The sequence below is a fragment of the Nocardioides sp. Soil796 genome (assembly GCF_001429525.1).
In the GTDB taxonomy this organism is placed as follows: Bacteria; Actinomycetota; Actinomycetes; order Propionibacteriales; family Nocardioidaceae; genus Nocardioides.
In genome coordinates this window covers 331,549-557,989 of sequence record NZ_LMSQ01000017.1, presented here as the reverse complement: position 1 = coordinate 557,989, position 226,441 = coordinate 331,549, and the positions used below count along the sequence as shown (strand labels likewise).

General features: G+C 69.5%; 220 protein-coding genes, 1 tRNA gene and 1 riboswitch (1 of these 222 cut by a window edge). Of the genes, 78 read left to right on the top strand and 143 right to left on the bottom strand.

Annotated features, from left to right (window positions below; translation table 11 throughout):
* Nucleotides 1-252, bottom strand: the start of a protein-coding gene (polA, locus tag ASH02_RS09710) for a DNA polymerase I (RefSeq protein WP_057294633.1). Its footprint begins 2,454 nt before the window's first position; only the first 252 of its 2,706 coding nucleotides appear in the window; it begins with the start codon at nt 250-252; the stop codon falls past the left edge of the window.
* 54 nt (nt 253-306) lie between these two features.
* On the opposite strand from polA, the gene ASH02_RS09705 reads away from it, so the two are divergent.
* Nucleotides 307-756 carry a hotdog fold thioesterase gene (locus tag ASH02_RS09705; RefSeq protein ID WP_056676938.1) on the top strand — a complete coding sequence of 150 codons (450 nt, stop codon included), beginning with the start codon at nt 307-309 and terminating at the stop codon, nt 754-756.
* Between the two features lie 6 nt (nt 757-762).
* Here the strand turns inward: ASH02_RS09705 and ASH02_RS09700 are convergent, their stop codons facing one another.
* The gene (locus ASH02_RS09700; protein WP_056676936.1) at nt 763-1,335 is read right to left on the bottom strand and encodes a GNAT family N-acetyltransferase; all 573 of its coding nucleotides are present in this window, start codon (nt 1,333-1,335) and stop codon (nt 763-765) included.
* An 80-nt stretch (nt 1,336-1,415) separates the two neighbouring features.
* Here ASH02_RS09700 and ASH02_RS09695 point away from each other — a divergent pair, with 80 nt between their 5' ends.
* The 5 genes from ASH02_RS09695 to ASH02_RS09675 all read left to right on the top strand — a co-directional run bounded on the left by ASH02_RS09695 (nt 1,416) and on the right by ASH02_RS09675 (nt 6,481).
* The gene (locus ASH02_RS09695) at nt 1,416-2,171 is read left to right on the top strand and encodes a DUF554 domain-containing protein (RefSeq protein ID WP_057294632.1); all 756 of its coding nucleotides are present in this window, start codon (nt 1,416-1,418) and stop codon (nt 2,169-2,171) included.
* A gap of 169 nt (nt 2,172-2,340) precedes the next feature.
* A complete protein-coding gene (locus tag ASH02_RS09690; RefSeq protein ID WP_056890859.1) occupies nt 2,341-3,753 on the top strand; it encodes a branched-chain amino acid ABC transporter permease in 1,413 nt (470 codons plus the stop codon).
* An 11-nt stretch (nt 3,754-3,764) separates the two neighbouring features.
* Nucleotides 3,765-4,763 carry a branched-chain amino acid ABC transporter permease gene (locus ASH02_RS09685; RefSeq protein ID WP_056890858.1) on the top strand — a complete coding sequence of 333 codons (999 nt, stop codon included), beginning with the start codon at nt 3,765-3,767 and terminating at the stop codon, nt 4,761-4,763.
* Nucleotides 4,753-5,715, top strand: coding sequence for an ABC transporter ATP-binding protein (locus tag ASH02_RS09680; protein WP_056890857.1), 963 nt, complete (start codon nt 4,753-4,755; stop codon nt 5,713-5,715). Before ASH02_RS09685 ends, ASH02_RS09680 begins: the two co-directional genes overlap by 11 nt.
* Nucleotides 5,708-6,481 carry an ABC transporter ATP-binding protein gene (locus ASH02_RS09675; RefSeq protein ID WP_057294631.1) on the top strand — a complete coding sequence of 258 codons (774 nt, stop codon included), beginning with the start codon at nt 5,708-5,710 and terminating at the stop codon, nt 6,479-6,481. Before ASH02_RS09680 ends, ASH02_RS09675 begins: the two co-directional genes overlap by 8 nt.
* A gap of 108 nt (nt 6,482-6,589) precedes the next feature.
* Here the strand turns inward: ASH02_RS09675 and ASH02_RS09670 are convergent, their stop codons facing one another.
* On the bottom strand, nt 6,590-7,822 hold the full coding sequence (locus tag ASH02_RS09670; RefSeq protein WP_235539018.1) for an ABC transporter substrate-binding protein: 1,233 nt from the start codon (nt 7,820-7,822) through the stop codon (nt 6,590-6,592).
* A gap of 179 nt (nt 7,823-8,001) precedes the next feature.
* The gene (locus ASH02_RS09665; protein ID WP_268788274.1) at nt 8,002-8,610 is read right to left on the bottom strand and encodes an ANTAR domain-containing response regulator; all 609 of its coding nucleotides are present in this window, start codon (nt 8,608-8,610) and stop codon (nt 8,002-8,004) included.
* A gap of 272 nt (nt 8,611-8,882) precedes the next feature.
* On the opposite strand from ASH02_RS09665, the gene ASH02_RS09660 reads away from it, so the two are divergent.
* Both ASH02_RS09660 and ASH02_RS09655 read left to right on the top strand, forming a co-directional pair.
* Nucleotides 8,883-8,956 (top strand) — tRNA-Leu (locus ASH02_RS09660).
* A gap of 55 nt (nt 8,957-9,011) precedes the next feature.
* On the top strand, nt 9,012-9,791 hold the full coding sequence (locus ASH02_RS09655; protein WP_056676915.1) for a hypothetical protein: 780 nt from the start codon (nt 9,012-9,014) through the stop codon (nt 9,789-9,791).
* A 180-nt stretch (nt 9,792-9,971) separates the two neighbouring features.
* On the opposite strand, the gene pyk is transcribed toward ASH02_RS09655, so the two are convergent.
* The 15 genes from pyk to ASH02_RS09580 form a co-directional block, all read right to left on the bottom strand.
* Nucleotides 9,972-11,420: a pyruvate kinase gene (pyk, locus tag ASH02_RS09650; RefSeq protein WP_056676913.1), complete on the bottom strand. Its 1,449-nt coding sequence runs from the start codon at nt 11,418-11,420 to the stop codon at nt 9,972-9,974.
* Nucleotides 11,421-11,591: 171 nt separating this feature from the next.
* Nucleotides 11,592-13,070, bottom strand: a complete 1,479-nt coding sequence (locus ASH02_RS09645) for a glutamate synthase subunit beta (protein ID WP_056676910.1) — start codon at nt 13,068-13,070, stop codon at nt 11,592-11,594.
* 113 nt (nt 13,071-13,183) lie between these two features.
* Nucleotides 13,184-17,707 carry a glutamate synthase large subunit gene (gene gltB / locus ASH02_RS09640; protein ID WP_442938211.1) on the bottom strand — a complete coding sequence of 1,508 codons (4,524 nt, stop codon included), beginning with the start codon at nt 17,705-17,707 and terminating at the stop codon, nt 13,184-13,186.
* A gap of 211 nt (nt 17,708-17,918) precedes the next feature.
* Nucleotides 17,919-18,641: a VIT1/CCC1 transporter family protein gene (locus ASH02_RS09635; RefSeq protein ID WP_057294629.1), complete on the bottom strand. Its 723-nt coding sequence runs from the start codon at nt 18,639-18,641 to the stop codon at nt 17,919-17,921.
* Between the two features lie 48 nt (nt 18,642-18,689).
* On the bottom strand, nt 18,690-19,808 hold the full coding sequence (lgt, locus tag ASH02_RS09630; protein WP_082563526.1) for a prolipoprotein diacylglyceryl transferase: 1,119 nt from the start codon (nt 19,806-19,808) through the stop codon (nt 18,690-18,692).
* Nucleotides 19,805-20,419 carry an SCO family protein gene (locus tag ASH02_RS09625; protein ID WP_082563525.1) on the bottom strand — a complete coding sequence of 205 codons (615 nt, stop codon included), beginning with the start codon at nt 20,417-20,419 and terminating at the stop codon, nt 19,805-19,807. The genes lgt and ASH02_RS09625 overlap by 4 nt, the downstream gene beginning before the upstream one ends.
* Nucleotides 20,412-21,209, bottom strand: a complete 798-nt coding sequence (trpA, locus tag ASH02_RS09620; protein ID WP_056676899.1) for a tryptophan synthase subunit alpha — start codon at nt 21,207-21,209, stop codon at nt 20,412-20,414. Before trpA ends, ASH02_RS09625 begins: the two co-directional genes overlap by 8 nt.
* Nucleotides 21,206-22,447 carry a tryptophan synthase subunit beta gene (gene trpB / locus ASH02_RS09615; protein ID WP_056676897.1) on the bottom strand — a complete coding sequence of 414 codons (1,242 nt, stop codon included), beginning with the start codon at nt 22,445-22,447 and terminating at the stop codon, nt 21,206-21,208. The genes trpA and trpB overlap by 4 nt, the downstream gene beginning before the upstream one ends.
* Complete coding sequence (gene trpC, locus ASH02_RS09610; protein WP_056676894.1) at nt 22,444-23,232, bottom strand: indole-3-glycerol phosphate synthase TrpC; 789 nt, start codon at nt 23,230-23,232, stop codon at nt 22,444-22,446. Before trpC ends, trpB begins: the two co-directional genes overlap by 4 nt.
* 119 nt (nt 23,233-23,351) lie before the next feature.
* Nucleotides 23,352-23,783: a DUF2752 domain-containing protein gene (locus tag ASH02_RS09605; protein WP_056676890.1), complete on the bottom strand. Its 432-nt coding sequence runs from the start codon at nt 23,781-23,783 to the stop codon at nt 23,352-23,354.
* Nucleotides 23,767-23,964, bottom strand: coding sequence for an HGxxPAAW family protein (locus ASH02_RS09600; protein WP_056890850.1), 198 nt, complete (start codon nt 23,962-23,964; stop codon nt 23,767-23,769). The genes ASH02_RS09605 and ASH02_RS09600 overlap by 17 nt, the downstream gene beginning before the upstream one ends.
* Nucleotides 23,965-24,013: 49 nt before the next feature.
* Complete coding sequence (locus ASH02_RS09595; RefSeq protein ID WP_057294628.1) at nt 24,014-24,664, bottom strand: Trp biosynthesis-associated membrane protein; 651 nt, start codon at nt 24,662-24,664, stop codon at nt 24,014-24,016.
* Entirely contained in the window at nt 24,657-25,007 is a 351-nt protein-coding gene (gene hisI / locus ASH02_RS09590; protein ID WP_156388625.1) for a phosphoribosyl-AMP cyclohydrolase, read from the bottom strand. Before hisI ends, ASH02_RS09595 begins: the two co-directional genes overlap by 8 nt.
* A 100-nt stretch (nt 25,008-25,107) precedes the next feature.
* Nucleotides 25,108-26,904, bottom strand: coding sequence for an ABC transporter ATP-binding protein (locus ASH02_RS09585; protein ID WP_057294627.1), 1,797 nt, complete (start codon nt 26,902-26,904; stop codon nt 25,108-25,110).
* Nucleotides 26,901-28,685 carry an ABC transporter ATP-binding protein gene (locus ASH02_RS09580; protein WP_327152811.1) on the bottom strand — a complete coding sequence of 595 codons (1,785 nt, stop codon included), beginning with the start codon at nt 28,683-28,685 and terminating at the stop codon, nt 26,901-26,903. Before ASH02_RS09580 ends, ASH02_RS09585 begins: the two co-directional genes overlap by 4 nt.
* A 121-nt stretch (nt 28,686-28,806) precedes the next feature.
* Between ASH02_RS09580 and ASH02_RS09575 the strand changes: the two genes are divergently transcribed.
* On the top strand, nt 28,807-29,433 hold the full coding sequence (locus ASH02_RS09575; RefSeq protein WP_057294626.1) for a TIGR03085 family metal-binding protein: 627 nt from the start codon (nt 28,807-28,809) through the stop codon (nt 29,431-29,433).
* Nucleotides 29,434-29,468: 35 nt separating this feature from the next.
* Here ASH02_RS09575 and hisF read toward each other — a convergent pair whose 3' ends face one another.
* Genes hisF through ASH02_RS09555 form a run of 4 tightly spaced genes read right to left on the bottom strand, consistent with a single transcriptional unit; the run spans nt 29,469 to nt 33,529 of the window.
* Entirely contained in the window at nt 29,469-30,230 is a 762-nt protein-coding gene (gene hisF, locus ASH02_RS09570) for an imidazole glycerol phosphate synthase subunit HisF (protein WP_057294625.1), read from the bottom strand.
* On the bottom strand, nt 30,227-30,961 hold the full coding sequence (gene priA / locus ASH02_RS09565; protein WP_056676871.1) for a bifunctional 1-(5-phosphoribosyl)-5-((5-phosphoribosylamino)methylideneamino)imidazole-4-carboxamide isomerase/phosphoribosylanthranilate isomerase PriA: 735 nt from the start codon (nt 30,959-30,961) through the stop codon (nt 30,227-30,229). Before priA ends, hisF begins: the two co-directional genes overlap by 4 nt.
* A 10-nt stretch (nt 30,962-30,971) precedes the next feature.
* Nucleotides 30,972-32,288 (bottom strand): MFS transporter, encoded by a 1,317-nt coding sequence (locus ASH02_RS09560; RefSeq protein WP_082563524.1) that lies wholly within the window; start codon nt 32,286-32,288, stop codon nt 30,972-30,974.
* Between the two features lie 17 nt (nt 32,289-32,305).
* On the bottom strand, nt 32,306-33,529 hold the full coding sequence (locus ASH02_RS09555; RefSeq protein ID WP_056676867.1) for a M20 metallopeptidase family protein: 1,224 nt from the start codon (nt 33,527-33,529) through the stop codon (nt 32,306-32,308).
* A gap of 112 nt (nt 33,530-33,641) precedes the next feature.
* Between ASH02_RS09555 and ASH02_RS09550 the strand changes: the two genes are divergently transcribed.
* On the top strand, nt 33,642-34,661 hold the full coding sequence (locus tag ASH02_RS09550; protein WP_056676865.1) for an Lrp/AsnC family transcriptional regulator: 1,020 nt from the start codon (nt 33,642-33,644) through the stop codon (nt 34,659-34,661).
* Here ASH02_RS09550 and hisH read toward each other — a convergent pair.
* From hisH to ASH02_RS09525, 5 genes are read right to left on the bottom strand one after another with little or no spacing between them, the layout of a single operon-like run.
* Entirely contained in the window at nt 34,653-35,297 is a 645-nt protein-coding gene (hisH, locus tag ASH02_RS09545) for an imidazole glycerol phosphate synthase subunit HisH (protein WP_056676861.1), read from the bottom strand. The genes ASH02_RS09550 and hisH overlap by 9 nt on opposite strands.
* Nucleotides 35,298-35,300: 3 nt before the next feature.
* Entirely contained in the window at nt 35,301-35,912 is a 612-nt protein-coding gene (gene hisB / locus ASH02_RS09540) for an imidazoleglycerol-phosphate dehydratase HisB (protein ID WP_056676858.1), read from the bottom strand.
* Nucleotides 35,909-37,045 (bottom strand): histidinol-phosphate transaminase, encoded by a 1,137-nt coding sequence (locus ASH02_RS09535; RefSeq protein WP_056676855.1) that lies wholly within the window; start codon nt 37,043-37,045, stop codon nt 35,909-35,911. The genes hisB and ASH02_RS09535 overlap by 4 nt, the downstream gene beginning before the upstream one ends.
* Nucleotides 37,046-37,050: 5 nt before the next feature.
* A complete protein-coding gene (hisD, locus tag ASH02_RS09530; protein WP_056676851.1) occupies nt 37,051-38,373 on the bottom strand; it encodes a histidinol dehydrogenase in 1,323 nt (440 codons plus the stop codon).
* A 60-nt stretch (nt 38,374-38,433) separates the two neighbouring features.
* Nucleotides 38,434-40,293: an endonuclease/exonuclease/phosphatase family protein gene (locus tag ASH02_RS09525; RefSeq protein ID WP_162250910.1), complete on the bottom strand. Its 1,860-nt coding sequence runs from the start codon at nt 40,291-40,293 to the stop codon at nt 38,434-38,436.
* A gap of 59 nt (nt 40,294-40,352) precedes the next feature.
* Here ASH02_RS09525 and ASH02_RS09520 point away from each other — a divergent pair, with 59 nt between their 5' ends.
* The gene (locus ASH02_RS09520; RefSeq protein WP_056676845.1) at nt 40,353-41,030 is read left to right on the top strand and encodes an LON peptidase substrate-binding domain-containing protein; all 678 of its coding nucleotides are present in this window, start codon (nt 40,353-40,355) and stop codon (nt 41,028-41,030) included.
* Nucleotides 41,031-41,043: 13 nt separating this feature from the next.
* Nucleotides 41,044-41,532: a Cys-tRNA(Pro) deacylase gene (gene ybaK / locus ASH02_RS09515; protein WP_056676842.1), complete on the top strand. Its 489-nt coding sequence runs from the start codon at nt 41,044-41,046 to the stop codon at nt 41,530-41,532.
* Nucleotides 41,533-41,653: 121 nt separating this feature from the next.
* Here the strand turns inward: ybaK and ASH02_RS09510 are convergent, their stop codons facing one another.
* From ASH02_RS09510 to mraZ, 27 genes are all read right to left on the bottom strand, one after another.
* Nucleotides 41,654-43,486: a DUF3352 domain-containing protein gene (locus ASH02_RS09510; protein WP_056676840.1), complete on the bottom strand. Its 1,833-nt coding sequence runs from the start codon at nt 43,484-43,486 to the stop codon at nt 41,654-41,656.
* Nucleotides 43,487-43,536: 50 nt separating this feature from the next.
* Nucleotides 43,537-44,040 carry a hypothetical protein gene (locus ASH02_RS09505; RefSeq protein ID WP_056676837.1) on the bottom strand — a complete coding sequence of 168 codons (504 nt, stop codon included), beginning with the start codon at nt 44,038-44,040 and terminating at the stop codon, nt 43,537-43,539.
* The gene (gene dnaE, locus ASH02_RS09500) at nt 44,030-47,581 is read right to left on the bottom strand and encodes a DNA polymerase III subunit alpha (RefSeq protein ID WP_056676834.1); all 3,552 of its coding nucleotides are present in this window, start codon (nt 47,579-47,581) and stop codon (nt 44,030-44,032) included. The genes ASH02_RS09505 and dnaE overlap by 11 nt, the downstream gene beginning before the upstream one ends.
* Nucleotides 47,582-47,775: 194 nt before the next feature.
* A complete protein-coding gene (locus ASH02_RS27015; RefSeq protein WP_056676831.1) occupies nt 47,776-48,492 on the bottom strand; it encodes a GNAT family N-acetyltransferase in 717 nt (238 codons plus the stop codon).
* A 75-nt stretch (nt 48,493-48,567) separates the two neighbouring features.
* The gene (locus ASH02_RS09490; protein ID WP_082563644.1) at nt 48,568-49,332 is read right to left on the bottom strand and encodes an SAM-dependent methyltransferase; all 765 of its coding nucleotides are present in this window, start codon (nt 49,330-49,332) and stop codon (nt 48,568-48,570) included.
* A 61-nt stretch (nt 49,333-49,393) separates the two neighbouring features.
* The gene (locus ASH02_RS09485) at nt 49,394-50,323 is read right to left on the bottom strand and encodes an RluA family pseudouridine synthase (RefSeq protein ID WP_056676825.1); all 930 of its coding nucleotides are present in this window, start codon (nt 50,321-50,323) and stop codon (nt 49,394-49,396) included.
* Complete coding sequence (locus ASH02_RS09480) at nt 50,316-50,870, bottom strand: signal peptidase II (RefSeq protein ID WP_056676822.1); 555 nt, start codon at nt 50,868-50,870, stop codon at nt 50,316-50,318. Before ASH02_RS09480 ends, ASH02_RS09485 begins: the two co-directional genes overlap by 8 nt.
* The gene (locus ASH02_RS25615; RefSeq protein ID WP_082563522.1) at nt 50,843-51,856 is read right to left on the bottom strand and encodes a TraR/DksA family transcriptional regulator; all 1,014 of its coding nucleotides are present in this window, start codon (nt 51,854-51,856) and stop codon (nt 50,843-50,845) included. The genes ASH02_RS09480 and ASH02_RS25615 overlap by 28 nt, the downstream gene beginning before the upstream one ends.
* 218 nt (nt 51,857-52,074) lie before the next feature.
* Nucleotides 52,075-52,839, bottom strand: coding sequence for a DivIVA domain-containing protein (locus ASH02_RS09465; RefSeq protein WP_200949990.1), 765 nt, complete (start codon nt 52,837-52,839; stop codon nt 52,075-52,077).
* 108 nt (nt 52,840-52,947) lie between these two features.
* Complete coding sequence (locus ASH02_RS09460) at nt 52,948-53,244, bottom strand: YggT family protein (protein WP_056676816.1); 297 nt, start codon at nt 53,242-53,244, stop codon at nt 52,948-52,950.
* Nucleotides 53,245-53,302: 58 nt separating this feature from the next.
* The gene (locus tag ASH02_RS09455) at nt 53,303-53,782 is read right to left on the bottom strand and encodes a cell division protein SepF (RefSeq protein WP_056676813.1); all 480 of its coding nucleotides are present in this window, start codon (nt 53,780-53,782) and stop codon (nt 53,303-53,305) included.
* A gap of 55 nt (nt 53,783-53,837) precedes the next feature.
* Nucleotides 53,838-54,545: a YggS family pyridoxal phosphate-dependent enzyme gene (locus ASH02_RS09450; protein WP_056676810.1), complete on the bottom strand. Its 708-nt coding sequence runs from the start codon at nt 54,543-54,545 to the stop codon at nt 53,838-53,840.
* The gene (locus ASH02_RS09445) at nt 54,542-55,300 is read right to left on the bottom strand and encodes a polyphenol oxidase family protein (RefSeq protein ID WP_235530037.1); all 759 of its coding nucleotides are present in this window, start codon (nt 55,298-55,300) and stop codon (nt 54,542-54,544) included. The genes ASH02_RS09450 and ASH02_RS09445 overlap by 4 nt, the downstream gene beginning before the upstream one ends.
* Nucleotides 55,297-56,580, bottom strand: coding sequence for a cell division protein FtsZ (ftsZ, locus tag ASH02_RS09440; RefSeq protein ID WP_056676805.1), 1,284 nt, complete (start codon nt 56,578-56,580; stop codon nt 55,297-55,299). The genes ASH02_RS09445 and ftsZ overlap by 4 nt, the downstream gene beginning before the upstream one ends.
* A gap of 323 nt (nt 56,581-56,903) precedes the next feature.
* On the bottom strand, nt 56,904-57,647 hold the full coding sequence (locus tag ASH02_RS09435; protein ID WP_235530036.1) for a cell division protein FtsQ/DivIB: 744 nt from the start codon (nt 57,645-57,647) through the stop codon (nt 56,904-56,906).
* Nucleotides 57,640-59,070 carry a UDP-N-acetylmuramate--L-alanine ligase gene (murC, locus tag ASH02_RS09430; RefSeq protein WP_057294624.1) on the bottom strand — a complete coding sequence of 477 codons (1,431 nt, stop codon included), beginning with the start codon at nt 59,068-59,070 and terminating at the stop codon, nt 57,640-57,642. Before murC ends, ASH02_RS09435 begins: the two co-directional genes overlap by 8 nt.
* Nucleotides 59,067-60,137 (bottom strand): undecaprenyldiphospho-muramoylpentapeptide beta-N-acetylglucosaminyltransferase, encoded by a 1,071-nt coding sequence (gene murG, locus ASH02_RS09425; RefSeq protein WP_056676799.1) that lies wholly within the window; start codon nt 60,135-60,137, stop codon nt 59,067-59,069. The genes murC and murG overlap by 4 nt, the downstream gene beginning before the upstream one ends.
* Nucleotides 60,137-61,447, bottom strand: coding sequence for a putative lipid II flippase FtsW (gene ftsW / locus ASH02_RS09420; RefSeq protein ID WP_235530035.1), 1,311 nt, complete (start codon nt 61,445-61,447; stop codon nt 60,137-60,139). Before ftsW ends, murG begins: the two co-directional genes overlap by 1 nt.
* Before the next feature lie 14 nt (nt 61,448-61,461).
* Nucleotides 61,462-62,940, bottom strand: coding sequence for a UDP-N-acetylmuramoyl-L-alanine--D-glutamate ligase (gene murD / locus ASH02_RS09415; RefSeq protein ID WP_056676797.1), 1,479 nt, complete (start codon nt 62,938-62,940; stop codon nt 61,462-61,464).
* Nucleotides 62,922-64,034 carry a phospho-N-acetylmuramoyl-pentapeptide-transferase gene (gene mraY, locus ASH02_RS09410; RefSeq protein ID WP_056676794.1) on the bottom strand — a complete coding sequence of 371 codons (1,113 nt, stop codon included), beginning with the start codon at nt 64,032-64,034 and terminating at the stop codon, nt 62,922-62,924. Before mraY ends, murD begins: the two co-directional genes overlap by 19 nt.
* Nucleotides 64,031-65,488, bottom strand: a complete 1,458-nt coding sequence (locus ASH02_RS09405) for a UDP-N-acetylmuramoyl-tripeptide--D-alanyl-D-alanine ligase (RefSeq protein WP_082563520.1) — start codon at nt 65,486-65,488, stop codon at nt 64,031-64,033. The genes mraY and ASH02_RS09405 overlap by 4 nt, the downstream gene beginning before the upstream one ends.
* A complete protein-coding gene (locus ASH02_RS09400; RefSeq protein ID WP_327152720.1) occupies nt 65,485-66,924 on the bottom strand; it encodes a UDP-N-acetylmuramoyl-L-alanyl-D-glutamate--2,6-diaminopimelate ligase in 1,440 nt (479 codons plus the stop codon). The genes ASH02_RS09405 and ASH02_RS09400 overlap by 4 nt, the downstream gene beginning before the upstream one ends.
* A 121-nt stretch (nt 66,925-67,045) precedes the next feature.
* A complete protein-coding gene (locus ASH02_RS09395; protein WP_235532488.1) occupies nt 67,046-68,809 on the bottom strand; it encodes a peptidoglycan D,D-transpeptidase FtsI family protein in 1,764 nt (587 codons plus the stop codon).
* Entirely contained in the window at nt 68,806-69,387 is a 582-nt protein-coding gene (locus ASH02_RS09390; RefSeq protein ID WP_056676789.1) for a hypothetical protein, read from the bottom strand. The genes ASH02_RS09395 and ASH02_RS09390 overlap by 4 nt, the downstream gene beginning before the upstream one ends.
* Nucleotides 69,384-70,346 carry a 16S rRNA (cytosine(1402)-N(4))-methyltransferase RsmH gene (gene rsmH / locus ASH02_RS09385; RefSeq protein ID WP_056676787.1) on the bottom strand — a complete coding sequence of 321 codons (963 nt, stop codon included), beginning with the start codon at nt 70,344-70,346 and terminating at the stop codon, nt 69,384-69,386. Before rsmH ends, ASH02_RS09390 begins: the two co-directional genes overlap by 4 nt.
* A gap of 12 nt (nt 70,347-70,358) precedes the next feature.
* Nucleotides 70,359-70,505 carry a hypothetical protein gene (locus tag ASH02_RS26035; RefSeq protein WP_156388623.1) on the bottom strand — a complete coding sequence of 49 codons (147 nt, stop codon included), beginning with the start codon at nt 70,503-70,505 and terminating at the stop codon, nt 70,359-70,361.
* A 205-nt stretch (nt 70,506-70,710) separates the two neighbouring features.
* Complete coding sequence (gene mraZ, locus ASH02_RS09380) at nt 70,711-71,139, bottom strand: division/cell wall cluster transcriptional repressor MraZ (protein ID WP_056676783.1); 429 nt, start codon at nt 71,137-71,139, stop codon at nt 70,711-70,713.
* A gap of 405 nt (nt 71,140-71,544) precedes the next feature.
* On the opposite strand from mraZ, the gene ASH02_RS09375 reads away from it, so the two are divergent.
* The 3 genes from ASH02_RS09375 to ASH02_RS09365 are packed head-to-tail and all read left to right on the top strand — an operon-like array spanning nt 71,545 to nt 76,230.
* Nucleotides 71,545-72,504, top strand: coding sequence for an AAA family ATPase (locus tag ASH02_RS09375; RefSeq protein ID WP_056676780.1), 960 nt, complete (start codon nt 71,545-71,547; stop codon nt 72,502-72,504).
* 22 nt (nt 72,505-72,526) lie between these two features.
* On the top strand, nt 72,527-73,858 hold the full coding sequence (locus ASH02_RS09370) for a DUF58 domain-containing protein (protein WP_082563519.1): 1,332 nt from the start codon (nt 72,527-72,529) through the stop codon (nt 73,856-73,858).
* Entirely contained in the window at nt 73,855-76,230 is a 2,376-nt protein-coding gene (locus ASH02_RS09365) for a transglutaminase family protein (protein ID WP_056676777.1), read from the top strand. The genes ASH02_RS09370 and ASH02_RS09365 overlap by 4 nt, the downstream gene beginning before the upstream one ends.
* A 412-nt stretch (nt 76,231-76,642) precedes the next feature.
* Here ASH02_RS09365 and ASH02_RS09360 read toward each other — a convergent pair whose 3' ends face one another.
* The 6 genes from ASH02_RS09360 to ASH02_RS09335 all read right to left on the bottom strand — a co-directional run bounded on the left by ASH02_RS09360 (nt 76,643) and on the right by ASH02_RS09335 (nt 83,988).
* Entirely contained in the window at nt 76,643-77,080 is a 438-nt protein-coding gene (locus tag ASH02_RS09360) for a DUF3040 domain-containing protein (protein WP_056676773.1), read from the bottom strand.
* A 96-nt stretch (nt 77,081-77,176) separates the two neighbouring features.
* Nucleotides 77,177-78,376, bottom strand: a complete 1,200-nt coding sequence (gene dinB / locus ASH02_RS09355) for a DNA polymerase IV (RefSeq protein ID WP_056679189.1) — start codon at nt 78,374-78,376, stop codon at nt 77,177-77,179.
* Between the two features lie 69 nt (nt 78,377-78,445).
* On the bottom strand, nt 78,446-79,156 hold the full coding sequence (locus tag ASH02_RS09350) for a methyltransferase domain-containing protein (protein ID WP_056676770.1): 711 nt from the start codon (nt 79,154-79,156) through the stop codon (nt 78,446-78,448).
* A gap of 82 nt (nt 79,157-79,238) precedes the next feature.
* A complete protein-coding gene (locus tag ASH02_RS09345) occupies nt 79,239-83,138 on the bottom strand; it encodes a DNA polymerase III subunit alpha (protein WP_056676766.1) in 3,900 nt (1,299 codons plus the stop codon).
* Nucleotides 83,131-83,622, bottom strand: coding sequence for an SAV_6107 family HEPN domain-containing protein (locus tag ASH02_RS09340; RefSeq protein WP_056676763.1), 492 nt, complete (start codon nt 83,620-83,622; stop codon nt 83,131-83,133). The genes ASH02_RS09345 and ASH02_RS09340 overlap by 8 nt, the downstream gene beginning before the upstream one ends.
* Before the next feature lie 12 nt (nt 83,623-83,634).
* Nucleotides 83,635-83,988, bottom strand: coding sequence for a DUF6504 family protein (locus ASH02_RS09335; RefSeq protein ID WP_082563518.1), 354 nt, complete (start codon nt 83,986-83,988; stop codon nt 83,635-83,637).
* A gap of 612 nt (nt 83,989-84,600) precedes the next feature.
* Here ASH02_RS09335 and ASH02_RS09330 point away from each other — a divergent pair.
* From ASH02_RS09330 to ASH02_RS09315, 3 genes are all read left to right on the top strand, one after another.
* Nucleotides 84,601-85,344 (top strand): hypothetical protein, encoded by a 744-nt coding sequence (locus tag ASH02_RS09330; RefSeq protein WP_156393496.1) that lies wholly within the window; start codon nt 84,601-84,603, stop codon nt 85,342-85,344.
* Between the two features lie 180 nt (nt 85,345-85,524).
* Nucleotides 85,525-86,982, top strand: coding sequence for an AAA family ATPase (locus ASH02_RS09320; RefSeq protein ID WP_162262581.1), 1,458 nt, complete (start codon nt 85,525-85,527; stop codon nt 86,980-86,982).
* Between the two features lie 714 nt (nt 86,983-87,696).
* Nucleotides 87,697-87,972, top strand: coding sequence for a hypothetical protein (locus ASH02_RS09315; RefSeq protein WP_200951065.1), 276 nt, complete (start codon nt 87,697-87,699; stop codon nt 87,970-87,972).
* Nucleotides 87,973-88,054: 82 nt separating this feature from the next.
* Here the strand turns inward: ASH02_RS09315 and ASH02_RS09310 are convergent, their stop codons facing one another.
* Nucleotides 88,055-88,996: an alpha/beta hydrolase gene (locus ASH02_RS09310; protein WP_056676751.1), complete on the bottom strand. Its 942-nt coding sequence runs from the start codon at nt 88,994-88,996 to the stop codon at nt 88,055-88,057.
* A gap of 68 nt (nt 88,997-89,064) precedes the next feature.
* Between ASH02_RS09310 and ASH02_RS09305 the strand changes: the two genes are divergently transcribed.
* The gene (locus tag ASH02_RS09305; protein WP_056676747.1) at nt 89,065-89,607 is read left to right on the top strand and encodes a TetR/AcrR family transcriptional regulator; all 543 of its coding nucleotides are present in this window, start codon (nt 89,065-89,067) and stop codon (nt 89,605-89,607) included.
* 210 nt (nt 89,608-89,817) lie between these two features.
* Nucleotides 89,818-90,165 (top strand): hypothetical protein, encoded by a 348-nt coding sequence (locus ASH02_RS09300; protein WP_156393495.1) that lies wholly within the window; start codon nt 89,818-89,820, stop codon nt 90,163-90,165.
* 322 nt (nt 90,166-90,487) lie between these two features.
* Here ASH02_RS09300 and ASH02_RS09295 read toward each other — a convergent pair whose 3' ends face one another.
* On the bottom strand, nt 90,488-90,817 hold the full coding sequence (locus ASH02_RS09295; protein ID WP_200951064.1) for a HEAT repeat domain-containing protein: 330 nt from the start codon (nt 90,815-90,817) through the stop codon (nt 90,488-90,490).
* A 107-nt stretch (nt 90,818-90,924) separates the two neighbouring features.
* Here ASH02_RS09295 and ASH02_RS09290 point away from each other — a divergent pair, with 107 nt between their 5' ends.
* From ASH02_RS09290 to ASH02_RS09280, 3 genes are read left to right on the top strand one after another with little or no spacing between them, the layout of a single operon-like run.
* Nucleotides 90,925-91,722, top strand: coding sequence for a hypothetical protein (locus tag ASH02_RS09290; protein ID WP_056676739.1), 798 nt, complete (start codon nt 90,925-90,927; stop codon nt 91,720-91,722).
* Between the two features lie 14 nt (nt 91,723-91,736).
* The gene (locus tag ASH02_RS09285; protein ID WP_056679180.1) at nt 91,737-92,201 is read left to right on the top strand and encodes a YbaK/EbsC family protein; all 465 of its coding nucleotides are present in this window, start codon (nt 91,737-91,739) and stop codon (nt 92,199-92,201) included.
* Nucleotides 92,202-92,203: 2 nt separating this feature from the next.
* On the top strand, nt 92,204-92,563 hold the full coding sequence (locus ASH02_RS09280; protein WP_056676738.1) for an ArsC/Spx/MgsR family protein: 360 nt from the start codon (nt 92,204-92,206) through the stop codon (nt 92,561-92,563).
* Between the two features lie 59 nt (nt 92,564-92,622).
* Here ASH02_RS09280 and ASH02_RS09275 read toward each other — a convergent pair whose 3' ends face one another.
* A complete protein-coding gene (locus tag ASH02_RS09275) occupies nt 92,623-93,870 on the bottom strand; it encodes a hypothetical protein (RefSeq protein ID WP_056676735.1) in 1,248 nt (415 codons plus the stop codon).
* Nucleotides 93,871-94,111: 241 nt separating this feature from the next.
* Between ASH02_RS09275 and ASH02_RS09270 the strand changes: the two genes are divergently transcribed.
* The 6 genes from ASH02_RS09270 (at nt 94,112) to ASH02_RS09245 (ending at nt 99,850) form a co-directional block, all read left to right on the top strand.
* Nucleotides 94,112-95,542 (top strand): short-chain fatty acid transporter, encoded by a 1,431-nt coding sequence (locus ASH02_RS09270; protein ID WP_057294623.1) that lies wholly within the window; start codon nt 94,112-94,114, stop codon nt 95,540-95,542.
* 85 nt (nt 95,543-95,627) lie between these two features.
* Complete coding sequence (locus ASH02_RS09265) at nt 95,628-96,122, top strand: SigE family RNA polymerase sigma factor (protein WP_056676731.1); 495 nt, start codon at nt 95,628-95,630, stop codon at nt 96,120-96,122.
* Nucleotides 96,119-97,024: a hypothetical protein gene (locus ASH02_RS09260; RefSeq protein ID WP_056676727.1), complete on the top strand. Its 906-nt coding sequence runs from the start codon at nt 96,119-96,121 to the stop codon at nt 97,022-97,024. Before ASH02_RS09265 ends, ASH02_RS09260 begins: the two co-directional genes overlap by 4 nt.
* A gap of 102 nt (nt 97,025-97,126) precedes the next feature.
* A complete protein-coding gene (locus ASH02_RS09255; RefSeq protein ID WP_056676725.1) occupies nt 97,127-97,717 on the top strand; it encodes a DUF4126 domain-containing protein in 591 nt (196 codons plus the stop codon).
* 99 nt (nt 97,718-97,816) lie between these two features.
* Nucleotides 97,817-98,347 carry a hypothetical protein gene (locus ASH02_RS09250; protein ID WP_056676722.1) on the top strand — a complete coding sequence of 177 codons (531 nt, stop codon included), beginning with the start codon at nt 97,817-97,819 and terminating at the stop codon, nt 98,345-98,347.
* A gap of 201 nt (nt 98,348-98,548) precedes the next feature.
* On the top strand, nt 98,549-99,850 hold the full coding sequence (locus tag ASH02_RS09245) for a phytoene desaturase family protein (protein WP_056676719.1): 1,302 nt from the start codon (nt 98,549-98,551) through the stop codon (nt 99,848-99,850).
* Nucleotides 99,851-99,956: 106 nt separating this feature from the next.
* Here the strand turns inward: ASH02_RS09245 and ASH02_RS09240 are convergent, their stop codons facing one another.
* Nucleotides 99,957-100,562 carry an SIMPL domain-containing protein gene (locus tag ASH02_RS09240; protein WP_056676717.1) on the bottom strand — a complete coding sequence of 202 codons (606 nt, stop codon included), beginning with the start codon at nt 100,560-100,562 and terminating at the stop codon, nt 99,957-99,959.
* A gap of 54 nt (nt 100,563-100,616) precedes the next feature.
* Nucleotides 100,617-101,507 (bottom strand): methylenetetrahydrofolate reductase [NAD(P)H], encoded by an 891-nt coding sequence (metF, locus tag ASH02_RS09235; RefSeq protein ID WP_056676714.1) that lies wholly within the window; start codon nt 101,505-101,507, stop codon nt 100,617-100,619.
* Nucleotides 101,508-101,583: 76 nt separating this feature from the next.
* Here metF and ASH02_RS09230 point away from each other — a divergent pair, with 76 nt between their 5' ends.
* Nucleotides 101,584-102,657, top strand: coding sequence for a polyprenyl synthetase family protein (locus ASH02_RS09230; RefSeq protein ID WP_056676711.1), 1,074 nt, complete (start codon nt 101,584-101,586; stop codon nt 102,655-102,657).
* Nucleotides 102,658-102,776: 119 nt separating this feature from the next.
* Here the strand turns inward: ASH02_RS09230 and ASH02_RS09225 are convergent, their stop codons facing one another.
* The 3 genes from ASH02_RS09225 to ASH02_RS09215 are packed head-to-tail and all read right to left on the bottom strand — an operon-like array spanning nt 102,777 to nt 104,099.
* Entirely contained in the window at nt 102,777-103,196 is a 420-nt protein-coding gene (locus ASH02_RS09225; protein ID WP_082563516.1) for a barstar family protein, read from the bottom strand.
* A gap of 13 nt (nt 103,197-103,209) precedes the next feature.
* On the bottom strand, nt 103,210-103,716 hold the full coding sequence (locus ASH02_RS25610) for a ribonuclease domain-containing protein (RefSeq protein ID WP_235532487.1): 507 nt from the start codon (nt 103,714-103,716) through the stop codon (nt 103,210-103,212).
* An 11-nt stretch (nt 103,717-103,727) separates the two neighbouring features.
* Complete coding sequence (locus ASH02_RS09215; protein ID WP_056676705.1) at nt 103,728-104,099, bottom strand: Rv2175c family DNA-binding protein; 372 nt, start codon at nt 104,097-104,099, stop codon at nt 103,728-103,730.
* A 184-nt stretch (nt 104,100-104,283) separates the two neighbouring features.
* On the opposite strand from ASH02_RS09215, the gene ASH02_RS09210 reads away from it, so the two are divergent.
* The 9 genes from ASH02_RS09210 to ASH02_RS26625 all read left to right on the top strand — a co-directional run bounded on the left by ASH02_RS09210 (nt 104,284) and on the right by ASH02_RS26625 (nt 115,063).
* Entirely contained in the window at nt 104,284-105,150 is an 867-nt protein-coding gene (locus tag ASH02_RS09210) for a lytic transglycosylase domain-containing protein (protein WP_056676702.1), read from the top strand.
* Nucleotides 105,151-105,254: 104 nt separating this feature from the next.
* A complete protein-coding gene (gene pknB / locus ASH02_RS09205) occupies nt 105,255-107,309 on the top strand; it encodes a Stk1 family PASTA domain-containing Ser/Thr kinase (protein WP_056676698.1) in 2,055 nt (684 codons plus the stop codon).
* Between the two features lie 76 nt (nt 107,310-107,385).
* Complete coding sequence (locus tag ASH02_RS09200; RefSeq protein WP_056676695.1) at nt 107,386-108,288, top strand: deoxyribonuclease IV; 903 nt, start codon at nt 107,386-107,388, stop codon at nt 108,286-108,288.
* The gene (locus ASH02_RS09195) at nt 108,285-109,181 is read left to right on the top strand and encodes a DMT family transporter (protein ID WP_235532485.1); all 897 of its coding nucleotides are present in this window, start codon (nt 108,285-108,287) and stop codon (nt 109,179-109,181) included. The genes ASH02_RS09200 and ASH02_RS09195 overlap by 4 nt, the downstream gene beginning before the upstream one ends.
* Nucleotides 109,182-109,320: 139 nt before the next feature.
* Nucleotides 109,321-109,818, top strand: coding sequence for an SRPBCC family protein (locus tag ASH02_RS09190; RefSeq protein WP_056676693.1), 498 nt, complete (start codon nt 109,321-109,323; stop codon nt 109,816-109,818).
* 42 nt (nt 109,819-109,860) lie between these two features.
* Nucleotides 109,861-110,904: a 3-deoxy-7-phosphoheptulonate synthase gene (gene aroF / locus ASH02_RS09185; protein WP_056676690.1), complete on the top strand. Its 1,044-nt coding sequence runs from the start codon at nt 109,861-109,863 to the stop codon at nt 110,902-110,904.
* Between the two features lie 101 nt (nt 110,905-111,005).
* A complete protein-coding gene (locus tag ASH02_RS09180) occupies nt 111,006-111,827 on the top strand; it encodes a siderophore-interacting protein (RefSeq protein WP_056676687.1) in 822 nt (273 codons plus the stop codon).
* Between the two features lie 48 nt (nt 111,828-111,875).
* Nucleotides 111,876-112,973 (top strand): zinc ribbon domain-containing protein, encoded by a 1,098-nt coding sequence (locus ASH02_RS09175; RefSeq protein ID WP_156388621.1) that lies wholly within the window; start codon nt 111,876-111,878, stop codon nt 112,971-112,973.
* Nucleotides 112,974-113,116: 143 nt separating this feature from the next.
* Nucleotides 113,117-115,063 (top strand): hypothetical protein, encoded by a 1,947-nt coding sequence (locus tag ASH02_RS26625; RefSeq protein ID WP_200959110.1) that lies wholly within the window; start codon nt 113,117-113,119, stop codon nt 115,061-115,063.
* A 130-nt stretch (nt 115,064-115,193) separates the two neighbouring features.
* On the opposite strand, the gene ASH02_RS09165 is transcribed toward ASH02_RS26625, so the two are convergent.
* From ASH02_RS09165 to ASH02_RS09135, 7 genes are all read right to left on the bottom strand, one after another.
* The gene (locus ASH02_RS09165; RefSeq protein WP_056676676.1) at nt 115,194-116,195 is read right to left on the bottom strand and encodes a threonine aldolase family protein; all 1,002 of its coding nucleotides are present in this window, start codon (nt 116,193-116,195) and stop codon (nt 115,194-115,196) included.
* A 162-nt stretch (nt 116,196-116,357) separates the two neighbouring features.
* Nucleotides 116,358-117,689, bottom strand: a complete 1,332-nt coding sequence (locus tag ASH02_RS09160; RefSeq protein ID WP_056676673.1) for a class II 3-deoxy-7-phosphoheptulonate synthase — start codon at nt 117,687-117,689, stop codon at nt 116,358-116,360.
* Between the two features lie 47 nt (nt 117,690-117,736).
* Nucleotides 117,737-119,176, bottom strand: a complete 1,440-nt coding sequence (locus ASH02_RS09155; protein WP_082563640.1) for an APC family permease — start codon at nt 119,174-119,176, stop codon at nt 117,737-117,739.
* Nucleotides 119,177-119,380: 204 nt separating this feature from the next.
* On the bottom strand, nt 119,381-120,382 hold the full coding sequence (locus ASH02_RS09150) for a hypothetical protein (protein ID WP_056676666.1): 1,002 nt from the start codon (nt 120,380-120,382) through the stop codon (nt 119,381-119,383).
* On the bottom strand, nt 120,379-120,900 hold the full coding sequence (locus ASH02_RS09145; protein WP_056676663.1) for a SigE family RNA polymerase sigma factor: 522 nt from the start codon (nt 120,898-120,900) through the stop codon (nt 120,379-120,381). The genes ASH02_RS09150 and ASH02_RS09145 overlap by 4 nt, the downstream gene beginning before the upstream one ends.
* Before the next feature lie 83 nt (nt 120,901-120,983).
* Nucleotides 120,984-122,009, bottom strand: a complete 1,026-nt coding sequence (locus ASH02_RS09140) for a 6-phosphofructokinase (protein WP_056676659.1) — start codon at nt 122,007-122,009, stop codon at nt 120,984-120,986.
* 24 nt (nt 122,010-122,033) lie between these two features.
* A complete protein-coding gene (locus ASH02_RS09135) occupies nt 122,034-122,696 on the bottom strand; it encodes a hypothetical protein (protein ID WP_056676656.1) in 663 nt (220 codons plus the stop codon).
* A 58-nt stretch (nt 122,697-122,754) separates the two neighbouring features.
* On the opposite strand from ASH02_RS09135, the gene ASH02_RS09130 reads away from it, so the two are divergent.
* On the top strand, nt 122,755-123,579 hold the full coding sequence (locus ASH02_RS09130) for a DUF1028 domain-containing protein (protein ID WP_056676653.1): 825 nt from the start codon (nt 122,755-122,757) through the stop codon (nt 123,577-123,579).
* A 49-nt stretch (nt 123,580-123,628) separates the two neighbouring features.
* Entirely contained in the window at nt 123,629-125,101 is a 1,473-nt protein-coding gene (locus ASH02_RS09125; protein ID WP_056679174.1) for an FGGY family carbohydrate kinase, read from the top strand.
* Between the two features lie 33 nt (nt 125,102-125,134).
* Here ASH02_RS09125 and ASH02_RS09120 read toward each other — a convergent pair whose 3' ends face one another.
* Nucleotides 125,135-126,025, bottom strand: coding sequence for a hypothetical protein (locus ASH02_RS09120; protein WP_056676650.1), 891 nt, complete (start codon nt 126,023-126,025; stop codon nt 125,135-125,137).
* 46 nt (nt 126,026-126,071) lie between these two features.
* Nucleotides 126,072-126,635: a TetR/AcrR family transcriptional regulator gene (locus tag ASH02_RS09115; RefSeq protein WP_056676648.1), complete on the bottom strand. Its 564-nt coding sequence runs from the start codon at nt 126,633-126,635 to the stop codon at nt 126,072-126,074.
* Between the two features lie 131 nt (nt 126,636-126,766).
* On the opposite strand from ASH02_RS09115, the gene ASH02_RS09110 reads away from it, so the two are divergent.
* Nucleotides 126,767-127,984 (top strand): oxygenase MpaB family protein, encoded by a 1,218-nt coding sequence (locus ASH02_RS09110; protein ID WP_162250908.1) that lies wholly within the window; start codon nt 126,767-126,769, stop codon nt 127,982-127,984.
* 16 nt (nt 127,985-128,000) lie between these two features.
* Here the strand turns inward: ASH02_RS09110 and ASH02_RS09105 are convergent, their stop codons facing one another.
* From ASH02_RS09105 to ASH02_RS09085, 5 genes are read right to left on the bottom strand one after another with little or no spacing between them, the layout of a single operon-like run.
* Nucleotides 128,001-128,504 (bottom strand): GNAT family N-acetyltransferase, encoded by a 504-nt coding sequence (locus ASH02_RS09105; RefSeq protein ID WP_056676642.1) that lies wholly within the window; start codon nt 128,502-128,504, stop codon nt 128,001-128,003.
* On the bottom strand, nt 128,501-129,163 hold the full coding sequence (locus ASH02_RS09100; RefSeq protein ID WP_200949977.1) for a response regulator: 663 nt from the start codon (nt 129,161-129,163) through the stop codon (nt 128,501-128,503). Before ASH02_RS09100 ends, ASH02_RS09105 begins: the two co-directional genes overlap by 4 nt.
* A 21-nt stretch (nt 129,164-129,184) precedes the next feature.
* Nucleotides 129,185-129,709, bottom strand: coding sequence for a flavin reductase family protein (locus ASH02_RS09095; protein WP_056676638.1), 525 nt, complete (start codon nt 129,707-129,709; stop codon nt 129,185-129,187).
* On the bottom strand, nt 129,706-130,869 hold the full coding sequence (macS, locus tag ASH02_RS09090; protein WP_268788285.1) for a MacS family sensor histidine kinase: 1,164 nt from the start codon (nt 130,867-130,869) through the stop codon (nt 129,706-129,708). Before macS ends, ASH02_RS09095 begins: the two co-directional genes overlap by 4 nt.
* A 14-nt stretch (nt 130,870-130,883) precedes the next feature.
* Nucleotides 130,884-131,648 carry a lysophospholipid acyltransferase family protein gene (locus tag ASH02_RS09085; protein WP_056676631.1) on the bottom strand — a complete coding sequence of 255 codons (765 nt, stop codon included), beginning with the start codon at nt 131,646-131,648 and terminating at the stop codon, nt 130,884-130,886.
* A gap of 126 nt (nt 131,649-131,774) precedes the next feature.
* On the opposite strand from ASH02_RS09085, the gene ASH02_RS09080 reads away from it, so the two are divergent.
* Together ASH02_RS09080 and ASH02_RS09075 are read left to right on the top strand one after the other, a co-directional pair.
* Complete coding sequence (locus ASH02_RS09080) at nt 131,775-132,569, top strand: alpha/beta hydrolase (protein ID WP_235532484.1); 795 nt, start codon at nt 131,775-131,777, stop codon at nt 132,567-132,569.
* Nucleotides 132,570-132,603: 34 nt separating this feature from the next.
* Nucleotides 132,604-133,077, top strand: coding sequence for a hypothetical protein (locus tag ASH02_RS09075; RefSeq protein ID WP_056676627.1), 474 nt, complete (start codon nt 132,604-132,606; stop codon nt 133,075-133,077).
* An 86-nt stretch (nt 133,078-133,163) separates the two neighbouring features.
* Here the strand turns inward: ASH02_RS09075 and ASH02_RS09070 are convergent, their stop codons facing one another.
* From ASH02_RS09070 to ASH02_RS09050, 5 genes are read right to left on the bottom strand one after another with little or no spacing between them, the layout of a single operon-like run.
* Entirely contained in the window at nt 133,164-134,108 is a 945-nt protein-coding gene (locus ASH02_RS09070; protein ID WP_056676624.1) for an ROK family protein, read from the bottom strand.
* A 4-nt stretch (nt 134,109-134,112) separates the two neighbouring features.
* Nucleotides 134,113-135,054, bottom strand: coding sequence for an ROK family glucokinase (locus ASH02_RS09065; RefSeq protein WP_056676621.1), 942 nt, complete (start codon nt 135,052-135,054; stop codon nt 134,113-134,115).
* Nucleotides 135,055-135,058: 4 nt separating this feature from the next.
* Entirely contained in the window at nt 135,059-135,472 is a 414-nt protein-coding gene (locus tag ASH02_RS09060) for a hypothetical protein (RefSeq protein WP_056676619.1), read from the bottom strand.
* Nucleotides 135,469-136,638, bottom strand: a complete 1,170-nt coding sequence (locus ASH02_RS09055) for an ArsA family ATPase (RefSeq protein ID WP_056676616.1) — start codon at nt 136,636-136,638, stop codon at nt 135,469-135,471. The genes ASH02_RS09060 and ASH02_RS09055 overlap by 4 nt, the downstream gene beginning before the upstream one ends.
* Before the next feature lie 16 nt (nt 136,639-136,654).
* Nucleotides 136,655-137,092, bottom strand: coding sequence for an SRPBCC family protein (locus ASH02_RS09050; protein ID WP_056676613.1), 438 nt, complete (start codon nt 137,090-137,092; stop codon nt 136,655-136,657).
* A gap of 123 nt (nt 137,093-137,215) precedes the next feature.
* Here ASH02_RS09050 and ASH02_RS09045 point away from each other — a divergent pair, with 123 nt between their 5' ends.
* Nucleotides 137,216-139,003 carry an AMP-dependent synthetase/ligase gene (locus ASH02_RS09045; protein ID WP_056676610.1) on the top strand — a complete coding sequence of 596 codons (1,788 nt, stop codon included), beginning with the start codon at nt 137,216-137,218 and terminating at the stop codon, nt 139,001-139,003.
* 76 nt (nt 139,004-139,079) lie between these two features.
* Here ASH02_RS09045 and ASH02_RS09040 read toward each other — a convergent pair whose 3' ends face one another.
* From ASH02_RS09040 to ASH02_RS09015, 6 genes are all read right to left on the bottom strand, one after another.
* Nucleotides 139,080-140,342: a M48 family metallopeptidase gene (locus tag ASH02_RS09040; RefSeq protein ID WP_235532483.1), complete on the bottom strand. Its 1,263-nt coding sequence runs from the start codon at nt 140,340-140,342 to the stop codon at nt 139,080-139,082.
* Complete coding sequence (locus ASH02_RS09035) at nt 140,339-141,526, bottom strand: hypothetical protein (protein ID WP_156393494.1); 1,188 nt, start codon at nt 141,524-141,526, stop codon at nt 140,339-140,341. Before ASH02_RS09035 ends, ASH02_RS09040 begins: the two co-directional genes overlap by 4 nt.
* Nucleotides 141,527-141,582: 56 nt before the next feature.
* Entirely contained in the window at nt 141,583-142,578 is a 996-nt protein-coding gene (locus ASH02_RS09030; protein ID WP_057294621.1) for a C40 family peptidase, read from the bottom strand.
* An 11-nt stretch (nt 142,579-142,589) separates the two neighbouring features.
* A riboswitch (cyclic di-AMP (ydaO/yuaA leader) is annotated at nt 142,590-142,766 on the bottom strand.
* 206 nt (nt 142,767-142,972) lie between these two features.
* Nucleotides 142,973-143,179, bottom strand: coding sequence for a hypothetical protein (locus tag ASH02_RS09025; RefSeq protein WP_056676602.1), 207 nt, complete (start codon nt 143,177-143,179; stop codon nt 142,973-142,975).
* Between the two features lie 145 nt (nt 143,180-143,324).
* On the bottom strand, nt 143,325-144,629 hold the full coding sequence (locus ASH02_RS09020; RefSeq protein WP_056676600.1) for an NYN domain-containing protein: 1,305 nt from the start codon (nt 144,627-144,629) through the stop codon (nt 143,325-143,327).
* 3 nt (nt 144,630-144,632) lie between these two features.
* A complete protein-coding gene (locus ASH02_RS09015; RefSeq protein ID WP_056676597.1) occupies nt 144,633-144,893 on the bottom strand; it encodes a hypothetical protein in 261 nt (86 codons plus the stop codon).
* Between the two features lie 91 nt (nt 144,894-144,984).
* Here ASH02_RS09015 and ASH02_RS09010 point away from each other — a divergent pair, with 91 nt between their 5' ends.
* The 3 genes from ASH02_RS09010 to ASH02_RS09000 all read left to right on the top strand — a co-directional run bounded on the left by ASH02_RS09010 (nt 144,985) and on the right by ASH02_RS09000 (nt 147,789).
* Nucleotides 144,985-146,766: a DEDD exonuclease domain-containing protein gene (locus tag ASH02_RS09010; RefSeq protein WP_056890791.1), complete on the top strand. Its 1,782-nt coding sequence runs from the start codon at nt 144,985-144,987 to the stop codon at nt 146,764-146,766.
* A gap of 59 nt (nt 146,767-146,825) precedes the next feature.
* Complete coding sequence (locus ASH02_RS09005) at nt 146,826-147,104, top strand: Lrp/AsnC family transcriptional regulator (RefSeq protein WP_056676591.1); 279 nt, start codon at nt 146,826-146,828, stop codon at nt 147,102-147,104.
* A gap of 64 nt (nt 147,105-147,168) precedes the next feature.
* Complete coding sequence (locus ASH02_RS09000; protein WP_057294620.1) at nt 147,169-147,789, top strand: YgjV family protein; 621 nt, start codon at nt 147,169-147,171, stop codon at nt 147,787-147,789.
* 4 nt (nt 147,790-147,793) lie between these two features.
* Here ASH02_RS09000 and ASH02_RS08995 read toward each other — a convergent pair whose 3' ends face one another.
* The 4 genes from ASH02_RS08995 to ASH02_RS08980 are packed head-to-tail and all read right to left on the bottom strand — an operon-like array spanning nt 147,794 to nt 150,781.
* A complete protein-coding gene (locus tag ASH02_RS08995; RefSeq protein ID WP_057294619.1) occupies nt 147,794-148,303 on the bottom strand; it encodes an OsmC family protein in 510 nt (169 codons plus the stop codon).
* Nucleotides 148,304-148,351: 48 nt separating this feature from the next.
* On the bottom strand, nt 148,352-149,386 hold the full coding sequence (trpD, locus tag ASH02_RS08990; RefSeq protein ID WP_056676581.1) for an anthranilate phosphoribosyltransferase: 1,035 nt from the start codon (nt 149,384-149,386) through the stop codon (nt 148,352-148,354).
* On the bottom strand, nt 149,383-149,793 hold the full coding sequence (locus tag ASH02_RS08985) for an Rv3143 family two-component system response regulator (protein WP_056676578.1): 411 nt from the start codon (nt 149,791-149,793) through the stop codon (nt 149,383-149,385). Before ASH02_RS08985 ends, trpD begins: the two co-directional genes overlap by 4 nt.
* A gap of 10 nt (nt 149,794-149,803) precedes the next feature.
* The gene (locus tag ASH02_RS08980) at nt 149,804-150,781 is read right to left on the bottom strand and encodes a cytochrome c oxidase assembly protein (RefSeq protein ID WP_235530027.1); all 978 of its coding nucleotides are present in this window, start codon (nt 150,779-150,781) and stop codon (nt 149,804-149,806) included.
* A 65-nt stretch (nt 150,782-150,846) separates the two neighbouring features.
* Here ASH02_RS08980 and ctaE point away from each other — a divergent pair, with 65 nt between their 5' ends.
* The 5 genes from ctaE to ASH02_RS08955 all read left to right on the top strand — a co-directional run bounded on the left by ctaE (nt 150,847) and on the right by ASH02_RS08955 (nt 156,470).
* Nucleotides 150,847-151,494, top strand: coding sequence for an aa3-type cytochrome oxidase subunit III (ctaE, locus tag ASH02_RS08975; RefSeq protein ID WP_056676573.1), 648 nt, complete (start codon nt 150,847-150,849; stop codon nt 151,492-151,494).
* 31 nt (nt 151,495-151,525) lie between these two features.
* Entirely contained in the window at nt 151,526-152,419 is an 894-nt protein-coding gene (qcrC, locus tag ASH02_RS08970) for a cytochrome bc1 complex diheme cytochrome c subunit (RefSeq protein ID WP_442938384.1), read from the top strand.
* A complete protein-coding gene (gene qcrA / locus ASH02_RS08965; RefSeq protein ID WP_056676570.1) occupies nt 152,416-153,498 on the top strand; it encodes a cytochrome bc1 complex Rieske iron-sulfur subunit in 1,083 nt (360 codons plus the stop codon). The genes qcrC and qcrA overlap by 4 nt, the downstream gene beginning before the upstream one ends.
* Entirely contained in the window at nt 153,495-155,258 is a 1,764-nt protein-coding gene (gene qcrB, locus ASH02_RS08960; protein WP_057294618.1) for a cytochrome bc1 complex cytochrome b subunit, read from the top strand. Before qcrA ends, qcrB begins: the two co-directional genes overlap by 4 nt.
* 186 nt (nt 155,259-155,444) lie before the next feature.
* Nucleotides 155,445-156,470, top strand: a complete 1,026-nt coding sequence (locus tag ASH02_RS08955; RefSeq protein WP_057294617.1) for an LLM class flavin-dependent oxidoreductase — start codon at nt 155,445-155,447, stop codon at nt 156,468-156,470.
* A gap of 64 nt (nt 156,471-156,534) precedes the next feature.
* Here the strand turns inward: ASH02_RS08955 and ASH02_RS08950 are convergent, their stop codons facing one another.
* The 5 genes from ASH02_RS08950 to ctaC all read right to left on the bottom strand — a co-directional run bounded on the left by ASH02_RS08950 (nt 156,535) and on the right by ctaC (nt 162,020).
* Nucleotides 156,535-157,473, bottom strand: coding sequence for a hypothetical protein (locus tag ASH02_RS08950; RefSeq protein ID WP_057294616.1), 939 nt, complete (start codon nt 157,471-157,473; stop codon nt 156,535-156,537).
* Between the two features lie 165 nt (nt 157,474-157,638).
* Nucleotides 157,639-158,871 carry a L,D-transpeptidase gene (locus ASH02_RS08945; protein WP_056890785.1) on the bottom strand — a complete coding sequence of 411 codons (1,233 nt, stop codon included), beginning with the start codon at nt 158,869-158,871 and terminating at the stop codon, nt 157,639-157,641.
* A gap of 118 nt (nt 158,872-158,989) precedes the next feature.
* Nucleotides 158,990-159,388, bottom strand: a complete 399-nt coding sequence (locus tag ASH02_RS08940; protein ID WP_056676555.1) for a cytochrome c oxidase subunit 4 — start codon at nt 159,386-159,388, stop codon at nt 158,990-158,992.
* Entirely contained in the window at nt 159,388-161,136 is a 1,749-nt protein-coding gene (gene ctaD / locus ASH02_RS08935; protein ID WP_056676552.1) for an aa3-type cytochrome oxidase subunit I, read from the bottom strand. Before ctaD ends, ASH02_RS08940 begins: the two co-directional genes overlap by 1 nt.
* Nucleotides 161,133-162,020 carry an aa3-type cytochrome oxidase subunit II gene (gene ctaC, locus ASH02_RS08930; RefSeq protein WP_235532482.1) on the bottom strand — a complete coding sequence of 296 codons (888 nt, stop codon included), beginning with the start codon at nt 162,018-162,020 and terminating at the stop codon, nt 161,133-161,135. The genes ctaD and ctaC overlap by 4 nt, the downstream gene beginning before the upstream one ends.
* A 122-nt stretch (nt 162,021-162,142) precedes the next feature.
* Here ctaC and ASH02_RS08925 point away from each other — a divergent pair, with 122 nt between their 5' ends.
* Entirely contained in the window at nt 162,143-163,261 is a 1,119-nt protein-coding gene (locus ASH02_RS08925) for a cysteine desulfurase family protein (protein ID WP_057294615.1), read from the top strand.
* Entirely contained in the window at nt 163,258-163,506 is a 249-nt protein-coding gene (locus ASH02_RS08920) for a sulfurtransferase TusA family protein (RefSeq protein WP_082563512.1), read from the top strand. The genes ASH02_RS08925 and ASH02_RS08920 overlap by 4 nt, the downstream gene beginning before the upstream one ends.
* 40 nt (nt 163,507-163,546) lie before the next feature.
* On the opposite strand, the gene ASH02_RS08915 is transcribed toward ASH02_RS08920, so the two are convergent.
* A complete protein-coding gene (locus ASH02_RS08915) occupies nt 163,547-164,533 on the bottom strand; it encodes a carbohydrate kinase family protein (protein ID WP_056679159.1) in 987 nt (328 codons plus the stop codon).
* Nucleotides 164,534-164,597: 64 nt separating this feature from the next.
* Here ASH02_RS08915 and ASH02_RS08910 point away from each other — a divergent pair, with 64 nt between their 5' ends.
* Nucleotides 164,598-164,816 (top strand): hypothetical protein, encoded by a 219-nt coding sequence (locus tag ASH02_RS08910; protein ID WP_057294614.1) that lies wholly within the window; start codon nt 164,598-164,600, stop codon nt 164,814-164,816.
* Nucleotides 164,817-164,998: 182 nt separating this feature from the next.
* Here ASH02_RS08910 and ASH02_RS08905 read toward each other — a convergent pair whose 3' ends face one another.
* Nucleotides 164,999-165,361, bottom strand: a complete 363-nt coding sequence (locus tag ASH02_RS08905) for a HesB/IscA family protein (protein ID WP_056676544.1) — start codon at nt 165,359-165,361, stop codon at nt 164,999-165,001.
* A gap of 158 nt (nt 165,362-165,519) precedes the next feature.
* Between ASH02_RS08905 and ASH02_RS08900 the strand changes: the two genes are divergently transcribed.
* Nucleotides 165,520-166,314: a hypothetical protein gene (locus tag ASH02_RS08900; RefSeq protein WP_057294613.1), complete on the top strand. Its 795-nt coding sequence runs from the start codon at nt 165,520-165,522 to the stop codon at nt 166,312-166,314.
* A gap of 24 nt (nt 166,315-166,338) precedes the next feature.
* On the opposite strand, the gene ASH02_RS08895 is transcribed toward ASH02_RS08900, so the two are convergent.
* The gene (locus ASH02_RS08895) at nt 166,339-167,424 is read right to left on the bottom strand and encodes a glycerate kinase family protein (protein ID WP_057294612.1); all 1,086 of its coding nucleotides are present in this window, start codon (nt 167,422-167,424) and stop codon (nt 166,339-166,341) included.
* Nucleotides 167,425-167,523: 99 nt separating this feature from the next.
* Between ASH02_RS08895 and ASH02_RS08890 the strand changes: the two genes are divergently transcribed.
* Genes ASH02_RS08890 through ASH02_RS08880 form a run of 3 tightly spaced genes read left to right on the top strand, consistent with a single transcriptional unit; the run spans nt 167,524 to nt 170,000 of the window.
* The gene (locus ASH02_RS08890) at nt 167,524-168,423 is read left to right on the top strand and encodes a GNAT family N-acetyltransferase (protein WP_057294611.1); all 900 of its coding nucleotides are present in this window, start codon (nt 167,524-167,526) and stop codon (nt 168,421-168,423) included.
* Between the two features lie 49 nt (nt 168,424-168,472).
* Nucleotides 168,473-169,645, top strand: coding sequence for a quinolinate synthase NadA (gene nadA / locus ASH02_RS08885; RefSeq protein ID WP_056676532.1), 1,173 nt, complete (start codon nt 168,473-168,475; stop codon nt 169,643-169,645).
* 7 nt (nt 169,646-169,652) lie between these two features.
* Entirely contained in the window at nt 169,653-170,000 is a 348-nt protein-coding gene (locus ASH02_RS08880; protein WP_056676530.1) for a zinc ribbon domain-containing protein YjdM, read from the top strand.
* Nucleotides 170,001-170,076: 76 nt separating this feature from the next.
* On the opposite strand, the gene ASH02_RS08875 is transcribed toward ASH02_RS08880, so the two are convergent.
* The 6 genes from ASH02_RS08875 to ASH02_RS08850 all read right to left on the bottom strand — a co-directional run bounded on the left by ASH02_RS08875 (nt 170,077) and on the right by ASH02_RS08850 (nt 174,901).
* On the bottom strand, nt 170,077-171,609 hold the full coding sequence (locus ASH02_RS08875) for a flotillin family protein (RefSeq protein WP_057294610.1): 1,533 nt from the start codon (nt 171,607-171,609) through the stop codon (nt 170,077-170,079).
* A gap of 34 nt (nt 171,610-171,643) precedes the next feature.
* On the bottom strand, nt 171,644-172,132 hold the full coding sequence (locus tag ASH02_RS08870; protein WP_057294609.1) for an NfeD family protein: 489 nt from the start codon (nt 172,130-172,132) through the stop codon (nt 171,644-171,646).
* A gap of 164 nt (nt 172,133-172,296) precedes the next feature.
* A complete protein-coding gene (gene pspAB / locus ASH02_RS08865) occupies nt 172,297-172,893 on the bottom strand; it encodes a PspA-associated protein PspAB (RefSeq protein WP_056676519.1) in 597 nt (198 codons plus the stop codon).
* Between the two features lies 1 nt (nt 172,894).
* A complete protein-coding gene (htpX, locus tag ASH02_RS08860; RefSeq protein ID WP_082563511.1) occupies nt 172,895-173,830 on the bottom strand; it encodes a zinc metalloprotease HtpX in 936 nt (311 codons plus the stop codon).
* Nucleotides 173,831-173,840: 10 nt separating this feature from the next.
* Nucleotides 173,841-174,119 (bottom strand): PspA-associated protein PspAA, encoded by a 279-nt coding sequence (pspAA, locus tag ASH02_RS08855; protein WP_056676517.1) that lies wholly within the window; start codon nt 174,117-174,119, stop codon nt 173,841-173,843.
* A complete protein-coding gene (locus tag ASH02_RS08850) occupies nt 174,116-174,901 on the bottom strand; it encodes a PspA/IM30 family protein (protein ID WP_056676513.1) in 786 nt (261 codons plus the stop codon). The genes pspAA and ASH02_RS08850 overlap by 4 nt, the downstream gene beginning before the upstream one ends.
* 162 nt (nt 174,902-175,063) lie before the next feature.
* Between ASH02_RS08850 and ASH02_RS08845 the strand changes: the two genes are divergently transcribed.
* Together ASH02_RS08845 and ASH02_RS08840 are read left to right on the top strand one after the other, a co-directional pair.
* A complete protein-coding gene (locus ASH02_RS08845) occupies nt 175,064-175,654 on the top strand; it encodes a DUF3043 domain-containing protein (RefSeq protein ID WP_056676510.1) in 591 nt (196 codons plus the stop codon).
* A 7-nt stretch (nt 175,655-175,661) separates the two neighbouring features.
* Complete coding sequence (locus tag ASH02_RS08840; RefSeq protein ID WP_056676507.1) at nt 175,662-176,504, top strand: hypothetical protein; 843 nt, start codon at nt 175,662-175,664, stop codon at nt 176,502-176,504.
* Here the strand turns inward: ASH02_RS08840 and paaE are convergent.
* The 5 genes from paaE to paaA are packed head-to-tail and all read right to left on the bottom strand — an operon-like array spanning nt 176,492 to nt 180,093.
* Nucleotides 176,492-177,550 (bottom strand): 1,2-phenylacetyl-CoA epoxidase subunit PaaE, encoded by a 1,059-nt coding sequence (gene paaE / locus ASH02_RS08835; RefSeq protein WP_056676504.1) that lies wholly within the window; start codon nt 177,548-177,550, stop codon nt 176,492-176,494. The genes ASH02_RS08840 and paaE overlap by 13 nt on opposite strands.
* On the bottom strand, nt 177,550-178,068 hold the full coding sequence (paaD, locus tag ASH02_RS08830) for a 1,2-phenylacetyl-CoA epoxidase subunit PaaD (protein ID WP_235530024.1): 519 nt from the start codon (nt 178,066-178,068) through the stop codon (nt 177,550-177,552). The genes paaE and paaD overlap by 1 nt, the downstream gene beginning before the upstream one ends.
* Nucleotides 178,065-178,808 (bottom strand): 1,2-phenylacetyl-CoA epoxidase subunit PaaC, encoded by a 744-nt coding sequence (gene paaC / locus ASH02_RS08825; RefSeq protein ID WP_056676502.1) that lies wholly within the window; start codon nt 178,806-178,808, stop codon nt 178,065-178,067. Before paaC ends, paaD begins: the two co-directional genes overlap by 4 nt.
* Nucleotides 178,805-179,086: a 1,2-phenylacetyl-CoA epoxidase subunit PaaB gene (gene paaB / locus ASH02_RS08820; protein ID WP_056676499.1), complete on the bottom strand. Its 282-nt coding sequence runs from the start codon at nt 179,084-179,086 to the stop codon at nt 178,805-178,807. The genes paaC and paaB overlap by 4 nt, the downstream gene beginning before the upstream one ends.
* Complete coding sequence (gene paaA / locus ASH02_RS08815) at nt 179,083-180,093, bottom strand: 1,2-phenylacetyl-CoA epoxidase subunit PaaA (protein WP_235539017.1); 1,011 nt, start codon at nt 180,091-180,093, stop codon at nt 179,083-179,085. The genes paaB and paaA overlap by 4 nt, the downstream gene beginning before the upstream one ends.
* Before the next feature lie 97 nt (nt 180,094-180,190).
* Between paaA and ASH02_RS08810 the strand changes: the two genes are divergently transcribed.
* A complete protein-coding gene (locus ASH02_RS08810) occupies nt 180,191-180,736 on the top strand; it encodes a GNAT family N-acetyltransferase (RefSeq protein WP_057294608.1) in 546 nt (181 codons plus the stop codon).
* Between the two features lie 104 nt (nt 180,737-180,840).
* On the opposite strand, the gene ASH02_RS08805 is transcribed toward ASH02_RS08810, so the two are convergent.
* Together ASH02_RS08805 and dapB are read right to left on the bottom strand one after the other, a co-directional pair.
* Nucleotides 180,841-182,433: a M4 family metallopeptidase gene (locus tag ASH02_RS08805; protein ID WP_235539016.1), complete on the bottom strand. Its 1,593-nt coding sequence runs from the start codon at nt 182,431-182,433 to the stop codon at nt 180,841-180,843.
* A gap of 200 nt (nt 182,434-182,633) precedes the next feature.
* Nucleotides 182,634-183,377 (bottom strand): 4-hydroxy-tetrahydrodipicolinate reductase, encoded by a 744-nt coding sequence (dapB, locus tag ASH02_RS08800; RefSeq protein WP_200950054.1) that lies wholly within the window; start codon nt 183,375-183,377, stop codon nt 182,634-182,636.
* Between the two features lie 95 nt (nt 183,378-183,472).
* Between dapB and ASH02_RS08795 the strand changes: the two genes are divergently transcribed.
* From ASH02_RS08795 to ASH02_RS08785, 3 genes are all read left to right on the top strand, one after another.
* Nucleotides 183,473-183,988: a class I SAM-dependent methyltransferase gene (locus ASH02_RS08795; RefSeq protein WP_056676488.1), complete on the top strand. Its 516-nt coding sequence runs from the start codon at nt 183,473-183,475 to the stop codon at nt 183,986-183,988.
* Nucleotides 183,989-184,072: 84 nt separating this feature from the next.
* Complete coding sequence (locus ASH02_RS08790; protein ID WP_057294606.1) at nt 184,073-184,657, top strand: hypothetical protein; 585 nt, start codon at nt 184,073-184,075, stop codon at nt 184,655-184,657.
* On the top strand, nt 184,657-185,190 hold the full coding sequence (locus ASH02_RS08785) for a hypothetical protein (RefSeq protein ID WP_057294605.1): 534 nt from the start codon (nt 184,657-184,659) through the stop codon (nt 185,188-185,190). The genes ASH02_RS08790 and ASH02_RS08785 overlap by 1 nt, the downstream gene beginning before the upstream one ends.
* Here the strand turns inward: ASH02_RS08785 and ASH02_RS08780 are convergent.
* The 5 genes from ASH02_RS08780 to ASH02_RS08760 form a co-directional block, all read right to left on the bottom strand.
* Nucleotides 185,180-186,571, bottom strand: coding sequence for a M16 family metallopeptidase (locus tag ASH02_RS08780; protein ID WP_056676481.1), 1,392 nt, complete (start codon nt 186,569-186,571; stop codon nt 185,180-185,182). The two genes, ASH02_RS08785 and ASH02_RS08780, sit on opposite strands and share 11 nt — an antisense overlap.
* Before the next feature lie 2 nt (nt 186,572-186,573).
* Nucleotides 186,574-188,829, bottom strand: a complete 2,256-nt coding sequence (locus ASH02_RS08775; RefSeq protein ID WP_056679148.1) for a polyribonucleotide nucleotidyltransferase — start codon at nt 188,827-188,829, stop codon at nt 186,574-186,576.
* Between the two features lie 344 nt (nt 188,830-189,173).
* On the bottom strand, nt 189,174-189,449 hold the full coding sequence (rpsO, locus tag ASH02_RS08770; RefSeq protein ID WP_056676478.1) for a 30S ribosomal protein S15: 276 nt from the start codon (nt 189,447-189,449) through the stop codon (nt 189,174-189,176).
* Between the two features lie 157 nt (nt 189,450-189,606).
* Nucleotides 189,607-190,806, bottom strand: coding sequence for a molybdopterin-dependent oxidoreductase (locus ASH02_RS08765; RefSeq protein WP_200959108.1), 1,200 nt, complete (start codon nt 190,804-190,806; stop codon nt 189,607-189,609).
* 32 nt (nt 190,807-190,838) lie between these two features.
* Complete coding sequence (locus ASH02_RS08760) at nt 190,839-191,093, bottom strand: hypothetical protein (RefSeq protein WP_057294603.1); 255 nt, start codon at nt 191,091-191,093, stop codon at nt 190,839-190,841.
* A 70-nt stretch (nt 191,094-191,163) separates the two neighbouring features.
* Between ASH02_RS08760 and ASH02_RS08755 the strand changes: the two genes are divergently transcribed.
* The gene (locus ASH02_RS08755) at nt 191,164-193,275 is read left to right on the top strand and encodes a molybdopterin-dependent oxidoreductase (protein WP_057294602.1); all 2,112 of its coding nucleotides are present in this window, start codon (nt 191,164-191,166) and stop codon (nt 193,273-193,275) included.
* Here the strand turns inward: ASH02_RS08755 and ASH02_RS08750 are convergent.
* Together ASH02_RS08750 and ASH02_RS08745 are read right to left on the bottom strand one after the other, a co-directional pair.
* Nucleotides 193,270-195,390, bottom strand: a complete 2,121-nt coding sequence (locus ASH02_RS08750) for an MMPL family transporter (protein ID WP_057294601.1) — start codon at nt 195,388-195,390, stop codon at nt 193,270-193,272. The two genes, ASH02_RS08755 and ASH02_RS08750, sit on opposite strands and share 6 nt — an antisense overlap.
* A 157-nt stretch (nt 195,391-195,547) precedes the next feature.
* On the bottom strand, nt 195,548-197,707 hold the full coding sequence (locus ASH02_RS08745; protein WP_057294600.1) for an MMPL family transporter: 2,160 nt from the start codon (nt 197,705-197,707) through the stop codon (nt 195,548-195,550).
* Nucleotides 197,708-197,844: 137 nt separating this feature from the next.
* Between ASH02_RS08745 and ASH02_RS08740 the strand changes: the two genes are divergently transcribed.
* Nucleotides 197,845-198,993 (top strand): sensor histidine kinase, encoded by a 1,149-nt coding sequence (locus tag ASH02_RS08740; RefSeq protein WP_056890768.1) that lies wholly within the window; start codon nt 197,845-197,847, stop codon nt 198,991-198,993.
* On the top strand, nt 198,945-199,583 hold the full coding sequence (locus tag ASH02_RS08735; protein WP_056676462.1) for a LuxR C-terminal-related transcriptional regulator: 639 nt from the start codon (nt 198,945-198,947) through the stop codon (nt 199,581-199,583). Before ASH02_RS08740 ends, ASH02_RS08735 begins: the two co-directional genes overlap by 49 nt.
* Nucleotides 199,584-199,626: 43 nt before the next feature.
* Here the strand turns inward: ASH02_RS08735 and ASH02_RS08730 are convergent, their stop codons facing one another.
* From ASH02_RS08730 to ASH02_RS08705, 6 genes are all read right to left on the bottom strand, one after another.
* Nucleotides 199,627-200,607: a hypothetical protein gene (locus ASH02_RS08730; RefSeq protein WP_057294599.1), complete on the bottom strand. Its 981-nt coding sequence runs from the start codon at nt 200,605-200,607 to the stop codon at nt 199,627-199,629.
* A 1-nt stretch (nt 200,608) separates the two neighbouring features.
* Nucleotides 200,609-201,547, bottom strand: coding sequence for a bifunctional riboflavin kinase/FAD synthetase (locus ASH02_RS08725; protein ID WP_057294598.1), 939 nt, complete (start codon nt 201,545-201,547; stop codon nt 200,609-200,611).
* A gap of 129 nt (nt 201,548-201,676) precedes the next feature.
* Complete coding sequence (gene truB / locus ASH02_RS08720) at nt 201,677-202,573, bottom strand: tRNA pseudouridine(55) synthase TruB (RefSeq protein ID WP_268788271.1); 897 nt, start codon at nt 202,571-202,573, stop codon at nt 201,677-201,679.
* Complete coding sequence (rbfA, locus tag ASH02_RS08715; protein ID WP_056676454.1) at nt 202,570-203,031, bottom strand: 30S ribosome-binding factor RbfA; 462 nt, start codon at nt 203,029-203,031, stop codon at nt 202,570-202,572. Before rbfA ends, truB begins: the two co-directional genes overlap by 4 nt.
* A gap of 320 nt (nt 203,032-203,351) precedes the next feature.
* A complete protein-coding gene (gene infB, locus ASH02_RS08710) occupies nt 203,352-206,267 on the bottom strand; it encodes a translation initiation factor IF-2 (RefSeq protein ID WP_056676451.1) in 2,916 nt (971 codons plus the stop codon).
* A gap of 135 nt (nt 206,268-206,402) precedes the next feature.
* Complete coding sequence (locus tag ASH02_RS08705) at nt 206,403-206,663, bottom strand: YlxR family protein (RefSeq protein WP_056676448.1); 261 nt, start codon at nt 206,661-206,663, stop codon at nt 206,403-206,405.
* A gap of 196 nt (nt 206,664-206,859) precedes the next feature.
* On the opposite strand from ASH02_RS08705, the gene ASH02_RS08700 reads away from it, so the two are divergent.
* Entirely contained in the window at nt 206,860-207,432 is a 573-nt protein-coding gene (locus ASH02_RS08700) for a histidine phosphatase family protein (protein ID WP_056676444.1), read from the top strand.
* A gap of 25 nt (nt 207,433-207,457) precedes the next feature.
* Here the strand turns inward: ASH02_RS08700 and nusA are convergent, their stop codons facing one another.
* Nucleotides 207,458-208,438 (bottom strand): transcription termination factor NusA, encoded by a 981-nt coding sequence (gene nusA / locus ASH02_RS08695; RefSeq protein ID WP_056676441.1) that lies wholly within the window; start codon nt 208,436-208,438, stop codon nt 207,458-207,460.
* On the bottom strand, nt 208,438-208,935 hold the full coding sequence (gene rimP / locus ASH02_RS08690) for a ribosome maturation factor RimP (RefSeq protein ID WP_056676438.1): 498 nt from the start codon (nt 208,933-208,935) through the stop codon (nt 208,438-208,440). The genes nusA and rimP overlap by 1 nt, the downstream gene beginning before the upstream one ends.
* Before the next feature lie 82 nt (nt 208,936-209,017).
* Here rimP and ASH02_RS26030 point away from each other — a divergent pair, with 82 nt between their 5' ends.
* Nucleotides 209,018-209,521: a hypothetical protein gene (locus ASH02_RS26030; RefSeq protein ID WP_156393492.1), complete on the top strand. Its 504-nt coding sequence runs from the start codon at nt 209,018-209,020 to the stop codon at nt 209,519-209,521.
* Nucleotides 209,518-209,940: a ferritin-like domain-containing protein gene (locus tag ASH02_RS26025; RefSeq protein ID WP_056676431.1), complete on the top strand. Its 423-nt coding sequence runs from the start codon at nt 209,518-209,520 to the stop codon at nt 209,938-209,940. The genes ASH02_RS26030 and ASH02_RS26025 overlap by 4 nt, the downstream gene beginning before the upstream one ends.
* Nucleotides 209,941-210,262: 322 nt before the next feature.
* On the opposite strand, the gene ASH02_RS08675 is transcribed toward ASH02_RS26025, so the two are convergent.
* Together ASH02_RS08675 and ASH02_RS08670 are read right to left on the bottom strand one after the other, a co-directional pair.
* On the bottom strand, nt 210,263-210,994 hold the full coding sequence (locus ASH02_RS08675; RefSeq protein ID WP_056676428.1) for an HAD family hydrolase: 732 nt from the start codon (nt 210,992-210,994) through the stop codon (nt 210,263-210,265).
* Nucleotides 210,995-211,028: 34 nt separating this feature from the next.
* Nucleotides 211,029-212,813 carry a proline--tRNA ligase gene (locus ASH02_RS08670; protein ID WP_056676425.1) on the bottom strand — a complete coding sequence of 595 codons (1,785 nt, stop codon included), beginning with the start codon at nt 212,811-212,813 and terminating at the stop codon, nt 211,029-211,031.
* 110 nt (nt 212,814-212,923) lie between these two features.
* On the opposite strand from ASH02_RS08670, the gene ASH02_RS08665 reads away from it, so the two are divergent.
* A complete protein-coding gene (locus ASH02_RS08665) occupies nt 212,924-213,910 on the top strand; it encodes an ATP-binding protein (RefSeq protein WP_156393491.1) in 987 nt (328 codons plus the stop codon).
* 51 nt (nt 213,911-213,961) lie between these two features.
* On the top strand, nt 213,962-214,438 hold the full coding sequence (locus ASH02_RS08660) for an ASCH domain-containing protein (RefSeq protein ID WP_056676421.1): 477 nt from the start codon (nt 213,962-213,964) through the stop codon (nt 214,436-214,438).
* A gap of 89 nt (nt 214,439-214,527) precedes the next feature.
* Here the strand turns inward: ASH02_RS08660 and ASH02_RS08655 are convergent, their stop codons facing one another.
* From ASH02_RS08655 to ASH02_RS08640, 4 genes are all read right to left on the bottom strand, one after another.
* Nucleotides 214,528-214,890 (bottom strand): DoxX family protein, encoded by a 363-nt coding sequence (locus tag ASH02_RS08655; RefSeq protein WP_056676418.1) that lies wholly within the window; start codon nt 214,888-214,890, stop codon nt 214,528-214,530.
* A 44-nt stretch (nt 214,891-214,934) separates the two neighbouring features.
* On the bottom strand, nt 214,935-215,780 hold the full coding sequence (locus ASH02_RS08650; RefSeq protein WP_056676416.1) for a GNAT family N-acetyltransferase: 846 nt from the start codon (nt 215,778-215,780) through the stop codon (nt 214,935-214,937).
* A gap of 42 nt (nt 215,781-215,822) precedes the next feature.
* Nucleotides 215,823-216,974: a flavodoxin-dependent (E)-4-hydroxy-3-methylbut-2-enyl-diphosphate synthase gene (ispG, locus tag ASH02_RS08645; protein ID WP_056676413.1), complete on the bottom strand. Its 1,152-nt coding sequence runs from the start codon at nt 216,972-216,974 to the stop codon at nt 215,823-215,825.
* A 123-nt stretch (nt 216,975-217,097) separates the two neighbouring features.
* Nucleotides 217,098-218,444, bottom strand: coding sequence for a M50 family metallopeptidase (locus ASH02_RS08640; RefSeq protein ID WP_056890755.1), 1,347 nt, complete (start codon nt 218,442-218,444; stop codon nt 217,098-217,100).
* A gap of 119 nt (nt 218,445-218,563) precedes the next feature.
* On the opposite strand from ASH02_RS08640, the gene ASH02_RS08635 reads away from it, so the two are divergent.
* A complete protein-coding gene (locus ASH02_RS08635) occupies nt 218,564-219,922 on the top strand; it encodes a polysaccharide deacetylase family protein (RefSeq protein WP_082620842.1) in 1,359 nt (452 codons plus the stop codon).
* Nucleotides 219,923-219,940: 18 nt separating this feature from the next.
* Here ASH02_RS08635 and dxr read toward each other — a convergent pair whose 3' ends face one another.
* The 3 genes from dxr to ASH02_RS08620 are packed head-to-tail and all read right to left on the bottom strand — an operon-like array spanning nt 219,941 to nt 223,156.
* Entirely contained in the window at nt 219,941-221,032 is a 1,092-nt protein-coding gene (dxr, locus tag ASH02_RS08630) for a 1-deoxy-D-xylulose-5-phosphate reductoisomerase (protein WP_057294596.1), read from the bottom strand.
* Between the two features lie 31 nt (nt 221,033-221,063).
* Nucleotides 221,064-222,545, bottom strand: a complete 1,482-nt coding sequence (locus tag ASH02_RS08625) for a M1 family metallopeptidase (protein WP_057294595.1) — start codon at nt 222,543-222,545, stop codon at nt 221,064-221,066.
* On the bottom strand, nt 222,542-223,156 hold the full coding sequence (locus tag ASH02_RS08620) for an AMP-binding protein (RefSeq protein WP_057294594.1): 615 nt from the start codon (nt 223,154-223,156) through the stop codon (nt 222,542-222,544). The genes ASH02_RS08625 and ASH02_RS08620 overlap by 4 nt, the downstream gene beginning before the upstream one ends.
* 168 nt (nt 223,157-223,324) lie before the next feature.
* Here ASH02_RS08620 and ASH02_RS08615 point away from each other — a divergent pair, with 168 nt between their 5' ends.
* The 3 genes from ASH02_RS08615 (at nt 223,325) to ASH02_RS08605 (ending at nt 226,126) form a co-directional block, all read left to right on the top strand.
* Entirely contained in the window at nt 223,325-224,218 is an 894-nt protein-coding gene (locus tag ASH02_RS08615; protein WP_057294593.1) for a serine protein kinase RIO, read from the top strand.
* A 173-nt stretch (nt 224,219-224,391) separates the two neighbouring features.
* Nucleotides 224,392-225,012: a 5,6-dimethylbenzimidazole synthase gene (bluB, locus tag ASH02_RS08610; RefSeq protein WP_056676393.1), complete on the top strand. Its 621-nt coding sequence runs from the start codon at nt 224,392-224,394 to the stop codon at nt 225,010-225,012.
* Nucleotides 225,013-225,022: 10 nt separating this feature from the next.
* Complete coding sequence (locus ASH02_RS08605) at nt 225,023-226,126, top strand: LOG family protein (RefSeq protein ID WP_057294592.1); 1,104 nt, start codon at nt 225,023-225,025, stop codon at nt 226,124-226,126.
* The last annotated feature ends 315 nt before the right edge of the window (nt 226,127-226,441 follow it).

Here is a 226,441-nt window from a genome sequence, read left to right as displayed (position 1 = left end):
GTACTCGGCGTACTCCGCGAGGCGGAACGTCTGTCGGGACTTGTCGAACGCGACCGCCACGTGGGTCGGCTGCTCGTCGCGCAGCACGTTGACCAACATCGAGGTGAACCCGTAGACCGCGTTGGTGTGCTGGCCCGTGGCGGTCGAGAAGTTCTCGACCGGGAGCGCGAAGAACGCCCGGTAGGCGAGCGAGTGACCGTCGAGCAGGAGCAGACGGGGACGGGCAGGGCTGGAGGCAGCAGTCTCGGACACGCGTCGACTCTATCCAGTGGCGGGGACGGTCGGGCCCATGGGCACAATGGCCGCATGAGCGACGCGACCGCACCGAAGTCCCTGGCCGATCTCAGCATCGAGGAGTTCGTGGCTGCCATGCCCCAGGGCATGGGCAAGCTCAACGAGACGATGGGCATCGAGATCAAGGAGATCTCCGAGGACCGCATCGTCGCGACCATGCCGGTCGCCGGCAACACCCAGCCCTACGGACTGCTGCACGGTGGCGCTTCCGTCGTCCTCGCCGAGACCCTCGGCTCCATCGGCTCGGCGATCCACGCCTGGCCCGACAAGGTCGCCGTGGGCGTCGACATCAACGCCACGCATCACCGCGCCGTGACCTCCGGAGTGGTGACCGGAGTGGCCACGCCCATCCATCAGGGCCGGAGCATGGCCGCCTTCGAGATCGTCATCTCCAACGAAGCAGGCAAGCGGGTCTGCACCTCGCGGATCACCTGCGCGCTGATCCCGGCTGACCGGGTCTGACGACCCTCAGACGGACTCGCGCTGGCGGCGCAGCGACCTGCGCTGGGCCAGCACCTGTCCCAGCGGCTGGCGGTGGCCGACGGCATTGGCCGCCGGGCGGCGGACCGTCAACTTCGCGCGTACGACGTGGGTCGGCGCCACGCGCAACACTGCCTGGGGGGCCAGCGCCATGCGGGCGAGGAAGCGGTGTGCGTCGCGCGAGTTGCTCAGTGACGCGCCGGCAACGTGGCCGATGCCGCGCTCCTCGGCGTACTGGACCGCGGACTCCATGAGCGCACGGCCGACGCCGCGACGCCGGAAACTGGGGTGCACGTGGGGCGAGATCGCCTGCACGACCGGCTCGAGATTGATCGGCGACAGCACGCTCAGGCGCAGGTAGATCGCGCCGGCCACCGCTCCGTCGCACTCCGCGACGACGACCCGGTCGTCGTCACTGGCGGTCGCGGCCTCGATGATGGCGACCATGTCATCCGTGGCGGTTCCCACGGAGGGTCGCCGCATCAGATCCGCCCACAGCCCGACGAGATCGTGGGCGTCCGCCGTCGTGGCGTCACGCAGCACTACCTGCGATCGACTCATGGTCCTGCCTTCCTCACCCCAACACCCCGAACGTCTGGAGACTACGCTCAGCAACCCATCATTGTCATAGGAGTCCCCACTTGACCGGATTCGGCCCGGGCACGGGCACCGTCGTGAACGTCCTTGCCGTCCTCCTCGGGGCGGGCATCGGCGTGCTGCTCGGCAACCGTCTGCCCGAACGCACCCGCGACCTGGTCACCGACGCCCTCGGCCTGGTCACGCTCCTCATCGCCGCCGACAGCGCACGCGCGGCCTTCTCCCCCGCCCTCGCCGACCACACCGGCAAGGGCGCACCGTTGCTGATCGTCCTCGGCTCCCTGCTGGTCGGTGGGATCATCGGGTCGCTGCTCAGGCTGGAGCAGCGCGTCGAAGGCCTGGGCGGCTACCTTCAGCGGCGCCTGCAGGGCAGCGGGTCCACCGCGGAGCGGCACCGCTTCATCGAGGGGTTCGTGACCGCGTCCCTGATCTTCTGCACCGGGCCGCTGACCATCCTCGGCGCGCTCAACGACGGCCTCGGCAACGGCGCCGACCAACTGCTGCTCAAGTCCGCCCTCGACGGATTCGCCGCCATCGCTTTCGCGGCTGCGTTCGGGTGGGGTGTGGCGGCGAGCGTGCTCACCGTGGTCGTCGTGCAGGGCTCCCTGACCGGACTCGGGGTGGCGCTCGGCGACGTACTGCCCGAACCGCACCTGGCCGCGATCACCGCGTCCGGCGGCCTGCTCCTCGTCGGTGTGGCACTGCGCCTGCTGAGGATCCGCGAGCTCGCCGTGGCCGACCTCCTGCCGGCGCTCCTGGTGGCTCCGCTCCTCGTCACGGTCGCCCACGCCGTCGCCTGACCGGGTGATCGATGCGGATTCGTTGCAAGGTCGTTGCCTCAGGAGGGTGCCGCAGCCGTCACGAACCGGTCTACTGTGACTCAGCGATCCGTTCAGAGTGTGACCCGGGTCACGCTATAGTCCCCGCAGATCATCTGACCCCCATCTCGGCCACGCCGACAGGAGCCCCATGCACGTGCGACTGCTGCGAGTGTCGCTGCTCATCCTTCCCATGTTGTTCATGCTGCTCCTGGGAACGGGACTCTCCGGCGCTTCGGCGAGCCCGTCCGCGGACGACACCGCCGCGTCGGACGCATCCCCGGTCGCATCGGACAACGCGGAGACGGGCTGTCAGCTGACGAAGCCGCCGGACGACGAGACCCTGTCGATCTACGGCCTGATCTGCGACCGGCGCGAGAGCCCACGCGTACCGGTCCCCGACGTCACCGTGCTCGTCAAGGACACCTCTGGGAACGAGATCGGCCGCAGCGTCTCCGGCCCGGATGGCAGCTTCGTGATCGATCTCCCCGGTGAGCCGATCAACTACCTCGGCAAGACCTACGCGGTCAGCGTGGACAAGGCGACGCTCCCCGACGACACCGAGCCCGAGAAGACCGACCTCAAGATCGCCATCAACACCGACACCGACCAACCGGTGATCTTCCCGGTCGGGGCGGCCGGGCCCGGCGCCGAGGGCAAGCTGATCCAGGCCATCCAGCTGACCATCACCGGCCTGGTCTTCTCGGTGCTCCTGGCGATGGCCTCCCTCGGCCTCTCGATGATCTTCGGCACGACGGGTCTGACGAACTTCGCCCACGGCGAGCTGATCACGTTCGGTGCGCTGGTCGCTTTCGCGGTCGACAACCTCGACGGCGAGATACGCGTGGGGGGTGCCAACGTCACGATCATCGTGGGCGTGCTGGCCGCATTCCTCGTGTCGGGGCTCTTCGGCTGGGTCAATGACGCCGGGCTGTGGCGACCTCTTCGCCGACGCGGCAGCAGCCTTGTCGCGATGATGATCGTGAGCATCGGCCTCTCGATCTTCCTGCGCAACGTCTACCAGTACTTTGCCGGCGCGCAGGCGCGCAACTACTCCCAGTACGCCGCCATCGAGCCCTGGGAGTTCGGATCGCTCACCGTCACCAGCCGTGACGTGGTTGTCTTCGTCGTCGGCATGGGCGTCCTGATCCTGACCACGAGCCTCCTGCGCTACACCCGGCTCGGCAAGGCGACCCGTGCGGTCGCCGACAACCCGGCACTCTCCTCCGCGACCGGCATCAACGTCGAGCGCGTGATCAGCATCGTGTGGATCGGCGGAGCGGCGCTGGCCGGCATGGCCGGTGCTCTCCTCGGCGTCACCCAGGGCTTCGACTATCAGATCGGGTTCAAGCTCCTGCTCCTAGTGTTCGCCGCCACGGTGCTGGGCGGGCTGGGCACGATCTGGGGAGCCATCGTCGGCGCGTTCGTGATCGGGCTGTTCACCGAGCTCACCACGCTGTTCATCCCGGCCGAGTTCAAGTACGTCGGTGCGCTTCTCGTACTGATCGTTGTCCTGTTGATCCGGCCACAGGGACTCCTGGGCCGCGCCGAGCGAGTCGGCTGAGGAGGGAAGACATGGACTTTCACAATCTTCTGACGCTGTCCCTGCAGCAGGCCCTCGGGCCCACCGCGGTGATCTACGCGCTGGCCGCAATCGGACTCAACGTGCACTTCGGCTACACCGGGCTGCTCAACTTCGGCCAGGCCGGTTTCATGATGGTCGCCGGCTACGGCATGGTCTTCGTGGCCACCGAATGGGGGCTGAGCCTCTGGCTCGGCACCCTGGTCGGGCTGGTCCTCACAGTCATCCTGGCGCTGCTTCTCGGCCTGCCCACCCTGCGACTCCGGGCGGACTACCTTGCCATCGTCACGATCGCCGCGGCCGAGATCGTTCGACAGACGATCGGTGCTGCCAAGTTCTCCGACAAGTTCGGCGGCCAGGACGGCCTCACCGGCTTCATCCAGCCGTTCCGCGATGCGAACCCCTTCAGCGGCACCAAGGGCATCCCAGGCGTGGTCACGTGGAGCGCCTTCGACTTCTGGGTGATGACCGTCGGCTGGCTGCTCGTGGCGCTCAGCTGCGTGGTGGTGTGGCTGCTGATGCGCAGCCCCTGGGGCCGCGTGCTGAAGTCGATCCGTGAGGACGAGGACGCCGTACGCTCCCTCGGCAAGAACGTGACCTCCTACAAGATGCAGGCGCTGATCATCGGCGGCCTCTTCGGCGCGCTCGCCGGCTTCATGACCGCGCTGCGGTCTGCCTCGATCGGTCCGTCGTTCTTCGCAACCGATGTGACCTTCTTCGCCTACACGGTGCTGCTGATCGGCGGAGCTGCCCGCGTGCTCGGTCCTGTGGTGGGGTCGATCATCTTCTGGTTCCTGATCTCCGCGCTCGGCATCTTCTTCAGCCAGGCGACCGGCGGCACTGACCCGCTGATCCCTGCCAGCATCATGGACTCCACCCAGGCCAGCCTGATGCGCTTCATCTTCCTCGGCCTGGGACTGATGCTGCTGATGATCTTCCGACCACAAGGGATCTTCGGCGATCGAAGGGAGTTGGCCATCGATGCCCGCTGAGACCAGCCTGCCCACCAACATCGAGGCTTCGAACGAGGAAGGCCTGGCCCGCTCCAAGGCGGCCCGCGCCGCCCTCGCCGACGTCAAGACAGAGCCCGGCGCCGCCAAACCGGACCCGATCCTGCGCGCCGACGGCATCGTCCGTCAGTTCGGCGGCCTACGGGCCGTCGATGTCGAGCACCTCGAGGTTCAACGTGGCGTGATCACCGCACTGATCGGCCCCAACGGTGCCGGCAAGACCACCTTCTTCAACCTGCTCACCGGCTTCGACCGTCCGGACGAGGGCGAGTGGTGGTTCAACGACAAGAAGCTGAACCGGGTGCCCGCCTACAAGGTGGCCCGCATGGGCATGGTCCGCACCTTCCAGCTGACCAAGGTGCTGGCCCGGCTCACCGTGCTCGAGAACATGCGCCTCGGCGCCACCGGCCAGCGTGGCGAGAGCCTGCTCTCCGCGATGCTCCAGCCTCGATGGGCCGGCCAGGAGGCCGCGAACACCGAGCGGGCACACGACCTGCTCGCCCGGTTCCTCCTCGACAAGAAGGTCCAGGACTTCGCCGGCTCGCTGTCCGGCGGTCAGCGCAAGCTCCTCGAGATGGCGCGGGCGCTGATGACCGAGCCCGAGCTGGTCATGCTCGACGAGCCGATGGCGGGTGTGAATCCGGCGCTCAAGCAGTCCTTGCTGGGGCACGTGAAGTCGCTGCGCGACGAAGGCCGCACGGTCCTGTTCGTCGAGCACGACATGGACATGGTCCGTGACATCTCCGACTGGGTCATCGTGATGGCGCAGGGGAGGATCGTGGCCGAGGGCCCGCCTGACTCCGTCATGGCCGACCAGCGCGTGATCGATGCCTATCTGGGCGCACACCACGACGTGGCCCTCACGTTCGAGGCGGAGGAGGAGATCCTCGCCGCGGCCGAGGCAGAGATCGAGCAGGAGGAGCACAATGACTGACGACACCGTGACCCCCGAACGCAGCCAGCACCTGGCGGCCGCCGATGGGGCGGTGCTGCGTGCGGACGATCTCATCGCGGGATACCTGCCAGGGGTGAACATCCTCAACGGCACCGATCTCTACTGCCACAAGGGAGAGCTGGTCGGCATCATCGGCCCCAACGGCGCCGGCAAGTCAACCCTGCTCAAGGCCCTCTTCGGTCTCGTGAAGGTCTCGACCGGCAAGGTGGTCCTCAACGGCGACGACATCACCAACCAGCGGGCCGACAAGCTGGTCACCGCCGGCATCGGGTTCGTCCCCCAGACCAACAACGTCTTCCCGTCGCTGACCATCCAGGAGAACCTCGAGATGGGCTCCTTCCAGCGTCCGAAGTCGTTCAAGAAGCGCTTCGAGTTCGTCGGCGAGCTCTTTCCTGCCCTGCTGGACCGCCGCGCTCAGCGGGCCGGGTCGCTGTCGGGTGGTGAGCGCCAGATGGTGGCCATGGGGCGAGCGCTGATGATGGAGCCGTCGGTGCTGCTGCTCGACGAGCCTTCGGCGGGTCTCTCCCCCGTGATGCAGGACGAGGTCTTCGTGCAGACCCGCCGCATCAACCGTGCCGGCGTGTCCGTGGTCATGGTCGAGCAGAACGCCGCACGATGCCTACAGATCTGCGACCGGGCCTACGTGCTCGACCAGGGTCGCAACGCCTACACCGGCACCGGCCAGGCCCTGGCCAACGACCCCAAGGTCATCGAGCTCTACCTGGGCACCCTGGCCAAGCACTGACCTGACCTCACGGTCACGTACGCCGTACACACCGTTCGCACACCGCGAGCACACAAGAGGGGCCCGGCCGAATCGGCCGGGCCCCTCAGTGCTTGGTGCTGTGACGAATCAGTTCGACTGCGGCACGACGCCGGAGACGTTGTCGATCTCGTCGTACTTGTTGCCCTTCTTGTACTCGTAGATGCCGTAGGAACCGGCAACCAGCGAGCCCGAGTCGGTCATGTCGGCCGCACCGGACTTGCCGTCGTAGTCGATGTCCTCGCCGTCGGCCAGCAGCTCCGCGCACTCCTTGAACTCAGTGCACTTCGTGCCTTCGCGGGTGACGTCGACGATGTTGGCGCCGATCGTCGTACCGGAGTCGTCCTTGCCGGCGATCGCCGCGAGCGCACTGATCACGACGGCGTCGTAGGACTCGGCGCCGTAGGTCAGCGTGTCCTTGACACCGGGCTGCTTCTTGAGTCGCGCGATGAACTCCGCGTTCGGTGACGCAGGCGCCGGCGAGGTGGCCAGAACGCCGGTGAGGTCGAAGCCCTTGTAGCTGTCGGACAGGTTGCCGTCCACGAAGTAGATCTGGACATCCTGGGGGCCGTAGCCCTTGGCGATCAGCTGCGGGATGATCTTCGAGGTCTCGTTGAACGACACCAGGACGATCGCGTCGGGCTTCGAGGCGGCGATCTTGTTCACCTCGGCGGTGAAGTTCTGCGCGTCGGCCGAGTAGAGCGTGCTCTCGCTGACCGTGGCGCCCTTCTCCTTCAGCACCTCCTCGATGCGCTTCGACAGGCCCTCGCCGTAGAAGTCCTGCCGACCCATGATGGCGACGTTGCTGTGGTCGTCCTCGATGATCCGGTTCGCCAGGATCTCGCCCTGCAGGATGTCGGACGGTGCGGTGCGGAAGTAGAGGCCGTTGTCGTCGTAGGTGTCGAACCCGGCCGCGGTGTTCGCGGGCGAGAACTGCACCACGTTGCTGCCGGTGATCTTGTCGATGACACTGACCGAGACACCCGAAGCGGCCGCCCCGACGATGACGTCGGACTTGGCGCTCAGGAGCTTGTCGACCTCGGCTCCCGCGATGTCGGGTGTGCCGTCGCCCGAGTCGGCCTTGGACTGGACGACCTTCTTGCCGTTGACCCCGCCAGCGGCGTTGATGTCGTCGACTGCGAGCTGCACGCCGGCGAACTCCGGCGGGCCGAGGAACGCGAGGTCGCCGGTCTGCGGCAGCAGGGTGCCGATGGTGAGCGTCCCGTCGCCCTTCTTGGCACCAGTCGAGGACTTGTCGTCGCTGGCGGTCTTGTCATCGCCGCTGTCGTCGCTGCCACAGCCAGCCAGTGCCAGCGAGCCCACGAGAGCAAGTACAGCGAGACGCGCGAATTGTGTGGGGCGCTTCATGAAGCCTCCGGTTCATCTTTGTGGCGCCGACGGCACACCGCCGCCGAATCTGTAACGAAATTAGCGCCAAACAGGACACTGGCGACCAAGCACGCAACCTCGTTGCCAAGTTGTGACCTGCGCGACACCCGTCGTTACAAGGAGCTCGAGCCCGGCCCGTGCTCGACCACGCCGTCAGAGACCTGCTTCATCGAGAGCCGGAGGTCCATCGCGGTCTTCTGGATCCACCGGAAGGCGTCGGGCTCGCTGAGTCCGAGCTCCTTCTGGAGCACGCCCTTGGCGCGCTCGACCGACTTGCGGGTCTCGAGGCGCTCGGTCAGGTCGGCGACCTCGGACTCCAGGGCGGCCAGCTCGGTGAACCGGCTCACCGCCATCTCGATGGCCGGCACCAGGTCGTTGCGGGAGAACGGCTTGACCAGGTAGGCCATCGCACCGGCGTCACGGGCCCGTTCGACCAGGTCGCGCTGGGAGAAGGCGGTCAGCATCAGGCATGGCGCGATGCGCTGCTCGGCGATGCGCTGGGCGGCGGAGATGCCATCGAGCTTGGGCATCTTCACGTCGAGGATCACCAGGTCGGGGCGCAGCTGCTCGGCCAGGGCCACGGCCTGCTCGCCGTCGGCGGCCTGACCGACGACGTCGTACCCCTCCTCACCCAGCATCTCGGCGAGGTCCATGCGGATCAGCGCTTCGTCCTCGGCGATGACGACGCGGCGGGCGGGGCTGGCGCTGGGCTGTTCGGTCACGGCGTCAAGACTAGTGGGTATCGCCGGAGGTTCGTTGGGGGTGGCCCGTGCTCTGGGTGCGTGCATCGCAAGGCGGAGGAGCGAAGGCGGGGCGGAGCCCCGTCGAGTCTCCGACAACGCCGCGAGGTGCGTGCACAGGGTGCGGGACACACGACGAACCTCCGGTGGTGCCCACTCGGGCGCTCGGCCGCGCCACGTCGAAATCAGACTGGTCACGAGTGGCGGCCCGCCGGAACGCCCGCGTCTCCGTCGGGTAACCTGTGCACGCTTAGGCCCCGGTATTCCAACCGGCAGAGAAGATCGGCTCAAAACCGATACAGTGTGGGTTCGAATCCCACCCGGGGCACACAATTCGTTGACTCGGCGTCCTCGCTGTCGGTGGTCAACTCCATGCTGGACGTATGGTTCACGTCCGCCCCATCGAGACCGTCGAGAGCGCCTTGCGCGCCTCAGATGCGGGCATGGGCGACGCCGAGAACGCGCTGCTCCACGGCGTTGCGATCAAGACCATCCGCCGCTGGCGGCGGCTCTACCAGAGGCGAGGACTTCCGCGCGGCCAGGGCCACACCATCGCTCCGTGCCCCAGGTGCGGATCAGAAGTCCTCGATGAAGTTGCCTACGCGGAACTTCTCGGGTGGTACCTGGGCGATGGTCACCTCATCCTCGCCCGCCGCGGCGTCTGGACCTTAGCCATTTTCAACGACCTGAAATACACCCAGGCAAACGCTCGTCTTCTCGACCTCATGCGGCGAGTGAAGCCAGGCGGACGCCCGCACACCAGGGAAAGACCAGGCTGTCTCATCACGGCGATGGGGTGGAAGCACTGGCTGTGCCTGTTCCCGCAGCACGGACCCGGCCGCAAGCATGAACGTTCCATCACCCTCGAGTCGTGGCAGCAGGAGATCGTGGACACCCACCCGGCCGACTTCCTGCGCGGCCTGTTCCACTCCGACGGTTGTCGGTCCAAGAACTGGGCCTCGAAGATCGTCGCAGGAGTGAAGAAGCGTTATGACTACCCCCGGTGGGAGTTCAGCAATCGCTCAGACGACATCCACGCCCTGTGTGGCGCGGCCCTCGACCGACTCGACATCCCGTGGAGGCGGTCAGGAAAGTTTCATCTCTCGGTGTCACGACGTGACGCAGTCGCCGCCCTTGACGAAGCGATCGGGCTGAAGTGTTGAACTGGTCAGCGCTTGCGCTGGTACGCCGGCGCCATCATGTTGACCTGGCCCATCATCTCCTCGGGGTGCTCCACGAGCGACCACGATCGTGCAGGTGTCGAGTTGTGACACCGATTTTCGCGCAGAAGCGACCCGGATCATGCACGTGCATGATCCGGGTCGTGCGCGGGCCGACCGTGGTCAGCGCGTGCGCTTGTACGCCGGGGCCACCTCGTTGATGGCATCGCCGATGCGGTGGATCCGCAAGGCGTTCGTCGAGCCGGGGATGCCGGGAGGCGAACCGGCGATGATCACGACGAGGTCGCCTTCCTTGACCCGGCCGATCGACAGCAAGGCCTCGTCGACCTGGCGCACCATCTCGTCGGTGTGCTCGACCGCGGCAGTCTTGAACGTCTCCACACCCCAGGTCATCGACAGTTGGGAGCGCACCTTGGCCTCGGGGGTGAACGCCAGGATCGGGATGTGCCCGCGGTAGCGCGCCAGACGACGGGCGGAGTCACCGCTCTGGGTGAACGCGACGAGGTACTTCGCCCCGACCCGCTCCCCCACCTCGGCGGCGGCCTTCGCGATGACGCCACCGCGGGTCTTGGGGTTCCAGTCGATCGCGGTCATGTGCTTGAGGCCATGGTCCTCCGCCGAACCGAGGATCCGCTCCATGGTCTGGACCGTGATGATGGGGTACTCCCCCACGCTCGTCTCACCGGAGAGCATCACCGCGTCGGTGCCGTCGAGCACGGCGTTGGCGACGTCGGACGCCTCCGCCCGCGTCGGCGCCGGAGCCGAGATCATCGACTCCAGCATCTGGGTCGCCACGATCACCGGCTTGGCGTTGCGACGGGCCTTGTCGATGACCCGCTTCTGCAGGAACGGCACGTCCTCGAGCGGGCACTCGACGCCGAGGTCGCCACGCGCCACCATCAGCCCGTCGAAGGCCTTCACGATCTCGTCGAGGTTGTCGATCGCCTGCGGCTTCTCGATCTTGGCGATCACCGGCACGAGCACGCCGACCTCCCGCATCACCTCGCGAACGTCCTCGACGTCCTTCGCGTTGCGGACGAACGACAGCGCGATGAAGTCGACGCTGAGGGACAGCGCGAACCGGAGGTCCTCGATGTCCTTGGTCGACAGTGCCGGCACCGACACCGCGACGCCGGGCAGGTTGATGCCCTTGTGGTCGCTGACCTTGCCGCCGACGACCACCTCGGTGTTGACCGTGTCGCCCTCGACCGACACGACCTTCAACCGCACCTTGCCGTCGTCGATCAGGATCGGGTCGCCGGCCGACACGTCACCGGGCAGTCCGGCGTACGTCGTGGACGCGATCTCGTTGTTGCCCGGGACCTCGCGCGTGGTGATTGCCCAGGCCTGGCCCTTCTTCAGCTTGACCGGACCGTTCGGGATCAGGCCGAGGCGGATCTTGGGGCCCTGGAGATCAGCGAAGATGCCGACGCCGTGCCCGCTCTCGTCGGAGGCCTTGCGGACGAGCTCGTAGCTGCGACGGTGGTCCTCGTGGGTGCCGTGGCTCATGTTGAGCCGGGCCACGTCCATGCCGGCGTCGACGAGTTGGCGGATGGACTCGGGGGACGACGTGGCGGGCCCGAGGGTGCACACGATCTTTGCTCTACGCACGAACCAAACCTACCGGTCGGCGTGAACGTGGGAGCAACGGCTCGTTCACACCGGACGATCAGGCAGTGCACACACGAGGCCGTCGAAGGCTGCATCCGACCACGCCAGGAAATGACCGACCCGTCGTGAGTTTCGAGAACTCACGACGGGTCGGTCAGAACTGGCGACGGGTCAGACGACGAGCGGACGGGCCGTCGGCGGGATCGGCGCCGGCAGGGTCGTCGATCCGGTGAGGAACTCATCGACGCCGGCGGCCGCGGCACGGCCCTCGGCGATCGCCCACACGATCAGCGACTGCCCGCGACCGGCGTCACCGGCCACGAAGACACCCTCGACCGAGGAGGCGTACTTGTTGTCCCGGGCCACGTTGCCGCGCTCGTCGAGCTCGACACCGAGCTGGTCGATCAGGCCGTCCTGCTCGGGTCCGACGAAGCCCATCGCGAAGAGCACGAGCTCGGCGGGGATCTCCCGCTCGGTCCCCTCGATCTCGGTCAGCTTGCCGCCCTCGAAGACCACGTCGACCAGGACCAGGGCCCTGACGTTGCCGTCGTCGTCACCGAGGAACTCCTTGGTGGAGACGGCGTACACGCGGTCGCCGCCCTCCTCGTGGGCCGAGGAGACCTTGAAGGTCATGGGGTACGTCGGCCACGGCTGGTTGCTCGGCCGTGCCTCGGGCGGCTGCGGCAGGATCTCGAGCTGGGTGATCGAGGCAGCACCGTGGCGGATCGACGTGCCGAGGCAGTCGGCACCGGTGTCGCCACCGCCGATGATCACGACGTTCTTGCCGTCGGCGCGGATCTGGTCCGAGCCATCCGATGTCGCAGGCTCGCCGAGCGAGGCCCGGTTCGACTGGGGCAGGAACTCCATGGCCTGGTGGATGCCACCGAACTCGCGTCCGGGCACCGGCAGGTCACGGGCCTTGGTCGAACCCACGGCGATGACCACCGCGTCGTACCGACCGCGCAGCTCGTCGGCAGTGATCTCCGCACCCACGTCGACACCGGCGCGGAACACCGTGCCCTCGCGACGCATCTGCTCGAGCCGCTTGTCGAGGTGCTTCTTCTCCATCTTGAACTCGGGGATGCCGTAGCGCAGCAGCCCACCGATCTTGTCCGCGCGCTCGTAGACCGCGACGGTGTGACCGGCCCGGGTCAGCTGCTGGGCGGCGGCCAGACCGGCCGGACCGGAGCCGATCACGGCCACGGTCTTGCCGGAGAGCCACTCGGGCGGCTGGGGCCGGACGAAGCCGGACTCCCACGCCTTGTCGATGATCGAGACCTCGACGTTCTTGATCGTCACCGGGTCCTGGTTGATGCCCAGGACGCAGGCGGTCTCACACGGCGCCGGGCACAACCGACCGGTGAACTCCGGGAAGTTGTTGGTCGCGTGGAGACGGTCGATCGCGCCTTCCCAGTCGTCACGCCAGACCAGGTCGTTCCACTCCGGGATGATGTTGCCCAGCGGGCAGCCCTGGTGGCAGAACGGGATGCCGCAGTCCATGCAACGGCCGGCCTGCTTGGTGATGATCGGAAGCAGGGCGCGGCCGACGCCGTCGGGGTAGACCTCGTTCCAGTCCTTGACCCGCTCGTCGACGGGACGACGGGTCGCGACCTCGCGGCCGTCCTTCAGAAAGCCCTTGGGGTCAGCCATGATTGGCCCCTTCCTGGTGAGTTCCGGGGATGCGATCAGCCACAGGTGGCAGAGCCTGCTCCATGATGCGCGTGACGACCGCACCGCTGCACGAACCGTTCCGAGGCTTGCGGTCAGCCATGAAGCACCTCCATGATGCGGGCCGCTGCCTGGTCTTCGTCGAGACCCTCTTCGAGCGCTTCCTCGCGCGCTTCGAGGACTCGCTTGAAGTCGCTCGGCATGACCTGGGTGAATCGGGACAGGGCGCTGTCCCAGTCGGCCAGCAGGTCGCCGGCGACCGAGGACTCGGTCTCCTCGAGGTGCTTGGTGACCAGTTCCTTGAGCTCGTCGGCGGCCTTGCCCTTGACCTCGCTGAGCTCGACGAGCTCGGGGTTGACCCGGCCCTCGTCGAGATCGAGCACGAACGCGTAGCCCCCGGACATGCCGGCCGCGAAGTTGCGCCCGGTCTGGCCGAGTACGACGACCTTGCCGCCGGTCATGTATTCGCAGCCGTGGTCGCCCACGCCCTCGACCACGGCCGAGACACCCGAGTTGCGCACGCAGAAGCGCTCGCCGGCCTGCCCACGGAGGAAGATCTCCCCCGACGTGGCGCCGTACCCGATGGTGTTGCCGGCAATGATCTGCTGGGACGCGTCGAACGTGGCGTTGCGGTCCGGACGGACCACGATGCGACCGCCCGAGAGGCCCTTGCCGACGTAGTCGTTGGCGTCGCCCTCCAGGCGCAGCGTGACACCGCGCGGCACGAAGGCACCGAACGACTGCCCGGCCGAACCGGTGAAGGTGATGTCGATCGTGCCGTCGGGCAGGCCCTCGCCGCGGTAGCGCTTGGTCACCTCGTGGCCGAGGATCGTGCCGACGGTGCGGTTGACGTTGCGCACCTGAACCTGGGCGCGCACGGGCTCGCCGTTCTCGAGCGCCGGAGCCGCGATGCGGACCAGCTCGTTGTCGAGCGCCTTGTCGAGTCCGTGGTCCTGACCGGTGGTGTTGCGTCGGGCCGCCCCTTCGGGCAGCTCCGGCAGGTGCAGCACCGGCGACAGGTCGAGACCGGCCGCCTTCCAGTGGTTCACGGCCTTCTCGGTGTCGAGGCTCTCGACGTGGCCGACGGCCTCGTCGAGGGTGCGGAAACCGAGCTCGGCGAGGATCTCGCGGACCTCCTCGGCGATGTACTCGAAGAAGTTCACGACGTACTCGGCCTTGCCGGAGTAGCGCTCGCGGAGCACCGGGTTCTGCGTCGCGACGCCCACGGGGCAGGTGTCGAGGTGGCAGACCCGCATCATGATGCAGCCCGAGACCACCAGCGGAGCGGTGGCGAAGCCGAACTCCTCGGCGCCCAGGAGGGCGGCGATCACGACGTCGCGACCGGTCTTCAGCTGGCCGTCGGTCTGCACGACGATGCGGTCACGCAGTCCGTTGAGCAGCAGCGTCTGCTGGGTCTCGGCGAGGCCGAGCTCCCAGGGTCCGCCGGCGTGCTTGAGCGAGGTCAGCGGAGAAGCACCGGTTCCGCCGTCGTGGCCGGAGATGAGTACGACGTCCGCGTGCGCCTTCGACACACCGGCAGCGACGGTGCCGACGCCCATCTCGGCGACCAGCTTCACGTGGACCCGGGCCGCCGGGTTGGCGTTCTTCAGGTCGTGGATCAGCTGGGCGAGGTCCTCGATGGAGTAGATGTCGTGGTGCGGCGGCGGGGAGATCAGGCCCACGCCGGGCGTGCTGTGCCGGGTCTTGGCCACCCACGGGTAGACCTTGTGACCGGGCAGCTGGCCACCCTCACCGGGCTTGGCACCCTGCGCCATCTTGATCTGGATGTCGTCGGAGTTCGTGAGGTACTCGCTCGTCACGCCGAAGCGTCCCGAGGCGACCTGCTTGATCGACGAGCGACGCTCCGGGTCGTAGAGGCGCTCCGGGTCCTCGCCGCCCTCACCGGTGTTGGACTTGCCGCCCAGCCGGTTCATCGCGATGGCGAGTGTCTCGTGGGCCTCCATGCTGATGGAGCCGTAGGACATGGCACCGGTGGAGAAGCGCTTGACGATCTCGGAGACCGGCTCGACCTCGTCGATCGAGATCGGCTCCCGCTCGCCCTCCTTGAACTTGAACAGGCCGCGCAGCGTCATCAGCCGCTCGGACTGCTCGTTGACCCGCTCGGTGTACTGCTTGAACACGTCGTACCGGCCGGCACGCGTGGCGTGCTGGAGGCGGAAGACGGTCTCCGGGTCGAACAGGTGCGGCTCGCCCTCGCGACGCCATTGGTACTCGCCACCGATGTTGAGCTCACGGTGGGCCGGCGCGATACCGCCGCGCGGGTACGCCGTGGCGTGGCGGCGGGCCACCTCCTCGGCGATCACGTCGAGCTCGATGCCGCCCAGCTTGGAGGTGGTGCCGGTGAAGTACTTGTCGACGACGCTCTGCGAGAGTCCGACGGCCTCGAAGATCTGGGCACCGGTGTACGACGCGACGGTCGAGACACCCATCTTGCTCATCACCTTCAGGACGCCCTTGCCGAGCGACTTGACGAGGTTCTTGACCGCGACCTGGGGCTCGATCTTGACGTAGTAGCCCTCGCGCGCGAGGTCCTCGACGGACTCCATCGCGAGGTACGGGTTGACCGCGGCCGCGCCGTAACCTACGAGCAGCGCCACGTGGTGTGTCTCGCGCACGTCGCCGGCCTCGATGAGCAGGCCGACCTGGGTGCGGGTCTTCTCGCGGACCAGGTGGTGGTGCACCGCACCGGTGAGCAGCAGCGACGGGATCGGCGCCAGCTCGGCGGTGGAGTGCCGGTCGGAGAGCACGATGATGCGAGCGCCGTCGGCGATCGCGTCGGAGACCTCCTGGCAGATCTCGTCGATCCGCGTGGCCATCGCCGCGCCGCCGCCCTCGACCTCGTAGAGGCCGCGCGAGACGTGGGTGATGAAGCCGGGCATGTCACCGTCACGGTTGATGTGACGGATCTTGGCCAGGTCGTCGTTGTCGATCACCGGGAACGGCAGCACGACCTGGCGGCACGAGGCCGGGGTCGGCTCGAGCAGGTTGGACTCCGGCCCGATGGTGCCGTTGAGCGAGGTCACCAGCTCTTCCCGGATCGCGTCGAGCGGCGGGTTGGTGACCTGGGCGAAGAGCTGTGCGAAGTAGTCGAACAGCAGGCGCGGCTTCTCCGACAAGGCGGCGATGGGTGTGTCGGTGCCCATCGAGCCGATCGGCTCGGCTCCCGTGTTGGCCATCGGGGTGAGCAGGACGCGCAGCTCCTCCTCGGTGTAGCCGAAGATCTGCTGGCGACGCGTCACCGACGCGTGCGTGTGCACGATGTGCTCACGCTGCGGCACGTCGTTGAGGTGGATCAGCCCGGCGTGCAACCACTCGTCGTACGGGTGCTCCGCGGCCAGCTCGGACTTGATCTCCTCGTCCTCGATGATGCGGTGCTCGTCGGTGTCGACGAGGAACATCTTGCCCGGCTGCAGACGGCCCTTGCGGACGATCGTGGCCGGGTCCAGGTCGAGTACGCCGACCTCGGAGGCGAGCACCACGAGACCGTCGTCGGTGACCCAGTAGCGCGACGGGCGCAGCCCGTTGCGGTCGAGGACCGCGCCGACCTGGCGGCCGTCGGTGAACACGACACAGGCGGGGCCGTCCCACGGCTCCATCATCGCGGAGTGGAACTCGTAGAAGGAACGACGCTTGTCGTCCATCTCGGTGTGGTTCTCCCACGCCTCGGGGATCATCATCAGGACCGAGTGCGGCAGCGTCCGGCCACCCATGTGCAGGAGCTCGAGCACCTCGTCGAAGGACGCGGAGTCGGAGGCACCCTGGGTCACGATCGGGTAGAGCCGCTCGAGGTCGCCGGGGATCAGGTCGGAGGACAGCAGGGCCTCGCGGGCGCGCATCCAGTTGCGGTTGCCCATGACCGTGTTGATCTCGCCGTTGTGCGCGATGAAGCGGAACGGGTGCGAGAGCGGCCAGCTCGGGAACGTGTTCGTCGAGAACCGCGAGTGCACGACCGCGACGGCCGAGGCCACCCGCTCGTCGACGAGGTCGGGGAAGACCTGGTCGAGCTGGTCGGTGGTCAACATGCCCTTGTAGGCGATGGTGCGCGAGGAGAGCGACGGGAAGTAGACGTCGGTCTCGCGCTCGGCGCGCTTGCGCAGGCAGAAGGCCAGGCGCTCGAGGGCCATGCCGGCGATGCGGGAGCCCTTGCCGGCGACGAACAGCTGCACGAAGGCGGGCATGCAGTCGCGGGCGGTGGTGCCGAGAGGTGCGTCGTTGGTCGGCACCTCGCGCCAGCCGAGGACGGCGAGGCCCTCTTCGGCGGCGATCTGCTCGATCAGCTGCCGGGTCTTGGCGACGTTCTCGGCGTCACCGGGAAGGAAGGCGGTGCCCACGGCGTACGACCCGGCGACCGGGAGGTCGAAGTCGACGACCTCACGGAGGAACGCGTCGGGGACCTGCATCAGGATGCCGGCGCCGTCACCGGAGTTCGGCTCGGCACCCGCGGCACCGCGGTGTTCGAGGTTGCGGAGGGCAGTCAGCGCCTTCGAAACGATGTCATGGCTGGCCACGCCCGTCAGGGTTGCCACGAACGCGACACCGCAAGCGTCGTGCTCGCTGGTTCCGTCGTACAACCCCTGAGGCGGCGGGAATGCGTGCATGGGCATTCTCCCGTCGTCATCTGCGCCGACCCGGCTGAGCGGGAAGGCGAACTGGTCAGTGCAAGAAAAACTGATTTACGGCAGGGGACGACACTGGCCCTCGCGGAGCGCCCAGACTAACACCCAATTCGGCTGCCCCACGAGCCAGAACCCGTCGCCGGACACGTTCGTGACGTCCGTCTCAGGCTGTGGCAACCCTCGTCGGGTGGGCTCAGCCGACCCCCTGGCCGACCGCGATGCCGACCAGATACGTGATCGCGAACGCCGCGGCACCGAGCACCACCTGGCGTCCGCCGCCGTACCACCAGGGCCGGTTCGTCAGCCGGGTCACCACGGCTCCACACCCGAACAGGGCGAGCAGGGTGAGCACCATCGACGGCCACAGGATCTCGACGCCGAGCAGGTAGGGCAGGACGGGGATGAACGCCCCGAGCGAGAACGACACGAACGACGAGACCGCGGCGACACCCGGCCTGGCCAGCTCGTCGGGGTCGATCCCGAACTCCTGCATGGAGTGCACGGCGACCGCGCTGTCGAGGTCGCGGTGCACCTGGGCGGCGACCTCGGCGGCGAGGTCTGCGTCAAGGCCCCGGTCGGTGAGCATCTCGGCCAGCTCGGCGGTCTCGCCCTCCGGGTTGGCGATGATCTCCTTGCGTTCCTTCTCCACCTCGAACTCGGCCGCCTCGGCCTGGCTGGCGACCGAGGCGTACTCCCCCGCCGCCATCGAGAAGGCGCCTGCGGCGAGGCCCGCCAGACCGGCGAGTACGACGGCCGAGGTGTCCGGGGCTCCCCGTGTTCCACCGGCGACGCCGGCGATCAGCGCGGCGTTGGAGACCAGGCCGTCCATGGCACCGAAGACGGCCGGACGCAGCCAGCCGCCGTTGACGTCACCGTGGTCGTGCTCGATCTCAGGGGTCTCGTGGGTCGTGCTCATGGAACTGAACCTAGTGAGTGCGATGCCCGAATGCACCGAAGGACAGGCTCACCTGTCGGTGTCGGAGCCGGCCCTGGTCCCGTCGGCGTCCTCGGCCTCGTCGGTCTCGGCGGCGTCATCCGCCGGCTCCTCCTCCGCCGACTCGGTGCCGGCGGGCTCGTCTGCTCCGGGATCCGGGTCGGCACCGTCCACGGCCACCTCGCCGTCCGCGTCCTGCTTGTCGAGCACAGCCGAGTCGGACACCGCGGCTGCGTCGCCCGTCGCGGCTGCGTCGCCCGTCGCGGCTGCGTCGCCCGTCGCGGCTGCTTCGCCCGTCGCGGCCGCGTCGTCGTCCTGCGGGTCACGGAAGACGCTCTCCTCGCGACCCGGGTGACGCCTGCTCGACCAGATGAAGTACGCCACGGCGGCCACGAACAGGACGATCGAGGTCCAGACGTTCAGGCGGAGCCCGAAGACGTCGTCCATCTGCACGTCGTCGATGCGCATTGTCTCGATCCATCCACGGCCCAGCGTGTAGCCGGCGACGTAGAGCGCCATCACGCGGCCGAAGCCGAGCTTGAACTTCGCGTCGGCCCAGATCAGCAGACCGAAGATGCCGAGGTTCCAGATGCACTCGTAGAGGAACGTCGGGTGGTACGTCGCGTCCTCGAGGTGCCCGGCGAGCCGGTGGTCACGGTCGATCTCCAGGCCCCACGGCAGGTCGGTGGGTCGGCCGTAGAGCTCCTGGTTGAACCAGTTGCCCCACCTGCCGAAGGCTTGCGCGACGATGACGCCGGGTGCCAGGGCGTCCATCACGGGGAGGATCTTGATGCCCATCACGCGGGCGCCGATCATCGCGCCGACCGCACCGAGCGCGATGGCGCCCCAGATGCCCAGCCCGCCGCGCCACACGTAGAGCGCGGTGACCGGGTTCTTGTCCTCGCCGAAGTAGAGGTGGTAGTCGGTGATCACGTGGTAGAGCCGGGCGCCCACGAGGCCGAACGGGATCGCCCAGAGCGCGATGTCGGACATCTGGCCGGGCTTGCCGCCGCGGGCCACCCACCGCTTCTCGCCGATCCAGATCGCCGCGATGACACCGACGATGATGCACAGCGCGTAGGCCCGGATCGGGAACGGTCCGAGCTCCCAGACGCCCTCGGAGGGGCTGGGGATGGTCTGCAGGATCATGAATCCGCCTTCAGCAGTTTCGTGAGGTCGTCGGCGAGGTCCGTGGCTGAGGTGTCCTGGTTCCAGATCACCGGGACCTCGTCGTGGGAGTCGATCGAGAACACGTGCGTGTCGTGGGTGACGTCGTACCCGCCGGAGGGCAGCTTCTTCTCACGCTGCATGAACACGCCGAACGACTTGGCAAGCTCCGCGATGGTCGACAGCTCGCCGGTCAGGCCGACGAAGTCGTCGCTGAAGCGGTCGAGGTAGGTGCGCAGCGCTTTCTCGTCGTCGCGCGCCGGGTCGGTGGTCACGAACACCACCTGCACGTCGTCACGCTGGTCGTCGTCGAGCCGGGTCAGCGAGGAGGCGACGTTCGACATCACCATCTGGCAGATGTCGGGGCAATTGGTGTAGCCGAAGAAGACCAGGGTCACGGGCTTCTCGGTCTGCTCCGCGAGCGAGAAGTCGGCCCCGTCGGTGTCGGTCAGGGCGGCGACCGGTGCGGCGTACCTGTCCTTCAGCGCGGTGCCGTGGAAGCCCTCCTCGCCGACGGGTTGCTCGCCGCTGGCGCACCCGCTCAGCACCAACGCCGCGGAGAGTGCCACAGCGGCGAAAGACCCCCTACCCACGTCGTACGCCGTCGGCCAGGTCGCGGGTCAGCGCGGCCAGGGCGGCAAGCCCGGCCTTCCGGTCGGCGCCGGCGTCGAGCAGCGTGCGGACGAACGCGGAGCCGACGATGACACCGTCGGCGTACGACGCCACCTCGGCGGCCTGGTCGCCGTTGGAGACGCCCAGGCCAACACCGACGGGCAGGTCGGTCGTGCTCTTCGTGCGCGCCACCAGGGGCCCGGCCAGGTCGCTGGTCGTCGACCGGGCGCCGGTGACGCCCATCACCGCAGTGGCGTAGACGAACCCGCGCGAGGCGGCCGTGGTCATCGCGATCCGCTCGTCGGTCGAGGACGGCGCGACGAGGAAGACCTTGTCGAGGTCGTGCCGGTCGGCGGCCGCGATCCACTCCTCGCCCGAGTCGGGCGTGAGGTCGGGGGTGATCAGCCCGGCGCCACCGGCCGAGGCCAGGTCGGCGGCGAACTTCTCCACTCCGTAGCGCTCGACGGGGTTCCAGTAGGTCATCACGAGCGTCGGCACGCCGGTGGCGGCCACCGCCTCCACCGTACGCAGCACGTCGCGGGTGCGGACGCCTCCGTCGAGCGCCTGCTGGGCGGCGGCCTGGATGGTCGGGCCGTCCATCACGGGGTCGCTGTAGGGCAGGCCGATCTCGACCACGTCGACCCCGGCCTCGACCATCGTGCGAATCGCCTCGATGGCGCCGTCGACGTCCGGGAAGCCGGCGGGCAGGTAGCCGACCAGGGCGGCGCGGTTCTCGGACCGGGCCTTCTCGAAGGCGCTCTTGGCACTCACTTGTCGTCTCCCTCGGTCTCGCCCTCGGTGCCGCCCAGGCCGAACCAGTCGATGGCGGTGCCCATGTCCTTGTCGCCGCGTCCGGAGAGGTTGACCAGGATGGTGGCGTCGGGGCCCTTCTCGGCGGCCAGCTGCTCGGCGATCTTCAACGCCCCGGCCAGGGCGTGGGCCGACTCGACGGCCGGGATGATGCCCTCGGTGCGGCTCAACAGGGCCATCGCGTCCATCGCCTCGGCATCGGTCACCGGCAGGTAGGTCGCGCGACCGATCTCGGACAGGTGGGAGTGCTCCGGTCCGACGCCCGGGTAGTCGAGCCCGGCGGAGATCGAGTGGGACTCGATGGTCTGGCCGTCCTCGTCCTGGAGCACGTAGGTGCGGGCGCCGTGCAGCACGCCGCTCTCCCCCGCGCCGATCGTGGCCGCATGACGGCCCGTCTCGACACCGTCGCCGCCGGCCTCGAAGCCGTAGATCGCGACGTCGTCGTCCTCGAGGAAGGCCGTGAACAGGCCGATCGCGTTCGACCCGCCGCCGACGCAGGCCGCGATCGCGTCGGGGAGCACGCCGTACTGGTCGAGGCACTGCTGGCGCGCCTCGTCGCCGATGCCGCGGCAGAAGTCGCGCACCATGCTCGGGAACGGGTGCGGTCCGGCGGCGGTGCCGAAGAGGTACGCCGTGTGGTCGACGCTGGCCACCCAGTCGCGCAGGGCCTCGTTGATCGCGTCCTTCAGCGTCGCCGAGCCGGAGTCGACCGGGATCACCTTGGCGCCGAGGAGCTGCATGCGGGCCACGTTGAGCGCCTGGCGCTTCGTGTCGACGGCACCCATGTAGACGGTGCAGTCGAGGCCGAAGTAGGCCGCTGCGGTGGCGCTGGCCACGCCGTGCTGTCCGGCGCCGGTCTCCGCGATCACTCGGGTCTTGCCCATCCGCTTGGTCAGCATCGCCTGGCCGAGCACGTTGCGGATCTTGTGCGCACCCGTGTGGTTGAGGTCCTCGCGCTTGAGCAGGATGCGGGCACCGACCTGCTTGGAGAGTCGCTCGGCTTCGTAGAGCAGGCTCGGGGTGCCGGCGTACTCGCGCAGGATCTTCTCGAACGCGTCGGTGAACTCCGGGTCGGCCATGGCCTCCTGCCAGGCGACGGTCAGCTCGTCGAGCGCGGCGACCAGCGCCTCGGGCATGAACCGCCCGCCGAAGTTGCCGAAGAAACCGCGTTCGTCCGCGCCGAACCTGAGCTCACTCATGCCTGTCTCCCAATCGCTGTCATCGCCCGCACGGCACCTTCCGGGTCGCCGTCCCTGACCAGGGCCTCTCCCACGAGTACGACGCGGGCGCCTTCGGCCGCGAAGCGTTCGACGTCGGCGGTGCCGGTGATGCCGGACTCGGCCACCTTCACCCTGTCGTCGGGGATCAGTGCGGACAGGCGGCCGAACGTGTCGTTGTCGACCGCCAGGGTCTTGAGGTTGCGCGCGTTGACACCGATCAGGTCGGCACCGAGGTCGACCGCGCGCCGGGTCTCCTCCTCGTCGTGCACCTCGACCAGCACGGTCAGGCCGAGGGCGCGCGCCTCGGCGTACAACCGCTCGAGCTCGGGCTGCGGCAGGGCGGCGACGATGAGCAGCGCGAGGTCGGCTCCGGCCGCGCGGGCCTCGTGCAGCTGGTAGCTGGTGACGATGAAGTCCTTGCGCAGCAGCGGCGTGTCGACCGCGGCGCGTACGGCGCGCAGGTCGTCCAGGCTGCCGTTGAACCGACGCTGCTCGGTGAGCACGCTGATCGCGGCCGCTCCCCCGCGCGCGTAGGCCGAGGCCAGCACCGCGGGGTCGGGGATGTCGGCGAGGTCGCCCTTGCTCGGGCTCTTGCGCTTCACCTCGGAGATGACGCTCATGCCCTCGGCCCGGAAGTGCGGCATCGGGTCGCGTGCCGGCACCGCGGAGGCGGCCAGCGCCTCGACCTCGGCGAAGGGGACGCGTTCCTCGCGTTCGGCAAGGTCGATCCGGACACCCGCGACGATGTCGTCGAGCACGGACATGCAGCACACCTCCAGGTTGGGACGGAGTCAGTTTGTCACCCTCGTGGTCAGGTCCCCGAGGCGCCTCTCGGCGGTGGAACCGGGCCCGGACGGCGAAGGGGCCGAGCGGTGAATCAGGCTCAGGGAGCCAGCCACGCCCCGAAGGGCAGGTTGCGCAGCACGCCGAACACCAGCACCGTGCCCAGGAGCACCGCCACGACGGGAGTGGAGAGCCCCTGCGACGGTCCGGTGACGGGAGCCCCGACCCATGCGTCGCGGACCCAGCGCAGCCAGAGCAGGACGGCCAGCGGGATGCCCAGCACCACGACCAGGTTGCTCGAGAGTGCGCCGACGAGGTCGAAGTTCGTCAGGTCGTTGACCGCGCGCAGGCCGCCACAGCCCGGGCACTGCAGCCCGGTGATGAAGTTGAACGGGCACAGGCCCCAGGATCCGCTGGCGTGCGGGTCACGCAGGTGCAGCGCCAGGGTCGCGGCGCCGAGCCCCGCACCCAGCAGGAGCGGTGGCCGCAGGCGCGTCCCTCGGGACGGGCGGGTCTCAGTGAGCGTCGCCAAGGCCCATCTTCGTCATCACCACGAAGACCACCAGCGCGAGGGGAAGGAACGCCATGCCGATCCAGAAGACGGGCATGCTGATCGGGCTGAGCATGAGACCGACACCGGCGATGACGAAGGCCACCAGGCCGATGATCACCGCGGTCCATGCTGCGGGGGTGTTGCCGTGGTTGTCAGACATGCGTGGCTCCTAGTGCGCGGTGAAATCTGGCGACAGTCTATTCAGTCGGTCAGAGGGTCGGGTCGTGGCCCTCGTCGATGGCCTTCCAGAGCTCGCCGTCGTTGGCCCGCTCGACGTCGACCGGGCCCGACTGGGCGCCCGTGGGCGCGTCGTACCGGCTTCCCATGGCCGGCCACGACGGCACCAGGCGTACGGCGAGCAGGGTGGCCACGACCGAGATGACGATGCCGACACCGGCCGCCCAGAACCAGCCGGTGAAGCCGGCGTCGAGACTGCCGGCCAACTGGCCCGTGCCGGTCTCGGTGAGCTTGTCGGCGAGGTCGTCAGGCAGGGTGCGCCAGCCCTGGATGAAGGTGGCCACCAGTCCGAGTGAGCTGACCAGGCCGAGTACGGCGACCGCGCGGCGGACCCACCCACGGGTGACCAGCAGCACGCCCCAACAGGCGAGGAGCACCAGCCCCAACGCGCCGGCCAGCGGCATGTCGAGGGCGAACTGGTCGGTGGTGGCCACCGGCGCGTCGATGGTGTCCGCGGCATCCGGGACGGCGTACCACGCCTTGGCCCCACCGACCGCGGCCAGCGCGGCGCCGACCAGGCCGAGCAACAGCACCGGCCCGAACGTGGACCGGGGCTTGCGTTCGGTGGGCTCCGTGGGCTCGACGGCGCCGGCAGGCTCCGTGGGCTCCGTGGGGTCAGACATCGGTGGGTCCCAGCCGGTCGGCGTCGAAGCACGTGCGGTCACCGGTGTGGCAGGCTGCCCCGACCTGGTCGACCTTGACCAGCAGCGTGTCGCCGTCACAGTCGAGCCGGACGTCCTTGACCCACTGCACGTGGCCCGAGGTGTCGCCCTTGATCCAGTACTCCTCGCGCGAGCGGCTCCAGTAGGTCGCGCGCCCGGTGGTCAGGGTGCGGGCCAGGGCCTCGTCGTCCATCCAGCCCAGCATCAGCACCTCGCCCGTGTCGTGCTGCTGCACCACGGCAGGGACCAGCCCGTCTGCGGTGCGCTTGAGCCTGGCGGCGATGTCGGGGTCGAGGGTGGTCACAAGGAACCAGCCTATCGGCCGTGCGGTCGGGGATCGTCGGCGCGGCGCCCACCGGACAAGGCGGACGGCGACGGTCCACGCGCCCTCCGGACAGCCGGGGTCAGGCAGTGCTGCCCTGCTGGGCCACCCACGAGGCGTGGAGGCCGGCGTACACGCTGTCGGGGTCCTCGAGCAGGCTCGCGTGTGGCCCGCGCTGCACGATGCGTCCGCGGTCGACGACCACGACCTCGTCGGCGTTCTCGGCGGTGCTCATGCGGTGCGCGATGGTGACCGACGTGCGGCCCTGCATGAGGCGTTCGAGGGCCCGACCGATGCGCATCTCGAGCTGCGGGTCGACCGCGCTGGTTGCCTCGTCGAGCACCAGCAGGTCGGGGTCGACCAGGTGCGCCCGGAGCAGTGCCACGAGCTGCCGCTCTCCTGCCGACAGCGACTCCCCGCGCTGCCCGACCCGGGTGTCGAGGCCGTGCGGCAGGCCGTCGACCCAGTCGGCCAGGCCGAGCTCGGCGGCGGACGCGAGGACCAGGTCGTCGCTGGCGTCGAGCCGCCCGTAGAGCGCGTTGGCCCGCAACGTGTCGTCGAAGAGGAAGCCCTCCTGGGGAACCAGCACCACCGATCGTCGCAGGGAGTCCTGGCGGATGTTGCGGACGTCGAGGCCGTCGAGCCGGATCTCGCCGGAGGCGGGGTCCATCAACCGGGTCAGCAGCTTGGCGAAGGTCGACTTGCCCGATCCGGTCTCGCCCACGATGGCGACGCGGGTGCCGGCCTCGATGTGCATCGAGACGTCGTGGAGCACGGTCGGCCCGCTCGGGTAGGCAAAGCTGACGTTGACCAGCGCGACGTCGATCGGGCCGCGCGGCAGCACCTCGCCCGACTCTCCGGGGTCGACCAGGTCGGCCGGGGTGTCGAGGATGCCGATCACCCGGCGCCACCCGGCGATGGCGTTCTGGGCGTCGGTGAGGATCTGGGTGCCCATCTGCACGGGCGAGACGAACAGCGTGACCAGGAACGCGAAGGCCACGACCTCACCTGCGGTGATGTCGCCGGCGAAGCCGAGCCAGATGCCGATGATGATCACGCCGGCGTTGGCCAGCCCGCCCGACAGGCCGCCGAGCGAGAACGAGAACGCGGTGAAGCCCTGGGCCTTGGTGGCGGCGTCCTGGTTGGCCCGGATCGCGGTGTCGATGCGCTGCTGGGTGCGGGCCTCGACGGCGTACGCCTTGACCACGGCGGCCCCGACCACGGGCTCGGAGACGGCCGAGAGCATGATGCCGACCTGCTGGCGGACCACGCCGTACGCCGCGGAGAGGCGCTGCTGGAAGAACCGCAGCGACATCATCAGCGGGGCGAAGCAGATCCAGACCACGAGGGCCAGCTGCCACGAGTAGAAGACCATGATCACGGTCGCGACGAGGATCTGCCCGAGGCTGACGATCATCATCACCCCGCCGAAGACCAGGAACTGGCTGACCTGGTCGACGTCGCTGGTCACCCGCGAGACGAGGGCGCCGCGGCGCTCGGTGTTCTGGGTGAGCAGCGGCAGGTCGTGGACGTGGCGGAACGCCTTGCTCCGCAGCGTGGCAAGGCCGCTCTCCGCGGCCCGGAACAGGCGGGCGGTCATGAGATAGGACGCCCCGCTGGTCAGGACGATCGCACCGGCGGCGATCAGGCCCATGCGGAGCATGAAGCCGGTGTCGGGCCCGTCGGGTCCGTTGAGCCCGCGGTCGAGGGTCTGCTGGACGACGATCGGGATGACCACCTGGCCGACCGTGGAGAGCACCGCCAGCAACAGGGTGACGCCGAGTCCCTTGCTGAGCTCGGGCGAGAGCTGCATGCCGCGGCGGATCGTCGCGAGGGCCTTGATCTCGTCGCCGCTGTCGACGCTGGTCGTGGTGCTCATGCCGTCTCACCTGCTGCCTGCTGCTCGTAGGCGTTGACGAGCGTGGCGTAGTCGGGGCTCCGCTCGAGCAGCTCCTCGTGGGTGCCGCGCCCCGCGATGCGGCCGTCGGCGAGGTGGAGCACCTCGTCGGCCAGGCCGATGGTGGCCTTGCGGTAGGCCACCACCACGAGCGTGGTGTCGGAGCCGTTCTGTCGCAGTCCGCCGAGGATGCGGGCCTCGACCTCGGGGTCGACGGCGGACGTCGCGTCGTCGAGGACGAGGAGCCGTGGCCTGCGGATCAGGGCCCGGGCCAGTGAGACGCGTTGCCGTTGGCCGCCGGAGAGCGACGTGCCCCGCTCCCCCAGCTCGGTGTCGAGCCCATGGGGCAGGCCGGCCACGAACCCGTCGGCCTGGGCGGTGCGCAGGGAGTCCCAGACCTCGTCGTCGGTGAAGTCGCCGCCGAGGGTGATGTTGCCGCGCACCGTGTCGTCGAACATGAACGCGGTCTGCGGGACGACGGACAGGACCCGTGCCAGCTCGCCCCGGTCGAGGTCGCGCAGGTCGGTGCCGTCGATGCGCACAGCTCCCTCGTCGGGGTCGACCAGCCGAGTGATCAGGTTGGTCAGGGTGCTCTTGCCGGACGCGGTCGCGCCGACCAGTGCCGTCGTACGACCCGGGGCGACGCCGAACGTGACGTCGCGCAGCAACGGCTGCTCCTCGTCGTAGGCGTAGGCGAGGCGCTCGACCTGCAGATCGGCACCGGCGCCGGCCGCCTCGACGGAAGCGGTGCCGTAGGCCATGTCGCCGCGCGCGTCGAGCACGGCCTGGACCCGTTCGTAGCCGACCACGCTGCGCGGGAACTCTCCGAGCAGCCAGCCGATCGAGCGGATCGGGAACGAGACGATGGTCAGCAGGTAGGCGACGGTCACCACGGCACCGGCGTCAGTGGACCCGTCGAGCACCCGGGCCACCCCCGTGCCGAGCACCACGAGCACCCCGATGTTGGGCAGGGCGGAGATGGTCGGGTCGAACATCGCGCGGATGCGGCCGGCCTTGATCAGCACGTCGCGCAGCTCGTGGACGCGTTCGGCGAACCGCTCGGTCTCCTCGCCCTCTCGGCCCAGCGTCTTGACCACCATCGCCCCGTCGAAGGACTCGTGCGCGATCTCGCTGACCTCGGCGCGCAACTGTTGCGCGCGCGTCATCAGGGGTGAGGACGTGCGTTGGTAGACCACGTTGGCGACCACCACGACCGGGAAGACCAGCAGCCCGACCAGGGCCAGGACGACGTCGGCGAGCAGCATCTGCACGATGGCGATCACCATCATCGCCACGGTGCCGACCGCCATCGGGAGCGGCGCGATGGGGAACCACGCCGCCTCGACGTCGGAGTTGGCGTTGGAGAGCAACTGGCCGGTGGGGTGGCGCTGGTGCCACTCCATCGGCAGGTCGAGGTATTGGCGGGTGACCTCACGGCGGGAGTGCGCCTGCATGCGGTATTGCATGATGCCGGCACCCAGGCGTCGCGCGACGATGCCGACCGCGCGCAGGATCGCCACACCGACGAACAGGCCGAAGACCGCCCAGAGGACGCCGGCGCCGATCTCGCCGTTCTCGAAGGCGGGGATCACCGCGTGCTCGGTCGACCAGCCGAGGACCCAGGCGTCGGCCACGGTGAGCGCGCCGAAGAGCACGCTGCCCAAGGTGGAGACGGTGAAGATCCACGGCTCTCGCCGGATCGCCACACCGAGGACTGCGAAGCCCTCACGCATCGTCGACCGCGGGGCACCCACTCGGCTCACGTCTCCTCGAATCTCTCCACCTGACAGCGAGGCCAACACTAGGACGGGGCACCGACATTCCCACCATGCACAAATCCGGCTGACCGATTCCAGGTCGCGCCATACGCCGTACGCTCGCGACATGAGCACCCTGGCCCACGCCGAACGCAACCGTCTCTGCGACCTTGCGCTCGAGGTGGGTGCCGAGGCCCCCACGCTCTCCGGTGACTGGACCGTCAAGGACCTCGTCGTCCACATGATCGTGCGGGAGCGCACCCTCGCCTCCCCCGGCATCCTGGTTCCGGCGCTCTCCGGGCTGATCGACCGCGCAACCGAACGCGTCGGCCGCCGTGACTTCACGGACTTGGTGGAGGACCTGCGTCGACCACGCCTCACGTGGGCCGCCCTGCCCGCCGTGGACCGACTGTTCAACACCGCGGAGTACTTCGTGCACCACGAGGACATCCGCCGTGCACAGCCGTCCTGGGTGCCCCGCGAGATGTCCGCCGCCGAGCAGCACAGCCTGTGGCGGGTGGTGACCACCACCGGACGTGGGCTGGTCAGGCCGGCCGGAGTGCCGGTCCTGGTGCGCGACGTACTCACCGGCAGGGAGGCCACGCTGCGGCACGGCAGCGACCCGGTGCTGGTCGTGGGCCAGCCGTCTGAGGTGTTGATGTCGCTGTTCGGCCGTTCCGAGGTCAGCGGTGTGGAGGTCGGCGGGCCCGAGGAGCGGGTACGCCGTTTCCGCTCGGCGTCGCTCGGACTCTGACTGCGGCGGCGCGCGCCGGCTCGCCCACGGGTCGCTCAGCGCACGGGGTGGCCGGTCTGCGCGAGCGCGTTCTTCACGTCGGAGATGCGCAGGGTGCCGAAGTGGAAGACCGTGGCAGCCAGTACGGCGTCAGCGCCCGCGTCGACGGCAGGCGCGAAGTGGTCGACGGCACCGGCGCCGCCCGAGGCGATCACCGGGATGCTGACCTCGCGGCGTACGGCCCGGATCAGCTCGAGGTCGAAGCCGTCCTGGGTGCCGTCGGCGTCCATCGCGTTGAGGAGGATCTCGCCGGCGCCGAGGTCGGTCGCGCGGGCCGCCCACTCGATGGCGTCGAGCCCGGCCGACGTGCGGCCGCCGTGCGTGGTGACCTCGAAGCCGGAGTCGGTGTTCGGGGCCCGGCGGGCATCGACCGACAGCACCAGCACCTGGTTCCCGAACCGGTCGGCCACCTCCGCGATCAGCTCGGGACGGTTGATCGCCGCGGTGTTCATCGCGACCTTGTCCGCGCCGGCCCTCAGCAGGCGGTCGACGTCCTCGACGCTCGAGACTCCCCCGCCCACCGTGAGCGGGATGAAGACCTCCTCGGCGGTGCGCGACACGATCTCCATCGTGGTCGCACGCCCCTCGAAGGAGGCGGAGATGTCGAGGAAGGTCAGCTCGTCGGCGCCTTCGGCGTCGTAGGTGCGGGCCAGCTCCACCGGATCTCCGGCGTCACGCAGCTCCTTGAAGTTGATGCCCTTGACCACGCGCCCGGCATCGACGTCCAGACACGGGATGACGCGTACGGCGAGGGTCACGAGGCGCCCTTGGTGAGGGCGAGGGCTTCCTCGATGGTGAAGCGGCCCTCATAGAGCGCGGTGCCGGCGATGGCGCCCTCGACGCCGAGGGGGACGAGCTCCATCAGTGCCCGGATGTCGTCGATGGTGGTCACGCCACCGGACGCGACAACGGGCTTGTCGGTCCGCGCACAGACGTCGCGGAGCAGGTCGAGGTTGGGGCCCTGGAGCATGCCGTCCTTGTTGACGTCGGTGACGACGTAGCGGGCGCAGCCCTCGGCGTCGAGACGGGCGAGGGTCTCGTACAGGTCACCGCCCTCACGAGTCCAGCCGCGCGCCGCGAGGGTGGTGCCGCGTACGTCGAGGCCGATGGCCACGCGGTCGCCGTACTCGGCAATCGCCTTGGCACACCACTCGGGGCTCTCGAGCGCGGCGGTGCCGATGTTGACCCGGCGGCAACCGGCGTCCATCGCCGCCTTGAGCGACTCGTCGTCGCGCATCCCGCCGCTCATCTCCACGTCGATGTCGAGCGTGCCCACGATCGTGGCGAGCAGGTCGCGGTTGTGTCCGTGCCCGAACGCGGCGTCGAGGTCGACGAGGTGGATCCACTCGGCGCCCGCGCTCTGCCAGCGAAGGGCGGCCTCGACCGGGTCGCCGAATCGCTTCTCCGAACCGTCGACGCCTTGCACGAGCTGGACGGCCTGGCCGCCCTTGACGTCCACGGCGGGCAGGAGTTCGAGGTAGTCGCTCATGGCGCAAACCCTAATCCGACTCGGCGAGGTCCTTCGCACGCGTCTCGGGGACGGTGCAGATCACGGCCACGCTGACGCCGAGGAGTACGACGACGTACGTCGTGAACGCGCTCGCACCGTAGTGGGTTCCGAACCAGGACTGGAGGTACGGCGCGGTGCCACCGAACAGTGCAACGGCGACGGAATACGGGATGCCGACCCCGACCGTGCGGATGTTCGTCGGGAACATCTCCGCGAACACGGCAGGCAGGATCGCCGCACTGCCGCCGAGCAGCACGAGCGTGACCGACATCGCGACAGCGAGCCGGACTGCACTGTCACCGAGGAAGGCACTGACCGGGAAGGCCGCGAGAGCCAGCGACACAGCGGAGAAGAGCAGCACCGGCTTCCGCCCAATGCGGTCGGACAGGATTCCCCACAGGGGCAGCGAGGCGATGAAGACCACGTTCGCCACCACGCCTGCCCACAACGCGTGGGCCGGGTCGACGCCGAGGTCATGGATGGCGTGCGCGGGCGCCGCGATTCCCCAGACGTAGAAGGTGACGGTGAGGCCGACGGTCAGACCGATCACCTGCAGTGCCTGACGGCGATGACGGATGATCTCGGGCCAGATGCGCACCCGCTCCGTCGTCTCGAACACGTCGGACTCGTGCATGCTGCTGCGCATCACCAGTGCGTACAGGCCGAAAAGTCCGCCGATCGCGAACGGGATCCGCCAACCCCAGGCCACCATCTGGGAGTTGTCGAGTACGCCGACCAGCACCGCGCCGACGATCACCGCGATCACGTTGCCCAACGTCCCCGAGACGTAGATGAGACTGGCCCACAGACCGCGGCGCTCCGCAGGTGCGCACTCGGACAGGTAGGTCTGGGCCGAAGGCATCTCACCACCGTGGGCGAGACCCTGCACGAGGCGGGCCAGCACCAGCACCACCGAGGCGAGCACGCCCACGGACTCGAAGGTCGGTGAGCACGCAATGACCAGAGAGCCCGCGGCGGCGGCACCCACGGTGACCGACATCGAGAACTTGCGGCCACGTCGGTCGGCCAGGTAGCCGAAGAGCAGCCCGCCGATGGGGCGCGCGGCGAACCCGACGGCGAACACGATCAAGGTCGCCAGGAACGCCGAGACCGGGTCGCCCGGGTCGAAGAACTGGGTCGCGAAGAACGGCGTGAAGATCGCGAACACGCCCCAGTCGAACCACTCCAGGGCATTGCCCACGCCCGTGCCGAAGAGAGTCTTCCTCCGGCTCTGCGTCGGCGGGGTGGGCGGGGTGGGCGCTTCCGCGATCGTGCCAGGCGTCGGCTTCTCAGCAAGTGCGGTCATGTCGATCTCCGTCGGGCTCAGTTGTGGGTGGCGGGGAGGGCAAGGCGGCGCTGCGCCAGCTCGGCGTACAGGGCGGTGCCGTCGGCGAGCACGGCATCGTCGTACTCCGCGTAGGGGCTGTGGTTGAAGGGCGCGGTGGCGGGGTCGACGCCGACCGGTACGGCGCCCAGGCCCACGAAGCTTCCGGGGACCAGGTCCAGGACCCTGGAGAAGTCCTCGGAGCCGTTGAACGGATGGACCAGGTCCGCGTGCCGCTCACCGCCGAAGAGCTCAGCGATGGTGTGGGCGGCGAAGTCGGTCTCGTCGACGTCGTTGACGGTCAGCGGATACTCCGCGGTGTAGTCGACCATCACGTCCACTCCGTGTGCGGCGGCGATGCCGCGCAGGAGGCGAGGAGCCGCAGCCGCGACCTTGTCGCGTGCCTCGGCCGAGAACGTGCGCACCGTCGCCTCGAACGTCGCGGTGTCAGGGATGACGTTGCGACGGGTGCCGGCGTGCAGGCTGCCGACCGTGACCACGACCGGGTCGAACACGTCGAACTGCCGGGTGACCATGGTCTGCAGGGCCGTGACCATCTCCGCCACCGCGGTCACCGGGTCCTTGGCGAGGTGCGGCGTCGAGCCGTGGCCACCCGCGCCGTGCACGGTGACGTGCAGGGCATCCGAGGCTGCCAGCATGGTGCCGCGGCGGGTGACGAACTCGGCGTGCTGCCGGACCGAGGAGAAGACGTGCAGGCCGTACGCTGCGTCGACGGGTCGGCCGGCGGCCTCCATCACGCCCTCGCTGATCATCACGCTCGCGCCGTCCCAGCCCTCCTCCCCCGGCTGGAACATCAGGACGACGTCGCCCACAAGACGTTCGCGGTGTGCGGAGAGGAGCCGGGCTGCCCCGACCAGCATCGAGGTGTGCAGGTCGTGGCCGCAGGCGTGCATGACGCCGTCGACCCGCGAGGCGTAGTCGAGGCCGGTGCGCTCCTGCACCGGCAGGCCGTCCATGTCGGCACGCAGGAGAACCACTGGGCGCTCGTCGGGCGTCGCGACGTCAGCCGTCCCGCGGAGCACCGCAGTGACCGAGGTGGTGTCCGTTCCGGTGCTGACCTCGAGCGGCAGGCCGGCGAGTGCACCGAGAACGCGCTCCTGCGTGCGTGGCAGGTCGAGACCGACCTCGGGCTCGCGGTGGAGGTCGTGACGCAACTGGCGCAGGTCAGGCGCGAGCCCACGGGCGTCGTCGAGCAGGTTCATCCGGACTCCATGTGATGGGGGTCTCTTGGCGCTCACCAGTGTGCAAAGATGGCCATCCGATGCATGATTTCTCAAGGAATCGTGCAGATTTGCCTGAGACTTGAGAGATTCCGTGCAAGAGCCCGTCCTCGAGGAATCCGACCTCGTCCTCATCCACGCTCTCCAGATCGCGCCACGAGCCACGTGGACCGAGGTCGCGGGTGTGCTCGGGACGACGGCGACCACACTCGCTCAGCGCTGGGACCGACTCCGATCGCGGGGCCTCGCCTGGGTGACGGCGCACCCGTCGGCGCGTGGGGAGACCGTCGGGCTCGGCTTCGTCGAGGTCGACTGCGAACCGGGCGCGACGGACGAGGTCCTGGCCTGGCTCTGCCGCGATCCCCGCGCGGTCACGATCGACCAGTCGGCACGCGGTCGCGACTTCGTCGTGACCGTGATGACGCCCGATCTGCCGTCACTGACGCATTTCCTGCTCGACGAGCTGGCGCACCGACCCGGAGTCCAACGCCAACGCACCCGTCTCGCGACGGGAGTCCACCGTCAGGGCAACGACTGGCGGCTCGACGCGCTCGCTCCGGGCCAGCGCACGGCGCTGGAGAAGATCGGTCGGGCCACCCGTCCGACCACCGTCACTCCGTTGCCGGCCGGCTCGGGGCCACTCGTCGAGGAGTTGGCGAAGGACGGGAGGGCAACTGCGGCCGAGTTGGCCAGAGTCACCGGTCGCAACCCCGCGACAGTACGTCGCCAACTTGCCAAAGTGATCGCGTCCGGCGCTCTGTCCTTCCGATGCGAGGTGGCCCGCGAGACGTCGTACTGGCCGATCCACTGCGACTGGCTGGCGCGCGTGCCGACGACCGAATGGGACCGCACGCTGGCGGCGCTGGCCACCTTGCCCGAGCTACGACTGTGCGTGACGACGACCGGCGAGACCAACATGCTGATCACCGTGTGGACCCGCTCGCTGACGGATCTCCTGCGCGTGGAGCGACTCGTGAGCGAGAAGCTGCCGTGGCTGAACGTCGTGGAGAGCGTGGTCAACCTCCGCACTCTCAAGCGCATGGGTTGGCTGGTGGGCGAGAACGGCCGGGCAACGGGCGAGGTCGTCGTACCGAGCGCCCTCAGTTCAGAGTGACTGCACCCAGTTGCGCAGCAGCTGCGCGCCGGCGTCGCCGGACTTCTCCGGATGGAACTGGGTGGCGCTCAACGGGCCGTTCTCCACGGCGGCGACGAACCGGTCGCCGCCACCAGAGATCGAACCAGTCTCCGCCCAGGTCACCTTGGGGGCGCGCGTGCGGTTGTTCGTGACCAGCGTCCAGTCACGGACGCCGTAGGAGTGCACGAAGTAGAAGCGCTGGTCCTCGACCCCGGCAAACAGCTCCGAGTCCTCGGGGACGTCGACGGTGTTCCAACCCATGTGCGGTACGACGGGAGCCTGCAGCCGCTCCACGACACCGGGCCACTCGTCACAGCCTTCGGTCTCGACACCGTGCTCGACACCGCGGGAGAACAGGATCTGCATGCCGACGCAGATGCCGAGCACCGGGCGTCCTCCCGACAGGCGTCGGCCGATCACCTCATGGCCCTTGACCGCACGCAGTCCGGCCATGCACGCGGCGTACGCACCGACACCGGGAACCAGGAGCCCGTCGGCGTCCTGGGCAGCCGTGCGATCGGCGGTCAGCGTGACGGAGGCACCGGCGCGCTCGAGCGCACGCACCGCCGACCGGAGGTTCCCTGACCCGTAGTCAAGGACGACGACATTCTTCATGGATCAGAGAGTGCCCTTGGTCGACGGGACCCCGGACTCGCGCGGGTCGAGAGCGATCGCGTCGCGGAACGCGCGGGCGAACGCCTTGAACTGGGTCTCGACGATGTGGTGGGGTTCGCGGCCGGCCAGGACGCGCACGTGCAGGGCGATGTGCGCGTGGAACGACAGGGACTCGAACACGTGACGGGTCAGCGAGCCGAGGTAGAAGTTGCCGGACGGGTTGCCCAGCATCACGTGCTCCTGGCCCTCGGGCTCGCCGGTGTGCACGCAGTAGGGCCGGCCCGACACGTCGACGACCGCCTGCACCAGCGCCTCGTCGAGGGGCACCGTGGCGTCGCCGAAGCGGCGGATGCCGGCCTTGTCGCCGAGAGCCTCACGGATCGCCTGGCCGAGCACGATCGCGGTGTCCTCGACGGTGTGGTGGGAGTCGATGTGCGTGTCTCCGCTGGCGTGCACGACGAGGTCGACCAGGGAGTGCCGCGCGAACGCGGTGAGCATGTGGTCGTAGAAGCCGATGCCCGTGGAGACCTGGCTCTTGCCCGATCCGTCGAGGTCGAGCTCGACGTGGATCTTGGACTCCTTGGTCTCACGGTCGATCCGTGCGGTCCTGCTCATCCCTGGATCTCCTTCATGACCTCGGTCAGTGCGTTCTTGAAAACCGTCATCTCGTCTGCGGTGCCGATCGAGACCCGCAACCAGCCGTCGGGGCCCGTCTCGCGGATCAGCACGCCCTTCTCGAGCAGCGCCTGCCACACCGCGTGCCGGTCGTCGAAGGTGCCGAACAACGCGAAGTTCGCGTCGCTCTCAGCCACCTCGAGGCCCTGCTCGCGGAGCCAGCCTACGGTCTCGTCGCGTTCACGACGCAGCTCGTCGACGCGTCCGAGCAGCTCGGGTGCGTGGCGCAGGGCGGCCAGCGCGGTCGCCTGGGTGACCGCGGAGAGGTGGTACGGCAGGCGCACCACCCGCACCGCGTCGCAGATCTCCGGCGCGGCGGCGAAGTAGCCCAGCCGGGCACCGGCCAACGCGAACGCCTTGCTCATCGTGCGCGACACGACCAGGTTGCGGTGCTCGGGCAGCAGCTCCAGGGCACTCGGGGTGCCCGCGCGACGGAACTCGCCGTACGCCTCGTCGACGACCACGACGCCACAGTGCTCATCATTGGCCGCCGCCTCACACAGGAGCGAGACCGCCTCGGGCGGCAACGCCGTACCGGTCGGGTTGTTCGGCGACGGCAGGAGTACGACATGGGGCCGGTGCTCCAGCACCAGGTCACGCGCGGCGTCGAGGTCGAGGGAGAAGTCGGTCTCGCGGCGCCCGACCACCCAGCCGGTCATGGCGTCGCGGGCATACTCCGGATACATGGAGTACGTCGGGGCGAAGCTCAGCGCCGTACGCCCCGGACCACCGAAGGCCTGCAGGAGCTGGAGCATCACCTCGTTGGACCCGTTGGCCGCCCACACCTGGTCGGGTGTGACGCCCTGCCCACCGTCGGTGTTGAGGTACGCCGCGAGCGCCGTACGCAGCTCGGTGAACTCCCGGTCGGGGTAGCGGTTCAGCGTCGAGGCAGCGGCTGCGACCGACGATGCGATGTCGGCCACGGCCTCCGGCGAGGGACCGTAGGGGTTCTCATTGACGTTGAGCTGGACCGGGACGTCGAGCTGTGGTGCGCCGTACGGCTCGATGCCGCGCAGCTCCTCGCGCAGCGGCGGCCACAGTGACGGCGCGCTCGCGGACTCTCTGGCGCTCATCCGTCTCACGCGTCCTGGTCGCGCGTGGGGTCCGTGGCGAAGCGCACGCTCACGGCGGCACCGTGGCCCGGGAGGTCTTCGGCCGAGGCGAGGGTGACCACGTGGTCAGCCACCTCGGCCAGCGCGTCGCGCGAGTAGTCGACGACGTGCACCGCCTTGAGGAACGCGCGCACGGACAGGCCCGAGGAGTGGCAGGCACAGCCCGCCGTAGGCAGCACGTGGTTGGACCCCGCGCAGTAGTCGCCCAGCGAGACGGGTGCGTAGGACCCGACGAAGATCGCACCGGCGTTGAAGACACGGGCCGCCAGCGCGGCCGCGTCAGCGGTCTGGATCTCGAGGTGCTCGGCCGCGTAGGCGTTGACCACCTCGAGGCCCTGCTCGAGGTCGTCGACCAGCACGATGCCGGACTGCTGTCCGGCCAGCGAGGTGCGGATCCGCTCGACGTGGCGCGTGACCGAGACCTGCTTGTCGAGCTCAGCGAGCACGTCGTCGGCCAGTCGCTCGGACGGGGTGACCAGCACCGCTGCGGCCAGCGGATCGTGCTCCGCCTGGCTGATCAGGTCGGCCGCGACGAACGACGCCTCGGCGGTGTCGTCGGCGAGTACGGCGATCTCGGTGGGGCCGGCCTCGGCGTCGATGCCGACGATGCCCTTGAGGAGCCGCTTGGCGGAGACCGTGTAGATGTTGCCCGGCCCGGTCACCAGGTCGACCCTGCGGCACGGACCGGCGCCGTGGGCGAACATGGCGATCGCCTGGGCACCGCCGACGGCGTACACCTCGTCGATGCCGAGCAGCGCGCACGCGGCGAGGATCGTCGGGTGCGGCAGTCCGCCGTGGTCCTTCTGGGGTGAGGAGGTCAGGGCGATCGACGCGACCCCGGCCACCTGGGCGGGAACGACGTTCATGATCACCGACGAGACCAGGGGCGCGAGACCGCCGGGCACGTAGAGGCCGACGCGCTGCACCGGCACCATGCGGTGGGTGACCGTGGCGCCGTTGCCCAGCTCGGTCACGACGTCGTGCTCGAGCTCGGCCTCGCAAGTGAGCCGCAGCCGGCGGATCGACTCCTCGAGCCCGGCCCGGATCGCCGGGTCGAGCGCCGCCAGCGCCTCGGAGAGCGCCTCGGGCGGCACGACGATGTCGGTCTGCTCGACGCCGTCGAACTTGAGCGAGTAGTCGGTGATCGCTGCGACACCACGGTCGCGGACGTCGTCGCAGATCGGCCGGACCACATGCAGCGCGGCCTCCACGTCGAACTCGGCCCGCGGAACTGCGGTCCGGTAGTCGACGGGCTCGGTGCGGCCACGGAGGTCGATACGGCGGATCATGCGGCCAAGTCTAGTTGTCACGCTGGTTCCCACCGAACCGGTTTCGGTGGGCGACACCGTTCACCCGGCGGGGCGGAGCGTCACCGTGACCGGCAGGTGGTCGGAGAGTTCCGACGGCACGGCACGTGGAGTGTCCGCCACCAGGTCGACGGTGGCGAAGACGTGGTCGATCTGCTCGTCGGGGTCATCGGCCGGTGAGGTCAGCACCGGACGTTCCTCCCCGAGTGCGTCGCGCAGTCCGCTGTCGAGCAGCGCCTGCCACGACGGGTCGCCTGGCTGCAGGTTGAAGTCGCCCGCCACGATCACCGGGTTCCCGGCCTTCGCACGCTCGACGGCGAACCGGGCGATGTCACGGGCCTGCTCCAGGGACCCGTCACCGTCGCTGTCGTGCGGCTGCACGTGCGTGGAGATCACGTCGTACGCCAGCCCGTCGAGGGTCACCGTGACCGCCAGGGCCTGCGCGCCCGTCACCGCGTCGTACGACGGCAGCGGGTGCGCGTCCACACCGGACACCGGCAGGTCGGTGAGCACTGCGTCGCCCCACACCGGGTCGGCTGCCGGGCCGAAGTACGCGTCCATGCCGAGCAGGCGGGCCAGGATCGCCAGCTGGTCCTGCCCGCCGTTGAGCAGCCAGGCGCGGTCGATCTCGCTGAGCAGCACGACGTCGGGGTGCAGGTCGGCGATCAGCTCGGCCACCTTGCGTGGTTCGAAGGTGCCGTCCATGCCGTAGCCCATCCGAAGGTTCCACGCCACGACGCGCAGCCCCTCGTGGTCGTCGCTGGTCGCCTCGACCTGCGACACGGTCGCGCGCGGCCCCAGACCCGCGGCGAGTACGGCGACGAGACCGATGGCCACCAGCACTCCCCCGGTGCGACCGACAGCGAGCCGGAAGCCGGGCCCGGGTGCGGGCCCCTGCGAACGCAGCGTGACGCGCACCGCGGCCGCAGCCAGCGCAGCCGCCAGCAGGACGAGCAGCAGATCGGCCCGGTAGCCGAGGTCGTAGCCGGCGTAGTAGGCGAAGAACAGGGCAACCCACAGCACCGCTCCGCCGGCCGCGGTGAACACCGGTGCAACCTCACTGCCAGCAGGCGGCGACTCCGCCAGCGCGCCCAGCACCACGACCAGGGCGGGCATCCCGAGCACGAACGCAGGCAGCGTCCACAACGAAGACGCGTCGGGCATCATCACCGCCGCCGTCGCACCGGTCAGGACGACGCCGGCACCCAGCGTGAGCCCACGCGGGGGTCGATCGAGGCGAACGAGCACGAGCGCGGCCACTGCGCCCACCACGACCAGCACCGGCCCCCAGCCCTGATCGGTCGATGACGCTCGTGCCGGGTTCGCGGCCCACGTGCCGGCCAGGAGGTACGTCGGCAGCAGGGCGAAGGCAAGCATGCGCGGGGCGGACCGCGGCTCCGGCTGCCCCGGCAGGACCCCCACGACGAGGACCACCTGCACGAGCAACAGGCCCCACCCCCAGACGTCGTCACGCCACACCGCACCCCAGGAGCCGAGGGCGGCGTGCGTGGCCGCGGCCAACGCCAGCCCGGCGGCGTACCCCTCGACGACCGCGTCGCCGAGGACCCGGGTGGCCAGGCAGCACCAGGCAACCGCGCAGGCAACGCCGATCGACGCGCACCACAGCTGGGGCTGACCGCCGCCGACGACCTGCAGGGCCACCCGGCTGAGGAGGACACAGACCAGCATGATTGCGGCCATGGTGGGCTCGGGCACAGCCGTGAACCGGACCACGAGCAGCGGGAGGCACCCGGCCACGACCACGGCCAGGGCGAACGCACCCATCAGCTCGGCCGGCGTCGAGGCGGCCTGCCCGAAGATCGTGATCAATGACGGTGTCCACACCCGGAGCACGTCGACGAGCAGCCAGACGCCGACCGCCACGCACAGCACTCGTCTCATCCGACCTCCTCGTCGAGGACATCCTGCCCGCATCCGGAGCAAGCCGATAGTGTGAAGGAATGACCGCGACGATGCCGCTGTTCCCGCTGAACACGGTGCTGTTCCCGGGCCTCTCGGTGCCGTTGCGGGTCTTCGAGGACCGCTACCGCGCACTGGTCCACGAGCTGCTGCGCATCGACGACCCGAAGGAGCGGCTGTTCGGGTCGGTGGCGATCCGGGAGGGCTACGAGGTCGGCGATCGCGGCGGCCAGTCCCTTCACCGCATCGGTTGCGTGCTGCAGCTGACCGAGGTCCAGTCCCACAAGGACGGCACCTTCGACATCGTCGCGGTCGGCCGCGGGCGACTCCGGCTGGAGTCCCTCGAGACCGGCGGCGAGTTCCTGGCCGGCCATGTCGCGCTCCTCGACGAGCCCGACGACGACCACGAGGACGCCAACCACACGATCACCGAGCTGGCCCGCAACACGTTCGAGGACTACCGCGGGGTGCTGTCGCAGATCCGCGGCGAGGACGTCCTCACCGGCGACCTGCCGCGCGACCCGGCGTACCTCTCCTGGAGCCTGGCCGGCACCTGCCTGCTCACCCTCCGCGATCGCCAGCTGCTGCTCGAGGCCGAGCCGACGACGCTGCGGCTGGCGATGCTCATCGACCTGATGCGCGAGGAGATCTCCGCCATGATCGCCCTCCCCTCCCTGCCCGCCACCGAGGTGGCGCGCACCGGCTGGTCACCGAACTGAGCGCCCGCTGACGATGGCGAAGAGGAAAACAGCCGGTGGTACGCCGGCCACGGTGGCCCTGACCGCCGCCGGCATCGCGTTCACGGTGCACCCCTACACCCACGACCCCCGCGCGGCCAGCTACGGACTCGAGGCCGCGGAGGCACTCGGCGTACCGCCCGAACGAGTCTTCAAGACGCTGCTGGCCACCGCCGACGGGGTGCTGGTCGTCGGCATCGTCCCGGTGACCGCGCAGCTCGACCTCAAGGCGCTGGCCCGCGCGGTCGGCGCCGGCAAGGCGGCGATGGCCGACCAGGCAGTGGCCGAGCGGGCCACCGGCTACGTGGTCGGTGGCATCTCTCCCGTCGGCCAGAAGCGCCCCCACACCACCGTCATCGACGAGTCGGCCCTGGCCCACGAGACCGTCTTCGTGTCCGGTGGCCGGCGTGGCCTCGACCTCGAGCTGACGCCCGCCGACCTGGTCCGGGTGGTCCCGGCCAGCGTGGCGCCCATCGCCCGCTGACCCACGAGCCTGCAGTTCTTGCGCGCCGAACCGGCAATCCTTGCGGTGCGGAAATCAAGAATTGCCGGTTCGCGCATCAAGAGCACGCGGTTCGCGCATCAAGAACTGCAGGTTGGTGGGGTCACTCGGTGGTGACGGTGAGCAGGGTGTGCACCTCGTCGCCGTCGGTCCAGGAGCTGAAGCCGAAGGCCTCGAGCGGCTCCGCGTTCTCGAGCACCTCGTGCGGCGCCCCCGCGGCCTCGAGCGCCTCGGTGAGCCAGTCTCCGGCGTCGAAGTTGGCATAGAGGATCGCCGAGGCGTCCTCGGCGTGCGGCACAACGGACTTGAAGGTCTTGTCGTCACCGAGGTCGCCCTCTTCGGACACCTTGTCGATGTAGTCCTGGCTCGGGCCGACCACGACGTAGCCGTCCTTGGCGGTGGAGCTGATCACGTCGGAATCGGTGCCGAGCTGGGCACGGATCTTGTCCAGGACCGCCTCGATCTTGTCGGCGTCACCCTTGACCTTCACCGCGACGGGGAGCCCCTCGGGGCCCATGCTCTCGACCTGGTTCGCATCGAAGTTGCTGTCGAGGGCCACCACGAATGACTCGCCGAGCAGGACCTCGACGTCGTCGGGCACACTCAGGCCGGTCTCGGACTCGAGGTCGGCGATGGCTTCGTCGTACGACATGCCGGACTCGCTCTCGATGAGCGGCTTGAGCTGCTCGAGGAGTACGTCGCCCCAGCCGTCCTCGAACCCGGCACCGAGTGCCACCGCCGTGCTGGCCGGCAGGGTGGAGAGCGTGTCGTCGCCGCGGTCGCCGCTGATCATCTTGCTGGTCGAGGTGTTCAGCTGGCCGGTGGCGAACTCGACCTCGAGGTTGCCGTCGTCGAAGCGCACGGTGCCGGCGCCACCCTCGAAGTCCTTGAGAGCGGCGGTGAGCTCGTCGGTGGCCTCCGTGGACACCGCGTCGGGCAGCGCCTCGTCAGTCCCGGTGCCGTCGGAGGAAGCCATGGCCTCACCGGCCCCGAAGAGCTCGTCGGCGTGCTCGGCCAGCGCGTCACCGCCCTCGGCGGAGGCGTAGAAGTTCATCACACCGGGGTCGCCGGCGGCCTTGGTCCACTTCTTGTAGTCGCCGTCCTCGTCGAGGCTGGCGTCCTTGGCGTCGGAGACGACCTTCTCGGCGATCTTCTCGGTCTCGGCCAGGATCACCCAGTCGCCGTTGAAGGCGTAGCCGCCGATGTCCTCGCTCTCACCGGTCATCTCGTTGCCGCAGTTGACCAGCTTGTTCAGGCCGTCCTCGGCCTCGTCCTGGTCCTTGACCTGCACCACGAACACCGGGTCGGGGTATTCGTGACCCTGGTCGACGACCGCCAGGGCGGCCCGGTCACCGAGCCACGGCTCGATGTCGTCCTTGTAGTCGAGCTCCTTGCAGGCACCGGAGTTCTGGATCTCCTCGAAGATCTTCTTGCGTACGTCGTCATCGGTGTCGAGGCCGACGTTCTCCTTGAACGCGGGGAACTTGCGCAGCGCCTTGAGCGCCTCGATCTTCTGCTCGCCCGAGGGGTCGAGGTCGACGGAGATGTAGGCCAGCGTGTCGTCGGGGAGCGCCTCGGCCGGCTGCGGGCCCTGCGACATGAACGCCTGCCAGGCCCAGACCCCGCCCCCGGCGAGGACGGCGGCACCGGCGACCAGGCCGATCACCAGGCCCTTGCGCCCGCGCTTGCCGGACGGCGGTCCCGGCGGCACGGGTGCGCCCGAGCCGGTGCTCATCTGCTCGTAGACCGGGCCGGCCCCCTGCTGCGGGGGCTGCTGGCCGTAGGGCTGGTTCGACGGATAGGGGCCGGGCTGACCGGCGTACGGCGGCTGGCCCTGGCCGTAGGACGGCACTGGCTGCTGGCCGCCGAAGCCCGGCTGGCCGTACGGGTCCTGGCTCGGGTCCGGTCGCCCACCGGTGGGAAACTCAGAAGTCACGTGACTCCCCCATCTTCTCGTCTGGCATCACGTCGAATCAGACGGTGACCCTACCCGCTTGGTTCCGTTTCACGCCTGCGATTGAAACAAGTCAGGACGACCACCGTGCCGAGCAGCGCACCACCCGGGCAGGACACCAGCACCGGCAGCCACGAGGCGTGCAGGTCACCGGTCACCGGATCCCAGTCCTTGGTGTGCTTCGCGGCCTCGATGGCGGAGTCGGGACCGAGGGCCTGGCCGACCGCCAGCAGCACCACGCCGCCCAGCAGCGCGCCCACGACCACAGAGCCGAGGGTGACCAGCTCGTCGCGCTCGAAGACGAAGCTGACCACGATCCCGATGACCAGGCCGAGGCCCGCGGCGATCGCGACATAGAGGCCGGTGCCGCGGAAGTCGGCGTCGTCCTCGAAGTGCGGGACACCCTCGAGCGCGAAGCCCTTGGGGGCCGGCGCCCACAGGTGGTGCCAGAACCAGCCGCCGACGGCGCCGGCGACGACGAAGACGGCCACGATCACCAGGGCGTCCCGGATCAGGGCCTTGCGCTCACTGGCCAAGGCAACCCGGCCCGAGGAGCTGCTTGAGGTCGGCGAACAACGCGGAGTTGGGAGTGACCCGCAACCGGTCGTCGAGCCGCATCACGGTCGTCGAGGCCCGCGCCAGCAGCTTGAGCTGCACCTCGGACATGCCGGGGTGGGTGGCCAGCACCTCCTTGAGCTGCTCGACCACGGGTGCGGTGCAGCGGGTCGCCGGCAGGCTGATCACCACGGGCCCGCTGGGGCCGTCGCTCAGGTCGGGGAGCGTGACCTCCTGACCGTGGATCTCGGGCTGGTCCTTCTGCCGCGACAGTCGCCCCTTGACGGTGATGATCGCGTCTTCGGTGAGGTACGTCGAGGCGAGCTGGTAGGAGCTCGGGAAGAGCAGCACGTCGATGGCGCCGTCGAGGTCCTCCAGGGTGACCATCGCCCAGGTGTCGCCACGCTTGGTGATCTTGCGCTGCACCGAGGTGATCAGGCCGGACACCGTGATCGGCGACCCGTCCTGACGCTCCTCGTCGAGCATCAGCTGGCCGATCGTGCAGTCGGTGCCCTGGGAGAGCACGTGCTCGAGGCCGAGCAGCGGGTGGTCGGAGACGTAGAGGCCCAGCATGTCCCGCTCGTGGCTGAGCAGCGTCATCTTGTCCCAGTCGTCGATGTCGGGGATCGTCACCGAGATGCCGAACCCGCCGCCGGCGTCGTCGTCGAGGCCCCCGAAGAGGGAGTCCTGCCCGATCGCCTCGTTGCGCTTGATGTCGACGTACTGGTCGACGGCGGTCTCGTGGATCGCGACCAGCGCGCGCCGCTTGTGCTTCATCTCGTCGAACGCGCCGGCCTTGACCAGCGACTCGATGACCCGCTTGTTGCAGACCAGCGCCGGGACCTTCTCCATGAAGTCGTTGAAGTCGGTGTAGCGGCCCTTCTCCTCGCGGCCCGCCACGATGCCGTCGACCACGTTGTTGCCGACGTTGCGGACGGCGGTCAGGCCGAAGCGGATGTCGTTGCCGACCGGGGTGAAGTTGGAGGCGGACTCGTTGACGTCGGGCGGCAGCACCTGGATCTTCATCCGCCGGCACTCGTTGAGGTAGATCGCCATCTTGTCCTTGTCGTCCTTGACGGACGTCAGGAGGGCGGCCATGTATTCGGCCGGGTAGTTCGCCTTGAGGAACGCGGTGTAGTAGGAGACCACGCCGTACGCCGCCGAGTGGGCCTTGTTGAACGCGTAGTCGGAGAACGGCAGCAGGGTGTCCCACAGGGCCTTGATCGCCCCGTGGCTGTAGCCGCGCTCGGTCATGCCCGCGGAGAAGCCGGCGAACTGCTTGTCCAGCTCCTCCTTCTTCTTCTTGCCCATCGCCCGGCGGAGGATGTCGGCCTGGCCCAGCGTGTAGCCCGCGAGCTTCTGGGCGATCGCCATGACCTGCTCCTGATAGACGATCAGGCCGTAGGTCTCGCCGAGCACGTCCTCGAGGGCCTCGGCCAGCTCGGGGTGGAGCGCCTCGACCGGCTCGCGGCCGGTCTTGCGGCGGGCGTACTTGTTGTGGGAGTCGGCACCCATCGGGCCGGGGCGGTAGAGCGCGCCCACGGCCGAGATGTCCTCGAACGTGTCGGGTCGCATGGACCGCAGGAGGGCGCGCATCGGCCCGCCGTCGAGCTGGAAGACGCCGAGGGTGTCGCCACGCTGGAGCAGCTCGTAGGTGGCCGGGTCGGTCAGCTCGAGGTCTTCGAGCACGACGTCCTCGTCGCGGTTGGCCTTGATGTTCTTGACGCAGTCGTCGAGGACCGTGAGGTTGCGCAACCCCAGGAAGTCCATCTTGATCAGGCCCAGCGCCTCGCACGTCGGGTAGTCGAACTGAGTGATCATCGCGCCGTCGGCGGGGCGCTTGAGCATCGGGATGATGTCGAGGAGGGGTTCGCTCGACATGATCACGCCGGCCGCGTGCACGCCCCACTGCCGCTTCAGACCCTCGATGCCGATGGCCGTGTCGACGACCGTCTTGACGTCGTTGTCGCCGTCGTAGAGTGCGCGGAACTCGCCGCCCTCGCCGTAGCGCTTGTGGTCGGGCTTGAAGATGTCCTGGAGCGGGACGTCCTTGCCCATCACCGCGGCCGGCATGGCCTTGGTGATGCGGTCGCCCATCGCGAACGGGTAGCCGAGGATGCGTGAGGAGTCCTTGACGGCCTGCTTCGCCTTGATGGTGCCGTAGGTGATGATGTAGGAGACCCGGTCGTCGCCGTACTTCTCGGTGACGTACTTGATCACCTCACCGCGACGACGTTCGTCGAAGTCGATGTCGAAGTCGGGCATCGAGACGCGGTCGGGGTTGAGGAAGCGCTCGAAGATCAGGCCGTGCTTGAGCGGGTCGAGGTCGGTGATGCGCATCGCGTAGGCGACCATCGAGCCGGCACCCGAGCCACGGCCCGGACCGACCCGGATGCCGTTGTCCTTGGCCCAGTTGATGAAGTCGGCGACGACGAGGAAGTAGCCCGGGAACCCCATCTGCGTGATGACGCCGAGCTCGAACTCGGCCTGCTTGCGGACGTCGTCGGGGATGCCGTTCGGGTAGCGGAACTGCAGGCCGGTCTCGACCTCCTTGACCAGCCAGGAGTCCTCGTTCTCTCCGGGCGGGCAGGGGAAGCGCGGCATGAACGTGCCGTTGCCCTCGGTGAACTCGACGTTGCACCGCTCGGCGATCAGCAGGGTGTTGTCGCAGGCCTCACGGAGTTGGTACTTGCCCTCCCAGAGCTCGCGCATCTCGGCCGGGGACTTGATGTAGTAGCCGTCGCCGCTGAACGCGAAGCGCTGGCCCGGGCCGTCGCCGGCCGGGATGGTCATCGTGGACCCGGAGTTGATGCAGAGCAGGTGCTCCTGGCTCTTCGCGTCTTCCTTGCGCACGTAGTGGGAGTCGTTGGTGGCCAGCAGCGGGATCTGGAGGTCCTTGGCCAGCTTGAGCAGCCCGTCGCGGACGCGGTTCTCGATGGAGAGGCCGTGGTCCATCAGCTCGAGGAAGTAGTTCTCCTTGCCGAGGATGTCCTGGAACTCCCCGGCGACCTTGCGGGCCTCGTCGTACTTGCCGTAGCGCAGGTGCACCTGCACCTCGCCGGACGGACAGCCGGTCGTGCCGATCAGGCCCTTGCCGTGCTGCTGCAGGAGCTCGCGGTCGGCGCGCGGCTGCTTGAAGAACCCGTCGCGCCACGAGCCGGTGGAGAGCCGGAAGAGGTTGTGCATGCCCTCGGTGGTCTCGGAGAGCAGCGTCATGTGCGTGTAGGCACCGCGCGCCGAGACGTCGTCGGAGCCGCCGTCGTAGAAGTTGATGCCCTTGCGCTCGAAGCGCGAGATGTTGGGGGTGAAATAGGCCTCCATGCCGATGATCGGCTTGACCCCGGCGGCCTTGGCCTTGCGGTAGAAGTCGTAGGCGCCGTAGACGTTGCCGTGGTCGGTCATCGCGATCGCCGGCATACCGAGCTCGGCGGTCCGCTCCGCCATGTCACCGAGTCGCGCGGCTCCGTCGAGCATGGAGTACTCGGTGTGCACGTGCAGGTGCACGAAGGAGTCGGACGTCATCGGTGGAGCGTCTCCCAACAGTCAGCAATGGGCAGGGTCGAACGGGCCGAGGCAGCAGCCCGGCGGCGATCACGGCGCCTCTTCACAGAGCTTGTTCACAGCATCTGTTCGAGGGCCGGGGGAAGGACGCCAGACTACGTGACCCGTTGAAGGCATTCTGACAGGGCGCACGGACAGTCGCTGATTGCGCGGACTCAGCCGCGGGATCGCTCGTGCGCGTCCAGGGACTCGGTGATGATCGAGTCCACGATCCGGGCCACCCGGTCCACCCCGAGTGCGGGCGCCTGAAGGGCCACGGCCTCGGCGATCGCATGCTCGCGCACAGGGTCGCGTCCGGCTGCCCCACCGACCGGCTTGTGGTCCTGGACGGCGGAGGTCAGCGCCGCCCGGCGGGCCAGCAGCAGGCCAAGGTCGTGGTCGACCTCATCGATTTGGCGCCTCAGGAAGTCGAGCGGATCGTTGCCCAACCAGGCCATGCGCAGGTCCGGCGAGCGCTCCTCGTTCGCCGATCCGTCCGTGCCCTCCAGCTCCACCAGGCCGTGCCGGCGGTAGAACGCGCGGGCCGGCTCGTTGCTCTCGAAGACCCACAGCGCGAACCCGTCGGGCCGCAGGCCCTTGGCCACGTCGAGGAGGGCGGTGCCGACGCCGGAGCGCTGTGTCCCCGGGTCGACGTACAACGAGTCGAGCCAGGTGGGGGTCAGGGTGCTGAACCCGAGGAGCTCGTCCTGCTCGGCCACCCACACGTCGCGTTCGGAGAGGTCCCATCCGGTGACCCAGGCGACGACCGAGTCGGCACTGTGCACGATCGGGGGCATGGCCGGCACCGCTGCCTCGCGCACCCGGAGGTACAGCTGCGCGATGTCGGGCAGGTCGTCGCCGGTCGCCGGCCTCAGGGTGAGCTCGGAGGACATGCGTCCATCCTCGCAGGGTCGGCAGCGCCGGTCCGGAGCACGGTCACTGGTCGAACTGGTCACTGATGAAGGCGGTCACACCGCGACGAGGGCCAGGTAGGCCAACCCGAGGACGCCCCGGTAGCCCCCGTAGTACGCCGCGCGCTGGGCCGCCGCCTGCTCGCGTACGCCGGCCGCGTCGGGATGGTCGGCGGGATGCGTGGCCAGCCAGCGGGCGTAGCAGGCCGAGTAGCCGGACTCGAACTCGTCGAACTCGTCCTGGTTCGCCTCGTGGACCTGCACGGGCATGAAGCCCTCCTCGACCGCGATCTCGAGCAGGTCGCCCAGCTTCACGAACTCGTCGAGGCGACCCGCGAGCGGAGCGATCGCCGCCTCGGTGGGTGTGGTGGACCAGATGCCCTCGCCGTACACCGCGCGCCCACCCGGCTCCAGCAGCGCACGCAGGGCCCGCAGCGCCGATCGGTGGTCGAGGGGCTGGTCTTCCTCGACAGGCGGTCCCCAGATCTGGCTCGCGCCGATGCAGATCACCGCGTCGGCGCGCGGCGGCAGGGCCTTCTTCGCGTCGCCGGCCACCAGCTCGACGCGGTCGGCCAGCCCGCGCTTCGCGGCGAGCTCGACACCGTGAGCGATCGAGGCGGCGTCGAGGTCGACGCCGATGCCGTTGGCACCTGGAGCCGCCTCCAGGGTGCGCAGCAGGAGCTCGGCCCAGCCGCAGCCGATGTCGGCGACAGTGCCGTCGAGGCCGGCGGCGAGGAAGGCCACCAGGCGCTCGGCTCGCTCCTCCGAGAGGGCGGTCAGGAAGGTCAGGTCAACGTGGGGTGCATCGAGTTCGAGAGTCATCGCCGCGCACTGTGCCACCCGGCGTGCGGGTGCGTCACCGGGTTTTGTCGTGCCCGAGGACTCAGTGTGCGCCCCGGATGACCTCGAGCGCGGCGGCCAGGTCGTCGGGGTACTCGGACTCGTAGGTCACGTAGTCGCCGGACTCCGGGTGCTCGAAGCCGAGCTTGACGGCGTGCAGCCACTGGCGTTCGAGACCCACACGCTTGGCGAGCACCGGGTCCGCCCCGTAGGTGATGTCGCCGACGCAGGGGTGCTTGAGCGCCGACATGTGCACCCGGATCTGGTGGGTGCGGCCGGTCTCGAGGTGGATCTCCATCAGGCTGGCGAAGCGGTGCGCCTCGAGGAGCTCGTAGTGGGTGACGCTGTGCTTGCCGTCGGCCATCACCGCGAACTTCCAGTCGGACTTCGGGTGCCGTCCGATGGGTGCGTCGATGGTGCCGGTCAGTGGATCGGGGTGGCCCTGCACCAGCGCGTGGTACGTCTTGTCGACCGTACGGCGGCGGAAGGCGTTCTTGAGCACCGAGTAGGCGTGCTCCGACTTGCAGATCACCATGACCCCCGACGTACCGACGTCGAGGCGCTGCACGATGCCCTGGCGTTCGGACGCGCCACTGGTGGCGATCCGGTAGCCGGCGCCGGCCAGGTGGCCGACCACCGTCGGGCCCGACCAGCCGGGGCTCGGGTGCACGGCCACTCCGACGGGCTTGTCGATCACCACGATGGCGTCGTCGTCGTGGATGATCTTGATGCCCTCGACGATCTCGGCCTTGATCTGGAGAGGGTCCGCACGCCGGGGGAAGGTCACGTCGAGCATGGCGCCCGGGTGGACCCGATCGGACTTGCCGACCTCGCCGCCGTCGACCTGCACGTTGCCCTCGAAGATCAGCTCGGCGGCGCGGGTGCGCGAGACGCCGAACATGCGCGCGATGGCGGTGTCGACGCGTTCGCCGGCCAGGCCCTCGGGGACCAGGACAGTGCGGTGCTCAGTCATGCGTGGTTCCGTCGAGGCGTCGGCCGCGGATGGACATCACGATGATGGTGAGCGCAGCGAGGTTGATCAGGATGTCGGCGACGTTGAAGATCGGCCAGTGCGGCAGCTCGAGGAAGTCGATGACGTGCCCGCGCATGACGCCGGGGTCGCGGGTCAGCCGGTCGGCCAGGTTGCCGCCCACGCCGGCGAGCAGGAAGCCGAACCCGAGCGCCCAGCCGGTGCTGCGCACCCGGAACGAGAGGAACACGACGACGCACACGGCAAGCATCGCGAAGACGGTCAGCGCCTCGGTGAACGCCGTACCGGTGCTGAACGCGGCGCCGGGGTTGCGGGTCAGCCGGAAGCCGAAGAGGTCACCGACCACGTCGACGCGGCCACGACCCTCCAGCGACTCGAGCGCCCAGTTCTTGCTGAGCAGATCGGCCAGGAAACCGATGAGGCCGACGCCCCAGAAGATCTGCAGGGAGCGGGTACGACGGGAGTGGTCGACTGTTCCGGAGACCGGTGTATCGCTGGTGTTCAGCGACGTTCCTCGCGCTGCTTGCATGACATGCACAGTGTCGCACGCGGGAAGGCCATCAGCCTCATCTTGCCGATGGGGTTGCCGCACGACTCACAGACGCCGTAGGTGCCGTCGTCAATGCGTCCCAGGGCCCGCTCGATCTGGGCCAGCATCTCGCGGGCGTTGGCGACGACAGTCAGCTCGTGGTCGCGCTCGAAGCTGGTGGCGCCCATGTCGGCCTGGTCGTGGCCGGCACCGTCGCCGGCGTCCCTCATCAGGCCGGCCAGCTCCTCCTCCTGCTCGCGCAGCTCCTCGCGCAGACGGTCGGCGTGCTCGTTGAGGTCGGTGAGGACCTCGTTGAGCTCGGCCTTGGTCCAGGCGGTCTCGTCGTCGCGCACGGCCAGTGCCGAGCGACCCTTCGCCGCGGCTGCCTTCTTGGCGGGGCGCTTCTGGGCCGGCACGGTCTTCTTCGCAGTCGTTGACGTGGCTGCAGCCACCTTCTTCACGGGCTCCGCCTTCTTGGTCGTGGTCTTCGAGGTCGTGGTCTTCTTGGCAGGCGCCTTGGTGGCGGCAGCAGTCTTCTTGGCCGGCCCCTTCTTTGCAGGCGCCTTCTTGGCAGGTGCCGGCGTCGCGGGGGCCTTCTTGGCAGCAGTCTTCTTGGTCGGCGCCTTCTTCGCAGCAGAATGCGCAGCCGCGGTCTTCTTCGCAGCGCTCTTCTTGGCCGGGGCCTTCTTGGCAGGCGCCTTGACCGCGGGAGCGCTCTTCTTGGCGGCGGCCTTCTTGGCGGGCGCCTTCACGGCCTTCTTCGCCGCGGGAGCCTTGCTGGCGGCGGCCTTCTTGGCGGGCGCCTTCACGGCCTTCTTCGCAGCCGGAGCCTTCTTCGCGGTGGGCTTGGAGGAAGCCTTCTTGGCCGGCGCGGACTTCTTGGCGGGCTCAGCGGTGGCCGAGGCGCCCTTGGGCTTGCGGGAGATGACCTTCTTCGCGGCAGCCGCAGCGGATCCTGCCAACGACCTTCTCGTGCTGCGTGCCATGGGTGGGCCTCCTCAGGCCTAGCCGATGTGGTGGGAGCCACAGTCAAGTGGTCGGAGGGTAGTCCACTCGGTGAGCACTACTCAAACCTGCCACGCACAGTGGGTACCGGCGGAAGTTTGTCGGCCACTCGAAGAACTTCCGGCGGTGCCCACATGGAGACACCAACGGCCGGATCCCGAGGGATCCAGCCGTTGGAGAGTTCTTCGCTAGCGGGGACTCAGCCCTCGTCCTCGCCGAGGATCGAGCGGAGCCGCTTGGGGGCCTGGGCCGGCGTGTCGCCGGCCGGCTGGCCACCCTCAGGAGCCGAGTCGAGGGACTCGAGCTGCTGGGTGAAGTAGCTCTTGAGGCGGGAGCGGTACTCGCGCTCGAAGGAGCGCAGGTTCTCCACCTCGGTGTTGAGCTTGTCGCGCTCCTTCTCCAGGTCACCGAACATCTGCTGGCGACGCTCGGCGGTCTCGGAGTCGAGCATCTGCGAGCGGCTGCGCGCGTCGGACTCGAGACGGTCGGACTTGACCTTCGACTCCGACTCGAGGCGCTCGGCCTTGGTACGTGCCTCGCCGACGATCTTGTCTGCTTCGTTCTTGGCGTCCTCGACGAGCTCGTCCGCATTGCGCGTGGCGATCTCGAGAAGTCGCGCAGCGGCGTTGGAAGCCTGCGCAACCGTCTCGACCCGGATCGTCTCGGGCGCGGCAGCGGCAGCAACCGGAGCAGCTGCGGGAACCGGGGTCGGCTCCGGCTTCGGCTCGGGCTTCTTCTCCTCGACGGGAGCCGGCGGCGCGGCGACAGCGACGGGGGCACCGGACTGGGCCGCGGAGAGCTTCGACCGCAGGTCGTCGTTCTCCTTGGTGAGGCGAGCGAGCTCTGCCTCCACCTCGTCGAGGAACTGGTCGACTTCACCCATGTCGTAGCCCTCGCGGAGCCGGACAGGAGTAAAGCGCTTGTTGCTCACGTCCTCAGGCGTCAGCGGCATGCTCTCACCCATTCGTTCTAGTCAACGGAAAGTCTGTCTGTCGAACAATAGCGCTTGGGGCGCAAGTTCAGTTAGGCGCCCAATTTGCACGGGCAGCCCTGTCGGAACCGTTGGGGAACCTCAACCCGAGAGGAACACCATCTGGTTCAGACGTAGAAGAAGGTACGTGCCCACGAGCACCAGAAGGAAACTGAGATCGAGTGCGACGCTGCCCAGGCGCAGCGGTGGAATGACGCGCCGCAGTGCCTTGATGGGCGGATCAGTGATGCTGTAGACGACCTCGAGGAAGACCAGCAAGGGCCCTCGCGGAGACCAGGAACGAGCGAAGACCTGCACCCAGTCGAAGACGAAACGGATCCACAGAAGGGCGAGGAAGAACCAGAGGATCGCCTCGAGGATGTAGCCGATGGTGCGCATGTATTCAGGTCAGCTCTGTGTCAGTTCGGCACGGATGTGAGGTCGGCTCCAGCCCCGGTCAGCTCTGGTTGAAGAATCCGCCCTCGGCAATGCGTTCCTTGTCTTCTGCCGCAACGGTGACGTTGGGCGGTGAGAGAAGGAACACCTTGCTGGTCACGCGCTCGATGGTGCCACGGGTGGCAAACACCAGGCCTGCAGCGAAGTCGACCAGGCGCTTGGCGTCGGTGTCGTCCATCTCGGAGAGGTTCATGATCACCGGCACGCCGTCGCGGAAGTTCTCACCGATGGTGCGCGCCTCGTTGTAGGTGCGCGGGTGGAGGGTGGTGATTCGGGACAACTCTGCGACAACTCCTGCTGTGGGAACCGCCTGCGGGCGGCGGCGCTCGGAAATGCTGGCCACCGAGGCCGGGCGGGGCTCTTCCCTCGCGGGACGGGTCGGTTCGTCGGCGTACTCGTCGTAGCCTTCTTCGTCGGGGTACCGGCCGGTGTCCTCGAGCAGGCCGAGGTACTCACCGATCTTGCGCATCGCGCCGCTCATGAGTGTTTCCTCCGGAACTCCTGCGCTCCTGTAGGAGCGCTGTTGTGATGGGACATTACTTGATCTTCGGGCGCTCACCGAGCACCGCGCGGCCAATCCGCACGTGTGTCGCGCCATGGAGAATCGCTGCTTCCAGGTCGCCACTCATCCCCGCGGACAGGAGCGTGGCCTCCGGGTGCTGGTGGCGGAATCGTTCGGCGATCCCGGCAAGTTCGGCGAAGGACGATTCGGGGTCGGCACCCAGGGGCGCCACGGCCATCAGGCCGCACAGGTTGAGGTCGTCGGAGGCGGCCACCTGGTCGGCCAACGGCCCGAGGTCCGCCTCGGTGACACCCGCCCTGCCCTGTGCCTCACCCGGTGGGTCGAGGCTGACCTGGAGCAGTACGTCGAGGACTCGTCCGCGGGTGGCAGCGCCACGCGCCAGGCCGCCGACGAGCTTGGCCCTGTCGACCGACTCCACCACGTCGGCGTACGCCGCCACGGCGGCCGCCTTGTTGGACTGGAGGCCGCCGATGTAGTGCCAGCGGAGACCGGTGGCACGACAGTCGGCCACCTTCTGCTCGGCCTCCTGGTGGCGGTTCTCGCCGACGTCGGTGACCCCGAGACCGGCCAGCAGCTCGACGTCGGAGGCCGGGAAGAACTTGGTGACCACGGTGAGCGTGACCTCGCCGGGGTCGCGGCCAGCGGTGCGACACGCTGCGACGATGCGCTCGTTGACGGCGGCGAGGTTCGCGGCGAGCTCGGCGGCCCGCTCCCCCGTCACGGCCGGATCCTGATCAGTCCGCCGAGTCGGCCGGCTGCCGCGCCGTCGCGGCGGTAGGACCAGAGGTCGGCCTCCTCGCGCGTGCAGCGCGAGGCGTCGACGATCGTCACACCCTCGGAGACGAGCTGGGCCCGGACACCGGCCCCGATGTCGAGCGCGGGGGTGCCCCACGAGGTCTCGGCCCAGGACTCCGGCACGACAGCGGCCACGTCGGCGCGCATCGTGCCGGGCACCTCGTAGCAGCTCCCGCAGACGTGGGGTCCGATCCAGGCGGCGATCGGCCCGGCGCCCAGGTCGCGCATGGCGCGCACCGCCGCTGGAACCACTCCCGCCACGAGTCCGGGCCTGCCGGAGTGGACCGCGCCGACGACCGTGTGACGCTCGTCGGCCAGCAGGACCGGCACGCAGTCAGCGGCACGGACCAGGAGTGCGACGCCTGGCTGGGTCGTCACGATTGCGTCGGCGACCAGCTCGCGCCCGTCGTACGACGCATCGAGCACGGCGACCTCAGCACCGTGCACCTGCCGGAGCCCGACGATGCGCAGGCCGTGCTCCCCCGGGGCGAACTCGCCGGCCAGCGTGGCCAGACGTGCCGTGGCAGCGGCCTCGTCGACCTCACCCACCACTCCGTCGTCGCCCGCGGCCGGCAACGACAGGTCGAGCGTGCGGTCCGTGAAGGCGAGGTCGATGGACGCGCCACCGGCCTCGCCTCCACGTGACTCGCGGAAGGCGAACACGCGTGCTGTCTCGATCACTTCAGGAAGTCGGGGACGTCCAGATCGTCATCGTCGAACTGCACCTGGCGCGGAGCCTGGGCCGGGCGCTGCGGAGCCGACTGCTGCGGCTGCGAGGGCTGACCCGACTGGGCAGGCTGACCGGACTGCGCCGACTGACCGGACTGGGGTGCCCGCTGGGCGGGCTGTCCGGCCGGCTGGGCCGCCGGACGACTCGGCTGGGACTGCTGCTGGGGAGCCTGCTGCGCGTTGCGCTGGTTGGCGAGCGCCTGCGCAGCATTGCGGGTCTCCTGCTGGGTCTGCTGCGGCGGCTCCTGGCGACGCAGCACGGTGCCCTCGTCACGGCGCTTCGGCATGCCGCCGTCGAAGCCGGCCGCGATCACCGTGACCCGCACTTCGTCACCGAGGGCGTCGTCGATGGTGGCACCGAAGATGATGTTGGCCTCGGGGTGCACCGACTCGGCGACCAGGGCGGCCGCCTCGTTGATCTCGAAGAGGCCGAGGTCGGAGCCACCGGCGATCGAGAGCAGCACGCCGTGGGCGCCGTCGATGCTGGCCTCGAGCAGCGGGCTCGACACCGCCATCTCGGCAGCGGCGACCGAGCGGTCCTCGCCACGGGCCGAGCCGATGCCCATCAGGGCGGAGCCGGCGTTGGCCATCACGGACTTCACGTCGGCGAAGTCGAGGTTGATCAGGCCGGGCGTGGTGATCAGGTCGGTGATGCCCGAGACACCCTGCAGCAGCACCTGGTCGGCCTGCTTGAAGGCGTCGAGCATGGAGACGTTGCGGTCGCTGATGGAGAGCAACCGGTCGTTGGGGATGACGATGAGGGTGTCGACCTCTTCGCGCAGCTGCGCGATGCCCTCTTCGGCCGAGTTGGCGCGACGGCGGCCCTCGAAGGAGAACGGCCGGGTCACGACACCGATGGTCAGCGCGCCCAGTGAGCGCGCGATGCGGGCCACGACGGGAGCGCCACCGGTGCCGGTGCCACCACCTTCGCCAGCGGTCACGAACACCATGTCGGCGCCCTTGATGACCTCTTCGATCTCGTCGGCGTGGTCCTCGGCGGCCTTGCCCCCGACCTCGGGGTTCGCGCCGGCTCCGAGTCCGCGCGTGAGCTCGCGGCCGATGTCGAGCTTGACGTCGGCGTCGCTCATGAGGAGCGCCTGGGCGTCGGTGTTGATCGCGATGAACTCGACGCCCTTGAGGCCGACCTCGATCATCCGGTTGACGGCGTTGACGCCACCCCCACCGATACCCACGACCTTGATGATGGCCAGGTAGTTCTGTGCTGCTGCCACGGCGGCTGTGCCTCTCCCTGATCGGTGTCGCCCGACCGCTCCGGGTGAGAGCGATGGGCCTGTCTGTGCTGTGCCAGCCGGGTTGCGACTGGCGGTGGTGCTCGTTGGGGAAGTTCCGATCAGTCGACCTGAAACCTTAACCCTGAACTGGAGGGTTATAGTTATGTCAACCTCTCGTTGTCGAAGACAGTAGGCAGACCAGTGCGGACATTCACGCTGGACACGCCCGACACGCAGAAATTTCCGAGACTCCCTGAGGTTTCCGTGGGGATCCGGTTGCCACGGAGACGTCAAGGACGTGTCGGGCGGGGAGGGAGACCGGGTCAGCGGGTGGTGGGCTGACCGGGCACGGAGACGTCGTACACGTCGGCCTTCTGGCGCAGCAGGATGGCGATCACCTTCGCCTTGTCCTCGGACTGCTCCGCGCTCCCCCACACGATCGTGCGGCCGTCGCGCAGCTTCAGGGAGATCTGGTCGACGGTGTGCAGCTCGACGTAGTCGACCTTGCGAGCGATGGTCGTCGGCAGGCTGGCCAGGACGTTGGCGCCCTCGGCGACGGCCTCGTCGACGGTGTCGTCGTCGACCTTGAGCCGCGGCAGGTTCCCGGGCATCTTCGGGTAGCTGCGGAACGCGAACCCGGTCGCGTCGATGCCCCGGTAGGTGCCCCCGCGCTCGACCACGGCCACCGCGACCCGCTCGGTCACCCGCACCAGGATGCGGTCGGGCCACTCGCGTGAGACGTCGGCGGAGGCCACGGCGGGCAGGTCCTCGAGCCGGTCCTTGATCGCGCCCATGTCGGCGCGGGCCAACGGCTCACCGGAGCGTACGTCGGCAGCGGCCAGTACCTGCTCCTCGGTGAGCAGCTTGTTGCCCTCGACGTCGACGCCCTTCACGGCGAGGACGGAGGAGAAGTAGACCAGCCAGACCCCGACCACCAGGGCGAGCGCCAGGACGGCGGAGATCACCACGAGGCGCAGCCGGAGCCATCGCCGAGCCCACTGCCTGCGCGCGAACCGCCGGCGGCTCAGCTCTTCCTCCGGCAGGTCCCTGCGGAAGGACTCAAGCACTGCCGTTTCCCTCCCGGGGAGCGAGCAGCTCGAGGACCTGCGGACCGACCTCGGTGACGTCACCGGCGCCCAGGGTCAGGACCATGTCGCCGGGTCGGGCGATCTCGACGAGCACGGCCGCCGCGTCGACCCGGTCGGGGATGAAGCGCACCGACTCGGCCGGCAGCGGGACCGCGTCGGCCACGAGCCGTCCGGTGACGTCGGGGTCGGGGTCCTCGCGGGCCACGTAGACGTCGAGCACGACCACCTCGTCGGCGACGCCGAGGGCCTCCCCCATCGCCGTACCGAAGATGCGGGTGCGGGAGACCAGGTGCGGCTGGTAGCAGACGATCAGCCGGCCCTTGCCCGCGACAGCGCGCGCGGCCTGGAGGTCGCCGGCGATCTCGACGGGGTGGTGCGCGTAGCTGTCGTAGACACGCACCCCCGCGACCTCGCCCTTGCGCTCCATGCGGCGGCGCGACCCGGTGAAGCCGGCCAGCCCCGTGGCCAGCGCGTCGAAGGCAAACCCGAGCCTCAGGCCCAGGGCCAGCGCGGCCAGTGCGTCGAGGACGTAGTGGCGTCCGGGGATCTGGAGCTCGACGGTGCCGAGCGTCTCGTCACCCTGCACGACGGTGAAGCGTGAGTTGCTGCCCTCGAAGACGAGGTCGACGGCCCGCAGGTCGGCCGCCGCGGACTCGCCCACACCGATCACCTCGCGGCCCTTGTCGCGTGCCAGGTCGGCGAGGGACGCGGCTCCTTCGTCGTCGACGCAGCAGACCAGGAATCCGTCGGTGTCGAGGGTGTCGACGAACTCGACGAACGCCGCGCGGTAGGCCTCCTCGGTGCCCCACACGTCGAGGTGGTCGGCCTCGACGTTGGTGACGATGCCGGCACGTGGCCGGTAGACCAGGAACGCACCGTCGCTCTCGTCGGCCTCGGCGACGAACAGGTGTCCGGCGCCGTCGTGGGCGTTGCTGCCGGTCTGCACGAGCACGGCACCGATGGCGTACGTCGGGTCGGCGCCGGCCTCGAGCAGGGCCATGGTCAGCAGGGACGTGGTGGTGGTCTTGCCGTGGGTGCCGGCCACGGCCAGCACCTGCTTGGCCGCCATCACGGACGCCAGTCCGGCCGACCGGGGCAGCATGCGCAGGCCGCGGCGGGTCGCCTCGAGCACCTCGGGGTTGTCCTCACGCGCGGCGGTGGTGACCACCACGGTGTCGGCGTCACCGACGTGCTCGGCGGCGTACCCGAGGTGGCAGGTGACACCGAGTGCGCGCAGGGCAGGGAGGAAGGGGGTGTCGTTGTCGTCGCTGCCGGTGACGTGGAGGCCGCGCTGGGCCATGATCTTGGCGATGCCGGACAGGGCAGCGCCGCCGATGCCGATGAAGTGGACCCGGCCGAGCTGGTCGGCGGGCAGGAGCACGTCGGGAACCGGGATCTTCATCGCGCGGCCTCCAGGATCATGCGGGCCAGCTTCTCGTCGGCGTCCAGCGGGATCACGTGTGCCGCGGCGGCGCCCATCTGCGCCAGCCGCTCCGGGTCGGTGAGCAGTGCCGGGACGGTGGCCGAGATCCACTCGGACGTGAGTGCCTCGTCGCTGACCAGCAGCCCACCTCCGGCGTCGACCACCGGCCGGGCGTTGAGTGCCTGCTCGCCGTTGCCGATCGGCAGCGGGACGTAGATCGCGGGCAGGCCGACGCCCGAGACCTCGGTGACGGTGTTGCTGCCCGAGCGGCAGAGCACCGCGTCGGAGGCGGCGTACGCGAGGTCCATGCGGTCGACGTAGTTGACCACGACGTACGGCGTCGAGGTCTGCGGCTGGGCGAGCGTGTGCTTGGGGCCGACGATGTGGAGCACCTGGACGCCGGCCGCGGCGAAGGCCGGGGCGGCCGCGGCGACGGAGTCGTTCAGGCTGGTCGCGCCCTGCGATCCACCGGTCACCATCAGCGTCGGGAGGTCGGGGTCGAGGCCGAAGGTGGCCCGGCCCTCGGCGCGCAGGGCCTGGCGGTCGAGGGTGGCGATCATCCGCCGGATCGGCAGGCCGACGTACGTCGCGTGGCGCAGCTCGCTGTCGGGGAACGAGGTGGCCACGTGGATGGTGAGACGGGCACCGAGACGGTTCGCGATGCCTGGCAGGGCGTTGCCCTCGTGGACCACGATCGGCACGTGCCGCTTGCGTGCGGCGAGGTAGGCCGGGACGGAGACGTAGCCGCCGAACCCGACCACGACGTCGGGACGGACCCGGTCGATCACCTCGAGGGCCGCGGCGCGTGCGGCGCGCAGCTTGCCCGGGGTACGCAGCAGGGCCTTGCCGGGACGACGGGGCAGCGGCACCCGCGGCACGAACTCCAGCGGCAGCCCGGCCTCGGGGATCAACCGGGCCTCGAGGCCCTCACGGGTGCCGAGGCAGGTGACCTCGGTGGCCGGGTCGAGGCGGCGCAGCGCATCGGCGGTTGCGAGCAGGGGTGAGGTGTGGCCGGCAGAACCTCCGCCGGCGAGAAGGACGCGCATCAATTTCCTCGACGAGTTGAACCGGCCGACAGCCCGGCCGAGCGGTTTCGCTTGCGTGCCGCCAGCGCCTTGGCAGCGTCGGGCTCGGACCGGGCGAACCCGATCAGCAGACCCAGCGCGACGAGCGACGGCAGCAGTGCGGAACCACCATAGGAGACCAGCGGTAGCGGGATGCCGACGACCGGCAGCATGGCCAGCACCATGCCGACGTTGATGATCATCTGGCCGAGCAGCCAGATGGTGATGCCGAAGGACGTGTAGCGCACGAACGGGTCGCGGGTGTGCGTGGCCACCCGGATCGCGGCGTACGCGATGGTGAGGAAGAGGGAGAGCACCAGGAGCGTGCCGACCAGGCCGAGCTCCTCACCGAGCACGGCGAAGATGAAGTCGGTGTGCGCCTCGGGCAGGTCGCCCCACTTCTGCTGGCTGGCTCCGATGCCCTGACCGAACCAGCCGCCGGTGGCCAGCGCATAGAGTCCGTGGGCCGGTTGCCAGCCCGCGTCGTGGTACTCCTTGAACGGGTCGACGAAGTTGAGCAGCCGGCCGCGGCGCTCCTCGTTGGTGGTGGCCAGGTAGAACGCGCCCACGCCGACCACCGAGATGGCCAGGGCGAACAGCCGGGCCGGGGCCCCCACCACCCACAACATGGACAGCATGATCGCCATCAGCACCAGTGCCGTGCCGAGGTCGCGCTGGAGCAGGACCAGGGCGATGACCAGGCCCATGCCCGGCACCACCGGCATCATCACGTGGTGCAGCTCGGGGAGCCGGCGCTGCTTGTTGGCGTAGACGTGCGCGGCCCAGAGGATCACCGCGAGCTTGGCGATCTCGGAGGGCTGGATCGCGATCGGTCCGACGGCCAGCCAGTTGGTCTGTCCGTTGCGGGTCAGGCCCAGCGGCGTGCGGGTCAGCGCCAGCAGCAGCATCGAGCCCAACAGTGCCGGCCAGACCATCTTGCGGATGAACCGTTGGGGCATGCGGGAGGCGACGAACGCCACCGGCAGCCCGATCACCACCCACATCAGCTGGCGCTTGACGACCGCGTAGGAGTCGCCGTTCTCGCGGTAGGAGTAGACGCTCGAGGCCGACATCACCATGATCAGCCCGATGGTGAGCAGCAGTGCGGACGCACCGAGCAGCAGGTAGTAGGACGTCAACGGCCGGTCCAGGGCGCCGCGGATGAGGCTGATCCGGTCGGCCAGGGCCTCGATGAACCGGGCCGGGCCGGAACGACGACGGGACTGCGTACGACGGGACTGGCGGGCCGGCGACCCGACAGCCGACTCACGCTCGGTCGTCGTACTGGCCACCTGTGCCCCTCCGGTCATTCCTGTCGTGCGACGTGGCGGTGAACCGCCTCTGCAAACCTGTCTCCGCGTTCGCCGTAGTTGGCGAACATGTCCATGGAGGCACAGCCCGGTGCCAGCAGCACCGTGTCGCCCGGCTGAGCCAGGCCCACGGCGGCAGCCACCACCTCGTCCATGGGTGAATCCTGCGCCCCAGTCTCCCCGGCACCGATCTCGATGACGGGCACATCCGGTGCGTGTCGCGAAAGGGCGTCGGCGATCACATGGCGGTCGGCTCCGAGGAGTACGACGCCACGCAGGCGCGGGTGCACCTTCTTCACGAGGTCCTCGAACCGGGCCCCCTTGGCCAGCCCTCCAGCCACCCAGACCACGTGGTCATAGGCCTGCAGCGAGGACTCGGCGGCGTGCGGGTTGGTCGCCTTCGAGTCGTCGACCCATTCGACCTCGTCGTGGAAGGCGACCAGGGCGATGCGGTGCCCGTCTGGCCGGAAGGCGCGCAACCCGTCACGGACGGCGGTCTGCGAGACTCCGTGCGCCCGGGCCAGGGCCGCGGCGGCGAGGGCGTTGGCCACGAAGTGCGGCGCCGGCGAGGCGAGGTCGGCGATCGTGCAGAGCTCGGCGGCGCTGCTCCCGCGCTGCTCGATGAAGGCCCGGTCGACCAGCATGTCCTCGACCACCCCGAGCATCCCGACGCCAGGCATGCCGAGGGTGAACCCGATCGCGCGGGCGCCTTCTTCGACGTCGGCCTCGCGGACGAGCTCCTCCGTGGCCGGGTCGGCGAGGTTGTAGACGCAGGCCTTCTGCACGTGTTCGTAGATGCGACCCTTGTCGGCGGCGTAGTCGGCCATCGGGTCGTCGCCGTCGTACCAGTCGAGGTGGTCCTCGGCGAGGTTGAGCACCACCGACGACTCGGCCCGCATGGACGACGTGTAGTGCAGCTGGAAGCTGGAGAGCTCGACGGCGAACACGTCGTACGGCTCAGGGTCCATGACGGCTTCCACGATCGGCAGACCGACGTTGCCGACCGCGACACTGCGCAGCCCGGCCGCCTTCAGGATCGAGTCGAGCATCTGCACGGTCGTGGTCTTGCCGTTGGTGCCGGTCACCGCCAGCCAGGGCGCCGCGTGGGCGGGGTCGCGCAGCCGCCAGGCCAGCTCGACCTCGCCCCAGACGGGTACGCCGCGCTCCCCCGCCTGGGCCAGCAGTGGGGCGTCCGGACGCCATCCGGGCGACGTGACCAGCAGGTCGACGTCGTCGGGCAGGGTGGCCGTGGTGCCCGCACCCAGGCGGATGTCGGCGCCGAGGCTGCGCAACAGCTCGGCCTTCTCCTCCTTGCCGTCGGGCTTCTCGTCCATCGCGATCACGGTGGCACCGAGGAAGAGCAGGTTGTCGGCGGCCGCGAAACCGGAGACGCCGAACCCGGCGACGGCCACGCGGACCCCCTGCCAGGAGTCGTGACGGCCGAGGGTGTCGAGGTTCACGTGCCGGCCACCCATTCGGCGTAGAAGATGCCGAGGCCGGTGGCGACGCAGAGACCGGTGATGATCCAGAAGCGGATCACGACGGTGACCTGCTCCCAGCCGATCATCTCGAAGTGGTGGTGGATCGGCGCGATCCGGAACACCCGGTGACCGGCCTTGACCCGGAACACCGAGCGGAACAGGCCGCTGGCGCGGCTGACCTTGAAGACGCTCACCTGGATGATCACGGAGAGCGTCTCCACCACGAAGAGCCCACCGACGATCAGCAGCAGCAGCTCCGTGCGGGTCAGGATGGCCAGGCCGGCGAGGGCGCCGCCGAGGGCCAGGGAGCCGGTGTCGCCCATGAAGATCTGCGCCGGCGAGGCGTTCCACCAGAGGAACCCGAAGCAGGCGCCGGTGATGGCCGCGGCGATGACGGCCAGGTCGAGCGGGTCACGCACCTCGTAGCAGCGGCCGTAGGTGATGTCGTTCTGCCCGCACCACTGGTTGTTCTGCCAGATGTTGACCAGCGTGTAGGCACCGAAGACCATCACGGACGCCCCCGCGGCCAGGCCGTCGAGCCCGTCGGCGAGGTTGACCGCGTTGCTGGTGCCGGTCACGATCACCCAGATCAGCAGGATCACGAGGATCGAGGGCAGCACGAAGCCGGTGTCGCGGATGAACGAGATGTGCGTCGAGGCGGGCGTGCGTCCGCGGTCGTCCTCGAGCCAGGGAGAGAGCGCCAGCACACCGAAGACGAGGGCGATCAGGGTCTGCCCGATCATCTTCGCCTTGCTGCGCAGGCCCAGGTTGCGCTGCTTGTAGATCTTGATGAAGTCGTCGAGGAAGCCGACCAGGCCGAGCCCGACGAAGAGGAACAGCAGCAGCAGCGCGGAGGCCGAGGGCAGGTCCTGGGTGACCAGCTTGGCGAACGCGTAGCCCATGACGCTGGCGAAGATGATGACGGTGCCACCCATGGTCGGGGTGCCCCGCTTGGTGTGGTGGCTGGTCGGGCCGTCCTCGCGGATCTCCTGGCCGTAGCCCTTGGACGACAGCACCTTGATCGCGTAGCGGGTGCCGATCAGGGACAGCAGCAGCGCGAGCCCTCCACTGAGCAGGATCGCTCTCATTCCTGCTTCTCCTCCACGTGTTCGGGCTCCGGCCCGGTGTCCTGTCCTGGCTGGTCCGGTGAGGACCGGCGTGTGACTCTAGGGCCCAACTGCTGCGCGATCCATTCGAGCGCCGCCCCGCGCGAGGCCTTCACGAGCACGACGTCGTCGGCGACCATGTTCTCGCGCAACCATGCCAGAGCGGCAGCCCGGTCCGCGACGTACAACGCCGCGGAGGGGCCGGGTGTGACGTTCGCCGCTCCCTCGAGCACGGCCCGGGCACCCTCACCGACCACGAGCAGTACGTCGACGCCGGCCCGGGCGGCATGCTCCCCGAGGTCGCGGTGGTCGGCCTCGGCACCGGCTCCGAGCTCGCGCATCTCCCCCAGCACGGCGATGCTCCGCCCGCCGCGACGCCCGGCAATGGCCAGCAGTGCGGAGATCGCGGCGCGCATCGAGGCCGGGTTGGCGTTGTAGGCGTCGTTGACGACCACCGGTCCGTCGGGCAGCTCGTGCAGCTCCATGCGCCACGGCGACAGGCTGGTCGCCGCGGACAGCCCGGTCGCGATGTCGACCGCCGAAAGTCCTGCCGCGTGGGCCATGGCCGCCGCGGCGGCTGCGTTGTGGAGCTGGTGCTCCCCGGTCTGGCGCAGGGTGACCGGATGCCGCTCACCGGCGATTTCGAGTACGGCGGACGCGCGGTCGAGGTCGTCGTACGTCGTGTCGTGCCAGGTGACGTCGGGGGCACCGGAGAGCCCGAAGCGGACCACCCGGGCGGCCGTGCGCGGGCCCATCACGGAGGTCAGCTCGTCGTCGGCGTTGATCACTGCGACCCCGTCGGCGGGCAGCGCTTCGAGGATCTCGCCCTTGGCCACCGCGATCGCCTCGCGCGAGCCGAACTCCCCCACATGGGCGGTCCCGACGTTGAGCACGGCCGCGATCGTGGGCGGTGCGACGTCGCAGAGGTAGGTGATGTGGCCGATGCCCCGGGCACCCATCTCGACGACCAGGAACCGGGTGTCGGTGGTGGCCCGCAGTGCGGTCAGCGGCACCCCGAGCTCGTTGTTGAGGTTGCCGAGGGTGGCCACGGTGGGTCCGGCCGCGGCGAGCACCTGGGCCAGGTAGTCCTTGGTGCCGGTCTTGCCCTGGCTGCCGGTCATCGCGAGCACGGTGAGGCCGGGCAGCGCGTCGAGCACGTGCCGGGCCAGCCGACCCAGGGCGACCACCGGGTCGGCGACGACGACCGTCGGCACATCTGTGGCCCGGGAGCCGAGGACCGCAGCGGCACCGGCCGCCACCGCACCGGCGGCGTAGTCGTGGCCGTCGACCCGCTCGCCGACGACGGCGACGAAGAGTCCGCCGGGCTCGACCTGCCGACTGTCGAGGAAGGCGGGGGCGGAGACGACCACGGCGGGGTCGCCGGCCACCTCGCCGTCGACGGCTTCGGCGATCTGGGCCAGCGTGAGGGCGATCATCGGGTGGCCTCTTCGCGGACGACCTCGCGGTCGTCGAAGGGGTGCACCACTCCGTCGACCTCCTGGCCGGTCTCGTGGCCCTTGCCGGCGACCAGCACGATGTCGCCGAAGCGGGCCCGGGCCAGTGCCTCGCGAATGGCCTCGCGGCGGTTGCCGATCTCGAGCACCTCGGCAGGGCCTGCTGTCGTGCCGGCCAGCACCTCGGACCGGATCGCCGCGGGATCCTCGGAGCGTGGGTTGTCGTCGGTGACGATCACGACGTCGGCCAGCCGCGCGGCGATCTCGCCCATCACGGGTCGCTTGCCGGTGTCGCGGTCGCCGCCGGCCCCGATCACGATGATCAGCTGCCCGTCCGTCAGTGGCCGCAGGGTGCGCAGTGCGGCCTCGACGGCGTCCGGTTTGTGCGCGTAGTCGACGACCACGCTGTAGCCGTGGGGCACCGCCACCTGCTCGAGCCGTCCCGGCACGCCGCTCCCCCGGGCCATCGCGCCGGCGACCGTGGTGACGTCGTACCCGACCTCGGCGGTGGCCGCGATCGCGGCGAGCGCGTTGGCGACGTTGAAGTCGCCGGGGATCGGCACCGACGTGCGGACACGTAGGTCGCCCGGGCCGACCACCGTGAACGAGGAGCCGTCGGGGGCCAGGTCGATGTCGACGGCCCGCCAGTCGGCCTTCGGGTCGACGAGGCTGAACGAGCGCATCGGGATGGTTGCCTCGGCGAGCAGGCGTCGGCCGTGCTCGTCGTCGAGGTTGACCAGGCCGAGGCGGGCACGTTCGGGCGTGAACAGCGACGCCTTGGCGGCGAAGTAGCTCTCCACGTCGTGGTGGAAGTCGAGGTGGTCGCGACCCAGGTTCGTGAAGACCGCGACGTCGAACACGACGCCGTCGACCCGCCCCATCACGAGGGCGTGGCTGGAGACCTCCATCGCGCAGGCCTCGACCCCGCGTTCGCGCATCATCGCGAACAGGCCGTGCAGGTCGGGCGCCTCCGGCGTGGTCAACGAGGTCTTGATCTCGTCACCGTCGACGCGCGTGCCGACGGTGCCGATCACCGCCGCGTGCACGCCCGCGCCCTGCAGCGCCACCTCGGCGAGGCGCGTGGTGGTGGTCTTGCCCTGGGTGCCGGTGACCGCGATCATCCGCATGCTCCGGGCGGGCTCGTCGTGCAGGCGGGCGGCCAGCCGACCGAGGCGGGCCCGCGGCTCGTCGACGATCAGCACCGGGATGTCGAGGTCGGCCAGGAGCGCTCCCCCTGCCTCGTCGGTCAGCACCGCCACGGCACCCGCCGCCACCGCGTCGGCGGCGTACGACGCCCCGTGGACGCGCGCACCGGGGAGGGCCGCGTAGAGGTCGCCGGGCAGGACCCGGTGGGAGCTCAGGGAGATGCCGGTGACCGCGGACTGATCGGTCGCCTCGACGCCGAGCCAGCCGGCCACCTCCGACAGCGGGGTCTGTCGCGGTTCAGCGGGCCGCGTCGCCCTCAGTTCCTTGTCGCTCACCACGGCGCGAGGCTATCGCGCAGCGCTGGCCGGCCCTCCGCGACGTCACCGTCGCAGGTCACCACTCGACCGGGAGTGTGGTGGGGCTGGTGCCGGTGGGTGCGACGCCGTACTTGCGCAGCAGGTAGGTCATCACCTTGCGGAACACCGGGCCGGCGGCCGCGCCACCGCCCTGGCCGTTGCGCGGGTTCTGGATGACGACGTAGACGGTGAAGCGCGGGGCGTCGGCGGGGGCGAACCCGCCGAACGAGACGGTGAAAGTGCCGTCGTAGCAGGCGCACTCCTTGCCGACGCGCTGGGCGGTTCCGGTCTTGCCGGCCACCCGGTAGCCGGTGATGGCGCTGGTCGGCGCGATGCCGTCCACCGGGTCGGTGACCAGCTCCATCATCTCGGAGGTCTGCCGTGCGGCGTCCTCGCTGACGACGCGGCGGGTGGTCGAGGTGGAGGTGCCGACCTTCGTACCGTCGTCGGTGACCGCCGAGCCCTTGATGATGTTGGGGTCGACGTGGATGCCGCCGTTGGCGATGGTGTTGACCGCCGCCGCCATCTGGACGGCGTTCACGCTCAGGCCCTGGCCGAACGCGATGTTGTCCTGGCCGAGCTGCCCCCACGTGGAGGGGTCGGGGAGCCGGCCGCCGCTCTCGCCACGCACCCCGATGTTCGTGCGCTGGCCGAGGCCGAACGCGGTCAGGTAGGCGTGCAGCTGCTCCGGGGTGAACTGGCGCGCGGACAGGGCGGTGCCGATGTTGGAGGACTTCGACAGTGCGCCGGCGGCGGTCAGGTGGATCGTCTCGTGGTCCCAGTGGTCGTGGATCGGCGCGCCCTGGCTCTCGAGGACCGGGGGCACGGTGATCGGCGTGCGCGGGGTGATCTTGCCGGCGTCGATCAGTGAGGCGAAGGTGAGCACCTTCTCCACCGAACCGGGCTCGTAGGGGTCGCTGGTGGCCCGTGAGCCGAGGTTGCGCTTCGGCGACTCCAGCGGCTCGTTCGCGTTGTACGACGGGTAGTCGGCGTCGGCGAGGATCTCGCCGGTCTCGACGTTCATCGCGATCGCGGTGCCCGAGTCGGCCTTGGCGCCGCGGACCGCCTCACGCAGCACCCGCTGGGTGAAGAACTGCACGTCGCGCTCGATGGTGAGCTGGAGGTCCTGCCCGTCGACCGGCTTGACCGTGTTGTTGGTGCCGAGCGGGATGCGGTTGCCGCCACCCACCTCGTAGGTGGTCTCGCCGTCGACGCCGGAGAGCTGCTTGTCGAAGGTGCGCTCGAAACCGGCCAGGGCCTCGTCCTCGCCGAGGAACCCGATGAGGTTCGCGGCGATGTCGTCGGCCGGATAGTCGCGCATCGGGTCACGCTCGGTGGTGAGTCCCTTGTAGCCCTTCTCCTCGAGCGCGTCGACGACCCGGCGGGCCTTGGTGGAGGGCACCCGCCGGGCGATGTACTGGTAGCGGGTGTCGTCCTTGCGGAGCCTGCCCAGCGTCGCGAAGTAGTCGATGCCGAGCTCTTGGGAGAGGTAGGACGCGATCGGTCCGGCGTTCTCCTCGGTCATCTGCGGGTCGGCGATGATCCGCAACCCGTCGACCGTGCTGGCCAGCTCGACCCCGTTGCGGTCGACGATGGCACCGCGCGCGGCGGGCAGGTCGACGGTCTGGACACCCTCGCGTGCGGCCATCGCGGCGTACGCGTGCGGGTCGATGCCCTGGAGCTGGAGCAGCCGGGCACCGAACGCGGAGAGCACCATCGCGATCACCACGAAGCCGAACCGCAGCCGGAACAGGGCGGACCCGCGGGCCGGTGCCCGTGTGGTCTGGGGTCGAAGGCTCAACGGGTGCTCCCGTCTCCCTGGCTGGTGGTCGACGAGTCATTCCTACCCGAGCCGTTGTTCCGCTTTGCCTCGGCACGCCGCTCCGCCGCGGTCTTCCGCTTCACCTTGATGATCACCGGATCGGGGTCGAGCGCCTTCGGCTTGCGGGCCTCGGGCGGGCGCACGTCGTACGCGTCGGCGGCCGAGGCCGGGATCGGGTTGCCGATCACCTTGCCGTCCTGCAGCTTGATGAACGCGGGATTCATCGCCGGCACCATGCCGTAGCGCTGGGCCTCCTCGGCCAGGCGCTGGGGCGCGCGCAGCTCCTCCAGCTCCATCTGGAGTCCCTGCTCGCGGGCGGTGAGCTCGCTGGCCTGCTGCTCGAGGTCGGTGGCGGCGAACGAGTTCTGCTGCATGTTGGTGTTGAACATCAGGAGCCCCACCACGCCGGCCACCAGCAGGAGGCTGACCAGGGTGACGAACGGCACCCGCGGGGTGCGGGTGCGCAGCCGGGGTACGACGCTGAGACGGGCGCGCTCGACCGCGGCCTCGGCAATGCGTTGGACACGAACCCGGCTCTGGGGAAGAGGGCTGCTCATGAGGAGGCTCCTGTGTCTCGAAGTCGTTCTATGGCACGAAGGCGGACCGATGCGGCCCGCGGGTTGTCGGAGAGCTCGGGCTCACGGGCCTTCTCGGCGCCGCGGGTGACGGTCCGGAAGGTGGGCTCGTGGCCGGCGGGGACGAACGGCATGTCCGGCGGTACGTCGGTGCTGGTGGCCGCCGTGAACGCGTGCTTGACCAGCCGGTCCTCCAGCGAGTGGTAGGCCTCGACGACCACGCGACCGCCCACTCCCACCGCGTCGATCGCGGCCGGAATGGCACGGCGCAGCACGTTCAGCTCGTCGTTGACCTCGATGCGCAGGCCCTGGAAGGTGCGCTTCGCGGGGTGTCCGCCGGTCCGCCGGGCAGGTGCCGGAATCGCGGTGTACAGCAGCTCGACGAGTCGGGCCGAGGTCGTGAACGGCTCCTTCTCGCGCTCGCGCACGATGTGCTGGGCGATCCGGCGGGCGAACTTCTCCTCGCCGTAGTCGCGCAGGATGCGGGTCAACTCCTCCACCGGGTAGGTGTTGAGCACGTCTGCGGCGGTGGGGCCCTCGGTGTCGTTCATCCGCATGTCGAGCGGCGCGTCCTGGGCGTAGGCGAAGCCGCGCTCCCGGACGTCGAGCTGCATCGAGGAGACCCCGAGGTCGAAGAGCACCGCGTCGACATGGTCCAGTCCCTGCTCGTCGAGCACCCGCGGGATCTCGTCGTACACGGCGTGCACGAGCGTCACCCGGTCGCCGTACGGCGCGAGTCGCTCACCGGCCATGGCCAGGGCGTTGGGGTCGCGGTCGATGCCGAGCAACCGGGCCTGCGGGCAGGCCTCGAGCACGGCCTCGCTGTGTCCGCCGAGGCCGAGGGTGGCGTCGATGAACGTGGCGCCGGGCCGATCGAGGGAAGGCGACATCAGAGCGACGACCCGATCCAGGAGGACCGGGACGTGGCGGGGGCTGGTCATGGAATCCCTGGCCTACCGACCGAGTGACATCAGGAGTAGGAGCGCGACGGTCAGGGTCACCGAGACCCCGGCGGAGAAGGCCATCAACGCGACCACGTCGCGGGCCCGGTCGCGCACCCGAGGTGTCGCGTGCGGCGTGCCGCTGACACTCATGCTCATGGTTCGACCCCTGGCTCATTGATTGCGTGTGGTGCTGGTGCTGCGGGTGCTGGATCGCAGGGCCAGGTCCCTGCCCGCTCCCCTCGAAGGGGGAAGTTGTCGTCTGGAATCGGGGAAGTGACCCCAGATGACAGTCAGGGAGCGGGCTCGAGACCTCGTCCTGCGATCCAGCTGTTGAGTTCGTCGTCGTGCCGGTGCTGCTGGCTCAGATGCCGGGGAACACTTCGTCGCTGAGCTCGGAGAACTTCTGCTCCTGCTCCTCGGAGTACTCCTGCCACGAGGCGGGGTCCCAGATCTCGATCCGGTTCATCGCCCCGATCACCATCACGTCCTTGCGGAGGGAGGCGTAATCCCTCAGCACCGACGGAATGCCGATCCGGCCCTGCTTGTCAGGAACCTCCTGTGACGCCGCCGCGAACAGCATGCGGACGTAGTCACGAGTGCCCTTGTTGGTGACCGGCGCCTCGCGGAGCCGGTCGGTCAGTCGGCTGAAGTCCTCCATCGACCACACGGTGAGGCAGCGCTCCTGCCCCCGCGTGACGACAAGCCCCTCGGCCAGGTCGTCCCTGAACTTTGCCGGGAGGAACAGGCGGCCCTTGTCGTCGAGCTTGGGCGTGTAGGTGCCGAAAAACATCCGGCACCTCCCCTGTCAGGTCCTACTGTCCTCCACTTCGCCCCACATTACTCCACTCTCATCCACCGTCAACCATTCCCCGCGCGTTTCTCCCACCGATTTGGGCCGTACGGCGACCAGGCGGCCGGGCGGTCGTCGTACGACGGGAAACCGGTGGCCATCTCGTTTGCGCAGGTCAGCGCCACTTTTCGACTCGGGAGCCGACTTCGGTGGTGCGCCGGTGGAGCAGATCGGCGCGCGGTGGTGGAGCGAAGTGGAGGAAAAGGTGGAGAAAAACCGCGCAGGTCACGAACCGATCCCGATCCCGCGTCGTCTGAGGTATGGACAACCAGACATACGCTTGACTGGTCGGGGAACGGGGCGCCGGTTCGGGAGCGCCCGCGAACAGGGACGTGGAGGCACGCGGTGGCGGCGGAAACAGGTGACGTCGAGAACGTCGCGCGGGTGGCAGCGAAGGTGCGCGACAACATCGACGCGGTCATCGAGGGCAAGACCGAGGTGGTCACCACGGCGGTGACGGTGCTGCTTGCCGAGGGCCACCTCCTGATCGAGGACATCCCGGGTGTCGGCAAGACGATGTTGAGCAAGGCGCTGGCCCGGTCGATCGACTCGACGGTGCGCCGCATCCAGTTCACCCCGGACCTGCTGCCCTCCGACGTGACCGGGGTCAGCATCTTCAACCAGGACACGCGGGAGTTCGAGTTCCGGCCCGGCGGCATCTTCGCCAACATCGTGGTCGGCGACGAGATCAACCGGGCCTCCCCCAAGACGCAGTCCGCGCTCCTGGAGTGCATGGAGGAGCACCAGGTCACCGTCGACGGGAACACCTGGCAGCTCGAGTCGCCGTTCATGGTGATCGCCACCCAGAACCCGATCGAGATGGAGGGCACCTACGCGCTCCCCGAGGCGCAGCGCGACCGGTTCATGGCCCGCATCTCCATGGGCTACCCGGTGCACGCAGCCGAGATCGCGATGCTCGCCTCCCACACCAGCCGCAACCCGCTCGACGACCTCGAGCCGGTCACCGACGCCAGCGAGATCCGCAAGATGATCGGCATCGTCAACGGCATCCACTGCGCCGACGCCGTGCTGCGCTACGCGGTGGCACTGACCACGGCCACCCGCAACACCCCCGACCTCAACCTCGGGGCCTCGCCGCGCGCGTCCCTCCACCTGATCCGTGCGGCCAAGGCGTACGCCGCGGTGCACGGACGCAACTACGTGCTGCCCGACGACGTCCACGCAATGGCCCGGCCGGTGCTCGCGCACCGCCTGCTGCCCAGCGTCGAGGCCGCGATGAGCAGCCGCACGACCGGCGCCATCCTCGACTCGCTGGTCGCCGCAGTACCGGTTCCGACGGCCTGACGAGAGCGAAGCAGACCACACGATGCGCACGGGACTCGCAGGACTCACCAGTCGGGGCAGGGCGTTCCTGGCCGCGGGCACGACAGCCGTGGTCTGCGCGATACTGCTCGGACAGGGGGCCCTGACCAGGGTCGGCGTGCTCCTGGTGGCCCTGCCGCTGATCGCGGCCTTCCTGATCGGCCGCAGTCGCTACCAGCTGTCGCTGGTGCGCACGGTCGGTCCCCAACTGGTCGCCGCCGGACAGCCGGCACAGGTCAGCCTCGAGCTCAACAACCAGGGCCGCACGCGGACCGGCCTGCTGCTCCTCGAGGACCAGGTGCCGTTCGTGCTCGGCACCCGGCCACGGTTCGTGGTCGACGGGATCCGCCACGACGTGCACCGTCGGGTGACCTACCAGGTGCGCTCCGACGTGCGCGGCAGGTTCGAGATCGGCCCGATGACGGTCCGCGTCAGTGACCCCTTCGGCCTGGTCGAGCTGGGCCGGGCCTTCCAGTCCACGGTGCCGGTGACCGTCACCCCGCGCACCGTCGCGCTGCCGACGATTCCACTGTCCGGGGCCTGGACCGGCTCCGGCGACAACCGGCCGCGCGCGTTCGCCACCGGCAGCGCCGAGGACGTCACCGTCCGCGAGTACCGCCGCGGCGACGACCTGCGCCGGGTCCACTGGCGCAGCAGTGCCCGGGTCGGCGAGCTGATGGTGCGTCGCGAGGAACAGCCCTGGCAGTCGCGGGCCACGGTCTTCATCGACAACCGGCTGACCGCCCATCGGGGGCAGGGGGTCGCCTCGTCACTCGAGGCTGCGGTCTCCGCGGCGGCATCGATCGCCGTGCACCTGACGCAGCGCGGGTTCACCGTCCGCCTGGTCACCGCCGAGGGCGAGGACCCGAACACGGCCTGGCACGACCGCGGCTCCGCGCAGAACACCGGTCCCCTCCTCGAGGCGCTGGCCGTGATCGCGCCGACCCAGCGTTCGCACCTCGCCACCGACTGGCTCGGCGACTCCACCCACTCCAGCCTGCTGGTCGGCGTGCTCGGTGGTCTCGACGACCACGACCAGGCCGTGCTGCGCCGCATGAGGCTGCACGGCTCCTCGCCGATGGCGATCGCCCTCGACGTCGACGCGTGGGGTCGGGCCCCGCGCTCCACCGTCGGCAAGAGCACCGCCGCCACCGCCGACTGGCTCAACGCGCTCGGCTGGCGCGCGGTCTCCTGCGGACCCACCGACCGACTGCCGACCCTCTGGCAGGAGCTCGGCCGCCGCGCCATCACCGGCGCCGACATCCCGCTGGAGAGCCACCCCTCCGCCCGTCCGCTGACCGGACTCACCGGCTTCACCCGCGGGGCCGAGTCATGACCGGGCGCGCGCACGCCGCTGTCTCACTGCCACTCGTGATGGCCACCGCCGTCACGTCGTGGTTCGCCCTGTGGTCCTGGGGCGGGTTCGTGCAGGCCTCCACGTCCTACCTGCCGGCGCTCTTCTTCGGCATCCCGTTCATCAGTGCGATCGGTGTGCTCACCCGGTGGGTGCGGTTCCCGATCATCGTCGTGGTGGCTGCCCAGCTGCTCGGCGTACTCCTCTTCGCGAATGCGGTCTACGGCACGTCGGTGATCCCCACCGGAGGATCCGTGACCGCCGCCGCGCAGGCCTTCGCCGACTCGTTGGAGGCGATGCGCCAGTACGCCGCCCCGGTGCCCACGCACGTGCGTGAGGTGGGGCCGGTCCTGGTCCTCGGCGGACTCGTCTGTCATGTCCTGGTCGACCTGTGCGCGGTGACCCTGGCCCGCGTTCCCGTCGCCGGACTGCCGCTGCTGATCATCTACACGTTGCCGGTCAGCATTCTCGACAAGTCGGTCAACTGGCTGGTCTTCGTGCTCACCGTCACCGGCTTCCTGATGATGCTCGCCCTCCAGGAGGGCGGCCGCATCTCGCGTTGGGGTCGACAGTTCGGTGCGCCGGTCGACGCCGAACGCATGTCGGTGTTCGGCGGACGCGATGCCCGCCGGCACCCCGTCGCACTGGGTGCGAGTGCCACCGCGCTGGCCCTGTTCGTGCCGTTGCTGATCCCGACGCTCGACCTGAACCTCATCGGTGGTGACGGTCCCGGCGGCGACGGCGACCGCGAGGTCCGCATCACCAACCCGATGACCGACCTGAAGCGCGACCTCGTGCAGGGCGCGGACGTACCCCTGGTCCGGGTCGACTCCCCCGGTCCGGCGCCGGAATACCTCCGCACGTCGGTGCTGACCACGTTCACCGGCCAGGCCTGGACGCCCGGCAACCGCGACCTCGAGGGCGACCAGGGTGCCACGGGCGAGATGCCGTACCCGATTGGGCTCAGCAACGTCTATCCGACGCGGACCCGCGACTGGAAGATCTCCATCTCCGACAACCTCAAGTCGTGGTGGCTGCCGACGCCGATGTACGTCGCCTCGATCGAGGCCGGCTCGGAATGGCGCTACGACGCGGAGATCCTCGACTTCTACACCGCCGACGAGGACCAGGACACCCGAGGCCTCAACTACTCCCTGACCGAGTTGATCCCCGACTTCAGCGGGCAGGAGCTCGCCGACGCGGGGGCTCCGCCGTCCAGCATCCAGACCCGTTTCACGGCCCTTCCCCAGATCCCGGACGAGGTCACGCAGCTGGCCCACGACCTCACCAAGGACTTCGACACAGACTTCGAGAAGGCGCAGGCGATCCAGCGCTACTTCCGCGGCGGGGACTTCCGCTACTCCACGACACCCGACCCGGGCAACGGGAACGACGCGTTGGTGGAGTTTCTCCAGGACAAGGTGGGCTACTGCGAGCAGTTCGCCTCCGCGATGGCGGTGATGGCGCGGTCCGTGGACATTCCGGCGAGGGTGGCCGTCGGGTTCTTCCAGGCCGACGAGTTGTCATCGGGCGAGTACGAATTCAGCTCCAAGGACCTGCACGCCTGGCCCGAGCTCTACTTCGAGGACGCAGGCTGGGTGAAGTTCGAGCCGACCCCGTCGTCCCACATCGGCTCCGTACCGTCGTACACCAACGACCGGATCGACCGCGAGAACCCCGACAACGACCCGAGCAACCAGACCAGCTCCTCCGCACCGACGCGCCGGCCCTCCGGGAACCAGCCGTCGACCGCCCCGCAGCAGGAGGACAAGAAGTCCGACGGCGACAAGGACACCGGCCTCTCCGTCGTCCCGTTCCTCTGGGGTGGGGGCGGGCTGCTGCTGTTGATCGGGCTCGCGCTGGCCCCGCGCATGCTGCGCCGGACCCGTGCCACCCGTCGCTGGCACGCGGGCGGCGACCCGGCCGAGGTGGCGTGGGTCGAGTTGCGTGACGTGGTCGTCGATGTCGGCCGTGCCTGGCCGTCGGGCCGCTCCCCACGGGCGACCGGGCGCGAGATCGCCGAGTTCTTCGGTGCCGAGGTCAGCTCTGCGAGCGAAGTGATTCCGCCGACCGGTCCGGAGACCAACCCGGCTGCGATGCGGTCGCTGACCGCTCTGGTGGCCGCCCTGGAGCAGTCCCGTTATGCGGCCACGCCGACGCTGATGGATGTCGACGAGGCCCGCTCGCACCTCGACCACTGCATCGGCGCCCTGCGTGGCGGGGTCACCCAGCGCGCTCGCTGGCGCGCGGACTGGCTGCCGGCGTCGCTGCTCTCCCCGGCCCCGTCGAGCGCCTCGGCTCGCGCCGCAGCCGGACGCCGGCACCGCACCGGTCCCATCGACCAGATGTCCTGACCCGTCGCCAGTTCATGGTGACCCGTCGCCAGTTCATCGCGACCCGTCGCCAGTTCGTGGCGACCCGTCGCCAGTTCATGGTGACCTGTCGCCAGTTCATGGTGACCCGTCGCCAGTTCTGACCCGAGGTGCACCCGCTGGCGTCCTCCAGCGAGTTCGCGACGGGTCGGCGCGAACCCACCCCTCGCGAGTTCTTCACACTGTCGCCCCCGCGGCGAACGGACCGTTCAACATGCAGTTCGGTCAGTCCGTCGTACGACGCACGCTCACGGACGCGCGCCCTGGCGCGAACTGCATGTTGAACGGTCCGCCGGGTTGCCGCGCTCAGGGCAGGTCGCCGGTGAAGAACCGCTGGAGGTTCGGGGCGTACGTCGACACGTTCTCACGACGGGTCGATCGGAGTTGCGACGGGTCAGAGGCCGCCGTTGTCGCGGCGGTGACGCCACCGCTCCTCGAGACGCTCCATGAACGGAGCCGAGGAACGACCACGACGAGCCTTCGGCCGGTGCACCCTGCCGCCGTCGACGACACCGAACCCGTGGCGGGTCTCCTTCACGTCGCCCTCACCGGAGGCGGGGGCGGCACGACCGCGCAGGGTGGTCAGGCCGTAGGTGGCCGAGACCAGCATGATCACGAAGCCGAGCACGCCGACCGGGATCATCTGGAAGATCGCACCGGACATCAGCACGGCGATTCCGACCGCGAAGACGACACCCGCGAGGATCGCGCGGCGTCGCGCCGCACGCCTGAACGAGGTGCCGCGCAGCGTCGAGGCGAACTTGGGGTCCTCCTCGACAAGGGCGCGCTCCATCTGCTCGAGCAGACGAAGTTCCTCTTCCGAGAGCGGCACGTTTCCTCCCTTGATCGCAACGGACCTGTGGTCTTTGCACCAAGTCTAGGCAGCGCAGCGCAAAGGTGGTACCCGGAGGGCAAAATTGTTCATTCTTCATGCGCCTCCGATCAGGCTGGCGGGGCGCACCACGGCAGATCCGAAGCGCAACGCGGCCCGGTCCACGGCCCGGTCGGCCTCGGCCCAGCCGTGCTCCCGCTCCCCCAGCACCAGCTGTCGGTGGACGCTCTGCCGCGGCACCAACCCCTCGACGCGTACGCCGACCAACCGCACCCGGGCACGTTGCAGGCCGAGGGCGTCGTACAACCGTGTCGCGGTGCGGTGGATCTCCTGGGTGACGTCGGTCGCCTCGGGCAGCGTCTTCGACCGGGTGATCGTGGTGAAGTCGGCGAAGCGCACCCGCAGGGTGATGGTGCGACCGGCCACCCTGGCGGTGCGCATGCGGCCGGCGACCTTGGCCGAGAGCCGCAGCACCTCGCGCAGGATCAGCTCGCGGTCGTCGGTGTCGCGACCGAACGTCTCGTCGGCTCCCATGCTCTTGTCGGGATCGTCGGTGTGCCGGCGCGGGGTGATCGCCCGCCGATCGCTCCCCCAGGCCAGGTCGTGCAGCTGGCTGCCCAGGCCGGTGCCGACCGCGCGCTGCAGGGTGCGCAACGGAGTGTGGGCCAGGTCGCCAACGGTGTTCAGGCCGAGCCGATGGAGCATCTCGGAGGTCTTCTCCCCCACGCCCCACAGCTCTCCGACGTCGAGCGGGTGCAGGAAGGTGGTGACCTGGTCGTCGGGCACCACCACCACGCCGTCGGGCTTGGCGCGCCGGCTGGCCAGCTTGGCCACCGACACCGAGCCGGCGATGCCGACCGAGCACGTGATGCGTTGTTCGTCGTACACCCGGGCTCGGAGCATCTCCGCGATCCGCAGTGGTGAGCCCAGTCGCCGGGTGGCGCCACTGACGTCGAGGAAGGCCTCGTCCAGCGACATCGCCTCGACCAGCGGGGTGATCCGGCGGAACGTCTCCATCACCGAGGACGACACCGTGCTGAACGCGTCGTAGTCGGGGCTGATCACCACCGCCTGCGGGCAGGCGCGCCGGGCCCTGGTCATCGGCATCGCCGAGCGGACCCCGTGCACCCGGGCCGGGTAGTTGGCCGAGAGCACGACGCCGCGGTGGCCGCCGCCGACGATGACGGGTACGTCGGTCAGGTCGGGGCGGTCGCGGATCATCACGGAGGCGTAGAACGCGTCCATGTCGACGTGCAGCAGGTGGCAGCCGGCGGAGAGATCGGTGCGGTCGCTCATCGCGACCACGCTCCCTGGGTCGAGTGCTCAGATGGTCGCTCTGGTGACCACCTGAGCACTCGACTCGAGTCAGTGCGTGGCGAGCACGTGCACCTGGGTGGCCAGCGGGAGGTACTCGGGGCGGGTGGCGACATCCTGCTCGAGCTCGAGCAGCGCCTGGGTGGCACCGGGTTCGAGGTCGAGCAGCGACCCCGGGACCAGGTCGGCGAAGACCCGGATGCCGTGGATCGAGCGGGTCGCGAAGCCGGCACCGTCGAGCAGCGCGGTGAGCTCGTCACTGGTGAACCGGTGCCCGGCCTTGCCGGTGGAGTCGCCGGCCAGCACGGCGCGGGCCTGGGCGAAGTGGCCGGCCATCGCCCGGGCCACCACGGCCGCATGGCGCTGGGCGACCAGGAGGCTGAGGGTGCCACCGGGGCGGAGCACCCGGGCCAGTGTGGCGAGTGCGGCGGCCGGGTCGTCGACGATCTCGAGGACGCCGTGGCACAGCACCACGTCGGCACTGGCCTCGCCGACCACGTCGAGCAGCCCGGAGAGCTCGCCCTGCTGGCCGGTGACCCGGTCGGCGACGCCGAACTCCTGGGCCCGCCTGCTGAGCGCGGCGAGGGCGTCGGGGCTGGGGTCGACCACGGAGACGCGGTGGCCGAGCTCGGCGACGCGCACCGCGAAGCCGCCGGTGCCGCCCCCGATGTCGAGCACGTCGCCAGGGGTGGCGAGTACGTCGCGCAGGGACTCCCAGACGACAGCTGTGCGGGTGGCGCCTCGGCGTTCACTGGCAGACATGGCTCCCAGACTAGTGGTCGGGGTCCTGGTGGTCGGGGCCGGAAGCCCTGCACTGGTTGGCGTGTCTTGGCGACGGAGGTTCTCATCCGGCACTCCCGGGGCTGCGGTGCCACAGCTTGCGGGCCACGTCGCGGGTCTGCTCGCCGGCCGGCTTGATGTCGGAGTACGGCGACATCCGGAACCCGCTGGTGTGCACGAGGACCCGCTTGGGGCCGGTGCTCTCGAACCCGCCGGGCACCTGCGCCATCGTCTCGCGCACTGCCTCGACGCCTCCGGCCCGCCACTCGGCGTACAGCTCGGGGAGCTCCCAGCAACCGGTGGCGCGGACCGAGACCCCGCGCCGGCCGGTACGTCGCAGCTCGCCGCGCACGACCAGCAGCCAGGAGTGGAAGACCGTGGCCGCGTAGGGGCCCTGGGCGTCCTCGAAGAAGGTGGCGTCGACCGGGCCGGTGGAGTCGTCGAGGGTCAGGAAGATGACCCGGCGGCCGGAGCGGATCGGCGGCGTCTGGGTGGCCACCTTGACCCCTGCGACCAGCAGCTCGGACCGGCTGCGCTGGGACAGCAGGTCCTTGCTGCGGACCACACCGAGCTCGTCGAGGAAGGCGGCGTAGTCGTCGACGACGTGGGCGCTGACGTCGAGGCCGAGGATCTCGAGCTCGGCCTTCATGCGCTCCTCGACGTTCATCTCCGGCAAGCCGCTGGCCTCTTCTCCCGGCTCGTCGCCCAGCTCGAGGGTGAGCTGGACGCTGGTGACCGGCCGCGGGCTCTTCGTCGCCCTCGACTGGGCGGCCGCCTTGGCCCACACCCCGGCCGAGGCCAGCGCGTGGCGCTCGACGGCCGGAGCCTCCTCCCTGACCAGCGGGTCGCTGCTGCTGCGTTCGGCGGCCTGGTCGGCCCGCTCCTGCGCGGGTGTGCGCGCCGCGGGCCTCAGCCCCTTCGAGGACAGGCCCCGGCCGCGGGTCGACGAACGGGCCACCGACCGGGCGATCCGGTCGAGCTCGGCGACCTGGAGCAACAGGTCACGACGGGTCACCGTGCCGCGGCGGCGTACGACGAGGGGTGACCCGATGCCGTAGAGGTCGTCGAAGCCGCCGGCCAGCACCAGCCGCTCACAGACCGGCCGGGAGACGTGGGCGCGGTGCCAGAAGTCGGTCAGCGACTGGTAGGGCACCGGCAGCTCACCACCCTGGCCGCCCCGGGCGGCGATGATGCGCTCGACCTCGCCCTCGTTGATGCCCTTCACCTCCGCGAGTGCGAGCCGGATGCCGTAGCCGTCGTCGAGCTTCTCGACGACGTACGCCTTCTCACTGCGGTTGACGTCGAGGCCGAGCACGGTGATGCCGAACTGGCGGGCGTCATCGAGGATCAGCCGCTTGGGATACATGCCGGGGTCGTGGGTGAGCACGCCGGAGAGGAAGTGCGCCGGCCAGTGCGCCTTGAGCCAGGCCGACTGGTAGGTCGGCAGCGCGAACGCCGCCGCGTGGGCCTTGCAGAAGCCGAACGACGCGAAGGCCTCGAGGATCTTCCAGATCTGCTCGGCGACCCGGGTGGTGTAGCCCAGCCCCAGGCACCGCGGGAAGAACCAGAGCCTCGTCTCGGCCATGCCCTCGGTGTCGCCGAGCGCCCGCCGCTTCTCATCGGCCTCGGCCCGGGTCACCCCGGCGAACTGCGCGATGATCTCGATGACCTGCTCGTGGAAGACCACCACCCCATGAGTCTGGGACAGGATCGGCTTGAGGTCGTCGTGGAGGTACGACGGCATCTTCCAGCCCTGCTTGGCATTGAGGTAGGGCGTGATCATGTCGCTCTTGACCGGCCCGGGGCGGAACAGCGAGATGTCGGTGATGATGTCGGAGAAGGACTCGATGCCGGACTTGCCGACCAGCTCGCGTTGCCCGGGCGACTCGATCTGGAAGACCCCCAGCGTCTTGGACTCGCTGATCATCTCGAAGGTCTGGTCGTCGTCGAAGGGCACCTCCGCCTCGTTGTCGAGGTCGATCTCGACGTCGTCGACCCGCTTGATCTCGGTGAGGGCGTGCGCCATCGCCGACTGCATGCGGATGCCGAGCACGTCGAGCTTGAGCAGGCCGAGGTCTTCGACGTCGTCCTTGTCGAACTGGCTCATCGGGTAGCCCGACCAGCTGGCCTCCACCGGCGTGCGGTCGAGCAGGGTCGCGTCGGAGAGGAGTACGCCGCACGGGTGCATCGCGATGTGGCGGGGCAGGCCGTCGAGTCGTTCGACCAGTCGGAACATCAGGTCGAGGCGCTCCTCCCCCAACCCGCTGGCCCGCAGCTCGGGCAGGTCCTTCAGCGCCATGCGGGCGTCCCTGGCCCGGATGTGCGGGAAGGCCTTGGCGATCGCGTCGGTCTCGCCGGGCGGCATGCCGAGCGCCGCCCCGACATCGCGCACCGCATGGCGCACCCGGTAGGTGTCCATCATCGAGACCGCCACACACCGCTCGCCGCCGTACTTGTCGAGGATCGCGTCGTAGACCTCGAGCCGTCGCGCCGACTCCACGTCGACGTCGATGTCGGGAAGGTCCTGGCGCAGCGGCGAGAGGAACCGCTCCATCAGCAGGCCGTGGCGGATCGGGTCGACACCGGAGACGCCGAGCAGGTAGTTGACCAAGCTGCCGGCGCCCGAGCCGCGCGCCGCCACCCGCACCTCCATCTCGCGGATCAGGTCGACCACGTCGCCGACGGTGAGGAAGTACGACGCGTAGCCGAGCTCGCGGATCATCTCGAGCTCGTCGTCGAGCCGCTTCCAGATGCGCTGCCGTGGTGCGTTCCCATATCGCCGTCCGATCGCGGACTCGCACCGCGCCCGCAGCTCCGCGTCGGCGATCTCGGCAGTCGAGGACCGCTGCCTTTCGCCAGCCGAGGAGCGCTGCCTTTCGGCGGTCGAGGAGCGCTCCCTCTCGTTGGTCGAGTAGGTCGCTCTGCGACCGTATCGAGACCCCGACCCGACGACCTCGAACTCCGGGAAGTGCACCTCACCCAGACCGAGATCCCGCTTCGGGTCGAGCACGCACCGGTCCGCCGTCTGCCGGGTGCGGGCCAGCAGGTCGCGAGCCTCCCGATCACCCAGTCCGGCATGCCGGCAGATCTCGTCGGCCACGTCGTGCATCTGCTTGCCGGACTTGAGGAAGCCCTCGGCGTTGCCGCGGAACCCGCCCGGTCCGATGCGGGACAGCCCGGCCGAGCCCAGGGGCACCAGGGTGCGGGCGGCATCGAGCACGTCGACGGTCGGCGCGTCGAGCCGGTCGGCGTACCGGACCGCGTTGGTCAGCAGCACCGGCAGCCCGGCAGCCCGCGCCACCCCGGCCATGCGGGCAGCGTGGGCCGAGGAGCCCGGACCGTGGCTGGGCAGCCGGTGGGAGGTGACCTCGACGAGGAGGTTGCCGGCCGGGACGATCTCGCGCCAGCGGTTGAGTACGTCGCGGGCGTGGTCGTCACGACGCAGGGTGGCCGCATCGCCGAGGGTCGAGGACGGTCCGAGCAGCACCAGTACGTCGTCGCCGAGGTGCTCGGCGATCAGCTCGGGCGTGGTCACCGGTCGGCCGCGTTCGCCGGCCAGATGGGTGGCCGAGATGAGCCGGCAGATCGCCCCCCACCCAGCCTTGCCCGAGGCCAGGAACACCGCCCGGGGCAGCCCCTGCTCGCGGAACGCCCCGCCCCGCACCGGCGTCCGTGACGAACCCGCTGGTCGAGAAGGGTGCTGCGCGACCCCCTCAGGAACCATCTCGAAACCAGGCGACCATGAAGCCGCATACGCCAGGTCCACTCCCAGCACCGGACGGACGCCCGCCCGCTGGCAGGCCTTCACGAACCGGACGGCGCCGTAGGTGCCGTCGCGATCGGTCAACGCGAGCGTGTCCATCTCCTGTTCGACGGCGCGCTCGACCAGCACGTGGGGATGGCTTGCGCCGTACTGGAGCGAGTAGCCGGAGGCCACGTGGAGATGGACGAACGGGTCAGGCACTTCTCCCAGCTCGCTCGTCCAGGGTGCCGGCACGCTCCATCGAATGCGCGTTTCCGGCACGCCAGGGCAGCTGGCGCTCGACCGGGACGTGCGGGGAGAGGCCCAGCGACTGCTCGATGACGGCCAGGAACCGGTCGGACTCGCGGACCAGGTCGTCGGCCTCGCGCTCAGTGACGGCCCGGGTCGAACCGGCTTCGGCAGCGGCCCGCTTGGAGGCACCGGCGGCGAAGAACGCCGCCCATTCGCCGAGCTCGGGGGCCACCTCGGTGAGCAGCACCCAGGCGTTCTTCTGGGCACGGCGGCGGCTGGTCGTCGGTGTCGGCACAGCCTTGGCCGCGATCAGCGCGGCGGCCGCCCGCAACGCCGCGACGTGCGCACAGGCATAGCGGGTGGGCACCTCGGTCGCGGTGATCGCTTCACGCAGGGACTCGGCGGCCCGCTCGAGGTAGGAGTGGGTGGTGGCGGGGAGGCAGTAGGGATTCATGTCGTCGCTCCTTCAGTCCGCGCAGCCGAGAAGCTGCCAGTTGCCGTCGGCCCATGAGAAGGCGAGGTCGAAGACTCCCCCGCCGGTCATGCCGTTGCCGGCCTCGACCCGCCACATCTCACGCTCGGCGAGCAGGTCGGCCCCGAGAGTGGCCAGGTCTCCCTCGGCACCGTCGTCGTCGCTGCCGATGACGGCGCGGACGCCGGCCGACTGCCACCACGGCCCGGTCTCCACCCAGTGCGCGACGACGTCGCGCACCTTCCACAACTTGCCTCGCCAGAGGAACTGCTCGGGAGCCTCCACCTGGCGGCCGGCCTGTCCCACCATTCCCCTACGGACTTCCACGGGGTCGTCGTACCGACGCATGTCCTGCTCCTTCCCCAGAGCTTTCGTGACGGTTTCGACCCCTGCTGATGTGTGCTTCTCGACCCCTCGTTCTCGACCCCTGGTGCCGCTGTGTGATCCCGGCGAAGGCGGGGGTCGAGGTCGCCTCCGCCGGGCTTGATCGAACATTTGTTCGAACAAGTCAAAGGTACACCCGGCCCCCGACAACGCGTCAACCTCTGTCCGAAACCGTGTGGAACTGGTTTCCGGAGACCCGCGTCGAGCGGCCTGGATCGAACCTACGACTGACCACCGACAGTCGGCTCAGACCGACCTGAACTCACGAGATTTCGCCGTCGGAAGGCCCGCGTCCGCCCGCTCCCCGGCCGGCGGCTTCACGACGCCGATGCGTCGAGCCACGCCCAGAGCCATGCCATTGCCGCCACGAGAAAGTGAACTGCTGCAAGGCTCACGTGGGACCGGCAACATTTGGGTGCATGCTTGCGACGTATCCACTGGCTTCGGGCACCTACTCAGACCACGTTCGCGCTCACGTCAGCGGGTGTGCTGATGGCCCGGGGAACCGACGGCGACCTGGCCACGTCTCATCCCCAGCTCCACCCCCGGCCTCAACCCCATATCCAAGGGGACACCATGCGCAGGAAAGCACTCGTCGCCACCACGCTGGCGGGCTGTGCTCTCACCTGGACCGCCGGCTGTGCCAGCGACTCCAAGCCTGAACTGACAGACGAAGACGCGACCACCGCCCTCTTAGATTCGATGGCCGGCGCCAGCGAGGGCACTGAGTCCCTCATCTACGCCGAGGACCTCACCGACTACCTGCCCGGCCAGGAGATCGTCATTGACGGGGCGGATCCCGTACCTGTGGCCGACGGGATCGTTCGGGGCTCCGTCGTTGACGTCCAGGTCACTGCAGCAGGCCGTCACGCCATGAACGGCGACGAGGAAGCTCCGGCCGATGAGCGAGTCGACGTCGACGCGGAGGATGCGGACTGGCGTGAACTCACGGCAACCGTGGCCGAGGCCGAGGCATGGGGGTCAGCAGTGCGCGACCGGGACGAGGTTCGGTTCATCATCACGATCTCACCAGACGCCGACCCGGCTGACTACATCCAGGGCCTCAAGGCAATGGACGATGCTCTCGTCATTCTCGATAGCCAGGGAAGCGTGGCATCCAACCCCGAGTCGTTCCGGCTGGCCGCCAACGAAACTGCGCTCGGCGAGGTGCATCCTGACGAAACGATCGCATTTCCGGCCACTGACCAAGGGTACGAAGAGTTCTTGGGCGGCATCCGAACCCTCGATGACCTCAGACGTGAGGCCTACGTGAAGCAACGCACCATCGTGGTCGAGCACTTCGTTGTGAAGAGCCGCTAGCAGCGCAACTTGCTGCTACTCACGAGGCGACATGTGGAAGCGCGACGAGTCGGACCCTGCGGGTGGGTCGGCATGCTGCCCGCCGCCGCGCGCGGATCACGGCATGATGTGCGCAGTTTGTGGTGACGCTCTTCCTGCATTCGAAGGTCAATGCCCTCGACCTCGGTCTACGCTCCGGTGATGCATGTCTCCGTGATGTCCGACGTCGCGCCAGGTGGTGACGGTCAAGGACCTCAGTTCTCCGACGTCGCTCGCGTTGGGCGTTACTTCGTACGCCGCTTCGTGGCACAGGCCCGCGCTTTCGACCAGCCCACCTTCCGGTCTGTGATCGCTGACCATCTCGAGGTCCCCACCGAGAACCTGCCCATCACCCGCGAGAGATGGCCTGCGTATGAGCATGTCAATGTGCAGGGCGCCCTGGACGTAGTCCTGGAAGAGCACGGAGACGCCGCCACCGTCGTCGGAGTCGCCGATCATCGGCACCGCGGACCGTTTGGCCTCGCGGATCTGCTGAGTGACAGCGACGGCTTCGGACGACACGGTCCACGCCCGGGAAACGTCACACGCATGAGCCTCCCCAGTGGACCCGCCGGGCAGACACGCGAGTGCCTGAGCATCGCTGTGGTGCTGTTCGAGGACGGCGGGGAACGGACCGCACTGCTTCTCCGGGGCCCGGACCCTGAGGACGGTTCGATGGAGGTGACCGTCGAGATCATCTCGACTGCCCCAACCCTCGGTGAGCAGCTAGGACACCGCTTGCGTGACCTGGCACTGAAGCACAACGTGTACCGCGGCCACGTGGTCTCCTTCGGTCACAGCATGTTCGGGGAGCGCGACTCACTCTTGCGGTTCCAGGAACGACCCACGATGTCGTCCGACGAACTCATCCTGCCTGCGGAGACCTTCGAGGACTTGCGACGTCAAGTCGTAGGAGTCGCACGCAACAGCGCACGGTTACGCGCGGCCGGGCAACACCTCAAGCGCGGATTGCTGCTCTATGGACCTCCGGGGGTCGGCAAGACACACTCGGTCCGCTACCTGGTCAGCGAACTGGTCGACACCACCGTGGTTGAGCTCACCGGCGAGTCCCTCCACGGAATCCGCGAGGCATGCTCGGTGGCGCGAGCCTTGCAACCGTCGATGATCGTGATCGAGGACGTCGACCTCATCGCTGAAGAGCGCAGCCGCTACGGCGGGGAGACCCCGCTGCTCTTCACCTTGCTCAACGAGATGGACGGCCTCGACGAAGACGCCGACGTCGTCTTCCTGCTCACCACCAATCGCGCCGACCTCCTTGAGCCCGCTCTGGCATCCCGGCCCGGTCGTGTCGATCAGGCGGTTCACATCGAGGTGCCCGACCGCGAGTCGCGTCGCCGACTCGTTGAGTTGTACCGCAGCACCCTTGACGTGGATCTGAGTCGCGTCGACGCCGTCCTTGATCGGACCGATGGCGTGACCGCATCCTTCCTGAAGGAACTCCTCCGACGCTCGGCGGTCGTGGCGGCCGACCGTGACGAGTCGATCGAGAATGCTCTCAAGGTGACCGCCGACGACCTCGATACTGCGCTGGACGAACTCCTGGACACCCGTAACCAGATGACACGCGCTGTGCTGGGGTACCGGAACGAGGAGACGTAACAGTGCGTTGTCACCGATCCTGCCCTCAAGAATGATGAGCACCGTTGGGCGCGACACGGGACCTTGGCCTCCACCGGATGACAATTTGCCGTTCGCCAGACAACCGCTCGATCGAAGCCTCACACTCGGGATACTCATCTGAAGGATCCGGGGACATGTCTTGGCTTCACGTCGCCTACTAAGTGCACTGTGAAGAGAGCCGCAGGCTTCGCTGCCAATGGGCTGGCGTTTGGCATCTGCCTGATTGCTACTGCCCTCCCTTGGCGAACTCCTTTTTTTGGTGTCGCCGGACCCGGCGGTCTCACATTGCTGGAACTCGGTATCGCGCTGGCAATGGCATTCCTAGGTTGGAGAACCCATCAACACAACAGCCTCCTGGGTTCGAGTTTGATCGCGGGAGCCTTCGGAGTAGCGACCACAACTGTCGTCTTCTACTCGCTATGGGTCTCTGTCCCTATTGGAGGCAACTGACCTGCGGTAAACACGAGCAGCGGTTGCAGTTCCTACACGACGTTGTGGAATCCACCCAGTGCTTCGGCGCCGAGGTGCCGGAGAAGCTGATTGCCTTCGGCAGCCGCAGGGGTGAGCAGGCGACCGCACATCGACAGGGTGCGCCCTGTCCGCGGCAGACTCGGGCGCATCTGGCAGAACGCAAGACCTCGCCTTGGTGATCGCGGCATGCTGATGTCCCAGAGATCAACGGAGGTGAAACCCGTGTTCGCACGAATCGCAGTCTGGGAGCCCATGCCAGACGATGATCGCCAGTGGGTGATCGACGCGGCCAAGACCGTCCCAGGAGTACTGAACGCCTACCACTTGGTCGACGAGGCGACTGGAAACGGCCTGTCGATCGCGTTCTTCCAGGACGACGTGGACGTTGCCGAGGTCAAGGCTGCAATTGCCATGAAGGCGCTTGAAATTCGGTGGAACGACGTTCCTCGCCCTGGCCCGTCATCCGAGTCGATCTACCAGGTTCTGCGCAGCGGCTAAGCCGCCCGCTGATCGGAAGGCCCGTGCACCATCAGCGGCATGTGCGGTCGCTTCTTTTGGAGGAGCTAGCCGGCCCGCGCTCCTAGGCGTCGTTACCGGGGGTTGACGTGTTGAGACGCGACGGCACGTGCTGCCGCAGGAACGCGATCTGGTCTGCAATGACGCGGTCAAAGTCGTCGCCGATGTAGATGTCGAAGTGTCCGGCGTCGTAGCGGCGGACCTCTCCCCTGGGTGCGTTGGCGGCGTGCCGCAGTGTGGCCGGTGCCGGGGCGACGGTGTCGCCGTCGCAGACGCAGAAGAGTGCTGGCTTGGTGAGGTCCTTGGCTCGCCGTCCGGGTCTGTCGAGTGGCACGGCGAGCCCGATGCGGGCCGGGACCTGGGACCTGTACTCGGCTTCGGTGAGGCCGGAGGCTTCGAGCAGTTCCAACACTCCTTCGGAGACGTCGTTTGCGCTCATCAGGCCGACTTCGCCGGCGCGGGCGGCGACCGGCACCCGCACGGGTTCGCGTCCGATCGCCGTTGCGAACAGGTCGCGGACCGCTGCGCCGGTCAGACGAGCAGCCACTTTCGGCGGGATCTTCATCAATGCCGCGAACCCGTCGGTGAAGGGGCATTGGGAGATCGACGCCGCGATGGAGGGGTCGGCGGCGGCGGTGACGATGGCGTGTCCGCCACCGAACGAGGTTCCCCAGGCCACCACGGAGTCGGGGTCGACCTCGGGCAGGGTGCGCGCGAACGCCACCGCAGACCGCCAGTCCTCCCGCTGCCGGGGGATGCTCAGCAGTTCCCGTGGTTCGCCACCGCTCTGCCCGAAGTGGCGGTAGTCGAACACCAGGCACGCGTACCCCTCGGCCTGGAAGCGCTCGGCGAACGCGGCCAGGCGCATCTCCTTGATGGCTCCCAGACCGTGTCCCATCACCAGGACGGGTGCTGGGGTCGCCTCAGTCGCACCCTCGGGTACGTACAGCCATGCGTGGCACCGATCTTCGCCGGACGGGAAGAACAGCTCTCGACGGTCACTCATGACAGCCTCCTCTTGATTGGCATACAAGAGATATTGCCGGCGCTCTTGAATGGCTGTCAAGATGAGGTGTGCCACGTATCCGCCACGACCAGACCAAAGAAGCCAAGCGCGACGAGATCGTCGCCGCGGCGAGTTCGTTGTTCGTCTCCGAGGGCTATGACGGCGCGTCGATGGGCAAGATCGCCGCCGCGGCCGGACTCACGCCGAACACCCTCTATTGGTACTTCGGCGAGAAGGATGAGCTGTTCGTTGCTGTCGCCGACCTGTACCTGGACCTGCTCCTCGAGCAGCACACAACCGTGGCCGAGCAACCCCTGGCGGAACAGTTCGCGTGGCTCGTCGACAACCTGCGGCCAGTGCGTCACCTGGTTGCCACCGTGCACGCCCGCGTGGCACGGTCGCCGCGGATCGCGGAGTGGCACTCCAGGTTCCATAGGAAGATGGAAGCCCTCTTCGAGGACCAGCTGACCATCGAGCTCTCGGAAACTCGACGCCTTGCCGAGGTAGCGGTCGTCACCTTCGCCATCGAAGGAGCCGTCACCCACGACCTCGACGCCAGCGCGACCGCGGACCTGTGCCACTCCCTCACCCAGCGACTCGCGGCGCTTTAGCTGGCCTCTAGTCCGCCGCTCGCTCATCGGCAAGACAGCGCGAAATGCGGCAGTTGCGGACGTTCGCGAGGCTACGCGTACGCCCGATTCCGGCCGGTAGCATCGACTCCGCACAGAGACCGGTGAGACTGTCGAGGTGATGCCCGCATGACCAACTACTTCATGGTGGGGACGATTCACGGTGGTTGGCACGGCGACGGAGCACGGGAGATGCTCGCCGACTGGATCGAAGCGGGCGAGTGGGTCTTGGGCTGGCACAACATGGAGTCGGACCCGAGCTACCAGAAGCAGGCCCCGAACCTCGACCTCATGGAGCACGGCGACGTGCTCGTCGCGAAGCAGATGAACAACGACTTCCGCACCATGCTCGTCAAAGCCATCGGTGTCGTGACCGAGCCTTCAACTGACGGCCACCGGGTCGGTGTGGATTGGGTGCGTGACCTTCGATCAGCGCCCGTCACGCTTCCGTCGTCGTACCGCCAGACCTTGACCAGGGTGTCCGACACACCTGCGTCGAGGACGCTCATCAGGGACCACATTCTCCCGCTGATTAGTTGAGGGCTAGCTTCCACCAGCCACCTCGCCGGCGTCGCGGTGTGCCTCTGACCGCCAGCGATGACTCAATGGCGGCGATCGAGTGCTCCCGGGAGCTGAGTCACGGCTCCGCGGCGGCGGCTCGGTGACCCTCTGCGGTAAGACGCTGGCGCTCTCTCATCGGCATGAGCGGACGCCTGCGAGCGGAGATCCTTGGTCGTCTGCTGCCCTGAACAATCTCGATCTGATGCTCTCGACTCTTGGCAGTGTCCTTGGCCTCGTCCACAGAGCCGTCGTTTCACTTCTGTCGAGGCACTTGCCCACGGATCGCGGCTGTAGCCGTGTACTACGCGTGGCGATGCCGGTGCTCCCAGAGCAACCGCCGAGCCTCCTTGGTATCCAACTTCTCCAGGCCCTTCTCGCTCCAGTACCGGATGGACTCGTCTGGGCTGGTCAGCGCGCCCGCGAACACGGAGAGCGCCTCGGGTGAGCGGGCGTCACCGAGCAACTCCAGGAGCCAGCAGCGCAAGCCGTGGTCGCTCTCGGCGGCGTAGGCGCCGCTGAGTTCCGCCACGTGATCGGCGGCGACGCGCCTGACCAACCCGAATCCGTCCTCCCGCACTTGTGCGGGACGCTTGCGCATCATCGCCAAGCCACGTGTGAAGTCGTTGACCACGAAGCGGAGTCTAAGTGCGATGCCGACGGCTGACACCGACAGTCGCGCAACAGGTGAGTACGTCGACTCATGCGCCCGACCCTCGGGACTACCTAGGCTCTTCGACCATGACCCTGTCCCGCCTCGGGCTGCTCGCCTCGGCCCTGTTGGTTCCCGTCCTCGTCGCCTGTGGCACCGCGACCGATGCCGATGACCCGGCGACCGGTGGCCCTACGGGGATGACCGACCGACCCTCCGGTCCGGTGACCTACGCAGCCGACATCACAGCCCTCACGCAGAGCGGGCCCGGAAGGGTCACGGTCACCCTCGACCTGCCTGCCGGGGCACCGGGATGTGCCCGGCACCCGAAGGCGACCGTCGAGGCCGAGAAGCACGCGGTCTTCCTGACCGCGACGTTCCAGTCGCTCGCCGCGACACTCGACTACGACGCCCATGCCTGCCCGAAGATGCAGCCCCATGAGCTGTCGGTCGACATCCCGGAGCTGGACGGCCGCACGCTGGTCACCGACAACTCCGTCGAATGGAAACCGGGCAACGGGCCGTCGTACGTGCGTTGCGACGACCAGGTCGGCTGCTACCCACCGAACGACCGTTGCGACCCCGCGTGGACAGGCACCCTGCTGCAGGGAGTCGAGATCCCGCCCGAACAGCAGGTCGACGTACTCGCGTGCGAGGGCAGCTGGATGGTGGCCGAGGTCGACGCCGTCATGACGGGATGCCAGTCCGTCGACGGCTCCACTCCTCCCGCGGGCTGCGTCGGGAAGGGCACGCACACCCGGTTCTTCGCCCACTTCACCGGGGAACGCTGGAACGCCGTCGCGACGGGCACCGCAGCTGGCTGCGCCGACGTCGCCTCCGTGCCGTCGTTCCCCCGGACACTGTGCCGGGCGCTGCCCGCCCGCTGAGTAGGGTCTCCGACATGGCAGAACACCCCTCCATCGAGAAGTTCCGCGCGGTCCTGGCCGAGAAGGGCGGCACCGGCGAGATCGTCGTACTCCCCGACTCGGTGCACACCGCGGCTCTGGCCGCCGAGGCGCTCGGCTGCGAGGTCGGCGCGATCGCGAACAGCCTGCTGTTCAACTCCGAGGGCAGCCCGGTGCTGATCCTGACCAGCGGCGCCCACCGGGTCGACACGACCAAGGTCGAGGCGACCACCGGTCCACTCAAGCGCGCCAAGCCCGACTTCGTCAGGCACCACACGGGGCAGGTGATCGGCGGGGTCTCCCCCATCGCCCACCCCGCGCCGGTGCCGACGTACATCGACCCCTGGCTTCGCAAGTACGACGTGGTGTGGGCCGCCGCGGGCCACCCGGCGGCGGTGTTCAGCACGACGTACGACGAGCTGGTCACGATGACCGGCGCAACCGAGATCGAGGTGGAGTGACAGTGGAGATCTGGATCAACCCGGCCTGCTCGAAGTGCCGTACGGCGGTGGGCGCGCTCGACGAGGCCGGCAGTGAATACACCCAGCGTCGCTACCTCGACGACCCGCCGACCGTCGCCGAGATCGAGGACGTGCTGACCAAGCTGGGCCTCGAGCCGTGGCACATCGCCCGCATGAACGAGCCGATCGCCAAGGAGCTCGAGCTCAAGAACGTGCCGAAGGACGACGCACACCGCGGCGACTGGGTGGCCGCGCTGGCCGCGCACCCCAAGCTGATCCAGCGCCCGATCATCACGCTGGACGACGGCACCGCCGTGGTCGCGCGCGACGACGAGACGCTTGCCCGGGTGCTGAAGAACTAGAGAAGGGGTGTGGGTCCGGCCTGCAGGCCGAACCCACACCCGTCACCGGACGACGGGGGTCAGGCGTCCGGTGAGACCAGGGTGGGCAGGAAGCGGTCGAACTGCTTGGCCAGCTTCGCCGAAGGCGTGATGCGGATCGGGTTGGTCAGGGCCTGCACCTTCTCGTAGCCCCACTTCGCCGCACGCATGCGCTGGTTCGGCGTCCCGTGGTGACCGTCGGAGTCGAAGCTGCAGTCGCCCACTTCGTACGACGCGCGCTGCGCCTCCAGGTACTTCTTGTGGCTGAACGCGAGGCCGCGCTCGTGCGAGGTCGAGAAGCTGCCGAACGAGTCGGCCATCAGCTCGGTACGCCGGGTGGCCTCCGGGCCGGTGAGGTCGGACTCGAAGAGGCCCTTCTCGTACTGCACATGGTGGCCGAACTCGTGCGACAGCACCGAGCGGCCACTGACCTGCGACATCCCGATCTCGTGCAGCGCGGTGAGCACGCCGTCGCCCATCACGATCTTGTCGGGCACGCCGTCGACCACCGGGTCGGGGTCGCCCTCGGCGGTGAAGGCGAACGCGTTGAGGGTGAAGATCGGGTGCTCGCCGCTGTCGAGGACGGGATTGGCACTGAGGATCTCCATGACCAGGTCGGCGAACTCCAGGGCCTCGTCGCCCTCTACGCCGAGCAGCAGGGTGGCCGCGCGGGCCACGCGGGCACGGTCCTTCAACATCTCGCCGTGCATCGCCAGCAGCTGGATGTCGAACGACTTGATGTCCCAGAAGTCCTGCAGCGTGCCGAAGTCGCGCGGCAGCACCTTGTTGTACTCACCGTGGGTGCCGAAGTACTGCTTGGTCGCGTCGGTCTCGTAGATCAGCGCGTCGTACGTCGGGAAGTCGAGCACGCCGAACAGGCTGAGCACCATCAGGTCGCCCTGGCCGATCTTCCCGACCTCGGCCGACACCCACTGGTTGAACGGGCTCTCGGTGCACTCGTAGTCGTCGGGGTTGATCACCCCGGAGATCGCGTCGGTCCACTGCGTGGCGTCGAGGCCCAGGTGGCGCAGGGCGCTGCTGCGGTGCTTCTGCCAGTCGGCCGGCAGCGTGGCGATCAGCTTCTCGAGCCGCGCCTCCCTCACCGCGTCACCCTTGACGGCGGCCCTGGCCTCGCCGAGGGTGACGCCTTCTGCGATCGAGTCCGGCGCGGAGACCAACGTGGACTGCGGAATCTCGTCCTTGTCGTCGGCGACGGCCTGCGGGCTGGCCGTCAGGACCAGGCAGAGCGACGCCGCCAACGAGGCGGTGACCGCAAGGCGCTTCTTCATGCTTCTCCCCATGTGTGTCGAGACGGCCGCATGCCCGGGAGTCGGAGGTGATCCGGATCGAACCGTCGTACTGCCGAGGAGTTTGGGTGCCAGCGCACCCGCTCCGGAAGGAGTTCCCGCTGGCGTGGTTCGGCACTGGCAGGTGTCGGCCACCGTCTCGAACCAGGCCCTTGCCTGCCGGCCGCGGCAGGGACAGGCTCCACTAGCCTCAGGGTCGTCCCCGACCCAGGAGGCTCCCCTCATGAGCACGTCACCCGCTGCACCCGCCCAGGAAAAGGGCCTGGCCCGGTTCGCCCAGAGAAGCGCCGCGTGGACGGAGAAGTGGTTCCCCGACGCCTACGTCTTCGCCCTCGCCGGGGTCGTGATCATCTGCGCCGCTGCGATGATCAACGGTGCCAGCCCCGCAAACGTGGCCCGCACGTTCGGTGACGGATTCTGGGACCTGACCGCGTTCACACTCCAGATGGCGATGGTCGTGCTCACCGGCTACATCGTGGCGTCCTCGCCGCCCGTCGCCCGGCTGATCGAACGAATCGCCACCGTGCCCAGGACGGCACGCGGGGCGGTCGCCTTCGTGGCGCTGCTCGCCTGCCTGGTCTCGATGCTGAACTGGGGACTGAGCATGGTCTTCGGCGGACTGCTCGCCCGCGCCATCGCACGGCGTACCGACCTGCGCGTCGACTACCGCGCACTCGGCGCCGCCGCGTACATGGGACTGGGCGCGGTCTGGGCCCTGGGCCTCTCGTCCTCGGCGGCGCAGCTGCAGGCAACGCCCGAGTCCCTGCCGCCCGAGCTGCTGGAGATCACCGGCGTGCTCGACTTCGGCGCGACCATCCTCACCTGGCAGTCGCTCACCCTGGCCGCCGTCCTCATCGCACTCACGGTCGCCGTCTCGTGGTTCTCCGCGCCCCAGGGCCAGGCCATCAGGACCGCCGAGGAGATGGGCGTCGACCTCGACGACACGGTGGCCGAGACCGAGGCCCGCACCCGCCCCGGCGAGTGGCTCGAGCACTCCCGCATCCTGCCGATCCTGATCGGCCTGCTGACGCTGGGCTGGCTGGTGCTCCAGTTCGTCGACCTGCCCGTGCTCACGGTGGTCAGCAGCCTCAACGGCTACCTCATGGTCTTCCTGGTGCTCGGCCTCGTCCTCCAGGGCACGCCACGCAAGTTCCTCGACGCGACCATGAAGGCCGTCCCCTCCACGGCCGGCGTGCTCGTGCAGTTCCCGTTGTACGCCGCGATGGCTGCCGTGCTCACCCGTGCCGAGGGGTTCGGCGGCGTCTCGGTCTCGGGCCACCTCGCCGAGCTCTTCACCGACATCGGCGGTGGCGGGGCGTTCGCCGTGGTGATCGCGCTCTACACCGCGCTGCTAGGACTCCTGGTCCCGTCGGGCGGCGGCAAGTGGCTCGTGGAGGCGCCGTACGTCATGCAGTCGGCGACCGACGTGCACATGAACCTCGGCTGGACGGTGCAGATCTACAACGCCGCCGAGGCACTCCCCAACCTGGTCAACCCGTTCTTCATGCTCCCACTGCTCGCGGTGCTCGGCCTGCGTGCTCGGGACCTGGTGGGGTTCACGTTCCTCCAGTTCCTCTTCCACCTGCCCGTGGTGCTGTTGCTGCTCTGGCTCCTCGGCATGACGTTCGAGTTCGTGCCACCGGTGGCCCCCTAGGAATATTCTCGGCCCCTCATGCGAACCTCGTCGGCCGCTCGTGACGTAGTCAGGGTGTCAACCTCTCCACACCGGAAGGCACCCCATGCGTCGTGACCGCCGGGAACGCGAGTTCACCGACTACTTCATCGCGCGCGGTCCCGCGTTGCGTCGTACGGCGTACCTCGTCGTGCGCGACTGGCACACCGCCGAGGACGTCACCCAGCTCGCGCTGGTCAACGTGTACGCCGCATGGTCGCGGATCCGCCCCGAGACCCGCGACGCCTATGCCCGCAAGGCTGTCGTCAACGAGTGCCTGTCGCACCTGCGGCGGCGCAAGCCCGAGTCGGTCGTCGACCAGTTGCCCGAGAAGGCTTCGGACGACCACTCGACGCCGCTCGACGTGGGCCACGCGCTCGGGCTGCTGCCCGACCGCCAGCGGGCGATCATCGCGCTGCGCTTCCTCGACGACCTGTCGGTCGCCGATGTGGCGCAGGCCCTCGGCGTTGCCGAGGGAACCGTGAAGTCACAGACCTCCCGGGCACTGGAGACGTTGCGCGCCCACCTTCCCGAACTCGCCCTGACCGAGGAGCTCCGATGACCGAGCACGACCTCCACACCCTCGTCCGCGACCATGTCAACAGCGACGAGCCGCCGTTCCAGCTCACTCCCGACGACACGATCACCCGCGGTCGCCGTACTCTCCGTCGCCGCCGGGCGATCACCGGCGGCGTCTGTGCCGCTGCCCTGGCCACGATCGGCGCGGTGACCGTGCCGCAGCTGATCGACTCGGGCAACGGGTCCTCCGGCAACAAGGTGGTCGCCGGCAGCCCGGACTACGACGCGAGCCAGATGCCGCGCATCATCGACGAGCACGCCCGGGTCGTGTTCGCGAAGACGACGCCCGGCCTGCCGGACGGCGTGCGCAGCGTCACCGACAGCCAGGGCACCGCGCTGCCGGAGAAGTTCTGGGACAAGGCCTCCCAGATGACCGTCGACTACACCATGGCCGGCCGCGAGTTCCGGATCAGCCTGCTGCACGCGCGCAGTGAGGCCGAGGGCGACCGCGACACCTACTGCCAGGCCGAGCTCGCCAGTGACTACTCCGTCGCCTGCGAGACGTTCGACGTCGACGGGCGCACGGTGATCAGCCAGACGATGGCCCTGCGACGGATCGGCGACGGGTGGGCGGTCGTGCCGAACAAGAAGCTCGCGACCTTCGACCCCGACAAGCTGTGGTTCTCGCACATGGTCGAGGACGTCCGCTCCGAGACGCTGGTGGTGACGGCCACCGAGGTCGTCAAGGCATCCTCCGTCGAGGCGGCCGACTGGAACGCGCCGATCGACGACCTCACCTCGCTGGTCACTGACCCGGAGCTCGACATCCCCGCGCCGCCCACCGACAAGGACGGCTGCGTGTGGTCCCTCCCGATCACCGGCACGTCGAACGGCGTGGACCAGGCCGGGTGCATGGCGCAGGCCGACGCAGTCGAGGGGCCGTAGTTCCCGACTCGACGCCCGTACGTCCGAGTGGCCGCGCGTGCCACCCCGGAGTACGGGCGCGAATACCCGGCGTCAGGCTCCGGGGCCACTAGAGTCCGTCTCGTGGAATCACTCGCGCTGGTGTTCTCGAATGGCTGGGCCAGTGGCATCAACAGCTACCTGGTGGTGCTGGTGCTCGGCATCTCGGAGCGACTCGGGGCCGACGGGATCCCCCATGTGCTGGGTCGCTGGGAAGTGCTCGGCATCGCCGGATTCATGTATGCGATGGAGTTCGTGGCCGACAAGATCCCGCTCATCGACTCCACCTGGGACACCATCTCGACCGGCATCCGGCCGACCGTCGGCGCCGTGCTCGGCGTCCTGGTCGCCGGCGAGGCCGACTCCCTCAACGGTGCGGTCGCGGCCGTCGTCGGTGGCGGCAGCGCCCTGGCCTCGCACCTGGTGAAGATGGGCGGCCGGATGGCGATCAACTCCTCCCCCGAGCCGGTCACCAACATCGCCGCCAGCGTCGGAGAGGACTTCGCGGTGCTGGGCGTGGTGTGGTTCGCGATCGAGAACCCCGAAGCCGCCGCGATCATCGCCGCAGTGTTCCTCGTGCTGGGACTGGTGATGCTCTACTTCGTGGCCAGGCTGATCCGGAAGTTCTGGCGACGCTGGAAGGGTCGGGAGCCCCGGCCGCCGGCGTACGCCTGACCGGTTCTGCTCGACATCCTCATTGCGCGCCAGCACGACCGCACTCCGCCGCGAAACCGATCGGCCACGCCCTTGGCGCACGGTTGTAATCTTGATTACATGATTACAGACGAGAACAGGGAGCGGGTCCGCGGCTGGTTCGCCGGCCGCCTCCCCGACGAGTGGCAGGCCGAGCCTGCCCGCACCACGATCGACCGCGAGGAGATCACGGTCGTTCTCACGATCCCCGACATCGAGACCACGTCCGGCGACGACGCACCTTCGGAGGCCGAGGCCGCCGAGGCGCGCGCCGGCCGAGCCGCCGGGTTCCGCGAGGACACCCGCAAGGCACGGATGAAGATTGCCCGCGAGGCCGAGCACCGCTTCGAGCGCAAGGTCGCGTGGGGCGTCCGCGTCGGCGAGCACGAGGAGCTGTGGACCCACGTCGCGGTCCCGGTGATGACCCGGTTGCGGCAGCCCCAGCGCCTGGTCCTCGACACCCTCGTCGACTCCGGCGTGGCCCGCTCACGCGCCGACGCCCTGGCCTGGTGCGTCCGCCTGGTCGGGCAGCACGAGCAGGACTGGCTCGAGGAGCTGCGCGGCGCCATGGCGAAGGTCGCCGACGTGCGCACCCAGGGACCGACTGCCTGAGGGTCGCGACGCCTCCACCACTGGACGAGATGTTCCAAGGGGTGCCGGATCAGCTCGCGGGGCATCCGCGCCCGATCCGGCAAGGCGGATGAGCGAAGGCGGGACGGAGTCCTGTCGAGTCGAGGACAACGCCGCCGGTCGGGATGCGGGGCACCGTGAGCCCGGCACGTCCCCTTGGAATGTCTCGTCTAGGGTCGGCACATGGCGCGCGTCGTGGTGATCGGTGGAGGCTTCGCAGGCATGGCCTCGGCCGCTCGGCTGGCCAAGCTCGGTCACGAGGTGACCCTCGTGGAGCAGATGTCGCAGCTCGGGGGCGCGATGGGCGTCGTCGAGAAGGACGGCTTCACCTGGGACGCAGGCCCGTCGGCAACCTTGCTGCCGGCCGTCGTACGCGACCTGTTCCGCAAGACCGGCCGCCCGCTCGAGCGCGAGGTCGACCTCGTGCAGCAGCCGATCATCCGGACCCACCACTTCGAGGACGACACCACCGTCGCACTCCCCGGCAGTTCGCGGGCCGCGCAGATCGAGGCCCTCGATGGTCTCGGGGCCGGCCTCGGCGACCAGTGGGCTGCGTACGTCGAGGGGTTCGCCGACGACTGGGAGATGATCCGCCGCGACTTCCTCGAGCGGCCGTGGATCCCCGAGATCGCCGCCAAGGAGACCACGTCGCGCATCTTCACCCGCGACATGCTGGCCAAGCGGTTGAAGAAGTCGTTCAAGGACGACCGGCTCCGTCTGCTCGCCGCGCACCCCTTCGTCTTCGAGGGCCACGACGCCCGCGACGTGCCGGCCTGGATGGGCATGGTGTCGTACGTCGAGCAGCGGTTCGGCGCCTGGACGATCGACGGCGGACTCGGCCGCCTGTCCGGCGTACTCGCCCAACGCCTCGCCACCCGCAAGGTGACCGTGCTGCTCGACACCGCGGTCACCGACATCGTCGTGCGCGAGGGACGCGCGGTCGCGGTGTCCACGAGCGCCGGCGAGATCGACGCCGACGTGGTGGTCTGCGCCTCCGACCCGCGTCGCCTGCCCACAATGGCCGAGCGGGTACGCCGCACCATGCCGGCCATCCCGCCGGTCGTGTGCCACCTCGGGCTCACCGGCGACGTGCCGGACCTGCCGCCCGAGTCCGTCTTCCACGGCGACCCGATGATCGTCGTGCGCACCGGCGGCACCGCCCCCGACGGCGGCAAGGCGGTGACGCTCTTCGGACGCGGACTCCTCGCCGAGGACATCGTGCTCGGGCTGGTGCGCAAGGGCATCAACCTGCGGCCGTACGTCGAGGTGCGGGTCGACCGCTCACCGCGCACCCAGGTGGAACAGTGGGGCGGGTCGCCGATGGGCGTGCTCTGGCAGGGCCGCGGCACCTTGAAGGAACGTCTCTCCACCACCACGCCGGTGCCCGGGGTGTACGCCGCGGGCGCGCACGCCAACCCTGGTGCGGGCATACCGTTCGTCGGGCTCTCCGCCGCCCTGGTCGCCCAGGAGGTCGGACCGGCCTGACCTCGTGCGGGACGTCCTGCGGTGCGGCACCCCCGGCGACCAGAACGCAGGACATTGTGCGGGACGTCCTGCGGTGCGGCGGCCCCGGCGACCAGAACGCAGGACGTCAGTCGAGTTCGAGCTGCCAGGAGACCTGGAGGGTGACGCCGATCGAGGCCTCCCCCGGCGCGAACGCCAGGTCGGCCTTGGCGGCGCGCAGTCCGGCCACCGGGCCCGGGAAGCCACCGCCTTCGGTCACGGACACGACCGGCCCGAGACGGGCACCGACCAGCTCGGCTACGTGAGTCGCCCGTGCCACCGCGTCGGCGTACGCCAGCTCGCGGGCCGCGGTCACGGCCGCCGCCTGGTCGGCGACCTCGAGCGAGACGCCCTCGACCAGGAGGCGGTCACCTGCGGCCTCGACCAGCGCCTCGAGCAGGGCGCTCGCGGACTCGAGGTCGGCGCACCCGATCTCGAGCGCGTGGCGGGCCTCGAACCCGGACTGGCGTCCCTCGTTGTCGTGGGCCGGCCAGACGTTGAGGTCACGCGAGGCGATGCGGCGCTGCTCGGTGAAGTCCGCAGCACGTGCGGTCACCACGGCCACCCCGTCGGCCACGGCTCGGAACGCCGCCGCGACCGTGCCTGCACGTTGCGCAATCGCCACGCGGACCACGGCGCTGTCGGGCACGGCGGTGGCGGTGCCCTGCCCGGTGACGGTGACTGTGCGATCCATGCGACGACAGTACTGGCCGCTGGTGATGCGCGGCTTCGAGACGCTGCAGGCTGCTCAGACGGTGATGCGCAGGCCTTCGAAGATCTCGCGGGTCGCCTTGGAGCGGTTGAGCGTGTAGAAGTGCAGCCCCGGGGCGCCTCCGTCGAGCATCGCCTCGCACAGCTCGGTGGCGATGCGGATGCCCTCGGCACGCAGCCCGGCCGGGTCCTCCTCGAAGGGGCGCAAACGGTCGACGACCTCGGTCGGCAGCTCTCGACGGGAGAGCTCGACCATGCGTCGCATCGAGTTGATGTTCAGGATCGGCATGACACCGGGGATGATCGGGATCTCCACGCCGGTGGCCCGGGCCCGCTCGACGAGCCCGAAGTAGTCGGCCGCGCGCAACACCATCTCGGTGACCGCGAACTCGGCACCGGCGTCCTGCTTGGCGCGCAGCACCGCCACGTCGTCATCGAGGCTGGCCGCGTCGACGTGACCCTCGGGGAACGCCGCGACACCGACGCTCACGTCGGCGATCTCCTTGATCACGCCGATCAGCTCGGAGGCGTAGTTGACGCCGCCTTCGGTGGCCTCCCACGCGGTGCCGGGGCCGCCCGGCGGGTCGCCGCGCAGCGCGAGCACGTTGCGCACTCCGCTCTCGGTCAGCGACTTCAGCACCTCGCGGATCTCGTCGACGGTGTGGCCGACGCAGGTGAGGTGGGCCATCGGGACCATCGAGGTCTCGCGGGCAATGCGTGCGGTGATCGCCACGGTGGTGTCGCGCGTCGTACCGCCGGCGCCGTACGTCACCGACACGAAGGTCGGCCGGTAGGGCTCGAGCTCGCGGATCGCCTGCCACAGTTGCGCTTCGCCGGCTTCGTCCTTCGGCGGGAAGAACTCGAACGAGAACGACCGCTCACCCTCACGGATGAGTTGCCCGATGCCACGCGGCGATTGCTGGTCCATGGCGGAAGTCTAGGTTCCACCTGTGCGCTGGGTGGCCGCCGTCCACCCAGCAGAACCCGATGACTAGTCTCATGGCGTGACTGCGGATCCCCTCGACCCTGCGGCCTTCAGGGCCGGCCTCCAGGCCGTGATCGACGACTTCCTCGCCGAACAGGCGATCCGACTGGCGCCCCTCGGCGACGATGCCGCGCGGCTGCTTGCCGAGGCCCGCCTCGCGGTCGCCGGAGGCAAGCGGTTCCGCGCCGCGTTCTGCTACTGGGGCTACCGCGCGGTGGCCACGCCGAACGCCGACGAGGAACGCTCACTGCTGCGTGCCTGCGCCGCGCTCGAACTGCTGCACGCCAGCGCGCTCGTGCACGACGACTTCATGGACGCCTCCGACACCCGCCGCGGACGCCCAGCCACGCACCGGGCCTTCGAGGCCGAGCACGGCAGGGCCGGTTGGACCGGCGACCCCGAGCAGTACGGCGCTGCCGCCGCGATCCTGCTCGGCGACCTGCTGCTGACCTGGGCCGACGAGCTGTTGCGGCGCTGCGGACTGCCGCTCGAGAAGGTCTCCCCCGCCCTCGACGTCTTCGACATCTGCCGCTCCGAGGTCGTGGCCGGCCAGTTCCTCGACGTCTCGGTGCAGGCCCGCGGCCGCGCCGACGTCGACACGGCCATGACGGTGTTGCGCTACAAGTCGGCGAAATACTCCATCGAGCGCCCGCTGCACGTCGGTGCGGCGCTGGCCGGTGGTTCTGACGACGTGCTCTCCGAGCTGACCGGCTTCGGCCTCCCGCTCGGTGAGGCGTTCCAGCTGCGCGACGACCAGCTCGGCGTCTTCGGTGACCCCGAGGTCACCGGCAAGCCTGCGGGCGACGACCTGGTCGAGGGGAAGCGCACCGTTCTCGTCGCCCTGGCTCTCGACGGGGTGCCTGCCGAACGCGCCGCCGTACTCGACGAGGCCTTGGGCACGGCGCTCTCGCCCGCCCAGGTCGAGGACCTGCGCGCGCTGATCATCGAGTCCGGCGCCGACCAGCAGGTCGAGGCGATGATCGACGAGCTGTCGCGCCTCTCACTCGAGGCGCTCGAGAAGGCCGACCTGCTCGACGAGGCGAAGGCCGCCCTGCGTGACCTGTCGTCGGCGGTCACGCAGCGCGCGCACTAGTCGCCGCGAGGCGATCGGCGCACGATGGTTTCGAGACGGGCGCAGAACGCCCTCCCCAACCACCGAGAGACACCGGGCGCAGAACGCCCTGCTCAACCAGCAGAGGGACACCGCGAGAGCTAGTCGAGCGACGCGATGTCTGCCGGCAGCTCGGGGCCGTCGCCGCGCAGCAGGACGACGAACTTCCCAGGCGCCTGCGCACGTTCGGTGAGTACGTCGAGCGTGATGTCGAAGGCCGTGGAGTCCGCGCGGGCCAGGGTGCTCCAGCCGTCCCAGAGCAACACCACGTCGCGGTCGAGATCGGCCAGGCAGTCGGCCAGCGCGTCGAAATTGCGGCCGTAGTAGTCGGGGAAGGCCAGGGACTCCCCCAGCGCGATGAGCACCTCGGCCTTCGTGGTGGCGACCCAGCCGTCGACGTGCCCGAACTGCCAGCCGGCGTGCTCGACCGCGTGCCTGACGTCGTCGACCTCGAAGCCCGCGTGCCAGGTGAACACCCCGGTCGCGTGGTGACCGGCGAGAATTCCTGCCAAGCCACTCATGAGTGCAGTCCGCTCATCGGTCGATCCTCTCGAACGAGTCGTAGTGGTCGGCGGTCCAGAAGAACTCGTCGTCGTCACCGGTGACGATGCGCCTGGCGCCGCGGTCGTCCTCACCGGGCGTCGGCACGGTGTACTCGTGGTAGTAGCCCTGTTGCTGCTGCGGCAGGATCCGTTCGCGGTTCTCGAACACGACACCGTCACGGTCGTAGGGGTAGGGACCGCCGTCGTCGATCAGGTCCAGCGTCTGCTGCGCCTCGGCGGGCAGGTCGCTCGCGCTGATCCAGTGCAGGCCCGACTCGGGGTCAACCTCCGACGAGGTGCCCGAGCCGTTGTCGGCCCCGCTGCTGTCGGCCCGCGGGGTGCTGCGCGGCGAGCTCGACGTCTGGGAGTCGCGGCCGGTCGTCGTACCGCCGTCGTTGTCGGTGTCGCTCGAACCCTGCTGCGACCACCACCACAGCCCGGCGACCACGACGAACGCGATCAGGCTGAGAATCTGCCGTTGGGACCTGCTCAGCCGCACGGGTCTACCTCTCAGAGGGCGATGGCCTGGGCGCGGCGCTTGACCTCGGAGCCGCGGTTCTCACGAAGGGCGTCGATCGGGCGCCCGGGCAGGTCTGCGTCGGTGTAGATCCACTCGATGCACTCGCGGTCGTCCCAGCCGCCGTCGTGGAACATCGTGAGCAGGCCGGGCAGGCCCTTGACGACCTCGCCCTCCTGCACGAAGGCGGCGGGCACCTGCTGGCCGGCACCCGGCGTGGGTACGGCGGCGGCGAGCTCGTGCTCGCGGATCATCGTGCGGACCTTGTTGACGCTGACACCGAGGGCTGTGGCGGTCTCCGACCAGTCCAGCCAGGCGTCGACGAGGGTGTCCAGCTCAGGTCCGGAAGCGGCGGCGTCGTTCATTCCGCCAACTCTTCCATCCCGGGTGGGTTGACGGAAATCCCTTCCGCGATTTCGACCCACCAGTCACACCTGTCACTTGAGTAACTTGGATACCTGCGGTTACCGTCGTGTGGCTGCCCGACCGCCACCCACGGGGCACTCGGAGCTCCGGGCACCGGGCAGCTCGACGAAGGGACCAGTCGTCATGACCTTCCCCACCCCCGCCCGAAGTCGCCTGCGACCCACGTTCCGTTCCCCCGTCCGCACCTCCCGTCATCCCCTGCGCTGGCTCTGCCGCCTGACCGCCGGAGCCGTCACCGCCGGACTCGTCGCGACCGCCGCCCCCGCGCTGGCCGACGACGACCTTCCGGCCGGCCGCAAGGTCGTGAGCCACACGGTGCGCTCCGGCGACACCGCCACCGAGCTCGCGGTGAAGTACCACGCCTGGACCGCCGAGCTGATCTCGCTCAACGACCTCGGACCCTCCGCCGCACTGCAGGTCGGTGACCGCATCCGGATCCCCGTCGTACTCGCTGCCCTGCCCAAGGGCGAGCGGCCCAAGGCGGGCAAGTCCACCTCCGGCACCCACGAGACGAAGCACGCGAAGAAGGCCGGGAAGCCCGCCAGGGCCACTCCCCGGAAGAGCACCGCGAGGCCCGCGCATCCCAGCCGCGCGAAGGTGCGCGACATCATCGAGCGCACCGCCCGCAACCACGGCGTCGACCCGCACCTCGCGCTGGCCGTCTCCTGGCAGGAGTCGGGCTGGCAGATGCACCACGTCTCGAGCGCGGACGCGATCGGCGCCATGCAGGTCCTCCCCGACACCGGCGAGTGGATGTCGCTCTACGCCGGGCGCCCGCTCAAGCTGCGCCACACCCACGACAACGTGCTGGCCGGCGTACTCCTGCTCGACCTTCTCGACGACATGACGAAGACCCGGCGGCAGCAGGTCGGGGCCTACTACCAGGGCCTCGGAGCGGTCCGCGAGCACGGGCTGTACGGCGAGACCAAGGCGTACGTCGACAACGTGCAGGCCATCCAGCGACGCCTCGAGAAGTCCGGCAACCCCTGACATCGCCACGCCGGAATGAGCGGTGGCGGGGCGGATCACGCCGGGTTCCGTAGGATTGGGTGCGGCGGATCCTTCCCCATCCAGCCGTGCACGGAGGTCGAGCAGTGGAGCCACGCAACGAACGGGACCTCAGCGACCCGTTGATCGGGCGACTCCTCGACAACCGCTACCGCGTCGGGCCGCGCATCGCCAGCGGCGGCATGGCCTCGGTCTACGAGGCCCACGACGACCGCCTCGACCGCACCGTCGCGCTGAAGGTGATGCACCCCGGCATGGGCGACGACGAGGACTTCGCGGCACGGTTCGTCCGCGAGGCCAGGCACGCCGCCAAGCTCTCGCACCCCCACGTCGTCGGCGTCTACGACCAGGGCCGCGACCACGGCACGATCTACCTGGCCATGGAGTACGTCCCGGGCCACACCCTGCGAGACGTGATCCGCAAGGAAGCGCCGATGGCTCCGCGCAAGGCGCTTGCGCTGATCGAGCCGGTGCTCTCCGCACTCAGCGCCGCGCACCAGGCGCAGCTGATCCACCGCGACATCAAGCCCGAGAACGTGCTGATCTCCGACGACGGCCGGGTGAAGGTCGCCGACTTCGGCCTGGCCAAGGCGATCAGCGCCGACACGCAGCACACGGCGACCGGCGGGGTGCTGATCGGGACCGTCTCCTACCTCGCCCCCGAGCTCGTCGTCGACGGCCGGGCCGACACCCGCGCCGACGTCTACGCAGCCGGGGTCGTGCTCTACGAGCTGCTCACCGGCCGCAAGCCGCACGAGGGCGAGTCGCCGATCCAGGTCGCCTACAAGCACGTGCACGAGGACGTCCCTCCACCGTCGCGCAGCGTGCCCGGCATCCCGGCGTACGTCGACGCGCTGGTGGCCCGCGCCACCGCACGCGATCGCTCGCACCGGCCAGCGGACGCCCGGGTGCTGCTGCACCAGGTGCACCGGGTGGCCCAGGCGCTGGCCGAGGGCGTCGTCGACGACCCGGAGCTGGTCGCCGACCTCGCACCTCCGTCGGCGCGCGCGCTCGAGGAGGACCAGTTCCGCGAGGACACCGCCCAGGACCCGCTGGAGCAGGCCGGTCCGAGCGCCACCGACACCCAGATCCGGCCGGCGCAAGCCGTCGAGCAGTTCCCGATGACCAGCCACATCGACCGCGACGAGGTGATGGCCGCTCAAGCCGGCGGCCAGCCCCCCATCGCACGACCGGCCGACCCGTCCGGCGTACCGCCGTGGAACGAGGGCGAGCGGGATGACGACGGAGACCGACCGCGCCGGCGACGCGGTCCACTGCTGCTGGTGCTCGCCCTGGTCGCCGCACTGGTCATCGGCGGAGGCGCGTACTGGTTCGGCGTCGCCCGCTACACGACGGCGCCCGGGGTGCTCGAGCTCACCGCCGCCGAGGCTCAGCAGAAGATCGAGAAGGCTGGCCTGGAGTACGCCGAGGGCGACCCCGAATACTCCGAGAGCGTCGCCAAGGGCGCGGTGATCAGCACCGACCCCGGCCCCGGCGACCGGGTGCTCGACGACGGCACGGTCACGGTCGTGCTGTCGCTGGGCAAGGAGCGGTACGACGTCCCGAAGGTGCGCGGCAGGTCCGAGGACGACGCCCAGGCGGCGATCCAGGACGCGCATCTCGAGTTCGGCCGGTCGATCCCGCGCTACCACCCGACCATCCCCGCGGGCCAGGCGATCAGCAGCAACCCGAAGCCGGGAACCTCCCAGAAGCCCGGCGCAACCGTCGACATCTACCTCAGCCAGGGACCGCGGCCGATCAAGCTGATCGACTGGACCGGCAAGGACGCCGACAAGGCCGAGGCCTGGTTCTCGAAGAGGGACCTGAAGGTCGACCGGTCCGAGGAGTTCGATGACGACGTGCCCGAGGGCAACGTCATCTCGCAGAGCCCCGGCACCGGCGAGCTCTTCAAGGACGACACGGTCGAGCTGAAGGTCTCCAAGGGACCCGAGCTGATCGAGGTCCCTCGCGTGGTCGGCATGGGCCAGGACGCGGCCCGCGACACCCTCGAGGACGCCGGGTTCAAGGTCAACGTCGAGCACCACGAGAACTACATCGGCCTGGGCTACGTGCTGAGCACCTCGCCCGGCCGCGGCGAGATGGTCCCCAGGGGCAGCACGGTCACCATCACCATCGTCTGACGCCCTGGTGGTTTCGAGACGGTTGCTGCGCAACCTCCTCAACCAGCGTGGTGGGCCCACGGATAGCCTTGGCCGCATGTCTGACGCCGCGCTTCGCAATCCCGTCGGTTCCCATGTCGCGGTCGGCAAGGGCCTCGCCGCGGGAGCCCTGACCGATGCCCGTGAGCTCGGCTACGAGACGCTCCAGGTCTTCGTCGGCAACCCGCGGGGTTGGGCCGCCAGCGCCGGCAATCCGGCACAGGACAAGGCGTTCCGGGAGGCATGCGCCGAGAGCGGCACGCGCTCGTTCATCCACGCTCCCTACCTGGTGAACCTCGGCTCGCCGACGTCCGCGACGTACGAGAAGTCGGTGGCCACCGTGGCCCACAACCTGAAGCGGGCCGCCGAGATCGGCGCCGAGGGCGTCGTGGTGCACACAGGTTCGTTCGTCGACCCGACCGAGAGCAGCGACAAGTACGACGCGGCGATGCGCCAGGTCCGCGAGGGCCTGCTCCCGCTGCTCGAGGCGATCGAGGACGACGACGCCCCGTGGCTGCTGCTGGAGCCGACCGCCGGCCAGGGCCGCTCCCTGTGTGCCGGCGTCGAGGACCTCCAGCCCTACCTCGCCGCACTCGACTTCCACCCCAAGGCCGGCATCTGCCTCGACACCTGCCACGTCTTCGCGGCCGGGGCACCGCTCGACGAAGAGGGTGGTACGGCGGCCACCGTCGACCGCATCGTCGAGATCGGTGGGCCCGGCCGACTCCGCCTGATCCACGCCAACGACTCCATGGACGTGCGCGGAGCCTTCAAGGACCGCCACCAGAACATCGGCGCCGGACACATCGGCGAGGACTCCTTCCGCGACCTGTTCGCGCACCCCGCCACCTCCGGCGTGCCGTTCATCCTGGAGACCCCCGGCTCCCGCGACCCGGGCAACCCCGACGCAGACCTGCTCAAGAAGCTGCGCGAGCAGGCCCGCGCCGGGGACGGGGCGTGAACGAGACCCGAACCGCCCGGCTGGCCACCGTCGTCCTGCTGGCGATGACGGCCATGTGGGGCTCGACGTTCTTCCTGATCAAGGACCTCTCGGAGCGGATCAGTGCCCTCGACTTCCTGGCGGTGCGCTTCCCGATCGCCACGGTCGCACTGTTGCTGATCTTCCCCAAGGCGCTCGGCCGCCTCTCCGCGCAGTCACGCCGGCAGGCCGTCGTCCTCGGTGTGCTCTATGCCGGCGCACAGGTGCTGCAGACCGTCGGGCTGGCCCACACCGCCGCGTCGGTCTCCGGCTTCATCACCGGGCTGTACGTCGTGTGCACGCCGTTGCTGGCCGCCGTACTGCTTCGCACCCGCATCGGGAAGCTGACCTGGGTGGCGGTCGCGATGGCGATCGGCGGCATCGCCCTGCTGACCCTGCAGCCCGGCGGGCTCGCCTTCGGGTACGGCGAGGGCATCACGTTGATCGCGGCCCTGATCTACGCGCTGCACATCGTGGGGCTCGGTGCCTGGTCGAACGCCGACGAGGCGATGGGCATGGCGATCGTGCAGCTCGCGGTGATCTCGGTGGTCTGCTTCCTCGGCGCGGTGCCGAACGGGATCACCCTGCCGGACAACGGCCGTGACTGGCTCAGCATCGTCTACATGGCGCTCGGCGCGGGCGCCTTCGCGATGGCCGGCCAGACCTGGGCGCAGGCCCACCTGCCTCCCACGCGCAGCGCGATCATCATGAGCATGGAGCCGGTCTTTGCCGCGGTCTTCGCGGTGCTGGCCGGCGGCGAGCACCTCACCGCGCGACTTCTCTCCGGCGGGCTGCTGGTCTTCGCGGCGATGCTGGTGGTGGAGCTGATGCCGCGCCGCAAGATCGAGGCCGAGGTCACCCACATCGCCGTCTGACCCCCGTTACCGAACAGTCCGCACGTTTCGGTGCCCCAGAACCTGCTGACTGTTCGGTGGCTGCAGGGGCCGGCAGGGTCGTCGCGGCCTCGACAGCCCGGTGCCCGAAGAGGACCATGGGAGTCACGAGGAGGTCATCATGACTGGACACGTGATCCACCTGAACACGGAGGTCGAGGCCGATCCGGACACGGTGTGGCAAGTGCTCACCGACCTGGTCCACGCCGACCACATCCTCCGCAGCGTCGACTCGGTCGAACTGACCAGCGACGGCCCGTACGCCGCTGGCACCACGTGGCGCGAGAAGCGGACGATGTTCGGCCACCACGGCGTAGAGGAGCTGGAGGTCACCGTGGCCGAGGCGCCACACCGCACGATCCACGAGACGAGGCTGGGCCACGACCGGATCCGCACCGCCTATTCGCTGCAGTCGCACACCGGCGAGCGCACCAAGCTGCTGCTGACCGCCAACATCGACATCGGCGAGCGCAACCGGGCCGAGTCCCTGATGTGGAACATCTGGGGCGGCTTCAGCTTCGACGCGACCCGGCGGATGCTCACCCACGACCTGGAGGACATCAAGGCCGAGGCCGAGCAGCGCATCGGCGGCAGGTCACGACTCGGTTCCGCATCCTGAATACTCCCTGACGGCACCGGGGCCCGCCACTAGTCTCAGTTCATGGTTGTCGTCATGTCCCCCGACGCCACCGACGAAGACATCGCGCGGGTCGTCTCGCGGGTCGAAGGCGTCGGTGGCGAGGCCTTCGTGTCCAAGGGTGTCGTGCGCACCATCATCGGCCTGGTCGGCGACATCGAGTCGTTCCACCACCTCAACCTGCGCACCCTCCGGGGTGTCGCCGACGTGCACCGCATCTCCGACCCCTACAAGCTGGTCAGCCGGCAGCACCACGCCGAACGCTCGACCGTCTGGGTGGGCCCCGAGGGCAGGCGTGTCCCGATCGGCCCCGACTCGTTCACGTTCCTGGCCGGCCCCTGCGCCGTCGAGTCCGCCGAGCAGACCGTCGAGGCGGCCCGCATGGCCCAGTCCGCCGGCGCCACGATCCTGCGGGGCGGTGCGTTCAAGCCGCGCACCTCGCCGTACGCCTTCCAGGGCCTGGGCGTGGCCGGCCTCGAGATCCTCGCCGGTGTGCGAGAAGCGACCGGCATGCCGGTGGTGACCGAGGTGGTCGACGCCCGCGATGTCCCCGTGGTCGCGGAGTACGCCGACATGCTGCAGATCGGCACCCGCAACGCCGCGAACTTCGGACTCCTCCAGGCGGTCGGCGAGGCCGGCAAGCCGGTGCTCCTCAAGCGCGGCATGAACGCGACCATCGAGGAGTGGCTGATGGCCGCCGAGTACGTCGCCCAGCGCGGCAACCTCGACATCGTGCTGTGCGAGCGCGGCATCCGGACGTTCGAGCCGTCGACCCGCAACACCCTCGACATCTCCGCCGTCCCGGTGGTGCAGGCCACCAGTCACCTGCCGATCATCATCGACCCGTCCCACGCCGCCGGGCGCAAGGACCTCGTCGTACCCCTCGCCCGGGCCGGCATCGCGGTCGGCGCCGACGGCGTGATCGTCGACGTCCACCCGAAACCCGAGGTCGCGCTCTGTGACGGTCCGCAGGCCCTGCTGGGCAACGACCTGCGCGAGCTGGCCCAGGCCGTGCGCAAGCTGCCGAAGGTCGTCGGCCGGGTCGACGCCGGCACGATGATTCGCTGACGCTGCCCGACGGATTTCGCCCGGTCGGATAGAACGAGGGTGTCCCCACGTCCCGTGACCCGGTCACGTCGAGGCGTCGCACGCTCGCCCCAGGAGATCCCTTGCCAGCCCCCACCCTGCTCACCGTCACCACCTCCGAGCAGCTGACCCCGCACCTGGTGCGGGTCCACTTCACCGGCGACCTGGCCAACTTCGCCGAGAGCACCGACACCGACCGCTACGTGAAGCTGGTCTTCCGCAAGCCCGGCGTCGTCTACCCCGAACCCTTCGACATGCAGGTGGTCCGGTCGATGCCGGCCGAGGACCAGCCCGTCGTCCGCACTTACACGGTCCGCACCCTCGACGTACCGGCCGGAACGCTGTCCATCGACTTCGTCGTGCACGGCACCGAGGGTGTGGCCGGTCCGTGGGCAGCCGCAGCATCCGCGGGCGATGAGCTGCTCGCCAACGGACCGGGGGGCGGTTACGCACCCCGGGCCGACGTCGACTGGCACCTGCTGGTCGCCGACGAGGCCGGCCTGCCGGCCGTGGCGGCAGCGCTCGACGCGCTGGCGCCCGACGCCGTGGCCCGGGTCCTGGTCGAGGTCGCCGCCGAGGACGACGTCATCGAGCTCGGTGAGGGTGAGAACGTCGAGGTGACGTGGGTGCTCCGTGGCGCGCCGTCCCACGACGTACCCGACGAGCGTGCCGGCACGGCGGCACCCCTGGTCGAGGCGGTCCGCGACCTCGAATGGCTGCCCGGGACGGTGCAGGCCTTCGTGCACGGAGAGGCCGCCGCCGTCATGCACGGCCTCCGCCCGCTGCTCCTCAACGAGCGCGGAATTCCCAGGGCAGACGTCTCGATCTCCGGCTACTGGCGCCGCGGTCGCACCGAGGAGGGCTTCCGCGAGTGGAAGTCCGAGTTGGCCCGACAAGAGGCCTGAGCGGCGTCCTCGGTTAGGATTCTCGGCGCGACAGTCCGAGGGAGAGACATGAATTTCTGCAAGAACTGCGGCGCGGGCCTCGGCCCGGGCCGCTTCTGCACGAATTGTGGCGCGCCTGTCGCCCCGTCACCGGCGGCCGGCGGACACGGCGACGAGTCCCCTGCAGAGAAGACGTCGGTGCGCCTGCCCGCCGTACAACCCGATGCCGCGACCGGCTCGCGCTTCCCGTTGTACTCGACGCCTCCGCCTCCTCCGCAGGCCCCGTCTCCCCCGCCGCTGTTCGCCGACGAGGTGCCGACGCGTTCGCCCGAGCAGAACGCCACCCGGATCCGCGACGACGAGACCCCAGCGGTGCAGCCCTTCGCCGACCGGGCGTACACCGACCAGACGTTCGCTCCTGACTGGCAACCGCCCGCCGAGCCTGCCGACGCGGGTGGCAGCCACCGCTCCGGGACCGACCGCCGCAAACGCTCACCGTTGGTCTGGATGGTGCCGCTGTTGCTGGCCATGGTGATCGCGGCCGGCATCGGTGTCTGGCTCGGCACCCGCGGCGACGACTCGACCGACACGAGCGGCAACGACGACTCGTCGCAGGCCGCCACTGACGGCGGTTCCCCCTCGGCTCCCGAGAGCACGGACCCCTCCCCGACGATTCCGCCGCCCGAGGACGCCGACGCGGTCGACCTCGGCGCCGGAGCGACCGCCTCCGGCCCCAAGCCGCGCCGTCCCGGCACCGACGTCAATGGCAAACGGGTCGCCTACCCCCTGACGAACATGTTCGACGGCTCGCCCACCACGGCGTACCGCATCGCCGGGGACGCCTCCGGCCGAACCGTCACCTTCTCGTTGCCCGAGGAGGCGACGATCAAGGAGGTCGGCATGATCAACGGCTACGCCAAGTTGGACCCCGGCGCCAACTGGTACGACCGCAACCGCAAGATCACCAAGGTGGAGTGGCTCTTCGACGACGGCACCACCGTCGAGCAGACGCTGCGCGACACCACGGACATGCAGGTGATGCGCATCGACGACGCCGTCACCGGCACGATCCGCATGCGCATCGTGTCCGTGAGCGGCCACAAGGGTCCGCCGCTGTGGGACGTCACGGCGATCAGCGAGGTCGTGCTGCGGGGCAGCACCGACTGACTCCTGCTCCTGGTTGTTTGAATCCCGCGGATCCGGGTATCGCGGACGCGACGACAGCGCCTGCGCGCGCCCGCACCCGGGGACCATTAGGGTGCTGTCACTGAACAGTTGTCGCGAGAGACACAACGATCGGAGTCATCACCATGAGCCAGTGCCCGCAATGCGGTACGGCGACGACGGTGGGCCAGCCCTTCTGCGGTGCGTGTGGGGCAACCCTCGCACCGGCCGCTGAGGCGCCCACCCCTGACGAGGGCCAGACCCAGATCAGGGGCCAGGAGCCGACCGCACAGTTCCCGGCTCAGCAGCCGCCGCCCCAGCAGCCCCAGCAGCAGCAGTGGAGCCAGCCTCAGCAGCCGCCCGCCCCTCAGGGCCAGCAGTACGGCGCCCCACAGCAGCCGCAGTACGGCGCACCCCAGGGCCAGCAGCAGTACGGCGCCCCACAGCAGCCGCAGTACGGCGCACCCCAGGGCCAGCAGTACGGCGCCCCGCAGCAGCCGCAGTACGGTGCTCCCCAGGGTCAGCAGCCCGGGCAGCAGTGGGGTCAGCCGCAGTACGGCGGCCCCCAGGGTGGCGGCAACGGTGTGAACTTCGACTTCAGCAAGCTGCTCGTCGGCAACTGGGCCGGCATGGCCATGGTGGCCGGTGCGGCCCTTGGCGTCGCGTTCGTGATCTCCCTGATCCTGGCGTTCACGACTGCCGACAAGCTCGATGTGGCCAGCGCCATTGGCGCCACCTTCCTGCTGACCGGTGCCACGTTCGGCGCCGACCTGATCCAGGACGACGGCGACGCCACCACGTCATTGGGCCAGTACCCCTTGCTCGCCACGCTCCTCGCCCTGGGTGCGGCGGTCTATCTCTTCCGCCGTTCGACGGCCAACTACACCAGCGTGAAGGAAGCCCTGATCGACGCCGTTCGTGCGGCGCTGATCCTTGCCGTCTTCAGCACGGTGCTGGCCATCGTGATGAAGATCTGGGAGCCCAAGCTCAAGGGCTACGAGAGCTCCGGCGGCGAGAGCGAGGACTTCGACTTCCTCGGCGCGCCCGTGGGCCTCGCGAACGGCAAGTTCACGTTGTCCATCGGCGGGTCGATCTTTCTGCCGCTGATCATCCTCGCGCTGGTCCTGGCCCTGACCTGCCTGGTCCGCCGCGACTGGTTGGGCGACAAGGTGCTGGCCAAGGTGCACGACTTCGTGGCCGCGCCGATCATCGGCTTCACCACCCTGATCCTGGCCACCATCCCGGCCGGGCTCCTCTACATGGTGGCGATCATCGCCGGCGAGAAGGATGCCCGCGGGTTCGCGCCCGCAATGGGCCTGCTCGGCAACCTGCCCGGCATCGGCCTGCACATGATCGGCCTCGGCTCACTGTCGAAGCTCGGCTTCCATTCCTCGTCCAGCGACGACGACATCGCCGACCAGCTCGAGGAAGCCATCGACGACGCCGGCGGCGCTCCCGCCTGGGTCGGCGACTTCGCCGGCGACCACGGCGCCATCTTCTGGGTCGCGCTTCTGGTCGGCATCCCGGCCCTCGCCGCCGCGGTGTGGATGGTCATCAAGCGCTCGACCGGAACCGCCAACCCGCTCTACAACGTGGGCGTCTACATCGGTTCGATGCTGATCGTCGTTCCGCTGCTCGTCCGCCTCTCGAACGTTCACGTGACCAGCGAGTTCGACAGCGAGAACTACACGATCGCCGGCGGGCTCTCCGGCGGCACCACCCTGTTGCTCTTCATGGTCTTCTCCCTGGTGGCGGCAGCCGTGATCCTCGTGGTGACGGGCAAGCTCGACGTCAACGCGCTGAAGGCGAAGGCGTCGAACTTCCAGAGCCAACCCGGCCAGCAGCCGGGTCAGCAGCAGTGGGGTCAGCAGCCGGGCCAGCAGCAGTGGGGCACCCAGCCGCCTCCGCAGCAGTACGGCCAGCCCGGTCAGCAGCAGTGGAGCCAGCCGCAGCCTCCTCAGGGCCAGCCTCCTCAGGGCCAGCCTCCGCAGGGGCAGCCCCCTCAGCAGGACCAGTGGGGTCAGCAGCAGCCGCCGTACGGCCAGCAGCCGCCGCAGAACCCGCAGGGTGGCTGGCAGCCGCCCCAGCAGTAGGTCTGCATTGCACTCCGACAGCCGTCGGTCCGGATTCCGGATCGACGGCTGTCGTCGTTTCACGCTTGATCGCGCACAAGGATGCGATCTGCAGTCACCTGGTGCCTGTGAATCGCATTCTTGTCGATGTTCAGAGTCGTGTGAGCACGAGTGCTGCGCGCTCGGCGTCCTGGCGGCTCACGTCGAGATGGGTGACCAGGCGCACGGCCGTGGGCCCGACTGCCGAGATGCGTACACCGGACTCCCCCGCTGCGGCCACGAACGCCGCGGCGTCTTCACGGTCGACCACCACGATGTTGGTGTGCACGGTGGCCGGGTCGACGCCGAGCGCCTCGGCGAGCAACCTGGCGTTGTCGTGGTCCTCGGCCAGTCGCTCGACGTGGTGGTCCAGCGCGTGGATACCGGCCGCGGCCAGGATGCCGACCTGGCGCATGCCGCCTCCCATGCGCTTGCGCCACACCCGGCTCTCCTCGATCGCCGCGGCGTTGCCCACCACCAGCGACCCGACCGGCGCGCCCAGTCCCTTGGAGAGACAGACGGCCAGCACGTCGGCGACCTGCCCGTAGTCGCGCAGTGGGACACCGGTCGCGACGTGCGCGTTCCAGATCCGGGCGCCGTCGAGGTGGATGCGGACGTCGACCGAGTCGGCGTACGCCCGAAGCGCCTGCAGGTCCTCGATCGGCACGACCGTGCCGCCGGCGAAGTTGTGGGTGTTCTCGACGGCGATCGCGGCAGTGGGCACGAAGAACGGACCCATGTCGGGTGCGAAGAGCTCCTTGATCGCGGGCAGGTCGACGCCTCCGAGCGGGTGGCTCCAGGTGCGCATCGTGATGCCGGTGTACGCCGCGTGGGCACCGAGCTCGGCGCGGGCGATGTGGGCCCGTGCGTCGCACAGCACCTCCTGCCCGACACCGGCGACAGTGCGTACGGCGAGCACGTTGGCCATCGACCCGGTGGGGGTGAAGAGCGCCGCCTCATGACCGAAGAGGTCGGCGACCCGTTCCTCCAGCTCACGCACGGTGGGGTCCTCGCCGTACACGTCGTCGCCCACCTCGGCGTCGGCCATCGCCGCCCGCATCGCCGCCGTGGGGCGGGTCAGGGTGTCACTGCGCAGGTCGACGACGTCACTCATGCGGCCATCCTGCCGCAACGTCCTGCGTACCGGTCGCCAGGGCAACCCCGACGCAGGACGTCCCGAACAACGTCCTGCACACCGGTCGCCGGGGCAACCCCGACGCAGGACGTCCCGCCCCGGGTTCCCGAGCAGGCTCCCCGGCGGCCCGGCGAGCGGAAGTCAGGCCTTGCGCAGCATCTCGGCGACGAGGAAGGACAGCTCGAGCGACTGCACCCGGTTCAGGCGCGGGTCGCACACCGACTCGTAGCGGTTGCCGAGGTCGATCTCGGCAAGCTCCTCGCCACCGCCGACGCACTCGGTCACGTCGTCACCCGTGAGCTCGACGTGGACGCCGCCGGGCCAGGTGCCGAGGGAGCGGTGGACGTCGAAGAATCCCTGCACCTCCTCGATGACATCGTCGAAGGCGCGGGTCTTGTAGCCAGAGGACGCCTCGAAGGTGTTGCCGTGCATCGGGTCGCAGACCCAGGCCACGTTGACGCCGGCAGCGGTGACCTTCTCGACCAGGCTGGGCAGTCCGTCACGGATCTTGCCGGCGCCGAAGCGGGTGATGAACGTGAGTCGGCCGGCCTCGTTGGTGGGGTTGAGCTTGGCGGCCAGGGCCAGCGCGTCATCCGCGGTCGAGGTGGGCCCGAGCTTGACGCCGATCGGGTTCTGGATGCGGCTCAGCAGCTCGACGTGGGCGCCGTCGAGCTGGCGGGTGCGCTCGCCGATCCACACGAAGTGACTCGACACGTCGTAGGGCAGCTCGGTGCGCGAGTCGATACGGGTCATCGCGTGTTCGTACTCCAGCACCAACGCTTCGTGGCTGGAGTGGAAGTCGACCCGGTGGAACTCGTCGGGGTCGGCGCCGATCGCCTTCATGAACGTCAGCGCGCGCTCGATCTCGCCGGCCATCAGCTCGTAGCGCTGGGCGTGGGGCGACTCGCGGACGAAGTCGTTGTTCCAGGTGTGCACCTGCCGCAGGTCGGCGTACCCACCGTTGACGAAGGCACGGATCAGGTTCAGCGTGGCGGCCGAGGCGTTGTAGACGTCGACGAGCCGCTGCGGGTCCGGCGTACGGGCCTCGGGGGTGAAGTCGAAGCCGTTCACCGCGTCGCCGCGGTACGCCGGCAAGGTCACGTCACCGCGGGTCTCCGTGTCCGAGGAGCGCGGCTTGGCGTACTGACCGGCGAGGCGACCGAGCTTCACCACGGGCACTGAGCCCGCGTAGGTGAGCACCACCGCCATCTGCAGGAGCACCCGCAGCTTGTTCTTCACGTTGTCGGCCGTGACCCCGGCGAACGTCTCCGCGCAGTCACCGCCCTGGAGCAGGAACGCCTCGCCCCGGCTGACCGCGGCCAGCTTGGTCTTCAACTCGTCGCACTCGCCGGCGAAGACCAACGGCGGGAAGTGACGCAGCCGCGCGACAGCGGCGTCGACCGCTTCGGAGTCGGGGTACGTCGGCTGCTGGGCGGCACCCTGGGCGTGCAGGGCGGCGAGGTCGGGAATCACGGTTCAAGACTACGACGTGGGTGACCCTCGACCGCATCCGCTCCGGACTACTCCCCCGTGAACTCGACTTCCTTGCCCCTGCGGGTGACGGCCCACGTGAGTGCCCAGAGCACGACACCGAGCCCGATCAGGATCGCGGCGATCTGGTACTGGTCCATCTGCTTCTCGGTGCGCGCCCACGGCCCGACGAGATAGGCACACGTGATCGCACCGATGTAGGGCATCACCGTCGGAGTGCGGAAATGGGGGCGATCGACCACGTCCTTGCGCAGCACGATCAGCGCGATGTTGACCACGGTGAAGACCGCGAGCAACAGGAGGGCGGTCGTGCCGCCCAGCAGCGACACGGTGTTCGCCCCGGCCTCACTGCCGCTCTCGATCACCACGTAGGTGATCAGGCCGAGCGCGATCAAGGTGGTGAAGAGGATCGAGACGTACGGCGTGCGGCGGACCTTGTGCACGCGTCCGAGCGGCTTGGGCAGGACGCCCTGGTTGGCCATGCCGTAGAGCAGTCGGCTGGCCATCAGCATGTTGATCAGTGCCGAGTTGGCGACCGCGAACATGCCGATGAACGGGAAGATCCGGTCGAACGGGACGTCGGGCGCGCCCGCGGCGACGACCTGGGTGAGGGCGCTGCCCTTGTCTGCGTTGGTCAGGTCGCCGACGGGGACCAGTGCCACCGCGGTGATCGCGACCAGCACGTAGATCAGCCCGGTGATGCCGAGCCCGGTGAGCATCATCTTCGGGAAGTCACGCTCCGGGTTCTTGCACTCCTCGGCCATGTTCACCGAGTCCTCGAAGCCGACCATCGCGAAGAACGCCAACGCGGTGCCGGTCGAGATGGTGATGAACATCGACTTGTCCTCGGGTGACTCGAACACGACGGTACGTGAGAAGTCGGCATCACCCTGCGTGACGGCGTACAACCCGACGAAGATGATCAGCAGCAGGCCGGAGACCTCGACCATCGTGAGCACCACATTGGTCATCACGCTCTCGCTGACCCCGCGGAAGTTGACCGCGGCGATCAGGACCATGAAGCCGAGGGCGATCAGCAGGATCGGCGTGCTGCCGGCTTCGTAGCCGAGCTCGAACCCGTCGCTGAGGAACCCTGCGAACGCGTTGGCCGCGGTGGATGCCGACGTGATGCCGGAGCACATCACCGTGAAGGCCACGATGAAGGTGATGAAGTGGATGCCGAACGCCTTGTGCGTGTAGAGCGCGGCTCCGGCAGCCTGGGGGTACTTCGTGACCAGCTCGAGGTAGGAGAAGGCGGTGATCGTGGCGACGATGAAGGCGGCCAGGAACGGCGCCCAGGCGGCGCCACCGACCTGGCCGGCGACGTCGCCGGTCAGCGCGTAGACACCGGTGCCGAGGATGTCTCCGACGATGAAGAGCAGCAGGAGCCTGGGTCCGATCGCCCGGTGGAGCTCCGTGGCCTCGTCACCGGGTGAGACCTCGGACATTTCGTCGGGCGTCGTACTCATGAAGACCTCCACTGGCGGGTTCACGACTCCGGACGAGCCGCGGTCGGCAAGGCGACCTCGATCTGACCCTGTTCACTCTGGCCCGACGGTGCAACTTTGGCAACAACCCTCGCCCTTCCCGGGGTACGTCGTTCCGCCGCCCGGTCGCACGCAGAACGGCGCCGCCCTCCCGTCAGGGATGGACGGCGCCGTTGCTGTGCAGGGTCAGCGGACCTCGCAGTCGGTCGGACTGTCGCAGGGCCGGATCGGGTGGTCCTCGATGACCTTGCCTGCGGCGTCGTAGGTGACCACCTTGGCCAGGGTGCCGGTGATGTCGGCCCAGAACATCGTCTCTCCCGGGACCAGCGCATCGGACGAGACCTGTGCATCGGTGCGGGTGCCGTCGGTCGCGACGTACTCGACCCGCGCCACGTCGGTGCCGTCCGCGCCACCGACCCACAGCGTCGTCGGGCTGCCGGTGGAGTAGTTGTCGGAGCTGAACATCTCCAGCTGCGAGCCGGGCTTCAGGAAGTCGTCCGTGCCCATGCCCCACATGTAGTAGCGGTGGGCGCCGTCGTCGGCGATCAGGGCGGGGTCGCAGGGACCGTCGACCGGCTTGTCGGCGTTCCAGTCCCAGGCCCGCATGCAGGCGAGCTCGACGCTGCCGCCGTCGACCAGGATGCCCATCTCGGTGGATCCGACCGGGTAGCTTCCGTCCTCGCCGGCGAGCTCGCCCTGCTCGATCTCCTCGACGCCCCGATAGAGCCAGTCGGGGAACGAGTCAGCGGCGTACCTGGTCACACCCGTGTAGTAGTGGCTGCCCATCGTGATCGGGTCGCCCACGAAGCGCTCCGGTCCGAGCGCCTGTTCCTCGCCCGGGCCAGGTGCCGTGCCGGGACCCGGCACCACGACCTGGCTCGGGGAGACCTGCACCGCGCCGGGGATCTCGTCCAGCGCGCGCTGGGCGATCGGGCGCAGCTGGTCGGCCTGTGCATCGTTGGCGACCTGGTCGTCGGCAGGCCGGTCCTGGTCGGCGCCGGGCATGCCGTTCACCGCGGCGGCGGTGAGTACGGCGACCGCGAGTGCGCCCCCGAGCCCGACGGCAAGGCGGCGCCCGGTGCGACGTCGTCGCCCCAGTGCGTGGATGGTGTCGAGGTCGGGGCGGCCGAGCAGTTCACTCCGCGGCGTCGCCAGTCCCTGTTCCAGGTGTTCGATCTCGTTGGTCATCGGTTTCTCCCCGTGGTGATGGTGTCCGTCGTTGCTTCCGTGGCGGTCGCACGGAGCTTGGCCAGGGCACGCGACAACGTGCTCTTGACCGTGCCGGGTGCGATGCCGAGCTCGGCAGCCGCAGCCGCCTCGGACAGGTCGAAGTAGTGCCGGAGCAGGAGCACCCGACGTTCCTTCTCGGTGAGGGTCGCCAGCAACCGCACCAGCTCGTCGCGGTCGCCGAGCGGGTCACCGGTCTCGGGCTCCGGTCGGTCACCGAGATGCTCGTCGCCGACCTCGTGCACCCGCCGCCGTCGCAGGCGGTCGATGTTGAGGTTCACCAGCACCCTGCGGGTGTAGGCCATCGCGTCCTCGTGGCGCACCTTGCGCCATGAGGAGTAGGTGCGCACCAGAGCAGTCTGTGCAAGGTCCTCGGCGAGGTGGTGGTCACTGGTCAGCAGGTACGCCGCCCAGCGCAGTCGCGGCCACGCCGCCACCGCGAACTCGTCGAACTCATGGTCCTGGTCAGACCCGCGCATCCGGTCCCCCTTCTTCCCTGTCGTCACCCCTGATTACGGATCCGGAGGCTGTGGGGTTCTGTGCGGGGCCAGGAAAGATCGGCTCAGCCGAAGAAGACCTGCGCCTCGGCGTACTCCTCGGGGCTGACCAGCTTGAGCTCGCCGGTCGCCTCGGCCAACGGGATGCGCACGATCCTGGTGCCACGCAGCGCCATCATCGTGCCGAAGTCACCCTCCGCCACGGCGTCTGCGGCCTGCAGGCCCAGCCTGGTGGCCAACCAGCGGTCGAAGGCGGTCGGTGTGCCACCGCGTTGGATGTGGCCCAGCACCACGGAACGCGCCTCCTTGCCGGTGCGCTCCTCGATCTGGCGGGCCAGTCGGTCGCCGATGCCACCGAGACGCACGTGCCCGAACGCATCGAGGTCGGCCTCCTGCAGCGACGCATCGCCCTCACGTGGCGTGGCTCCCTCGGAGACCACGATGATCGGTGCGTACTCGCTCTCGAACCGGCGCTCCACCAACCGGCAGACCTCGGCGATGTCGTAGGGCTGCTCGGGGATCAGCACGATGCTGGCGCCACCGGCCAACCCGGAGTGCAGCGCGATCCAGCCGGCATGACGTCCCATCACCTCGACCACCAGCACGCGGTGGTGTGACTCCGCGGTGGTGTGCAGCCGGTCGATGGCCTCGGTGGCGATGTTGACCGCGGTGTCGAAGCCGAACGTGAAGTCGGTGCCGGAGAGGTCGTTGTCGATCGTCTTGGGCACGCCGACCACGTCGACGCCCAAGCCGGCCAACTGCGTGGCCACGCCGAGGGTGTCCTCTCCGCCGATCGCCACCAGGGCGTCGATCCCGTCACGGGCGAGGTTCTCACGGATCCGTTCGACACCGCCCTCGATCGCGAACGGGTTCGTCCGCGAGGAGCCCAGGATCGTGCCGCCGCGCGGCAGGATCCCGCGGCACTGCTCGATGCCGAGCGGCATCGTGTGTCCCTCGAGCGGGCCCTTCCATCCGTCGCGGTAGCCGACGAAGTCGAACCCGTGAACCGTGATGCCCTTGCGCACGACGGCCCGGATCACCGCGTTCAGGCCTGGACAGTCGCCACCACCGGTGAGCACTCCGACTCGCATGTCCCCCACCCTTGCATCGTTCGGTCAGATCAACCAGAGCAACCAGCCGATCGCGAACCCCGCGGCGATCCCGGCCACGAGCGCCACTACCAGCATCAGGTAGCCACCGACCACCGTGCGGTCCGTGGGCAGTCGATCGGTGCGCCAGCGCGGGTCCCGGGCCGACGTCTCCACCTGTGCGTTCGTCACCCGCATGTCGAGTACGCCGACCTCGCGCAGGTCGGGGTGCAGTGCCACGAGTGCGGAGGTGCCCTTCGACAGCGAGACCGGGCTCAGCGTGGCCACGCGTCGCGGCGGACCGTCCGGTGGGAGCACGGTGAACGCGACGCTGTACGCCGCAGCGCCTCGCCCTTCCTCGGCACCGAGGGCCAGCGGGGGGTTCTTCTTCCAACGGCGTTCGCGCACGACACGCGCCGGGGCGATCGGTGCGGTGGTCGTACCGGAGATGATCTCGCGACTCCCGCGCTCGACCTCGGCGTGGAGTCGACGGGCGGCACGACCCGGCACCCACGCCACGAACACGCCCCACCCGACCATCCACAGGAGGCTGACGCCGGCGATGACCACCAACCGGTTCACGTCGGGGTCCGAGGAGTCCATGCCCGCAATGGCGCCCCACAGCATGCCGAGCGGCACCAGCTGTCCGAAGATGGTGGCGCGGGTGAAGGTCGACAGGTCGTTCAACATGCCGGCATTCTCTCCCGACCGCGACGTCCCAACCCTCGACGCGGCTAGGGTCTGGTCCATGACCTTCTCGATCGTGGCCCGGTCCGACGACGGCGAGTCGTGGGGAGTCGCCGTGGCGTCGAAGTTCCTCGCCGTGGGCAACGCCGTACCGGCGGCCGTCGCGGGCATCGGAGCCATCGCCACCCAGGCCAACGCCAACGTCTCCTACAAGGGCCTGGCCCTGGCCCATCTCGACGAGGGCGCCACCGCCTCGGTCGCCCTCCAGCGACTGCTCGAGGAGGACCCCGACCGCGACCACCGCCAGGTCGGCATCGTCGACGTCGACGGCGGCGCGGCCTCCCACACCGGACCGGCCTGCTTCGACTGGGCCGGCGGGCTGACCGGCGAGGGCTACGCGATCCAGGGCAACATCCTCACCGGGCCCGAGGTGGTCGAGGCGATCGAGGCTGCCTGGCTGGCGGGCACAGACCGGCCCTTCGCGGACCGGCTGCTCGCCGCCCTGCGCGCCGGGGACGAGGCCGGCGGCGACCGCCGCGGCCGGCAGTCGGCGGCCCTGCTCGTCGTGCGCGAGGAGGCCGGGTACGGCGGCCACGACGACGTCGCGGTCGACCTTCGCGTGGACGACCACACCGCTCCGGTCACCGAGCTGGCCCGCCTGCTCGAGCTGAACGACCTCTTCCTCACCGCGACCAGCGAGGAGGACAAGGTGGAGGTCACGCCCGAGCTCGATGCCGAGATCACTGCACTGGTGCGGGCTCTGGGCCACGACGACCTTCTCGAGTGGGCCGGCACCGAGAACTACGAGATGCGCGTGGCGCCCAGTGGGTCGTGGATAGACCAGCGGGTGCTGGCCATCCTGCGTGCCACCGAGGACCCCGCATGAACACCCCATCCGAATGCTCACTGCGTTCCGCTTCGAACGGGGACCCCGCATGAGCATCCTCGCCATCGATGCGGGCACCACCGGTGTCACCGCACTCGTGGTCACGCCCGAGGGCACCATCGCCTCCCGCGGCTACCAGGAGTTCGGTCAGCACTTCCCCCGTCCCGGTTGGGTGGAGCACGTGCCCGAGGAGATCTGGCAGGCCACCCTCGAGGCCACACGCACGGCGATCGCGGGCTACGACGGAGAGCTCAGCGGCATCGGCATCACCAACCAGCGCGAGACGATCATGCTGTGGGACCGCGAGACCCTCGGCTCTCCGCGGCGCGCGATCGTCTGGCAGGACCGGCGTACGGCCGACATCTGCACGCGGTTGCGCGACGCCGGCCACGAGGAGCGGGTCACCGAGCTGACCGGGCTGCGCCTCGACCCCTACTTCTCCGGCACCAAGTTGATGTGGCTCGCCGAGAACGAGCCGAACACCTGGGCCCTGGTCACCTCGGGGCGCTACGCGATCGGCACCGTCGACTCCTACCTGATCGCCCGCATGACGCGCGGCACCTGGCACGTCACCGACGTCTCGAACGCGTCACGCACCCTGCTCTTCGACCTGACCACCGGCGACTGGTCAGACGAGCTGTGCCAGCTGTTCGGAGTGCCCCGTGAGGCGCTGCCCGACCTCGTGCCCAACTGGGGCGAAGTCGCGGTGACCGATCCCAAGACGTTCTGCGGGCTCTCGCTGCCGATCGCCGGCATCGCCGGGGACCAGCAGTCGGCCCTGTTCGGCCAGACCTGCTTCGATCCCGGCGACTCGAAGTGCACCTACGGCACCGGTTCGTTCATCCTCACCAACACCGGCACCGAGCTGGTCCGCAGCGACGCGGGGCTCTTGACCACGGCGGCCTGGCGCGCGCCGTCCGGGGAGCTCACCTACGCCCTCGAGGGGGCGATCTTCGTGACCGGCGCGGCCGTGCAGTGGTTGCGCGACGGACTCCAGATCGTCGGCACGGCCGCGGAGACCGCGGCCATCGCGGCGAGCGTGCCCGACTCCGAGGGTGTCGTGTTCGTGCCGGCTCTGACCGGGCTCGGGGCACCTCACTGGGACCCACTGGCCCGCGGCCTCATCATCGGCCTGACCCGCGGCACCACGCGCGGCCACATCGTGCGGGCCACCCTCGAGGCGATCGCCTTCGAGGTGCGCGACGTGCTCGAGACCATGCCGTCGCTGGCCTCACTCAAGGTCGACGGCGGCGCCTCGGCCAACGACCTTCTCTGCCAGGTGCAGGCCGACCAGATCGGCCTACCGGTCGAGCGCCCGAAGATCGTCGACACCACTGCCCTGGGGGCGGCCTTCCTGGCCGGGCTCGGCACCGGCGTCTGGGAGAGCACCGACGACCTGCGCGAGACCTGGCTGCTCGACCGCAGCTTCTCCCCCACCGACGGCGTACGCGAGAAGGCAGACGCCGCCCACGCGAAGTGGATCGACGCGGTCAACCGGTCGAGGAACTGGGCCGACGCCTGACAGTGGTCGAGGAGCGAGTGTCTCGAACCCGCCTCAGCGTTCGAGACGTTCGACCTTCGCGGCCGCACGCTGCCGGGCCAGGTCGGCCTCGCGTACGTCGTCGCGCGCCGACTCCACCACCTGCTGCGCATCGCCCAGCTGGTCGTCGATCTGGTCCTGCTCCTCCTCGTGCTCGGCGAGCCGGCGACGAAGCTCGTCGATCTCGGCCTGCATCTGGAGGCTGCGCGCCTCGAGCTCGGCCACCTCGTCGGCGGCCGCGGTCAGTGCCTCGTTCGCGGCGTCTGCCTCACGCTCGGCCTCGGCGAGCTGCTGCCGTGCCGAGTCCAGCCGCTTCGCCTGCTCGTCCGGGTCGGGCACGATGTGCAGCTCCGGCGGGTGCGACGCCGGAGCCTCGATCTGGCTCGGCGCGAAACCGGCGGCGTCGGGCACGGCGACGTACGCCGCCGCGTCGACGGCCTCGATGCCCGTGGAGGTCATGGCGTTGACCAGCAGCCCCGTGCGCACCGCAGCGCCGGCGGCCTCGTCGACCATGGCCGCAGTGAGCGTGGCCTCCACCTGGTCGGCCACCGAACCGGTGACCTTCTGGCCGTGCTCGACGGCCAATGCCCTTGCCTGCTGGGTGATCGCGGAGGTCAGCTGGCGGCGCTGCCGCGTGAGCGCGCGCAGCTCACTCGCGTCGAGCGAGGCCTGCGCCTCGCGCAGGGCGGCCCCCACCACCAGCACCTGGTCGACCTGGTCGGGGTCGCGGCGAACCAGCAGGTTGACCACCCACGCCGACGTGGACGGCTTCTTCAGTGCCTTGACCAGGTCGGCGAGCGGACGGTCGGTGGCGCGCAGCTCCTTGGCCAGCGCGTCGCGCGCGGGAGTGAACTCGGGAAGCGGCAATCCGTAGAGGGTGTCGGCTGCCTCGAGGAGCGTGGTCACGCCTTGATCCTAGTGATGCCGGACGGGCGGACCATTCGGGCATCACTCACGCCGTGCCCCGCAACCCTGCGGTGAGCATGTCGGTGGCGATGTCGATCAGCTCCTCGCGTGAGCTGCCGGTGGGCCTCTGCAGCGCAATGCGCAGGCAGGACGCCTGGGTGACACCCATCGTCACGAACACCAGGGCCTCCAGGCGCTCCGGAGACACCCCGGGAAGGTGGCGCATCGGGATGACCCGCGCCAGATTCACCAACCCGGCCTCGATCTCGGGCATCACGTTGGACTGCGTTCCCGAGGGAACTGCGTCCACCATCGCCAGGATCACCGGCGCGTGTCGCTCGAACGCGTCGGTCAACGTGGCAACCACCTCACGCACGGCCTCGCGGAGGTCCTGGTCGAGCGCACGGGCGACGCCGGCCATCAGGTCTGCGGCGATCTCGGTGACGGCCTCCTGGCGCAGCACCTCGAGGATTCCGGCCTTGTCGTCGAAGTAGCGGTAGAACGTTCCGCTGCTGACGTGGGCGCGCTCGACGATGGCCGAGGTGGTCAGGCGTTCGGAGCCGACCTCCTCCAGAAGTTGAACAGTCGCGTCGAGGAGGTCTCTTCGCATCCGGACGGCCCGCTGCTGCGTGGGCCTGATTCGCTGTCGTTGAGCCATGACGGAGCCCTTTCGCGGCCTGCCGGAGCGCGCCGAAAAAAGTGAATAGAACGTGAGACTTTCCCACTTTTATGCTGTTGAGCATGGCAGCCACACCCGTCGACGGAAAGACCCCGTCCAGCCTGCGCAACCGCGACGAGGCGTTGCGCCGGTTCGGTGACCGCGCCACGACGTACTTCGACGGCATGTGGCAGGGCGACCCCTTGGCCGATGCGTTCGTCGCCGACTTCGCGACCATCGGCCACGGCCGCGGCATGCGCATGCTCCGGCAGGCCTGCCGCGACGGTGTCGATGCGGTCGAGGACGCACCCGACTCGCTGCGGGCATTGTTCGCGCAGCTGGACGCCCGCCCGGGCTGGGTCGACCTGGCGAAGATCAACCGCGACTCACGCCACCTGGCCCGCTACACCCGGCAGGCCGGCATCGTGCTCGGCGCCGCGTCGCTGGTCAGTGGCTACGCCAACTCCGCCGCATCGCGTCCACTCGAGCTCACCGGTCGGTACGTCGAGAACGCGGGCATGCGCACCATCGAGGTCGGCTCGTGGCTCCTGGCGATCAACGCCGACCACGGCCTCGAGCGCGACCAGCCGGGCTTCGAGCTGACCGTGCGGGTCCGCATCATCCACGCGTTGGTGCGCCGCCAGCTGCTCGCCTCGCCCGACTGGGACACGGCTGCGTGGGGCGTGCCGATCTGCCAGGCCTATCTGGCCTACACGTTGATCGAGTTCTGCCTGATCCCGTTGCGCGGCATGCGCGCCATCGGTGCGGCGTACCTTCCCCGCGAGGTCGACGCCTACTACGACACGTGGCGCTACGTCGGTCACCTGCTCGGCATCGACGCGTCGCTGCTGCCCACCGACGCGGCCGAGCAGGGGGTGCTCGAGGACCTCTATCTGCTGACCCGGCCACCGGTCGACGACTACTGCGTCCGGCTCGTGGCCGCGATCAACGAGGACTTCCTCGTGCCCGAGATCGAGGAGCTCCTGCCACGCCGGCTGTACGACGTCGCACCGCCGGTCGTGCACGGCCTCGAGCGCATCTTCCTCGGCAACGACATCGCCACGGAGCTCGGCGTGCCGGCGACGAGACTCACCCCGTTGATCCGGCTGGTCGGCGCGCTGTTCCTCATGATCAATCTGGTCATCGACAAGATCCCCGGCACCCTGCCGATGCGCACCCGCATGGGTGAGCGCTATCGCGACAAGCAGGAGGTCCGGCTGCGTTCCCGCTACGGCGTCCGGCACGACCTCGTCGACGACTCCCCCGCCACCGGCCGACCTCATCCTGCCCGCACTCCCTGAGGTCGCTGGTCGAGCTTCAACGTGGAACATCCCGGTCATGGGGTGACTGTGATGTTCCACCTTGACGCCCGAGCTCATACTCCAGCTCCGTCGGATGCGGCGGCCACACCGACTCCTGCTGTTGCCCGGTCGGCGTCCAGCCGAGGTGTTCGTAGAGCCTCCGGGCGCGCCGGTTGGCGGAGAGGACCCAGAGGTGGATCCCGAGCCCACCGGCCGCCATCGCCCGCACGGCACCCTCCCGCCCCAGACCCTCGCCCCAGGAGTCGGGGTGCACGAAGAGGTGCCGCAACGAGCTGTCGTCGTACGCCGTGACGGCGCGCAGCCGACCGGGGCCGTCGACCACCTCGACCCGGACGGTCGGGTCGTCGAGCACGATGGCCCACCGCGCCATCACGTCGTCCTCGGGGAACGGGCCGGGGAAGACGTGGCCGAGGGCGGCCAGGTTGGCGTCGCGCTCCAGCTCCATCAGCGCCAGCACCTCGTCAGGAGCCGCACGGCGCCAAGTGGACGCCTGGGTCATTCCTCGTCGAGACCCTGCTCGATGGCGTAGCGGGTCAACTCGACCCGGTTGTGCAGCTGGAGCTTGCGGAGGGTGTTCTGCACGTGGTTCTGCACGGTGCGGTGCGAGAGCACGAGCCGCTCGGCGATCTGCTTGTAGGACATTCCCTTGGCCACCAGCCGGAGCACCTCGGTCTCGCGGTCGGTGAGCTTCGGGGTGCCGTCGTCAGTGGGTGCGTCGAGGAGCCGGCGGTACTCCCCCAGCACCAGGCCGGCGAGTCCCGGTGTGAAGACGGTGTCGCCCAGGGCCACCCGGCGTACGGCGTCGAGCAGCTCCTCGCGCGAGGCCGACTTCACCAGGTAGCCGGTGGCGCCTGCCTTGACGGCATCGAGCACGTCGCTCTGCTCGCCGGACGCGGAGAGGATCAGCACCCGCGTGGACGGGTCCTGGCGCACCACCTCGGCGGTCACCTCGACGCCGTTGGGCGCGGGGATCTGCAGGTCGAGCACGAGCACCTGCGGGCGGGCTGCCGGGAAGCGGGCCAATGCCTCGGACCCGTTGGCGGCGACCGCGACCACGTTCAGCCCTGCTGCTGCCAGGTCGCGTTCGACGGCATCACGCCACATCGGGTGGTCGTCGACCACCATCACCCGGATCGGCTCGTCCCCGCTCATCCGCATCCTCCTCGTGTCGCTCGAACCCTAGTGTGCGTGCTGGTAGCGGCCGCGGCGGTGCACGAGTGGCTCGCCGTCGTCACCGATCACGGCGTGCTCGACGGTGGCCGTCACCAGGTTCGACCAACCGACCTCGGTGACCGACTCGACGTGAACGCCGACCCACGTGGTGACCGTCGACAGCACCGGCCCCCACTCGGTGTCCGTCCAGGTGACGCCCTCGTCGAGCTGCGTGAACTGGCCGCCGGGTGCGGGGACGGTCCCGGCGAAGATGTCGGCCAGGGTGTGGTGCCGGTAGTGCAGCAGCGACACCGCCGCCGTGCCTGAGTCCGCCAGCAGGTCCATCAGGTCGGAGTCCGGGTCGATCAGGCCCAGGACCCGTCCGGGCTGGCCCGCGGCGACCATCAACGACGAGACGGTCAGGCCGGCGCGTTCCGACGGGGAGCCGCTGGTCCACAGCGTCACCTGCCCGCCGAGACGACCGCGGAGTCGACGGATCGGGTCACGCTCCCCGGGTGGTTCCAGGAACGGGTGCTCACGGTGGATGGTCACGACGAAGAGCCTAGGGGTAGTCGCGGGATCGTGAACTCCCACTCGGTGCCGGTCCCCGGCGTGGAGAAGAGCTCGGCCGTGCCGCCCAGGTCACGGATCCGGCCCCGGATCGACTCGGAGACCCCGAGCCTGCCGTCGGCGTCCGCCGCCTCGAGCCGACCCTCGGGGATGCCCGGCCCCTCGTCGCGCACGCTGACCACGATGCGGTCGCCGAGGTCCTCGAGCAGCACCCAGGCCCGGGCGTCCTCGCCGACGTGGACCGCGACGTTGTCGAGGCAGGCGCCCACGGCGGCGGTGATCTCCGCGACCTCCGGCTGGGGCAGGTCGACGGCCACGCCGGGCGTGACCACGCTGACCACCGGTGGCTTGCGGTTGCCCAGGCGTTCGAGCACGCCGCCGAGATCGGCGACCGCCGACTCCGGGGTCTGCAACGTGTCCTGCTGGCGGATCAGTGACCGCAGCGCCTGCTCCTGCTCCCCCGCCAACCGGCCGAGCTCGGCACCCTCACCGCCGAGCTCGGGGGCCTTGCGCTGGGTCAACGCCAGGACCTGCAGCACCCCGTCGTGCACGGCGCGAGCCAGGCGGGCGCGTTCCTCGGCGATCGCCGCGGCGCGCTCGGCACGGTCACGCTCGGCGGCCATCCGCTGGAGGGAACCGCACATGTAGCCCACGATCGGGCCGGCGATCATCAGCAGGAACACGTGCCCGTAGTTGGTCTGGGTGATGTTCGGCCGGATCAGCAGGTCGGTCGCGGACAGCACCGTCGCGGCGACCAGCGCGCCGGCCCACCGCCAGTGGATCGCCCATGCCATCAGGGCTCCGGCGATCCAGAATCCGGGGACGGTCGCGTTGAAGCCGTCGCCCTTGACCAGGGGTGTGGACACCAGCGCACCGAACGCGATCGCGAGGTCGGCCACCAGCAACGCGGGGACCCGCCGACGCTGGTCGTCGTACGCCCAGATCGCGACAGCCGTCCAGAGCACCATCACCGCAACCACGGTGAGCCCGAGGCCGCGATGGGTGAAGTTGTCGAAGCGGAAGACGGTCAGCCCGACCGTGTTGGCGATGAGGACGACGCGCAGCACGGCCAGTGCCCGGAACATGCGGTTCTCGACCGCGAGGGCAGCGTCGCGCGGTCCGGCGTCGCGTCCGGACGGCAGGGCCCCCGCGTGGCTCAGGACGCCTGCTTCGACGCGCCGGTGCCCTTGTCGCCAGTGCCCTTGTCGCCCGCGTCCTTCGCGGCGGCGGCTTCCTTCTCGAGTCGCTTGGACTCTTCCTTCGCGCGCGTGGCGTACATGTCGACGTACTCCTGGCCGGAGAGGTTCATGATCTCGTACATGATCTCGTCGGTGATCGAGCGCAGGATGTAGCGGTCGTTCTCGAGGCCCTCGTAGCGCGAGAAGTCCAGCGGCTTGCCGAAGCGCACGATCGGGCGGGTCACCTTGCCGAACTTCTTGCCGGGCGGAGCCACGACGTCGGTGCCGACGACCGCCACCGGGATCACCGGCACACCGGTCTCGAGGGCCAGCCGGGCGACGCCCGTCTTGCCGCGGTAGAGCTTGCCGTCGTGGGAGCGGGTTCCCTCGGGGTAGATGCCGAAGAGCTCTCCGCGGCCGAGGACGGCCTTGGCCGAGAGCAGGGCACCCTCGGCGGCGTTGGCGCCCGAGCGGTCGATCGGGATCTGGCCGGAACCGCGGAAGAAGTGCTTCTGGAAGAAGCCCTTGAGGCCGGGGCTGGTGAAGTACTCCGCCTTGGCCACGAACGAGACCCGGCGCGGCAGCGTCAAGGGCATGAAGAGCCAGTCGGCGTACGACAGGTGGTTGCTGGCGAGGATGCCCGGTCCCGTCTCGGGGACGTTCTCGAGGCCCTCGGCCTGCGGCCGGAAGATGACCCGGAGCAACGGCCCGATGGCGATGAACTTCAGGAACCAGTAGAACACCCGGCTGTCCCTCCTCGTCGACGTCCTCGCGGCCACCACGTGATCAGCGGCCACGTCGAAGAGTAGCCCCCTTTTGATTTGTCCGGGGAGCCACCCGTCGGCCCCGGAATGGGGCACAATCCCGGTGTGCCCACCGATGACCGCGTCGCTCCCCTGTCCACGTCCGCCCGCCCCGAGGCCACCAGCACTCCGGACCTGCGGGTCGGCGTCCTCCTCAGCCACGGGTTCACCGGCTCCCCCGCGTCGATGCGTCCCTGGGGGCAGTTCCTGGCCGACCACGGGTACGCCGTCGAGGTGCCTCGCCTTCCCGGCCACGGCACCACGTGGCAGGACATGAACCTCACCACCTGGGACGACTGGTACGCCGAGGTCTCCAAGTCCTTCGACAAGCTGGTCCGCGAGAACGACGTGGTCGTCGTCGGCGGACTCTCGATGGGCGGCGCGCTGGTCCTTCGCCTTGCGGCGGACCGGCCCGACGACGTGGCCGGCGTCCTGCTCGTGAACGCGGCGGTGGCCTCCACCAACAAGCAGCTGGTCGCGGTGCCCGTCGTACGCCGGTTCGTGAGGTCGATGCCCGGCATCGGCAACGACATCAAGAAGCCGGGCGGTGACGAAGTCGGCTACGACCGCACTCCGCTCAACGCGCTGCACTCGATGGTGCGGGCCTGGAAGCCGCTGCGTGCAGACCTGTCGCGGGTCACCGCACCGATCCGCTTCTTCCGCTCGGCGGAGGACCACGTCGTGGACCCGTCGTCGGTCCAGGTGGTCCGCTCGGGCGTGTCCTCGACCAGCTTCGAGGAGCGCCTCCTGCCCGACAGCTATCACGTGGCCACCCTCGACAACGATGCCCGGACGATCTTCGAGGAGTCCCTGGAGTTCATCCGCGGCGTCAGCGCCACCGAGGGTGCGGACTCGGTCTGAGCACCTTCTCCAGGTGCCTCGTAGGCTGGGCAGCGTGGAACGGGACGAGGACGCTCTCTGGAGGGAGATCGTCGACAACTACGACACGGCTCCGGACGACGGCGAGCTGCCCGAGGCCGAGCGCCGCCTCCAGACCGAGGACGTCGCCGAGGCGCCCGAGTCCGGCCCGCCCTCCGACACGGTGGAGCCCGAGCCCCAGCTCTTTGCCGTTCCCCTCCCCGTGCCCGAGCCCGAGGAACCTCTGGAGCTGCGCTCCTGGAACGACGAGGGCCGCTACGTCCCGCCCCCGCCGGAGCGCATCCCCCTGCCCGAGCCACCCCGGTTGCTGGGCTGGCTCGGCGTCTTCCTGGCCCCGGTGATCGCGTTGGTCGCCCTCGTGCTCGGCCACCCGTTCCGCGGGCTGCTCGCCCTGCTGCTTGTGGGCTGGTTCGTCGGCGGCTTCCTCTACCTCGTGCACACCATGCCCGACGACCCCCGCGACCCGTGGGACGACGGCTCCCGCGTCTAGCGACCCGTCGCCAGTTCTTGCCGACCCGTCGCCAGTTCTTCGCACGCACGCCAACTCACGACAGGTCGATCCGAACCAGCGACAGGTCAGCGGTGGCGGGCAAGGTCGGCGGCACCGACGAGCCCGGCCTCGGGGCCGAGCTGCGCGGCCACCAGCGGCGGAATGCGTCGGTGACCCGCACCCACCAGTGAGCGCAGCAGCGCGGTGCGGGCCGGTTCGAGGAGCCGGTCGCCCGCCGCGGAGAGTCCCCCGCCGATCACGAGTCGCGCGGGGTCGAAGGCGGCCACCAGGTTGGCCAACCCGACACCGAGCCAGTCCCCGACATGACCGAAGGCCTCGTGGGCGAGGAGGTCACCTTCCTCGGCGGCCTGCGTGACCATCGGGCCGTTCATCGCGGCCGGGTTCCCGCCGCACAGGTCCTCGAGGATCGAGGGGCCGCTGCCCAGCCGCTCCCGGGCGAACCGGACCAGCGCGTTGCCGCTGGAGTACTGCTCCCAGCAGCCTCGCCCGCCGCACTCGCAGTCGGCACCGTCGGGCACCACCTGCATGTGCCCGAACTCGCCGGCCATGCCGTTCCAGCCACGATGCAGCCGGCGACCGAGGACAACCCCACCGCCGATGCCCGTGCCCATCGTCACCACGATCGCGTCGTCGACGTCGCGGGCAGCGCCGTACGTCGCCTCGGCGTGGGCGGCCGCGGTGGCGTCGTTCTCGAGGGCGACCGGCACCTGCCAGCGCTCCTCGAGCATCGCCCGGACCGGTGCGTCGACCCAGGGCAGGTGCGGGGCGAACATCACGCGCTCGCCGGTCGCGTCCACGAACCCGGCGGCGGCCAGGCCGACGCCCAACACCTCGTCGTCGCCGGAGACGTCGTGCAGCGCACGGGTCAGGGCCGCCTCGACCTGGTCGGCCTCGACGCGACGCCCCGGGGTGGCGCGCCGCGACGTGCGCACCACGCGACCCTCGGCGTCCACCACGCCGGCGAGCACCTTCGTGCCCCCGATGTCGATGCCGACCCAGACGCCGCTCATCGGGTCAGCGTCGAGCCAGGTCGGCGGCGCCGATCAGGCCGGCCGTGTTGCCCAGGGTGGCCAGCCGCAGCTCGGCGACCGGGCGGTGACCGCTGCCGGTCAGCTGCGCTTCGTACGTCGTGCGCATCGGCTCGAGCACGAGGTCGCCGGCCTCGGCCACTCCTCCGCCGAGCACGATCACGCCGGGGTCGATGACTGCCGCGAGCTGCGCGGCACCCTCACCCAGCCAGCCGCCGAGCTCGGCAAGGCGGGCGATCGCGAATGCGTCGCCGGCCTTGGCGGCCTCGGTGATCATCGGGCCCTCGATGGCCTCCACGTCGCCGCCGGCCAGCTCGAGTACGGCGGACGCGGCCCGCGCGTCCTTCGTGGCGGCCGCCCGGGCCTGGGTCTCCAGGGACGTGCCCGAGCCGTACTGCTCCAGGCAGCCTCGCTGGCCGCAACCGCACTGGCGGCCCTCACGTTCGATGCGGATGTGGCCGATCTCGCCGGCGATGCCGAAACCGCCACGGTAGAGCTGGCCGTCGACCACGATCCCGCCGCCGACACCGGTGCCGACCGCGACCATCAGCAGGTCGTCGGCGTCGACCGCGGCACCGTAGGTGAACTCACCCCATGCGGCGGAGTTGCCGTCGTTCTCGACGACCACGGTGAGCCCGCACGACTCCTCGAGGCGCCCCTTCAGGTCCTCGTCACGCCAGGCCAGGTTCGGGGCGAAGTAGACCGTCGCCCGGGCCGCGTCGATGAAACCGGCCGCCGAGATGCCCACACCCACGACATCGCGATCGGCGCGCAGGGTGGACACCATCTCGGCGATGGACTCGACGATCGCCGCCGCGTCCTGGGCCGGTGACTCGACCTTGGCCTGCTCGAGCACCTGACCCGACTCGTCGACCAGGCCGCCTGCGATCTTCGTTCCACCCACGTCCACACCGATGGTCAGGCTCATGTGTTCAGTCCTCCGGCCAGTCCGCGTCGAGGTCGATGTGTTCGACTCCGTCGTCACGCTTCTTCGCGTCGTCGGGCACCGCACTGGCCATCAACGCTGCCGCGGCGTGCATCAACGACGCGCCCGCGACGGCCAGGTGGTTCTTCACCTCAGGGCTCAGCTCGCGCACCACGTGGACCGCCCGGCAGATCGGGCAGTAGGTGCACTCGGCAGCGCCGGTGGCGAGGTGCTCGTTCACATCATGGGCGGCATGGGCCGCGGCGCCCGCGAGGTCGCCGACGCCGGCGCCGAGGTCGGCGCCGTGGGTGCGGGCCCAACCGGACAGGGCACCGAACAGCTTGGCCGCCTCGTCGGCGACCGAACCGACGTCGTCCGGTCCGGGTGTGCTCCCTGGGCGGGTGTCGTCCCCGTCGGTCACGTTGTTCTCTCCTCGAATCGGACGTGCAGTGCGCCCTCGCTGACCTTGGCGCCGCTGACCTGGTGCCGGGCCAACCCGGCGGGCAGCGAGAGAAGACGACGATACGACCCCACGGTCACCACGAGTTCGTCGCCATGCCGCGCGAGATCGACGTCGGCCTTCTCGACGTTGGGCAGTGCCAGCTCGAGGACGGCGCCGGTCTCGGTGCGGGTGACCTTCATCGGCCCGTTGCCGGTGGGTGGTGCCAGCGGGTCCGTGCCGGCGTACACCTCGTCGGCCAGGCCGCGCAGGGCCTCGACGCCGACCGGCTCGCCGGTGCGGTAGACCGACCGCCAGATCGGCAGTCCAGGGAACGACTGGTCGACCTCGGTGAGCACCTTGGCCTGGGCCTCCACCCAGCCGGCCCGCCACGCGTCGCCCTCACCGACGGGGAAGACCCGGTTCGCGACGACGCCGTCGACGCGGTAGCCGAACAGGGACAGCGTCGTGAAGGAGCGGCGGGCCTCGGCGAGCACCACGGTCTCGGGCGTCATCACCAGCCGCACGCTCGAGTCGGGGCCGGAGAGCAGTTCGCGCACCTCGTCGAGCTCGGCGTGCAGCCGCTCGACGGCGTCGAAGACGGAGTCGCCGGGCATGGGTACGCCGGCCGCGCGGGTCAGCACCGGCTTGAGCGCCTTGACCACCTTGCGCTCGAACGGGAAGACCCGCTGCATGTACCACCCGAGCGCCTCCGGCAGGGCGAGCAGTCGCAGGGTCTCCGCGGTCGGCGCACAGTCGACGACGATGACGTCCCACGTGCCCGAGAGGGCGTGCAGGCGCAGCTCGAGGAGGGCCAGCACCTCCTCGGCGCCGGGGATGACGGTGAGCTCCTCGGCCGCGACCGGGTCGACACCGACCACGTCGAGCACCGAGAGCAGGTAGCCCTGGATGTCGGCCCACGACTGCTCGAACCGTCGCTGGGCGTCGACCTGCTGCACGAAGAGGTTCTCGGCCACCTCGGTCGGCTCGGCGCCGACGGGCATGCCGAAGGCATCGGCCAGCGAGTGCGCCGCGTCGGTTGACAGCACGAGGGTGCGCAGGCCACGGGCGGCAGCGAGTGCCGACGTACCGGCTGCGACGGTGGACTTGCCGACGCCGCCCTTGCCGGTGAAGAGGAGGATGCGCACGGTCAGGCGGGACCGGTCACAGGGACTCGACGTGCTTCTTGAGTCCCTTGAGCGCGGTGTCGATGAGGATCTTCTCGCCCTTGCGCTTGAGCATGCCGATCAACGGGATCGAGACGTCGAGGGACAGGCGGTAGGTCACCTCGGTGGAGCCGGCGCCGAGGGGCCGCAGGACGTAGGCGCCGTCGAGCGCGCGCAGCATCTTGCCCTCGACCAGGGTCCAGGTGACCTCACGGTCGCCGTGCCAGGTGTAGGCCAGGGTGTACTCGTCCTTGATCGGCGAGACGTCGAGCTCGAAGAAGACCTGCGTGGCACGCCCGTCGTCGAAGGTGCCGAGCACGTCGGCGGTCTTCACACCCTTCGCCCACGCGGGGTACGCCGGGAAGTCGGCGATCACCTCCATCACGGACGCCGCCTCGGCGTCGATGACGATGGAGGACGTGGTCTGTTCGGCCATCGGTGTTTCCCCTTGGAGATGGGCGGTGTCGAGTCACGCGAGCCTACCGGATACCCGCGGTACGTGGATGGCCGGTAACGTGCGGGCGTACACCGTTCCCATGCAGTGCAGAAGGAGGCCGGCATGCGAGAGTTCGCCACGCCGTTGACCGTGGAGATTCCCGCGACTGGCAACGTGACCGACGACGTCGTCACCAATGCGCGTGACCACGCCGACTCGGTCGTGTTCAGTCGCCGGACCGGCGACGGTTGGGTCGACGTCACCGCCGCCCAGTTCCACACCGAGGTCACCGGTGTGGCCAAGGGACTCATCGCCGCCGGCATCGAGGCCGGCGACCGCGTCGCGATCCTCTCCAAGACCCGCTACGAGTGGACCCTCCTCGACTACGCCATCTGGTTCGCCGGTGCCGCGACCGTGCCGATCTACGAGACCTCCTCCGCCGACCAGATCGCCTGGATCCTGGAGAACTCCGGCACCAAGGCCGTCATCGCCGAGGGCGCCGACCACCTGGCCAAGGTCTCCGCCCTGCGCGGCAACCTGCCCGAGCTCAACCACGTGTGGACGATCGACGACAACGCCGTCGACGTACTCACCAGCCTGGGCGCCGACATCGACGACGAGACCCTGGAAAAGCGCCGGAGCGCGACCACGCCCCTCGACCTGGCCACCCTGATCTACACGTCCGGGACGACCGGCCGCCCCAAGGGCTGCATGCTCACCCACGGCAACTTCATGTTCGAGCTGGGTTCCGCGGTGCACGAGCTCGACCGGCTCTTCAAGGACGAGAACGGCTCGACGCTGCTGTTCCTGCCGCTGGCCCACGTGTTCGCCCGGATCATCCAGGTCGGTTGCGTCAAGGCACGGGTCCGCATGGGCCACTCGGCCGACATCAAGAACCTCGTGGACGACCTCGGCGTGTTCAAGCCGACGTTCATCCTCGCCGTGCCCCGCGTGTTCGAGAAGGTCTTCAACACCGCGTCGCAGAAGGCGTCGGCCGACGGCAAGGGCAAGATCTTCCAGCGTGCCGCCGACACGGCGATCGCCTGGTCCCGCGCGCAGGACGGCGGTCGGGTGCCCCTCCGGATCCGCGCCCAGCACGCACTCTTCGACCGGCTCGTCTACGGCAAGCTCCGCAACGCCCTCGGCGGCGAATGCCTGTACGCCGTCTCCGGTGGCGCACCACTCGGTGAGCGCCTGGGCCACTTCTACCGCGGCATCGGCCTGGTGATCCTCGAGGGCTACGGCCTGACCGAGACCACGGCGGCGCTGACCGTGAACCTGCCCGACGCCCAGAAGGTCGGCACCGTGGGACGCCCGCTCGGTGGCACGTCCGCCCGCATCGCCGACGACGGCGAGCTGCTCTTCAAGGGCGGCCAGGTCTTCGCCGGTTACTGGGACAACGAGCAGGCCACCTCCGAGGCGCTGACCGACGGCTGGTTCCACACCGGTGACGTGGGAGAGCTCGACGACGAGGGCTTCGTCCGCATCACCGGCCGCAAGAAGGAGATCCTGGTGACCGCCGGCGGCAAGAACGTCGCCCCGGCCGTGCTCGAGGACCGCCTGCGCGCCCACGCCCTGATCAGCCAGTGCATCGTGGTCGGCGACGGGGAGCCCTTCATCGGCGCGCTGGTCACCATCGACCCGGAGTCCTTCCCGCACTGGGCGCTCGAGAACGGCAAGAGCGGGTCGATCGCCGACCTGGTCGACGACGAGGACCTCCGCGCCGCAGTTCAGTCAGCGGTCGACGACGCCAACAACGCCGTCTCCAAGGCCGAGTCGATCCGCAAGTTCACCATCCTGCCGATGGACTGGACCGAGGAGGACGGCCAGCTCACGCCGTCGCTCAAGCTGAAGCGCAACGTCGTCATGCGCGAGCACCGCGCCGACGTGGCCGCGCTCTACGGCCACTGATCCACACCCTTCGCGGTGCCTCCGGCCGACAGGTCGGGGGCACCGCGTTCATTTCAGGCGGGTCATTTCAGGCGGGTCACTTCTTGCCGATCTTGCGGGCCACCGCGACGCGCTCCAGGGCCGTGGGGTGGCTGCCGAACCAGAACTGCGACCACGCCGGTGGCGTCGGGTCGCACACCGCGCCCAGGCACAGCTCGCGTTGCAGGTCCACCATGGCCGAGGCCGGGGTGACCGCGAGTGCGTCCACGTCGGCGCGCATCTCGATCCTGCGACTGATCGTGTTCTCGACCGGGCTGACGAAGAAGGTCGCCAACGCCAGCAGCGCCAGCACGGTCGCCACGGCGCGGGGGTCGGCCAGTCCCTCGATGCCGGCCCGTCGGCGAAGGCCCGGTCGGCCCATGATCAGTCCGAGCAGGCCCACCCCGACCAGTGCGCCGAAGGCACCGAGCGCGGTGCCGACCAGCACGTCGTCGTGCTTGGCGTGGGCGAGCTCGTGGGCCACCACCGAGAGCACCTGCTCGTCGGGCTGGTGGTCGACCAGGTTGTCGTAGACCACCACGCGCCGGGTGCCGCCGAAGCCGGAGACATAGGCGTTCAGGGTCGTCGTACGACGCGAGGCGTCGGCGACCAGCACGTCGTCGACCGCGACACCCTCCTGGTCGGCCAGGGCCAGGATCTCCTGGCGCATGGGCCCGTCGGGCATCGACGAGAAGTCGTTGAACACAGGCTCGACCACCACGGGGTAGAGGAACGAACCGCCCAGGAGGAGGACGACGTAGATGCCGGCCACGACGGCGGGCCACCAGGTGCGCCAGCGCCGGACGCAGCCGAAGAGCACGAGCAGGGCGATCGAGGTGAACACGATCGCGAGGCCGAGCCCCTTGACCTGGTCGAGCGCCCAGCCGCCCAGCCCCTGCGTGGTGAGCCCGTAGTCCACACGGTGGTCGCGCAGGGCCACCGCGAAGGGCAGCGTCGCCAGCCGTCCGATGACGAGCACGGCAGCGGTGAGCCCGACGACCGTGACCGGCCACGGCCAGGACCGACGGCCCAGGAGCCGGGTGCCGAGCCGGGTGAAGCCGAGCACGCACGAGACCACGAGCGAGACGGCGAGCGACGACCAGCTCAGGATGCGCGACAGGCGCGCGAACTCCTCACCGCGCTCCAGCTGTGCCCTCGTGAGCACGTCGGTGGCCGGAACGGGATCGGGAGCGCCTCCCGGGACCGGCTGCCACGGCACGAGCACGGCCGCGACCAGCACGAAGAGCAACGCTCCGCCCACGGTCAGCACCCACAGTTGCCGACGGGTCACGAGGCTGGTCCGCTGCTCCCCCGCGATCACCGTGCCAGTCTCTCGAGCTCCCTGCGCCACCGTTGCACCAGTTCCTTCTCGCCGAATCCGTAGACCTGCTGGAGTGCAGCACCCACCGGTGCGCCGTCCGACACCTCGTCGTACAGCCTCAGCAGGTCCTGCTCGGAACCAGTCTGCGCCAGCAGCCGACAGGCCAGCCACGCGGCCTCGTACGACGCTCCGAGGTGGGTGGTGTGCGTGTCGAACTCGTTGCCCGCCGGCAGGTGCCGGGGTGCCCCGTCCCGGCGTACCTGCGCCAGGACCTGGCCCGCGGTGACTGACAGGGGCAGGGTGACGTCGCGCAGCGCCACGTAGTCGGCGAAGCCCTCGAGCAGCCACAGCGGCGTGTTCGACGCGGTCGCGGCGCCCGTGGCCACGTGCACGAGCTCGTGGGTGGTGACCACCTGGGCGCCGTTGCGTCGTAGCCCCGAGAAGACCTCCGGGTTCACGAAGACGTGCACCGGCGCCGACGGAGAGAGCGACCCGTCCACCGTGGTGGTCACCGCGGCGATCTCGGCGTACTCCCCCGGGTCGGCGGCCAGCACCTCGTCGAGTTGCTCGTCGGACTCCGGCACCACCATCACGAGCTTCTGTCGCCACGGCGGGAGGACCTTCCCGACCGCCCGCACCGCCACCCGGGCCTGCCGCGCGAACCGGTTGACGGGCTGGTCCCCCGCTGCCATCACGAGCGCCTGCGGAGTGCGGCTGACGTTGAGCGCGGTGGCAAGCCACAGGGGCGTACGGCGACCGCCGCCACCGACGTCGACAAGCACCGCGTGATCGCCCTCGCGCGCGAAGACGAACGTGACCTCGGCGTGGGCCTCACGCGGGTCGTAGCCGGCGAACCGCCAGGTGGTGTCCACCGCGGCGGCCCACTGTCCGTCCGGGAGTGTGGCGGTGAGAGCGGCATCCTCGTCGACGTAGCGGGCGGTGAAGCCGGCGACCCGGAGCTCCTCGGCGTTGTCGACCGCGGTCTCGGCCAGCTCGCCGGCGTCAGGGTGGAGTCGCGCCCTGTCACGCGCGCCGACCGCCGTCTGCAGGTCCGCCAGCGCCGCGGCGGCGAGGTCCTGGCGGGCCGACGGTGAGTCCAGGACCCGCGGCGTCTCGGCGTCGTCGTCCTGGCGGAGCCAGAAGACGAGCACGCCCACCACGAGGGCAAGCGAAAGGCCGGCCACCCACCAGAGTGGGCGACCGGCCTTCGATGCTGAGCTGTCGTTCAGGGTGGTGCCGATCAGCCCGGGCGGACTGCGCCGGAGTACGGCATGGAGAAGACGCCGGCGGTGGTGACGCCGCTGCCCGGGTTGGCCGCGTGCACGATCATGCCGTTGCCGATGTACATGCCGACGTGGCTGACCGGGCTGTAGTAGAACACCAGGTCGCCGGGCTGCAGGTCGCCCGAGGAGACGCTGGTGCCGGAGCCCATCTGGGCGCTCGAGGAGTGCGGCAGGCCGACGCCGGCCTGCGCCCACGCCATCATGGTCAGGCCGGAGCAGTCGAACGCGCTCGGGCCGGCTGCGCCGTAGACGTAGGCGTCGCCGACCTGGGCCATCGCGTAGTTCACGGCAGCGGCGGCACGGCCGGAGGCCGGCACGTTGGCGGGCAGACGCGTGGTGCCGCGGCTGGCCTCGGTGTCGAGCCGGGCCCGCTCCTCCTCCTCGAGCTTGCCGAGCAGCTCCTTGGCCTCGGCGAGCTTGGCGTCGGCCTCGTCCTTGTTCTCCTCGAGGTCGGCCTGGGCGTCGGCGAGCTCGTCGGCGCGCTCCTGGGTCGCCTCGCGGCGGATCTCCAGGGAGTCGGTCTCACGGGTGTAGTCCGCGACCGTGTCGGCCTGCACGTCGTTGTAGCTCGAGACCGTGTTGAGGTCGGAGAGGAACGCGTCGGGGCTGTTGGAGAGCACCAACTGGCCGGTCGTCGAGATGTCCTGGCCTTCGTACTGCGCGGCCACGGCGTCGCTGACCGTGCTGGTCATCGAGTCGACCTTGGCCTGCTGCTTCTTCTCGTCGGCCTTCAGGGCGGCGAGGTCGGCCTCGAGGTCGTCGAGCTTGAGCTTTGCGTCGTTGGAGCGCTCGGAGGCCTGCTCTGCCTGGTGGTAGAGCTTGTCGACGCGGGCCTTGACATCGTCGATGTCAGGCTCGGCGTTGCCCGGCGCTGCGGGGATGGCGGTGATGCCGATGACTGCAATGGCGCTGCTGGCCAGGCCAGCAAGAATGCGCTTCCGTCCGTGGTGCATGTAGCGGACGTACTCCCTCTTTGTCGACGCCTACCGGGTGAGCTGACGGGTTCGGGCACAAAGAAGCCCTACACACGCTCCACGGATCGCTCCGCCTTGCGTGTGATTCACCCCAGGGATACGTGGGTCCCCGGTTTCTCCGCCTCGGACTTCCCCGTCCTCGGCATCGAATTCGGCGTGGCACCCGAGCCGGTCCTGTTTGACCAACTGGTACGGGCACCTGAAGCAGCAAGATTAGACGTGGTTGCACTCCGCGGCAAACCCTCGGAGCGGATGTCGCGGGGTGTTTCATGCCACGGCGGCGCGCCGTGACGTGTCATGCGTCACACCAGCCCCACGCGAGGCAGCGTGGGAGCTGTCGGCTCGGCCGGGGCAGGCCGGGCGGGAGGCGGGCTCAGGCGGACTCGACCTCAGGACCGGCCAGCGGCGTCACCATGCGCAGCGGCGGCACCAGGCCCGAGTCGGCGAGTACGTCGAGGGCCCGCTGCTCGTCGTCGTCGAACGCCAGCTCGGGCGGCGGCCCGAGCAGCACGGTCACCACACAGTCGTGGCAGGCCAGGCCGCGGACTTCGCAGCTGTCACAGTCGATTCGCAAGGTCATGGGTGTCCTCGTCTCTCATCGGTCCGGGAGGGGAAGTTCCCGGCTGTGACGCACTCTGGCAGGGACCACCGACAACGGTCCGGGACCGCCGGACCACACACCGGGCAGCGGGCCGGTCGGCCCGACCGCGGGGCGGTCTCGGGGCTCAGCGGGCGAGGAGGGCCACGAGCGCCGACGAGGCCATCGGCTTGGCACCGGACCGGCGTACGTCGCCGGCGATCTCCCGGTCGGAGGAGACGACCACCACGACCCGTCCCTGGGGCTCGGCCGCGACGAGGTCGCGGATGACGTCGTCGGCGATGACGCCCTCGGGACTGAAGAGCACCTTGACGCCGCGGGGCGCGTTGACCGGGCCGCGCGAGGACTGCGCTGCCGCGTCGAACACGACGGTGGTGTCGACCCCGGTGCGCGCGATCAACGGCGCGAGCCCGTTGAGGAGGCGGATCCGCTGGGCCTCGAGCGTCGAGTCGGGCCAGGCCGTCTTGCTGACGTTGTAGCCGTCGATGATCAGCCGCGCCCGGGGCATGGCGAGGAACTGTTCGAGAAGCGCCGGGCTGGACGGGCCCAGCGAGCCGGCCGCGCTCGGCGTACGCGTGCCGGCGAGCGCGAGGTCGGCCTCGACGGCGTCCGCCGGAGAGCCGGTGACGGTCGGCAGGGCCAGCTCGCGGCGCAGTCCCTGGCCGGCATCGAGCAAGGTGTCGAGCAGGACCCGGGCACGGAGGGTGGCGGCGTCCTTGTCGGTGCGCACCTCGCGGCGGGCGGCCGACAACGTGGCCTGGAGCTCTTCGACCTGGGCGCGCAGGCGTCGGGACTCGGACTCGGCACTGGCCAGGCCGGCCTCCGCCTTGAGTCGCACCTCCTCGGCCAGCACGATCGCCTTCTCGGCATCGGCGCTGGTCGAGCGTCCGGAGGCCCGGGCCTCCCCCAGCTTGCGACGCAGGGACGCGTTCTCGGTCTTGAGCTCGGCGACCTGGTCCTTGTGCTCGGCCTTGAGCTGCTTGATGCGCCCCTCGGCCTGGTCGACCTTCGTCTGGAGCCGCTCGAGCTGGGCAGTGTCGACGGTGGCCTCACCGGTGACGGTGCGCGCACACGCGTCGGCGTACGAAGCCTCCCACCCCTCCGGACGCAGGAGCCACAGGAACGCCGCCAGCTCCACCGGGTCAGCCGCCTCGGGGGCGACACCGTCGCCGATCGCCTCCGCGAGGTCGGGCTGGGTGGCCGCGACCTGGGTGGAGAGGTGGCCGCGGAAGTCGTCGTCGGTCTCGAGGGCCGCCGCGATCTGGGTGCCGCCGAGCCGGGCCCGGCGGTTGGGGGCGAAGGACGCGACCTTGCGCAGGGAGGCCGGCAGCTCGCTCACCTTCGGCAGGGCGTCGGCGGCGAGGGAGAGCACGCGGGCGCGCACCGGCTCGGGCATCTGCCCGCCGGTCCGCTCCGCTGCGTCCGTCGCCATGGGTCAGTCCTTGGCCGGGTCCTCGGACACGGCCGCCTCGTTGCGGTCGATCAGCTCGATCGCGTCGTCGCGACCGCACCAGCGGCAGGACACCGACTCGACGGTCTCGGCCTTCACCTCGGTGCTCTCGACGACCGGCTCCCCGGACAGGTCGAAGTGCCAGTACTCCGCCGTACGGCGGGTGCGGGTCACGTCGAAGCGCGTCAGGTTGCCGCACCCACCACACCGCCAACGGTTGGTCGTGTCGGGAATCTGTGCGGTCACGGGGGCTCCTTCAGGGTTGCTTGACGAACATCCCCAGCCTATGGGGCGCGCCCTGCCGGGATTGTCGGTGCCCACATCTAGCGTCGGGGACATGAGCAATGCGGTTCAGGGTGCGCCTTCCCGATGGGAGGTGCAACGCAGTTTCGACGAGCTCGGCCGACCCCTCCGCGACATCACGTTCTGCGTGGTCGACCTCGAGACCACCGGGGGTTCGGCGGCGGCGGGTTCGATGATCACCGAGATCGGCGCGGTCAAGGTGCGCGGCGGCGAGATCCTCGGCGAGTTCCAGACCCTGGTGAACCCCCACGACACCATCCCGCCCTTCATCGCCGTGCTGACCGGCATCACCAACTCGATGGTCGCCGACGCTCCCCCGATCGAGTCCGCGCTGCCTGCGTTCCTCGAGTTCGCCGCCGGCTGCGTGCTGGTGGCCCACAACGCACCCTTCGACGTCGGGTTCCTCAAGCACTTCGCCGAGCAGCAACAACGCCCGTGGCCGCGCTTCGAGGTGCTCGACACCGCCAAGCTGGCCCGCCGGGTGATCACCCGGGACGACGCCCCCAACTGCAAGCTCTCCTCCCTGGCGGTGCTGTTCAACGCCGACACCACGCCCAACCACCGGGCACTCTCCGACGCCCGCGCGACCGTCGACGTGCTCCACGGGCTGATGGAGCGCCTGGGCGCCCTCGGCGTGCACACCCTCGAAGAGCTCCAGACCTTCTCCTCCCGGGTCAGCTCGGCGCAGCGCAAGAAGCGCCACCTCGCCGAGCGGCTCCCCCATGCACCGGGCGTCTACCTCTTCCGCGACGCCAGCGACCGGGTCCTCTACATCGGCACGTCCCGCGACCTGCGCACCCGTGTGCGTTCCTACTTCACGGCCTCCGAGACCCGCTCGCGCATGGGTGAGATGGTGCGGCTCGCCACCAAGGTCACCGGCATCGAGTGCGCCACCGTGCTCGAGGCCCAGGTCCGCGAGCTGCGCCTGATCGCCGAGCACAAGCCGACCTACAACCGCCGCTCGCGCTTTCCCGAGAAGGTGCACTTCCTCAAGCTCACCCGCGAAACGTGGCCGAGGCTGTCCCTGGTCCGCAAGGTGCTCGACGACGACGCCGACTACCTCGGACCCTTCTCGTCGCGGCAGACCGCCGAGCGCTCGTTGGCCGCCCTGCACGAGGCGTTCCCGATCCGCCAGTGCACCGACCGGCTCGGCGCCACCCCCACCCGCTCCCCCTGTGTGCTGGCCGAGATGGACCGTTGCCTCGCGCCCTGCGACGGCAGCACCGACGAGTCGGCGTACGCCGCCGTGGTCAGCAGGCTGCGCGACACACTGCTCCACGACCCCGACGAGGTCGTCGAGACGATCAACCAACGCATGGCCCAGCTCGCCGACGACGAGCGCTTCGAGGAGGCCGGGGTGCACCGCGACCGGTTGGCCTCGTTCCTCCGCGCCGCGGCCCGCACCCAGCGGCTCTCCGCCCTGTCCCGGTGCACCGAGGTGGTCGCGGCCCGCCGCGAGGACAACGGTCGCTGGTCGGTGCACGTGGTGCGCCACGGGCGCCTGGCGGCCGCCGGCGTGATCCCCGCCGGCACCGACGCCCACCAGTTCGTCGCCGACCTGAAGGCCTCCGCCGAGGCCGTCGCCGACGCACCCGGCCCGGTGCCCGCCGCCTCGGCCGAGGAGTCCGAGAAGGTGCTCACCTGGCTCGAGTCCGACGGCATCCGCCTGGTCGACGTCGACGGCGAATGGACCTGCCCGCTGCGTGGTGCGCGCCGCCACCTCGCCCTGCACGACGCGGTGAACCAGTCGCGGTTGTCCCTCGTGCCCTTCGACGACCGCCGCGACATCACGACCGTCCACCAGCCCGCCCGGTGACCCCGCATCCACCCTGAGTCGGTCCACGCCCGTCCGGGTCACCCGCTACCGTTGACCGTGTGATCACCGCCATCGTCTTCGTCCACGCCGACGTCTCCCGCATCCCCGAGGTCGCCGAGTCGATCGCCGCCCTCGAAGGGGTCAGCGAGGTCTACTCGGTCACCGGGGAGATCGACCTGATCGCCCTGGTGCGCGTGAAGAACCACGACGACGTCGCCGACGTCGTCGCCGATCGCCTCAACAAGGTCGACGGGGTCACCGCCACCGAGACGCACATCGCGTTCCGTGCCTACTCCCAGCACGACCTCGAGTCCGCGTTCTCCCTCGGCCTGGACTGACCGCAGCGGCTGCGGCCAGCAGCATCTCCCCACGTCGACCCGAGGACGCCGCTAGCCTTCGCCCATGGACTGGCTCTCCGACCACTGGCTCGACATCCTCGGGTGGGGTGGCAGCACACTGCTGGTCTTCTCCCTGATGCAGGCCCGCGTGCTGCGCTTCCGGGTGCTCAACCTGGTCGCCTGTCTCGTGCTGGCCGTGTTCAACGGGCTCCTGGAGATCTGGCCGATGCTCGCCATGAACATCGTGCTCAGCGTGATCAACCTCTGGTTCATCGTGAGGCTGGTCTCGGCGCGTGACGACGCCACAGTCTTCGAGGTGCTCGAGGTCCGGCCCGACGACGCGTACGTCGCCCACGTGCTGCGCGGCAACCGGGCCGACATCGTGAGGTTCCAGCCGGACTTCGACACTCCTGCGTCAGACGACACCGTCTTCCTCGTCCAGAAGGGCCAGGAGACCGTCGGCGTCGTGGTGCTGGCCGTCGACGCCGGCACCGCCCACGTGCGACTCGACTACGTGACGCCGCGATTCCGCGACTTCTCGCCCGGCCGGTTCGTGTGGCGCAGCAGCAGCCTGCTCCGCGACCGCGGCATCCGGCGCGTGGTCACCTCTCCCACCATGGTCGGCCCGTACTACGACAGGCTCGGCTTCACCCACGACGGCTCGTCGTACGCGCTCGACGTGTAGCCGGTCACTCCCCGGCCCGACGTACGACGAACGTCGGCGGCGTGGTCAGGCTGCGACCCACGACGCAGTAGCGCTCGGTGGCCGCGGCCAGCTTCGCGAGGAGCGCGTCGTCGGCGCTGGTCTCCAGCTCGGCGTCCACCACGACGTCGCAGACCCCGACGGGTGCGTCGCGGTCGAGGCCGAGGGTGCCCCGGGCGTCGAAGGTGCCGTCCACCCGCAGGTGGGCGCCGGCAATCTCCACGCCGTACGCCGTCGCGACGGCACGGAGCGTCACCCCGGCACACGCAAGAAGCGCTTCGAGCAACAGGTCGCCACTGCAGGCGTCGTCGCCGGTGCCACCGGTGGCCGGGTGCAGGCCGGCCCGGACCGGCCCGGCGAATCCCTCGACGGTGCAGGTGACCCCGTCGTCCCGGTAGTCAGCGACGGCCGACACCGGGGTGACGGCGTCGGACGGGTTCGTGCGGTAGCGCGCCTTGAGCGGCGCCTGCGCGGCTCGCAGTTCCTCGGCATCCATGCGTCCATGGGAGCACGGAAACGGCCCCGGAGGGGCGAAGTGTCGGGCTCAGGCCTCGGCGCAGGCGCTGACCCAGCGGGCCAGGGCAGCCTTGGCGGCACCGCTGTCGATCGCCGCACGGGCCCGCTCCATGCCGGCCGCCACGCCCTCGGCGACGTCGTCGGTCTCGCCCGCGTGCACCGCGAGGGCCGCACCCGCGTTGAGCACGACGGCGTCCCGGACCGGTCCGGGCTCTCCGTCGAGGACCCGGCGAATGACGTCGGCGTTGTGCGCGGTGTCGCCGCCCCGGAGGTCCTCGGCGGTGGCCAGCGGAATGCCCAGCTCTCGGGGATCGATGCTGGACTGCTCGATCGACCCGTTGCGCACGGCCCAGACGGAGGACGTCGTCGTCGTGGTCAGCTCGTCGAGCCCGTCGTCGCCTCGGAAGACCAGGGCGTCGACGCCACGGTGGGCGAAGACACCGGCCAGCACCGGGGGCATGTCGGGAAAGGCGCAGCCGATGGCCGCGGCCGCCGGCTGGGCCGGGTTGGACAACGGACCGAGGATGTTGAAGAACGTGGCGATGCCGAGCTCCTTGCGCGGCACGCCGGCGTGGCGCAGGGCCGAGTGGAAGATCGGCGCGAAGCAGAAGGTGATCCCGGCCTTGGCCGCGACCTCGGCGACGGCGTCCGGTGCGAGGTCGAGTCGGACCCCCATTGCTTCGAGCACGTCGGCGGAACCCGACTTCGACGAGGCCGACCGGTTGCCGTGCTTGACCACCAGGGCACCTGCGCCGGCCGCGACGATCGCCGACATCGACGAGATGTTCACCGAGAAGGAACGGTCACCACCGGTGCCCACAATGTCGACGCTGCGACCGGGGATCTTCAGGGGCGTGGCCTTCTCGAACATCGCGTCAACCAGTCCGGTGACCTCCTCGACGGTCTCGCCCTTGGTGCGCAGCGCGACCGCGAAGGCGGCGATCTGCGACGGCGTGGCCGACCCGGAGAGGATCTCGCCCATGGCCCAGCGGGTCTGCTCGGCGGACAGGTCCGTGCGACCGATCGCCGTGGTGAGTACGTCGGGCCAGGTCAGGGCGCTCACGTGGCCGGCACCCGTGAGCGGAGCAGCCCGATCACGGATTCGGCGAGCTGGATCGGGTCGATCGGGTGCGACACGGCGGCCTCTGCCCGCGACCACGTGGCCAGCCAGGCGTCCTGCGGCCGACCGGTCAGCACCAGCACGGGCGGGCACTCGTAGATCTCGTCCTTGAGCTGCTTGGCGATGCCCATGCCGCCCGCCGGGACCGCCTCGCCGTCGAGGATCGCGAGGTCGACGTTGCCGGCGTCCATGTGCTGGATCACGACGGGCTCGGTGGCGACCTCGACGTACTCGAACTCGGGCAGGTCGGGGTGCGGACGGCGGCCGAGGGCGAGGATCACCTGCTGCCTGATGTTGACGTCGTCGCTGTAGACCAGGATCTGGAGCGGGGGCGCAGTGGTGTCGGTCACGGTGTCGATGCTATCCGGCGTCGGTGCCGGTGGTCTCGCGAGGTGGTTTCGACGCGTTCTCGGCCCGGGCCTCCTCGCGGTCCAGCCGGCGGTCCTCGCGCCTCGCCTCGGCGATCGACGCGCGCACCCACTGGGTGAACAGCACCCCGAAGAAGATCAACCCGATCAGGTCACCCGAGGCCCAGAGGATGCCGCCGGCCAGGTGCTGGTCGGAGGCGATGGACGGGAGCCAGGAGCCCATCGGGCCCTCGCGGAGCTCCCGGTAGTGGTCGCCGCCGATCATCGACTGCTGGTCCATGATCGTGATCCCGAGGAACGCGTGGAACGGCAGTGTCAGGACGATCAGCAGCAGGCGGAACGGGTAGCCCACGCGTCCCGGGACCGGATCGATGCCGAGCAGCGGCCAGAAGAACAGGGCACCCACCGTCACCAGGTGCACGTGCATGATCTCGTGGACGTACGTCGAGCTCAGCGAGGCGTCGTACCAACCGGAGAAGTAGAGCGCCCACGGCGAGAGCACGTAGAGCGCGAAGGCCAGCGGCGGGAAGGCGAGCACCGCCGCTACCCGCGAGTGCAGGGCGATCAGCAGCCACCCGCGGGGACCCCTGCTCGACGTGCCGGGCAGGGTGCGCAGGGCGAGCGTCACCGGAGCGCCCAGCGCCAGGAACAACGGCACCCACATCGACAGGATCATGTGCTGCACCATGTGCACGCTCAGCAGCGTCGTGTCGTACGTCGACACCCCCGAGGCGGTCACGAAGAGGAAGCCGCCCATGCCGGCCACCACGAAGGCCAGCGTCCGCCCGATCGGCCAGTGGTCGCCACGGCGCCTCAGCACCACGACTCCGGTCAGGTAGAGCCCGGTCACCCAGACTGCTCCAATGAAGAGCAACGGGTCCAGGGTCCAGGCGGTGAAGACACGCCCGAAAGTGAATTCGGGGAGGTCGACACCGGCCGTGAAAGGCGCGATCACACGGGGAAAGTCCACGGTGTGAACTTTATGACGCCCAAGATCAGGGGGTCGGGGTGCCCTCCGGCCGCGGTACAGACATAATGAGGCCCGTGGCGACTGCAACTGCGATTCCGGCGTCCCGTCTTCACGGGCATCATGACCGTCCCAGCATGGTCAGCGTAGGCACGATCATCTGGCTCTCCAGTGAGCTGATGTTCTTTGCTGCGCTGTTCGCGTGCTACTTCACGATCAGGGCCCAGAGCTCTGCCCTGTGGGCGAGCGAGACGGAGCTCCTGAACATCCCGTTCTCCTCGGCGAACACCACGATCCTGGTGCTCTCGTCGGTGACCTGCCAGCTGGGCGTCTTCGCCGCCGAGCGCGGCCAGGTCGGGCGCACGGGCTCTGTCTTCAACGTGAAGGGCTGGGGCCTGCGGGAGTGGTTCATCCTCACGTTCATCATGGGCGCCGTCTTCATCGGTGGTCAGGCCACCGAGTACGCCGAGCTCATCCACGAGGGCCTCACCATCCCGGCCAACGCCTACGGCACGGTCTTCTACCTGACCACCGGCTTCCACGGCATCCACGTGACCGGCGGCCTCATCGCCTTCCTGTTCGTCCTCGGACGGACCTACCTCGCGCGCAAGTTCACCCACGAGCAGGCGGTGAGCGCGATCGTCGTGTCCTACTACTGGCACTTCGTCGACGTCGTCTGGATCGCGCTGTTCGCGACCATCTATCTGATCAAGTAAGCCCGAAAGATCTAGGACCTAGGGACTGAACGTGCGTCTTCTCAATCGCCCACTCAACCGTGTGGCCGGCCGGCTCTCGCGGCACCGCAGGCGTCCCCTCGCCGGGCTGCTCGTGATGCTTCTCGGGCTGTTCTTCACCGGTGCCCTCTACGCCGCGTTCGCGCCGGCGTCTGCCGACAAGCAGAACGGCACCGATGATGCCGAGATCGCGCAGGGCCGCGAGCTGTTCCTCGTGGGCTGCGCCTTCTGCCACGGCCAGAACGGTGAAGGCATCACCAGCCAGACCGGCCAGCTCGGCCCGTCGCTGGTCGGTGTCGGCGCTGCCGCCGTCGACTTCCAGGTCGGCACCGGCCGTATGCCGATGGTCCAGCCCGGCCAGCAGGCCGCGGTCAAGGACAAGGTCTACACCGACGACGAGGTCAAGGCCCTCTCGGCGTACGTCGCCTCGCTCGGCCCCGGCCCGTCGATCCCCACCGAGGACGACTACTCGATCGACCACCTGAGCAAGGACGAGCAGCGCGAGGCCATCGTCAAGGGCGGCCAGCTGTTCCTGGCCAACTGCTCGGCCTGTCACAACTTCGAGGGCTCGGGCGGAGCCATGCCCGAGGGCAAGAAGGCCCCCAGCCTGCGCAAGACCTCGGACAAGCACCTCTACGAGGCCATGCTGACCGGCCCGCAGCAGATGGACGTCTTCTCCAACGGCAACATCGCCCCCGAGGACAAGGCCGCGATCATCGCCTACCTCAACTCCATCGAGGAGAACCCCGGGTACGGCGGCTTCAGCCTCGGCGGCATCGGCCCCGTGAGCGAGGGCATGTTCGCCTGGCTCCTGGGCATCGGCGGCCTGATCGGCTTCGCCTACTGGATCGCGGCGCACTCCGCGCGCTCCGAGAAGACCGAGCACACCGAGGAGACGCCCGCGTGAGCGACCACCACGACACCGAGTCGAACCACCTTCCGGCCTCCGTCGAGGAGCCGATCGCGAACCCGGGCCTCCCGGCCCACAAGCCGCGCCCGACCGACGTCGACGTCAAGGCCGAGCGCCGTGCCGAGCGACAGGTCGCCGCCTTCTTCGTCCTGTCGATGATCTGCGCCGTGCTGTTCTGCGTCGCCTACTTCACCCTCGACATCAAGGACGAGACCGACACGTTCATCGGCCTCGGCGCCTCCAACGTCGCCCTCGGTGCGACGCTGGGCCTGGCCCTGATGTTCATCGGCATCGGCGTCATCCACTGGGCCCGCAAGCTCATGGGCGACGTCGAGATCTTCGAGATGCGCCACCCCGCGGCGTCCTCCCCCGAGGACCGCGAGGAGACGCTGGCGCAGCTTTCCGCCGGTCTCGAGGAGTCGGGCATCGCCCGTCGTCCGCTGATCCGCAACACCATGCTCGGTGCCATGGGCATGCTCGGCCTGCCGCTGATCGTGGGCCTGCGGGACCTCGGCACCCTGCCCGGCAAGAAGCTCGAGAGCACCGTCTGGGCCAAGGGCACCCGCATCGTGCGCGACGTGACCGGCACCCCGGTCAAGCCGAGCCAGCTCGAGGTCGGCGACCTGATGAACGCCCAGCCCGAGGGTCTGGTCACCCTGCACCACGAGGAGGACGTCGCCGAGGGTGAGGCCCGCGGCGTCGAGTACCTCGAGGGTGTCGACCTCCAGGTCGCCAAGTCCAAGGCTGCCGTGATCCTGCTCCGCATGGAGCCCAAGGACCTCACGTTCTCCGAGCGCAGCCCGCAGAACTGGCAGGTCGACGGCATCGTGGCCTACTCCAAGATCTGCACACACGTCGGTTGCCCGATCTCCCTGAACGAGCAGCAGAGCCACCACCTGCTCTGCCCGTGCCACCAGTCGACCTTCGACCTCGCCGATGGCGGGCGCGTCGTGTTCGGTCCGGCTGCCCGCCCCCTCCCCCAGCTCCCGCTGAGGGTGGAGAATGGCTACCTCGTGGCACAGAGCGACTTCAGGGAACCAGTCGGACCTAGCTACTGGGAGCGTGACTCCAAATGAGCACATCCGCGAACGTGGGCGGCTCCGTGGCCTCCACCAACGGCAAGAGCGCGGCCTCGGCCAAGAAGCCCGGCCGCGGTGCCAAGGTCGTCGGCTGGGCCGACGAGCGGCTCGGCCTGGCCACTGCCGCCAAGAAGAACCTGCGCAAGGTCTTCCCGGACCACTGGTCCTTCATGCTCGGCGAGATCGCGCTGTGGAGCTTCGTCGTACTCCTCATCACCGGCGTCTTCCTGACCTTCTGGTTCAAGCCGTCGATGGTCGAGGTCCAGTACTTCGGCTCGTACGCCGAGCTCAACGGCATGCACATGTCCGAGGCCTTCGCCTCGACGCTGGACATCTCGTTCGACGTCCGCGGTGGCCTGATGGTGCGCCAGATGCACCACTGGGCGGCCATGCTCTTCATCGCCGCGATGCTCGTGCACATGATGCGCGTCTTCCTGACCGGCGCGTTCCGCAAGCCGCGTGAGGTCAACTGGATCATCGGCGGTGTGCTGATCCTGCTGGGCATCGTCGAAGGATTCGCGGGATACTCGCTCCCCGACGACCTGCTCTCCGGCACCGGCATGAGAATCGCCGACGGACTGGTCAAGGCCACCCCGGTGGTCGGCACCTACATGTCGTTCTTCATGTTCGGTGGCGAGTTCCCCGGCGACGACATCATCCCGCGCCTCTACATGGCGCACATCCTGCTGATCCCGGGCCTGATCCTGGCCCTGATCGCAGCCCACATGCTGCTGCTCGTCTACCACAAGCACACCCAGTGGCCTGGCCCCGGACGCACCGAGGAGAACGTCGTCGGCTTCCCGATGCTCCCGGTCTACATGGCCAAGGCCGGTGGCTTCTTCTTCATCGTGTTCGGCATGTGCGCCCTGATGGGCGGCCTGCTGACGATCAACCCGGTGTGGAAGTACGGGCCCTACGACCCGTCGAAGGTGACCGCAGGCTCGCAACCCGACTGGTACATGGGTATCGCCGAGGGCCTGCTGCGCATCATGCCCGGCTGGGAGACCCACCTCTGGGGCCACACCCTGTCGTGGAACATCTTCCTGCCCGGCCAGATCCTGCCCGTGGCCCTCCTCGTGACGGTGCTGGCCTGGCCGTTCCTGGAGGCCTGGGTGACCGGCGACAAGCGGGAGCACCACCTGCTCCAGCGTCCGCGCAACGCCCCCGGGCGCACTGCCTTCCTGTCCGCGATGATCACCCTCTACGGGCTGCTCTGGGCCGCCGGCGGCAACGACGTGCTCGCCGTGCTGTTCCACCTGAACCTGAACCACATCACCTACTTCATGCGTGGTGCAGTGTTCGTCATCCCGGTGATCGTGTTCATCTTCACCAAGCGGTGGTGCATCTCGCTGCAGCGTCACGACAACGAGAAGCTGCTGCACGGCTACGAGACCGGCATCATCATGCGGTCCGCGGAGGGCGGCTACACCGAGCGTCACCTGCCGATCAGCGCGGACAGCGCCTACACGCTCACCGCGCGCGACCGTGACCAGGTGTTCGTCCCGGGCTCGGGTGTCGACGCCAACGGCGTGGCCTCCAAGGACGGCAAGCTCGACGGCGTCCGCGGCAAGTTGTCCACGGCCCTGTTCGCCGACAACATGCAGAAGCCGACCGCCCAGGAGCTCGAGGAGGCGCACCACCACGCCGACGACGAGCACGCCCACGAGATCGAGGCCGGTCTCGACCACTCGGCGGACGGCCACCAGTTCGACGGCCGTCACCCGGTCGACGGTGAGGCCCTGCGCGGCGATCACTGATCCACTGGTCAGATCAGCACCACACGAACCCCGCACCACCTCCTCGGAGGTAGTGCGGGGTTCGTCATTGATCGACCTGTCGCCAGTTCCGGTCGACCTGTCGCCAGTCCGGCCGTTGGGCGCGTCCGGGAATGTCCGCGCCCCACCTTTGGTTGAATCTTCAACACTTGCTGTGGAGGAGATCCCATGAACGTCAAGCTCGGACTCGACACCTTCGGCGACGTGACCGTCGACCCCGACGGCACGAAGTTGAGTCATGCCGAAGTGCTGCGCAACGTCGTCGACGAGATCGTGCTGGCCGACCAGGTCGGCGTTGACGCGTTCGGCGTCGGCGAGCACCACCGCGACGACTTCGCCGTCTCGGCCCCCGACGTGGTCCTGGCTGCTGCCGCCTCGCGCACCGAGCGGATCATCCTCGGTACGGCCGTCACCGTGCTCTCCTCCGACGACCCCATTCGGGTCTACGAGCGCTTCGCCACTCTCGATGCACTCTCGAACGGCCGGGCCGAGGTGACCCTGGGGCGGGGTTCCTTCACCGAGTCCTTCCCGCTCTTCGGCCTCGACCTGGCCGACTACGAGGTGCTGTTCGAGGAGAAGCTCGATCTCTTCGCCGCCCTGCGGCGGGAGGACGCCGTCTCGTGGAAGGGCACCACCCGTCCCCCGCTGGAGCCCACCCACGTCTTCCCCAAGACCGAGCGCGGCACGTTGAGCACCTGGATCGGCGTCGGAGGCTCACCCGAGTCCGTCGTACGCGCAGCTCGGCACGGCATCCCGATGATGCTGGCCATCATCGGCGGAGATCCTGCCCGCTTCGCACCGTTCGCCGACCTCTACCGTCGTGCGCTCGCCGAGTTCGACAGCCCCGAGCTGCCGATCGGGGTGCACTCCCCCGGTTTTGTCGCGGCCACCGATGCCGAGGCGCGTGAGCAGCTGTTTCCGCACTTCAAGGCCAACCGCGACCGCATCGGACGTGAGCGGGGCTGGGCTCCGGCCACCCGGGAGCAGTTCGAGGCCGAGGCCGACCACGGCGCGCTCTTCGTCGGCTCTTCCGAGACGGTGGCCCGCAAGATCGCCACCACCGTCGAGACGCTGGGCCTGAGCCGCTTCGACCTGAAGTACAGCAACGGCACCATGCCGCACGAGCAGCTGATGGACTCGATCGGTCGCTACGGCACCGAGGTCATTCCTCGGGTCCGTGAGCTGCTCAACTGACCCGTCGCCAGTTCAGGTCGACCCGTCGCCAGTTCAGGTCGACCTGTCGCGTGTTCAGGTCCGATCACCGCAGACGGCGCCGTGCGGCTTCGATGCCAGAGATGATGATGCCCTCGACATCTCCATGGACTCCGAAGAGATTCTCCTTGCGCACGACGTCGATGATCCAGCCATGCCGCCGTCGGATCCATGCCCGTCGCTGCCGGTCATGCGGCTCGTCCTCCTCGCCGTGAAAGTCCTCGCCGTCGTACTCGACGGCGTACTTCAAGTGCGGGACACCCAGGTCCAGGAAGTAGGACCCGAAGGGCGAGGCGACCTTGATCTGAAGGTCCGGTTTCGGCACGGAGGGTATCCGGAGCCACTTGGAGCGGGTGGCACTCTCCGCCGGTGAGCCGCTGCGACCGTCGACATGCGGAGCCAGGTCCCGAAGTTGTACGACGCCGCGTGCCCGCTTGAACCGATCAGCCCCCAGAATCAACTCGTCGTTGGTGAAGCCGTGTTGCCGCTGCAAAGCGTCCATGACGCCCAACGCCTGGTCCCTGTGGAGCAGGCGCCCGACGTCGAGGGCAGTACGCAACGGTGTGGTCACCTCTATTCCATCGATCGACATGACGTCGTCCGGACCAAAGGAACGCTCCCCACTGCGGGTCAGGCCATTGCGGAGTCGATAGCCTGGTCGCCGAAACACCGAGACCTTCGGCACGACCAGGTGATCGCCGGGTGCCAGGACGCGAGGTGCGCCGAGGAGCCATGCCGCCGTACGGTCGGTGACGACCGCATCCTCCGGGACTACACACGTGAGGCATGCGATGCGCAATGCCAGGTCCTCTTCCAGGTGCGCGCCGTAGTAGACGCCCCGCATCGGATGCTGCAGGGTCCCGGATGCAACGCCGGCGGCCAGATCAGCATCGCGGAGCCCCCACCCCAGGGCTTCCCGACGGGTGAACGGGCGGCCGGGAAGCACGAGCCGACCAGGACCGACGTAAGTTGCCAACATGTTCATGCCCGCAAGGATCGGCAATCCAGGAGTCATCCGCTCCGGTCAGCGAGCAACCTGTGGACAACTGCGGCAAAAAGCTGCATGGGGGCGAAAACTGGCGACGGGTCGGCGTGAACTCACGACAGGTCAACCGGAACTGGCGACAGGTCGTCACGAACTGGCGACAGGTCAGAGTGCGGAGCCCTGCTTGTAGGTCGCGAACGACTCGTTCCAGTCGCCGTACCCGTTGTCGAGGGTCATCGGACGGTCGGTGCCGGTGTACTCGACCACGTCGCCCCGCTTGGAGATGTTGTAGATCCAGGCGGCGTTCTCGGTGGACATGCCGGTGCAGCCGTGCGACACGTTCGCGTAGCCCTGGGAGCCGACCGACCACGGCGCGGCATGCAGGAACTCACCGCTCGAGGTGACCCGCATGGCGTACTCGACGTCGTCGATGTCGTAGGCGTCGGAGCTGCCGGCCGGGATGCCCACGGTCTCGGAGTTCATCCGCTTGGTGCGGTACTTCTCCATGATCACCTTCACCCCGCTGCGGGTGGTGAAGCCGGCCTTGCCGGTGGTGATCGGCGTGGTCCGGACCAGCTTGCCGTTCACGAACGTCTTCATCTGGTGGGTCTGGGCGTTGACCTTGCTGATCACCGCGTCACCGACGTGGAACGAGACGGTGCGGGAGTCCTGGCCGTAGATGCCCTGTCCGGCGGGGAGCGCGTTGATGTCGAGGTCGACGGTGACGTCGCTGCCGGCCTTCCAGTACGCCGCGGGGCGGTAGTGCACCAGGGTGTCGCTCATCCAGTGCCACGTGCCCTTCTGGGCCGGCGTCGTGGTGACCGTCATGTGCTTCTCGAAGGCCTTCTTGTCGGTGACCGGCAGGTCGAAGTTCACGATGATCGGCATGCCGACCCCGACCGTCTCACCCTCGAGGGGAGCGACGGCGGCGTAGGTCTGCTGGTCGAGGGTCAGGTCGACCGTGGTGAACCGACGCGACGAGTTGTCGACGTCGCCATCGGCGTTCTCCGTGGTGGTCCTCACGACGTACGTCGTGCCGGGTTCGAGCAGCTGCGTGGCGTGCCAGGTGCTGCCGTCGCTGGCCAGGGTGCCCTTGATCGGCTCGGCTCCGGCAGCCTTGACCAGCACCTTGGTGATGGTGCCGTTGCTGGCCTTGACGCGGACCACGTGGTTCACCGGGACGGCCTTGCGGGGGCCGACATTGCTGCTCAGGACGACGTCGTCGACGCCGTCAACCGAGCCCGGTCTGCCCTGCGAGTCGGAGGAGTTGTCCGAGTCGTCGGAGGAGGAGTCACCGGTCGCGTTGCTGCACGCGGAGAGTCCCGCAGTGAGCAGGGCGATGCCGGCGAGCGCGACGGCGGCGCGCGTGCCGCGACGGCGCGTGGGCAGTGCAGTCATGTCGGTCTCCCCCGTGGAAAGCTCAGTCGGTCCGAGAACAGGCTACCCCGACCAGTGCAACACGAAGCCCCGCCGAGACGTGAACGTGGTCACCTACGGCGGGGCTGCATGGCAGGGATCAGTGGGCGTGTTCCCCGCGGTAGTACTCGAAGATCCAGCCGCACAGGGCCAGGGTTCCGAAGACGCCGCCGATGATCAGCAGCCACCACGCGGCAAGCGCGATCGCGAAGGTGCACAGGGCCATCGTGAGGCTGCACCACAGCGGCCACCATGAGTAGGGCGGGAAGAAGCCCAGCTCACCGGCGCCGTCAGCGATCTCGGCGTCCTTGCGGTCCTCGGGCCGCGGCTCCATGCGCGAGGCGTGGAAACCGAGGTAGAGCGACACCATCGCGACCAGCAGTGCGGACATGACGAGCGCCGTGGTGCCCGTCCAGTCACCGGCGATGAACCAGTACGCCGGTGCGACCAGGGCAAAGAAGATCGTCGTGATGACGAAGATCCAGGTCTCAGCCTTCATCAGGCGTTCTCCTCCGGGGTTCCATCGGTGCGGTCATTGAGCATTTCCTTGCGCCCCTGCACCTCAGGGGTGTCAGAGATTCCGTCGAAGTCGTTCTCCTCGAGCTCGAGGGCGGCGATCTCCGGGTGGTGCAGGTCGAAGGCCGGCGACTCCGAACGGATCCGCGGGATCGAGACGAAGTTGTGTCGCGGGGGCGGGCAGCTCGTGGCCCACTCCAGCGAACGACCCCAGCCCCACGGGTCGTCGACCTCGACCAGGCGCGACTTGCGGCTGATCCAGACGTTGTAGAGGAACGGCAGCGTCGAGGCACCGAGCAGGAACGCACCGATGGTGGACACCTGGTTCAGGACCGTGAAGCCGTCGTCGGGCTGGTAGTCGGCGTACCGGCGAGGCATGCCCTCGACACCCAGCCAGTGCTGGACCAGGAAGGTGGTGTGGAAGCCGACGAACAGCAGCCAGAAGTGGAGCTTGCCGAGGCGCTCGTTGAGCATGCGCCCGGTCATCTTCGGCCACCAGAAGTAGAAGCCGGCGAACATCGCGAACACCACCGTGCCGAACACCACGTAGTGGAAGTGCGCCACCACGAAGTAGGAGTCGGAGACGTGGAAGTCGAGCGGCGGGCTGGCCAGGATGACACCGGTCAGGCCACCGAAAAGGAAGGTGGTGAGGAAGCCGATCGTCCACAGCATCGGGGTGTCGAACGACAGGGAGCCGCCCCACATCGTGCCTATCCAGTTGAAGAACTTCACTCCTGTGGGCACCGCGATCAGGAAGGTCATGCCCGAGAAGAAGGGCAGGTTCACCTCTCCGGTCACGAACATGTGGTGGGCCCACACGGCGACCGAGAGGATAGCGATGCCGAGCGTGGCGCCGACCAGGCCGACGTACCCGAAGATCGGCTTGCGGCTGAACACCGGAAGGATCTCGGTCACGATGCCGAAGAACGGCAGGGCGATGATGTAGACCTCGGGGTGCCCGAAGAACCAGAACAGGTGTTGCCACAGCAGCGCGCCGCCATGTTCGGCGTCGAAGACGTGGGCCCCGAGCAGTCGGTCCGCCTCGAGGGAGAGCAGCGCGCCACCGAGGATCGGGAAGGCAAGGAGCACCAGCAGGCTGGTGATCAGGACGTTCCACACGAAGATCGGCATGCGGAACATGGTCATGCCGGGCGCGCGCATGCAGATGATCGTGGTGATGAAGTTGACCGCACCGAGGATCGTGCCGATACCGGCCATCCAGAGGCCCATGATCCACAGGTCGCCGCCGATGCCGGGCGAGCGCACTTCGTTGGAGAGCGGCGCATAGGCGAACCAGCCGAAGTCAGCCGCACCCTGCGGGGTGAGGAAGCCGGACGCCGCGATGAGGCCGCCCCAGAGGAACAGCCAGTAGCTGAACATGTTGAGGCGCGGGAACGCGACGTCGGGCGAGCCGATCTGCAGCGGCATGATCACGTTGGCGAAGCCGAAGAACAGCGGCGTCGCGAAGAGCAGCAGCATGATCGTGCCGTGCATGGTGAACAGCTGGTTGTAGACCTCGTCGGTGACCACCTGGTTGCCCGGGTAGGCCAGCTCGGAACGGATCAGCATGGCCATCAGGCCGCCGACCATGAACCACGCGAACGACGTGATGAGGTACATCTTGCCGATCAGCTTGTGATCGGTGGTGGTGAGGATGCGGACCACCTGCTGGCCCAGCGGCTTGCGGCCGCCCGCCAGCTCTTCGGTGGGATGTGCTGCCGTGGCGGTCACTCGTCGCCTCCGTTGGACTCGTGCTCTTGGGCCTCGTCGAGGCCGACCTGGGTGACGGCATCCGAGCCGCCGAGGAGCGGGTGGTCAGCCTGGGGGATCGTGGTGAGGTACTGCTCGTAATCGGCCTGGCTGACGACCTTGACGTTGAAGAGCATGCGCGAGTGCGAGACACCGCACAGCTCGGTGCACTTGCCCATGAACGTGCCCTCCTTGGTCGTGTGGACCTGGAAGGAGTTGCGCTCCTCGCCCTCCTGCCCCGGGAACACGTCCATCTTCATCAGGAACGCGGGGACCCAGAAGCCGTGGATGACGTCGGGCGACGACAGCTTGAACTCGATGGTCTGGTCGACCGGCAGCACCAGCGTCGGGATGTCGCGCGCGGTGCCGGCCACGTAGTGGACCGAACCGTCGACGTCGGTGGGGTCGTCGGTGTGGTTGAAGGTCCACGACCACTGCTGTCCGACGACCTGGATGACCTGGTCAGGGTTGTCGACCTCGTCGAGCACCTTGTTCTGCACGTCGACGGTGTGGAAGAAGAACACGATCACCATCATGATCGGCGCGATCGTGTAGAAGATCTCGAGCGGCAGGTTGTAGCGCGTCTGGACCGGGATCTCGTCGTCGCTGCGGCGACGGTAGCGCCAGGCCACGTAGAAGATCAGGCCCCAGACAATGATGCCGGTGACGAGCGCGGCCACCCAGGACCACTTCCACAGATCGGCGATGTACTGGCCCTGCTCAGTGGCAGGCGAGTCGGCAGGCATGGCCCAACGGCTTGCCTGTGCCTTGCTCTCGGCAGAACATGCGCCCAACATGAGGAAGCTGATGCCCAGCATCGCGCCCAGCGCCAACTGCCGGGCGCGCTTGGGGAGTTGCAGACCCACGAACGAGCCTCTCTCTAAGTCGTAACGGTTAGTTGGCACACTATCGGAACCCTGACGGCGTTAGCGCGACAGGTCGGCAGGTAAGTTCCCGGTGTGAGATATGCCTCTGCCCCGAGCCAGCCGTGACCGGCTCCGCGTACCTCGATGCCGCGTCCTCGGAGCCACTGCACCCCGCCGCCCGGGACACCCTGATGGCTGCCCTGGAACACGGGTACGCCGATCCGCGGCGCCTCCACGGCCCGGCCCGCAACGCGCGCCTCATGCTCGACAACGCCCGCGAGGTGGTCGCCACCTGCCTCGGCGTACGACCCGACGAGGTGACGTTCACCCCGAGCGGCACGCACGCCGTACACCTCGGAGTGCTGGGCCTCCTCGCCGGTCGGGCGCGGGTGTCCCCCGTGCTCGCCCACAGCGCCGTCGAGCACTCGAGTGTGGTGCACGCAGCCCAGTGGCACGCGGCCCGCGGGGGCGAGGTCGTCGAGCTCCCCGTCGACCGCGAAGGACGGTCCTCCACCGAGCTCCCCGACGGCCCGCTCGGGCTGGTCGCCGTCCAGGCCGCCAACCACGAGGTGGGCACGATCCAGCCCGTCGAGCAGGTCGCCGAGGCGGCCGGCGAGACCCCGCTGTTCATGGACGCCTGTGCCGCCGCGGGCCGGGTCGCGCTGCCCGACGGCTGGGCGGCCGCGGCGGTCTCGGCACACAAGTGGGGAGGCCCGGCCGGGGTCGGGGCCCTCGTGGTGCGCAAGGGCGCTCGCTGGCGCCAGCCGTTCCCCGGCGACGACCGCATCGACGAGCGCACGACCGGCTTCGAGAACGTGCCCGGCGCCCTGGCCGCCGCGGCCGCGCTGCAGGCGATGACCGCCGAGCGCGACGACCTGGCCGCCCGCCAGCACGCGCTGGTCGACGAGATCCGCACCCGGGTCGCAGCCACCGTGCCGGACGTCGAGGTGGTCGGTTCCGCCGATCACCGGCTCCCCCACCTGGTCACGTTCTCGTGCCTGTACGTCGACGGCGAGGCCCTGGTCGCCGAGCTGGACCGACGTGGCTTCGGTGTGGCCTCCGGGTCCGCCTGCACCGCCTCGACGCTCGAGCCCAGTCACGTGCTGGCGGCGATGGGCGTGCTCACCCACGGCAACGTCCGGGTGTCACTGACCCGGGACGTCGACCGCACGCAGGTCGACGCCTTCCTCGACGTGCTGCCCGAGGTGGTCGCCGCGATCAGGGCGGAGGCCGGCCTGTGACCTCGTCGGTGGACGACTGGGCCCTCGAGCTCGACTGCCGCGGCATGCGCTGCCCGGCCCCGATCATCGAGCTCGCCCGACACCACACCGAGGTCGAGGTCGGCGAGCTCGTGGCCGTCATCGCCACGGACGTCGCTGCCCGGGTCGACGTACCGGCCTGGTGCCGCATGCGCCAGCAGGAGTACGTCGGCGAGTCGGTCGCCGACGACGGCACGCCGGTCTACGTGGTGCGACGGGTGAGTTGAGGCAGGTGCCTCCCTCACCGAATCCGCTGACGCGTCTTCGCTACGCGTGCAGGGTCTGCAGGTGCGGGTCGATGTCCTTGACCGCCTCGGCGCCGTAGGTGTCCTCGCAGCGCTTGAGGAAGTCAGCGCGGGAGAGGGTGTACTCCTGCGTGCCGACCTGCTCGACCACATAGACAGCCAGCAGGCAGCCCAGCTGCGCGGCCCGCTCGGTGCTCAGCCCCCAGGTCAGGGCAGCCAGGAAGCCCGCGCGGAACGCGTCGCCGACGCCGGTGGGCTCCACCTTCTCGATCTCGGGAACGGCCGCGACCACGATCGACTCGGCGCCCTGCTGGTCGATGCGCACGCCCTCGGCGCCGAGGGTGACCACCCAGGTGCCGACCCGCTCGAGCACCTCGTCACGCGACCAACCGGTCTTCTGCGTGATCAGGGTGGCTTCGTACTCGTTGGAGAAGAGGATGTGCGCGCCGTCGATCAGCTGGCGGATCAGCGGGCCCTCACCGAAGGCGAGTTGCTGGGACGGGTCAGCCACGAACCGGTAGCCGCGGGTGCGGCACTCGTCGGTGTGGCGGAGCATGCCCTCCGGGTCGTCGGGACCGACCAGCACGTAGTCGGGGTCGCCGACCCGGTCGACGATCGGCTTGAGCTCGATCTCGCGGGACTCGCTCATCGCTCCGGCGTAGAAGGACGCGATCTGGGCGTGCGAGGAGTCGTTGGTGCAGACGAAACGTGCGGTGTGGCGGGTCTCGGAGACGTGCACCGAGTCGCAGTCGACCTGGTGCCGCTCGAGCCAGGCGCGGTAGTCGGCGAAGTCCTCACCGACCGCGCCCACGAGCACCGGGCTGAGGCCGAGGTTGCCGAGTCCGAAGCAGATGTTTGCCGCGCAGCCTCCCCGGCGAACCTCGAGGTCCTCGACGAGGAACGAGACGCTCAGCTTGTCGAGCTGGTCGACAACCAGGGAGTCCGAGAACCTCCCCGGGAACGACATCAGGTGGTCGGTGGCGATGGATCCGGCGATGAGCAGCGACATGCTGCCGAACACTACCTGTCGGTACAGCTGGGTGTACCCCGTGGTAACGAATATCGTCGTTTGCATGAGCCAGTTCGCGAGCCTTCGACTCCCGTACGCTGACCCGTCGACCCCTCACGAGATGTACGCCGACTGCCAGCTCGTCGGCGACCAGTTGCGCCTCCCGGTGACCCGCACCTCGCAGGTGCCCGGCCGCCACGTCGCCGAGCACAAGCCCACCACGTGGCAGGTCTCCGACAAGGCCGCCGCCCTGGCAGGTTCACTGCACCTGCACCTGAGCTGACCGAGCCAACGGGCGCACTCCCTCCCTCTTGTGCGTCCGTTCCGGCGAGCGCGTCCCTCCCTCTTGCGCGCTCGTCAAGCCCCTTGGGCACAACGAAGCCCCTGCCGGTTCCGGCAGGGGCTTCGTCGTATGTGTTCAGTGGTGCCTGTCGCCGACCTGTCAGCCGACGAGCGGGCGCTCGCTCAGTGGAACGAGTCGCCGCAGGCGCAGGAGCCGGTGGCGTTGGGGTTGTCGATCGTGAAGCCCTGCTTCTCGATGGTGTCGACGAAGTCGATCACGGCACCGTTGAGGTAGGGGACGCTCATCCGGTCGACGACGACGGAGACACCGTCGAAGTCGGTCACGACGTCACCGTCGAGGGTGCGCTCGTCGAAGAAGAGCTGGTAGCGCAGTCCGGAGCAACCGCCGGGCTGCACGGAGATGCGCAGCGCGAGGTCGTCGCGACCCTCCTGGGCGAGGAGGGACTCGACCTTGGACGCGGCGACCGGGCTCAGGTTGATCTGGTCGGTGCGGTGCTCGGTGGCGGTTTCGACCTGCTCGGTCATCTCAGCTCCCAAAAGTTCGTGGCGTGTTACTCATGCAATGGTCGCACATCCGCGGTTATTCCCCAGAACTCCGGCCGACCGTGAAGGAAGTCACACGATCCGCAGCAGAAAGGCGCGCGTTCAGCCTGGCTTCAGCAACGAGGGCGCAGGATGGGGACATGAAGATTCCGGCAATCCTCGCCGGCAGCGCCGTACTCCTGGTCGCCGCTGCCTGCGGCACGCATTCCGACCCGGTGAGCTCGGACGACAACACCACCACACCCGCCCCGGGCACGTCCTCGGCCACACCCGGCGAGCGACGGGGACTCCCCGCCACGCCACTGACCCGAGTCGACCCGACGGCGTTCGTGACGGGCGTCGACAATCCCTTCCTGCCGCTGGAACCCGGCACGGTGTGGACGTTCCGGAGCAGCAGTCCCGACGAGGAGACACGAATCGTCACGACGGTGACGGACCGCTCCCGAGTCGTGCAGGGGGTGCGCTGTGTGGTGGTCCACGACGTCGAGAGCACCCTGGACGGCGAGGTCCTCGAGGACACGTGGGACTGGTACGCACAGGACGTCGACGGCAACGTCTGGTACTTCGGCGAGGACACCACCGCGTACGAGGACGGCACCTCCAGCAAGGAGGGGTCGTGGGAGACGGGGGTCGACGGGGCGCAAGCGGGCATCGTGATGCCGGCGGACCCGCAACCCGGCGACGAGTACGCCCAGGAGTTCTACGCCGGTGAGGCCGAGGACCGCGGCCAGGTGCTCCGTGTGGACGGCCGACACCCCCAAGTCCCGGCGACGTACGGCGCACTGGTGGTCACCCGCGACACCACGCCCCTGGAGCCGAAGCTGGTGGAGCGCAAGTACTACGCACGCGGGGTGGGTGTGGTGCACGAGGAGACCGTCCGGGGCGGACGGGAGAGCGTCCGGCTGGTGTCCGTTCGCCCGAACAGCTCGACCTGACCCCTGTCGTCGGGCGGCAGGGCGTCACCGCGACCAGGTGCGGGCGGTGCGTTCGGCCAGCGTGGCCAGCGACCCGGCGGGGTCCGCGAACGACCTGTCCTCCCCCACCAGGTCCACCATCGAGTACGCCGACTCCACGCCCAGAGCGCGCATCTCGCGGGAGCCGACCAGCACCTGTCCCGCGAGGGCGATGCAGGGCCTCAGGGCGTGGGCGGCCACCTCGGCGACGCCGTACGGCACCTTGCCCGAGCGGCTGGAGAAGTCGAAGGCGCCCTCGCCGGTGATCACCAGGTCGGCGGCGGCCGCGCGGGCGGCCAGGTCGACGGCGTCCCCGACGAGCCCGATCCCGGCCGTGCGGGACGCCCCGAGGAGCATCAGCGCGTAGCCCAGCCCTCCGGCAGCGCCGGCGCCCTTCTCCAGGGCCAGGCGCCGGTCGGCGACGGCGGCGAACTCCTCGAGGATCCCGTCCACCGCCGGCAGCCGGTCCTCGGCGAGGCCCTTCTGGGGGCCGAACGTCTTGGTCGCGCCGAACAGACCCGTCAACGGGCTGTCGACGTCGGAAGCGGCGACCAGGGTGACCCCGACGAGGCGGTCCTTCGCACCGGTCAGGTCCAGCCGGGTCAGTCCGACCAGGCCGTGCACGCCCTGGTCGAGGGGCTCGTCGGCCGACGCACCCAGTGCGGCGAGCAGGCCGGCGCCGCCGTCGTTCGTGCCGCTCCCGCCGAGTCCGACCACGATCGTGGTGGCTCCCGCGTCCACGGCGCGTGCCAGCAGCTCCCCGACGCCGTACGTGCTGGCCTTCTCGACGTCGCCGTCACCGATGAGGTGGAGGCCGCACGCGTGGGCACTCTCGACGTACACCGTGCCGCCGACCTCGAGGAGCGTGGCCGGGGTGGGCTCCCCGAAGGGGCCGCGTACGGTCGCGGCGAGCAGCTCGCCACTCAGCGACGCCTGCAGTACGTCGACGAAGCCCGGGCCGCCGTCGGCCATCGGGCACAGGTCGAGCTCGTCGTCGGGTGCGTGGCGACGCCAGCCGTCGGCGATCGCCTGGGCTGCCTCCACGGCGGAGAGGGTGCCGGCGAACTTGTCGGGGGCGATGAGCACGCGCATGCACCTCATCCTGCCGGTCCCCCGCAACGTCCTGCACCCCGGCTGCCCCGGCAACCCCGACGCAGGACGTCCGGCCCGATGTCCTGCAGAGTGGTCCCCATGCCAGCCAGTTCGCAGGACGTCCTGATCAGGCCGCTCCGGTACGACGACGTCCCCGTCGTCGAGCGCCTGTCGGCCGAGGGCTTCCACGCGCTCGACCTCGAGACCTACCCGCGCGGCTGGCCGGACCCGCAACTGCGTGCCCCGGACCGCGGGTCGCGCTGGGTGCAACGCACCCGGCACCTGCTCGAGACCGACCCGGCCGGCTGTTGGGTGGCCACCCACGGAGACGACGTCGTCGGGTTCGCCACCTCGTTCACCCGCGAGCTGATGTGGATCCTGTCGTCGTACGTCGTCCGGCCGGGGTTGCAGGGACGGGGCATCGGAGCGCAACTCCTGGCCGCGGCGCTGCAGCACGGCGACGGTTGCCTGCGCGGCATGCTCGCGGCCTCCGACGACCCGAAGGCGCTGAGGCGCTACCGCGTGGCCGGGTTCGAGATGCACTCCCAGATGTTGTTGCACGGCGAGGTCGACCGTTCGGTCCTGCCGGTGATCGAGCGGGTGCGCGAGGGCTCGATCGGCGACCGGGACCTGCTCGACTCCATCGACCGGCAGACCCGCGGTGCCGCGCACGGCCCCGACCACGAGTACCTCACCGACGACTTCCGCCTCGTCGTGACCGAGCGAACCACCGGCTCGGGCTACGCCTACGTCGACCCGAACGGTGCGCCGGTCCTGCTCGCCGCGACCAATCGCCGTACCGCCTCGGACCTGATGTGGGAGGCGCTCGCCTCGTCACCGCCCGGCGCCAAGCTCGAGATCGGGCACATCACCTCGGCGAACCACTGGGCACTCGACGTCGGGCTCGCCGCGCGCCTGTCGATCCATCACCGCGGCTATCTGATGGTGCGGGGCATGAAGCCACCCTCGCCGTACCTGCACCACGGCTCCCTGCTGTGAGGCTGAGATCGGTGCGTCCGGGCTCAGGGCCGGGGCATAGGATTGCCGCATGAGCACAGTCGAGTTGCCCCTCCTGCCGCTGGGCATGGGCAAGGACCTCTCCTCCGAGCGGGGCGTCGAATGCCCGGGCGACCTGCCGGCGGCCTCCGACCCCGATCTGGTCGCACGCGCCCGTGCCGCCAAGGAAGCGCTCGGGAACAAGGTCTTCATCCTGGGCCACCACTACCAGCGCGACGAGGTCATCGAGTTCGCCGACGTCACCGGCGACTCGTTCAAGCTGGCCCGCGACGCGGCCGCGCGGCCGGAGGCCGAGCACATCGTCTTCTGCGGCGTGCACTTCATGGCCGAGTCCGCCGACATCCTCACCGCGCCGAACCAGAAGGTGATCCTGCCCGACCTCGCCGCCGGCTGCTCCATGGCCGACATGGCGCGCCTCGGCCAGGTCGAGGATGCCTGGGACGCGCTGGCCGACGCCGGTGTCCAGGACCAGGTCGTGCCGATCACCTACATGAACTCCAGCGCCGACATCAAGGCGTTCTGCGGCAAGTTCGGCGGCGCCGTCTGTACGTCGAGCAACGCCGATGTGGCACTCGACTGGGCCTTCGAGCAGAAGCCCGACGCGAAGGTGCTGTTCTTCCCCGACCAGCACCTCGGCCGCAACACCGCCGTCCTCAAGCTCGGCATCCCGCTCGAGCAGTGCGTCGTGTGGAACCCCTTCAAGCCCAACGGCGGCCTGACCGCCGAAGAGCTCCAGAACGCGAAGATGATCCTCTGGAAGGGCCACTGCTCGGTCCACGGCCGGTTCAGCCCCGAGGTCGTCGACGAGCTGCGCGCCAAGGACCCGGACGTCAAGATCCTGGTGCACCCCGAGTGCAAGTACGAAGTGGTCACCAAGGCTGACCTCGTCGGGTCCACCGAGTTCATCATCAAGACCATCGAGGCGGCGCCTGCCGGTTCGAGCTGGGCGATCGGCACCGAGCTGAACCTGGTCAAGCGCCTGGCCGACGCCCACCCCGACAAGAAGATCGCGTTCCTCGAGAAGACCGTGTGCTTCTGCTCGACGATGAACCGCATCGATCTCCCCCACCTGGTGTGGGCGCTCGAGTCGCTGGTCGCCGGCAACGAGGTCAACGTCATCGAGGTCGAGGCCGAGACGGCACGACTGGCCGACATCGCGCTACAGCGCATGCTCGACCTGCCCGGCAAGTCACACCGCGACTGAGGGCGAGATGAGCGGCTCCCTTCCTCCCTGCCCGAAGTGCGCCTCGGAGTACACCTACGAGCTCGGCAGCCTCATGGTGTGCCCTGAGTGCGCCCACGAGTGGTCGCCCGAGGAGGCAGCCGCCGAGGCCGAGGCCGCAGTGATCAAGGACGCCAACGGCACACCCCTGGCCGACGGCGACACCGTCACCGTCATCCGTGACCTCAAGGTCAAGGGCTCCTCCACCTCGATCAAGGTCGGGACCAAGGTCAAGAACATCCGCCTCGTGCAAGGGGTCGGCGACCACGACATCGACTGCAAGGTCGACGGCTTCGGGCCGATGCAATTGAAGTCCAGCGTGGTCAAGAAGGGCTGACCCGCTCCCCGACGTACGACGCACGGGTCCCGGCCGCCAGGAGGCAACCGGGACCGAGTGCGTCAGTGCTGCGGGATCAGGCCTCGTCGGCGGGTACGACGGCCTGGCCGGGCCCACCGTTGCGCTCGGCGCGGAGGCCGGCACCGCGATCGGCGAACCCTTCGAGCATGTTCTGCAGGTCGACACCGGTGGTGTTCTTCAACAGCTCCATGGTCTGGAAGATGTTGTTGGTGACCTGCTTGGGCAGCTCGCCGGCGCCGTCGGTGGAGATCACGGTCAGCTTGTCGATCGCGGCCATGGGCGCGGCGACCTCGTGCGCGACCTTGGGCAGGATCTCGATCAGCATCTGCAGGACGGCAGCGTCGTTGTACTGCGCGAACGCCTCGGCCTTCTTGTTCATAGCCTCGGCCTCGGCGTTGCCGATCGCGAGGGTCGATGCGGCCTGGGCGTCACCTTCGGCGCGTAGTGCGTCGGCCTCGGCGATACGGCGGGCCTTCTCGGCCTCACCGCGCTTGGCACCCTCGATGGCCTCGGCCTCGGCCAGTGCCTCACGACGTGACTTCTCACCGACACCCGTCAGGCGGTCGCGCTCGGCCTCTGCCTCGGCCTTGGCGATCGCGGCGACCTTGGCGGCGTCGGCGTCGAAGACCTGGGAGTTGCGACGACCCTCGGCCTCGGTCTCCACGCGGTAGCGCTCGGCGTCGGCGGGCTTGCGGACCTCGGTGTCGAGCTGGCGCTCCTTCAGGGCGGCCTGGCGGACGGCGACCTTCTCCTGCTCGGCGAGGATCGCCTGGTCGCGATCGGCCTGGGCCAACGGGCCGGCGGCCGCGGCCTGGGCACTGGCGGCGTCGGTCTCGGCCTTGATCTCGGCGGTCTGGAGGGCCAGCTGGCGCTGGGCGATGGCGATCTCCTGCTCGGCGGCCAGCCTGGCCTGCTCGGCAGCCTGGCGGGCCTCGGCCTCGGCGATGGAGGCGACCTGGTTCAGCTTGGCGGCCTCGGGCCGGCCGAGGTCGGCGAGGTAGGAGCCGTCGTCGGTGATGTCCTGGATCTGGAACGTGTCGAGCACCAGGCCCTGGCCGGTCAGCGAGGTCTCGGACTCGTCGGCGACGCGCTGCGCGAACGCGGCCCGGTCGCGGATGATCTGCTCGACCGACAGGGACCCGACGATGGAGCGCAGCGAACCGGCGAGGGTCTCCTGCGTGAAGGTCTCGATCTCCTGCTGCTGGGTGAGGAAGCGCTGGGCCGCGGCACGGATGGAGTCCTCGTTGCCACCGACCTTGACGATCGCAACGCCCTCGAGGTTGAGCTTGACGCCCTGCCCCGAGATGGCGCCCTTGATCTGCACGAAAAGGCGACGCGACGAGAGGTCGAGGGTGTGTGCCTTCTGCACGAACGGGATCACGAAGACACCGCCACCCATCACGACCTTCTGGCCGGACAGGTCGGTGGAGACCTGGCCGGTCTCGGGGTTCTTCACCGCCTTGCCCTTGCGACCGGTGACGATGAAGGCCTCGTTGGGGCCGGCCACCTTGTAGCGGGTGGTGATCAGGGCGCCCAGAAGGACGACGAGGACGATGATGCCGACGACGGCAAGCAGGATCGGGGACATACAGGAGCTCCTGGCTCGGGTGGAGTGGTGGTGTTCAGCCCCGGCGCTCGACGAGCACCGAGGTGGCGGAGAGGACTGCCGTGATCGTGACCGGCGTACCTGCTGCCAGTGGGGCCTCCGAGCGGGCGTTGAGCTTGGTGATGTGGCCCGACGCCACGATGCTCACCTCGCCGTACCCGTTCTCGGGGATCGCGCTGATGACCGTGGCCGGCTGGCCGGTGAGGTCACCCGTGCGGACGTTCGCCTCGTCGCCGCCCTGCTTCAGCTGGTACGACGCCCAACCGGCGCCGGCTCCGACGACGAGACCGGCCACCAGGCCGACGCCGATGGAGAGGCCCATGTTGTCGCTCTGCGCGTAGGAGATGGCTCCCCCGAACCCGAAGGCACCCAGGAACCCCGCCATCGCGGCACCCGAGAACAGGTCACCCCCGAAGTCGAGCAGCCCGTCGAGGAGGTCGCCGACGATCAGCGAGAACAGCAAGAGCGCGATGCCGACGGCACCGATGAGAAGGAACGCGATCACGCGGTCCACCTTTCCCCGTTGATGTGGGCGTAACCCTAGTGGGCCGGGTCAGTTCGCGGACGACATCGGTCAGAACGGCGCAACGATCCACGGTTCGAAGCGCAAGAACCCACGGTTCGCGCATCAAGGTCCGCGAACCGTGGGTTGTTGATGCGGTTGTGCGGCTAGAGGCCGGGGGCGCCCCAGACGGCGAGCCAGCGCTGGAGGTCCTGCTCCATCGGCAGCTCGGCGGCGAGCTGGTCGCGGATCTGGATCTCGAGCAGGTTGTCGCGCCGCTGCTGGCCCGAGCCGTCGCCACCAGAGCCCGGCTCGGGAGCGAACGGGTAGAACGTGCCCTGCTTGTAGAGGTAGACCAGGCCGGCCCTGCGGCCCGAGGCGTCGGCGAACGCGATCAGCGAGCACAGCAGCCCGCTGCCGAAGCCCTGCTCCTCGAGGATGGTGTTCACCGCGTGCAGGTCGGTGCACAGGCCCGCGGTGTCCTGGGGGTCGCGCTGGGCGACCAGCCAGGTGAACCCGAAGGAGTCCTGGGTGACCTCGACGTCGGGGGCATCGGGATTGTCGTTGAGCAGCGCGACGATGTCGGCCTGGGTCTGCGCGAACGCGGCACCGGTGGCCCCGCGGAAGCAGACCGAGCCACTGCCGGTCGGAGTGAGCCCGGCCGCGGTCTGCAAGGTGATCGCCGCCGAGGGCACCATGAACAGCGCGTCGAGCTGCGCCTTGGTCGTCTTCGAACGACCGAGGATCGAGTTCCAGAGCCCCATGTCAGCCCATCGGGCGGCCGAGCTCGGCCTGGATCTTGGCGAGCTGCTGGAGGCGCTGCTCGAGCGGCGGGTGGGTCGAGGTCAGGGTCTTGAGCGACACACCGCTGATCGCCGGGGCGATGAAGAACGCGTTCATCGCGCTCGAGGAACGCAGGTCCTTCTGCGGGATGGCGGACATCTCGCCGGTGATCTTCTGCAGCGCCGAGGCCAGCGCGGCCGGCTTCATGGTCAGGTAGGCGCCGGCACGGTCCGCACACAGCTCGCGATAGCGGGAGAGCATGCGGGTCAGCACGAAGCTGACTGCGTAGACGACCAGGCTGACCACCAGCGCGATGAGGTACGCCGGCAGCGCGCCGTTGTTGTTGTTGCGACCCCGGCCGCCGAGGAGCGACAGCCCGCCGTACTGAGCGGACTGGGTGAGCATGCCGGCCACGATGCCCGCGGACGAGGCCACGGTCATCACCAGGACGTCGCGGTGGGCCACGTGGGAGAGCTCGTGGGCGAGGACACCCTCGAGCTCTTCGGCGTTGAGCGTGCGCAGGATGCCCGTGGTGACGCACACGACCGACCGGTTGGGTGAGCGTCCGGTCGCGAAGGCGTTGGGGATGTCCATGTCGGCGATCCCGACCCGGGGCTTGGGCATGTCGGCCATGGCACAGAGCCGGTCGATCATGCCGTGCAGCTCCGGGGCCTCCTCGGGAGAGACCTCACGGGCCCGCATCGCCCGCATCGCCACCTTGTCCGAGCTCCACCACTGGTAGAACGCGATGCCGAGGCCCACGATGCCGATGATCGGGATCAGGCCGGAGTTGCCCGACCCTCCGGCCACCGCCATCAGCGTGACCATGAACGCCACGAACAGGGCACCGAGCAGGAACATGGTCAGGGTCATCCGTGCGGTGAGACCACGGTCCTTGATGAAACGAGAGTGCGCCACGGGAGTCTTCTCAGCCGGGGATCAAGCCGTCGTCGGAGAGCTGCTCGCGCACTTCCTCGAGGGTGGCGTCGGCCGGCGGGAGCACCACGTCGGAGACGTCGATCGCCTCCGCGTCGTGAGGAACGCCGACCGTGCGTACGACGCCCAACAGCTCGGCGAGGGCAGCGGTGAACGCGTCGGTGTCGTCGGCCTCGACCGCGGCCTCGACCTGGGCGTCGAGCGCGTTGAGGCGGTCGACGGCGTTGTCTGAGACGTCGTACTGGCCCTCGCCCAGGATGCGGACGATCATGACTGGGCCTCGTTGGTGCCTTCGACCTTCTGCGTCTCGGGCTCGAGGATCGCACCCTGGTCGGGAGCGTCGATGGCCTGTGGAGCACCGCCACCCTTGAGCGCGGCGAGCTCGGACTCGACGTCGGCCTGCGAGCTCATCGCGTCGAGCTCGCGGGCGATGTCGTCGTTGCCGCCCGGGTTGGACACGTCGTCGAGGGCACCGCTGGCGATGAGCTCGTCGATCGCGCCGGCGCGGGCCTGCATGTTGGCCGTCTTGTCCTCGGCACGCTGGATCGCCATGCCGACGTCGCCCATCTCCTCACCGATGCCGGAGAGTGCCTCGTTGATCTTGGTCTGGGCCTCGGCAGCGGTGTAGTTGGCCTTGATCGTCTCCTTGCGGGTGCGGAAGGACTCGATCTTGGCCTGGAGCCGCTGCTGCGCGAGCGTCAGCTTCTCCTCCTCGCCCTGGAGGTTGGCGTGCTGCGTCTTGAGGTCGGTGATCTGGCCGTTGAGGGCCGACTTGCGGGTCAGCGCCTCGCGGGCGAGGTCCTCGCGACCCATGTCGAGGGACTTCTGCGCCTGGGTCTGGAGCTTGGCCTGCTGCTGCTCGAGTTGGTTGACCTGCAGCTCGACACGCTTGCGGCTGGTGGCCACGTCGGCGACACCTCGGCGCACCTTCGAGAGGAGCTCGAGCTGGCGCTGGTAGCTGTAGTCCAGCGTCTGGCGCGGGTCCTCGGCGCGGTCGAGTGCGCTGTTGGCCTTGGATCGGAAGATCAACGTGAAACGCTTCCAAAGGCTCATCGGATGCGGCCCCCTCTGGGTCTGCTCGTCGCCTGGGGCGACCTGACGGTGATGGTCGAGTGCTTTCCGCTCAACCCTAGGCCCAAACACAAGCGTGGGCGAGGGACGGGGTGCCGGTAGTCTGGGCAGGTCACCGCAAACCACTCGCCGAAGGCAGCCCCGTTGTTCCGTCGTAGCTCCAAGGACTCGCCCGACTCCCCCGAGTCGCCCGAGTCCCGTCCCGGCTCCAAGGGCCGTCCCACTCCCACGCGCAAGGAGGCAGAGGCGGCCGCCCGGGCGCGGGCCAAGCTCCCCAAGGACCGCAAGGCCCAGGCCCGTCGCCAGCGCGAGCTCCGCGTCGAGTCCAGCCGCAATGTGCGCGCAGCGCTGAGGTCCGGCGACGAGAAGAACCTGCCCCCGCGCGACCGCGGACCGGTGAAGCGGTTCATCCGCGACTTCGTCGACTCCCGCATCGGGTTCTCCGAGCTGCTGGCGCCGATGCTGATCATCATCATGATCATGGGCTACGGCCTCTTCGGCTCCGGGGGCATGGCCCTGGCCAACTCGCTGTGGTTCACCACGCTGGTGCTGGTCGTCCTCGACATCCTCTGGATGCGCCACCGGGTCCGCAAGCAGGTGGTCGAGCGGTTCCCCGACGAGTCGCTCAAGGGCGTCACCTGGTACGCCGTGATGCGGTCGGTCAACATGCGCTTCCTTCGGCTCCCCAAGCCGCAGGTGAAGATCGGGCAGGCCCTCCCCGAGCACTACAGCTGAGCTCGAGGTGGCGATCGGCCTCACTGCCGCCCTGGTCTCGGCTGCGCTCTTCGGCGTGGCCGCGGTCTGGCAGGCGATGGCCGTGCGCGACCACGAGGCCGAGACCCGGTCGGCCGTCGCATTCGTGGGCATGGCCCTGACCACTCCCCTGCTGTTGCTGGTGATCGGGGCCTATCTGGCCGGTTTCGTGCTGCACGCCGTGGCCATCTGGACGCTTCCCCTCTACCTGGCGCAGGCCACGATCTCGCTGTCGATGCCGGTCACCGCGATCATCTCCGCGCACCGGCTGCACGAGCCGCTCGGAGCGTTCGGCTGGGGCGCGGTCGCGGCGGTGACCGTCGGCATCGGAGTGGTGGCCGCGGGCGCCGGCGCACCGGGCGAGACGACCAGCGGCTGGCTCCTTCCCGGAGTCTCCTGGGCCATGGTCGTGGCTTGCACGGCTGTCGGGCTGTGGCTCCTGCGCCGCGGCGGACACACGCGCATGGTGCTGCTCGGCCTCGTTGCCGGTTGCGGGTACGCCGGCTCGGCGATCGCCGTCCGCGGCGTCACCGGGTCGATCTCGCCCGAGGTGATCACGGTCGCCCTGGCGGTGCCCACCCTGGGCGCGGTCGCGTTCTGGCTCTACTCGGTCTCGCTCGAAGGCGTGGCCGTGACGACGTCGACGGCGGCCCTGATCGTGTCCGAGACACTGGTGCCGGCCCTGGTCGGCGTGGCGTTGCTCGGTGACGGCGTACGACCCGGCTGGTGGCCGGCGGTCGCCGCCGGGTTCGCGCTCGCGATCGGCGGTGCGGTCGCGCTGGCCCATCCGGGCCGGGTGCCGATGGTCGGCCAGGCGGCTCAGGCGTCGTAGTCGAGGACCAACTCGGGCGAGGTGGGGTGCGACTGGCAGGTCAGCACGTAGCCCCGGTCGACCTCGTCCTGCTCCAGCGCCCAGTTGGTGTCCATGGTCACCGTGCCGGTGACGACCTTGGCGCGGCAGGTGCCGCAGACTCCCCCGCGGCACGCGAACGGCGCATCGGAGCGCACCTTCAACGCCGCCTCCAGCACGGGCACTCCGCCCCCGGCGAGGTCGAACGTCGAGCTGCGACCGTCGAGGCGCACCGTCACCCGCGACGTCTCACCGGTGCCGGAGGACTCCTCCGCGGCACGCGAGCGCGGCACGGGGTCGGCATGGAAGAGCTCGGTGTGCACCGTCTCGGCGCCTGCTCTCGCGAGCTCGTCGCGCAGCTCGGTGACCATCGCGTGCGGCCCGCAGAGGAACCACTCGTCGACCTCCTTGGCGGGCACGACCCGGTCGAGCAGCCGGTGCAGGCGATCGGCGTCGAGCCGGCCGGAGAGCAGCTCGACCTCCTGCTCCTCGCGGGAGAGCACGTGCACCACGCGGAAGCGGGTCAGGAAACGGTCCTTGAGGTCGTGGATCTCGTCGAGGAACATCACCGAGCGGTGGTCGCGGTTGGCGTAGACCAGCGTGACCGCGGCGCCCGGCTCAGACTCCAGCAGGGCTGTCACGATCGAGAGCACCGGGGTGATGCCCGAGCCGGCCGCGATCGCCGCGTAGGTGCGTGGCTCGTCGCTGCCCGCCGGGGTGAACCGGCCGGCCGGGGTCATCACCTCGAGGGTGTCGCCCACCTGCAGCCGGTCGAGCACGGCGCCCGAGAAGGCACCGTCGGCGAGCCGCTTGATGCCGACCTTCAACGTGCCGGTGGAGGGCGACGTACAGATCGAGTAGCTGCGGCGTACGCCGTCCTCGCAGTTGATCGTGAGGTGCTGCCCGGGAAGCCAGGTGTAGGCGTCACGCAGCTCGTCCGGCACCTCGAAGGTGAGCGAGACCGAATCGTCGGTCAGCGGCTCGAGGGCCGCCACCTTCAGGGGATGGAACGAGGCGTGCGCCGGCATCAGATCGCCTTGAAGTGGTCGAACGGCTCGCGGCACTCGGAGCAGACCCACAGGGACTTGCAGGAGGTCGAGCCGAAGCGGCTGCTCTCGCGGGTCCGCGGGCTGCCGCACTGCGGGCAGCGCACGGACAGGGTCAGGCCCACCACGTCACGCGGGCCGGGCGGGGCGATGCCGTGGTCGGCGAGCTTGCGGCGGCCGTCGGCGGTCATCCAGTCGGTGGTCCAGGCGGGCGCGAGGACGAACTCGACGTCGACGTGCAGGAACCCGGCTCCTGTCAGAGCGGCGACGATGTCCTCGCGGATCGTCTCCATGGCCGGACAGCCGGAGTACGTCGGGGTGATGCGGACGTGCACCGACCCCTGGTCGTGCTCGGTCACGTCGCGGAGGATGCCGAGGTCGGCGATCGTCACGACCGGGAGCTCTGGATCGGGGACGGCGGCGGCGATCGCCCAGGCACGGCCGTGCGGGCGGTCGAGAAGAGCTCCGTGTGCGGTGTGCTGCGTGTGTGCGGTGATCACCAGTTGACTCCCGGGTGCGAGCGGTGGAGGTGTTGCATCTCGGCCAGGAGATATCCCATGGCCTCGGTGTGGCGCCCGAGCCGCCCCTTGCTGTATGCCGACGTCGTGTCCGGCACGTTCAATGTGGCCTGGTGGAGCACTGCCTCCAGGCGTTGTTCGACCGGTCCTTGCAGCCCGGAGGGATCGACGGCCACGCCGTCGGCCACCAGTGAGTCGTCGAGGAACTCCGTCTCGAACAGCTCGGCGCGCCACGGCCACTCGGCGTCGACGGCGGCCTGCATCCGCGCATGCGACTCGTCGGTGCCGTCGCCGAGCCGCAGCACCCAGTGGGTGGCGTGGTCGACGTGGTAGGCGGTCTCCTTGACGGCCTTGGCCGAGATGGCGGCCAGCATCGCGTCGGAGCTGCCGGAGAGTGCGGAGTAGAGCTCGTGCTGCCAGGTGCTGAAGACCAGCATCCGTGCCATCGCCACCCCGAAGTCGGCCTGCTCGCGCTCGACGAGGCACACGTTGCGGAAGTCGCGCTCGTTGCGGAGGTAGGCCAGGTCGTCCTCGCTGCGGCCGGTCGCGGCACCGGCGAGGGACAGCAGCGCACGTGCCTGGCCGAGCTGGTCGAGCCCGATGTTGGCCATCGCCACGTCCTCCTCGAGCTGCGGCGCACGGCTGATCCACCACCCGAGGCGCTGGGAGGAGATGAGCGCGTCGTCGGCGAGGGCCAGCACGTAGGCCGTTGGGGTGCTCATAGGTGCTGCACACCCTCTGGGACGTCGTAGAACGTGGGGTGGCGGTAGACCTTGTCGCCGGCCGGGTCGAAGAACGCGTCCTTCTCGTCGGGGCTGCTGGCCTCGATCGCCGAGGCCGGGACCACCCAGATTGACACGCCTTCCTGACGTCGGGTGTAGACGTCACGGGCGTTGCGCAGGGCCATCTCGGCATCGGCGGCGTGCAGGGACCCGGCGTGCACGTGGGACATGCCGCGGCGGGACCTGATGAAGACCTCCCAGAGGGGTTCCTGGCTCATGCCGCCCCCTCCTGTGCGTGGCGCGCGGCCTGCTTGTCGGCGTACGCCGCAGCAGCCTCACGCACCCAGGCGCCGTCCTCGTGGGCCTTGACCCGGTGGGACAGGCGTTGCTCGTTGCACGGGCCGTTGCCTCGGATGACCTCGAAGAGCTCGGTGAAGTCGACCGGCGTGAAGTCGTAGTGGCCGCGCTCCTCGTTCCAGCGGATCGCGTCGTCGGGAAGGGTCAGCCCGAGCGCCTCGGCCTGCGGCACGGTCATGTCGATGAACCGCTGGCGCAGGTCGTCGTTCGAGAAGCGCTTGATGCCCCACGCCATCGACTGCGCCGAGTTGGGGGAATCGTCGTCGGGAGGCCCGAACATCATCAGGCTGGGCCACCAAGTGCGGTTGACGGCGTCCTGGGCCATCGCCTTCTGGGCCTCGCTGCCGTGGGAGAGGGTGTGCAGGATCTCGAAGCCCTGGCGCTGGTGGAAGGACTCCTCCTTGCAGACCCGCACCATGGCGCGCGCGTAGGGGCCGTAGGAGCAGCGGCACAGCGGCACCTGGTTGACGATGGCCGCCCCGTCGACCAGCCAGCCGATCGCGCCGATGTCTGCCCAGGTCAGGGTCGGATAGTTGAAGATCGAGGAGTACTTCTGCCGCCCACTGTGCAACTGGTCGAGCAGGTCGGCCCGGTCGACGCCCAACGTCTCGGCGGCGGCGTAGAGGTAGAGCCCGTGTCCGGCTTCGTCCTGCACCTTCGCCATCAGGATCGCCTTGCGGCGCAGGCTGGGTGCCCGGCTGATCCAGTTGCCCTCGGGCTGCATGCCGATGATCTCGGAGTGCGCGTGCTGGGCGATCTGGCGGACCAGAGTCTTGCGGTAGCCCTCGGGCATCTCGTCGCGGGGCTCCACCCGGCCGTCGGTCTCGAGGAGCGCGCGGAAGGAGGCCGGCTCGTCAGGACGGTCCGCGGTGACCGGGGTCGGCTGCTGCTCGGGGGTGGTGAAGTCGTTGCCGTACACGTCACCCACGGTAACAGCGCATGTTACAAATGCGCGCATTTCTGGTGTCTGCGTGTAACAGGGGTCCAGCCGAGGCATTGACGAGTCCTCCTGACACGATGACCCCATGAGCTCCCCCACCGCAGACGTGTCCGTCCGTGTCGCCTGGGCCGACGACGCCCCCGGCATCGCCGGGGTGCAGGTCCGCGGCTGGCGGACGGCGTACGACGGGGTGCTGCCCACTGACGTGCTCGACGCGTTCACGCCCGACGAGGTGGCCGCCGCCTGGCGCGAGTCACTCGGCCGCCCGAAGGATGCCCGCAACCGTGTGCTCGTCGCGCTCGAACGCAACCGGATCACCGGATTCGCGGTCGTCTCCCCTGCCGGGGACCCGGACTGCGACCCGATCGCCGACGGCGAGGTCGCGGAGTTCGTGGTCGACCCCGACGAGCTGGGCAAGGGCCACGGCTCGCGCCTGATCCAGGCCTGCGCCGACACGCTGCGGGCCGACCGGTTCCAGCGTGCTGTCAGTTGGGTCAACGCCACCGACGACGCGCACCGCGCCTTCTTCGAGAGTGCCGGCTGGGCGCCGGACACTGCGCACCGCGAGCTCGACCTGCACGGCGACGGCAGCGTCACGGTCAAGCAGGTCCGACTGCACACCGCCCTCTAGGGCCTTGCACGTTTCCCCGGTGTACCGGGGAAACATGTACTCCCCACGTCAGATTCGCCGTGGGGAGTACATGTTCTGCCCGGGGAGTGAGCCCGGGCGTGTGCTCAGCCGACCGAGACGGCGCTCCAGGCTGCGGCCACGGTGTTGTACTGCGCGCTGCCCTGGCCGTAGAGGTCCTTGGCGGCGTTCAGGGTGGCGGTGCGGGCCTGGGCGTACGTCGTGCCGGAGGTCATGTAGACGTCGAGCGCACGGAACCAGATCTTGGCGGCCGCGTCGCGACCGATGCCGGTGATCGTGGACCCGTTGCAGGTCGGCGAGTTGTGCGCCTTGCCGCCGATCGTCTTCGCGCCCGAACCCTCGGCGAGCAGGTAGAAGAAGTGGTTGCCCACGCCCGAGGAGTAGTGCACGTCGAGGTTCTTCGTGCCGGTGGTCCAGCAGTCCTGCGAAGCGCCGTCACTGCTCGGCTTGTCCATCCGGCGGAAGCCGGCGTGGTTCTTCAGGTCGAACTGCTCACCGATGAAGTAGTCACCCGGGTCGGCCGAGTTGGCGGCGTAGAACTCCACCATCGTGCCGAAGATGTCGGACGTCGCCTCGTTGAGGCCACCGGACTCCCCGGAGTAGGTCAGGCCGGCGGTGTGCTCGGTGACGCCGTGCGACATCTCGTGACCGGCCACGTCGAGCGCCACCAACGGGCCGAACTCGACACCGTCGCCGTCGCCGTACGTCATCTTCTCGCCGTCCCAGAAGGCGTTCACGTAGCCGTTGCCGTAGTGGACCCGGCTCGGGGCACCCGTGCCGTTGCCGAAGATGCCGTTGCGGCCGTGGACGTTCTTGAAGTAGTCCCAGGTCTTCGCGGCGCCGTAGACCGCGTCGGCGGCGGCGCTCTGCCGGTCTGAGTTGGTGCCGTTGCCGAACGTGTTGTCGGGACTGTTGATGGCGGTGCCGTTGGTGCAGCCGATGCCGAGCAGGGTGCAGAGGACGGAGTCCTCCTTGTTGCCCATGTCGGTGGTCTTGGAGTTGCCGTGCACCGGGTCGGTGAGGGTGTACGTCGACCCCGACAGGGTCACCGGGATCGTCACGTCGCCGCTGTAGAGCGTGTCGCCGTGGCCGTCGACGTTGACGATCTCCTGCTCGGTGCGGAGCACCTTGCCGGTCTTCGCGTCGACGTACGTCGCGAGGCGGCTGGGCGTGCCGTCGGCCTGCAGGCCGGAGCTCATCACCCGCCAGGCCAGGCGCGGGTTGGCCAGGGTCGCGTCGACGAGCAGGGTCGCGTTCCCCTGCTGCTTGACCTTGCTGATCGTGCGGCTCGCCTTGCTGGTCAACGACAGTGCTTCGGCGCGTGCGGCCGGCACGACAGGAGTGACGTCGAGCCCGAGTGACGTGCGGAGGGTCTGGCTCACGCCGACCAGGTCACCGGAGGCGGCCTGGTGGACGACGAGGTCGCCACCGACCACGGGCAGCCCGTGGTAGGTCCGCTGCATGCGGACGTGGGTCGTGCCGTCGGCGTCGACGATGGTGCGGCCGACCTGGAAGGCCTGGCCGTCGGCCGCGCGGGCAGCGCCGGGGTGGGCGTTGAGCGCCCCGACGGCGTCGTCCTTCTTGGGCTGGGGCGCCTCGGCTCCGGCCGGGACTGAGAAAGCAACACTGGTGGCGAGGGTGGCCAGGCCGAGCGCTGCCCATGCTGGGGTGATTCGCATGTGGTTGAGCCTTTCGTGCATCTCGGGGTCTCCCTCCCCAACGCAGACCCTTTCATTACCGAGAGGTAACCCGAAAGGGCTCACGGCCTGCAATTTGTTGCAACTTTCCACCGGACGGAAAGGTGCAGACGGCACCGTCGCAGATCGGGCCGCCTCGTCGCAGCGGCCTTCGGACGCCGACCCGGGGCCCGGTCCAGGGCTCAGTCGAGGTCGAGGAAGTGCTCGAGCCCGACGGTCAGTCCGGGTCGCCCGGCGATCGCGCGCAGGCCGGTCAGCACGCCGGGACTGAACGAGGCCCGGTCCATGGAGTCGTGCCGGATGGTCAGGGTCTCCCCCGGACCGCCGAGGATCACTTCCTGGTGCGCGACCATGCCACGGATGCGCAGGCCGTGCACGCGGACACCGTCGACGTCTGCGCCGCGCGCCCCGTCGAGCGAGGTGGAGGTGGCGTCGGGCATCGGCGCCGACCCGGCCTCGCGCCGCGCCGCCGCAATGAGTTCCGCCGTACGGCGTGCCGTGCCCGAGGGCGCGTCGGCCTTGTCGGGGTGGTGCAGCTCGACGACCTCGACGGACTCGTAGAACGGCGCGGCAGCCGCGGCGAACCGCATCATCAGGATCGCGCCGATCGAGAAGTTGGGCGCGATCAGGACGCCGGTGCCGGGCGATGCGGCCAGCCAGGTCTCCAGCTGGGCAAGGCGCTGGTCGTCGAAGCCCGTGGTGCCGACGACGGCATGGATGCCGTGGTCGATGCAGAACTCGAGGTTGTCCATGACGACGTCGGGGTGGGTGAAGTCGACGACGGCCTGCGCCCCGGCCTCGACCAGGGCCGCGATGTCGTCACCGGCGTCGATGCCGGCCACCAGTTCGGTGTCGTCGGCAGCCTCGACCGCCCGGCAGATCTCTGCCCCCACCTTGCCTCGCGCGCCGAGCACGCCCACCCTCAATTTCGTCGCTGTCACGGGGGCAAACCTACGCGACGCGATGTCCGACAGGGGGAGGGTGGCGACGAATGGGCACGGGTAGTGGCAGGCTTGACCCCATGGTGCTGCAGACGATCCCCGCGCGAATTCGGTGGGCGGTGGACGTGATAGATGTCCAACCGGGCGACCAGGTCCTCGAAGTCGGGTGCGGACAAGGCCAGGCGGCCGAGCTGATCTGCAGCCGACTCGAGACCGGGAAGCTGCTTGCGATAGACCGTTCCGAGTCTGGCGTCGACCGCACCAAGCGACGCTGCGCGAACTACATCACCTCCGGACGACTCGCCGTACGACACATCGACCTGGCCACCCTCCGGGTGCCGGTGAAGCGCCTGGACAAGGTCTTCGCGTTCAACGTCAACCTCTTCTGGGTGCGCGACTGCCAGGACGAGCTGGCGTTGCTCCACGAGCGGCTCTCCACCGGCGGCACCCTCGCCCTCTTCTACGACGCAGCCCGCCCGGAACAGCTGCCCACCGCCCTGGAGAAGGCTTCTGCGGCCCTGGTCCAGGCGGGCTTCCGGGTCGGTGTCGTCGAGAGCAAGAACCCGGCCGTGGTCGGCCTGCTCGGACGTCGCTGACATAAGCCAGCATCCTGATATGTCTTTGCATAAGGTTTTTTCCTGAAGTAGTCTGCGATCAGGACAGGACCTCCAGGAGGGCTGATGACCGTCTTCGTGCTCACCGTCGACCAGCGCGACAGCCGCACCCATGACGACCTGGTGCCGGACGCCGTCGTGGCCCACTCCGGCGGCTTGCTCCCCTTCGAACGCACCGCCGGGGACGAGATGCAGGCGGTGTACGACGACCCCGCCGCGGTCGCCACCGTCGTCGAACAGCTGCTGCGCGTGGGGCACTGGAACATCGGTGTGGGCATCGGCACCGTCGAACAGCCCCTCCCCGAGACTGCCCGGGCCGGGCGCGGGCCTGCGTACCTCCATGCCCGCACCGCGGTGACCCGGGCCAAGAACTCCCCCGGACGGATCTGCGCTGTCGGTGCCGACGACTACCGTGCCGGTCAGCTGGAAGGCGTCCTCTGGCTGTGGGCGGCCCTGCTGGGCCGGCGCAGCGAGCGGGGCTGGGCCGTCGCCGACCTGGTCGCCGAGGGGCTCACCCACCAGGCCGTGGGTGAGCGGCTCGGCATCAGCCAGTCGGCGGTGACCCAGCGGGCGCGGGCGGCCGGGCTGCCCGAGGGAGACCGTGCCCGCCAGCTGGTCCGACAACTGCTCGAGGAGATGAAGGAGGACTGATGAGCGCCGTCCTCCTTGCCGTCCTGGCCGTCGGCACCGGCCTGGCCGTCGCCGGCTGGCGACTGCGCGCCGCGGGCCTGCACCTCGTCACCGCCGCACTCTGTGCCGGGCTGGGATTCACCGCGGTGGTGCTGGCCGTGCGCGACACGACCGTGCTCGAGCCCGACGCACCCCTCGCGGCAGGTGTCGTGCTGGCCGGACTTCTCGCGATCGCCGGTGGCAGCGTGGTGACCTCGAGCGTCTTCGCGCTGATCGACGGCCGCGACTCCGGGGAGTCGGGGTCCATGCGGCGGGCCGGCGAGGTGCTCCGCGGCGGTGCCTGGATCGGCGGCCTCGAGCGTGGGGCGGTGTTCGCCACGATCGTCGCGGGCTGGCCCGAGGGCATCGCGATCACGCTCGCCCTCAAGGGGCTCGGCCGCTACCCCGAGCTGCGCACCGAAACACCCGGGGCCGCGGAGCGCTTCATCATCGGCACCTTCACCAGCGTGCTCTGGGCAGTCGCCTGCGCCGGAACCGCCCACCTCATGACGTAGGCGCGGGCTCCTCGGCCGTCTCCGGCCCGACGATGGCCAGCACCTCGGGCTGGGCGAAGAGCTCGGCCGCCAGGATGCGCACGTCGTCGAGAGTGACGGCGTCGATGCGGGCCAGCACCTCGTCGATGCTGAGCAGCTCGTCGTGCACGAGCTCGGCCTTGCCGATGCGCGACATCCGCGAACCGGAGTCCTCGAGGCCGAGCACCAGCCCGCCACGGAGCTGTCCCTTGCCGCGGTCGAGCTCTTCGGCGGTGATGCCGTGGGCGGCCACCTTGCGCAGCTCGTCACGCACCACGTCGAGCACCTGGTCGAGCTTGTCGGGCAGGCACCCGACCGAGACACCGACCATGCCCGCGTCGGCGTGGTGGCTGGCGAACGAGAAGACCGAGTAGGCCAGCCCGCGTCGTTCGCGCACCTCCTGGAAGAGCCGTGACGAGGTGCCGCCGCCGAGGGCGGTGTTGAGCACACCGAGCGCGAACCGGCGCTCGTCGCTGCGGGTGAGGCCGTTGACCCCGAGCACGACGTTGACCTGCTCGATGGGCCGGTGGGCGCTGATCGTGCCGGCACGCAGCTTGCGGGCCGAGGGGCTGATCAGCGGAGCCCGCGGCACGTCGTTGCCGGCCAGGAAGCCGTTGCGGCCGAAGGCGGTGCGCACCTGGCGCACGACCGTGGCGTGGTCGAGGTTGCCCGCGACCGCCACCACCATGTTGCCGGCGCGGTAGTGGTTCTTGTAGAAGCGGCTGATCTGGGTGCGGGTCAACGCGTCGATCGACGCCTCGGTGCCGGCAATGGGCCGGCCGAGTCGGGTGTCGCCGTACGCCTGGGCCGCGAAGAGGTTGTGGACGACGTCATCGGGGTCGTCGTCGTGCATCGCGATCTCGTCGAGGATCACGTCGCGCTCGGCCTCGACGTCGTCGGAGGTCAGCGTGGAGTTGGTGATCATGTCGCCGATCACGTCGACTGCCAGGGGCAGGTCGTGGTCGAGCACCCGGGCGTGGAAGCAGGTGTACTCCTTGGCGGTGAACGCGTTGAACTCGCCGCCGACCGCGTCGAGCGCCACGGAGATGTCCATCGCGGAACGCTCGCGGGTGCCCTTGAAGAGCAGGTGCTCGAGGAAGTGCGAGGCGCCGTGGAGGGTGGGCGTCTCGTCGCGCGAGCCGACGCCGACCCAGACGCCGATGCAGGCCGAGCGGACACCGGCCATCTGCTCGGTCACCACGCGCAGGCCGCCGGGCAGGACGGTTCGGCGCACGCGGGAGACCACCTGGCCGTCGTCGTCCTTGACGGTCAGCAGGGTGCGGGTGGAGCCCACCTTCTGGGGAACGGACGACCGGCCAGCAGAACCCTGCTGGCCGGTCGCCCGGTTGTTGCTGCTGGTCACACTCAGCCTTCGCTGCCGTCCTCGGCCGGAGCGGCATCCTCGTCGGACGAGGTGGCCTCGTCGGAGGCGCCCTCCTCGACGACGGGGATCAGCGAGAGCTTGCCGCGGTCGTCGATCTCGGCGATCTGGACCTGGACCTTCTGGCCCACGGAGACGACGTCCTCGACGGCGTCGACGCGCTTGCCACCGGCCAGCGAACGGAGCTTGCTGATGTGCAGCAGGCCGTCCTTGCCCGGGAGCAGCGAGACGAACGCACCGAAGTTGGTCGTCTTGACGACGGTGCCGAGGTAGCGCTCGCCGACCTCGGGCATGGTCGGGTTGGCGATCGCGTTGACCATGGCGCGGGCGGCCTCGGCCGCTTCACCGTTGGTCGCACCGATGTAGACCGTGCCGTCGTCCTCGATCGACAGGTTCGCGCCCGTGTCGTCCTGGATCTGGTTGATGACCTTGCCCTTCGGGCCGATGACCTCGCCGATCTTGTCGACGGGGACGCGCACGCTGATGATGCGCGGCGCGTGCACCGACATCTCGTCGGGGGCGTCGATGGCCTCGGCCATCACCTCGAGGATCGCGAGGCGGGCTTCACGGGCCTGGGTCAGCGCACCGGCCAGGACCTCGGCGGGGATGCCGTCGAGCTTGGTGTCGAGCTGGAGTGCGGTCACGAACTCCTTGGTGCCGGCGACCTTGAAGTCCATGTCGCCGAAGGCGTCCTCGGCACCGAGGATGTCGGTCAGCGCGACGTAGCGCGTCTCGCCGTCGACCTCGTCGGAGATGAGGCCCATGGCGATACCGGCGACGGCGGCCCGGAGCGGGACACCTGCCTGCAGCAGCGACAGCGTCGAGGCGCAGACCGAGCCCATCGAGGTGGAGCCGTTGGAGCCCATGGCCTCGGAGAGCTGGCGGATCGCGTAGGGGAACTCCTCGCGGGTCGGCAGCACGGGGAGGATGGCGCGGCGCGCGAGCGCACCGTGACCGACCTCGCGACGCTTCGGCGAACCGACGCGGCCCGTCTCACCGGTGGAGAACGGCGGGAAGACGTACTTGTGCATGTAGCGACGCGACTTCTCCGGGGAGAGCGTGTCGAGCTTCTGCTCGAGGGTCAGCATGTTGAGCGTGGAGACACCCAGGATCTGGGTCTCGCCGCGCTCGAACAGCGCCGAACCGTGGACCCGCGGGATCACGCCGACCTCGGCGTGCAGCGGACGGATGTCGGCCAGGCCGCGACCGTCGATGCGCACCTTGTCGCGCAGGACGCGCTCACGGACGAGCTGCTTGTTCAGCGAGCGGAACGCTGCGCCGATCTCCTTCTCACGGCCCTCGAAGCTCTCGGCGAGCTTCTCGAGCAGCGACGCCTTGATCCCGTCGAGCTTCTCCTCGCGCTCCTGCTTGCCCGCGATGGTCAGCGCCTCAGCGGTCTCGGCGCGCACAGCGGCCTCGACGGCCGCGTAGGCGTCGTCCTCGTAGTCGAGGAAGATCGGGAACTCCTGGACCGGCTTGGCGGCTTCCTTGGCGAGCTCGGCCTGGGCGGCGCAGAGCTGCTTGATGAACGGCTTCGCCGCGTCGAGGCCCTGGGCCACGACCTCTTCGGTCGGCGCCTGGACGCCGCCCTGGATGAGCACCCATGCGCCCTCGGTGGCCTCGGCCTCGACCATCATGATCGCGACGTCACCGGAGTCGGTGACCCGACCGGCGACGACCATGTCGAAGACCGCGGTCTCGAGCTGGCTGTGCGACGGGAAGGCAACCCACTGACCCTCGATGAGGGCCACGCGGACGCCACCGACCGGGCCGGAGAACGGCAGGCCGGAGAGCTGGGTGGAGAGCGACGCGGCGTTGATCGCCAGCACGTCGTAGGGAGCGTCGGGGTTCAGGGCCATCACGGTGATGACGACCTGGACCTCGTTGCGCAGGCCCTTCTTGAAGGTCGGGCGCAGCGGCCGGTCGATCAGGCGGCAGGTGAGGATCGCGTCCTCGCCCGGGCGGCCTTCGCTACGGAAGAACGAGCCGGGGATCTGGCCCGCGGCGTACATCCGCTCCTCGACGTCGATCGTCAAGGGGAAGAAGTCGAAGTGGTCCTTGGGGTGCTTGCCGGCCGTGGTGGCCGAGAGCAGCATCGTGTCGTCGTCGAGGTAGGCGGTCACCGAACCGGCGGCCTGACGGGCCAGCAGCCCGGTCTCGAACTTGACGGTGCGGGTGCCGAACTTGCCGTTGTCGATAACGGTTTCGACTGCGGAGATGACGGGTCCGTCCGCGTTGATTTCTGACAAGGGTTCAATCCCTATTCTGTTCGCGGAGCGATCCGCGCGTCCGCCTCTGCTGAGCCCGGGGGCACTCGCGTTGGCGGGGCATCGAAGTGCTTCCCGCCTGTCTCGAGTGAGACGGGGCCGGTCTTCGATCGAGGCCCGCAGATCTCTCGCTCGGTGATCGAGCGGGTCGAGATCCTGAAGGCCACTACCGAGGACCGGGCCGGACGTGGTGCGGGTCGCTCCTGGTGATGTGGTTCAACGTATTGAGTTGTGCTGCAACCAGCATGACCCCAACGGTCGATGCGGGCAAATACGCCTACGAGCGGCCACCCCGGGTGGGGTGACCGCTCGCGGGATCAGCGGCGGAGGCCGAGGCGCTCGACGATCGACCGGTAACGGTCGATCTCCGTCTTCTGCAGGTAGTTGAGAAGGCGGCGGCGCTGGCCGACCAGCAGAAGCAGGCCACGACGGCTGTGGTGGTCGTGCTTGTGCGTCTTGAGGTGCTCGGTCAGGTGCGAGATGCGGTGGCTGAGCAGCGCGATCTGAACCTCCGGCGAACCGGTGTCGCCCTCGGACTTGCCGTACTCGGCGATGATCTTCTTCTTGGTCTCCGCGTCGGTACCAATCGACATTCGAGGACTCCTTCCGGCCCTGACGGGCATTCGTTGCGCGGCGCGCCGGGGCCTGTTCACCCGGGCACTATGGTTCCGCGGCCGTTCTGACGGCGATGTCGCCCTACGGGCAACCGGTCAAGACTAACAGCGGGCCGAAGGCTTCTCCGAATCGAGATCAGGCGACCCGGACGGGGTGCCTGACGACCGCGTCGAAGAAGTACCCGCCGTCGTTGTACGGCGTGGACTCGGGCTGGGTGCGACCTGCGGAGTCGGTGGCCCGGGCCATCAGGACGTGGCCTCCCCGGGCGGGGCGCTCCCAGTCGAACCGCCACTGCGTCCAGCCGCCGGGACGCTCGGGACGCAGCAGGCGCGCGTCGCGCCACGACGCACCGTCGTCCGTGCTCACCTCGACGCGTGCGATGGCACCCGCCCCGCTCCAGGAACGGCCGTGGAGCGTCACCTGTCGACGTCGCTCGATGACCTGGCCCCGGGCCAGTTCCCACGCAGAGCGCACCGGGTTGACCGTGAGCGGCTTCGTGTCCGCCGGATGGTCGCCGCCGGTCATGCGGTACCACTTCGTGTTCCACGGCGAGGTGAGCTCGCGCGTGGAGATCTCGAGGGAGCCGAGCCACTTGATGCTGGCGATGCCGACCCAGCCCGGGAGCACGAGGCGGACCGGGAAGCCGTGGTCGGGCAGCAGGTCCCGTCCGTTCATCCCCCACGCCAGGATCGCGTCGTCGAGCGCCTTGTCGACCGGGAACGGTCGTCGTACTCGGCCGTAGTCGACTCCCCCGGAGACATAGTTGTCGTCAAGGCCGGTCGCCTGGATCGAGACTGCGTCGGGCCTGATGCCGAGACGGCGCAGCACGTGCGCGAGCCGCACGCCCTCCCAGCGGACCGTCCCCACGGCGCCCAGGGTCCACGCGGTGCCGGACGGGGCCTGGCCCTGCTGGGTCGCGAAGAACGAGCGTCCGTTGCCCGTGCACTCGTGCGTGGTGGTGACCCGCGTGTGCGGGAGCCGGCGCAGCTCGGCGTACGACAGGGCAAGGGCGTCGCCCTCCCCCTCGGCGAGGCCAGTCCGTCGCCGAAGACCCTCAGTTGCCACGCGTCCGCGTCGATCAACGGAGTCCTCGTGTGGTTGCGCACGAACAGGCGCGACTGGGGGGGTGAGGTACTCGTGCGCACCGACCGAGCTCCACCTCATCTCGGCGTTCGTGCCGAAGTCGATGAACTGGTCGGCCGGCAGGGGCTTGAGGATCGGGCCGGTCGCGGCCACTCCGGCCACCGCGCGCACGGCCAGGCCGGGAGCAGCCATCACCGCACCCACCGCTGCGGCACCGCTCAGAAAGGTACGACGTGAGGTCCGGGCATCCATGCTCAGACATTAACACTACTGACTTACTGCAGTTATGCTGTTCCGGAGTCATGGGTCGACGGCTGGACGACCGGCTGGCCGCTCGGCGTCGCGTGCGCGGCCGGGGCGTAGGACGTCGCCTGGCCGGGAGCGCCGTACGGCGTCGCCCGCGGCCTGCCGGTGACCCAGATGAGGAGCACCGCAAGGCCGACGAAGAAACCGAAGAACACGCCCCAGTAGTAGCCGTCGACCAGCGACCCACGCACCAACGCATGGGTGAAGACGACCGCGCCGTCGTCGTCCTTCAACCGCGCACGGAAACCTCCAGCACCCTCGCTGGCGCTCCTCCCCTCGGCGCGAACGTGGCACGATCGCAGGATGAGCGAGAAGCGCATCGGCGTGTGCAACCTCTGTGAGGCGATCTGCGGGCTCGAGCTGACGGTGGAGGGCGACCGGGTCACCGCCGTGCGCGGCAACAAGGACGATCCCCTGTCCCGCGGCCACATCTGCCCCAAGGGGGTGGCCATCGGCGACATCCACGCCGACCCCGACCGCCTCCGGCGACCGGTACGCCGGGTCGGCGACACCTGGGAGGAGATCGGCTGGGACGAGGCCTTCGACCTGGTCGCCGACGGACTGGCGAAGGCGATCAACGACCACGGTCGCGACGCGCTCGGCATCTACCTGGGCAATCCCAACGTGCACAGCCTCGGCTCGATGACCCACGGCACCGCGATGGTGAAGACGTTCCGCACCCGCAACAAGTTCAGCGCCACCTCCGTCGACCAGCTCCCCCACCAGCTGCTGGCCCACCTGCTCTACGGCCACCAGCTGCTGCTGCCGATCCCCGACATCGACCGGACGTCGTACTTCCTGGTCTTCGGCGCCAACCCGATGGCCTCGAACGGTTCCTTGATGACCGTGCCGGACTTCCCCGCCCGGTTGCGCGCCCTGCACGACCGCGGCGGGCGCATGGTCGTGCTCGACCCCCGGCGCACCGAGACCGCCCGGGTCGCCGACGAGCACCACTTCGTACGCCCCGGCACCGACGCCTGGATCCTGCTGGCGATGCTGCGCACCGTGCTCGCCGAGGGGCTCGCCACTCCCCCGGCGTACGTCGACGGGCTGCCGGAGGTGACCTCGGCGATCACCGCGTTCACCCCCGAGCTCGCCGAACGGGCCAGCGGACTGCCCGCCGACGAGATCCGGCGACTGGCCCGCGACTTCGCGGCCGCCGACGGTGCTGCGGCGTACGGCCGGATCGGGGTCTCCACGACCAGGTTCGGCAGCGTGTGCCAGTGGGCGGTGCAGCTGCTCAACCTGGTCACCGGCAACCTCGACCGGGTCGGCGGCGTGATGCTCACCAACCCGGCCATCGACGCCGTGGGCACGGGGTTGATCGGCCGCGGCCACCACGACGTGTGGCGCTCGCGGGTGCGGGACCTACCGGAGTTCGGCGGCGAGCTGCCGGTCTCCGTGCTGGCCGAGGAGATCGAGACCCCGGGCGACGGACAGGTCCGCGCGCTGCTCACCCTGGCGGGCAACCCGGTGCTCTCCACGCCCGACGGTGCCCGACTCGAGCGGGCCGTCACCGGCCTGGACTTCATGGCCGCGGTCGACATCTACGTCAACGAGACCACCCGGCACGCCGACGTGATCCTGCCGCCGACCACCGCTCTCGAGCGCGACCACTACGACCTCGTCTTCCACCTGCTCGCCGTACGCAACACGGCCCGCTTCACCCCGGCTGTCTTCGACAAGGCCCGCGACCAGCGCCACGACTGGGAGATCTACCGCGAGATCGCGCTGCGTACGGCGTCACGGCTGCACCAGCGCAAGCCCCTGGCCAAGCGGCTCAAGGAACGCGCCCGCCTGACCATGAGTCCGACGTTCCTGATCGGCATGCTGCTGCGCACCGGCAGGTCCGGTGTCACGATCACCGACCTGCGCAAGAACCCGTCCGGCGTCGACCTCGGGCCGCTGCAACCAGACCAGCTGCCCGACCGCCTGCAGACCGACGACGGTCGCATCGATGCCGCGGTGCCGCTGGTCCTCGATGAGCTGCCCCGGTTGCTGGAGGAGCCGCTCCCCGCGACCGGCGAGCTCCTGCTGATCGGCCGTCGCCACAAGCAGGACTGCAACTCATGGATGCACAACTCCGAGCGGCTCACCAAGGGCCGGCCCCGCCACCAGCTGCTGATGAACGGCGCCGACCTGGCCGAGCGCGGCATCGCCGACGGTGCGACGGTCACGGTGCGTTCGCGGGTCGGCGAGGTGCAGGTGGAGGTGAGTGCCACCGACGACGTGATGCCCGGCGTGGTCTCACTCCCCCACGGCTACGGCCACCAGCGTGAAGGCGTCTTGATGGAACGGGCCCGTGAGGTCGTCGGTGTCTCCATCAACGACCTCACGGACCCCGAGCGCGTCGACGTCAGCGGAAACGCCGCACTGAGCGGCGTCCCCGTGACCGTCTCGGCGTCACGATCATGACTTCGCGCTGACCAGCTCCGGCTCGTCGGGCGAGGCCGACGCACCGGCTGGGTCGCGATCCAGCCGGCTCGGCCACCAGATCTTGTTGCCCAGGTCGAGGTTGAGCGCGGTGACCAGCACCGAGCGCACGACCATCGTGTCGAGCATGACGCCCAACGCGACCGCCACACCGATCTCGGCGAACGCGACCAGCGGCATGGTGCCGAGGACGAGGAAGGTCGCGGCCAGCACCAGGCCCGCCGAGGTGATGACGCCACCCGTCGCGGCCAGGGCCACCAGTGCTCCCTTGCGGGTGCCCAACGTCGCGGTCTCCTCGCGGACCCGGGTCATCAGGAAGATGTTGTAGTCGATGCCCAGGGCCACCAGGAAGACGAAGACGAACAGTGGCAGGGAGGCGTCGGCCCCGGCGAACCCGAACACGTAGTGGAACAGCAGCGCGCTCAGGCCCAGTGCGGCCCCGAATGACAGGACCACGGTCAGCATCAGCAGCAGCGGTGCCAGCAACGCCCTCAGCAGGACCATCAGGATCACCATCACCACGAGCAGCACGAGCGGGATGATCACCTGGTTGTCGTGGTTGTTGGCGTGGTCCATGTCGAGCAGGATCGCGCTGGTGCCGCCCACGAGGGCGTCGGCGCCGTCGACGGTGCCCACCGCGTCACGCGCCCTCTCGACCGTGGCGAAGGAGTCCTGGGACGTCGCGTCGGTGGTCAGCGGCGCGCTGACCAGTGTCGTGCCGCCGGCGTCGGGCGAGACGAATGTCGGTCCGAGGCCATTGACACCCTTGAGCGCCTCCTCCACGGCCGGTGCCTCCGCGGTGTTCGTGGCGACCATCAACGGCGACGAGGTGTCGGCCATGTCGTGGGCGTTGAGCACCTTCTGCCCGACGATCGAGTCGAACTCCTTGGTGTACTGCTCCTCGTTGGTCAGCCCGTTGGCGTCGAGCTTGAACAGACCGAGGCAGGCGATCGCCAGCAGGACCGACGTACCGATCCAGACCTTGCGCGGCGACACCGAGATCCGGGTGCCCAGGCGGGCCCAGAAGCCCGTCGAGGTCGGCTCGGCAGTGTCGAAGACCGGGCGCTTGGGCCAGAAGATCCACCGGCCGGTGACCACCAGCAGTGCCGGCAGCAGGGTGATCATCACGAGCAGGGCGACGCCGATGCCGATCGCGGCCACCGGGCCGAGTCCGGCGGTGGAGTTCATGTCGGCGAAGAGCAGGCACAGCATGCCCAGGATCACGGTCGCGGCGCTGGCCACGATCGCCGGTGCAGCACGGTGCAGGGCGAAGGCCATCGCCTCGTGCCGGTCCTCGTGTCGACGGAGCTCTTCTCGGTATCTCGCGACCAGCAACAACGCGTAGTCGGTGCCGGCGCCGAAGACGAGCACGGTCAGGATGCCCTGGCTCTGCCCGTTGACGGTGAGGTCGCCGTACTCGGCGGCGAAGTAGATCACCGCCTGCGCGACGAACAGCGCCACGACCGCGGAGAGGACCGGCAGCAGCCAGAGGACCGGGCTGCGGTAGGTGAGCAGCAGGATGATGATGACCACTCCACCAGCCGCGAAGAGCAGGTTGGAGTCGAGCCCCTCGAACGCCTCGGCGGAGTCGGCGGCCTGCCCGCCCCCACCCGCGACGTGGACCTGGAGTCCGTCGCCCTCGGGTGCGATGTCGCGGATCTTGTCGACCGCGCCGGGCATCTCGTTCCACCCGTTCTTGCCGAAGTCGAAGGTGACCAGCGTCTGCGCCACCTCACCGTCCTTCGACACGCCGGTGGGCAGGGTGAAGGGGTCGGCCACCGGCTTGGTGACGCCCTTCAGCTTGCCCAGCTCGACGGCCTGCTCGGCGATGGCGGCCTTGTCGGCCGACGTCAGGCCGCCGTCTCGTTGGTAGACCACGATGGTCGGGATCTCGTCGGGGTTCTGGAACTTGTCCAGCTTCTCCAGGGCGAGTGTGGACTCGGCGTCCCCGGGCAACCAGGAGGCCGCTTCGTTGTTCTGTACGTCGGTCAGCTTCTGGGCGAACCCGGCGGCCACGACCATCAGGCCGAGCCAGAAGACGACGACGATCCATTTGGTGACTCGGCCGGTGAGCTTTCCGGCAATCTGACGGTGCATGTCTCGAGACTCCCAGCGGTGGGTGGTGGTGCGCATCAGGAAAAGCCCCTAGGTGATCCCTTATCCCCAATCGGGGGTACCTCAGGAGCTGTGAGCAAGGGCGTGACGGAGGTTCTGACCCCCGCCACGCCCTGAATTCATCGCTGCCCAACAGGCTTCAGACCAGGGCGTAGCCCGGGTCGTTCTCAGCCACCTGCTCACCGCGCGCGTCCTTCGGCCGACCGGGCCAGGCCCGGTCACCGAGCAGCACGAGGATCGCCGGCAGCATCACCAGCCGGATGACGGTCGCGTCGATGAGGATCGCGGCCGAGAGGCCGACGCCCATCATCTTCATCTCCATCATGCTCAGCGTCGCGAAGATCGCGAACACGGAGACCATCACCGCCGCGGCACTGGTCACGACACCGGCGGTGTCGGCGACGCCCTTGCGCACCGCCAGGCGCGTCGGCATTCCGGCCTCGACGTACTCACGAACCCGCCCGAGCACGAACACGTGGTAGTCCATCGAGAGCCCGACCAGAACCACCAGCACGAACATCGGGATCCAGTCGATCACGAAGCCGGGGCTGGAGAAGTCGAGCAGATCGGCGCCCCAGCCGTGCTGGAAGACCAGCGTGATCAGGCCGAACGCGACTCCCACCGAGAGCAGGTTCAGCCCGGTCGAGACCAACGCGATCGGCACGCTGCGGAACGCGAAGCCCATCATCACCATGGTGAGCAGCAGGATGAACCCGATCACCAGCGGCAGATAGCTGTTGAGGTGGTCGACCATGTCGTACGACGACGCGGCCCCACCACCGACGGCGTAGGTCGCGCCCGTGTCGTCGAGCACCGGCGGCAGCACGTCGTCGCGCAGGGTCTCCAGTGCCCGGTCGACCCGGTCGTCGGCCTCGTCGTACGGCATGGCCAGGGTCAGCACCGAGGTCTCGCCGTCCTTCGAGGTCCGGATCGGGTCGGCTCCAGCAGAGACGAAGCGGCCGGTCTCGAGGGCTGCCTCCTGCACCTGGTCGAGCGCCGCCCGGGCGTCATCACCTCCGCCCCGGACGACCACCTCGGCTGCCGGCCCTTCACTGGGGAACTTGTCGGCCACGGCGCGCAGCGTCTGGACCTCCTCGATCTTGGTGGGCAGGGTCTCGAGACTGCCTGAGTGGAGCTTCATGCCGAGCGCGGGGACGGCCAGCGCTCCGACTGCCAGGACAGAGACGACCAGCGCGGCCGCGGGTCGGCGTACGACCGGTGCCAGCACGCGGCTGCTGATGCCACCGGCGCCGATGCGGCGGTTCATCCGCCACAGCAACGGCACGCGGGGGCGGTCCACCCAACGGCCCAGCTTGACCAGCAGGGCGGGGAGCACCGTGATCGAGCCGAGCACGGCGATCGCGACGACCAGGATCGATCCCGCGGCCAGCGAGTTGAAGGTGGCACCGCCGACCACGAAGAGTCCGCTCATCGAGGCGATCACGGCGAAGCCCGAGACCAGGATCGAGTGGCCCGAGGTCTCGGCGGCGATCTCGACGGCGTCGAGGGTGGTGCGGCCCTTCGCGCGTTCCTCTCGCTCACGCTTGAGATAGAAGAGCGAGTAGTCGACGCCGACGGCCATGCCGATCAGCACGATCATGCTGCTGACCGTGTCCTCGGCGTGGATCAGGTGCGACAGCGGCGCGGTGAGCCCCATGGTCGCGGCGACACTCGTCACGGCGAGGAGGACGGGGATGCCGGCGGCGATCAGGGCACCGAAGGCGATCAGCATCAGGATCAGCGTGATCGGCACACTGGTGGCCTCGGCGGAGGAGAGGTCGTCGGCGACCTGGTCGTTGATCGCGTCGTCGACGGAGTTGTCACCCGCCTGGCCGATCTGCAGGTCGGTGTGGTCGGCGGCGACGTCCTCGGTCACTGCTTGCAGGTCCGTGACGTCTTCCTGGTCGCGGGCCAGCTGCACCGAGACCAGCAGCGCGGACCGGTCCTCGCTCCACTGGGGCTCGGCGACCGCGTCGACGCCGTCGGTGGCGCGCATCCGCTCGGTGAGCTCCGCCGCCGCCGCTTCCGCCTTCGCCTGGTCGAGGTCGCCGTCGGCGGTGATCAGCACGACCTCGCTGTCGGGGTTGTCGAGGCCGGCGTCCTCGATCATCTGGGTGGCCCGACCCCACTCCCCCATGTAGTAGTCCTCGCCGTCCGCGTTGACGGTCGGCACCGCCATCGCGAGCCCGACGGAGACGGCGACGAAGCCGACCCAGGCGAGAATCGCCCGCCAGGGATGGGTTGCGCTCCACCGGGCGGCCTTCAGCGAGAGGCCGGCGAGCGGGTTGTGGACTGCCATGTCCGTGCTCCTTCAAGAGTGTGGTCTGTTGCGTCCAGCCTTGTGGCCCCACGAGCTCCGGTCAGGGGCGCTGGTTCCACGACGGGGGTGGACCCAGCACCACTGTCCGGAGTCGGGGAATCAGGGAGGATGGCGGCATGGAAGAGAAGCCAGGCCCGTTGCGGCTCACCGGATTCGCGGCCCTCCAGCTGCTGATGTTTCCGCTCGTGCTCGTGACGGTCGTGTTCGTCGTGCTCGGCGGCGTGCTGACGGTGGTCACCGTGGGCATCCCGATCCTGCTGGCCGCCCTTCCGTCCTTGCACTGGATCACCGACCGGCACCGGTCGATGGCGGCGCAGACGCTCGGGCACGACGTGCCGGCGAACCGCCTGCCCTCGACGGGCCAGCCGCTCTTCACCCGCCTCCAGACCTGGGCCCGCGACCCGATGACCTGGCGCGAGCTCACCTGGGCACTGGTCATCGTGCCGGTCGGCTTCATCCTCAGCCTGCTGACCGTGCTGCTGTTGCTGGTCGTGGTGACCGGTGCCTTCTGGTGGTACGGCGCTCCGCACATCATGCGACTGCGCGCCATGCTCGACCGGGCGCTGCTCAGCCGCGGCCACACCGGCCAGCTCGAGCAGCGAGTCGTCGACCTGACCGTCTCGCGCGCGGACACCGTCGACCACTCGGCAGCGGAGCTGCGGCGCATCGAGCGCGACCTGCACGACGGCGCCCAGGCCCGACTGGTCGCACTCGGCATGACGCTGGGCATGGCCGACGACCTCTTCGCGCGGGACCCGGAGGCGGCCCGCAAGCTGGTCACCGAGGCCCGCGACACGACCGGCGCAGCGCTCGGCGACCTGCGCTCCGTGGTGCGCGGCATCCACCCGCCGGTGCTGGCCGACCGAGGTCTCGCAGGCGCCGTACAGGCCCTGGCCCTCGACATGGCAGTCCCGGTCGAGGTCACCACCGACCTGGCCGGTCGACCGCCGGCTCCGGTCGAGTCCGCGGTCTACTTCGCGATCGCCGAGTGCCTGGCCAACATCGGCAAGCACGCGGCCGCGGCCAACGGCTGGGTCGAGCTGCGCTGGACCGACGGACGCCTCCACGCCGTCGTCGGCGACGACGGCCGGGGCGGTGCCGACGTGAACGCGGGCACCGGCATGCGGGGGGTCATGCGGCGGCTGGCTGCGTTTGACGGCACGATGAGGGTGTCGAGTCCCGCTGGAGGTCCGACGCTGATCACCCTGGAGGTTCCGTGCGCCTTGTCGTTGCCGAGGACAACGCCCTCCTCCGGGACGGCCTGATCCGGCTGCTGGAGGCCAACGGCGCCACGATCGTGGCAGCCGTCGACAATGCGACCACGCTCGCCGTCGCCCTGCGTGAGAACGAGGCCGACGGTGCCGTGCTCGACGTACGCATGCCGCCGACCTTCACCGACGAGGGCCTGCGCGCGGCGATCGACATCCGCGCCGAGCGGACCGGGTTCCCGGTCATGGTGCTCTCGCAGTACGTCGAGCAGCTCTATGCCCGCGAGCTCCTGGCCAGCGGCCAGGGGGCGGTGGGCTACCTGCTCAAGGACCGGGTCGCCAACGTGGGCGAGTTCGTCGACGGCGTACGCCGGGTCGTGGCCGGCGGCACGGTCATCGACCCGGAGGTGATCTCCACGATCATGGCCAAGCGCGAGGAGCCGGTCGACAGGCTGACCCCGCGCGAGCAGGAGGTGCTGGCCCTGATGGCCGAGGGCCGCTCGAACCAGGCGATCGCCAGCGCCCTGTTCGTCACCGAGAAGGCAGTGGCCAAGCACACGAACAGCATCTTCGCGAAGCTCGACCTGCCCGTGGCCGACGACGACAACCGTCGGGTGCGTGCCGTGCTGGCCTGGCTACGCGTCTGAAGGTCGAGTGCTGAGGTGGCGGCCCGGGCAACCACTTCAGCACTCAACCCCGGCGCATCGAGCGGTAGACCACCCGGGCACTGACCGCGCGCTCGAGCTCGCGGGTGATCGAGGTGAAGAACTGCTTGCGGTAGAGCTCGTCGGTGACGGCGTAGACCGCGAAGTAGAGCCCGCTGAACGCGGCGAGGAAGACCGAGACCTGCACCAGCTCACGGCTGACCGGTCCGAGGAAGGTCTCGGGGCTGTGGCCGACCCAGGTCTCGATGACCGCGTCGTCCATGGCCACCACGCCGAAGAGGATGAAGAACGCGAAGACCGAGAGGGACAACAGCAGCACCTGCACGATCTGGGCGACCAGGAGCACCAGCACCAGGTTGGCCTTCTGCAACCCGGTCACCTCCGGTGGGACGGGGAGCTGCGTGTGGGTCTCGCGCAGCCGGTTCGCCTCGGTCTCGAGCGGCGTGCCCCGGCAGGCGCTCGAGAGTCTGGTGATGTCGAAGTCTCGGTCGAAGGCGTCGAGCTCCTCCGGCAGCCGCGAGAGCAGGAAGCCCACCGCGATCGCCGCGAACAGCATCACGGCCGCCCACATGATGCCGCCGTCGAGAGTCGCCCCGACCTGCCAGACCTCGGCGTTGATGAACAGGAACGTGATGAACAGCAGCAGCAGCGGCAGCGCCCGGGTCACCAGCGGGACCATCAGGCTCAGCGAGCCCAGCGTCTGGCCGGCCGCCCAGCGGATCCACAGCCACGCCTTCAGGGTCAGCAGCCCGTAGAGGCCGAAGACACCGGCAAGCGTGGTGAGGGCGCTGGAGACGCCGTACGACACCTGGTCGGCCCACAGCCCGACGGCCAGGCCGACCGGGACGGCCAGCACGACGCCGACGACCAGGACAGCCAGCAGCCGGGACGGGCGCATCCGCCGGCCGACGTCCTCGCGGATGCCGTCGACGAAGTAGGGCAGGCCGTTGGCGACGAACCAGTCCTCGACCGCCGCGATGTCGGCCCGGTCGGCCTGGTCCGCCACGTCAGAGCTCGAGGATCTCGCGGGTGCGGTCGACGTCGCCGTGCATCGTCTCGACCAGCTTCTCCACGCCCTCGAAGGCGACCATGCCGCGGATCCGCTCGACGAACTCCACCTCGACCTCCACGCCGTACAGGTCCAGGTCGGTGCGGTCGAGCACGTAGGACTCGACACGACGCTCGCGCACCCCGTCGAAGGTGGGGTTGGTGCCGACGCTGATCGCGGCGGGGAACGTCTCGTCGGTGTCGAGGCGGCGCAGCCACCCGGCGTACACGCCGTCGGCGGGGACCGCTGCTGCACCCGTGGTGGGCACGTTGGCCGTGGGGAAGCCGAGCTCGCGGCCGCGCTGGTCGCCCTTGACCACGACGCCCCGCACGGTCACCGGACGACCCAGGGCCTCGGCAGCGCCCGAGACGTCGCCGGCGGCGAGGCAGGTGCGCACGTAGGTCGAGGACCAGACCTGCGGGCCGCCGTCGAGGGCGATGCCCTCGGCGACGAAGTCGCGGCTCGCCCCAGTCGCCCGGAGGGTGTTCACGTCGCCCGCGGCGCGGTTGCCGAAGCGGAAGTTGGCACCGACCACGACGGCCCTTGCCTTCAGTGCGGTGACGAGCACCCGGTCAATGAACTCCTCGGGAGTCCACCCCGCGATCTCGCGGTCGAACGGCAGGACCAGGACGCCGTCGGCTCCGGCCTCGCCGAGCAGCCGGGCACGGTCCTCGATGGTGCTCAGCGTCGAGGGTGCGTGCTCCGGACGCAGCACGGCCATCGGGTGCGGGTCGAAGGTCACCGCCACGACGTGCGCGATGCCCAGCTCGTCGCCTACTTCTCGCGCCCGTCGTACGACGTGCTGGTGTCCGAGGTGGACACCGTCGAAGTTGCCAATCGTCACCACGGTGCGACCGATGCCGTCGGGCACGTCGGTCAGGGAACGCCAGATCTGCACAGCCAGAACTCTCCCATATCGATACTCCCTGACGTTTGCGCCCTCACCCCTGGATACTCCCTGACGTTTCGGTCCTTGAGCCTCAAGGACCGAAACGTCAGGGAGTATCGCCTCGGAGGGACCGAAACGTCAGGGACTACCGGTGAAGACGGCGACCGGCTTGGCCAGCACGCCCGACGCCTCCGACGCGACCGGTTCGTAGAGGGCGAGGAACTCGCCGTCGGGGGCGAAGACCGCGGTCAGCCCCTCGAGGTCGATGGCGAGCTTGCGGCCCACGCGTACGTCGACCTCCTGCGCGTCGTCCAGCTCGTACGCCGGGAAGGTGGCCCGCGCCGCGTCGGCGATCGGCACCATCGCGAACTCGTCGTTCAGCTGATCGAGCGTGCGTGCGACGGAGAGGTCGAAGCCGCCGACCGCCGTACGCCGCAGGGCGGTCAGGTGTCCACCGACACCCAGTGCCACACCGACGTCGCGGGCGATCGCGCGGATGTAGGTGCCGCTCGAGCAGCGCACCGAGATGTCGACGTCCAGCCAGTCGCCGACGACCCGTTGATCGAGCACCTCCAGCGCATGGATGGTCACCGGGCGGGCCTTGAGCGCGACGGCCTCACCGTCACGGACGCGTTGGTAGGCGCGCTTGCCGTCGACCTTGATCGCCGACACCGCGGTCGGCACCTGCTCGATGTCGCCCACCAGACGGGCGAACTCGGCCTCGACCAGTCCCGGCTGTTGGTTGGCCGCGACCGCCTCGGCGATGACTTCGCCCTCGGCGTCGTCGGTGGTCGTCGAGACGCCGAGGCGCACCGTGGCGTCGTACCCCTTCTGGGTCAGCATCAGGTGTCCGAGGAGCCGGGTGGCCCGGTTGACGCCGAGCACCAGCACCCCGGTTGCCATCGGGTCGAGCGTGCCGGCATGGCCGACCTTGCGGGTGCCGGCCAGGCGGCGTACCCGCGCGACCACGTCGTGCGAGGTCATGCCCCCGGACTTGTCGACCACGACCAGTCCGGCGGCACCGGCGGCGTTCACGCCTCGTCGGCCTCGTCTGCCTCGTCCGCGGCGTCCTCGTCGACGCGCGGCTTCTTGTAGGCGTCCTCGCCGGCGGCGTACGTCGCACCCTCACGGGTCGCGGCGACCTGCTCGTCGATCTGCCGGGCGCGAGCGAGTACGTCGTCCAGCTGGCGAGCCGTCTCCGGCAGTGCGTCGTGGATGAACTCGAGCGTCGGCACGTGGCGGATGCCCAGCTGCTTGCCGACCTCGGCACGGATCAGCCCCTTGGCCGACTCCAGCGCAGCGGCGGTGCCGGCCAGCGAGTCCTCTTCACCGAGCACCGTGTAGAAGACGGTCGCGTGCTGGCTGTCGCCGGAGACCCGCACGTCGGTGACGGTCACGAACCCGAGACGAGGGTCCTTGACCCGCCGCTCCAGCATCTCGGCGACGATGATCTTGATCCGGTCCGCAATCTTGCGAACCCGTGGGCTGGCCATGGTTCCTCCTGGAAGTACGTGCGCGGGACAAGCCCGCGAAGAATGAGTCTAGGTCCCCGCTTTGACGGGTTCGGTTGTGGGCGGGACTGCATTGGCCTGCACGGGGTGACGACCTGCGGCCGGAGTCGGGCCTGCCCGGGCGGCGTAAAGGGGCTTGGCCGCGGCGCGCGCAGCGGAGAGCAACCACAGGAGCGACTCCCGCGCGACGCGCCGCCGCAGCGCCCGGGTTGGTGCGGCGCAGGCCGCACCAACCCGAACCCCGTACACACCGACGAGGCGGGCCCGGCAACAGCCGGACCCGCCTCACCGATGATGCTGGATCAGCCCCGCGGAATCTCGCGCATCTCGAAGGACTCCACGACATCGCCGATCTTGATGTCCTGGAAGTTCTTCAGCACCAGACCACACTCGAAGCCCTCGCGGACCTCGGACGCGTCGTCCTTCTCCCGCTTGAGCGAGGAGAGGTCGAGGTTGTCGGCCACCACGGCGCCGTCGCGCAGGACACGCGCCTTGGCGTTGCGGCGGATGGTGCCGTCGATGACCATGCAGCCTGCGATGTTGCCGGCCTTGGACGAGCGGAAGATCTCGCGGATCTCCGCCTTGCCCAGGGAGGCTTCTTCGTATTCCGGCTTGAGCATGCCCTTGAGCGCTGCTTCGATCTCCTCGATCGCCTGGTAGATGACCGAGTAGTAACGAATCTCGACACCTTCCTTCTCGGCCATCTGGCTCGCCTTGCCCTGCGGGCGGACGTTGAAGCCGATGATGATGGCGTCGGAGGCGGCGGCCAGGTCGACGTTGGTCTCGGTGATCGCACCGACACCGCGGTCGATGACGCGCAGCGAGACCTCTTCGCCGACGTCGATCTGGGCCAGCGAGTCCTCGAGGGCCTCGACCGAACCGGACACGTCGCCCTTGAGGATGAGGTTGAGCTCCTGGCTCTCGCCCTTCTCCATGGAGGCCATGAAGTCCTCGAGCGTACGACGCACGCGGCGCTTGGCCTGCATGGCCGCGCGTTCACGGGCTTCACGCTTCTCGGCGATCTGGCGAGCCATGCGGTCGTCGTCGACCACGATGAACGTCTGACCGGCGCCGGGGGCGGCGTTCAGACCGAGCACCATGGCGGGGCGAGCCGGGTCGGCTTCCTCGATGTTGTTGCCGTGCTCGTCGAGCATCGCGCGGACCCGGCCGTGAGCCGCACCGGCGACGATCGAGTCGCCGACCCGGAGCGTTCCGCGCTGGACCAGCACGGTGGCAACCGGGCCACGGCCACGGTCGAGGTGCGCCTCGATGACCAGACCCTGGGCGTCCTGGTCGGGGTTGGCCCGCAGGTCGAGCGACGCGTCGGCGGTGAGGACGACGGCCTCGAGCAGCTTGTCGAGGTTGAGCTCGGACTTCGCCGACACGTCGACGAACATGGTGTCGCCGCCGTACTCCTCGGGCACGAGGCCGTACTCGGTGAGCTGTCCGCGGACCTTCGTCGGGTCGGACTCCGGCTTGTCGATCTTGTTGACCGCGACCACGATCGGGACACCGGCGGCCTTGGCGTGGTTCAACGCCTCGACCGTCTGCGGCATGACACCGTCGTCGGCCGCGACCACGAGGATCGCGATGTCGGTGGCCTGGGCACCACGGGCACGCATGGCGGTGAACGCCTCGTGACCGGGGGTGTCGATGAAGGTGATGCGACGCTCGTCGCCGTCGACGTCGGTCGCGACCTGGTAGGCACCGATGTGCTGGGTGATGCCACCAGCCTCCTTGTCGACGACGTTGGCGCTGCGCAACGCGTCGAGGAGCTTGGTCTTTCCGTGGTCGACGTGACCCATGACGGTGACGACCGGCGGGCGGAACGCGAGGTCGCCCTCGTCGCCCTCGTCGGCACCGAACTCGATGTCGAAGCCTTCGAGCAGCTCGCGGTCCTCGTCCTCCGGGGACACGATCTGGACGACGTAGTTCAGCTCTTCACCGAGCAGCTCGAACGTCGCCTCGTCGACCGACTCGGTCGCCGTGACCATCTCGCCCAGGGAGAACAGCATCTGCACCAGCGAAGCGGCGTCGACGTTGATCTTCTCGGCGAAGTCGGTCAGGGACGCGCCACGCGCCAGGCGAACGGTCTCGCCGTCACCCTTGCGGACGCGCACACCACCGATCGTCGGGGCCTGCATGGCCTCGAATTCCTGACGACGAGCCCGCTTCGACTTGCGCCCACGACGCGACGGACCACCGGGGCGACCGAAGGCACCCTGGGTCTGGCCACGCTGGCCGGGGCGACCGCCACCGGGGCGACCGCCACCCGCGGGGCCGAAGCCACCCGGGCGTGCGCCACCGGGACCGCCGGCGGGGGCACCGCCACGGCCGGGAGCACCGGTACGACCCGGAGCACCACCGCGACCGGGCGCACCGCCACGACCGCCGCCGGGGCCACCGGGACCACGACCGCCGGGGCCGCCACCGAAGGCGGCCGGGGACTTGGGCATCATCGCCGGGTTCGGACGGGGCATGCCCGGACGACCCGGAGCACCACCGTCACGCGAGGCCGGGGGCCGCGGCGGACGCTGGTCGCCGGACGGGGCACCAGTGCCGCCACCGGTGCTCGGCGCGGGTCCACGGTCGGCAGGGGCGGGGCGACGGCCCATGCCCTGGCTCGACGAGAACGGGTTGTTGCCGGGGCGCGGCGTGCCGCTGGGCTTGCCCACCGGACGCGGGGCCGGCGCCTTCGGCGCGGGCGCCTTCGGCGTGGCAGAAGCAGCCGCGGCGGGTGCCTCGGCTGCGGGCGTCTCCGGAGCAGCCGGTGCCTCGGAGGCAACGGGCTCGGCGGCGACGGGTTCGGCGGCGACGGGTTCGGCCGGGACCTCGGCGGCCGGCTTGGGCGCCGGCTTCGGACCGGGTCGCGGCCCGGGCTTCGTCGCCGGCTTGTTGGCGGCGGTGGGTGCCTCGACAGGGGCAGGCTTCTCGGCAGCCGGAGCGGCCGGGGCCTCGGGTGCCGCTGCGGGCGCCTCGGCGGGGGCCGGCTTGGCGGCCTCCTTGGTCTCAGCCTTGGCAGGCGCTGCAGGGGCGGAAGTGGCGGCGGCGGCCTTGAGCTGCTCGCCGTACTCCTTCTTGAATCGGTTCGCCACCGGGGGCTCGATGGTCGAGGACGCAGACTTGACGAACTCCCCCATCTCCTTCAGCTTCTCGAGAACAAACTTGCTCTCGACGCCGAATTCCTTGGCGAGTTCGTGTACTCGGGGCTTGGCCACGCTTCTCCTTCTGGCCCGAGCCCCGACGCTGCCTGATGCAGGAGGAGGTGATTCGGACCGTTAGTGGTTGTGCAAACTCATCGGGAAGTACTCATCGAGTGCTCATGAGCTGCTGCTCCAGTTCCTGTAGGTCAATCACGGTGTGGTGTCTGTGCCGGAGTCGATCATCGTGCGCAGTGCGGTCACATCAAGGCCCCCCGCGAACCGCAGGGCTCGGGGGAAAGCGCGTTTGCGCACTGCCAGGTCGAGACACGCGGTCGTGGGGTGCAGGTGAGCACCACGGCCGTGCGCCGTGCCGTCGGGATCGGGCACCACGGCGGGGCCGTGGTCATCCGATCCGGCGACGACCCGGATCAACTCAAGCGTGGTGGCCCGCTTGCGACACCCCACACACATACGCACGGGGCGTGGGCGCGCGGGAATGTTGCCAGTCGTAACCACCAATCCAAGAGTCTAGCCGTTGGCGCGCCCAACGCCGAACCGGTATCCCCTGGACCAGCAGGTTTCCCCGGCGCACCGGGGAAACCTGCACATCCCACGGCAGATGTTCCGTGGGAAGCGAGGGGCTTCCGTGGGAAGTAGCCTGAACGGCATGAGTGACCTGCAGTGCGCCAGCCGGATCATCCTGGCCCGACACGGCGAGGCGGAGTACGAACAGCCCGAGCTGGCCGACGAGGGCGGGTCACTGACCACGCTCGGCCGCCAGCAGGCGGCCGGTCTGGCCGGGCGTCTGGCCGATCGCAAGGTCTCCCACGTCTACACCAGCACCTTGGCCCGCGCAGTGCAGACCGGCGAGATCGTGGCGGCCGCGCTCGGCATCTCGGTGACCACGCGCCGGGCGCTGGTCGAGTACGGCGAGGGCGAGCTCACCGACGACGACGCGTTCACCGAGATCTACCGCCGGTGGACCGATGGCGACCTCGACGTACGTGTGCCCGGGGCCGAGACCGGCGCCGAGGGCATCGAGAGGTTTCGGTCCGCACTGTCCGAGATCGCCGACCAGCACCGGGGTGAGGACGTGCTCGTGATCAGCCACGGCGGCCTGCTGCGCATGGGCGTGCCTGCGCTGGTGCGTCTGGACGGCCACGAAGCACGACGCATCGGCAACTGCGAGTTCGTCGAGGTCGACATCGACGGTGACGGCTGGGTCTGCCGGGCCTGGTGACCCGGCAGACCGCCGCAGATCAACCTCAGGGTGCGACCGGCGGAGCCTCGTCGGAGCGGATGTCGATGCGCCAGCCGGTCAGTCGGGCGGCGAGTCGGGCGTTCTGGCCCTCCTTGCCGATCGCCAGCGACAGCTGGAAGTCGGGCACGATCACCCGTGCCGAACGCTCCTCGAGCGAGACGATGTGCACCGAGCTGACCCGGGCCGGCGAGAGCGCGTGGGCGACCAGCTCGGCGGGATCCTCGGACCAGTCGACGATGTCGATCTTCTCGCCGTGCAGCTCGGACATGATGTTGCGGACCCGCTGGCCCATCGGGCCGATGCAGGCGCCCTTGGGGTTGACCCCGGGCACGCGCGAGTGCACCGCGATCTTGGTTCGGTGACCGGCCTCGCGGGCGATCGCCGCGATCTCGACCGTGCCGTCGGCGATCTCGGGGACCTCGAGCGCGAACAGCTTGCGGACCAGGTTGGGGTGGGTGCGCGAGAGGGTGATCTGCGGCCCGCGCATGCCCTTGCGCACCGAGACCACCATGCACTTGATGCGGGCGCCGTGCTCGTACTTCTCGGTGGGCACCCGCTCGCCCAGCGGCAGGATCGCCTCGAGCTTGCCGAGGTCGACCATCACGTCGTCGGGGTTGCGGCCCTGCTGGATGACGCCGGAGACGATGTCGCCCTCCTTGCCGGAGAACTCACCGAACCGGATCTCGTCCTCGGCGTCGCGGAGCCGCTGCAGCATGATCTGCTTCGCGGTCGTCGCGGCGATCCGGCCGAAGCCGTCGGGAGTGTCGTCATACTCGGTGACGACGTTGCCCTCCTCGTCGACCTCGGCGGCGAGCACCGAGACGTGACCGTTCTTCTGGTCGAGGACGACCCGCGCGCGCGGCTGCGCCCCCGGGGACTTGTGGTAGGCCGTGAGCAGGGCCTGCTCGATGGCCTCCACGAGAACGGAGAACTTGATCTCCTTCTCCTGCTCCAGCATGCGGAGGATGTTCAGGTCGATGTCCATCAGGCGTCCTTGCTCTTTCGGTTGAACTCGATCTGGACCTTGGCCTTGGCGATGTCGGCGTACGCCACCTCGCGGTCGGCTCCGTCACTGCCAGGGCCCTCCATGGTGAGGGTGACTGCGGTCTCGGTGGAACTGCTGATGCGGCCTTCGACCTCGCCGCCCTCCACGAGGGCCACCTTGACCAGGCGGTCCTCGTTGCGGCGCCAGTGGCGCGGGAGGGTCAACGGCCGGTCGACGCCTCGCGAGGTGACCTCGAGCGTGTAGGGGTGCTCCCCCATCACGTCGGAGGCGTCGAGCACGCGCTCGACCTCGCGGGTGGCGGCTGCGACGTCGTCCAGGTTGACACCACCGTCCTTGTCGACGGCGACGCGAAGGACACGACGCTTGCCGGCGGGAGTGATCTCGACCGCCTCGACGTCGAGACCCATGGTCGACAGGGGGTCGATGAGTTCCGCTTCGATGCGATCCCTGGTTGCGTCAGACTTGGCGCTGCTCATGGGTGCGACCTCCTTGTGCTGTTGTGGGCCCAACCATACTGGCAATCCCGTGGGATCAAGACCTCCGGTTAGAGTCTCCCGCGTGCCACTGTCCTCACGCCCCGTCTCGCGTCGTACGACGCTCGCTGCCGCGCCCCTCCTGGCGTTGGCCGGATGCCGCTGGGGACCGGCCGAGGACGGCGACGAGCCGGCCGCCGAGCCCTCGAACGCCGTCCCCGACGAGCAGCAGGTGAAGGCCGCGCTGCAGGCGATCGCGGACGCCGACGCCTTCGTGAAGGACGTCTCGGCCGATCACGTGGGTCTCGCCGAGCCACTGGCGGCGCTGACCGCCCTGCACACCGCGCACCAAGCGCTCATCGCCAAGGAAGGCGACACCGGGACGACCGTGCGCATGGGCACGCCGACCCGCGCCACCGCCGCCCTCAAGGCCGTACGCCGCCGCGAGCTCGGCCTGCAGCGCACCCTGACCAAGCTGGCCGGCGAGGTGTCGAGCGGGGAGCTCGCCCGCACCCTCGCGGCGATGGCGGCCGGGGTCGCCCAGCAGGTCGCGCTGCTCCCCGAAACCGCGAAGGACGCCGACGCATGACCGGGACCGACGCACTGCAGACCACTCTCGCCGCCGAGCACGCGGCCGTCTGGATCTACGGCGTGCTGGGCGGGCAGACCTCGCAGTCGTCGCAGCCGGCGCTGTACGACGCGGTCACCACGGCCTACGTGACCCACCGGAGCCGCCGCGACCAGCTCGTGCGCTGGGTGCGTGACGCCGACGAGGTCCCGGTGGCCGCCGAGGTCGCCTACGAGCTGCCCAATGCCGCCCGCACCCCCGCCGAGCTCAAGGCCATCGGGCTGCAGGTCGAGCAACGTTGCGCCGCGGCGTACGCCGACCTGGTCGGCCGCACCACGGAAGACGAACGGGCCTGGGGCGTGAACGCGCTGGTCGAGTCGGCGGTGCGCCAGCTCGACTTCGACGGCGACCCGACCGACCTGCCGGGCATCGACGCCTGAGCCGCGCTGAACTCGCTCGGGCTGGGCCCCTCCGCGGCGGGCCCGGCAGAACGGACCCGCCAGGACTGGCCCGGAGATGGCCCTCAAGGCTGGGCGAAGGCCCTCTCCCGGCAGCCAGTCCTGGTGCGGAGGTGGCCCGGCATCGGGGAAGCCCCGAGATCTGCCCCGACGCCGGATTGGTTCACCCCGAGTGTGTGAACACCACCAAGGATGATCCTTCCCCAGTTCTTCGCTGGTGCCCAGCAGTTGGTGGTTGCAGGTTTTTGCGTTGCAAGAACTTGCAAAAGTGAATCGCGGATCCCTGCAGTCCGATGAAGGTCCTTCAGACGTCGTTCCAGGCCGTCACGATGCCCAGGATCTCGGCCAGTTCGTGGGCCACCGCGTCCGGCGTGCCTTCGGTGTGACCGACCTGGTTGGTCGGGATGGTGCTGTGCGGGATGTGGATGGCCCGGAGGCCGGCGTTCTGGGCGCCCCAGACGTCGTCGAAGAGCCGGTCTCCCACGTAGACACAGCGGGCCGGGTCGGTGGCACCCACCGCTCCCAGGGCTGCGGCGAAGGCGTCCGGAGAGGGCTTGGTCCACGGGATCTCGCTCGTGTAGACGTCACCGTCGATGAGGTGGTCGACCCCGTCGCGACGGAAGAACTCCTCGTGCCACTCCCGCGGCCAGATCGTGTTGGACAGCACGCCCACCTTCAGCCCGAGCGCGCGCAGCCCCTCGAACAGCGGTGCCACCTGCGGGTCGGTGCCGGTGTGCGGCTCCCAGAACTCGCGGTAGGCGGCCAGCAGCTCCGGGTCGTGCTCGAGACCGGCCTCGGTGAAGAGGTCCCCCACCGTCGCGCTCTGCTGGTGGTCACGCGAGCGGCCCCAGATCACGTCGCCCGCGGAATGCAGCCAGGCGGCGTGCGCGTGATGGTCGTCGTCCTTCGTGGGCGTCGTGATCACCGCCTGGGCCAGGGCCAGCGACTCCGCGTGGAAGTCGATGTCGTGCCACTGGGTCAGCGTGCCGCCCCAGTCGAAGATCACCGCGTCAAGGTTCGAGGGTCCGCTGCTCATGGGCGCAACTTATCGGTAGCCCAAGTCGACCCGGTCAGCTCCTGACCACCTCGGTCAGGTGGGCGACGATGTCGGCCACCGCCACGTTGGTCCGCTCGCCGGAACGCCGGTCCTTGACCTCGACGGTGCCGTCGTCGGCCAGGCCGCGGCCGACCACGGCGATGGTGGGTACGCCGATCAGCTCGGCGTCCTTGAACTTCACGCCCGGGCTCACCTTCGTGGGCCGGTCGTCGAAGATCACGTCGAGGCCGGCCTGCGACAGGTCGGCGGCGATCTTCTCGGCCGCCTCGTGGATCGCCGGGTCCTTGCCGGTCGCGACGAGGTGGACGTCGGCGGGTGCGACCTCGCGGGGCCAGATCAGGCCGGAGTCGTCGTGGTTGTCCTCAGCGATGACCGGCACGGCACGTGAGACGCCGATGCCGTAGGAGCCCATCGTGACGGTGACCAGCTTGCCGTTCTCGTCGAGGACCTTGAGGTCGAGTGCCTCGGCGTACTTGCGGCCGAGCTGGAAGATGTGGCCCATCTCGATGCCGCGCGCGGTCTCGAGCCTGCCATCGCGTCCTTCGGTGGCACACTGCGGGCACGCGTCACCGTCGCGCACCTCGGCCGCCTCGATCGTGCCGTCGGCGGTGAAGTCACGGCCGGCGACCAGGTCGATGACGTGCTGGCCGTCGACGTTGGCGCCGGTCACCCAGCGGGTGCCCTCACTGACCCGGGGGTCGACGACGTAGCGGATCTTGCTGTCGGACTCCTCACCGAGCGCGCCCGGCCCGATGTAGCCCTTGACCAGGGCGGGGTGCTTGCGGAACTCGGTCTCGTCCATCGCCTCGACCTCGATGGGCTCGAGCTGCCCCTCGAGGCGCTTCTGGTCGACCTCGCGGTCACCGGGGATGCCGATGGCGAGGGGCTCACGGGTGCCGTCGGGGTGCTTGAGGACCACCATCACGTTCTTGAGCGTGTCGCCGGCCGCCCAGGGACGGTCGTCGCGGGGGAACTTCTCGTTGAGGTGGTTGACCAGCGTCTCGATGGTCGGCGTCGCGGGCGTCTGCTCGGCGTGCGCGGCCGGGGCGTCGTCGTACGACACGGGCGCGGGGGAAGGCACCGCGACGGCCTCGACGTTGGCGGCGTACTCACAGGTGGGGCAGTGGACGAAGGTGTCCTCGCCGACCTCGGAGCGGGCCAGGAACTCCTCGCTCTTCGATCCGCCCATCGCGCCGCTGGTCGCCTTGACGATGACGTAGTCGAAGCCGAGCCGGTCGAACGTCTTGATGTACGCCGCGCGGTGTGCGGCGTACGACGCGTCGAGGCCGGCGTCGCTGGTGTCGAAGGAGTAGGCGTCCTTCATGGTGAACTCGCGACCACGCATGAGCCCAGCGCGGGGGCGCGCCTCGTCGCGGTACTTCGTCTGGATCTGGTAGAGCCAGACGGGCAGGTCCTTGTAGGACGAGTAGAGGTCCTTCACCACGAGGGTGAACATCTCCTCGTGGGTGGGGCCGAGCAGGTAGTCGGCGCCCTTGCGGTCCTTGAGGCGGAAGATGCCGTCGCCGTACTCGGTCCACCGGTTCGTGGCCTCGTAGGGCTCGCGGGGCAGCAGCGCGGGGAACTGGAGCTCCTGGCCGCCCATCGCGTCCATCTCCTCGCGGATGATGTTCTCGACCTTGCGGAAGACCCGAAGGCCCAGCGGCAGCCAGGTGTAGATGCCCGGCGCGGCGCGGCGGATGTAGCCGGCCCGGACGAGCAGGCGGTGGCTGGGCACCTCTGCGTCGTTGGGGTCGTCGCGAAGCGTGCGGACGAAGAGCTGGGACATCCGAAGGATCATGCGGGCAAGGCTACTTGTGCCCGAGCGCCAGTCGCGAGGCGGTTTCCGTTGTCCTGACGACGTGGCGCGAGTCGCCCCGCCGTCGGCGAAGTGGTGAGAGGATGAGCACCATGCCTACGACCGTCCCGTGGGAGAAGCGGCCGGAGTTGCGAGTACGACTCGCCGCCGAGACCGCCAGCGTGCCCGGGGCCCGTCGGTTCGTCCGTGACGGCCTGACCGGCTGGGAGCGCGCCGACCTGATCGACGACGCCGCACTGTGCGTGACCGAGATGGCTGCGAACACCGCCCTGCACAGTGGCAGCAGCTACATGAACGTGGTCCTCAACGACCTCGATGCGGCGGTCCGGGTCTCCGTCGAGGATGCCGGCGGGCTGGTGCCGGTGCAGGCCCTCGTGCCCCAGACCTCTCGACGGGCAGGTGCCGCGAGCGAGCAGGCGCCCCCGGTGGAGGAGCTGGCGACCACCGGACGAGGACTGTCGATCGTCTCGATCTTGTCGCGGCACTGGGGCATCGACGAGACCGGGCTGGGACGGCGCATCTGGGCCGAGATCGAGGCCTCCGACGTGGAGCACCCGATCCGTCCGCCCAGCCTCGGCACGCTCCCCGCGGTCGAGGACGCACCGATGATGCTTCCGGCCGGCTGGAAGATGCTCCTCATGCCGCAGTGCCCGGTCGACCTCGGCCTCCGACTCGACCAGCATCTCGACGACCTGATCCGTGAGCTCCAGTTGATCGACGCCGGCGCGGACTCGGGCCCGCGTCCGCGCGAGCTGGGCGAGCTGATCGAGCGGCTGGTCGCGCGTCCCGCCTTTGCCCGACACATGGGCCGGCGAATCGCGCAGGAGGCCGCGGCGGCCGGCCTCGACGTCGTCGACATCGAGATGCCCGCTCCCCCGGAGCTCAGTGTGCTCGCCCGGGAGCTCGCCGACACCATCGCACTCGCCGACCGGATGTGCGTCGACCAGCACCTGCTCACCCTCGCCTCGACTCCCGAGATGAACGAGCTGCGCGACTGGTTCACCGAGAGCATGGTCGGCCAGCTCGAGGACGACGCGGAGCCGGTCCCCTTCGCCGTCTGGCGGGCCCGCCGGCACTGATCCCCCACCGTCCGGAGCCAGGGCACCGGGCGGGCCCGTACGCTGCACGACATGAGCGACGCGGCCCTCGAGGCCTTCTGGGCAGACGCCAAGGTGCGTGCCAACCTCAACCGGCTGCGGGTCTACACCGGACCCAACGCGAGCGAGGCGCTGTGCCCGCCGGCGTGGGCCTTCGGGGACTCCGCCGACATGGCCGACGAGCTGCTTGCGCTGGTGCTCGACGGTCGCAAGACCGCCACCGCCTCCGCGCTCGCCGACTACGACGAAGAGGAGCTGCCCAGCGTCGGCAGCCTGTCGATCATCAACGACGGCGCCGACGTGCCACGCGTGCTGGTGCAGACGACCGACGTGCGCACCATGCCGTTCGCCGAGGTCTCCGCCGAGCACGCCCGGCTCGAGGGTGAGGGCGACCTCTCGCTGGACCACTGGCGGCAGGCGCACCGCGACTTCTTCACCGAGTTCGGCCACGAGGTGACCGACGAGTTCGAGGTCGTCCTCGAGCAGTTCAAGGTGATCTGGAAGCCCTGAGCTGCACGGCCGCGGTGGTGGCTGATGGCTGTCAGCGGCGCCGCGGGGAGCCATCAGCCACCGCGGAGCAGTCGGCTGAGCCTGCAGGCTCAGCCGCGGGCGGCCTTGAGGGCGCTACGGATCATCGGGATCTGCAGGGGCAGGCGGGCCAGGGTGCCGGCCTTGAGCGCGGTGTTCTTCCGCTTCTGCGCGTCGGCCGCCATCTTGAAGTTCGCCGGGTAGACCCCGAGGAGCAGTCCGGCGCTGGCCCACCCCGCGACGGAGCGGGTGCGCGGGTGCAGGAGGCCAGCGGCACAGACGATCTCGGCGACACCCGAGCCGAGCACGACCTCGCGGCGGGCGGGCACGAACTTGGGCACGATCGGTTCGTAGACCTCGGGCTTGACCAGATGGATGACGCCGGAGACAGCGAAGATGCCGGCGAGGCCGAGGACGTCCTTGGGAATGTTCACGTCGCCCAGCGTAGGCGGGCACGGGGCACCGACTCCCCCGACGGTCAGAACATGATCGTGGTGAACTGCGCCGTCTCCACAAAGCCGGCCTTCTCGTAGGCCCGGCGGGCGGGGAGGTTGTGGTCGTTGACGTAGAGCGAGGCGATCGGCGCGATCTCCGCACACACCGTCTGCGCCACCGCGGCCATGCAGGCCGTGGCCAGTCCCTGGCCTCGACGGTCCGGGACGACGTACACGCCCTGGATCTGCGCGGCGTACGGCGTGGCGCACGCGACCTCGGCCTTGAAGACGACCCGGCCGTCCTCGAAGCGGGCGAACTGCCAGCCCTTGGAGATCAGCTGCATCACGCGGGTGCGGTAGAGGTTGCCCCCACCACCCCACTCGGGTGAGACACCGACCTCTTCGGTGTACATCGCGACGCACGCCGGGTAGACCACGTCGATGTCGGAGGCGACGGTGCGCCGTACGGCGGGATCCGGCTCGACCAGCGGGGACCCGGCGATCTCCATGTGCGGCTGGAGCGCGCGCACCTCCCGTGGCCCGCTCCACTTGTCGGCCATGTGCGCCCACAGGCCCTCGACCGAGGCAGCCGGACCGACGATCGTGGAGACCCGCGAGCGGCCGCGCAGCCCGTAGTGGGCAAGCTCCTCGAAGTCGTCGGGACCGACCTGGATCGGCACCAGGTTGGCGCCGATGTGCAAGGCCGAGACGAGGATGCCGTTGCAGAACCGGCCGACCACCTCGCCTCCGAGCCAGCGACGGTCGAGGCGTGTGGTGTGCGCGCGATAGCCGGCGAACACGTTGACCACCGGGTCCAGCGCAACGAGGCGCATGAACTCCGGTACGTCGTCAGGCCCCAGCGGGCGCACGTGTTCAGGGGTCGGCAGCACGTCCCGGAGCCTACTGCCCCTCGGGCACCTGGCGGTGTCGCCTCAGCTGACGGTCACCGCGGCCGCGGCGCCCTCGACGGGCTCCATGTCCTCGGCGATGCGCATGGCCTCTTCGATGAGGGTCTCGACGATCTGCGACTCGGGCACGGTCTTGATGACCTCGCCCTTGACGAAGATCTGTCCCTTGCCGTTGCCGGAGGCCACGCCGAGGTCAGCCTCGCGGGCCTCGCCCGGTCCGTTGACGACACAGCCCATCACCGCGACGCGCAGCGGCACCTCCAGCCCCTCGAGCCCGGCGGTGACCTCCTCGGCCAGCTTGTAGACGTCGACCTGGGCGCGACCGCAGGACGGGCACGACACGATCTCGAGCTTGCGGGGGCGCAGGTTGAGCGACTGCAGGATCTGGATGCCGACCTTGACCTCCTCCACCGGCGGGGCGGAGAGGCTGACCCGGATCGTGTCGCCGATGCCCTTGCTGAGCAGGGCGCCGAACGCGGTCGCGGACTTGATCGTGCCCTGGAACGCGGGACCCGCCTCGGTCACGCCGAGGTGCAGCGGCCAGTCGCCCCTCTCGGCGAGCAGCTCGTAGGCGCGCACCATGACCACCGGGTCGTTGTGCTTGACCGAGATCTTGAAGTCCTGGAAGCCGTGCTCCTCGAAGAGGCCGGCCTCCCACACCGCGCTCTCCATCAGTGCTTCGGGGGTGGCCTTGCCGTACTTCTCGAGCAGTCGCTTGTCGAGGGACCCGGCGTTCACGCCGATGCGGATCGAGGTGCCGCGGTCCTTGGCGGCGGCCGCGATCTCCTTGACCTGGTCGTCGAACTGGCGGATGTTGCCCGGGTTGACGCGTACGGCGGCGCAGCCTGCGTCGATCGCTGCGAAGACGTACTTCGGCTGGAAGTGGATGTCGGCGATGACCGGGATCTGCGAGTGCTGGGCGATCTCGGCGAGCGCGTCGGCGTCGTCCTGGCTCGGGCACGCGATGCGCACGATGTCGCAGCCCGCGGCGGTCAGCTCGGCGATCTGCTGGAGCGTGCTGTTGACGTCGGAGGTCAGCGTCGTGGTCATCGACTGCACGGACACCGGGTGGTCGCTGCCGACCCCGACCTTGCCGACCTGGATCTGGCGGGTCTTGCGTCGCGGCGCGAGCACCGGCGGCGGGGCTTCGGGCATGCCGAGGGAGATCGAGGTCATGGCGCCAGTCTACGTACGTCGTGTCGGGCGGCCACTTCGCAGGACCTCTGCGACAACGTCCTGCGTCGCGGTCGCCCCGGCAACCACCTCGCAGGACGTCCTGAACAACGTCTGGCCAGACGGTCAGGTGAGGTGGATGGGGACCACCACGTCGCCGACGATCAGGACGAGGCTCATGAGGAGGAAGGCGCCGGCCACCACGTAGGCGATCGGCAGCAGTCTCGCCACGTCGACGTACCCGGGATCGGGGCGCTTGAACACCTTCGCGAACCCGCGGCGTACCCCTTCATAGAGCGCACCGGCGATGTGCCCGCCGTCGAGCGGCAGCAGCGGCACGAAGTTGAACATGCCGATGAAGAAGTTGAACCCGGCGATGAGCATCAGCAGCATCACCAGCTTCTCCTTGACCGGGAAGGCGTCGTGGGCCGCGGTCTCCCCCGCGATCCGGCCGCCGCCGACCAGGCTCATCGGCCCTTCGGGGTCACGCTCCTCGACCCCGACGATCGCCTTGCCGACTCCCCACACCTTGGCGGGTAGGTGGGCAAGCGCCTTCGCGGTGTCGACGGTCATCGTGCCCATCGTGTCGACCGTGTAGACCAGCCCGCCGGTGGTCGGCTCGGCCGTCGGCACGAAGCCGAGGAAGCCGACCGCGGTCAGGGTCTGGTCGGTGGTTGAGGTCGGGCGATCGGTCACGACGGTGTTCGTGGTGAGCTCCTTCTGCATGTCGCCGCGCTGCACCACCATCACCGCCCGCCCGTCGCCGTTGTCGCGGATCAGGTCGGACAGCTTCGCCCAGTCGTCGCCGATCTCGACACCGTTGAAGCTGAGGATGCGGTCGCCCTTCTGGAGCCCGGCCTTCTGCGCGGGGCTCTCCGGGTCCGCCGCCGTGCACTCACGGTTCTTCTCCGCGATCGGCACGACACAGGGCTGCACACCGGACACCTCCGGCGTCGTGTGCGGGTCACCGAGGTTGCCGTACGTCGCGAACACGCCACCGAAGATGACGAACGCGATGGCGATGTTCACCGCCGGGCCGGCGGCCATCACGATGACCTTCTTCCACCACGACATCTTGTAGAAGAGCCGGTCGGAGTCCTCGGCCTTCACCAGCTCCCACTCGGCCGCCCGCGCGTCGCTGATCAGCTGGGTGAACATGCCGGTGTTGGACTGGCGGAGCCGCTCGACCTCGTTGCCGTCCTCGTCGATGATCGTCTCGCGCACCGCGTCCTTCTCGGGCGGCAGCATGCCGACGATCTTCACGTAGCCGCCGAGCGGGATCGCCTTGATGCCGTACTCGGTCTCACCGACCTTCTTCGACCAGATCGTGTTGCCGAAGCCGACGAAGTACTGCGTGACCTTGCCGCCGAACCTCTTGGCCCAGACCATGTGGCCGAGCTCGTGGAGCGCGATCGAGACCAGGATGGCGACCACGAAGATCACCACGCCGAGCGTGTAGTAGAGCACGGTCATGCCGCTGGGGGTCCCTTCGAAGGCACACGAGTACGGGTCAACGGTACGTCCTCGGTCCAGCCCGGCACGACTTTCGCGATCTCTCTGCGCGACGCGGCGCCGTGCCGCATGCTCGGGTCATGTGGGGAGCACGCCTGTGGGGGCCTGCGGTGCTGGTGGCGGCGTTGTCGACCGGCCCGTCGCCGTCGTACGCCGTGGCCTCGTCCGCCGCCGCCACGCCCGCGCGCTGCTCGGCCGGCCTGGTTGCCCTCACCTTCGACGACGGCCCCTCCTCGAACGTGACGCCGCGACTGCTCGACATCCTCGAGGAGCGCCGGGTCCCGGCGACGTTCTTCATGGTCGGCGAGCGGGTGGCGTCGGCCCCGGCGACCGCCCGCAAGGTGGCGCAGGGAGGTCACGTCGTCGCCAACCACAGCTGGCACCACACCCTGATGACCACGCAGACCGACTCGCAGATCCGCGACACCCTGCTCGCCACCGACCGCGCGCTCCGTCGCGCCGGGGTCGTGCCCGGCAAGCTGATGCGGCCGCCGTACGGCGGAATCAACGCGCGGGTGACCGCGGCGATCACCCGCGCGGGATTCGTGCCGGTGCTGTGGGACGTCGACCCGGAGGACTGGGAGGACCGCAGCGCCACCGCCATCGCCAACGCGGTGATCGCGGGCCTGCGTCCGCACCGCAGCAACATCGTTCTCCAGCACGACGGGGTCACGAACTCGCCGAGCTCGGTGAGCGCGGTGCCGTCGATCATCCAGAGGGCGCACCGACTCGGTTACTGCTTCGCCGTCCTGGGCGCTGACGGCCGACCCACCCCGCCGGTCCCGCGCCTCACGATCGCGTCGACGACGGTGCGGGAGGGCGACGTGGCCCGGGTCCGGCTCAGGCTCGACCAACCGACGTCCCGTCCGGTGAGCGTGCGGCTCGACACCCGCGCGGCTGGAGCCGGGGCAGCCGACTTCACCGGCCGCAGCCTGCGTGTGCGGTTCCCGATCGGCACCACGACCCGCACGGTGCTGGTCCGAACCCACCAGGACTCCCTGGACGAGAGGAACGAGGCCTTCTCCGTGCGGCTGTCCGCACCCGTCGGCCTGAGAGTCGGCACCTCGTCACGCCGGGTGGTGATCGTGGACGACGATGCCCCGCCGGGTGTGCGGGTCCGGAACCTCGTGGTGACCGAGCCGGCCACCGGTACGACGCCCGCGGACGTGGTCGTCGAGCTCGGCCGGCCCAGCGGACGCCGCGTCGTGGCGACCCTGCGCACCCGACCGGGAACAGCACGAGCCGGTGACTTCACCCCCAGGGTGGCGTCGGTGGTGGTGCCCGCCGGGACGGTTCGCGCGGTCTTCCGTGTCGAGGTGCTGGCCGACCTGCTCGACGAGCCGGAGGAGACCTTCACCGTCGAGATCACCTCGGCGGTCAACGCACGGGTCGTCGCGACACCGGCCACGGTCACGATTCGACCGCCGCCCACCCCGTAGGCCTCGGCCCGTGATGCGTCAGCGCAGGGTCGCGCGGGCCTGCTCGCGGGCCCACCCGTCTGCGGCCAGCACGTCGTCCACAGTGAGCTCGGCGATCTGCGGCTGCTCGTAGGAGGCGAGTACGGCGGCCACGGTGTCGACGATCTCGACGAACGGCAGGTCACCGGCCAGGAACGCGTCGACGCACACCTCGTTGGCCGCGTTGTAGACCGCGGGCGCCGTACCGCCACGGCGTCCGGCCTCGCTGGCCAGGCCCACGGCCGGGAACGCCTCGTGGTCGAGCGGGAAGAACTCCCAGGTCTCCGCCTTGGTCCAGTCGACCGGCGGTGCGGCGTCTGGCACCCGGTCGGGCCAGTTCAGGCCGAGCGCGATCGGGATCATCATGGTCGGCGGGCTGGCCTGCACCAGCGTCGAGCCGTCGTGGAACTCGACCATCGAGTGCACCACCGACGTCGGGTGCACCACCACCTCGATGTGGTCGAAGGCGATGCCGAAGAGCAGGTGCGCCTCGATCACCTCGAGTCCCTTGTTGACCAGGGTCGCCGAGTTGACGGTGATCACCGGGCCCATCGACCAGGTCGGGTGGTTCAGCGCCTCCTCGCGGGTCACGCCGGCCAGCTCCTCACGGGTGCGGCCGCGGAACGGCCCACCGCTGGCGGTGAGCACGAGTCGGCGTACCTCGTCGGGGCTGCCGCCGCGCAGGCACTGGGCAACAGCCGCGTGCTCGCTGTCCACGGGCACGATCTGGCCGGGCCGCGCACGCGAGGTGACCAGCGGGCCGCCGATGATCAGCGACTCCTTGTTGGCCAGCGCGAGGGTGTTGCCCGCGTCGAGCGCGGCCAGCGTGGGGCGCAACCCCACGGCACCGGTGATGCCGTTGAGCACGACGTCGCACTCGAGCCCGGCGGCCTCGGTCGAGGCGTCCTCCCCCAGCCCGGAGTACGCCGGCGCGAACTCACGCACCTGCGCGTCGAACAGCTCCTCGTGGGAACCACCGGCGGTCAGCCCGACCACCCGGAAGCGGTCGGGGTTGGCCCGCACCAGCTCGAGGGCCTGCGTGCCGATGGAACCGGTCGAGCCGAGGACGACGATGTCGCGAGGTGAAGTCACCCGGCCAGTCTTTCAGGTTGCCGGGACGCGCTCAGGCCAGCCCGTTGTCCGCCGTACGGGCGGGACGTGAGCCGGTGAACAGCCAGGCGTCGAAGAACGCGTCGAGGTCCTCGCCGCTGATCGACTCGGCCAGTGCGGTGAAGTCGGCGGTGGAGCCGTTCGCCGGGCCTCGCACCCAGGCGCGCAGCAGTGCCTTGAAGTCGGTGTCGCCGATGCGGTGGCGCAGCGCCTGCATTGTCATCGCGCCGCGGTCGTAGATCGGTCCGTCGAAGAGGCGGCCCGGCCCCGGGTCGCCGATCTTCAGCTTCCAGAAGTCCGAGTTGGCGGGGATCGACTCCCAGGTGCTGAGCAACCACGCCTGTGGGGTCGCCTCGCCACCGTTGCCGGACCAGAGCGTCTCCAGGTAGGTCGCCGGGCCCTCGTTGAGCCAGATGTCGCGCCAGTTGTCGACGCTGACACGGTCACCGAACCACTGGTGCGCCAGCTCGTGGACCACGAGCCACGTCGACTCCCTGCCGCCGACGGACGGGTAGGTCGGGCGGGTCTGGTTCTCCAACGCGAAGCCGGCGTCGAGCGACGTGGTGAGCCCGCCGGTGGTCGAGAACGGGTAGGGGCCGAGCCAGCCCTCGAGCCAGGCGATCACCCTGGGCGTCTGGCGCATGAGGGCGGTCGACTCGGTGCGTGAGTAGGGGTCCAGCTCCTTGGAGACCGCGTTGAGCCAGGGCAGTCCGTCCGCGGTCCGGCCCCGCTCGATCGTGTAGCGGCCAGCTGCGAAGAACGCGAGGTACGGCGCCATCGGCTCGTCGGCCCGCCAGTGCCACACGGTCCACCTCGTGCCGCGGGTGATTGCCTTGAGCTTTCCGTTGGAGATCGCCTGCAGGCCACGCTCGACGGTGATGCGCACGTCGAGGACGGCCTTGTCGCGCGGGTGGTCGTTGGCGGCGAACCACCACGCCGCCATCTGGGGTTGTCCCATCGCCACGACCTCGCGGCGGTTGCCCTGCCAGGGTCGCTCGCCGCCCCACGAGATGGCGCCGGGCCTTCCCGCATAGGCGACGCGTACGACGAACGACGCGTCGTCCGCAATCGGTGTGCGAGGCCTGATCTGCACCTCGTGGCGGTTCGTCCGGCTGAACGCGGCCCGGTGGCCGTTCACCGACACGGCTCGCACCGGAAGCACGAGGTCGACGTTGAACCGGCTCAGCGACTGGCCGGCGACGGCCCGGAAGGCGGTCACGCCGACCAGCCGGCCGGTGTCGAGCTCGACCCGGTTGCGCACGTCGTAGTGCCCCACGTCGTAGCCGCCGTTGCCGTACTGCGGGAAGTAGGAGTCGCCCATACCCGCCGACCCCGGGGTCGGTGCCTGGCTGCCGGCCGTCGCGGCCGTCGTGCCACCGATCAGGCAGCCCAGCGCGACTGCGGCTGCGGCTGCGCGCTTGATGCTGCGGGGCTTCGCAGCGCGCCGTTTCACGCGCGGCTTCACGACGCGCGGCTTCACGACGTAGCGCTTCACGATGCGGCGCCGAGTGACACCGGTCGCCCCGAGACGAGGGCGGCGAGCGCGGTGCCGAACCGGCTCGGGTCCGTCAGGGCGCTCGCGATCGGGACCGGCTCGTCGAGCACGAACGCGATCGAGCTCGGTGCGACGGGCTCGCAGCCCGCCGGGTCCGTGCGGCCGGCCTTGACGGCGATGTCCCAGGCGACCTCGCGGGTCTCGTCGGCGGGCTCGATGCCGGAGAGGATCGCCGCCGCCGGGGCGTGTTCGCCGGGGTGCAGCGCGGTGTCGGTGACCACGAGGTGGGGCGCGAACTCGTCCACGCGCCCGTCGTCGAGCACGACGCAGGTGGCGCCGAGGCGGGCGGACGCCAACAGCACCAGCAGCTCACGCAGCGGGTCGGCGAGGAGCACACCGACGTGCTGGCCGGGTTCCACGCCGAGCCCGCGCATCGCCCCCGCCAGCGCACCGGACTGCTCGAGCAGACCGGCGAAGTCGAGGGAGGTCTCCCCTGAGACGGCCGGGTCGGCCGCTCCGCCGCGGATCACCCGCACGTCGACCGCGTTGTAGGCGAGGTTCAGGGTGCCCTCATCGCCGTCGGTGGGCGTCTTGAACCACACCAGCTCCACGTCGTACTCCTCGAAAAGAAAACCGGTTGCGAACGACCGGACCCGTGCGGGAACGTTCTAGCCGAAGCGTACGGCGTCAGGCCGTGCCCGTTGAGAGGAGCCGTGACATGTCGATCGATGTCTTCGGTCTGCCCACAGACCTTTTCTCTCACTTCTGGAGCACACCTGATGATGCACGACTTCGCGGGACCCCACTCTGACCCCGCATCGCACGACAGCACACCGCACGACAACCGTCTCGACGGCATAGATTCCACCTTCGTCTTCGAGTTCGAGCAGCTCGACGAGCCCGACGACGCGAACCAGCGTTGGTCGACGTGGCTCTCCGTTGAGCCGCTGTGCCGCGGACCCAAGCCCCGCCCCGACTGGGTGGTGACGTCTCAGGGCGCCATCGACACCGAGCTCGGCATCCTCAAGACAGGCAAGGAGGCGGAGGTCTTCCTGGTCGAGCGCGGCGTCCCGGGCGGCGAATCCGTGGTGATGGCCGCCAAGCGCTACAAGTCCCGCGAGCACACGGCGTTCCACCGCAGCGGCGCCTACACGGAGGGCTGGTCGACCCGGCGCTCACGTGACGCCCGCGCGATCAAGGCCAAGTCGACGTTCGGACGCGAGGTCGCCTCCGGGCAGTGGGCCAACTCCGAGTGGACCGCGCTGAAACGGTTCTGGGAGGCCGGGGTGCCGGTCCCCTACCCGGTGCAGATCGACGGCACGGAGATCCTGATGGAGTTCATCTCCGTCGACGACTCCCCCGCGCCGCGGCTGGCCCAGACCCGGCCGGCTCCCGACTTGCTGGAGCACTACTTCGAACAGCTGCGCTCGGCGATGGAGGCGCTGGCTCGCGACGGTGTGGCGCACGGCGACCTGTCGCCGTACAACATCCTGGCGGCGGGCGAGCGCCTGGTGATCATCGACCTGCCGCAGGCTGTCGACATCGTCGGCAACGCCCAGGGCATGGACTTCCTGATGCGTGACTGCGCGAACGTCTGTGCCTGGTTCCGGCGGCGGGGCCTCGAGGTCGACGAGCACGGGCTGTTCGGCGAGCTCCTGGCCCAGGTCTTCTGAGCCGGCATTCGCATTCGCGTTCACGCACGCTCATGCGTTCGCGAGAGTTGCAGTGCGTACCTGTCCGCAGTCGGGACTCGTACGAACTGCAGCTCCCGTGGCAGTTCGGGCCGACCAGCGGGTGGTTTCGAGACGAGCCCTCACCCGGCGGCAGGGCGGGTACGGTCAGCGCCGTGGATCTCTACGACGCCATCCGACGCCGCCGCGACACCCGCGCCGAGTTCACCGGCGAGCCCCTCGACGACGAGGTGCTGACCCGGGTGCTCAGCGCTGCGCACAGTGCGCCGAGCGTCGGGATGAGCCAGCCGTGGGACTTCGTGCTGGTGCGCGACCCGGCGAAGCTGGATGCGTTCCACGAGCACGTCGCCACCGAGCGTGAGGTCTTCGCGGCCTCGCTGGACGGTGAGCGTGCGTCCACGTTCGGAGGCATCAAGATCGAGGGGATCCGCGAGTCGGGGCTGGGCGTCGTCGTCGGCTACGACCCGACCCGGGGTGGCGACAACGTCCTGGGTCGCCACGCGATCGCGGACGCCGGCCTCTATTCGGTCTGCCTCGCGATCCAGAACCTGTGGCTGGCCGCGACCGCCGAGGGGCTCGGCGTCGGGTGGGTGAGCTTCTACCGCGAGGAGTTCCTCTCCGGGCTGGTCGGCTTCCCCGAGCAGATCCGACCGGTCGCATGGCTGTGTCTGGGCACCGTGGCCGGCCTGCCCGACGTGCCGGACCTCGAGCGCTTCGGCTGGCGGCACCGCTCCCCCCTCGAGTCGGTGCTGCACGAGGATTCCTGGAGCCACTAGCCTCGGCGTCATGCACAAGCGACGGGGACGCGTGGTCGAGGTCGAGACCCTCGAGGAGTTCGACCGACGCATGTCGGGAGGCGTCACGTCGATGACCGGCTGGCACCTGCAGTCGATCGACCTGTCCGGCCGCAGCGACGAGCTGCACCGGGTCCGCGTGGCGGGTGCCCTGTTCCTCGGCTGCACGTTCGCGCCCGGCGACGAGGACGACGTACGCACCCGCGGGGCGATCGTCTTCCCGGTGGTGCCCGACGTCCCGGTCGACACCTACCGCGGCACCCTCTACTCCCCCGCCGAGCTCTACGACACCACGCCGTACGACGCCTGCCTGGATGCGCGCGTCTATGCCTGGTCGAAGCAGCCGCCTGACCTCGACGTGACGCTGGCCCAGGCCCTGCACGACCACGCCATCGACAACGCTCTCGGCAGCTGGCGCACCGGACGGCGGCTGGTCGGCGTGATGGGTGGTCACGCATTGCAGCGCGGTGAGCCGGCGTACGCCGACGCCGCGAACCTCGGGCAGCTGCTCGCCGCTGACTGCACCGTCGCCACCGGCGGCGGCCCCGGCGCGATGGAGGCTGCCAACCTCGGTGCCTGGATGGCGAAGCGCACCACCGACGATCTCCAGTCAGCGTTGACGAAACTCGCGGAAGCGCCGGGCTTCCGGCCCGACATCGGCGGGTGGGCGGCGGCCGCTTTCGACGTGCTCGAGGAGTTCCCGGACGGTACGTCGTCGCTGGGCATCCCCACCTGGCACTACGGACACGAGCCGCCGAACGCCTTCGCCAGCAGCATCGCGAAGTACTTCCGCAACGCGACTCGTGAGGCGATCCTGCTGCAGGTCTGCGATGCCGGGATCGTGTTCCTGCCCGGCGCGGGCGGCACGGTGCAGGAGATCTTCCAGGACGCGTGCGAGAACTACTACGCCGACGAGTCCTCCGTGGCGCCGATGGTGCTGGTCGGCGTGGAGCACTGGACCAGGACCGTGCCGGCCTGGCCGCTGCTGGGCGCACTGGCCGCCGGTCGTCCCATGGAGCCGCACGTGCACCTCGTCGACACCGTCGAGGAAGCCGCCGAGCTCGTCCTCCGCCTCCCCCCAACCGTGGATTCTTGATGCGCGAACCGCGTGCTTTTGATGCGCGAACACCGGATCCTTGGTGGCTCGGTGGTTGAGGAAGTCGCTCCCCGTGCCTGTCTCGAAGCCACCCCGCCCGGCACCCTTCGCTGGTTGGGGAAATCGGTCTGCGACTGTCTCGACACCACTCCCAGAAAGNCGATGCAGGAGCCCAACCCTTCGAGGTCGACGACCTCGAAGGTGCGGTCCTGCTCGACCTGATTACCGACGCCAAGGACACCGCCTGGCGTGCCGAGCGCCGCAAGCTCCGCCTCGCCTACCAGTTGTGTGTGACCAACCCGGCCGGGGCCCGGG

Bases quoted from the DNA above. Each gene is read 5' to 3' on its own strand.
- ASH02_RS09705 (WP_056676938.1), top strand. From the start codon at position 307: ATGAGCGACGCGACCGCACCGAAGTCCCTGGCCGATCTCAGCATCGAG.
- ASH02_RS09700 (WP_056676936.1), bottom strand. From the start codon at position 1,335: ATGAGTCGATCGCAGGTAGTGCTGCGTGACGCCACGACGGCGGACGCC.
- ASH02_RS09690 (WP_056890859.1), top strand. From the start codon at position 2,341: ATGCACGTGCGACTGCTGCGAGTGTCGCTGCTCATCCTTCCCATGTTG.
- ASH02_RS09685 (WP_056890858.1), top strand. From the start codon at position 3,765: ATGGACTTTCACAATCTTCTGACGCTGTCCCTGCAGCAGGCCCTCGGG.
- ASH02_RS09680 (WP_056890857.1), top strand. From the start codon at position 4,753: ATGCCCGCTGAGACCAGCCTGCCCACCAACATCGAGGCTTCGAACGAG.
- ASH02_RS09675 (WP_057294631.1), top strand. From the start codon at position 5,708: ATGACTGACGACACCGTGACCCCCGAACGCAGCCAGCACCTGGCGGCC.
- ASH02_RS09655 (WP_056676915.1), top strand. From the start codon at position 9,012: ATGGTTCACGTCCGCCCCATCGAGACCGTCGAGAGCGCCTTGCGCGCC.
- ASH02_RS09645 (WP_056676910.1), bottom strand. From the start codon at position 13,070: ATGGCTGACCCCAAGGGCTTTCTGAAGGACGGCCGCGAGGTCGCGACC.
- gltB (WP_442938211.1), bottom strand. From the start codon at position 17,707: ATGCACGCATTCCCGCCGCCTCAGGGGTTGTACGACGGAACCAGCGAG.
- ASH02_RS09635 (WP_057294629.1), bottom strand. From the start codon at position 18,641: ATGAGCACGACCCACGAGACCCCTGAGATCGAGCACGACCACGGTGAC.
- lgt (WP_082563526.1), bottom strand. From the start codon at position 19,808: ATGATCCTGCAGACCATCCCCAGCCCCTCCGAGGGCGTCTGGGAGCTC.
- trpB (WP_056676897.1), bottom strand. From the start codon at position 22,447: ATGAGTGAGCTCAGGTTCGGCGCGGACGAACGCGGTTTCTTCGGCAAC.
- trpC (WP_056676894.1), bottom strand. From the start codon at position 23,232: ATGTCCGTGCTCGACGACATCGTCGCGGGTGTCCGGATCGACCTTGCC.
- ASH02_RS09600 (WP_056890850.1), bottom strand. From the start codon at position 23,964: ATGTCTGACAACCACGGCAACACCCCCGCAGCATGGACCGCGGTGATC.
- ASH02_RS09595 (WP_057294628.1), bottom strand. From the start codon at position 24,664: ATGTCTGACCCCACGGAGCCCACGGAGCCTGCCGGCGCCGTCGAGCCC.
- ASH02_RS09585 (WP_057294627.1), bottom strand. From the start codon at position 26,904: ATGAGCACCACGACCAGCGTCGACAGCGGCGACGAGATCAAGGCCCTC.
- ASH02_RS09575 (WP_057294626.1), top strand. From the start codon at position 28,807: ATGAGCACCCTGGCCCACGCCGAACGCAACCGTCTCTGCGACCTTGCG.
- priA (WP_056676871.1), bottom strand. From the start codon at position 30,961: ATGAGCGACTACCTCGAACTCCTGCCCGCCGTGGACGTCAAGGGCGGC.
- ASH02_RS09560 (WP_082563524.1), bottom strand. From the start codon at position 32,288: ATGACCGCACTTGCTGAGAAGCCGACGCCTGGCACGATCGCGGAAGCG.
- ASH02_RS09555 (WP_056676867.1), bottom strand. From the start codon at position 33,529: ATGAACCTGCTCGACGACGCCCGTGGGCTCGCGCCTGACCTGCGCCAG.
- hisH (WP_056676861.1), bottom strand. From the start codon at position 35,297: ATGAAGAATGTCGTCGTCCTTGACTACGGGTCAGGGAACCTCCGGTCG.
- hisB (WP_056676858.1), bottom strand. From the start codon at position 35,912: ATGAGCAGGACCGCACGGATCGACCGTGAGACCAAGGAGTCCAAGATC.
- ASH02_RS09535 (WP_056676855.1), bottom strand. From the start codon at position 37,045: ATGAGCGCCAGAGAGTCCGCGAGCGCGCCGTCACTGTGGCCGCCGCTG.
- hisD (WP_056676851.1), bottom strand. From the start codon at position 38,373: ATGATCCGCCGTATCGACCTCCGTGGCCGCACCGAGCCCGTCGACTAC.
- ASH02_RS09525 (WP_162250910.1), bottom strand. From the start codon at position 40,293: ATGAGACGAGTGCTGTGCGTGGCGGTCGGCGTCTGGCTGCTCGTCGAC.
- ASH02_RS09520 (WP_056676845.1), top strand. From the start codon at position 40,353: ATGACCGCGACGATGCCGCTGTTCCCGCTGAACACGGTGCTGTTCCCG.
- ybaK (WP_056676842.1), top strand. From the start codon at position 41,044: ATGGCGAAGAGGAAAACAGCCGGTGGTACGCCGGCCACGGTGGCCCTG.
- dnaE (WP_056676834.1), bottom strand. From the start codon at position 47,581: ATGACGTCCGACTCCTTCGTGCACCTGCACGTGCACACCGAGTACTCC.
- ASH02_RS27015 (WP_056676831.1), bottom strand. From the start codon at position 48,492: ATGTCCTCCGAGCTCACCCTGAGGCCGGCGACCGGCGACGACCTGCCC.
- ASH02_RS09490 (WP_082563644.1), bottom strand. From the start codon at position 49,332: ATGACTCTCGAACTCGATGCACCCCACGTTGACCTGACCTTCCTGACC.
- ASH02_RS09485 (WP_056676825.1), bottom strand. From the start codon at position 50,323: ATGACTGAGCACCGCACTGTCCTGGTCCCCGAGGGCCTGGCCGGCGAA.
- ASH02_RS09480 (WP_056676822.1), bottom strand. From the start codon at position 50,870: ATGCAAGCAGCGCGAGGAACGTCGCTGAACACCAGCGATACACCGGTC.
- ASH02_RS25615 (WP_082563522.1), bottom strand. From the start codon at position 51,856: ATGGCACGCAGCACGAGAAGGTCGTTGGCAGGATCCGCTGCGGCTGCC.
- ASH02_RS09465 (WP_200949990.1), bottom strand. From the start codon at position 52,839: ATGGGTGAGAGCATGCCGCTGACGCCTGAGGACGTGAGCAACAAGCGC.
- ASH02_RS09460 (WP_056676816.1), bottom strand. From the start codon at position 53,244: ATGCGCACCATCGGCTACATCCTCGAGGCGATCCTCTGGTTCTTCCTC.
- ASH02_RS09455 (WP_056676813.1), bottom strand. From the start codon at position 53,782: ATGAGCGGCGCGATGCGCAAGATCGGTGAGTACCTCGGCCTGCTCGAG.
- murC (WP_057294624.1), bottom strand. From the start codon at position 59,070: ATGAAGATCCCGGTTCCCGACGTGCTCCTGCCCGCCGACCAGCTCGGC.
- murG (WP_056676799.1), bottom strand. From the start codon at position 60,137: ATGCGCGTCCTTCTCGCCGGCGGAGGTTCTGCCGGCCACACCTCACCC.
- murD (WP_056676797.1), bottom strand. From the start codon at position 62,940: ATGGGTGGCCGGCACGTGAACCTCGACACCCTCGGCCGTCACGACTCC.
- mraY (WP_056676794.1), bottom strand. From the start codon at position 64,034: ATGAGAGCGATCCTGCTCAGTGGAGGGCTCGCGCTGCTGCTGTCCCTG.
- ASH02_RS09405 (WP_082563520.1), bottom strand. From the start codon at position 65,488: ATGATCGCCCTCACGCTGGCCCAGATCGCCGAAGCCGTCGACGGCGAG.
- ASH02_RS09390 (WP_056676789.1), bottom strand. From the start codon at position 69,387: ATGAGCAGCCCTCTTCCCCAGAGCCGGGTTCGTGTCCAACGCATTGCC.
- rsmH (WP_056676787.1), bottom strand. From the start codon at position 70,346: ATGACCAGCCCCCGCCACGTCCCGGTCCTCCTGGATCGGGTCGTCGCT.
- ASH02_RS26035 (WP_156388623.1), bottom strand. From the start codon at position 70,505: ATGAGCATGAGTGTCAGCGGCACGCCGCACGCGACACCTCGGGTGCGC.
- mraZ (WP_056676783.1), bottom strand. From the start codon at position 71,139: ATGTTTTTCGGCACCTACACGCCCAAGCTCGACGACAAGGGCCGCCTG.
- ASH02_RS09370 (WP_082563519.1), top strand. From the start codon at position 72,527: ATGCGCACGGGACTCGCAGGACTCACCAGTCGGGGCAGGGCGTTCCTG.
- ASH02_RS09365 (WP_056676777.1), top strand. From the start codon at position 73,855: ATGACCGGGCGCGCGCACGCCGCTGTCTCACTGCCACTCGTGATGGCC.
- dinB (WP_056679189.1), bottom strand. From the start codon at position 78,376: ATGAGCGACCGCACCGATCTCTCCGCCGGCTGCCACCTGCTGCACGTC.
- ASH02_RS09350 (WP_056676770.1), bottom strand. From the start codon at position 79,156: ATGTCTGCCAGTGAACGCCGAGGCGCCACCCGCACAGCTGTCGTCTGG.
- ASH02_RS09340 (WP_056676763.1), bottom strand. From the start codon at position 83,622: ATGAATCCCTACTGCCTCCCCGCCACCACCCACTCCTACCTCGAGCGG.
- ASH02_RS09335 (WP_082563518.1), bottom strand. From the start codon at position 83,988: ATGCGTCGGTACGACGACCCCGTGGAAGTCCGTAGGGGAATGGTGGGA.
- ASH02_RS09330 (WP_156393496.1), top strand. From the start codon at position 84,601: ATGCGCAGGAAAGCACTCGTCGCCACCACGCTGGCGGGCTGTGCTCTC.
- ASH02_RS09320 (WP_162262581.1), top strand. From the start codon at position 85,525: ATGCATGTCTCCGTGATGTCCGACGTCGCGCCAGGTGGTGACGGTCAA.
- ASH02_RS09310 (WP_056676751.1), bottom strand. From the start codon at position 88,996: ATGAGTGACCGTCGAGAGCTGTTCTTCCCGTCCGGCGAAGATCGGTGC.
- ASH02_RS09300 (WP_156393495.1), top strand. From the start codon at position 89,818: ATGCTCGCCGACTGGATCGAAGCGGGCGAGTGGGTCTTGGGCTGGCAC.
- ASH02_RS09290 (WP_056676739.1), top strand. From the start codon at position 90,925: ATGACCCTGTCCCGCCTCGGGCTGCTCGCCTCGGCCCTGTTGGTTCCC.
- ASH02_RS09285 (WP_056679180.1), top strand. From the start codon at position 91,737: ATGGCAGAACACCCCTCCATCGAGAAGTTCCGCGCGGTCCTGGCCGAG.
- ASH02_RS09275 (WP_056676735.1), bottom strand. From the start codon at position 93,870: ATGAAGAAGCGCCTTGCGGTCACCGCCTCGTTGGCGGCGTCGCTCTGC.
- ASH02_RS09270 (WP_057294623.1), top strand. From the start codon at position 94,112: ATGAGCACGTCACCCGCTGCACCCGCCCAGGAAAAGGGCCTGGCCCGG.
- ASH02_RS09265 (WP_056676731.1), top strand. From the start codon at position 95,628: ATGCGTCGTGACCGCCGGGAACGCGAGTTCACCGACTACTTCATCGCG.
- ASH02_RS09260 (WP_056676727.1), top strand. From the start codon at position 96,119: ATGACCGAGCACGACCTCCACACCCTCGTCCGCGACCATGTCAACAGC.
- ASH02_RS09250 (WP_056676722.1), top strand. From the start codon at position 97,817: ATGATTACAGACGAGAACAGGGAGCGGGTCCGCGGCTGGTTCGCCGGC.
- ASH02_RS09245 (WP_056676719.1), top strand. From the start codon at position 98,549: ATGGCGCGCGTCGTGGTGATCGGTGGAGGCTTCGCAGGCATGGCCTCG.
- ASH02_RS09240 (WP_056676717.1), bottom strand. From the start codon at position 100,562: ATGGATCGCACAGTCACCGTCACCGGGCAGGGCACCGCCACCGCCGTG.
- metF (WP_056676714.1), bottom strand. From the start codon at position 101,507: ATGGACCAGCAATCGCCGCGTGGCATCGGGCAACTCATCCGTGAGGGT.
- ASH02_RS09225 (WP_082563516.1), bottom strand. From the start codon at position 103,196: ATGAGTGGCTTGGCAGGAATTCTCGCCGGTCACCACGCGACCGGGGTG.
- ASH02_RS09215 (WP_056676705.1), bottom strand. From the start codon at position 104,099: ATGAACGACGCCGCCGCTTCCGGACCTGAGCTGGACACCCTCGTCGAC.
- ASH02_RS09210 (WP_056676702.1), top strand. From the start codon at position 104,284: ATGACCTTCCCCACCCCCGCCCGAAGTCGCCTGCGACCCACGTTCCGT.
- ASH02_RS09200 (WP_056676695.1), top strand. From the start codon at position 107,386: ATGTCTGACGCCGCGCTTCGCAATCCCGTCGGTTCCCATGTCGCGGTC.
- ASH02_RS09190 (WP_056676693.1), top strand. From the start codon at position 109,321: ATGACTGGACACGTGATCCACCTGAACACGGAGGTCGAGGCCGATCCG.
- aroF (WP_056676690.1), top strand. From the start codon at position 109,861: ATGGTTGTCGTCATGTCCCCCGACGCCACCGACGAAGACATCGCGCGG.
- ASH02_RS09175 (WP_156388621.1), top strand. From the start codon at position 111,876: ATGAATTTCTGCAAGAACTGCGGCGCGGGCCTCGGCCCGGGCCGCTTC.
- ASH02_RS26625 (WP_200959110.1), top strand. From the start codon at position 113,117: ATGAGCCAGTGCCCGCAATGCGGTACGGCGACGACGGTGGGCCAGCCC.
- ASH02_RS09165 (WP_056676676.1), bottom strand. From the start codon at position 116,195: ATGAGTGACGTCGTCGACCTGCGCAGTGACACCCTGACCCGCCCCACG.
- ASH02_RS09155 (WP_082563640.1), bottom strand. From the start codon at position 119,176: ATGAGTACGACGCCCGACGAAATGTCCGAGGTCTCACCCGGTGACGAG.
- ASH02_RS09150 (WP_056676666.1), bottom strand. From the start codon at position 120,382: ATGACCAACGAGATCGAACACCTGGAACAGGGACTGGCGACGCCGCGG.
- ASH02_RS09145 (WP_056676663.1), bottom strand. From the start codon at position 120,900: ATGCGCGGGTCTGACCAGGACCATGAGTTCGACGAGTTCGCGGTGGCG.
- ASH02_RS09140 (WP_056676659.1), bottom strand. From the start codon at position 122,009: ATGCGAGTCGGAGTGCTCACCGGTGGTGGCGACTGTCCAGGCCTGAAC.
- ASH02_RS09135 (WP_056676656.1), bottom strand. From the start codon at position 122,696: ATGTTGAACGACCTGTCGACCTTCACCCGCGCCACCATCTTCGGACAG.
- ASH02_RS09130 (WP_056676653.1), top strand. From the start codon at position 122,755: ATGACCTTCTCGATCGTGGCCCGGTCCGACGACGGCGAGTCGTGGGGA.
- ASH02_RS09125 (WP_056679174.1), top strand. From the start codon at position 123,629: ATGAGCATCCTCGCCATCGATGCGGGCACCACCGGTGTCACCGCACTC.
- ASH02_RS09115 (WP_056676648.1), bottom strand. From the start codon at position 126,635: ATGCGAAGAGACCTCCTCGACGCGACTGTTCAACTTCTGGAGGAGGTC.
- ASH02_RS09110 (WP_162250908.1), top strand. From the start codon at position 126,767: ATGGCAGCCACACCCGTCGACGGAAAGACCCCGTCCAGCCTGCGCAAC.
- ASH02_RS09105 (WP_056676642.1), bottom strand. From the start codon at position 128,504: ATGACCCAGGCGTCCACTTGGCGCCGTGCGGCTCCTGACGAGGTGCTG.
- ASH02_RS09100 (WP_200949977.1), bottom strand. From the start codon at position 129,163: ATGCGGATGAGCGGGGACGAGCCGATCCGGGTGATGGTGGTCGACGAC.
- ASH02_RS09070 (WP_056676624.1), bottom strand. From the start codon at position 134,108: ATGAGCGGCGTCTGGGTCGGCATCGACATCGGGGGCACGAAGGTGCTC.
- ASH02_RS09065 (WP_056676621.1), bottom strand. From the start codon at position 135,054: ATGAGCCTGACCATCGGTGTGGACGTGGGTGGAACGAAGATCGCAGGC.
- ASH02_RS09050 (WP_056676613.1), bottom strand. From the start codon at position 137,092: ATGGCCGAACAGACCACGTCCTCCATCGTCATCGACGCCGAGGCGGCG.
- ASH02_RS09045 (WP_056676610.1), top strand. From the start codon at position 137,216: ATGCGAGAGTTCGCCACGCCGTTGACCGTGGAGATTCCCGCGACTGGC.
- ASH02_RS09030 (WP_057294621.1), bottom strand. From the start codon at position 142,578: ATGCACCACGGACGGAAGCGCATTCTTGCTGGCCTGGCCAGCAGCGCC.
- ASH02_RS09025 (WP_056676602.1), bottom strand. From the start codon at position 143,179: ATGACCTTGCGAATCGACTGTGACAGCTGCGAAGTCCGCGGCCTGGCC.
- ASH02_RS09020 (WP_056676600.1), bottom strand. From the start codon at position 144,629: ATGGCGACGGACGCAGCGGAGCGGACCGGCGGGCAGATGCCCGAGCCG.
- ASH02_RS09010 (WP_056890791.1), top strand. From the start codon at position 144,985: ATGAGCAATGCGGTTCAGGGTGCGCCTTCCCGATGGGAGGTGCAACGC.
- ASH02_RS09000 (WP_057294620.1), top strand. From the start codon at position 147,169: ATGGACTGGCTCTCCGACCACTGGCTCGACATCCTCGGGTGGGGTGGC.
- ASH02_RS08995 (WP_057294619.1), bottom strand. From the start codon at position 148,303: ATGGATGCCGAGGAACTGCGAGCCGCGCAGGCGCCGCTCAAGGCGCGC.
- ctaE (WP_056676573.1), top strand. From the start codon at position 150,847: ATGAGGCCCGTGGCGACTGCAACTGCGATTCCGGCGTCCCGTCTTCAC.
- qcrB (WP_057294618.1), top strand. From the start codon at position 153,495: ATGAGCACATCCGCGAACGTGGGCGGCTCCGTGGCCTCCACCAACGGC.
- ASH02_RS08955 (WP_057294617.1), top strand. From the start codon at position 155,445: ATGAACGTCAAGCTCGGACTCGACACCTTCGGCGACGTGACCGTCGAC.
- ASH02_RS08950 (WP_057294616.1), bottom strand. From the start codon at position 157,473: ATGAACATGTTGGCAACTTACGTCGGTCCTGGTCGGCTCGTGCTTCCC.
- ASH02_RS08945 (WP_056890785.1), bottom strand. From the start codon at position 158,871: ATGACTGCACTGCCCACGCGCCGTCGCGGCACGCGCGCCGCCGTCGCG.
- ASH02_RS08940 (WP_056676555.1), bottom strand. From the start codon at position 159,388: ATGAAGGCTGAGACCTGGATCTTCGTCATCACGACGATCTTCTTTGCC.
- ASH02_RS08915 (WP_056679159.1), bottom strand. From the start codon at position 164,533: ATGTCGCTGCTCATCGCCGGATCCATCGCCACCGACCACCTGATGTCG.
- ASH02_RS08910 (WP_057294614.1), top strand. From the start codon at position 164,598: ATGAGCCAGTTCGCGAGCCTTCGACTCCCGTACGCTGACCCGTCGACC.
- ASH02_RS08905 (WP_056676544.1), bottom strand. From the start codon at position 165,361: ATGACCGAGCAGGTCGAAACCGCCACCGAGCACCGCACCGACCAGATC.
- ASH02_RS08900 (WP_057294613.1), top strand. From the start codon at position 165,520: ATGAAGATTCCGGCAATCCTCGCCGGCAGCGCCGTACTCCTGGTCGCC.
- ASH02_RS08895 (WP_057294612.1), bottom strand. From the start codon at position 167,424: ATGCGCGTGCTCATCGCCCCCGACAAGTTCGCCGGCACCCTCTCCGCC.
- ASH02_RS08890 (WP_057294611.1), top strand. From the start codon at position 167,524: ATGCCAGCCAGTTCGCAGGACGTCCTGATCAGGCCGCTCCGGTACGAC.
- nadA (WP_056676532.1), top strand. From the start codon at position 168,473: ATGAGCACAGTCGAGTTGCCCCTCCTGCCGCTGGGCATGGGCAAGGAC.
- ASH02_RS08880 (WP_056676530.1), top strand. From the start codon at position 169,653: ATGAGCGGCTCCCTTCCTCCCTGCCCGAAGTGCGCCTCGGAGTACACC.
- ASH02_RS08875 (WP_057294610.1), bottom strand. From the start codon at position 171,609: ATGTCCCCGATCCTGCTTGCCGTCGTCGGCATCATCGTCCTCGTCGTC.
- pspAB (WP_056676519.1), bottom strand. From the start codon at position 172,893: ATGGGGCTCTGGAACTCGATCCTCGGTCGTTCGAAGACGACCAAGGCG.
- pspAA (WP_056676517.1), bottom strand. From the start codon at position 174,119: ATGATCGTCCGCATCCTGGGCGAGGGCCAGTACGACGTCTCAGACAAC.
- ASH02_RS08850 (WP_056676513.1), bottom strand. From the start codon at position 174,901: ATGAGCCTTTGGAAGCGTTTCACGTTGATCTTCCGATCCAAGGCCAAC.
- paaE (WP_056676504.1), bottom strand. From the start codon at position 177,550: ATGCCGGCGCACGCCTCGTTCCATCCCCTGAAGGTGGCGGCCCTCGAG.
- paaC (WP_056676502.1), bottom strand. From the start codon at position 178,808: ATGAGCACCCCAACGGCCTACGTGCTGGCCCTCGCCGACGACGCGCTC.
- paaB (WP_056676499.1), bottom strand. From the start codon at position 179,086: ATGAGCCAGGAACCCCTCTGGGAGGTCTTCATCAGGTCCCGCCGCGGC.
- ASH02_RS08810 (WP_057294608.1), top strand. From the start codon at position 180,191: ATGAGCTCCCCCACCGCAGACGTGTCCGTCCGTGTCGCCTGGGCCGAC.
- ASH02_RS08805 (WP_235539016.1), bottom strand. From the start codon at position 182,433: ATGCGAATCACCCCAGCATGGGCAGCGCTCGGCCTGGCCACCCTCGCC.
- ASH02_RS08795 (WP_056676488.1), top strand. From the start codon at position 183,473: ATGGTGCTGCAGACGATCCCCGCGCGAATTCGGTGGGCGGTGGACGTG.
- ASH02_RS08790 (WP_057294606.1), top strand. From the start codon at position 184,073: ATGACCGTCTTCGTGCTCACCGTCGACCAGCGCGACAGCCGCACCCAT.
- ASH02_RS08785 (WP_057294605.1), top strand. From the start codon at position 184,657: ATGAGCGCCGTCCTCCTTGCCGTCCTGGCCGTCGGCACCGGCCTGGCC.
- rpsO (WP_056676478.1), bottom strand. From the start codon at position 189,449: ATGTCGATTGGTACCGACGCGGAGACCAAGAAGAAGATCATCGCCGAG.
- ASH02_RS08765 (WP_200959108.1), bottom strand. From the start codon at position 190,806: ATGGATGCCCGGACCTCACGTCGTACCTTTCTGAGCGGTGCCGCAGCG.
- ASH02_RS08755 (WP_057294602.1), top strand. From the start codon at position 191,164: ATGAGCGAGAAGCGCATCGGCGTGTGCAACCTCTGTGAGGCGATCTGC.
- ASH02_RS08750 (WP_057294601.1), bottom strand. From the start codon at position 195,390: ATGCACCGTCAGATTGCCGGAAAGCTCACCGGCCGAGTCACCAAATGG.
- ASH02_RS08745 (WP_057294600.1), bottom strand. From the start codon at position 197,707: ATGGCAGTCCACAACCCGCTCGCCGGCCTCTCGCTGAAGGCCGCCCGG.
- ASH02_RS08740 (WP_056890768.1), top strand. From the start codon at position 197,845: ATGGAAGAGAAGCCAGGCCCGTTGCGGCTCACCGGATTCGCGGCCCTC.
- rbfA (WP_056676454.1), bottom strand. From the start codon at position 203,031: ATGGCCAGCCCACGGGTTCGCAAGATTGCGGACCGGATCAAGATCATC.
- ASH02_RS08705 (WP_056676448.1), bottom strand. From the start codon at position 206,663: ATGTGTGTGGGGTGTCGCAAGCGGGCCACCACGCTTGAGTTGATCCGG.
- ASH02_RS08700 (WP_056676444.1), top strand. From the start codon at position 206,860: ATGAGTGACCTGCAGTGCGCCAGCCGGATCATCCTGGCCCGACACGGC.
- nusA (WP_056676441.1), bottom strand. From the start codon at position 208,438: ATGGACATCGACCTGAACATCCTCCGCATGCTGGAGCAGGAGAAGGAG.
- rimP (WP_056676438.1), bottom strand. From the start codon at position 208,935: ATGAGCAGCGCCAAGTCTGACGCAACCAGGGATCGCATCGAAGCGGAA.
- ASH02_RS26025 (WP_056676431.1), top strand. From the start codon at position 209,518: ATGACCGGGACCGACGCACTGCAGACCACTCTCGCCGCCGAGCACGCG.
- ASH02_RS08675 (WP_056676428.1), bottom strand. From the start codon at position 210,994: ATGAGCAGCGGACCCTCGAACCTTGACGCGGTGATCTTCGACTGGGGC.
- ASH02_RS08670 (WP_056676425.1), bottom strand. From the start codon at position 212,813: ATGATCCTTCGGATGTCCCAGCTCTTCGTCCGCACGCTTCGCGACGAC.
- ASH02_RS08665 (WP_156393491.1), top strand. From the start codon at position 212,924: ATGCCTACGACCGTCCCGTGGGAGAAGCGGCCGGAGTTGCGAGTACGA.
- ASH02_RS08660 (WP_056676421.1), top strand. From the start codon at position 213,962: ATGAGCGACGCGGCCCTCGAGGCCTTCTGGGCAGACGCCAAGGTGCGT.
- ispG (WP_056676413.1), bottom strand. From the start codon at position 216,974: ATGACCTCGATCTCCCTCGGCATGCCCGAAGCCCCGCCGCCGGTGCTC.
- ASH02_RS08640 (WP_056890755.1), bottom strand. From the start codon at position 218,444: ATGACCGTGCTCTACTACACGCTCGGCGTGGTGATCTTCGTGGTCGCC.
- ASH02_RS08635 (WP_082620842.1), top strand. From the start codon at position 218,564: ATGTGGGGAGCACGCCTGTGGGGGCCTGCGGTGCTGGTGGCGGCGTTG.
- ASH02_RS08615 (WP_057294593.1), top strand. From the start codon at position 223,325: ATGATGCACGACTTCGCGGGACCCCACTCTGACCCCGCATCGCACGAC.
- ASH02_RS08605 (WP_057294592.1), top strand. From the start codon at position 225,023: ATGCACAAGCGACGGGGACGCGTGGTCGAGGTCGAGACCCTCGAGGAG.